Raw genomic sequence first — 220,054 nt, 5'->3', positions numbered from 1 at the left:
GAGGTGGCGCGCAACGACCCCACGATCGGGGAAGTCTTCCGGGCCGACATCATGGCCTTCTTCGACCGCGACCCGGCCTGCACGCGCCTCGTCGAGCCCCTGCTGCACTTCAAGGGCTTTCACGCCATTCAAACGCACCGCTTCGCCCACGCGCTCTGGAACATGGGGCGGCGCGACCTCGCGCTCTACCTGCAGAGCCGGTCCTCGGGCGTCTTCGCGACCGACATCCACCCCGCGGCGCCCTTCGGCAAGGGCATCTTCCTCGACCACGCGACCGGCCTCGTGGTGGGCGTGACGGCGGTGGTCGAGGACGACGTGTCGCTGCTCCACGACGTGACGCTGGGCGGCACCGGCAAGGAGACCGGCGACCGCCACCCCAAGATCCGCCGCGGCGTGCTGATCGGGGCGGGCGCCAAGGTGCTCGGCAACATCGAGGTCGGCCACTGCTCGCGCATCGCGGCCGGCTCCGTGGTGCTGGCCTCGGTGCCGCCGAAGAAGACCGTGGTGGGCGTGCCCGGCCGCGTGGTGGGCGAGGCGGGCTGCGCCGAGCCGGCCCGCACCATGGACCAGATCATCGCCCAGAAGACGCAGGACCGCGCCTTCGTGGAGCAGGGGCGCGGCGTCGGCCGGGCGGTCGTGCAGGGGCTTTGAGCTTCCGTCGGGACCCCGCCTCGGCTAGGGTTCCGGCCCGGCCCGAGGGCCGTGACGAGGCCGTCCCCGCGTGGGTCGACGCGCGACCGGACACCTTTCGGAGCACAGCTTGAACAAGACCGAACTTCACAAGCTGCAGGACTACCTGCAGCGCACTTTCGGCAACAAGGCCGTGAGGGTGCAGCCGCACCAGGGCGACGCCGACCGGGCCGACGTGTCGCTCGGCGAGCGCCGCATCGCCACCATCGCGGTGGACGACGAGGACGGGGACCGCTCCTTCTCGTTCGAGATGAAGATCCCCGTCGAGCGCGCGACGATCGAGTCCTACCTGCGGCTGCTGTTCGACAACGACAAGTTCAAGGTCGTGCCCCGCGCCAAGAAGACCGACTCCGTCGAGCTGAACGTGGGCAGCGACTTCCTCGGCGTCGTGTCGGCCGACGACCCGAAGGGCAAGTCCTTCACGCTGCAGATGGCCATCCTCGACTACGACCTCGAGGAGATCTGAGGTCCGGGGCTCCGCGCCCCGGCCTCACAACACCAGAAGGCTCGGGTCGCTGTCCGCCGAGTAGGGCCGGGCGAACTCCACCGCCACCCCGCCGCTGAAGCCCCGAACCACGTGGGCGGGCGTGTTCCCCAGCGTCACGGGCGTGCCCACCGGCGGATGCACCTCCGCCGTGAAGGCGGCCCCCGACACCGACACGTCGATCAGCCGCACGGGGTAGTCCCGGCCGTCCGGCATCCTGAGCGTGGAGCGCGGGTGGCGCGAGGGGACGCGCTCATGGCGGCGGTCCTCCGGCATGCCGAGGGCGTGGCGGTTGCCGAGCCAGGTGAGCTGGTCCGCAAGCTTCTCGCGCTTGAGCAGCGGCACGTTCAGCGCCAGCGCGAAGCCGTTCTCGAACAGCCGGGCCACGGTGCCCTCGATGCGGCCGATCTGGTCGATGTAGCAGATCACGCGCTCCTTGGGCGCCCCGCGCACCGGGGCGATCAGGGCGACGCCGCCGGGGGACATGTCGATCGTCTGGCAGGGGAACTCCTGCCGGTTCGTCAGCATGTAGCGGCCCAGCACGGCCACGCGCACGCGCTGGTGGCGCCGCCGCTCGTGGGCCTGCGGCTCGGATCTGAGGAGCGGGGATGACACCACCGGAGGTCCGCCTTGAGGGGTTCGGGACGGTTCTGCTGGCGAGCACCATCGCGCCGCACCTCTTAAAGCGGCCTGAATTCGTGCGGCCCGGTTCTCACCGCATTCAAGACCGGGGCGCTGCCGGCGTCGCGATGCCGCGCCCGCCCGGGTGGAGCGTGAGCGCCGCGCGCCGCCGCCCGAAGCCCCCGCGGTCGGGCGTCCGCGGGTCGTGCGCCGGCAGGATGTCGAGCGGCGCCGCGGCGGCCAGCCCCATCCAGCCCGGCGTCGACGAGGTGGCGAGCGAGCCCAGGGCATGCCGTCCGCCGTCGAGCGGCAGCAGCAGCAGTTCGAAGTCCAGCGCGCCGCGCCCGGGCGCGCCGCCCCGCGCCGCAGCGACGGCTGGGCGTCCCCCGTCCAGCGCCGCATCGAGCGTCGCGGCGGCCAGCGCGGCGGAGCGGGCCGACCAGATGCGGCGAAAGGCGGTGCCGCGCAGCGGGCGCCCGAACAGGGCGTCGATCCGCGTCCCGCTCAGGCGGAACACGGCGTCGGATCGACGCGCCCCGACGTCGAGGATGAACACGGACGCGAGCACGCCGCGGATCGCCGCCGGGTCGACCTCGTCGCGTCCGGGCGCGGCGCGCCCCGCGCGCAGCGCATCCCAATGGGCGTGGAGCTTGAGGCTGGTCTCGTGTCTCATTCCGGTCCCTGGGCGTCCCGCTCCGGCACGCCGGCCGCCGCCGCCCGCCGCGGATCGGCACGGATCGGCCGCGGGGAGCACGGCTCGCCCTCCGCGGGGCAGGGTCCGTGCCGCTTGCCCGGGCCTGCCCCGTGTGGGACGGTGCCGCATGCATGCGGTCCGCCCGGCCGCGTCCGTCCCGGGCTCCGCCCCGGCCATCGGGGTCTCCAGCCTTGCTCGATCGTACCGCAGAGCCCGGGCGCGCGGCCGCGCCGCGCCAGCCGCTCTTCAACATCCCGTGGCCGATCGCGGCGACGCTGGCGGTCCTGCTGGGGATCCACGCCGTCCGGCAGGTCCTGCCGGAGGGCTGGGACGACGCGCTCTTCACGCATCTGGCCTTCGTGCCGGGGCGCTTCACCTTCGCGGTCGCGCCCGATCGGGTGGTCGGCGCCGTGGTGACTCTCGCGCAGCACGGCGCGGACGGATACCGCCAAGCCCAGGCCGAACGCTTCTTCCTCGGGGACGGCTCCCCCGAGCCCTGGACGGCCGTCAGCTACGCGCTGCTCCACGCCGATTGGGGCCACGTCGGCCTCAACGGGATCTGGCTGCTCGCCTTCGGCACGCCGGTGTCGCGCCGCTTCGGGGCGTGGCGCTTCTTCGCCTTCCTGACCGTCGGGGCCGTCGCGGGCGCGGCGATGCAGTGGGCCGCGCAACCGCTCGACCTCGCGCCGGTGATCGGCGCCTCCGCGGCGGTGTCGGCCTGCATGGGGGCGACGCTGCGCTTCATGTTCCAGCCGCACGTGCCGTTGGCGGCCATCGTGGAGGCGGTGGGCGACCGGCGCCGGCGGGCCTCGTTCCAGCCGGCACAGCCCCTGCGCGAGGTGCTGCGCGACAGCCGGGCACTCACCTTCCTGGCGGCGTGGTTCGCCACCAACCTCCTGTTCGGGCTGTATTCGTCGTCGCTCGGCATGGGGGGCGGCGCCATCGCGTGGCAGGCCCACATCGGCGGCTTCCTGGCCGGCCTGCTCCTGTTCCCCGCCTTCGATCCCGCGCGCCCCGGAGACCCCGCGGCGGGCGAGCCGTCGCTCGGCGACCTCGCACCCTCGGCCCCGGCCGACCCCGCCGCGGACCTGTGAGGCCCGGCGGGGGCCGGCCCGTCAGGTGAACTTCAGCAGCGAGCGGAACAGGTTGCGGACGAAGCCCTGCTCGGCGCCGCCGGTCGGCGTGGTGCGGCTGATGAAGTCGAACACCTTGCCGTCCTGCAGGCCGTAGTTGGCGATGCGCTCGACCTTCTTGTCCCTGTTGAAGTAGACGGCCAGCACGCGCTGGTCGACCACGGCGGGGGCCGAGAAGGCGAAGGTGCGGTCGACCGTCTGGCTGATGTAGTACCAGGCCGTGCCGCCCACCGTGGAGGTCGTGGAGGGGGTGCCGAGCAGCACCAGCACCTGCTCGGCCGAGGAGCCGGCCTTGACCTGGTCGAGCGAGCGCTGGTCCGCCACGTAGCCGCGCGTCACCTCGCCGTCGTAGCCGAGGCAGCCCCCGAGGGCGAGAACCAGCAGGCCGACGCCGGCGAGACCGGCCGCCCGTCGGGCGTGCGCCGCGGCCCTGTCCATGCGTCGCATCGAAACCTCCTGAGCATTGTCCCGCCCCGCGAAGGCGCCCGGCGGGGACACGACGATGCGATACCAGAGCCGGCGGAGCTTTCGCGAAGCCGTCGCGCCGGGGCGGACCCTTGCATTGGGCGAGGGCAGTGCGTAACTGCGGCACCTGCGAAAAGCAAGTTTTCGCTCCTTCCCCGCCTCGCCGCAGGACGCGACGGCCGTCGGACCCGGCGCCATGGTGATCCCTTTCGGGATGCTGCTCCCCTTCGGGCGTCGACGCCCGTCCCGCAACAGGGTCACGCTCGACCGCCTGCACGGCGAGATCGTGGGCGCCGTGCGCCGTCCCGCCTTCTACCTCGACTACGGCGTGCCGGACACGTTCGAAGGCCGCTTCGAGCTCCTGGCGCTGCACGCCGGCCTCGTGCTGCGGCGCTTCAACGCCGCCGAGGCGCCCGGCCCCGCGGTGGCGCAGGACCTCGTCGACACGGTCTTCGCCCATCTCGAGGCGGACCTGCGCGAGGCCGGCGTCGGCGACATCACCGTGCCGAAGCGCATGAAGAAGCTGTGCGAGGCCTTTCTCGGCCGCTCCGCCGCCTACGATGCCGGCCTCCGCGCCGGCGCCGAGGCGCTGGCGGCGGCGGTCGGGCGCAACGTCTACGCCGGCCGCGGCGGGACGGAGGCGGCGGCCCGCATGGCCCGCTACGCCGCCGCGGCGGCCGAGGCGCTGGCCGCCACCCCGCTCGACGGGTGCCTCGCCGGCCCGCTGCCCTTCCCGGACCCGTCCGCGGTCCCAGTCCCGAGTCCCCCATGACGCGCCCGATCGACCCTTCCAACCCCCTGTCCCGCCGCTTCGACGCGGCGGCGGCGCGCGACGCCGCGACGAGCTTCGCCGTGGAAGCGACGCCCGCGGAGCGCGACGCCCTGGCGCGGGACTGCGACCTGCCCGGCATCGACGCCCTGTCGGCGGCGTTCCGGGTGCGCCGCGAGGGGGCCGACGGGCTCCACGTCACCGGCACCGTGACGGCGCGCGTGCGCCAGGTCTGCGTGGTGTCGCTCGACGAGTTCGCCTCCGACCTCGCCGAGCCGGTCGACGTGCGCTTCGCGCCGGAAGCGGAGGTCGAGGAACTCGCGGCGGCGCGCGCGGCGCGGCCGAACGGCGACGACGAGGAGCTTGAGGATCTCCCCGACCCCATCGTCAACGGCCGCATCGACCTCGGCGCGCTGGCGGCCGAGATCCTGGTGCTGGGCCTCGACCCCTATCCGCGCAAGCCTGGGATCGTCTTCGACGAGCCCGCGGACGCCGCCGAGCCCGACGAATCCCCCTTCGCGGCCCTCAAAGCCTTGAAGGGGCCCGGCGAGGGCTGACCCGTGGGAAACCCGGTTCGGGGCCGCCCGAGTTGACGCGCGGGCCGGCGTGGCGGCATTGGACCGGGATCTCAGGCGAGGGTGACGGATGAACGGGGCGGTTCGGATCGCAATCGATGCCATGGGCGGCGATCACGGACCCTCCGTCGTGGTGCCTGGCGCCGCGCTGGCGCTGCGCGAGCGGCCGGGCACGCGCTTCCTGCTCGTCGGGGACGAGGCGCAGATCCGCCCGCTGCTGGCCCGCGAGCCCGCGCTGGCCGAAGCCTCCGAGGTGGTCCACACGGCGGTCGCGGTGCGGATGGACGACAAGCCGAGCCAGGCGCTCCGCTCCGGCCGCCGCACCTCGTCGATGTGGATGGCCATCGACGCCGTGAGGGCGGGCCGCGCCGACTGCGTCGTGTCGGCCGGCAACACCGGCGCCCTCATGGCCATGTCCAAGATCTGCCTGCGCACGGTGGCGCACGTGGACCGGCCCGCCATCGCGGCCATGTGGCCCACCGCGCGGGGCGTCTCCATCGTGCTCGACGTCGGCGCCAGCATCGGCGCGGACGCGCAGCACCTCGTCGACCTCGGCATCATGGGGGCCGCCATGGCCCGCATCGTGCGCGGCATCGAGCGGCCGAGCGTGGGCCTGCTCAACGTCGGCGTCGAGGAAATCAAGGGGCTGGACGAGATCAAGGCGGCCGGGCGCATGCTGCGCGAGCTGTCGCTGCCCTCGCTCGACTACCGTGGCTTCGTCGAGGGCGACGACCTCGGGCGCGGCACGGTCGACGTCGTGGTGACGGAGGGCTTCACGGGCAACATCGCCCTCAAGACCGCCGAAGGCACGGCGGTGCAGATCGGCCGCTACCTGCGCGAGGTGATGGGCTCGAGCCTGATGTCCAAGATCGGCTACTGGTTCGCCCGCGGCGCCTTCGCGGCGCTGCGCGAGAAGATGGACCCGCGGAGCGTCAACGGCGGCGTGTTCCTCGGCCTCAACGGCGTCGTGATCAAGAGCCACGGCGGCACGGACGCCGTGGGCTACGCCCGCGCCATCGGGGTCGGCCACGAGATGGTGAGCCACGACCTCCTGGCCCGTATCCGCGGCCAGCTCGCGCTGTCGCAGGACGCGCAGTCGGCGGGCGCCGGGGCGGACGGGGCGCCGAGCCCCGCGGCCGGCGCGGCCCCCGTCCCGGCGCCGTGAACCCGCAAACGTTGGACGATTGCCGCTGGCGCCGATTGGGCGCATAGGAGGGCCCCGCGGCTCCGGCGGCCGCGGGTCGCCGGCCCGGCGCCGGACGGCGCGTCGAGCGGCTCCGGCCCTGTCAGGAATCGAAGAGGCCCCGTGGTGGAATCGAGCGGCTGGCGGTCTGTGGTGAGGGGCGTCGGCGCCTATCTGCCCGAGCGCTGCGTCACCAACGCCGAGCTGGCGGCGACGGTCGACACGACCGACGAGTGGATCGTCCAGCGCACCGGCATCACGCGGCGCTTCTTCGCCGCCGAGGGCGAGACGACCTCGCAGCTCGCCACGCACGCGGCCCGCGCCGCGCTGGCGCGCGCGGGGCGCGACGCGCGGGACGTCGACCTCGTCATCGTCGCGACCGCGACGCCGGACTACACGTTTCCGGCCACCGCCACGCAGGTGCAGGCCGCGCTGGGCATCACCGGCGGCGTCGCCTTCGACCTCGCGGCCGTGTGCTCGGGCTTCGTCTTCGCGCTGGCGACCGCCGACAAGTTCCTGCGCTCGGGCTCGCACCGCTGCGCCCTGGTGATCGGCGCCGAAACCTTCTCGCGCCTGCTCGACTGGTCGGACCGCACCACCTGCGTGCTGTTCGGCGACGGCGCCGGCGCGGTGGTGCTCGAAGCGGAGCGGGGCGGGGACGCGCTGCGCGACGGCGGCATCGTCACCACCCACCTGCGCTCCGACGGGCGGGGGCGCGACAAGCTCTTCGTCGACGGCGGCCCCTCCACGACGGGCACCACCGGCCACGTGCGCATGCAGGGCAAGGACGTGTTCCGCCACGCCGTGGGGCAGGTGACGGACGTCGTGGTGGACGCCTTCGAGGCGGCCGGCGTCGGCCCCGACGACCTCGACTGGTTCGTGCCGCACCAGGCCAACCGCCGCATCATCGACGCGTCCGCGGCGAAGCTCGGCATCCACCCCTCCAAGGTGGTCACCACGGTGCAGCTCCACGCCAACACGTCCGCGGCTTCGGTGCCCCTGGCGCTCCACGAGGCGACCCGCGACGGCCGCATCCGCCCGGGCCACCTCGTGATGCTGGAGGCCGTGGGCGGCGGCTTCACCTGGGGGGCCGCGCTCCTGCGCTGGTGACCGCGCCGAACGGGAGAGGTGCCACGGCCGGGCGCGTGGCCGTCGCGGCTTCCGCGCCTGCGCGACAAGGGTTAAGCTTCGCCAGCCGGCTCCACCGCCTCGCGGCCGTCGACAGATCATCGAGAGCGCTCATGGCCAGAGTCCCGGGCACGACGGACGGCAGAACCATCACGCGGGCGGACCTGTCCGAGGCCGTCTACCAGCAGCTCGGGCTGTCGCGCAGCGAATCCGCCGAACTGGTCGAGATGGTGCTCCAGGAGATCTCGGCCGCCATCGCGCGCGGCGAGACGGTGAAGCTGTCGTCCTTCGGCTCGTTCGTGGTGCGCTCCAAGGGCGAGCGCATCGGCCGCAACCCCAAGACCGGCATCGAGGTGCCGATCACGCCGCGCCGCGTGATGGTGTTCAAGCCGTCGAACGTCCTGAAGAGCCGGATCAACGGCACGCCGCTGGCGCAGGATGACTGACCGGCCGGCCCCCCAGAAGAGCCAGGACGCCTACCGGACCATCAGCGAGGTCGCCGATGAGCTCGGCCTCCCCCAGCACGTCCTCCGCTTCTGGGAAACGCGGTTCCCGCAGGTGAAGCCTCTGAAGCGCGCGGGCGGGCGGCGCTTCTACCGGCCGGAGGACGTGGCCCTGCTCCGGGCCGTCAAGACCCTACTCTACGACGAGGGCTACACCATCAAGGGCGTCCAGCGCCTGCTCGCCGAACACGGGGCGCGGAACGTCGCCGGCGCCCTCGCCCGCTCGCAGGCCGCCGCGCCGCGCTCCGAGCCGCCCGTCGCGGCGCCCGGACATCGGCCGGATCGCGAGGGGGACGAGCCCCCGCCCGCGCCGGAGCCGCGGGAGCCGGCGCTTCCCGAGCCCGCCGTCCGTGAGACCCCCGCGCGCGTGCCCGCCGCGGCGCGGCCGGCCCTTCCCGCCCTGCGCGGCCCGGAGCCGGCGCGCGCCCGCGCGGCCGAGGAGGCCGGCGTGGTCGAGCGCATGAGCGCCGTGCTGGCCGACCTCGCCGAATGCGCGCGCCTCCTCGCCTCGGTCCGTTCAGCCTGAAATTGCGGAACGCAGATTCGAAGGCGTCCGAGGTAGAATACCTGTCGATTTCGTCGGACATTTGCTGGGTATCCTGCCGAAGACAGGACGCATTTCGGTCACGGGCGACGTGATTTGAGCCCTGGTCGCGCAAAAACTGTTGCGACGCTTCGTCGGCTGCGCGAAATTGACCGAGGTTAAACTCGCGGGTTTCTGTCGAGCGCGGGCGCCCGTCGGCGCCTGATCGGTCGACCTCCGGGCGCCGACATGCGGCGGGCGGGGCGAGCAGGTTCAAGTGTTGGGGGCAGGCCTTGATCGACGAGGAGCATCACGACGCGGCCATCGAGGTGCTGCACCGGATGATCGCCTATGTTCGGGCCGAAGCGTTGCGGCTCGACGTCATGGACGTGGCCCTCCTCCTGGAACACGCCGGGGACGCCGTGATGTCCTTCGCGCCCGTGCCCTCCGCGCGCCTCCACGGGCTCGCCCTCCCGGAGGCCAATCGCGTCCAGCACTGATCGAGGCCGCCGTCGAACTGCCCGGACGATCTCACGAACGGGCTTGCCACGGCCGTGCGGACGTCCTAAGAGAGCGTCACCGCCGAGCGGTGTCGGAGTGTAGCGCAGCCCGGTTAGCGCACTAGTCTGGGGGACTAGGGGTCGGAGGTTCGAATCCTCTCACTCCGACCAAACTTTCCCGTACACGGCGGCCCAACATCTCATCGGTTTGCAGAGCGTCCGAAAGCCGTGTGCCGGCTTCGCCTCGCGCCCGTGTCCAGCCTAGGGCGACGGTGTCCTACCTCGCCCGCCCTTCTCTTCCTGGGATCCGCCCCTGACCGCCGTCCGGACCTCCAATAGCCAGTTCGGGCGCGCAGACACCGACGCCTGCGTCGGTGGGTGCGAAGCGTCCGGGCAAGTCAGGACGGGCAGGCTGACGAGGCCGGGGCGGCCGAGCCCTCACCCGAACGCGGTCTGACCGATGCGCCGACCCAACGTTTATCAGCGCTCGGCACCGCGGATCCGGCGCGACACCGGGCAGAAGTCCGGGGCCGATTACGGGCCCGCGGCGCGTGCCACGATCGCGGCCGTGCCGGTGCTGCTGATGGAGGCCGAGGCGGCCGGCGCCACCGCCCTCGCGCGGTATCTCGGGCAGGCGCTGACCGAGGCCGAGGGGATCGTGAGGCGAGGCGGGTGAGCCAACCCCTCCGGCGGTGACGCTGCGTCCCCGTCCTCAGAACCGCGTGCCGCCGCAGTTCTTCCGCTCGAGCTTCGTCCGCTGCTCCCTGGACGAACAGTTGAACAGGCCCGCGGGCGCCCGCCGGACGGGCGGGGGCGCGACGCCGCGCCGCTGTTCCGCCGGGGCGCCCTCGTGGGGGCTGCCGGCCAGGGCCGGGGAGCCCGAAGCCGGAGCGGCGAGGACGAAGGCCGCGAGGAGACGGACGGTCCGCCGCCGCATGCCTCAATAGCGTCCGAAGGCGAAGCGGGCCAGGAAGGCGAGGTCGCCGGCGGGCGTGTCCCGGTGGCCGCTCACATCCTCGGCGGCCGTGCCCCGCGGTGCGGCGCTGAACCGCGGCGGGAGCCGTCCGGGGTGAGTCGGCGTCGGCAGGCCGGCGATGGGCGGCCTGGAGTGGACGGCGGAGGTGGTCTCCGCCCCGTGGTCCCGCTGCATCCCGCCGTCCTCCTGCGACCTCGGGTCGTCAACGCGCGACCGGGCCGAGGGTTTACGGCTGACGAATCTTTTGACGACGCGGCTCGGCCCGGCCGCATCGTCGCCGGGGCCGACGTCAAGGCCACGCCGCGCATCCCTTGTGGAACGACACGAAAAAGACTTATTTCGTTCGTCATGTGTTCTCGTCACTCCAGGCCGGATCGGGACCATGACGACGGAACATCTCGTGCTGCCCCGAAGGCTCGGGGCGCGAAACAGGGTCGGGGCGCCGCGCACCGGCGAGGCGAGGGGGAGATGCCGCAGCGGCGGCATCGTGGTCCCGCAAGCCCTCGACGGGGCGGCCGGCTTCGTCGCCGACCCGGCCATGCTCGCCGCCCACGGCACGGTCGCCGCCCCTCGGGACGCGTTCGGGAAGGCCGCCTGATGTCCGCCGGTTATTTCGTCCAGACCTACAAGGCCAGGGGCGCCCGCCTCGTCGGGCAGCCCACGGAGGGCTACGGCTTCGCCGACGAGGCCCTGGCGGCGGCCCGCCGCCTCGCGCGCTGGCGGGCCGGCATCGTCGTCTTCCTCCAGGAGGTCGACGACGAGGGGGTTCAGCGCGGGCGGCCGGCGGTGCTGGCCATCCACGGGCAGGTGCCGGAGGGCTGGCTCGCGGCGGAAAGGGCCGCCGCGTGACGCCGGACGACCTCGCCCGGGTCGAGACGGGATCGCCGCGCTTCGATCCGGCGGGGGATCCGGCTTCGACGCCCGCCATGCTCGCCGCGCGGCTCGGGGCCGCCGCAGCGCGGCGGCGTCCGGGCAAGGACGGGGCGGCGCGGCCGTCGAAGGGCGGAGCCGGCCGGGGGCGAGCGCTCCGAGGCCGGGGCGAGCGGCCGGCGAAGGCCTGAGCCCGGGTGTCGATCGCCCGGGGATGCTCGGCGCCGTCCGCCGGGGGGAGTGGGCGCGCGGTCAACCCGTTCGGCCGCTGCCCGCTCGCGGCCGTGATCCTCGTGTGGCCGTGACGGCGCGCGCGGGGCGTGCAGCGGTCGACCGCGCGACGGCCGCCTGGAGGCGCCGCGTCATCGGGGCCTCTAGCCAGCGATACAGCGCCAGGGCGGCCGCCACCGAACTTCCGACCAGCAGGGCCATGTAGGCGACGGGCGGCAGCCGCTGCGGGGTCATGACCTTCGACAGGGCGTAGAAGACGACGATGAACAGCGCGGAGTGGACTAGGTAGAGCGAGAACGAGGCGTCGCCGAGCCGCGTCGCGGCGCGCGCCGGCAGGCTGGTGCCGGGCTCCCCGATCCCGAGCGCCCAGGCGACGAGCGTCGCGGCCGGCAGGCCCCAGGCGAGGCCGCGCCAATCGGCGGCCGAGTTGATGAACGGGACGTAGAGCCACGCGCCCACCACGGCGGCGACGGCCAGCGCCGTCCCGGCGCGGACCGGCATCCGCCAGCCCGCGCGGTGGGCGAGGCCGAGCCAGAGCCCGAACACGAATTCGAGCACGATCGGGTCCGCCCAGTAGAACAGCGGCCAGGGGAGCGCGACGAGGCGCCCGACGAGGACCAGCCCGATCAGGCCGGCCGAGAGGGCCGCGACGGCCCGGCCGCGGGCCAGGGCCAGCACCGACGCGAAGCAGAGGTAGAAGAACATCTCGTAGTTCAGCGTCCAGCCCAGCGAGTAGACCGGGAAATAGGCGCCGTCGTCCGGCCGGAGCGCGGGCAGGAACAGGAACGAGGCGACGATGTGGGTCGCGGAGGCCCGGGGGTGGCCGGGGAGGTGGCCGAGCCCGATGGCGATGCCGGTGAAGGCCGCGGTGAACAGCCAGTAGAGCGGCGCGACCCTCACGACGCGCTTCGCCATGAAGGACAGCGCCGCTCCCGGCCGGCCGAACAGGCGCTCGGACGCGACCACCATGATGAAGCCGGAGACGACGAAGAACAGGTCGACCCCGAAGGCGCCGATGGTGAGGCTCGGGAACGGGTCGGCGAAGCCGCGGTGCACCAGCTCGCCCTGCGCGTGGAAGACCACCACGACCGTCGCGGCCACCGCCCGGACGATCTGAAGCTGGTAGATGGGTCGGCTCATCGGGGGTCCCGCGGAAGTCACCCCCTGCCGTAGCGCATCCCACGGCGCGCACGAAGCCCGCGGGCCTGCCGGCCGCGGCTCGCGGGGACGGCCTCGCCCGGCTCACGCCTCGCGCAGCATCCATTCGTGCGCGGGATCGTTGTGGAAGCGCCAGATGCGCTTCGGGCCCGCCATGACGTTGAGGTAGAACAGGTCGTAGCCGTGCGGGGCGCCGACCGGGTGATAGCCGCGCGGCACGAGCACGACGTCGCGGTCGGCGAAGCTCACCGTCTCGTCGAGCGAGCGGTCGTCGGTGTAGACGCGCTGCACCCCGTAGCCCTGCGGCGGGTCGAGCCGGTGGTAGTAGGTTTCCTCCAGCAGGCTCTCGGCCGGCAGAGCGTCGCGGTCGTGCTTGTGGGGCGGATAGCTCGACCAGTGGCCCGCCGGCGTCACCACCTCCACCACGAGCAGGCTCTCGGCCTCGGCCGTGTCGGGCAGGATGTTGCGGACGTGGCGCATGTTGGTGCCCGTGCCGCGCGTCTCCTGCCCGACCGCGCCCGGCGGGATCACGCGCGCCGGCAGCCGGCCCTCGGCGGGCGCCCGGCAGACCGCGACCTCGCAGGGGCCCTCCGCCACGATCGCGAAGGACGAGCGCGCCGGCGCGTAGAGCGACCAGCCCGGCCCCTCGAACGCGCCCCGCCGCCCGCCGATGGTGCCGAAGTCATGGCCGCCCGCCGACGCGCGGGCCGTGCCGGACAGCACCACGACGCAGGCCTCCCGGTCGCCCGTGTCGCGCGCGAGGCGCTGGCCGGCTCCGAGGTCGAAGACCTCGAAGCCGACGTAGGTCCAGCCGGCGCTCTCGGGGGTCACGGCGTGGACGCGGCCGTCGGCGTCGGGCGCCGAGGGGCGGACGAGGAGGGGCGAGGCGGCCATGGGGTTGCTCCCGCGTCAGTCGAGGCCCGCCTCGCGCAGGGCCGCCCGGATGTGGGCGACGCCGCGCTTGGCGTAGGTGAGGGGATGGGCCTTGTCGGGGTCCTGCTCGGCTTCCAGCACCACCCAGCCGGAATAGCCGCGCAGGGCCTCGAACACGGCCGCGTAGTCGACCGCGCCGTCGCCCGGCACGGTGTAGACGCCGAGCTCGTCGCCCTGGCCCAGGATCGCGTCGAGGAAGGACAGGTCCTCGGCCTCGGCGGCCTTGGCCTTGTCGAGGCGCACGTCCTTGCAGTGGACGTGGCTGATGCGCTCGCGGTAGCGCGCCGCGAGCTTCGCCGGGTCGGCGCCGCCCCAGGTGGCGTGGCCGGTGTCGAGCAGGAGGTTGGCGGGCGCCCGCGTGTTCTCCATGAGGGCGTCGATCTCGGCCTCGGTCTGCACGATCGTGCCCATGTGGTGATGGTAGCAGAGCTTCAGCCCCTCGCCCGCGAGGCGCTCCGCGAGTTCGGTCACCTTGGCGCCGTAGGGCGCCCAGTCGCCGCTCGCCATCACGGGGCGGCGCGACAGCGGCGTCGCGCGGCTGCCGTGCACGGTGTTCGACGTTTCGCAGACGATGAACACGTCCGTGCCCACGGCCTTCAGGAGGTCGCGGTGCGCCTTGGCGAGCTCGAACTCCTCGGCGGCCGAGCGGCGCAGGAGCTCGATCGAGTGCCAGCCGCCGATGCAGGCCATGCCGTAGGGCGCCAGCGCCGCCTTCAGGGCTTCCGGCTCGCGCGGGAACTTGTTGCCGAGCTCCATGCCGACGATGCCGGCCTCCCGCGCTTCGGCGAGGCAGGTCTCGAGCGGCGTCGCGCCGCCGATCTCGATCAGGTCGTCGTTGGACCAGCCGATCGGGTTCGCGCCGATGCGGATCGCCATGTGTGTCTCCGTTCAGTGGTTCAGTTGACGGCGCGCTGGTGGGCGCGGCGCCGGTCGTAGCCCTCGCGGGCGGTCGCGACCTCGGGGCGCGCCGACACTTCCGGCACCGCCACGTCCCACCAGAAGCCGCCCGCGTCGGTCGAGGGTCCGGCGTCGGTGTCGATCAGGATCACCTGCGTGGTCGGGGCGCCGCGGGCCTCCTCGACCGCCGCTTCGAGTTCGGCGAGGCTCGCCACCTTGCGGGCGCCGGCGCCGAGCGCGCGGGCGTGGGCCACGAAGTCGATGGCGGGCAGCGCCACGTGGCGCGAGTCGGCCAGGAGGTTGTTGAAGGGCGCGCCGCCGCATTCCGCCTGGAGCCGGTTGATGCAGCCGTATCCGCCGTTGTCGAGCAGCACGATCGTGAGCTTCAGCCCCAGCATGACCGAGGTGGCGATCTCCGAGTTCAGCATCAGGTAGGAGCCGTCGCCCACCATCACGATCACCTCGCGGTCGGGGAGCGCCATCTTCACGCCGAGGCCGCCGGCGATCTCGTATCCCATGCAGGAATAGCCGTATTCGAGGTGGTAGCCGAGCGCGTCGCCGCTCTTCCACAGCTTGTGCAGTTCCCCGGGCAGGCCGCCGGCGGCGCAGACCACCACGTCGGACGGGCGGCCGGCGCGCTGCACGGCGCCGATCACCTGCGCGTCGCTGGGCCGCTCGGCGTTGCCGGGCGCCGTGTAGGCGGCCGCGGTCCCGTCCCAGCGCTCCTTCTCGGCGTGCATGCGCTCCGTCCAGGCGCGCGGCGCCGCGTGGTCGCCGAGCGCGCCGTCGAGCGCGGCGAGGCCGATCCTGGCGTCGGCGACGAGCGGCAGGGCGCCGAACTTGCCGGCGTCGAACGCCTGCACGTTCAGCATGACGATGCGGGACGCCGGGTCGCCGACGAGCGCCGCCGAGCCGGTGGTGAAGTCGGCGAGGCGCGTGCCCACCGCCAGCAGCAGGTCGGCCTCGGCCGCGAGCGCGTTTGAGGCGCCGGTGCCCGTCACCCCGACGGCCCCCATGGCGTTGGGGTGGTGGTCGGGAAGGGACGACTTGCCGGCCTGCGTCTCGACGACCGGGATGCCGCGGCGTTGCGCGAAACCCGCGAGGTCGCGCTCGGCCGAGGCGTAGAGCACGCCGCCGCCCGCGACGATGACGGGGCGCTTCGCCGCGCGCAGGGCCGCGGCGGCCTCCTCAAGCTCGGCCGTGTCGGGGGGCGGCCGGCGCACCCGGCGCAGCCGGGGCTCGAAGAAGCGCGCGGGATAGTCGTGCGCCTCGGCCTGCACGTCCTGGCAGAACGACAGGGTGACGGGGCCGCATTCGGCCGGGTCGGTCAGCACGGCGAGCGCGCGCTCCAGCGCCGGCATCAGCTGCTCGGGCCGCGCGATGCGGTCGAAGTAGCGCGACACGGGGCGGAAGCAGTCCGAGGCCGAGACGGTGCCGTCGCCGAAGCTCTCGACCTGCTGCAGCACGGGGTCGGGCCGGCGGCTGGCGAAGACGTCGCCCGGCACGAGCAGCACGGGCAGGCGGTTGACGTGGGCCAGTGCGCAGGCCGTCACCATGTTGGTGGCGCCGGGGCCGATCGAGGTCGTGCAGGCCATCATGCGCCGCCGCCGCATCGCCTTGGCGTAGGCGATGGCGGCATGCGCCATGGCCTGCTCGTTGTGGGCGCGGTAGGTCGGGAAGCTGTCGCGGATGCCGTGCAGCGCTTCGCCCATGCCCGACACGTTGCCGTGGCCGAAGATGGCCCAGCAGCCGGCGAAGAGCGGCAGCGTTTCGCCGTCCACCTCCGTCATCTGGACGCTGAGGTAGCGCACCATCGCCTGCGCGGCGGTCAGCCGGATCGTGCCCATGGCGTCACCCGTCCCGTGATCAGATGGAGGAAGTCAGTCCGGCCGCGCGCCCCGCCACACGCCGACGAGGTCGGCGAAGCGGGCCGCCATGGCGTCGCGCACCTCCGCGTCGCCCATCCGGCCCGCGAACCAGGCCCGCGCGGGCTCGCTGAAGATGGTGCGACCGACCGCGAAGCCCTTGACGGCCGGGCAGCCGGCGGCGCGCTCGAACTGGGCGCGGAGGTCCGACATCGGGGCATCGAGTCCGAGCAGCATGACGCCCCGGCAGCGGGGATCGCCCTCGCGGATCGCCGCCGCGACCGCGTCCCAGGCTGCAGTGGAGGGCTGGCCTTCGAGCTTCCACCAGTCGGGCCGGATGCCGAGGCCGTAGAGGCGGCGCACTACGGCCGCCACCGTGTCGTCGCCGAGCGGGCCGTGCTTGCCGGCGATGACCTCGATCAGCAGCTCGCGCCCGGCGCGGCGCGCGGCGTCGTGGAGGCGGATGAGCTCGCGGTCCTGCCGTTCGGTGAGGTCCGCCGGGTCGTCCGGCCGGGTGAAGCACAGGCACTTGATCGTGTGGCCGAGCGGCCAGTCGGCGAGGTGCGCGCCGAGCGAGCCCGTGCCCTCGAAGTCGAGCGGGCGCGAGCCCGGCCGCTCGACCGGGCGGCCGATCCAGAGCTTCTCGTCCGTGGCGCGGAACAGCGCGTCCTGCCCGTGCGTGCCGTCGAGCAGCATGCCGAAGCCGGGCCGGCCGGCCGCGACCTTCACCGTGGCTTCGAGCGCCAGCACCTTGAGGGCCCTGATGCGCTCGCGCGGCGCCCCGGCCTCGTCCGCCATGGCTTCGAGCTGCATGCGATGGTCGATGGCGAAGGCCATGACCGTGTCCGGCCTGGCGTGGGCCGGGATCAGCGCGTCGCGGGTCGTCGCCCAGTGGAGGTGGTTCAGCGCGGCGTCGCGCCGGAGCACGCGGGTCGGCGAGCCGTGCGCGATGAAGTGCTGGAGCTCGGCGAAGGTCGGGTATTCGACCGAGCACAGGAGCCGCGACACCGCGAAGGCGCCGGCCGCGTTGGCGAAGGCGAGCGCGCGCTCCAGCGGCTCGCCGCGCAGGTAGCCGCGCAGGAGGCCCGACATGAAGGCGTCGCCGGCGCCGAGCACGTTCAGCACCTCGACCGGGAAGCCGGGCCCCGTGACGCCGTCCTCGATGGCTTCCGGGATCTCGCCCGGGAAGGCGACGCAGCCCATGGGGCCGCGCTTGCACACGATCAGCGCGCGGCTGCGCGCCCGGATGGCGCGGATGGCGGCGAGGGCGTCGTCGGCGCCCCCGGCGATCATCAGCTCCTCCTCGGTGCCGACGATCACGTCGCAATGCGGCAGCACCGGCGCGAGGAGCGCGGTGACGCGCTCGGATTCGATGTAGCGCGCCTCGCCGGCGCCGTGGCCCGCGAGGCCCCACAGGTTCGGCCGATAGTCGACGTCGAAGATCACCTTTCGCCCGTGCGCCTCGGCGTGGCGGATGGCGAGCATCTGCGCTTCCGCGGCGGCGGGTGCGGCGAAGTGGGTGCCCGTCACCAGCACGGCGGCGGCGCTCGCGACGTAAGCTTCGTCGATGTCGGAGGGGTCGAGCGCGCCGTCGGCGCAATCGGTCCGGTAGAAGATCAGCGGAAAGGTGTGCTGGTCCTTGACGCCGAGGATCACCAGCGCGGTCAGGCGGTCGGGGTCGGTGTGCACGCCCGCGACGTCGACGCCCTCGCGCAGCAGCTGCTCGCGGATGAAGCGGCCCATGTGCTCGTCGCCGACGCGGGTGACGAGGCCGCTCCTGAGGCCCAGCCGCGCCGTGCCGATGGCGATGTTGGTCGGGCAGCCGCCGACCGCCTTCGAGAAGCTCGCCATGTCCTCGAGCCGGCCGCCGATCTGCGCGCCGTAGAGGTCCACGGAAGACCGGCCGATGGCGATGACGTCGAGGACGGGCTCTTCACGCATGGTGCGATGGTCCTGTCGCGGCCCGGCTCCAGCGCGTCGCCGGCCGTCGGGGCCGCCCTCCCGGTGCGGTCGTTCTTGAACGCGACCGGCGCCGGGCGGCCTCGGCCGTGGCGGCGCGGTCACGGGCAGGATGAAACACCGGTTCCCGATGATCGTCAATATGGAATTTTCATTCCCTTGGCGGCACCCGGCTCGCGCTCACCGCGCGCCGCGCCGCTCCGCGGTCCCGACCGCCAGCGCCATGGCGAGCGCGAGGGTGGCCGACATGGGCCGGAAGCCCTCGAAGTCCTCCTCGACGACCTCGAACCACGCCTTGGCGGGCGGCAGCAACGGGCTGAACGGGCTGTCGGTGATGACGACGAGCGGCGTCCCCGCGGCGGCGACCCGCTGCGCATGGTCCACGGTGGCCGAGGCGTAGGGCGTGAAGCTCACCGCGACCGCGGCGTCGGCCGGGGTCGCGAAGGACAGGGTCTCGGGGTCGTTGCCGGAGCCGGAGCCGACCAGCACGTTCTTCACGCCGAGCTTGCCGAGGGCGTAGTTGAGGTAGGCCGTCACGGGGTAGGAGCGGCGCTGGCCGATGAGGTAGATCGTGTCCGCCGGCGCCAGCAGCGACACGGCGGCGTCGAGCGCCTCGGGCCGCAGCCGGTCCCGCAGGAGCCGCACGGACTGCTCGGCCGCGGTGGCGAAGCCCTCGAACAGGATCCCGACCTTGAGGGCGGCTTCCGAATGGCCCCGCAGGGCGCGCAGCCGCTCCTCGTAGCTCGGCACGCGGTCGCGCAGGCGCTCGCGGAACACCGACTGCAGGTCGGAGAAGCCGTTGTAGCCGAGGGCCTGGGCGAAGCGCACCAGCGTCGAGGGCTGCACGGCGGCCCGCGCCGCGATGCTGGCCGCGGTGCCGAAGGCGATCTCGTCGGGGTTCGCCATGGCGAAGGCCGCCACCTGGGCCAGGCGCTTCGGCAGCCGGGGCTGCCGGTCGATCAGGGCCTGCCGCAGCGCGACGAAAGTCTCCGGCGCGCCCTCGTCACCCCTCACCGCATCGTCCATGCCGGGCCGCTCCGCCTCGATCGTCCCGGCCGGACACGCGGCGGAACATCCATTCCGCGATGATCCGCCGGTGGCCGGGGCCGGGCAAGGCCCCGCGGCGCAACTTCCCGCCGCCGCGCACAACCGCTTGACGACCCCTGATCTGGAATGCATGATCCGAAAAATACAAAAAAGAATGACATGTTCCGGGAGTGAGCCAGACGATGAACGCCTTCGGCCTCAATCACCGCGTCGCGCCCGCGGCGAGCCTGACGGCCTTCTTCGACCTCGCCGTCTCGCTCGGCGTCTCCGGCGTCGAGATCCGCAACGAGCTGCCGGGCGTCGCCATCGCGGACGGCACGCCGCCCGAGACGGTGCGGCGCGAGGCCGAGGCGCGGGGCCTGACGATCCTGTCGATCAACGCGCTCTACCCCTTCAACATGTGGACGCCCGAGCGCGCCGAGGAGGCGAGGAAGCTCATCGACACTGCGGCGGCCTGCGGCGCGGCGGGCGTGGTGCTGTGCCCGCTCAACGATCCGGCCTACCGGGCGGGGGACGCGGAGCGCCTCGGGCGCCTGCGCGAGGCGCTCGCCGCGCTGGCGCCGCTGCTGCGCCGGGCCGGCGTCACCGGCCTCGTCGAGCCGCTCGGCTTTCCGGAATCGTCGCTGCGCTTCAAGCGCGAGGCGGTCGCGGCCATCGACGCCGTCGGCGAGGCGGGCACCTTCAAGCTCGTCCACGACACGTTCCACCACCACGTCGCGGGCGAGGCCGAGCTCTTCCCCGCGCGGACGGGCCTCGTCCACATCTCCGGCGTGGTCGACGCGGCGATCCCGCGCGACGCGATGAAGGACGCCCACCGGGTCCTCGTCGACGGCGAGGACCGGCTCGACAACCTCGGCCAGATCCGGGCGCTCGCGGCGGGCGGCTACGAAGGGCCGCTGTCCTTCGAACCCTTCGCCGACAGCGTGTCGAATGCGCCCGACATCCGCTCCGCGCTCGCGGACAGCATGGCGGCGGTGCGGCAGGCGGACGCGATCCCGGCGCGCTGAAAAGCTGGGCAAAATTGGCGAGAAGCGCTCGACACGAGGGCGCCCGCAGTCACGATGCGGCCTCGTAAGGCCGAACACGGGAGGAACGCGATGAGGGGACGATTCTTGACGACGGCGGCGCTGGCGCTGCTGGCGATGTCGGGCCTGGCCGGGGGCGCGTCGGCCACCACCATCGGGGTCACGATGGACAAGTTCGACGACAACTTCCTCACCAGCGTGCGCAACGCGATCCAGGCGGAAGCCAAGGACAAGGGCGTGACGCTGCAGATCGAGGACGCGGGCGACGACACCGGCAAGCAGATCAGCCAGATCCAGAACTTCATCGCCCAGAAGGTCGACGCCATCATCGTCAACCCGGTCGACACCTCGGCCACGCCGAAGATGACACAGCTCGCCGTCGCGGCGAAGATCCCGCTCGTCTACGTGAACCGCAAGCCGGAGGACAAGACGCTGCCGAGCAACGTCGCCTTCGTGGGCTCGAACGAGAAGGTGTCGGGCACGCTGGAAGCCGAAGAGCTGGCCAAGTGCCTCAAGGGCAAGGGCAACATCGTCATCATGGAGGGCCAGCTCTCCAACAACGCCGCGCTCGACCGCACCGCCGACGTCGAGGAGGTGATGGCCAAGCATCCCGACATCAAGATCACGCAGAAGCAGACGGCCGAGTGGGGCCGCAACAAGGCCATCGACCTGATGAACAACTGGATCACCCAGGGCGGCAAGATCGACGGCGTCGCGTCCAACAACGACGAGATGGCGATCGGCGCGATCCTGGCGCTGAAGCAGGCCGGCGTCGACCCGAAGAGCGTGTGCATCGGCGGCATCGACGCCACGGCGGACGGCCTCGCCGAGGTGGCCAACGGCAACCTCTACGTGACGGTGTTCCAGAACGCCAAGGGCCAGGGCAAGGGCGCGGTCGACACGGCGCTGGCGCTCATCAAGGGCGAGAAGGTGCCGTCCTTCGTCGACGTGCCCTTCGAGAAGGTCACGAAGGACAACTACAAGCAATACGCTCAGTGACGCAGAACCTTTCTCCCCCTCAGGGAGAAGGCGGCCGGCCGCAAGGCCGGTCGGATGAGGGGTCATCCCAGCCCCCTCCGCTGGCCCGGTCCATCATGGAGCACGGCGCTAGGCCCCCTCATCCGCCCTGACCTCGTCAGGGCACCTTCTCCCGCGAGGGGAGAAGGGGAGCGCGTTTCAACAGGACAGGGATTCATGACAGTTCGCATCGGGGTCATCGGCGTCGGCATGATCGGCCAGGACCACATCCGCCGCCTCAGCAAGGTGCTGGCCGGGGGCCGGGTGGTCGCGGTGGCCGACACGGACGCGGCCCGCGCCCGCGAGGTCGCCGGGGGGCTCGGCTCCGCCAGGGCCCACGCGACCGGGCAGGAGGTGATCGCCGATCCGGACGTCGACGCCGTGCTGGTCTGCTCCTGGGGGCCGAGCCACGAGGACTACGTCGTGGCCGCCATCAGGGCCGGCAAGCCGGTGTTCTGCGAGAAGCCGCTCGCCACCACGGAGGCGGCCTGCCTCAACATCATCGAGGCCGAGGTCGCGGCCGGGCGGCGGCTCGTGCAGGTCGGCTTCATGCGCCGCTACGACGACAGCTACCGCGCCATGAAGCGCACGATCGACTCGGGCGAGATCGGCGCGCCGCTGATGATGTCGAGCGGCCACCGCAACCCGTCCGTGCCGGGCCACTACACGAGCGACATGGCGATCGTCGACACGGCCGTGCACGACATCGACATCGCGCGCTGGCTGTTCGACGACGAGATCGCCGAGACGCTGGTGATCAAGCCGCGCCAGAACAGCCGCGGCGGCGAGCTGCACGATCCCCTGATGATGATCCTGCGGATGCGCGGGGGCGCCCTCGTCAACGTCGAGACCTCGGTCAACATCGACTACGGCTATGACATCCGCGGCGAGATCGTCGGCGAGACCGGCACCGTCACCATGGCGGAGAGCAACACGGTGATCGTGAAGAGCCGCGGCAGCTTCGGCGGCCGCGTGCCCGAGGACTGGCGCGAGCGCTTCATGCGGGCCTACGACGTCGAGCTGCAGGAATGGCTTGACGCCTGTGCGGCGGGCGAGGTGCGCGGGCCCTCGAGCTGGGACGGCTACGCCGCGACGGTGGCGACCGACGCCGGCCTCGTCGCGCTGAAGTCGGGCGGCTGGGCCACCGTCACCCTGCGCGACAAGCCCACGATCTACGGCTGAGCGCGGAGCGCCGGGCGGGGGAGGGGATCATGAGGGTTCGGGCGACCGTCTCGGGCAGGCCGCCGCGCTCGGCGCGGGGCCGGACGGGCTCGCCGAGATGGCGCTGAGGCGCGCGGGCGACACGGTACCGGGCCACGTCGACGCGCCCTTCGAGCGCGTGACGAGGGACGATCATCGATCCTGCGTCGGCCGCTGACGGCTCAGAACTGTTACGGGTTCAGGCGGACCATCCCCGCGGGACATCGGCAGAGGCGACACGTGGATCACCAGGGGGAGGACGACGCGATGCTGAGCCCGTCGACGTTCAAGGCGGTGCGGGAGTCGGGCGCGGTCCCGGGCGCCGACTACCTGCTCGAGGTGGACAACGTCCGCAAGGAGTTCCCCGGCGTCGTGGCGCTCGACGACGTGTCCTTGCGCATCCGCCGCGGCACCGTCCACGCGCTGATGGGCGAGAACGGCGCCGGCAAGTCGACGCTGATGAAGATCATCGCCGGCGTGTACCAGCCCGACGCCGGCACGCTGCGCCTCAAGGGCGTCGAGATCCGGATATCCTCTCCGCTCGACGCCCTGGAGGCCGGCATCGCCATGATCCATCAGGAGCTCAACCTGATGCCCTTCATGACGGTGGCGGAGAACATCTGGATCCGCCGCGAGCCGCTGAACCGCTTCGGCTTCGTCGACCACCGCGAGATGAACCGGCGCACCCGCGCCCTGTTCGACCGGCTCGGCATCGATGTCGACCCCGCATCCGAGGTGCGCGACCATTCGGTCGCGACGCGCCAGATGATCGAGATCGCCAAGGCGGTCTCCTACGAGTCCGACGTGCTCATCATGGACGAGCCGACCTCGGCCCTGACCGACCGCGAGGTGGACCACCTGTTCCGCATCATCGGCGACCTGCGCCGACAGGGGAAGGGCATCGTCTACATCACGCACAAGATGAACGAGCTCTTCACGATCGCCGACGACGTGTCGATCTTCCGCGACGGCCGCTACATCGCCACCCGCTCGGCCAGGGACATCACCCGCGACCAAGTCATCCAGATGATGGTGGGCCGCGAGATCACGCAGATGTTCCCCAAGGAGGAAGCGAAGATCGGCGAGGTGATCCTGTCGGTGAGAGACCTCGCGCTCGACGGGGTGTTCGAAGGGGTCTCCTTCGACCTGCGCCGCGGCGAGATCCTGGGCCTCGCGGGCCTCGTCGGCTCGGGCCGCACCAACGTGGCCGAGACGATCTTCGGCGTGACGCCGGCGACGGGCGGCGAGATCCGGCTCGACGGCGTGCCGGTCCGGGTCGCGAGCCCCCGCGATGGCATGCGGGCCGGCATGGCGCTCCTGACCGAGGACCGCAAGGACACCGGCTGCTTCCTCATGCTCAGCGTGCGCGAGAACATGGAGATGGCGGTCCTCACCGACCGCTACGTCAAGGGCGGCTTCATCCAGCAGGGCGCGGTCGACGCCGAGTGCGGCAGGATGAAGGACGCCATGCGGGTCAAGACGCCGAACCTCGACGAGCGCATCGAGAACCTCAGCGGCGGCAATCAGCAGAAGGTGCTGATCGGCCGCTGGCTGATGACGGGCCCCAAGATCCTGATCCTCGACGAGCCGACGCGCGGCATCGACGTCGGCGCCAAGGCGGAGATCCACCGCCTGATCTCGCGCCTCGCCGGGCAGGGGGTGGCGGTCATCATGATCTCGTCGGAGCTGCCCGAGGTGCTGGGCATGAGCGACCGCGTGGCGGTGATGCACGCGGGCCGGCTGACCGGCATCCTCGACCGCGCCGAGGCCGACCAGGTGTCGGTGATGCGGCTCGCGGCGGCCTGATGCCCGATCGACCACACTGAAGGGGGCGGCTACAGCCTCCGACACGCGGAGGACAGCATGACCGAACCCCTGACCAACACGATCGCGGTGGCGGAGCGCAAGGCCGGGCGGCGCCGATTGCCCAACGAGGTGGGCATCGTGCTGGTGCTGATCGGCATCGCGCTGTTCTTCGAGGCGCTGGGCTGGGGCGTGCGCGGGCAGAGCTTCCTGTTCAACGGGCAGCGCCTGCTGGTGATGATCCTGCAGGTGTCGGTGGTGGGCCTCATCGCCATCGGGGTCACCCAGGTCATCATCACGGGCGGCATCGACCTGTCGTCGGGCTCGGTGCTGGCGGTGTCGGCCATGGTGGCGGCGAGCCTCGCCCAGGAGCCCGGCTACGCCCGCGCGGTGTTCCCGGCCCTCACCGGCCTGCCCTTCGTCGTGCCGGTGCTGTGCGGCCTCGTGATCGGCGGCATCGCGGGGCTCATCAACGGCTCGCTGATCGCGATAACGGCCATCCCGCCCTTCATCGCCACGCTCGGCATGATGGTGACGGCCCGCTCGGTGGCGCAGCTCTACACCCGCGGCCAGCCCATCTCGATGCTGGCCGACAACTACACCTGGATCGGCTCGGGCGCCGTGCCGGTGGTCATCTTCCTGGTCACGGCGATGATCTTCCACGTCGCGCTGCGCTACACGCGCTACGGCAAGTTCACCTACGCGATCGGCGCCAACCCGCAGGCCGCGCGGGTCAGCGGCATCGACGTGCGCCGGCACATCATGGTGGTCTACACGATCGCGGGCGTGCTGTCGGGGCTGGCCGGCCTCGTCACGGCGGCGCGCGCGGCCTCGGGCCAGTCCTCGATGGGCACGGGCTACGAGCTCGACGCCATCGCGGCGGCGGTGATCGGCGGCGTGTCGCTGTCGGGCGGCTCGGGCCGCATCTCCGGCACGGTGATCGGCACGCTGATCCTCGGCGTGATGACCTCGGGCTTCACCTTCGTGGGCATCGACGCCTACGTGCAGGGCATCGTCAAGGGCATCATCATCGTGGCGGCCGTGGTGGTCGACCAGTACCGCCAGAGCCGCCGTCGCAAGGCCTGAGCCCGATCCCTCACAGCGGAGCAGAGCCGTGAAGCACACGCTCGACCCCCACATGTTCCGGCACCTGTCGCTCGAAGACACCTGCCGCAAGGTCGCCGCGCTCGGCTACGACCACGTCGAGCTGTCGCCCCGGCCGGACTTCCTGTCGTGGTGGACGCGGCCGAAGGTGTATCCGGAGCGCGTCAGGGCCTTCAAACGCGCCCTCAAGGACCACGGCGTCGGCCTCGCCACGCTGCAGCCGATGTACCGCTGGGCGAGCCCCTATCCCGACGAGTGGGAGGTGGCGATCGACAATTGGAAGCGGGCCATCCAGGTCGCTGTCGAGATGGAATGCCCGATGCTGGTATCCGAGTTCGGGCGCGGCGGCTCGCCCGACCGCAGCCTCGCGGACCGCAGCGGCCTGCACCGGCCCGAAACCTGCGAGGGGCAGTTCTTCCGCGCCATGGACGTGCTGGTGCCGATCCTGGAGCGGGAAGGGCTCGTGCTGTCGCTCGAAGCCCATCCGGAGGACTGGATCGAGGAGATCGCCCCCGCGGTCGACATCATCAGGACCATCGACTCCAGGTCAGTGCGCGCCTCCTTCATCGCGCCCCACACCTTCTTCTACGGCCCCGACATGGTGGCGAACCTGCGCGCCACGGCGGGCTATCTCGCGCACGTGCGGCTCGCCGACACCTACGACCACACCAAGTCCTCGCAGCTCCGCTACATCGTCAACCCGCCGGGTTCCAAGGTGCGCGTGCACCAGCACACCGACTTCGGCCAGGGCGAGATCGACTGGGAGCTGTTCTTCCAGACGCTCGGCGAGATGAAGTTCGACGGCGTCCTGTCGAACTGCGTCTTCGCCTGGGAGGATCGCTACGAGGACAGCGCGCGGTTCATGCTGGCCGAGACGAAGCGGTACGTGGAAAAGTACTGGGCCTGAGCGGGGCCGAGAGGCGGGTCCTGCCGGGCAGGATCACGCTGCGAGTACCCGACCCCACCCGTCATCGCGAGCGCAGCGAAGCGATCCAGCCGTCGCCCTCGGAAGAGTCGCTCCGCGCAGGTCCCCGAAGGTCCGGCGGCTCACGGCGGCTGGATCGCGTCGCTGCGCTCGCGACGACGGCGGAGGGCGGTCGATCCCGCGTCGGCCTCGCCGGCGCCACGCCGCCCTGCCGCTACCGGTAGTCCACCCACACCCCGCCGGCGTCGGCCGAGCGCACGCAGTTCTCGACCCAGCGCACCCCGGCGACGCCGGCCGCGACGTCGGGGTAGCGCAGGCCGGCCAGGGCCGCGGCGTCGCCGCGGTCCGTCGCCCGCATGGCGGCGGCGAAGCGGCCGTAGAGGACCGACCAGGACTCGAACAGGCCCTCCGGGTGGCCGACGCTGATGTGGTCCCCGGCCAGCGCCTCCGGGTGGAGGTAGCTCATGCCGCGTTCCAGGGCGCGGGCGGGCTCGCCCTGCACCTCGAAGGACAGCTGGTTCGGGCGCTCGTCCCACCATTCCAGGCTCGCGCGGGAGCCGACGATCCGCACCTTCTGGCTGTGGATCGCGCCGGCGTTGACGGCGCTGGTCCACACCGTGCCGAAGGCGCCGCCCTCGTATTCCATGAGCGTCACCGCGTTGTCCTCCAGCGGGGCGCGGCTCTTCACGAAGCTCTGCCGCGCGCACAGCAGCCGCCGGATCTTCAGCTCGGGGCAGATGACCTCGGACAGGTAGAGCGGATGCGTGGCGAGGTCGCCCAGCACGTAGCTCGGCCCGGCGAAGCGCGGGTCGACGCGCCAGCGGATCGCGGGGTTGTCCGCCTCGACCGCCGTGCTGTGGAAGCCGTGGGCGAATTGCAGGTTGACGAGGCGGATCTCGCCGAGCTCGCCGGCCGCCACCATGGCGCGGGCCTGCTCGATCGTGCCGTAGCCCGAATAGCCGTAGGTGACGCCGAGGACCCGGCCGCGCTCGGCCGCGAGGCGCTGCAGCGCCTCGGCCTCGGCCACCGTGAAGCAGAGCGGCTTCTCGCAGACCACGTGGAGCCCGTGCTCCAGCGCGGCGCGGCAGATCGCGAAATGCGTGCTGTTGGGCGTCGCGACCGACACGGCCTCGATCCCGTCCGCGCGCGCGGCCTCGCCGGCGAACAGCGCCGCGAAGTCCGGGTAGCAGCGCGCGGGGTCGAGGCCGAGCTCGGCCCCGAAGCTGGCCCCGCGCGCGTGGTCGATGTCGAAGGCGCCCGCGACGAGGTCGAAGCGCCGGTCGCGCAGCGCGGCCGAGCGGTGGATGTAGCCGATCTGGCTGCCGCGCCCGCCGCCCACCATGGCCCAGCGGATCGGCCGTGCGCCCCGCGTCTCGCTCATCGCCATGTCCTCTCCCTCCCTCAGAACCCGATGCCGCGCAGGTAGGCGCGGCTCGCCGCGACGTCCGCGAGGCTGCCGCCCGCGCTCCGCGGGTCGCGCTCCTGCTCGACCGTGGCGAAGCCGGCGTAGCCGATGCGGTGGAGCGCGGCCCGCACCGCCGGATAGTCGATGACGCCGCGGCCGATGGGGCACATCACGCCCCGCGCGCAGGCGTCGAAGAAGCGGATGCGCTCGCCCGTCACGGCGGCGAAGACCTGCCCGTCGATGTCCTTGAAGTGCACGTAGTCGAGCCGGTCGGCGTAGCGCTCCAGCGTCTCGACGGGGTCCATGCCGGCGTAGAAGCTGTGGCCGGTGTCGATGCAGAAGCCGGCCTCGTCCGGCGGCACGTCGGCGGCGATGCGGGCCACCTCGTCGGCGAACTCGATGTACCCGCCCGCGTGGGGATGGATCACGGCGCGCACGCCGTGGCGGTCCCGCGCGAGGCGGGCGACCGCGCGGACGTTGGCCACCATGTCGTCCCAGGCGGCGCCGTCCAGCCGCGGCGCCCGGTCGGAATGGCCGGCCGCGAAGTCGCGCTCGTCGTGGCCCCAGTCCATCACGGTGAGGTAGGGCGCGGGAAAGCGATGCCCGGCGGCGGTCACCGGCGGCGGCAGGCGCCTGAGGAAGGCGCAGATCTCGTCCGCCTGCCGCAGCAGGGTTTCGCGGTTCGCCGGGGACGCGAGGTCGTCGAAGATCGTGCCGGCCACGATCGTGAGGCCGCGCTCCCTCAGCGCGCGGCCGACCCGCTCGGCGTCGAGCGGCACGTAGCCGTAGGGGCCGAGCTCCAGCCCGCCGTAGCCGGCCGCCGCCGCCTCGTCGAACACCCGCTTCCAGGGCGGCAGGTGCGGGTTGCGGACGTCGTCGACGCCCCAGCAGCAGGGCGCCGTGGTGACCGTGATGCCCATCGTCTCCCCCGCCGCCGGCGCGGCGCTCCGCGCCCGCCGCCGCGATCTAGCGGGCTTGCGCTGGCCGCGGACAGCGCGGAAATGATGGGATCCCCTCAGATCCGGACGCCCCGATGCCGCGCAAGCCGACTCTGGAGGACGTGGCCGCGCTCGCGGGCGTGTCGATCGCCACGGTGGACCGCGTGGTGAACCGGCGCGGCGGCGTCAGGCCCGACCGGGAAGGGCGCGTGCTCGCGGCGGCGCGGCGCCTGGAGCTCGACCGCAGGCTCGGCCGCGCCTACGCGCACCGGCTGCGCGTCGCCGTGCTGATCCAGTCGCCCGCGAACCCGTTCCACGCGGCGCTGGCCCTGGCCTTCGCGGCCGCCAACCACGCCGCGCTCGACCTCAACATGCAGTTCCTGGTGCACCACCTCGACCCGAACCGGCCGGACCGCATCCCCGGCTTGATCGACCGGCTGGCGCGGGGGCACGACGGGCTGGTGATCGCGACCCCGGCGGGCGATGCGATCGCGGCGGCGCTGCGCCGCGCCGCGGCCGCCATCCCGGTCGCCACGCTGGCGACCGACGTGCCCGGCAGCGGCCGCCACGCCTATGTGGGGCCGGACGACGTCCAGGGCGGCCGGGTCGCCGGCGACCTCATCGGCCGCTTCCTCGGCCCCGCGGGCGGCGACGTCGCGATGATCACGGGGCTGCGCTCCATGGCCGGGCACCGCGACCGCGAGAGCGGCTTCCGCGCCGTGCTGTGCGAGCACTTCCCGGCCTGCCGGCTCGTCGCGGTCGCGGAAAGCCGGGAGGTGGCGGAGGGCGCGGGCGAGGCCGCCGCGGCGGCCCTGCGCGCCCACCCCGGCCTCAGGGGCCTCTACCTGACCTCGGCGGGGGCGGACTGCGTCGTGGCGGCCCTGAAGGCGGCCGGCGCCGCGGACGTCGCCTTCGTGACGCACGAGCTCACCGACGACCGCCGCACCCTGCTGCGGGCGCGCGCCATCCACGCCGTGGTGGACCAGGACACGTCCGCCGAGGTGCGGACGATCGCGGACACCATGGCGCGGCTGCTCGGGCGGCTCGACGGTGCCGCCGCGGCCCCGTCCACGCCCGTGCGGGTCTTCACCGCCGAGAACTGCTGACGCGCCCGGGGCGGCGCCCGGCGTCTATCCCTTCGGGCCGCGGCGCGTCATGATCCGACGACGACCCGGACGATTCGCCGCCGCGGAGGCTCCCATCGACGTTCCCCATCGCTCGGCCGGCGGCTGGAGCCGCTGATTCGCGCCGCCGTCTACGCCGCGCCCGCGCCGGGCGGCGCGCTGCACCGCCTGGCCTCGCTCTGGCTCGGCCGCGACGCCGCGACGGGCGAGCCCACCCGGCCGCCCGACCCCGCGCGCGACGCCCTCGTGGCCGAGCCCGCCCGCTACGGCTTCCACGCGACGCTGCGCGCGCCCTTCCGCCCGCGCGACGGCGTCACCCTCGACGGCCTGTCGGCTCATCTGGCCGCGTTCGCGGCGGGCCGCCCGGCGCCGGTGATCGGGTGCCTGACCCTGTCGCGGCTCGGCGACTTCTTCGCGCTCACGCCGTCCGGGCCCGAGCCCGGCATCGCGGCGCTGGAGGGTGAGGTGCTCGACGCCTTCGAGCCGTTCCGCGCGGCCCTGACCCCGGCCGAGGCGGCGCGGCGGCGGCCGGAGCGGCTGAGCCCGAGCCAGCGCGCGCTGCTCGACCGCTACGGCTATCCCTACGTGCGCGACGAGTTCCGCTACCACATGACGCTGACCGGCCCGGTGCCGGGCCCGGCCGAGGCGGTCCGCCGCGCGCTGGAGGCGCATTTCGCGGACGTCCTCGACCGGCCCTTGCCCGTCGACGGGCTCGCGCTCTTCGTCGAACCGGAGGCGGGCGCACCCTTCCGCGTCCACGCATTCCACCCCTTCGGGCCCGCCGCGGCCCCGCCACCGGGCGCGAGCGCATGAGCGAACAGGTCTTCACCGGCGCCCGCATCGTGCTGGGCGACGAGGTTGTGCGGGGCAGCCTCGCCGTGCGCGACGGGCGGATCGCCGCGGTCGACGCCGGACCCTCGCGCCGCGGCGAGGACATGGGCGGCGACGTGCTGATCCCCGGCCTCGTCGAGCTCCACACCGACCACATCGAGGGCCACTACCTGCCGCGGCCGGGGGTGCGCTGGGACAGGATGGCGGCGTTGCAGGCCCACGACGCGCAGGTGGCGGCCTCCGGCATCACCACGGTGTTCGACGCGCTGCGGGTCGGCACCGACGAGGACGCGCGGCTCGGCTCGGCCGACATGCTGGCCATGGCCGACACGATCGCGGCCGCCGCCGCGGCCGGGCGCCTCCGGGCCGACCACCGCATCCACCTGCGCTGCGAGGTGTCGGCCCCCGACGCGCTCCGGGCCTTCGAGGCCATCGCGGGCAGGCCGCTGGTCGGGATCGTGTCGCTGATGGACCACGCGCCGGGCCAGCGCCAGTACACCGACCTCGACGCCTACCGCACCTACTACCAGCGCAAGATGAACCTGACGGACGCGGGCTTCCTGGCCTTCTCCGACCGGCGCGTCGCGGAGTCCCTGGCTCATTCGGACCCGCACCGCCGCGCCATCGCGGAGTTCTGCCGCGCGCGGGGCGTGACGGTGGCGTCGCACGACGACGCGACCGCGGCCCATGTCGGGGAGGCGGTGGCGCTCGGCGTCACCCTGGCCGAGTTCCCCACCACGATCGAGGCCGCGCGCGCCTCGCACGCGGCCGGGCTCTCGGTGCTGATGGGGGGCCCCAACGTCGTGCGCGGCGGCTCGCATTCGGGCAACGTGTCGGCCTCCGCCCTGCTGGCCGAGGGCCTGCTCGACGTTCTGTCGTCGGACTACGTGCCCTTCAGCCTGCTGCAGGCGGCCTTCGGCCTCGCCGAGACCGGCACGCTCGACCTGCCGGCGGCCGCGCGGCTGGTGTCGACGAACCCGGCCCGCGCCGCCCGGCTCGACGACCGCGGCCTGATCGCGCCGGGCCTCCGGGCCGACCTCGTGCGCGTGCACACGCAGCCGGGCCTGCCGCCGCTCGTGCGCGCCGTGTGGCGGGAGGGGCGGCGTGTCGCGTGACGGGCCGCGCGCCGGCGTGCTCGTCGCCGTGGTGGGCCCGAGCGGGGTCGGCAAGGACGCCGTGATGGCGGGCGCCGCGCGCCATCCAATGCTCGATGCGCGCGTGCTCTTCGCGCGGCGCACCGTGACGCGGGCGGCGGCGCCGGGCGCCGAGGACCACGACACGCTCGACGAGGCCGGCTTCGCCCGCGCCGAGGCCGGCGGCGCCTTCGCGCTCACCTGGGCCGCGCACGGCCTGCGCTACGGCCTGCCGCGCTCCGCCCGCGACGAGGTCGCGCGCGGCCGCGTCGTGGTGGCCAACCTGTCGCGCCGCGCGCTCGGCGACGCCGCCGCGGTGTTCGGGCGGCTGCGGGTCGTGGAGGTCGCGGCCCGGCCGGAGGTGCTGCTGGCGCGCCTGTCCGCGCGGGGCCGCGAGGACGCCGCGGCGGTGCGGGCGCGGCTGGCCCGGCAGGTGCCCGTGGCGGTGCCGGCGGGGGCGGAGGGGCACCTGCTCCTCGACAACTCCGGCCCGCTCGATGCGGCGGTCGCGGGGCTGGTCGGGCACCTCAACGGCCTGTGCGGGTGAGGGCTCCGGCCGGGCTTCGGCGTCGGACCCTCAGTGCGCCTCGTCCCAGTTGTGCGCGGCGCCCGCCTCGACGGCCAGCGGCACGGACAGCGACACCGCCGGGTGCGGCGCTTCCACCATCACGCGCTTGATGACCGGGATCGCGCGCTCGACCTCCTCGTCGGCGATCTCGAACACCAGCTCGTCGTGCACCTGCAGCAGCATGCGCGCGCCGAGCTTCTCGGCCTCCAGCGCCGCGTCCATCCGCACCATGGCGCGGCGGATGATGTCGGCGGCCGTGCCCTGGATCGGCATGTTGATCGCCGCGCGCTCGTTGAAGGCCCGCTCGGACGGGTTCGAGGCGTTGATGCGCGGGTAGTGGCACTTGCGCCCGAACAGCGTGGTGACGAAGCCCTGCGCCCGCGCGGTCTTCTTCGTCGCCTCCATGTAGTCGCGGATGCCGGGGAAGCGCTCGAAATAGGTCTTGATGTAGTCGCCCGCCTCCTGCCGGCCGATCGAGAGCTGGTTGGCGAGGCCGAAGGACGAGATGCCGTAGATGATGCCGAAGTTGATCGCCTTGGCGCGGCGGCGCACCTCGCCGGTCATCTCGGACAGCGGCACGCCGAACATCTCGGAGGCCGTGGTGGCGTGGATGTCCCGCCCTTCCGCGAAGGCCTGCTTGAGCTGCGGGATGTCGGCGATGTGGGCCAGGAGCCTCAGCTCGATCTGCGAATAGTCGGCCGACACGAGCTTGTGCCCCGGCTCCGACACGAAGGCCGTGCGGATCTTGCGCCCCGCCTCGGTGCGGACCGGGATGTTCTGGATGTTGGGGTCGGACGACGACAGGCGCCCCGTGGTGGTCGCGGCCAGCGCGAAGGAGGTGTGGACGCGACCGCGGTCCGCGAAGGTCGGCAGGGCGTCCGTGTAGGTGGCCTTGAGCTTCGACACCTGCCGCCATTCCAGCATCAGCTTCGCGAAGCCGTTGCCGGTCTCGGCCAGCTCGTCGAGCACCTGGGCCGAGGTCGACCAGGCGCCGGTCGCGGTCTTCTTGGCGCCGGGCAGGCCCATCTTGCCGAACAGGATGTCGCCGAGCTGCTTCGGCGAGCCGAGGTTGAAGGTCTCGCCCGCCGCCTCGAAGATCTCGGATTCGAGCCGCGCCATCACCTGCGAGAAGTCGCCCGACAGGCGCGACAGGATGTCGGAATCGATGGCGATGCCACGCCGCTCCATGCGGGCCAGCGCCGGCACCAGCGGGCGCTCCAGCGTCTCGTAGACGTGGGTCATGCTCTCGGCCGGCAGGCGGGGCTTCAGCACGCGCCACAGCCGCAGCGTCACGTCGGCGTCCTCGGCCGCGTAGGCGGTGGCGCGGTCGAGCGCCACGCGGGCGAAGCCGATGAAGCTCCGGCCCGAGCCCGCCACGTCCTTGAACGGGATCGGGTCGTGGCCGAGGTGGCGCTTGGCGAGCTGGTCCATGCCGTGCGTGTCGACGGTCGCGGCCGCGTCGAGCACGTAGCTCATCAGCATCGTGTCGTCGAAGGGCGCGACCGTGATGCCGTGGCTGGCGAAGACCAGCCAGTCGTACTTCATGTTCTGCGCCACCTTCAGCACGTCCGGCGCCTGGAGCAGGGGGCGCAGCCGGTCGATGACGTCGCGCAGTTCCAACTGCTGCGGCGCTTCCGCCTCGGCGGGGGGCGGGGCGGGGGCCTCCTCGGCGAAGAGCCCGGCGGCCTCGGCAGCCGCCTTCTCCTTCTTGGTCTTCTTCGGTGCCGGCGGCGGCGCCGGGGGCGGGGGCGCGAGGTGGCCGACCGGGATGTAGACGGCCTCGCCCGGCGCCGTCGCCAGCGCCACGCCGACGAGCTCCGCCCGCCGCGCGTCGAGCGAGGTCGTCTCGGTGTCGACCGCCACGACCCCGGCCTCGCGCGCCTGCGCGATCACGGCGTCGAGCGCGTCAAGCGTCGTGACCGTGCGGTACTTCGCATGGTCGAACGGCAGGGCGCGCATCTCGGCCGCGCGGGCGGCGGCCAGGGTCGACGGGCCGTCGAGCTTCGGCAACGCGGCCGCGATGGCGGCGGCGTCGCGGTGCTCCGCGGGCTCGGCCGGCGCCTCGCCGGTGGCGACGATGCCGCCGCCCTCCTCGATCGGCGCCGCCGGCGCGCCGTTGCGGGTGCGCCAGCCGCCGGGGCCGACGAGCCGCTCGTCCGGCTCCACCTCGCCGGGCTCGACGCCGTAGAACTCGCCGATGCGGCGCGTCAGCGTCGTGAACTCCAGCGCCTTGCAGAAGGCGACGAGCTTCTCCCCCTCTGTGCGCGGCAGCCGCAGCGCGTCGAGCGGCACCGTCACCTCGACCGTGTCGCAGAGCGTGACGAGCTCGCGCGACACGCGGATCCGTTCGACGTTCTCGGGCAGCGTCAGCGCCTCGCGGCGCTTCGGCTGCTTGATCTCGGCGGCGCGGGCCAGGAGCGTGTCGAGATCGCCGTAGTCCTTGATGAGCTGGGCCGCGGTCTTGATGCCGATGCCGGGCGCGCCGGGCACGTTGTCGGTGCTGTCGCCGGCCAGCGCCTGCACGTCGATCACGCGCTCGGGCGGGACGCCGAAATATTCGATCACTTCCGGGACGCGCGTCACGCGCTCCTCGCGGGCGCCGGCGGCGCCGGGCACTCCCGAGGCCGGGTCGTACATGACGACGCCCTCGCCCACGACCTGCATCAGGTCCTTGTCGGGCGACACGATGAGGACGTCGGCGCCCGCGGCCCGCGCGTGGCGCGCGTAGGTGGCGATGAGGTCGTCGGCCTCAAAGGTGTCCTGCTCGACCGGAACCATGCCGAAGGCCCGCACGGCCTCGCGCATCAGGTGGAACTGCGGCACGAGGTCGTCCGGCGGCGGCTTGCGCTGCGCCTTGTAGGCGGTGAACAGCTCCTTGCGGAACGAGTTCTCGCTCTTGTCGAAGATCACGGCGAGGTGGGTGGGCATCGTGCCCGCCGCGCCCTCGCGCACGAACTGCAGCAGCTTGGTGGCGAACAGGCGCACCGCGCCGGTGGGGAGCCCGTCGGAGCGCGCGTTGTACTTCCGGTCCTGGTTGATCGACTGGAAATAGGCGCGGAAGATGAAGGCCGAGGCGTCGACCAGGAAGACGTGGTCGCCGGCGGCGACGGGGCGGTTCGGGGGCATGGCGGGTCCTCGGTCTCAGCCGGCTTCATTCCATGGAACGCTGCCGGAGGCGAGCGGTCCGCGACGATGTGCTAGGCTGATGCCGCAGAACCAGGAGCGCGCCGGATGGGCGAAGAACGAGTCATGACGGTCGCGAAACTGATCGACCACCTGAGCCGCTTCCCGCAGGATGCGGAGGTGGTGGACCTCGACGTGTCGGTGGTGATCGACGCCGACGCCAACCTCGTCCAGAGCCTGTCGCTGTGGGAATCCGACGAGGAAGGCGACGACGATCCCGACGACGGCTCGCGCGAGGACCTGCCCGTCGAGCGCGACCGCAAGGTGGTGAGCCTGTCGCCGCGCCGCGGCAAGCCTTGAAACCCGTCCGCCGTCGTCCCGGGCTTGACCCGGGGCCCGGCCGGTCCGATCGGCCGAGGCGACGCCCGGCCGCACCGCTGGATCCCGGGTCAAGCCCGGGATGACAGCCCTGAGGGCGAGACAGGGACCTTCTCGCGCCCCGCTCACACCCGCAGGGCGCGGCCGAGCTCCGCCACGGCGGCCTCGACCTCCGCCGCGACCCGCTCGGACGCGAGGTCCGAGCCCGCGAAGTCGCCGTCGCTGGCGTAGACGTGCGGCTCGACCGGCCGCGTCCCGAAGAAGTCGAACAGCGGCAGCAGCCGCCCCTCGATCATGGCGCCGTATTCCGGCAGGCGGCCGGTGGCGCAGAGCACGACGGGGCGCCCGCGCAGCGCGTCCTTGTCGATCAGGTCGAAGAAGTGCTTGAACAGCCCGCCGTAGGACGCCTTGAACACCGGCGAGCCGACCACGAGCGCGTCGCAGTTCTCCACCGCCGACCAGATCCGGTCGAGGCCGGGCGGCGCGCCGGCGCGGGACGTCGCGGCGCCGAGCGCCGGCCCGGCGTCGACGAGGTCGTAGGCCTCCGCGGCCCCGAGCCCGGCCGCCCCGTGCAGCACGCGCCCCACGAGGGCGCGCGTGCGCGACGGCCGGGTGATGTTGCCCGACAGTCCGACGATGCGCCTCGCCGTCACTCCGCCGCCTTGGCGAGCGCCGCCGCGCGCGGCTTGCGCAGGCCCGCCTGTTCCAGGAGCGGCATCACGCGCTCGTTCCAGTAGGGGAGCTCGGCGTTGTAGTCGACCATGGAGATCAGCGTGCCGTCGATGCCGGTGTTGGACAGCTCGATCAGCTTGTCGGTCACCTGCTCGGGCGTGCCGACGATGGAATAGCCGCCCCAGCCCGAGATGAAGTTCTCGCGGAACTTGTCGAAATACTCTTTCGAATAGGAGCCGCTCTCGACGCCGAAGATCTTGCAGATGATGTCGCAGGCTTCCCAGTCGCCCTTCTCGTGGACGTAGTAGTTGTAATAGTCGCGCGCCTCCTTCTCGGTGTCGCGGACCACGACCGAGGAGTAGGTGAAGGTGCCGATCTCGCGGCGGTGCTGGTCGTAGGCCTGCTTCTTCATGGCATCGACCCAGGCGCGGCCCTTCTCGACGTTCTCGACGACGGAGAAGTTGATGTCGCAGTACTTCGAGGCGAAGTCGCGGCCCTTGGGCGAGGAGCCGGCGCTGATCAGCACGGGGCGGGGCTTCTGGTAGGGTTTCGGATCTGCGAAGCCCTGCTTGATGTTAAAGAACTCGCCCGAATAGTCGAACCACTGCTCACTCCACAGCTTCTCGACGATCTCGACCCATTCGGTCGCGTATTCGTAGCGGGTGTCGTGCTCCATCATCTTGACGCCGAACATCTCCATCTCCGGCGTGAACCAGCCGCAGACCATGTTGAGGCCGAAGCGGCCCTTCGACACGTGGTCGATGGTGGTGGCCATCTTGGCGGCGACGATCGGGTGCAGGGTCGGCACGTGCGAGGTGGCGAACAGGAAGACCTCCTTGGTGGCCGCCGCCAGCGCGGCCGCCCAGGTGTAGGTTTCCATGCAGTTGCCGTTGAAGTTCGACGGCCCGCCAAAGCCGCGCCAGCGCGCGATCGGCACCATGCATTCCATGCCGGAGGCTTCGAGCAGTTTCGCGATCTCGAGGTTCTTCTCGAAGGTCGGCTCGAACGTCGTCTCGGCGAGGGTGATCGCGCAGGCGTTGGAACAGTTCGAGCCGAAGGTGCCGAGCTTCAACTTGTTGTCGTTGAACATCGGATTGCCGGCGGCCCGGAAGGCGTCGAGGTTGCTCATGGTCGTCTCCCTCCGTCCGATCTTGGCGCCGGGCGGTGATGAAAGGTGAGAGACGAAAGCGGCGCCGGTCCAATAGCGGATCGTTTCCGGCGCCATAGCGCGCCGCTATCGCGCGCGTCCGGACATGAAAAAGGGCGCCGCGGGGCGCCCTTTCCGTCGAGATCGGTCGCTGGACCGTCAGGTCACGGCTTTGCCAGCCATCACGCCCAGGATCAGGAAGATCACGAAGATCACGACGAAGATGTAGAACAGGATCTTGGCGATGTCGGCCGCGCCCGCCGAGATGCCGCCGAAGCCGAACACGCCGGCCACGATCGAAATGATGAAGAAAATCAGGGCCCATTTGAGCATTGGACGAACCTCCATACGCAGTCCTGCCTCAATGCGCCTCCTCACGTCCGGTTCCGCGCGGCTGCGCCGGATTGTCGCGAAGCTGTGGACGGCGGGGTGAGGCCGCCCGTCAGGCGGCCTCGTCGATGAAGCCGCCGGACTGGCGGTGCCACAGGTCGGCGTAGAGGCCGCCGCGGGCCAGCAGCTCGGCGTGGCTGCCGGTCTCGACCACGCGGCCGCGGTCCATCACGATCAGCCGGTCCATGCGGGCGATGGTGGACAGGCGGTGCGCGATGGCGATCACGGTCTTGTCGCCCATCAGCGCGGTCAGGCTCTCCTGGATGGCGGCCTCGACCTCGCTGTCGAGCGCGCTCGTCGCCTCGTCGAGCACGAGGATCGGCGCGTCCTTGAGGATCACCCGCGCGATGGCGACGCGCTGGCGCTGGCCGCCGCTGAGCTTCACGCCGCGCTCGCCGACGTGCGCGTCGTAGCCGCGCCGGCCCTGCCAGTCCTCCAGGCCGGCGATGAAGTCGTGCGCGTGGGCGCGCTTCGCCGCGGCCACCACCTCGGCCTCGGTGGCGCCCGGCCGCCCATAGGCGATGTTCTCGCGGATCGAGCGGTGGAGCAGCGACGTGTCCTGCGTCACCACCGACACGGCGCCGCGCAGGCTTTCCTGCGTGACGCCGGCGATGTCCTGCCCGTCGATCAGGATGCGGCCGCCTTCGAGCTCGTGGAAGCGCAGGAGCAGGTTCATCAGCGTGGTCTTGCCGGCGCCCGAGCGGCCGACGAGGCCGACCTTCTCGCCGGGGCGGATGCGCAGGCTGAGGTCGTGGATCAGCCCCGCCTCGCGGCCGTAGCCGAACCGGATGGCGTCGAAGCGGATCTCGCCGCGCTCCACCGCGAGCTCGCCCGCGCCGGCGCGGTCCTGCAGCGCGATCGGGCGGGCGATGGTCATCATGCCCTCCTGGATGGTGCCGAGGTTCTCGAACATGTCGGTCACCTGCACGGCGACCCAGCCGGCCGCGGAGGCGATCTGCCAGGTGAGCGGGATCGCCATGGCGACGGTGCCGACGTCGACCCGGCCTGCCTGCCAGGCCATCACGGCGAGCGCGGTCTCGCCCACCAGCATCAGGGCGTTCATGCCCTGCAGCGACATGAACAGGGTGGACAGCATCCGCATCTGCGCCCGGTAGGCGGCGGTGTGGCCCTCGAACACCTCGCGCACGTGCCGGTCCTCGTGGGCGAGGCGCGCGAAGAGCTTCACGGTGAGGATGTTGGTGTAGCCGTCGACCACGCGGCCGACGATGAGCGACTTCATCTCCGATGTGCGCTTCGAGCGGTCGCGCAGTCGGGGCACGATGAAGCGCAGCAGCACCGCGTAGGCGCAGAACCACGCGACGATCGGCACGGTCAGCACGGCGTCGATGCGGCCGAGCAGCGTCAGGGCCGTCACGCCGTAGACCGTGATGCCCCACACGGCGGTGATGCCCGAGATGGCGCTCTGGCGGATCGCCGGGCCGGTGTCCATCACGCGCGAGGCGATGCGGCCCGCGAAATCATTCTGGAAGAAGGGCCAGCTCTGGCGCGACACGTGCCGGTGGCTCTGCCAGCGCACCATGTTGGTGACGTTGGCCACGATGGCGACGTTGGACACGAGGTTCTGCGACGCGATCGCCGCCGGGCGCACGAGCAGCACCACGACCACCATGGCGATCAGCAGGCTGCGGTTCTCGCCGAAGAACAGATCCCGCGGCGTGGACGTGATGGCGCGCACGAGGTGCCCGATGAACCAGGGCACGGAGGCGTCGAGCACCGACACGGAGAAGCCCGCGACGAACAGGGCGGCGAAGAGCGGCTTCGCCTGGGACACGAAGTGCCAGTAGAAGGGCACGAGCCCTTCCGGCGGCTGCACCGGGCGCGGCTCGGCCCGCGACGGCTCGCCGGTGGGCGACAGCAGGGATTCGAAGAGGCGGAACATGGCTCCCCGTTAACGGGCAACCGCGGCGAGGGTGGGGCCGCCGGAACCTCGCGGGGCGCGGCAAGTTTGCGAGAACACTGCGAGGACAGGGGGAGCCGAACGATGGCCGACATCCATTACGAGGTCGTGGAGCACGACGGGGGCTGGGCCTATCGCCTGAACGGCGCCTATTCGGAGACGTTCCGCACCAAGCAGGCGGCCCACAAGGCGGCCGAGACCGCGGCGGCCGAGCAGGGCACGCCGGGCGAGAGCGAGGTCATCGCCTACCAGGACGACAAGGGCGAGTGGCACGAGGAGATCGCCAAGGGCGAGGACCGGCCCAGCGCCGACGTCACGGACGCCTGACGGGAGAGCGGCCGATCGACCCGGCCGCGCCGCCTCCGCGGGCTGGGGGCTTCGTGCATCCCGGCGGCCGGGTGGCTCTGCCCTTCTCCCCTCGCGGGAGAAGGGGGCCGATCACGAGGCTTCAGGACGTACGGACGAGGTCGGCCTGCGGAGCGGAACGGAAGCTGACCGAGTACGACCGACCGAAGCCTCGACGTCGACGGCGGCACGGCCACAATTTGGTCGAAGGCCGTTTCAACTCTGTCGCAAGATGATTGGTGGAGCCAGACGGAATCGAACCGACGACCTCTTCAATGCCATTGAAGCGCTCTCCCAACTGAGCTATGGCCCCACGCTGTCTACAACGGCCGCTTGGGAGCGGTCGAGGGAGCCTCGTCTTTCACTCGACCCCGGACGGCTCGGCCGGGAGAGTGTTTGGTGGAGCCAGACGGAATCGAACCGACGACCTCTTCAATGCCATTGAAGCGCTCTCCCAACTGAGCTATGGCCCCACACATTTCGCACAGGTCCGATTGGGTCCGGACTTGCCATCGATCCAGTAGATTTGCCGAAGCTCGTCCGCTTGATCTGTCGCCGCTCGGTGAGCGGCGGCGAGGTCGGTTCTATAACTTCGCCGAACCGGCCGCACAAGCCCGATTTTCGCGGGCTCGCATTTTTGATCGGGAGGCGCTTCGACGCGTCCCGGCGCCGAGGCTCACGCCTCCTCGTCGTCCTCGATCTCGCCGTCGATGAGGTCGGCCACGTCGTCGTCGCCTTCCTCCTCCTCTTCGAGGAAGGTGTTGTCGTCGGCCGGGGTGTCGTCGACCTCGATGTCGTCGTCGGTGGCGGGCTCGGGCTTCTCGCCGGCCTCGGCCTCGTCGAGCGACACGATCTCGACGCCGGCGTTCTCCTGCTCGACCTCACCCTCGTCGCGCGCGGCCGCGGCCGCGGCGGCGCGGGCCGGGGCGCGGGCGACCGGCAGCGGCACGAAGACCGCGCCGCACTTCGGGCACAGGATCGGGTCGCGGTTCAGGTCGAAGAATTTCGTCGCACAGTTCTGGCACTGGTGCTTCGCGCCAAGTTCCGGTTTTGCCACAGTCCATCCTTACGGCACCGCGCGCGCGGCGCCGCTGCCCTTCCTCAACGATCGGAGGCAAGGGGTTAAGGCGCGCGAGGCGGCGGCGTCAATCGGAAAGTGCCGGCCGCGGCGCCGCCGGATGACAGCCCCGAACCGCTATGTTAGGGCGGCGGCGCCCGCCGTCCCACCCGCCCGGAGCCTCCCTCTTGCCCAAGCCGACGCGCCGCCCGGGCGCTCTCCCCGTCCACCCCGGTCGCCCCGCGGGCCGCGAGCGGGCGCCGTGATCATCGCGATCGACGGTCCGGCGGCCTCGGGCAAGGGCACGCTGGCCAAGAAGCTGGCCGCGCATCTCGGCCTCCCCCACCTCGACACCGGCCTGCTGTACCGCGCGACCGCCCGCGCCCTGCTCGACGCCGACGGGCGGCTCGACGACGCGCGCGCGGCCGTGGCGGCGGCCCGCGGTCTCGCGCTCACGGATTTCGACGAGGCCCGGCTGCGCGGCCGCGCCATGGGCGAGGCGGCTTCCGTCGTGGCCGCGATCCCGGCGGTGCGGGAAACCCTCGCGGCGGCCCAGCGCAGCTTCGCGCTCAGGCCCGAGGGCGCGGTGCTCGACGGGCGCGACATCGGCACCGTCATCTGCCCCGAGGCGGATGTGAAGATCTTCGTCACCGCCAGCCCGCAGACGCGGGCGCAGCGGCGAGCGCTGGAGCTCGCCGGCCGGGGCGAGCCCGCCGACTACGCGGCCATCCTGGAGGACATCCGCGTGCGCGACGAGCGCGACAGCAGCCGCGCCGTGGCGCCCCTGCGCGCCGCGCCGGACGCCCACGCGCTCGACACCACGGCGCTCGACGTCGAAGCGGCCTTCCGCGCGGCGCTGCGCTTCCTGCCGGCGGCCGGTTAGGCGCGGTCGCGATCGGGTGAGGCTGCCCGGTCGCGCGAGGGTGCCCGCGAAGACGGGTGACGAGGTCTGGAGCCGGAGCGGCTCCGGCGTCAGGCGGCGACCCGCCAGGCGCCGCGCCCGCCGCGCTTGACGGCGAAGAGCTCGGCGTCGGCGCGCTCGACCAGCGCCGCGAGCGTGCGGTCCGCGGTGCGCCACAGCGCGGCGCCGGCGCTGGCGCCGATCTCGACCCGGCCCGCGACGGTGGCGACGGGGCGGCCGACGGCCTCGACCAGGCGCCGCGACAGGCCGGCGAGGACGTCCTCCGTGGCGCCCGGCAGCAGCACGGCGAACTCGTCGCCGCCGAGGCGCGCCGCCACGTCGCCGGGCCGCAGGTGCCGCCGCAGCCGCGCCGCGACCTCGCGCAGCACGGCGTCGCCGACCGCGTGGCCGTGCGTGTCGTTGACGGGTTTGAACCGGTCGAGGTCGAGGAGCACGAGGCCGAAGGCGCCGTCGGCCCGCGCCTCCGCCGCCATGCGCCCGCCCTGCGCCTCGAAGCTGCGTCGGTTGGCGAGCTCCGTCAGGCTGTCGGTGGCGGCCTCGGCCGCCAGGGCCTCGTGGCGGAGCTTCTGGTCGGTGATGTCCACCACCACGCCCACGATGTTCTCGGGCCGGCCGGCCTCGTCCCGCGTGAGCCGCCGCTGGCACGACATCCACCGCAGGCGGCCGTCGGCGGTCCGCACGCGGTATTCGGCCGACAGGGCGTCCGCTTCGCCGCGCACCAGGGCGCCGAAGTCGGTCGCCCCCTGGTCCTCCGGCAGCACGAAGGCGGCGTAGCCGGGCCCGTCGAGCGGCCCCGCCCCGTCGCCGGCCACGAGGCGGCTCAGCTGGGGCGACGTGCTGAAGCGGTGGCTGGCGATGGTGTAGTGCCAGAAGCCGCCTTCCAGCAGGTCCATGGCGAGCGCGATGCGCTGGTCCACCTCGCGGGCGAGGCGCTCGGCGTCCTTGCGCGGCGTGATGTCGACGCCGAGGCCTACCAGCAGCGCGACCCGGCCGTCTCCAGGGTCGAGCACCGGCGTCACGGTGGTGTGCCACCAGCGGCCGCCGCCGGGGGCGTCGTAGAAGCTCTCGAAGTCGACCGACACCCGCTCGGCGACGCAGCGGCGGTAGTGGCCGAGCACGGCCGCAGCGTAGTCCGCCGACAGCAGGCTGTCCGGGGTCTGGCCCACGAAGGCCGACGGGGCGACGCCGATCACGTCGGCGAGGCGGCCGTTGATGGACGCATAGGTGAAGACGTCGCCCGCCACCGCCACCGTGAAGGCCGGGGCGCCGATCAGCTCGACATCGATCATGCCGTCTCCGCATGGTAGGCGGGTCGCCTCCGAGGCGCTGATCGTGCCGAGGTCCGGTTAAGGAAGTCGTATCCGGCGCTGCGGCGGGCGGGTCACACCCGCATCGGCATCAGCACGTAGAGCGCGGGGGCGCCCTCGCGGTCCTGGACCAGGGTGGGCGAGCCGGGGTCGGCGAGCTTGAGGAAGGCCGTGTCGCTGTCGAGCTGCGCCGTGATGTCGAGCAGGTAGCGGGCGTTGAAGCCGATATCGAGCGGGCTCGCGTCGTATTCGACGTCGAGTTCCTCGGTGGCGGAGCCCGAGTCGGGGTTGTTGACGCTGAGGACCAGCTTGCCGTCGCTGAGGGCCAGCTTCACGGCGCGGCCGCGCTCGGCCGAGATGGTGGACACGCGGTCCACCGCGGCCGCGAAGGCGCTCTTCGGCACCACCAGCATCTTGTCGTTGCCGGCCGGGATCACGCGGCCGTAGTCCGGGAAGGTGCCGTCGATCAGCTTGGTGGTCAGCACCACGGCGCCGAGCGTCAGGCGGATCTTGGTGGCCGACATCTCCACCGTCACGTCGCTGGCCGGATCCTCGATCAGCTTCTGGATCTCGGCCACGGCCTTGCGCGGCACGATCACGCCGGGGATGCCGGCGGAGCCCTGCGGCGCCGGCATCTCGACCCGCGCGAGCCGGTGGCCGTCCGTCGACACCACGCGCAGCACGGTCTCGCCGTCGCGCTCCATCGTGTGGAGGTAGACGCCGTTGAGGTAGTAGCGCGTTTCCTCGGTCGAGATGGCGAAGGACGTCTTGTCGATCAGGTGCTTCAGCTGCCCGGCCGGCAGGGCGAAGCGGTGGCTCATCTCGCCGGCCGCGAGGTCGGGGAAGTCGCTCTCGGGCAGGCACTGGAGCTGGAAGCGGGAGCGGCCGGAGCGCAGCACGAGCTGGCCCGTGTCGCCGCCCATGTCGAGCGTCACCTGCGAGCCGTCCGGCAGCTTGCGCACGATGTCGTGCAGCGTGTGGGCCGGCAGGGTGGTGGCGCCCTCCTGCGCCACGTCGGCGGGCAACTCCTCCGTGACTTCGAGGTCGAGGTCGGTCGCCTTCAGGCGCAGCGTGCCGGCCCCGGCCCGCACCAAGACGTTGCTCAGGATCGGGATGGTGGTCCGGCGCTCGACGACGCGCTGCACGTGCCCCAGCGCCTTCAGGAGGGCCGCGCGCTCGAGAGTGACTTTCATGACGGGACCCGATCCTCGACGTGACGTGCCGAAGCCCGCGGCGTGGGCCGGGACTCGGGAAAGCGGAACCTTCGGCGGGAAACCGTGAAGGGCGGAGACTTTTGCGCGGCACGGCGGATTGCGCAAGCGGTGGCGCGCCGGCGGGGCGGGAAAGCGTGGAGCCCGGCGCCGCGCCGTGCTAGCCAGCCCGGCATGAGCCGTGCCTTCTCCCTCCTCACCGTCTGCGGGCTCGACGAGCTCGAATCGCACGCCGAGCGCGGCGTCACCCACGCCCTGTCGATCGTCGACCCCGGCCGCGAGGACCACCCGGCCTTCGCGCGCTACGGCGCCCCGCGGCGCCTGACGCTGTATTTCAACGACGACATCGAGCCCGGCCCCGGCCTCGTGCTGCCGGAGCGGGCGGACGTGGACGCCATCCTGATGTGGGGCCGCGAAGCCTTCGCGGCCGCCCCGGGGGGCGGCGAGGGGGACGGCCACCTCCTGGTCCACTGCCACATGGGCATCTCGCGCTCCACCGCCGCCATGACGATGCTGCTGGCCCAGGCGCATCCCGAGCAGGGCGAGGCGGAGATCGCGGAGCGCGTGCACGCCATCCGGCCGATCGCCTGGCCCAACCTGCGCATGATCGAGATGGCGGACGACGCGCTCGGCCGCGCGGGGCGGCTCGTCGCGGCCGCGGCGACGCTCTACGCCGGCAACCTCGCCCGCCGTCCCGACCTCGCCGAGGTGATGACGCGGATCAACCGCGCCCGCGAGGTCGAGCTCGGCCGCGCGGTCCTGGCCGCGGCGGCGTGAGGGCGCGGCCGTGGGGCTGCTCGCCGTCGCCTGCGGGGTGCTGATCGTCGCCTTCGGCCTCCTCACCACGCGGCACGCGCCGAGCGACGCGCAGTTCGGCACCGAGATCACCTGCCTGGTCGGCGGGCTGGTGCTGATCTTCCTGGGCGTGACGCTGCGCCGGATCGACCGGCTGGCGCGCGAGATCGGCGCCGCGGCGCGGCACCCGGCACCGCCCGAGGCGTGACGCTCCGGGCGGCCGCCGAGGTCAGCCCGTCGCGGCGTCGGCCTCGTCGTCCGGGCCGGGATCGGGCAGGGCGCCGGTCCCCGGCGTCGCCCCCGGCTCCGTCAGCTCCGGCGTCCCGTGCGGGCCGGCCGGCGGCGCGCCGGGCGCGGGGGCGTCCGCCGTCCCGGCCTTCGCGCGGCCCTCGATCTCGGCCTGGCCCCTGCCGTCCAGGGCGGCCCCGTCATCGTCCGGCCGCATCACGCCACCATGGGGCCGCCCGGCACGGCGCCGGGCACGTCGGGCTCGCCGCCGGGGATGCCCGGCTGGCCGACCCCGGGGTCGATGACGTCGGGCCCGACGCCGGGGTCCTCGACCGGGGTCGGGTCGGTCGGCACCTCCGGCGGGTTCGGCTGCGTGCCGGGCGTGGGGAAGGGCTCGGCGGGGGGCGTCGGTTCGGGCGCTGGCATACTCATGCGATGGTCCTCCCTGGCTCGTTCGGCGCCCGCGTCGCAGGTGCGCCTCGACACCCCAACGCGAGGCCCCGCGATCCGGTGCCGGGCCTCACTCCCGCGCCGGAGCCTGCGTGGCCAGGAAGGCGATGACGTCGGCGCGGTCGCGCGCGTCGGGCAGGCCGGCGAAGTGCATGGCGGTGCCGGGCGCGAAGGCGGCCGGGTCGGTCAGCCACGCGCTCAGCCGGTCCTCGGTCCAGGTGCCGCCGGCGTCGCGCAGGGCCTGGGTGTAGCCGTAGCGGGGGCGCCGCCCCGCCACGCGCGAGCCCACGACGCCGTAGAGGTTCGGGCCGTCGACGTCGGCGCCCCCGCGGCCGACCGTGTGGCAGGCCGAGCAGGCGCCGAACACGGAGGCGCCCCGGCCCGGGTCGGCCGCCCCGCCCGCTGCCGATGCGCCGGCCGGATGCGGCGGCGCGCCGGGCAGAAGCGCCGCTGCCGCGACGATCGCGACGACGGCCGCGCCGCCGGCGAGGATCAGGCCGCGCCTCACGCGGCACCGGCCGCGGCGCCCGGCAGCCGGCGCGGGTCGGAGGGGCGCGGGTCGACCTCCGCGCCCCGCGCGGCGCGCTGGCGGGCGGTCGCCGCCCCGGTGGCGCACCCGCCCGCGATGATGACCCGCATGCGCCCGTCCCGCCCGTTCCGGGGCCGCGCGCCGGCCCCGTGTTCATGTCCGGGAGATGGTGCGCGGCCGGCCGCGGGACCAGCGGCGCGGAGCCTCAGGCGTCGCGGACCACGATCACGTCCAGGGTGCGCGGCCCGTGCACGCCCTCGACGCGGCTGAGCTCGATGTCGGAGGTGGCGGAGGGCCCCGAGATGAAGGTGAGCGGGCGCCCGGCCTTCACCGCGGGCTCCATGCGGGCCACCGCCTCCGGCACGAGGTCGACGATGCGCCCCGCCTCCACGATGCACAGGTGGTAGTCGGGCAGCAGGGTCAGGGCGCGGCGGCCCTGGCCGGCGCCGTGGTCGAGCACGATCGTGCCGGTCTGGGCGATGGCGCAGGCGCAGGCCGTGATGACGCCGTCGACCGCCGACAGGGTCGCCCGGTCGAGCCCCTCGTCGGGCACGAGGTCGAACCCTTCCGGGGCGAAGCCGGCGGGCAGGCCGGCCGGCACGGCGAGCCGCACGTGGCCGCGCTCGCCGAGCAGGCGGGCCGCGGTGGCGGCCACCTCGGCGGCCCCGCAGAGCTCGACCCGGACCCTGTAGGCGGAGGCCTTCTCGGCAAAGCCCGCGATCAGCGCGGCGCGGTCCGCCGTGCCGGCGCGACGGAAGCTCCGCGGCACGGGCGCCTCGGCGGGAGCGTCGCCGAGGGCCGCGCGGATGCGGCCGAGGATGGCGTCGCGGGCGGCGCTCACCGCTTCCGCTCCGCCCACCAGCCGCGGAACGACTGTTTCGGCACGGGCGCGAGGTCGCGCATCGCCGTCCAGCCGGCCAGCGGGCCGGGCAGCGCGCGGATCTGCCCGTCGCGCACGAACGGCCGCTGCCCCACGGCCACGGCGCGCTGCGCCAGCGCGTAGAGCCGCTCGCTGCCGAACACCCGCGCCATGGCGGCCATGGCGAGCGCCTCGCCGGTGGTGCCTTTCGCGGCGTTGGCCTTCGAGCGGAGGTGGACCAGGATGCGCGGGATGTCGATCTTCACCGGGCACACCTCGTAGCAGGCCCCGCACAGCGAGGACGCGAAGGGCAGCGTCGCGGCCTCGGCCGAGGGGTCGAGCTGCGGCGTCAGGATGGCGCCGATCGGCCCCGGATAGGTCGAGCCGTAGGCGCGGCCGCCGGTGCGCTCGTAGACCGGGCAGATGTTGAGGCAGGCCGAGCAGCGGATGCAGTTCAGCGTGTCGCGCGCCGCCTCGTCGGCCAGCACCGCGGTGCGCCCGTTGTCGAGCAGCACGAGGTGGAACTCCTCCGGCCCCTCGCCGGCGCGGGTGCCGCTCCAGACGGAGTTGTAGGGGTTCATGCGCTCGGCCGTGGACGAGCGCGGCAGGAGCTGCAGGAAGGCCGCCATGTCGTCCCAGCGCGGAACCACCTTCTCGATGCCCATCACGGTGATCAGCACGCGCGGCAGCGTCAGGCACATGCGGCCGTTGCCCTCCGACTCGAAGATCGCCACCGACCCCGTCTCGGCGACCGCGAAGTTGGCGCCCGAGACCGCGCAGGGCACGGTCATGAACTTCTCGCGCAGGTAGCGCCGCGCCGCGGCGGTCAGCGCCTTCGGATCGTCGGTGAGGTCGTCCGTGTCCGGCAGCTCGCGCTTGAAGATGGCGCGGATCTCGGCGCGGTTGCGGTGGATCGCCGGCACCAGGATGTGGGACGAGCGGTCGCCGCCCTTCTGCACGATGACCTCGGCGAGGTCGGTCTCGATGGCGTCGATGCCGCGGGCCTCGAGCGCGCCGTTGAGGCCCGTCTCGTCCGTGGTGAGCGACTTGATCTTCAGCACCTCCTCGGCGCCGTGACCCGCGAGGATGTCGCCGACGATGCGGTTGGCCTCCGCGCCGTCGCGCGCCCAGTGCACGGTGCCGCCCGCCGCCGTGACGGAGGCATCGAGCTTCAGCAGGTTCTCGTCGAGCCGGCGCAGGGCGTCGCGCTTGATGGCGTATCCCGCGTCGCGCAGCGCTTCCCAGTCCGGCATCTCGGCCACGGCGTTCCGGCGCTTCGCCCGGATGGTGGTGGTGGCTTTGCCGATGTTGCGGCGGAGCTGCGCGTCCTTCAGCGCGTCGCGGGCCGCGGCCGGGAAGGGGCGCTCGACGAGGATGCCGGGGCCCTCGTGGACGGGTGTGTCGGTGCTCACGACGCCATGCTCCCCTCGACGGAGTTCAGGATCTCGGCCAGGTGCAGCGTGCGCCGCCCCGAGCGCTCGCGCGACAGGCCGCCGGCGATGTGCATGAGGCAGGAGTTGTCGACCGCCGTGCACACCTCCGCGCCCGTGCCGCGGATGGCGGCGAGCTTGTCGGTCAGCATGGCGATGGAGGTCTCGGCGTTCTTCACCGCGAAGGTGCCGCCGAAGCCGCAGCACTGCTCCGCCCCCGGCAGCTCCACGAGGTCGAGCCCGCGCACGCCGCGCAGCAGCTTCAGCGCAGCGTCGCCGAGGCCGAGCCCGCGCAGCGAGTTGCAGGTGGAATGGTAGGTGACGCGGTGGGGGTAGTAGGCGCCGACGTCCTCGAGCCCGAGCTTCTTCACCAGGAACTCGGCGAACTCGAAGGTGCGCCCGGCGAGGGCCCGGGCTCGGTCGAGCAGCGCGGCGTCGCCGGTCGCGGCGGCGAGGCGCGGATAGGCCTGGCGCACCGTGACCACGCAGGAGGACGAGGGGCACACCACCGTCTCGGCGCCGTCGAAGACGTCGAGGTGGCGCCGCATCAGCGCCGTGGCGTCGGCGCCGTAGCCGGAATTGTTGTGCATCTGCCCGCAGCAGGTCTGCGCGAGCGGGAAGTCGACCGCGTGGCCGAGCCGCTCCAGCACCTCGACCACGGCGCGGCCGGTGTCGGGGAACAGCGTGTCGTTGAAGCAGCCGATGAACAGGGAGATCTTCAAGGGCCGGCCTCCGCGCCGGCGGGACCGGCGTGGGGCCCACGATAGCGCTTCCCGCGCCCGGCCGCGACGGGGTCGAACGCCCCATCGAGGAGGGCTCGCCGACCCGCGCACCGTCATCGCGAGCGGAGCGAGAAGCGATCCATCCGGAGGGAGCCGCCACCCCGACGCGTTCGGCGGAGCGCGCGGCCTGGACCGCTTCGCTCCGCTCGCGGTGACGGTCCGGACGCCGCGGGCCGCCCTTCCCCTCCCTTGCCGCCGCGCCCCGGCCGGTGCATGAGCAGGCCCTCAGGATCGACCGGGAGCGTCCATGAAGCCGCCGCGCAGTTCGGGACACCACGGCCCGCCTCCCGGCCACCCGGCACCGGACGCGCCCGGCGACCCCGGCTTCAAGATCGTCAGCTGGAACCTGCTGCGCACGGTGGGCGCCTCGCTCGACGACGTGGTGGCGCTGATCGCGCGTGAGCAGCCCGACCTCATGCTGATGCAGGAGGCGACGAGCCGCTTCAACGACCTGCCGGCGCGCCTCGGCGGGCATTACGCCTGGGCGCCGCTGCCGGGGCGCATCCACGGCCTCGGCATGTGGAGCCCGAAGCCCTGGCGCGAGGTGCCCTCCGTGCGGCCGCTGCCGCCGGGCTCGCTGGTGCAGCGCGTGTGCCAGATCGTGGAGATCGGCGACGTCGGCATCGCCAACGTGCACCTGTCGCACGGCCAGCGGCTGAACCGCCGCCAGCTCCGCGCCATCGCGCTCCACCTGCCCGAGCGCGCCGCCGTGCTCGGCGACTTCAACCTCGTCGGCCCCTGCCTGCTGCCCGGCTTCCGCGACGTCGGGCCCCGCCGGCCGACCCACATGATGGGGGAGCTCGTGCCCGTGCGGCTCGACCGCTGCCTCGCGCGCGGCCTCGCCTGCGCGGAGGCGCGCGTGCTGCCCCGCACCACCTCGGACCACCGCCCCATCGCGGTGCGGCTCGTGCGGGCCGAGGAGCAGGCGCCGCGGCACGCCGTCAGATATAGGGCAGCAGCAGACGGAGTGCGGCGTCGCGCAGCTTCACTGGCAGGCTTCGGGCGGCGAGGTCGCGGCGCTTCAGCTTCGCCTGCTGGTGACGCACCATGAAGGCGTCGAGCTCCAGCGCCAGCGCCTCGTCGTAGACCTCGACGTTCATCTCGAAGTTCAGCCGCAGGCTGCGCATGTCCCAGTTGGAGCTGCCGACGAAGCTCCAAAGCTTGTCGACCACCATCAGCTTGGAATGGTTGAACGGCGCCGGCCCGAGCCAGAAGCGCACGCCGGCCTCGATCAGCGGCCCGACGTGGGCCCGCATGGCGAGGTCGACGAAGCGGTGGTCGGAGCGCCTCGGCACGATCACGTCCACCCGCACGCCGCGCAGCGCGGCCAGCGTCAGCGCCGACACGGTCTCGGCGCCGGGCAGGAAGTAGGGCGTCATCACCTTGATCGAGGTCTGCGCGCAGGCGCAGGCCTCCATCAGCACGGAGCGGATCTTCTCCAGGTCCTGGTCCGGTCCGGCCGTGACGACGCGGGCCAGGATCTCGCCCGCCTCCACCTCGTCGGGGTCGGGGAACCAGCGCTCGCCCTCGATGTCCTCGCCCGTGGCGAAGCTCCAGTCGTGGGCGAAGACGTCGAGGAGCTGCGTCACCACCGGCCCCTCGAAGCGGAAATGCGTGTCCGCCACCGGCGTCTTCGGGTGCCCCGCCAGGAGGTTCAGGTCGGAGATGTTCAGGCCGCCGGCGAAGCCGACCCTGCCGTCCACCACCAGGATCTTCTTGTGGCTGCGCAGGTTCAGGAACGGCATGCGCCAGGGCAGGACCGAGTGCATGAACTGCGCGGCCGGCACGCCGAGCCGGTCGAGCCGGCGCTTGATGGGCGAGAAATAGCCGGAGCCGATGCCGTCCACCAGCACCCGCACCTCGACGCCGCGCCCCTTCGCGGCCAGCAGCGCCTGGGCGAAGCGCTCGCCGATGCCGTCGTGGCGCATGATGAAGCTCGACAGCGCGACGCTGTTCCGCGCTTCCGCGATGGCGTCCAGCATGACGGGGTAGGCCTCGTCGCCGTCGTGGAAGGTCGCCACCGCGTTGCGCCGCTCCGCCTTGCGGCCGCTGATGCGCCGCACGGCGCGCTCCAGCGCTTCCAGGTGGTCGGGCAGGTCGTGGGAATGGTGGTGGTCGGTGGCCCGGCGGCGCGGCGTGCGGGCCGGCCGCGCCTTCTGGGCGCGCCGCACCACGCGGTTGATGCCGAACAGGAAGTAGAAGAGCGTGCCCCACACGGGCGCGATGAAGGTGAAGCCGATCCAGGCCGTGGCGGCCGCGACCTCGCGCTTGTTGAGCAGCACGTGGCACGCGACGCCCACCGTCAGGATCAAGCCCACGGGCGTCGCCACCGGGCCGAGCACGCGGTCGACGTCGGCGAGCAGCCATTCGGCATTGTCGGGGATCAGCAGCGGTTCGGCTCCTCGCGCGATTCGCGGGACCGCCCCCGCGCGGGGGCATTGTAGCACCGGCCGGCCGTCGGCGTCAGGACGGCGGGGGCCGGGCCGGTCACAGCATCCGGCGGATGCCCGCCTTGTGCAGCTTGCCGGTGGCCGTGTGGGGCAGGTCGGGCACGACACGCAGCTCGCCCGGCACCATCCAGCGGGCCACCCGGCCGGCGAACAGCGCCGCCATGGCGGCCTCGTCGAAATGCGCGCCCTCGGCCAGCACCACGAACAGCACCGGCCGCTCGCCCCAGCGCGGGTCGGGCCGCGCCACCACGGCGGCCTCGCGCACCGCCGGATGCTCCACGGCGATGTTCTCGAGCTCGATGGAGGAGATCCACTCGCCGCCCGACTTGATCACGTCCTTGGCGCGGTCGACGATCTCGACGAAGCCGTCCGGGTCCACCGTCACGATGTCGCCGGTGGCGAACCAGCCCGGCTCGGCGAAGGCCTCGTCGCCCTCCGAGCCGTAGTAGCGCTCCGCCACGCAGGGGCCGCGCACCAGCATGGCGCCGAAGGCCTCGCCGTCGCGCGGCACCGCCTCGCCGTTCGGCCCCACGGCGCGCAGCTCCACCCCGAACAGCGGGCGGCCCTGCTTGCGGCCGAGCGCAAGCCGCGCCTCGCGGGGCAGGCCCGCGTGGGCGCGCTTCGGCCGGTTCACCACCGCGACGGGGCTGGTCTCCGTCATGCCCCAGGCGTGGACCACGTCGACGCCGAGCGCCGCGAATCGCTCGATCATCGCGGGCGGGCAGGCCGAGCCGCCGATGCCCACGCGCAGGAGCGGGGCCAGCGTCTCGCCCCGCGCCTCGACGTGGTCGAGCAGGCCCATCCACACGGTCGGCACGCCCGCGGTCAGCGTCACGCCCTCGTCCCGGATCAGCCCGTGCAGGCTCGCGCCGTCGAGGCGCGGCCCCGGCATGACGAGCTTCGCCCCCGCCATAGCGGCGGCGTAGGGCAGGCCCCAGGCGTTGACGTGGAACATGGGCACCACCGGCATCGCCGCGTCGGCCGCCGCGAAGCCGAAGCCGTCCGGCACCGAGATGGCGAGGGCGTGCAGCACCGTGGAGCGGTGGGAATACAGAACGCCCTTCGGCGCGCCCGTGGTGCCGGACGTGTAGCACAGGCCCGCGGCTTCCCGCTCGTCGAGCTCCGGCCAGGCGTAGTCGTCGCGCTCGCCCGCGATCAGGTCGTCGTGGCACAGGAGGTTCGGCAGGCGCTCGGAGCGCGGCACGCCGTCCCGCCCCGCCAGCACCACCACGGCCCGGAGCGCGGGCAGCCGGTCCGCGATCGACTCGACGAGCGGCACGAGGCCGGGGTCGACGAAGAGCGCGGCGTCGCCCGCGTGGGCGACGATGTCGACGATCTGGCCGGGGAACAGGCGGGGGTTCACCGTGTGGCAGACGCGGCCCGAGCCCGACGCCGCGAAATAGACTTCGAGGTGGCGCGCGCCGTTCCAGGCGAGCGTGCCGACGCGGTCGCCGGGGCCGAGCCCGAGGCGGTCGAGCGCGCGGGCGAGCCTTCGGCTGCGCGACGCCAGGTCGGCGTAGGTCGTGCGCTCGACGCCCCCGCCGGCGTCGCGCGACGCGATCTCGGCGTCGCCGTGGACCGCCTCGGCGTGCCGGAGGATGGAGGACACGAGCAGCGGCACGTCCATCATCAGCCCGCGCATGTCATCCCTCCGCTCGACGGCGCGCCTTCGGCGCTGCCAGCGGGGAGTGAAGCACGCCGGCGGGACGCTGCCCAGGGGCTGTCATGAGCCCTGGAGGGCGGCACCACGGCGGCGCGACGAGCCGAGCGACCGCAGCCCGGAGCGAGACCGGCGGCACCCGGTCAATCGGCGGCCCGCGTCCGCGCCGCCCGCGCCACCACCTCGTCGGGGCTCGGCGGGTTGGCGGGGTGGTGCGTCAGGCAGAGCGGCGCCTCGATCCGCCGCGGCCGGCCCATGCCCTCCGTGGCGAAGTAGAACTGGCCGCTCGACAGCTTGCCGATGTCGGGCGCGGAGCCCCCCTTCGCCGCCATCATCTCGGCCGCGCCCGCGATGGTGGCGGGCGAGCTCTGCCGCCCGAAGAACTGCGTCGTGCAGTTGGACACGATCTGGGTGTCGATGCCCTTGGGGGCCTGCGTGGCGACGACGAGGCCGAGCCCGTATTTGCGCGCCTGCGCGGCGAGCCTGCGCCCGCTGGCCGAACTCGCGGCGACCTTCCCCGCGGCGGGCAGGAAGGTCTGCGCCTCGTCGACCGCGTAGAGGCGGCCCCGCTCCGAGGGGTTGCGCTTGATCCAGCCGAACAGCGCCATCTGCAGGCGGTTGACGAAGTCCTCGCGCGCCGCGTCGGAGCCGAGCGCCGCGAGGTTGATCACCGACACGCGGGTGCGCGCCGGATCCGCCCCGGCGAAGAGCGTCGCGGGGTCGAGCACCGGGCCGTCGACCCGCAGGAGCGGGTTGGTGGCGACGGCGGAGCGCAGGCCGTCGGCCAGGGTCGCGGCGAGCTTGGCGGCTCCGCCGATCTCGCTCGCGTCCTCGGGCAGGTCGGACAGCAGGGCGATGAAGGCTTTCAGGTCGCCGCCGCCGCGCCGCGCGAAGGCGTTGAGGGCGCCGTAGAGCACGCCGCGCTCCTTCTGGCTCTTCGCGCCCGACAGCGGCCCGAGCGCTTCCGCGGCCATCTCCACCGCGGCGTCGCGCTCGTCGGGGTCGTCGCGCACGGCCGAGAAGTCGGGCAGCACCGACAGGAACAGCGGGTTGCCGGCCCGCGCGCCGGGCGTCCAGACCACGACCTCGACGTCGCGCGCGTAGCGCACCGCCTTGGCGTCGTCCTCCGCCGTGAAGGCGGCGGGGCGCTCCGGCCAGGGGTCGCCGAGGCGCGACAGGTCGTTGTTGGGATCGACCACGACCGCCGGCACGCCGAGCAGCGCCGCTTCCTCGATGACGCGCCGCAGCAGCACCGTCTTGCCCGAGCCCGAGCCCGCCAGGATGGCGGTGTGGCGCGGCAGGAGGTCGACCCGCACCGCCGCGGGGGCGCCGTCGCCGAAGCGGCCGACCGGGACGATGTCGTCGGGCGAACGGGGCGGGCGAGGGGGAGGTTTGGCGGGCTCGGGCGCCGCCTCGGCCGAGGGGGGATCGGCCGCGCGCGGGTTCGATGAAGGCCGCGGGCGCGGTGCGGGTGCAAGGGGCTCGGGTTTCGGCTCGTCCGCCGGGCCCGAGCCCGTCGAGCGTGCCGTCGGCTCATCGCCCGGGACCGCCGCCTTGAAGAAGGCGGTGGCGCGGAGCGGCTTCGTTTCGCGCAGCCAAGCCTCGAAGGCGTCGCGCTGGCCGTGCGCCTCGGCCGAGGCGCGCATGTCGCGCAGGGCCGCGAAGGTGCGCAGGTCCTCGTCCAGCGGGTCGATGACGATGCCGCCCGCCCTGGTGAAGCGGTCGAACAGCTCGCGCGTCTTCGGGCCGCCCGGGATCGGCCCGCGCCGGGCCAGGACGAGATCGCGCCCGGCGATATTCGCGGAGATGCCGGAACTCGTCAGCGCCGCCCGCAGCCGGGCGCCGAACGCGATGGCGTTGGTCTGCGGCAGGCCGCGGTAGCAGACGTGGCGCTCGCGGTCGTTCTCGGCATGGTAGGTGAAGGTGAGGCGGCCGTGGAGCGGCGGGATGCGCTGCTCGGGGTCGCCCTTGCTGGCGATGTCGGTGTCTTCCCGCGGCGGCGTTTCCAGCGCGTAGAGGTCGAAGGCGTCGCGCAGCAGGCGGCCGAGCGGGGCGTCCTCGACGGCAGCAGCGTCGGGGATCTCGGCCCGATGCTTCGCCGCTTCGAGGTCGAAGCCCTCGCCGTCGACAAGCGGACGAAGCGGCGGCGGCGCGTCGCCGATCAGGCTCGGGCATTCGGCGACCTTGCCGCGCGCCAGGCAGTCGCGTCGGAACGCGTCGCAGCGCATCAGCAGGAGGCGGGGCATGATGCCGGTCGACGCCGCGGCGTCGATCACGGCGCGCGGGAACGGCCACGTCGGATAGGTCGGGACGTGACCGACCTCGGCATAGGCGGGGGCGAGCCGTCCCGCCACGAGGCCGGCCGCCGCCCGGCGATCGTTCATGCCGATGAGCTGCACCGGAGCGGGCGGCGTGAGGCGCTGCTCGAAGGCCTTCGTGCCCCTCGACCTGAGGCGGTTCCAGGACTCCTCAAGGCAGGCCAGCACCGTCATGCCGCGGTGGCGGACGTCGTGGAGTTCCACGAGGCCGGCTGCCAGCACCTCCGCCAAGCCGGGGCCGTCCTGTCCGTCGTCGCCGGGCAGCCGGCTCGCGTCGATGACGCCGTCGATCTGATCGAGCGCGACCAGTGTCGGGCCGGCGATGCCCATGATCCAGGACAGGCCGGCGACGATCCTGGCGGGCTCCGGCGGCGGCCGGAAGAAGCCGAGCTTCGTGCGGCGCTCGGGGTCGGCGTCGTAGCCCTGCAGCCAGGCGTGGGCGAGGCTCGCCGCCATGAAGTCCTGCGAGCGCAGGAAGCACATGGCCCGGAACACGTCGCCGTGCTCCATGGCCTTGCTGCGGTCCACCATGGGCAGCACGCGCTGGAACACCTCGACGAGCTTGACGGGGTCGAGGTCGGGCAGGGCGAAGGCCGTCTCGACCTGCTCCTCGATGTTGAAGCGACGCGCGACGCCGGCCAGCACGGCCTCGAGCTGGCGGCGGCCGTCCGACATGTCGTGGAGCAGGGCGGTGACGAAGCTGAGCGCCGCCGTGCGCCAGAAGTCCTGCAGCCCGAGCACGTCGAGCAGCACGAACCAGCCGCCCTTGGCCCAGACCTCGCGCCGCAGCCGGCCGACCATGTGGGTCTTGCCGACGCCCGGCGGCCCCACCATCACGCGGCCGCCGGGCCGCGAGCCGAGGTCCTTGGCCGTCCTGAACAGGTCGGCCGCGATCTGCGCGACCGTGGCCTCGTTCGGGCCGCCCGCCACGGCCTCGGCGTCGCTCCACACGCTGTCGAGCGTCCGCACCCAGTCGAAATCCGCGCGCTCCAGCGCGGCGAGATCGCTCGTCATCACTTGATCCGGATGAGGTGGAACGGGTCGCCTGCGGGGCTGAAGGCCGCGTCGCGCTCGGCCGCGTCGATGGCCTTGTTGTCGCTGATCTGGCTGAGGCTCGCCGCCTCCTTCTTCGCCTTCAGGATCCGGGCGAGGCCGGCGTCGACCGTCTTGCGGTCGAGGTCGCCGAGCTCGGCGCGGAGCTTCGACAGCCGCACGGGTTCGGAGCGCACGCCGCCGGAAGCGCGCAGGTAGGCCTCCTCGATCATCTTGCGGAGCACGGGCGCGGTCGGGGCTTTCGATTTCGGCGGAGCCTTGGGCTTGGGAGGCGCCCTGTCCTTCGGAGGAGCCTTGGCTCTGGTTGTCTTCGGCTTGGCCGCCGGCTCGGGCAGCGGCGGCGCATCCCCGATGAACCCGGCCAGGGATTCGCCGCTCCTCGCGAGGTGCTCGCCGAGCCGGGCGAGGAACAGCACCAGCACCGGCTGCTTGTCGAGCGACGGTGCCGCCAGATGCTCGGACGCCCAGTTCCACCCCCGATCCGTCAGCGACACCGTCTTCGACGGTCCATCGGCTTCGGCGAAACCGCCCTTGATCAATTCTTCGAGGTCCGGCTTGCGCTTGCCTTTACCTTCTTCGATGCGCCCCTGCCGTGCCAGCAGCCCCCACAGCGCCAGCGCCTGGCTCGGCGAAAGCTCGTCCGTCATCGCGTGGTCCTTTCCCGGCTGAACCGGACCACGGCGCGGATCTTCTCGATCTCGCGCGGCAGGTCGGCCGCCACCTGGGCGTTGGTGATTCGCAGCACATAATATCCCGCCACGAGCAGTTCGTAGTCCCTGTGGCGGTCGTCCCCGTATTGCGGCCCCGCCCGGTGCTCCGGCCCGTCGAGCTCCACCACGACGCGGCCCGCGGCCCACAGCAGGTCGACGCGCGGCCGCCGCAGGCCGGCGTCGGTCACGAGCCGGTTGCAGGCGAACAGCGGGCCGAGCTCGGCGTCGCGGTCGAGCGCGGCCCTGATCCGCCGCTCCGTCTCGCTCCCGGGGTGAGGCGTCCCGGGCTGGGCGATGAAGCGCTCGGCGGCGGGCTCGGGAGCGGGGAGGAGCGCGCGGGCGCCGTAGAGCAGGCGGTCGTAGGGCGGCTCGGGCGCCGGGCGGTGCGGCAGCAGCGCCACCGTGGGGGCGCCGCGGGCCGCGCACCATTCGAGCGCCTCCACGGTGCCCCGCGCGCGGCGCGCCGAGGCGGGATCGACCTCGGCCACGACCGCGAGGCCGCGCGGGTCGACGGCGCCCCGCAGCCCGGCGAACTCCGTGCCGGGGTCGGCCCTGCGCAGGCGCGGCGCCCGCCCGGCCGCGGCGAGTCTTCCGGCGGCGCGCCGCCAGGGCCCGGCTTCGGCGCCCGGCCAGTCCGGCCAGCGGGCGAGCGCGAGGTCCCCCAGGTCGTCGAGCAGCCGGCCGACCACCGCGCCGGCGCCGCGCGCGTCGGCGGGGGCGAGGAACAGCACCGAGCGGCCGAGGTCGGCCTCGGCCCACAGCAGCTCCGAGGCGCCGCGGCGGTCGGCGCCCACCAGCACGAGGCGCCGGCCGGGCGCGAGGCGCGCCACCGCGGGCCCGAGGTCGCCCGGCGCGAGGCCGGGCAGCTCGCCGTCGCCCGTCAATCCGCGGCCTCCGGCGGCTCCTCGCGCAGCCAGCGCTGCATGTGCGGGAAGGGCAGGGTGCCGCGCTCGGCCGCCGAGCGCTCGTCGAGCGTCAGGCCCATCCACTGGAGCAGCGGCAGGCCCGGCGCATGGCCGGCCCGGAAGGTCTCGATCAGCCAGGGGGCGGCGCCCTTGTAGCCGAGGGGGCTGAACACGACCTCGGGCGCGAGGCCGAGGTGGGTCAGCGCCGCCCAGGACCAGGCGATGGCGGCGATCTCGTCGCCCATGTCGTTGCTGGCGTCGACCGCCCTGCCGGTTCGCACCGCTGGCGCCATCACGGCCACGTGGCCGCCTTCGTGCAGCAGGTCGCCGGGGCAGATCATCCGCGCCTCGTCGACGAGGAGGCGCCCGCGGTCGAGCCGGATGCCGGGCACGAAGCAGCGGTCCGGCAGGTCCGCCGCCAGCACCGGGATGCCGATCGAGGCCAGGAAGGTCGCCATCCGGTCCGTGACCGGGTCGGCGGAGCGGAACGGCGGCGCGTCTGACAAGGTCGGGTCATCTCCGCGAGGCGCCGAGGGTCGGCGCGCGTCTCGCGCGAGATGCTACTTCCGATGGAGCCCGCCCGTCGAGCCGGTCAGGCCTCGCCGTCGGCCAGCATGCGGGCCGACTGGCGCGCGGCGGCGAGCTTCAGACGCCACAGCGCCACGATGGTCAGCGCGATGCCGACCGCGGCCGTCAGCCCATTCAGGCTCCACGGCGAGCGGCTCGCCAACGCTTCGCTGCCGGTCCGGCCGAGGTAGACGAAGAGGACGGTCTGCGGCAGCACGCCGATCACGGTCGTCAGAATGTATTCGGCGTATCCCATGCGGGACACCCCGCAGGCGAAGTTGATGGCCGGGCCCGGCACGGGCGAGGCCAGGCGCAAGAGGCCGAGCACGCGCCAGCCCTCGGACTCGACGGCGCGCAGCACGGAGCCGACCTTGGGCCGCCGCGCCACGAAGCGGCGGATGACGCCGGCGAGCACGAAGCGCGCGAGGAGGAAGCCCAGCGTGGTGCCGAGGGCGGTTCCCAGCAGGGAGGGCAGCACCGCGGCCCAGCCCAGCACCGCGCCCGCGCCGACGCAGACCACGGCGCGCGGCACCAGCACGAGGCCGCCGAGGGTCAGCAGGCCGGTGACGGTGAGGAACTCGGCGAGGGCGGGGTCGATCATCTGCGGGGCACAGGAGCGGAGCGTTCCACCATCCCGCGCCCTGCTCAGGACGAGGGAGGATGGAGGCGCTCCGCTGCTTGTCTCAGTTCTTGTTGATGGCCGTGGCGATCGGGTCGTTGGCGGCCTGGACGTTGGCCCCCACCGTGTCGATGCCGTAGACGTCGTCGCGGAACTGCACGGTGCCGGACGGGTCGGCCCAGCCGGTGAGGTAGACCCAGGCCACCGGCACGGGCTTCGACAGCTTGATGTCCTCGTGCTCGCCGGTCTTCACCTGGCCCAGCATGGCGTCCCGGGTCCAGGTGCCGGCGGGCGAGCCGCCCGTGCCCTCCAGCAGCCAGGCCGCGAGGTCGAACACGCCCTCCACGCGCACGCAACCGTGCGACAGGAAGCGGTAGTCGCCGCCGAAGAAGCGCTTGGACGGGGTGTCGTGCATGTACACGGCGTATTTGTTCGGCATGTTGATGCGGATGTTGCCGAGCGCGTTCGACGTGCCCGAGTCCTGCCGCAGGATGTAGTTGGTGGCCTTCTGCGAGGTCCAGTCGATCGAGCGGGCGTTGATCACGTTGCCGGCGCCGTCGAGGATCTTGATCCGCTGCCGGCTGAGGTAGCCGGGGTCCTTCTGCATGTGCGGGATGATCTCGTTCTTGATGATCGAGGTCGGCACCGTCCAGGTCGGGTTGAGGTTGACGGCCTGCACCTTGGCGTCGACCTCGGGCGAGGCGTGCTCGGGCCCGCCCACCACCGCCACGTAGCGGTGCACCACCTTGCCGTTCTCCACCGCCTCGACCGAGGCCGAGGGGATGTTCACCACCACGTAGCGGTCCGCGAAGGAGATGTTGCGGCCGGCGAGGCGCTGCGCCGAGGAGGCGAGCTCGGTGAAGCGCGTGCGCGCCGGCACGTTCATGGCCTTGAGGGTGGCGCCCGCCACCACGCCCGTGTCCTTGAGGCCGTGGCGCGCCTGGAAGCGCTTCACGGCGGCGGTGAGGTCGGTGCCCCACTTCTGCGAGAACATGCCGGCGGACAGGTCCGCCGGGTCGCCGCCCTCGGCCTTGCCGAGGTCGCCCTCGATGGCGAGGCGCAGGCGCAGCGTCGACACGGCCTTGCCCGAAGCGCCGGGCGACACCGGGCCGGCGATCTCGGGCCAGCCGCCGGCGTCCGCGATGGCGGCGTAGCGCTCGGACGCCTTGGCGGTGGCGAAGAAGGTTTCCGCCGTCAGGGTCGGCTCGGGGTCGGTCGACAGCGCCGTCTCGCGCGGGGGCGCGGGCGGGGCGACGCGCTTCTTCTTGGCGACGACGACGGGGGTGGAGGGCGCGGGCGCCGCGGTCGGAGCCGAGGCTTCGGCCGGGGCCGCGGGCATGGCGGGCGCGGCCGGGGCGGCGGCCGTCGCGGCCGGAGGCGTCGAGACGACGGTGCCGGCGGCCGCGGCGGCGTCGGGCTGGGTCGCGGCGGGCACCTTGGGCAGCGAGGCCGCGACGGGCGGGGCCGCCGGCACGGCCGGCAGGGTGATGGCCGGCGCCGCGGCGGCGGGGGGCGGCGCGCCGGTCGCGGCCGGTGCCGCCGGGGCGGGCGTCGAGGCCAGCGGGGTGGGGGACAGCAGCGGCGAGGACTGGGCCAGGGCCGCCGATGCGAAGCCGGTCGCCAGACCCGCCACGGCGGCGAGGAGCGCCGCCCGCGACACCCGATTGCGCTTCATCTCAGCCGTCATCCGATCCATGCCCATCGCGACGCGGGCCCGAACGCGCGGGCTCCCCGGGGCCGGATGCGGCGCCACGGGGCCGCTGCGGCCCATGCGTCTCGCTAGGCCGACAATGCGGTGGTTCCGTGTCGCGGGGCTCGGCGCCCGTCCCGCGCGCCGCCGCGGACGGCCGTTTTCAACCGTTCTGTTGCACTCGGGACACAGCCCCGGTCGGCGGGGCAGGCGCTATCAGGGCGCCTTGGGGGCCGCCGTGCCGGGGGCGGGATCGGCTGCGGCGGGCGCGTCCGGCGCCTTCGGTGCCACGGTGGCCGGGGCCGGCGCGCTCGGCGCCGCGTCGACGGCCGCGGCGCCGTCCACCGCCGTCACCTGCAGGTTCGAGAACTTCCAGGTGTCGGTCTGGTCCTTCTCGGACTGGGCCCGCATGCCGATCTGCCCGCCGCCCTCCGGCGCCTGGCCCTTCACGCTCGCGAACGGCTTGCCGTTGATGAAGGTCGAGATCGTGCCGCCGTCCGTCTTGACCTCGAGCAGGTTCTGCGAGCCGGTCGCGCGCTTGATGTCCGGGCTCTGCTTCCATTCCACCACGTCGATCCACTTGCCGTTCACCTTGCGGGTGATCTCGGCGAAGCCGCTCGGGGTGATCATGAACATGTAATAGTTGTCGTAGTCCTTGGACCAGAAGATCGGGCCCGCCATCGTGTTGTCGTTGTCGCTGAGCTTGTTCGGCACGCGCACGGTCAGGCAGTAGTCGGCGTCGGTGAACAGGATGCCCTTGTAGACGAGCAGGTTGGAGATGTCGGGCTGCGGCTTGACCTTGACCTTGCCTTCCTCGACCGACACGTCCGGGCTGTCGAAGCCCCAGGACGCGTCGACCTGCTTGAAGTCGTCGGAGAACAGGACCTTGCCGGTGCCGCAGGCGAAGGACGGCGAGGCCGCCAGCAGGGCCGAAGTCGCCAACAGAGCTGAGGCCGCGATGCCGGCGGAAAGCGTCAGTCTCATGCCCGTACTCCTCGCGCCATCCAAGGCGTCAGCTGAGCCGTGAACGCCTGAAGCGGTGATCCGTTCGCGCCGAAAGGGCCGAAAATCAGCCCTCGACCAAGATGATGTGGAGCCGGCGCGGCCCGTGTGCGCCCAAGATGAGCGTCTGCTCAATATCCGCGGAGCGCGACGGGCCGGTGACGAAGTTGAGCGTGCGCGGCATCCGCCCCGCGCCGTAGCGCTCGCGCACCCGCGCCAGCACGGATTCCATGTCGCCGGCCACGTCGCGCGCCGACACGGCGACCACGTGGTTGTCGGGCAGGAAGTTCAGCGTGGTCGGGTTGTCGGGGCCGGACAGCAGCGCCAGCGTGCCGGTCTCGGCCACGCCGCCGAAGGCCCAGGAGAGGCCGTTGACGTCGGAGCCGTCCGAGGGGCCGGTCGAGACGTCGAGCGCGGTGTCGGCCCAGGGCAGGGCCTCCATCCGCGGGTCGGCGCCCATGCGGAGCCGCGCGGGCAGGTTGGCGTCGCGCAGGAAGCGCGCCACCGCGGCCGGCACCTCGGCGGCGCCGGCCACCCGCTCCACCGTGGCGGCCGAAGCCTCGGCCTTGGCGCAGAACAGCGCCAGGCGCTCGGCCTCTGGCAACTGCCCGCGCGCCGGCACCACGCCCGGCCGCGCCGCGGCGATGCGGGCCGCGACCGCGTCCCGCCGCGGCGCCTCGCGGCCCGTCACGCCGAGCGAGCGGCGGATGGTGCCGAGCACCGCGCCGCGGGCGTCCCCGCCTCCGGCGGCGCTCATGCGGCGCGTCCCTGGCGGCCGCGCTTCGCGGCCCACTGGCTCTGGAAGGTGCCGCCCTGCGGCGCCGGCATGTCGCGGTACTCGGTCCAGCCCCTCGCGAAGGGGAGCGTCACGAAGCGGCCCTTGGCGCCACCCGCCACGTGCAGCGCCCGCATGGCGAGGGACGTCGCGGCGCGGTACAGCTTCGGCCGCGTGGCGAACCAGCCCCAGAACCTCAGGCCGCTCCGCACCGTGGCGGGCTGCAGGTGGCGCTCGAATTCGCGCTCGCGCCAGTGGCGCATCAGCTTCGGCAGGGGGATGCGCACCGGGCACACACTTTCACACCGGCCGCAGAACGTGGATGCGTTCGGCAGGTGGCCGGCCGTCTCGACGCCGATCAGCGCCGGCGTCAGCACGGCGCCCATCGGGCCGGGGTAGATCCACCCGTAGGCGTGGCCGCCGACCGCGTGGTAGACCGGGCAGTGGTTCATGCAGGCGCCGCAGCGGATGCAGCGCAGCATCTCCTCGAAGTCCGTGCCGAGCATGGACGAGCGGCCGTTGTCGATCAGCACCACGTGGTACTCGTCCGGCCCGTCGGGGTCGTCGGGGCGGCGCGGCCCGGTCGACAGCGTTGTGTAGACGCTCATCTCCTGGCCGGTGGCCGAGCGCGCCAGCACGCGCAGGAGCTGGCTCACGTCCTCCAGCGTCGGCACGAGCTTCTCGATCGAGGCCAGCACCACGTGGACGCGCGGCAGCAGCTGCGTGAGGTCGCCGTTGCCCTCGTTGGTGACGATGATCGAGGTGCCGGTCTCGGCCACGAGGAAGTTCGCCCCGGTCACGCCGACGTCGGCCGCGAGGAATCGCTCGCGCAGCACGTCGCGCGCCTCGGCCTGGAGGCTCGCGTGGGTGGAGATGTCGCGCGCATCGTCGAGGTGGGCGTGGTGGCGGCGGAAGTCGGCCTCGACCTGGTCGCGGGTGAGGTGCACGGCCGGCGCGATGATGTGGCTCGGCACCTCGCCGCGGATCTGCACCAGATACTCGCCGAGGTCGGTCTCGACGGGCACGAGGCCGGCCGCCTCGATGGCGGCGTTGAGCCCGATCTCCTCCGAGATCGTGCTCTTGCCCTTGGTGACCGTGCGGGCGCCGACGCGGCGGCAGATGCCGAGCACGGCTTCCCGCGCTTCCGCGGCGTCGCGGGCGAAGTGGACGTGGCCGCCCGCCTCGGTGACCTTCTCCTCCCAGGCCTCGATGTAGAGGTCGAGGTGCTTCAGCGTGTGGGCCTTGATGTCCCGCGCCGAGTCGCGCAGCGCTTCGAACTCGGGCAGGGCCTCGGCGGCCGCGGCGCGCTTGGCGATGAAGGCCGAGCGCACGTGGCCGAGCGCCCGCTGCAGCTCGCGGTCCTCCAGCGCCGCGTGGGCGTTCTCCTTGAACTGCGGGGAGGTCGGATGGATGGTCATGCGGGCCTCCGCTCAGGCTTTGGCGGCGTCGGGCGCGCCGATCGGCGCCGCCTCGGTCTGCCCGGCGAGGATCTCGGCCACGTGGCGCACCTCGACGTGCGAGCCCATGCGGCTGAGCTTGCCGGCGATGTTCATCAGGCAGCCGAGGTCGCCGGCCACCAGCGTGCGGGCGCCGCTGCCGACGACGTTGCCCACCTTGCGCTCCACGATGGCATTGGACAGCTCGCCGTACTTCGCCGCGAAGGTGCCGCCGAAGCCGCAGCACACGTCTGTGTCGGCCGACTCCACGAGGTCGAGCCCCCGCACGGTGCCGAGCAGGCGGCGCGGCTGCTCGCGCACTCCGAGCTCGCGCAGGCCCGAGCAGCCGTCGTGGTAGGTGACGGAGCCGTCGAAGGCGGCGTCGACGCGGGCGACGCCCATGACGTCCGTGAGGAAGGACACGAGCTCGTGCGTGCGGGCCGCCAGCTCCTCGGCGCGGCGGCGCATGGTCGGATCGTCGGCGAAGAGCTCGGGGTAGTGGCGCTTGATCATGCCCGCGCAGGAGCCCGAGGGCGCCACCACGTAGTCGAACCCCTTGAAGGCCTCGATCGCCTGGGCCGCGACGGTCGCCGTCGTGGCGCGGTCGCCGGAGTTGTAGGCGGGCTGGCCGCAGCAGGTCTGGACCGGCACGTCGACGATGCAGCCCGCGTCCTGCAGGAGCTTCACGGCCGCGAAGCCGACCGAGGGGCGGAACAGGTCGACCAGGCAGGTGACGAAGAGCCCGACGCGGACGTCCTTCCCGAGGGGCCGTCGAGGGGGCTCGCGCGATGCCGCCGCTGATCCGTCCAAACGCCCCGCGCCTCCCTGTCTGGAATGGCTCCGATGTAGAGGCGGGGCCGGCGGCGCGCAATGCGCGGCGGGATGCGGCGCGCGCTCAGGCCGCGGCGGCGCCGACCCGGATGGCCACCCCGGCGCGGCTCGCGACCGCGGCAAGGTCGTCGAGCCTGGAGCGCGTCAGCCCGAGGCGGTGTGCCGCTTCGGGCCGCGTCACCCTCCAGCCGTCGATGGCCGCTTTGACGGCGGACAGGATGTCCGCCCGCAGCCTAAGTGTCCGTCCGATAAGGGCACGTGGGGTTGAGTGGCCGGGGCTGAGATGATTCCAGGAGGGTGCTGAAACCTGATCTGGAACCGCCATGTGGACCCCGGCCACCCGCGAGCAGCATAGCCGCTCCGAACTCCGCTACTCAACCGATCTGACCGACGCCGAATGGGCCGTCATCGAACCGCTGTTGCCGCCCGGCAACCCGCTCGGACGGCCCCGGCTGTGGTCGTTGCGGGAGATTGTGAACGGCATTTTCTATGTGCTGCGGGGCGGCGTTCCCTGGCGCCTGTTGCCGAAGGACCTGCCCCCGAAGAGCACGGTGTACGGCTACTTCAGCGCGTGGCGCGATGAGGGCCTGTTCGCCGGCATCAACCACCATCTCGTCATGCTGGATCGCGAGCGGGCCGGGCGAGAGGCTTCGCCCACCGCGGCCGTGCTCGACAGCCAGAGCGTGAAGACCACGGAGAGCGGCGGTCCGCGGGGCTACGACGCGGGCAAGAAGGTGAAGGGTCGCAAGCGCCAGGCCCTGGTCGACACGGACGGCCGCGCCCTGGTGCTCGACCCGCAGCCGGCCGACGTGCAGGACCGCGACGGGGCCGTGCCGGTGCTCAAGCAGTCACGCCGTTCATATCCTTTCATCGCCAAGGCCTTCGCCGACGCGGGCTACGCCGGCGACAAGCCGGACAGCGCCACGCTCATCGCCGTCGAGATCGTCCGCAAACCACCCGGGCAGGTCGGCTTCGTGGTTCACCCCCGGCGATGGGTGGTTGAGCGCTTCTTCGCCTGGATCAGCCGCAATCGACGCCTCTGGAAGGATCCGGAGGCCACAATCGCATCCGCAAAGGCCTTCCTCTACGCTGCGTCCGTCATGATGCTGCTACGTCGCATAGGTTGCGCAGCCTGACTTCCCGGACGGACTCTAAAGCTCGCCGCCTGCTCGGGAGACGGCTCCAGAGCGTCCCACGCGCTCGCGAAGACCTGCGTGCCGCGCTGTTCCATCGCGTCACCTTCCCTCGATTCCGCGCAGTCGAGCCTTCGCCAACTCGACATCGCGGCGCGACGTCCGCTGGCTCTTCTCGAACGCATGCAGCACACAGACCGCGTCAGCCAGGGTGGCCACATAGATCACCCGGAAGGCGCCCGAAGCCTTCGCGATTCCGATCTCGCGCACGCCCGATCCGATGCTCGTCATCGGCTTCCGATCGTCCGGATCGTACCCGCGCTGAACGCGGTCGAGTTGATAGCCGGCATGCCGGCGGGCCACCTCCGGAAAGGCCCGTAGATCGTCGAGAGCGCTCCCCGCGGATGCGACGGGCTTCACGGGCAGAGCATGACACTGCCGGAGCCCCAGCGAGACCCGGTGCGTGGCGAGGTTTCGCGGGCGTCGATACCGCGAGCCGCCGTCCGATCAGGCCGGCGACGACCTGCCGACCCTGTCGACCTCGTCCGAGGAGCCGGACCGTGCCTGCTCGTCCGCGATCAGCCTGAGGTGACAAGCGTCGATAGCGAGGTCGCCCTCGCCGTCGTCCCAGGTCACCATGCCGCCGTACCCGCCGACGGCCGCGCGCGCGAAGACCGCAGGGTTCGAGAGCACGTCCAGCACGGGATTCGGACGGGCGAGCCAGTCGCGGAGATCGATGCGCGATCGTCCTCCACCACGCCACGCGACGGTGAGCGTCGTCGACCCCTCGGCCGCGACGGCGTCGATTTTGGGCATGTCGTCCATCGGCAATCCCTCAGACAGGGAGGTCGGGGTTGAGGCGGTTCCACTCTGCGACGAGGGTGCTTCGATTGAGAGCGGCCCAGGCCAGGACGTCCTGGCGATGCCGACGGGGCAGCGTGCCGCGAAGCACGGCGAGGCTGACGATGTCGACCAGGGTGTCGCCATCGGGATAGAGAACGTGGAAGTGGGCGGGACGATGGTCACGGCCGAAGACCCAAATCTCCGAACGACCGAGCGTGTGGAGTTTGCCCATATGCGATCCCGCATCGCCTCGAGGACAATACCTCAGCACACGATCGATGGAAACTGCGACGCGTCGATCGTGGAGGAGCCGATGGCCACAGTCCTGCATCGCCTCCATTGGCCGGTCGGAAGCCTTCGACGGGCGAACCGGTCGCAACCTTGTCGGCCGTCGCGCCATTGCCCCCGGCATCGCTGCCCGGCGACCGGCCCGGTCCGGGCAGCCCCTTCGAGGAGAGACCCATGGAACGCCGCACCCTGCTGGCCGGCCTCGCGGCCGGCGCCGCCGGCGCCACGCTCGCGGCCGGCTCCGCGCTGGCCCAGTCGGCCGCGCCCGCCCCGACCCTGTCCGACGCCGTCAAGGCGCACATCAGGGACACGATGACGGCCGGCGCGCAGTCGCTGGCCATCAGCCGCATCGCGCAGGCCAAGCTGAGGCATCCCATGGGGCGGCAGTTCGCCGACTTCGAGGCGGCGGAGCAGGACGGCGTCGCCGACGTGCTGAAGGCTCGGATGACGCCGGGCGGAAAACCCTCCGGCACGATCACGCCGCCGACCGACGCCGAGGTCGAGGCTGACCTCGACGCCGACGGCCGGGCCGCGGCGGCGAAGTTTCGCGACATGGCGGCCGGGCCGGAGTTCGAGAAGGCCTACGTCCAGGCCGAGGTCGAGGGGCACAAGAAGCTGCTCGACATCCAGGACGCCTACCTGAAGGTGGCCGACGACGAGACCGAGACCGACATCGCCAAACTCATCAAGGGCCGCGTCCAGGAGCACCTCGTGATCCTGGGCGACATCCAGAAGCACCTGGGGTGAGGTGATCGCGGCATCGACCGCCGGCCGGCGTTTCGATGCCGTCGTCCCGGGCGGAGCGCAGCGGAGACCCGGGATCCAGCCGGTCCGACCGGGTCCGACCTGCCCGAGGCGGCGCCCGGCCGTGTCGGTCCGCCCGCGGGAGGAGGACGGACGCCTACCGCCGCAGCAGGAACACCGCCTGCTCGCCGAACAGGTTCCAGCGCGCCGGCGCGCCGTCCCTCATCACGCGGCCGCGCCGGTCGAGCACGAGGCCGCGCTCGATCGTGGCGCCGACCTCGCCCGCGAGGTCGAGGAAGTCGCGCACCGTGCAGAAGTGGATGTTGGGCGTCTCGTGCCAGGACACCGGCAGCGTCGCGGTCACGGGCATGCGGCCGCGGAAGCCGAGCGCCAGCCTCACCCGCCAGTGCCCGAAGTTCGGGAAGGACACGATGGCGCGCCGCCCGATGCGCAGCATCTGCTCCAGCACAACCTTCGGCCGGTGCGTCGCCTGCAGGGTCTGCGACAGGATCACGTAGTCGAAGGCGTCGTCGGGGTAGGTGGCGAGGTCGGTGTCGGCGTCGCCCTGGATCACGGACAGGCCGCGCGCGACGCACAGGTTGACGCCGCTCTGGGACAGTTCGAGCCCCCGCGCGTCCACCCCGCGGGTGTCCTCCAGCAGGCTGAGCAGCGCGCCGTCGCCGCAGCCGAGGTCGAGCACGCGGGAGCCGTGTTCCACCATCTCGGCCACGAGCCGCAGGTCGTTGCGCGCGTCCTCGCGCCGGGTCGGGCGGCGCTCGGCCGTGGGGTCGAGGCCTGTCAGGCGCGCGGGCGTCACGCGAGGCCCCGCGCGCGGGCCGCCGCGGCGATGAAGCCCCGCGACGTGGTGATGAGGTCCGGCACGTCGAGCAGGAAGGCGTCGTGGCCCTTGTCGGTCTCGATCTCGACGAAGCTCACAGAGGCGCCGCCCGCGTTCAGCGCGTGGACGACGGCGCGCGACTCCGCGGTCGGGAACAGCCAGTCGGAGGTGAAGGAGGCGACGCAGAACCGCGTCCGCGTGCCCCGGAACGCGTCCGCGAGCCGCCCGCCGTGGTCCTCGGCGAGGTCGAAATAGTCCATCGCGCGGGTCATGTAGAGGTAGGAGTTGGCGTCGAAGCGCTCCACGAAGCTGCGCCCCTGGTAGCGCAGGTAGCTTTCCACCTGGAAGTCGGCGTCGAAGGTGAAGGTGGGCGCCGCGCGGTCCTGCAGGCGGCGGCCGAACTTGGCGTGGAGCGCCTGGTCGGACAGATAGGTGACGTGGGCCGCCATGCGGGCGACGCCGAGGCCCTTCTCGGGCCGCGTGCCGGCGTCGAGGTAGCGCCCGCCCCGCCAATCGGGATCGGCCATCACGGCCTGCCGGCCGACCTCGTGGAAGGCGATGTTCTGCGACGAATGCCGCGCCGCCGTGGCGATCGGCATGGCGGCGAACACCCGCTCCGGGTAGGCCGACGCCCATTGCAGCACCTGCATGCCACCCATCGAGCCGCCGATGGCGCAGAACAGCGTGTCGATGCCGAGCGCGTCGACCAGCATGGCCTGCGCCCGCACCATGTCCGGGATGGTGATGACCGGCAGGTCGAGCCCGTAGACGCGGCCCGTCGCAGGGTCGGTCGAGGCCGGCCCCGTGGTGCCCATGCAGCCGCCGACCACGTTGGAGCAGATCACGAAGAAGCGGTCCGTGTCGATCGGCCGGCCCGGCCCCACCATGGCGCCCCACCAGCCGGGCTTGCCGGTGACGGGGTTGACGTTGGCCACGTGCTGGTCGCCGGTGAGCGCGTGGCACACCAGCACGGCGTTGCTCTTCGCGGCGTTCAGCGTCCCGTAGGTCTGGTAGGCGACGGTCAGCGGCGCCACCGCGGCGCCGGAGTCGAGCCGCAGCGGCCGGTCCGCCGGGAAGGTCATGACGAGGCTGGTGGGCGTCTCCGCTTCGCGGTGGGGCAGGGGTCTGGCTGCGCTGGTCGCCACGAAGTCGTCCCGGTCGCGTTCGGTCTGCCGAACGTTGTGTCCGCTTTGTAGGATTTCACCCGCGCGTCCGTCAAGCGCGCGGGAGGCGGTCCGCCTCGGCGCCGGGCCCTCGCGCCACAGCGACTAGGCGGCCCCGACCCGGCGCTCGACCGCGGTCCGACCGTTCCGCGCGAAACAGTCGAACACGGCCGCCGCCGCCGCCTTCGCGCCCGCCATCGGCCCGACGCTGGGCGCCCGCCCTCGAAGCGCGTCGACGACGGAGCGCGGCCGCCCTTGACGCGCTCGCCCCCGAGGCGCTTCAACGATGCGTCCTCAACGCCAGCCGGACCGATCCCATGCGGGTGCTCCTCATCGAAGACGACCTGATGATCGGCAAGAGCCTGAAGCAGGCCCTGCAGAACGAGAGCATGGTGGTCGACTGGACGCGCAGCGGCGTCGAGGGCGAGGAGGCGCTGACCACCAACGACTATTCCGCCGTGCTGCTCGACCTCAACCTGCCCGACAAGAACGGCGTCGACGTGCTGCGCTCGACCCGCCAGGCCGGCAACAAGGCGCCGATCCTCGTCATCACGGCGCGCGACGACATCGACGACCGCATCTCCGGCCTCGACCTCGGCGCCGACGACTACATGGTCAAGCCGTTCGACATGCGCGAGCTGGTGGCCCGCATGCGGGCCGTGCTGCGCCGCCGGTCCGGCATCGCCCGCTCCATGCTGCAGACCGGCGCCATGACGCTGGACCTCGCCACCCACGAGCTGACCTACAAGGAGCAGAGCCGCGTGCTGTCGGCGCGGGAGTTCGCCCTGATGCGGGCACTGCTGGAGCGGCCCGGCATCATCCTGTCGCGTGCCCAGCTCGAGGAGCGGCTCTACGGCTGGGGCGAGGAGGTCGAGAGCAACGCTCTCGACGTGCTGATCCACTCGCTGCGCAAGCGGTTCGACAAGGACATCATCCACAACGTGCGCGGCGCCGGCTGGATGGTGCTGCGCGCCTGAGGACCGGCGTTCGCGTGGCGGCCGAGAACCCGTGGAGCCTGTTCGGGCGCATGTCGGTGCGCCGCCGGGCGCTGACCTGGATGACGCTGGGCCTGACCGTGATCGGCCTCACGGCCGCCGCCATCGCCTACGCGATCGACATCTCCGACGCGGACCGGCTGCTCGATGAGGAACTGCGCCTCATCGCCTTCTATTCCGGGCCCAACCTGTCCGTCCGCTCGACCCGCGCGCAGGTCTACGGCGAGAACCGCGACGTCCTGATCCAGGTGCGCGACGCGGCGGGCGCGCTCGTCTACACCTCGGATCCCGCCCTGGTGATCCCGGCCCCGCCCGCTCCGGGCTTCGGCGACGCGCGGGTCGGCGGCGAGCGCTGGCGCAGCTACATCGAGGCCAGCGGCGCCAGCACCGTGCAGGTGTCGCAGCGCGCCAGCCCGCGCCAGCGCCTGGCCCGCACGGCGGCGCTGGAGGCCTCGCTGCCGATCCTGGTCACCATCCCGCTCGGCTGGCTGTTGATCGGCTGGGGGCTCGGGCAGATGCTGAACAGCCTGGCGCGGCTCGCCGGCGCCATCGCGGCGCGCGGCGTCGAGAGCCGGACGGCGATCGACCTCGTCGGCGTGCCGGACGAGTTCTCGACCCTGGTCGAGGCCATGAACGCCCTGATCGGCCGCTGGCGCCTCAGCCTCGACCAGCAGAAGCAGTTCCTGTCCGACGCCGCCCACGAGCTGCGCACCCCGCTCACCGCGCTGCGCCTGCAGATCGACCTCCTCAAGGCCGACCGAGCCGAGCTCGACGCGGCGCTGCCGGAGCTGGCGCGCGGTGCGGGCCGGGCCTCGGCGCTGGTCGACCAGCTGCTGCGCATGGCCCGCTACGAGTCGGGCGACCGGCCGGGCGAGGAGCGCGAGATCGACATGGCCGCGCTGGTCGTCGAATGCATGGCCGACTTCGTGACGCTGGCGGAGAGCAAGGAGATCGACCTCGGCCTCGTCTGCTCCGAGCCGGCGCGCCTCGGCGGGGTCGAGCGCGACGTCCACCTCCTGGTGTCCAACCTGATCGAGAACGCCGTGCGCTACACGCCGCCCGGCGGCGTGGTGGACGTGGGGGTGCGGATCGACGGGGACCGGGTCATCGTCGAGGTGGCCGACACGGGCTGCGGCATCCCCGAGGAGCTGCTGCCGCGCGTGTTCGACCGCTTCTTCCGGGCGCCGGGCCTAGTGCCGGAGGGGACGGGGCTCGGCCTCGCCATCTGCCGCGCCATCGCGCGCCGCCACGGGCTGGCGCTGACCCTGCGCAACCGGGCCAGCGGGGGCCTGGTCGCGACCGTGTCGGGGCCGGCGGTGGCCCGGTCCACCGTGCCGGCTTGATCGGTGGCGTGATCCGTGCACGCTCGCGCCCGCCGGCGCGGGGCCGGCGGGAAGTTTGCGACACATGACCGAGCTCAAGATCACGGCCGGCCCCTTCACGTTCGGGGCGAGGCTCGAGGAGGCGCTGGCGCCGAAGACCTGCGCGTCCTTCCTGTCGCGGCTGCCCTTCGAGAGCCAGGTCGTCCACGTGCGCTGGAGCGGCGAAGGCGTGTGGATCCCGCTCGGCGACATGGATTTCGCGGTCGGCTACGAGAACCACACGAGCTATCCCGCGCCGGGGCAGATCATCCTGTATCCGGGCGGCATCAGCGAGACCGAGATCCTGCTGGCCTACGGCGGCGTCCACTTCGCCTGCAAGATGGGCCAGCTCGCCGGCAACCACTTCATCACGATCACGTCGGGCACGGAGAACCTGGCGGCGCTGGGCAAGATGGCGCTCTGGCAGGGCGCGCAGAAGATCGTCTTCTCGCGCGCCTGACCGGTCCCGCGCCGCGCCGCTCAGCCCTTGGCGGCGCGGGGGCGGCGCGGCCTCGCCGCCTCGGCGGTCTCGCCGCGGTCGATCTCGTCCACGGAATGGCGGACCTCGCCGAGGTGGGTCCGCATCTCGGCCTCGGCCGCCGCCGCGTCGCCGCGCTCGATGGCGGCGACGATGCGCTCGTGCTCCTCGAAGCTGTGCGCCATGCGGCCGGGGCCCTCGATCTGCACGCGCCGGAACGGCGACAGGCGCAGGCGCACCTGGCGCGTGACCTCCGCCAGGAACGCGTTGCGCGACGCGTCGTAGAGCAGGTCGTGGAACTCGTCGTTCGAGGCCGCGTAGTCGGCCGGCCGGTCGCCCGACACCAGCGCCGCGGAGGCGTCGTGCTGCGCCCGCAGGCTCGCGCGGTCCTCCGGCGTCATGGCGGCGGCGGCGAGCCGGGCGCAGAGCGCTTCCAGCTCGCGCATCACCGTGAACATGTCGTCGAGGCGCTCGGGCGACACGTCGCAGACCACGGCGCCGCGGTGCGGCCGCGCTTCGACGAGGCCGGTCATCTCCAGCTGGCGGATCGCCTCGCGGATGGGCGTGCGCGACACCGCGAACTCGCGCGCCAGCACCGTCTCGTCGAGCGACGTGCCGGGGGCCCGCCGCCCGTGCACGATGTCGTCCGCGATCGCTTTCTGGATCTCGAAGGCCTTGGTGATCTTGGTCATGGTCCAGGTCGCGATTCGCCCGCGGCGGCTCCACGGGCGCTACGGGTGTAGAGCGCCGGCGCCCCTGCCGCAATGCAACCCCGGCGCGCCCCGCCCGCCGCGGGGGCGCGCGGCCGGTCCGCATAGCCAAGCGCGCGGGCTGCCTCTATTGTCCCGCCAGATCCATCGAACTCCGCCGGGACCGCCATGAAGACACGCGCCGCCGTCGCCTGGGCCGCCAACAAGCCGCTGACGATCGAGACCATCGAGATCGGCGGCCCCAAGGCCGGCGAGGTGCTGGTCGAGAACATGGCGACGGGCATCTGCCACACGGACGCCTACACGCTGTCGGGCCTCGACTCGGAGGGCAAGTTCCCGGCCGTGCTCGGCCACGAGGGCGCCGGCGTCGTGCGCGAGGTCGGCGCCGGGGTGACGAGCGTCAAGGTCGGCGACCACGTGATCCCGCTCTACACGCCCGAATGCCGGCAGTGCAAAAGCTGCCTCAGCCAGCGCACCAACCTGTGCACCGCCATCCGCGCGACGCAGGGCCAGGGCGTGATGCCGGACGGCACCAGCCGCTTCTCCTGCGACGGGGGCGAGATCTTCCACTACATGGGCTGCTCGACCTTCTCGAACTTCACCGTGCTGCCCGAGATCGCGCTCGCCAAGGTCCGCGAGGACGCGCCCTTCGACAAGATCTGCTACATCGGCTGCGGCGTCACGACGGGCCTCGGCGCGGTGGTCTACACCGCCAAGGTGTGGCCGGGCGCCAACGTGGTGGTGTTCGGCCTCGGCGGCATCGGCCTCAACGTGATCCAGGGCGCCCGCATGGTGGGCGCGAACCGGATCATCGGCGTCGACCTCAACCCCGCCAAGGCCGAGATGGCGCGGAAGTTCGGCATGACCGACTTTATCAATCCCGACGAGGTCGGGCGCGACAAGGTCGTGCAGGCGATCGTCGACGTCACGGGCGGCGGCGCCGACTTCTCCTTCGAATGCGTCGGCAACATCCACACGATGCGCCAGGCGCTGGAATGCTGCCACCGCGGCTGGGGCGAGTCGATCATCATCGGCGTGGCGCCCTCCGGCCAGGAGATCTCCACCCGGCCGTTCCAGCTGGTGACGGGCCGCGTGTGGCGCGGCTCGGCCTTCGGCGGCGCCCGCGGCCGCACCGACGTGCCGCGCATCGTCGACTGGTACATGGACGGCAAGATCAACATCGACGACCTGATCACCCACACCATGCCGCTGGAGAAGATCAACGACGCCTTCGACCTGATGCACGAGGGCAAGTCGATCAGGAGCGTCGTGCAGTTCTGACGGGACGGCGCTGTCTTCCCGGGCGGAGCGCAGCGTCGACCCGGGGATCCGGTCGGTCCGACGGGATGCGACCCGCGCAGGTCGTGCCTGGACGCACCGCTGGATCCCGGCTCGAGGCCGGGGTGACAGGGGAGAGGACGAGGCCAAGTCAGCGACGCCATCGCGCCATCCCGACGGGAGCGGCGCCCGTGACCCGAAAACGAAGAGGCTCCCGACGGGCGGACCGTCGGGAGCCTCTTCGCGTCGGCGATGGCGGGTAGATTCAGTCGCCGGAGCCGGCCACGGGGGAGAACAGCTCGGCCTTGCCGGGCTTGCCGTCCCATTCCTTGCCGTCGGCGGGCGGCTCCTTCTTCACGGAGATGTTGGGCCAGGACTTGGCGTATTCGGCGTTGAGGCCGAGCCACTTCTCCAGGCCCGATTCGGTGTCGGGCTTGATCGCCTCGGCGGGGCACTCGGGTTCGCACACGCCGCAGTCGATGCATTCGTCGGGGTGGATCACGAGCATGTTGTCACCCTCGTAGAAGCAATCCACGGGGCACACCTCGACACAATCCATGTACTTGCACTTGATGCAGTTCTCGACGACGACGTAGGTCATGTCCTGTCCTTTGCGCGCTCTTCGCAGCCGCGGGCGCGATGTGGTGGCGCGGCGGGGGCCCTCGGGCTCACCAGGGGCCCGTGCTAGCCAGTTTGACCCGCGCGTGCAAGCGCGCGGCCCGGTCGACGATGCCGCGCCGGGCTCAGTCGTCCGCCTCCTCGCCCTCCGCCGCGTCCTCGGGGCCGGGCGACCCGGCCGCGCGGGGCGGGCGCGGCGCCAGGTCCTCGTAGAGGGTCTGCGCTTCCGGGGCGGGGCCGCGCCGCTCGCCGCCCGCCAGCACCTTCAGCACGCGGACGTGGCGCTCCAGCGCCACCGTGACGACGTCGCCGGGCTTGACGGACTTCGACGCGGTCTCGACCCGCACCGAATTGATCCGCACATGCCCTTCCGTCACCAGCCGGGCCGCCAGGGAGCGGGTCTTCACCACGCGCGTGAACCAGAGCCACTTGTCGAGGCGCTGGCGCGCGGGCTCCGAACCCGCCGGGGGAGGGGCGGTGCCGGGCAAGCGGGGTCAGGATTCCTTCTTGCCGCGCTCCATCTCGACCTTGAGCGCCATCAGCTTGGCGAAGGGCGAGTTGGGGTCGGGCTGGCGGTCGCGCGGCGCCGGGCGGGGCGCCTCGGTGGAGAAGTTCTGCGGGCCGCGGTCCTCGCGCCGCCCGTCGCGGCGCGGACCCCCGCGGTCCCCACCCCGGTCGCCGCCGCGCCCGTCGAAGCGGGGCTTGCCGGCGCCGTTGCGGGGCGGCGCGTTGAAGTCGCGCGCCGGGCGGGCGGCCCGCGCCTCCGCGGGCGCGCCGTCCGCCGCAGCCTGGGGGGCGGCGCCGTCGGCGGCGTGCTGCGGGCGGCGGTCGAAGCGGCGGTCGCCGCCGGGCCCGCGGTTGTCGGGCCGCGGCCGGCCGAAGCGCCGGTCGTCGCGGCGCTCGCCGCCTGCCGTCTGGCCGTCCGCGGCCTGGCCCCCGGCCGCCGCGGCGCCCTCGCCGGCCGGCCGGGCCGGGCCGCGGCGGTGGTCGGGGCGGCCGCCGTCGCGGCGCGGGCCGCGCCCCTCGGGGCGGCGCTGCGAATGGTGGTTGGTGCGGTGCGGGCGCCAAACCTCGATCAGCACCGGCTCGGCCGGCGCGGCGGGAACGTCGGGTGCGGCCTCGGCGACAGCCTCGTCGCCGACGCCGGCCTCAGCCGCGATGGCGTCCGGGGCGGATTCGGTGGTGGCCTCGCCCGTAGCCTCGGTGGTGGAGGGCGCGGCCTCGGCAGCCGGAGCCAGCTCGGGTTCCGCGACCGCCTCGGGGGAGGCCGCCTCCTCCGAAGCCGGAGCCTCGGCCGGAGCCGGTTCGGCGGGATGCTCCTCGGCGTCCGACACCGTGACGGCGTCGGGCTCGGCCGGCACCTCGGCGGAACGGGACAGGCCGGTGCCCTCGATCAGCGCGCCGTCGTCGACCGGGATCTCGGCGCGGCCCTCCTCGGCCTCGACCGGCGCGGCCTCGGCGTCGGGCGGCAGACCCTCGACGGGCTCGCCCGCGGCGGCCTGCTGGTCGGCGGCCGCCTGATCCGCGTCGGCCTGCTGGTCGGCGGCCGCCTGATCCGCGTCGGCCTGCCCCGCGGTCGGGGCGGGCTCGACCTCGACGGCGGGTTCGGCGGCGGCCGGGGTCGGCGCCAGCGGCACGACGGGCGACACCGGCGCGGCGGGCAGCAGCGGCACCGTGATGGCGGGGCCGGGGCGGCGGTCGAGCACGTAGCCGAGCGCCTTGAGGATCGACGCGAAGTCCTCGCCCGAGCAGCCGGCCAGCGAGGTCATCTGCACGGTGGTGACGAAGCCGTCCGCGTCGGCGGTGCCGGGCGGCGGCGCGCCGGGCGTGGTGCCGGGGCGGTACGCGATGGCGGGGCGGATCAGGTCGGCCAGCCGCTCCAGGATGTCGACCCGCACCGCGCGGGCGCCGCAGACGCGGAAGCCGGCGGCGCGGTAGAGGCCCTTCGGCACCTCGGGGTCGGCCACGAAGGAGGTGCGGCCGGAGGCTGCGAGGTGCGGCACCTCGTCGAGCCCCTTGGCGGTCTCGACGCCGCCGTGGCGCAGTGCCCAGAGCTGGGCCGCCAGCGCGCGCGGCGCCGGCTTCACCAGCGCGGGCAGGTAGATGTGGTAGGCGCCGAAGCGCAGGCCGAGCTTGCGCAGCGTGCCGCGCGCCGTCTGGTCGAGGCCCTTCATCTCCTCGGCGACGCGCGAGCGCTCCAGCACGCCGAGCGCTTCGGCGACCTGGAACGCGATGCCGCGCACGATGCCGTCGAGGCCCTCGCCGGCTTCGAGCTCGAACAGCACGCCGAGGTGCTTCTTGACGTGCTGGGCCAGCCACAGATCGAGCCGGCGCTGCACCGTGTCGAGCGCCGGGCCTGTGAGGTATTCGTCGGCCACGATGCGGGCGCGGGGGGCCAGGAGCTTGTCGCCGGCCGCGAGCTTGGCCACGGGGTCGCCGAGCCAGCGGATGGTGCCGTCGTTGGCGAGCGCGAAACTGTCGTCCACGGCGGCCGAGAAGCGGTCGGCGCGGGCCTCGATCTCGCCGCCGAGGGCCTTCAGGGCGGCGGCGTTGAGTGCGCGGGCGGCCTCGCCGGCGGCCTGCGGGTCGGGCGTGAACCGGAACCCGTGCAGCTGGCCGACGTGCTGGCCTTCCACCATCACGTCGCCGCCGGCCGTGATCTCCGCTTCCAACATCGCGTTCTCTCTCAGGCGCCGCATCAACACGCTCGTCCGCCGGTCGACGAAGCGCTGGGCCAGTCTCTCGTGCAGGGCATCGGACAGCCGATCCTCTATCTGACGCGTGACGCCCTGCCAATGCTCGGGATCGCCGAGCCAGTCCGGCCGGTTGGCGATGTAGGTGAGGGTGCGGACCTGGGCGATGCGCGCCGACAGGGCGTCGATGTCGCCCTCGGTGCGGTCGTAGAGCGACGCCTGCGCGCCGAACCAGACGTCCGGGATGCGGCCGGCCCGCACAACGTAGCCGTAGAGCGCGAGCACGAACTCGGCGTGGGCCGCGGGCGACACCTTGCGGTAGTCCGGCACCTGGCAGGTCTCCCACAGGCGCTGGACGTCGGCCCGCGTCTTGGCGACGCGGCGCACGGTCTCGTCGCGCGCCGCGATGTCGAGCACCAGCACGTCCTCGGCCAGCGGCGCGCGGGTCAGGCCCTGCTCGTTCGGGAAGATCTCCAGCGAGGCCTGCAGGCTCCCGACCGACGAGAAGTCGAGGTCCGAGTTGCGCCACTGCAGCGTGGTCACGGGGTCGAAGCGGTGCTCCTCCAGGGCCTGGACCAGCTCCTCCTCGAAGCCCGGGCAGCGGCCCGTGGTGCCGAAGGTGCCGTCCTTGACGTGGCGGCCGGCACGGCCGGCGATCTGGCCGATCTCGGCCGCGTTGAGGCGCCGGTACTGCCAGCCGTCGAACTTGCGCTCGCCCGCGAAGGCGACGTGGTCGACGTCGAGGTTGAGGCCCATGCCGATGGCGTCGGTGGCGACGAGGTAGTCGACGTCGCCGTTCTGGTACATCGCCACCTGGGCGTTGCGGGTGCGGGGCGACAGGGCCCCCAGCACCACGGCGGCGCCGCCGCGCTGGCGGCGGATGAGCTCCGCGATGGCGTAGACCTCGTCGGCCGAGAAGGCCACGATGGCGGTGCGGTGGGGCAGGCGCGACAGCTTCTTCTCGCCCGCGAAGGTGAGGTTCGACAGGCGCGGCCGCTCGACGATCGTGACGCCGGGCAGCAGCTTCTCGATCATGCGCCGCATCGTGCCGGCGCCGAGCACCAACGTCTCGGCGAGGCCGCGCCTGTGCAGCAGCCGGTCGGTGAAGACGTGGCCGCGGTCGAAGTCCTGGCAGAGCTGGATCTCGTCGATGGCGACGAAGGACGCGTCGAGGTCGCGCGGCATGGCCTCGACGGTGCAGATCCAGTAGCGCGGGTGGCGCGGCTTGATCTTCTCCTCGCCGGTGATCAGCGCGACGTGCTCGGCCCCCACCTTCTCGACGACGCGGCCGTAGACCTCGCGGGCGAGCAGGCGCAGCGGCAGGCCGATGATGCCCGACGGGTGCGCCAGCATGCGCTCGATGGCGAAGTGGGTCTTGCCGGTGTTGGTGGGGCCGAGGACGGCCGTGACGGTGCGGGCCCGGACCTGGTCGCGGACGCCCCGCAGGGCTCCGGCGAGGGCGCCCGGCGCGTGGCGGTTCTGGTGATCCATCGGCGGTGGACGGGCCTCGACGATCGATGAACTGAGACCGATCAGCCCCGGCCCTGAGGTCGGGACCCGCTCCGCAGGCGCGGCCCGGAGGGGCCGGCACCCCCTATGTCAGCCGGCGCGCCGCGTAATTCAAGGCGCCGCGGGCGCGCGGGGATGAGCGGGGGAGACCTTCCTCAGTGCGCCGCCGCGGCCTTGGCGGGGGCGCCGACCGCGGCCTCGGTGGCGTCGATCGTGACCATGCCGATCATGCTCATCACCGCGAGGTGGTGGGGGTACACGAAGCGCGTGGTGCCGACCGGCGCCAGCCACACCTCCATGTCCTTGTTGTCGATCATGAACTTGTTGACCGGCCGGTCGGGCCGGTAGCCCGAGATCGGCCGGTAGCGCGCGCCGCAGACCGCGACCGGGCCCGTGTAGGCGGGCGTCGCCACCTGCTGCACGCGCTTGAAGCTCAGGTTGATATCGAAGCGCACGCCGCCGTCGAACAGCGGCAGGGTGCGGTCGCAGGCCGCCGGCCCGAGCAGCTCGCCGGTGCCCGGCACCGGCATGATGAAGGAGCTCATCGGGTCGATGATGCCGCGCTTGTCGGCGGGCGTGATCGGGATGCGGTCCGGCGTCTGCGTGTAGGCCGGGTTGATCTCGACCTGGGTGGCCGCGTTCTTGTCCTCGGACATGCGGATGGTGAGCAGGTAGTGCGGCGTCCCGGCCGTGGCGGCGAAGCCCGACGGCACCACGCGGCCGTCGTGGAGGTTGCCGGTCGCGGTCACGGCGCCCTTGGTGTCGACCAGCACGCCCGCGATGCCGGTGAGCTTGCCGGTGCCCGACAGCTTGTAGTCCTTCGCGCCCACCGTGCCGTCCACCGTGGCGGTCCCGATGGGCAGGCCGATCAGGGCCACGCCGTATTTCAGGTGGATCGGCGTGGGCTCCGCCACCGGGGCCGGAGCGGGGGCCGCCGCGGCCGGCAGCGCCAGGAGGGCCGAGGCTGCGAGGGCCTGGAGGGGACGTTTCATCGGAGGGGCATCTCGGGGACCGCGAAGGGCGCATCGGGCGCCGCCGACAGGGTTAACGGACCTACCTTGCGCCAGCAAAGCGGCTTCTTTCGGTCGGGGCGGCGTCGCGTCGGTCACGGAGGTCCTGCCGCGGGACCTCTGCGGGGCGCCGCCCCGCACCCCGCGAAGGGCCGAGGCCCTTCGATCCCTTGGGGCCGCGCGCTCCGGCCTTGCAAGCCCTCGCCGGCGCCCATACGTCCGGGGCTCCCCTCCGGAGACCCCGATGCCCCACGGAAACGAGCCGAGCCAGCCCTTCCACGCCACCACGATCCTGATGGTGAAGAAGGGCGGCCTCACCGTGATCGGCGGCGACGGGCAGGTGTCCTTCGGCCAGACCGTGATGAAGGCTTCCGCCCGCAAGGTGCGGCGCCTCGCCAAGGGCGCCGTGATCGCCGGCTTCGCGGGGGCAACCGCCGACGCCTTCACGCTGTTCGAGCGGCTCGAAGCCAAGCTGGAGCAGTTCCCCGGCCAGCTGCTGCGCGCCTCCGTCGAGCTCGCCAAGGACTGGCGCACGGACCGCTACCTGCGCCGCCTCGAGGCCATGATGCTGGTGGCCGACGACAAGACCGCGCTCGTCCTCACCGGCACCGGCGACGTGCTGGAGCCCGAGATGACCGAGCACGGCGCCGTCGCGGCCATCGGCTCGGGCGGCAACTACGCGCTGGCGGCGGCCCGCGCCCTCATCGACACCGACCTTTCCGCCGAGGCCGTGGTGCGCAAGGGCATGAGGATCGCCGCCGAGATCTGCATCTACACCAACGAGAACCTCGTCGTCGAAACGATCGGGGGCTGAGGGACCATGCCTGACTTCTCCCCCCGCGAGATCGTGTCGGAGCTCGACCGGCACATCATCGGCCAGAACGACGCCAAGCGCGCCGTCGCGATCGCGCTGCGCAACCGCTGGCGCCGCCTGCAGCTCACCGGGCCGATGCGCGACGAGGTGCTGCCCAAGAACATCCTGATGATCGGGCCGACCGGCTGCGGCAAGACCGAGATCTCGCGGCGCCTGGCGAAGCTCGTCAACGCGCCCTTCCTCAAGGTCGAGGCTACCAAGTTCACCGAGGTCGGCTACGTCGGCCGCGACGTCGAGCAGATCGTGCGCGACCTCGTCGAGATCGGCATCGGCCTCGTCAAGGAGGCGAAGCGCAAGGACGTGGAGGCCCGCGCCCAGGTGGCCGCCGAGGAGCGGCTGCTCGACGCGCTGGTGGGCGAGAAGTCGTCGCCCGCGACCCGCGACAGCTTCAGGAAGCGGCTGCGCGCCGGCGAGCTCGACGACAAGGAGGTCGAGATCGAGGTGGCGGCGCCGGGCCCGACCCTGCCCATGATGGAGCTGCCCAACATGCCGGGCGCCTCCGTCGGCGCGATCTCGATCGGCGACATCTTCGGCAAGATGGGCGGCAAGTCGACCAAGCCGCGCCGCCTGTCGGTGCGGGACGCCCACGCGCCGCTGCTCGCGGAGGAGAGCGAGAAGCTGCTCGACCCCGAGGCGGTGACGCGGCAGGCCATCCACGAGGTCGAGAACAACGGCATCGTGTTCCTGGACGAGATCGACAAGATCTGCGCCCGCGACGGCCGGGGCGGAGAGGGCGGAATCTCGCGCGAGGGCGTGCAGCGCGACCTGCTGCCGCTGATCGAGGGCACCACGGTGCCGACCAAGCACGGCCCGGTGAAGACCGACCACATCCTGTTCATCGCGTCCGGCGCCTTCCACGTGTCGAAGCCCTCCGACCTCCTGCCGGAGCTGCAGGGCCGTCTGCCGATCCGCGTGGAGCTCCAGGCGCTGACCGAGGAGGACTTCCGCCGCATCCTCACCGACACCGAGGCCTCGATCATCAAGCAGTACGTGGCGCTGATGGAGACCGAGGGCTTGAGGCTCGACTTCCTCCCCGAGTCGATCGACGAGCTGGCGCGGGTCGCGGTGGAGGTGAACTCCACGGTCGAGAACATCGGCGCGCGGCGGCTGCAGACCGTGATGGAGCGCGTGCTCGACGAGATCTCCTTCACGGCCTCGGACCGCTCGGGCCAGGAGGTCACGGTCACGCGCGACTACGTGAAGAAGAACGTCGGCGACCTCGCCAAGAACGCCGACCTGTCGCGCTTCATCCTGTGAGGGCGCGAGCCTCCGCCCGCCCGGACACGGTGCTCGTCCCCCTCTCCCATGCGGAGGGGGCGGGCCGCGGGAGCCTCACTTCGGACCGGCCTCGCCCCCGCGATTGAGGGGGTGGAGGTCGCGCACCATGGCCTTCATGCGCTCGTCGAGCACGTGGGTGTAGATCTGCGTGGTGGAGATGTCGGCGTGGCCGAGCAGCTCCTGCACGACGCGCAGGTCGGCGCCGTTCTGCAGCAGGTGGCTCGCGAAGGCGTGGCGCAGCACGTGCGGGCTGACGCGCTCCTCGGCGATGCCGGCCGCCACTGCCACGGCCTTGAGGTCGCGCGCGAAGGCCTGGCGCGTCATGAAGCCCTGCTCGCTGTCGGCCGGGAACAGCCAGGGGCCTGACTCCAGGGCCGCGAGGCCCGCCGCCCTGGCGGCGTCGCGGTAGAGCGCGATCGCGCGGCGGGCGGGGCCCGACAGCGGCACGAGCCTTTCGCGGCCGCCCTTGCCCCGCACCGTCAGCGTCTCGACCTTGCCGGCCGCGGCGCGGGCCGCCGAGCGGGGCAGGGCCATCAGCTCGGACACGCGCAGCCCCGTGGCGTAGAGCAATTCCAGCAGGCATCCCATGCGGGCCGAGCGCCACCGCGCCACCGGCTCCGCCTCGGGGTCGTCGAGCGCGCCGCGGGTCGCCGCGAGCAGGCGCTCGACCTCGTCCGGGCTCAGCACCTTGGGCAGCGGGCGCCCGCGCTTCGGCCCCTCCAGCACCGTGGTGGGGTCCGTCGCGCGGTGGCCCTCCGCGAACAGGAAGCGGTGGAATTGCCGGACCGCGGACAGGCGGCGCGCCGCCGACGAGGGCTTGAGCCCGTCACGGTCGAGCTTCAGCAGGTAGTCGCGCACCCGACCCGTCTCGGCCCGCACCGGATGGTCGGCGTGGGATGCCAGGAAGGCGAGGTAGTCGGCGAGGTCTCGCCCGTAGGCGTCGAGCGTGTTCTTCGCGGCGCCGCGCTCGGCCGCGATCATGTCGAGGAACAGGTCGCGCAGCGCCCCGGGCGCCGGGACCTGCAGCAGGGGAGGGGCGCTCACGGCGTCGCCGTCCCGGCCTTCGGGGGGTTCAGCTTCGCGGCCGGCACCGCCTGCTCCATGGGGCGGGGCACGGGCTCGACGAAGGTGACGAGCGCCAGCATGACGCCGTAGACGAGCCCCGCCAGCACCGCGATCACGATCAGGAAACGGACGAGGCTCGGCATGGACTCCACGGCGGATGACGGGCCGACGGGGGCATCCTTAGAGCGCGCCCCTGAACCGTCCATTAAGCATGAGGGTCCGGCGGCTCGCCGAGGCCCTCACTGCGTCAGCCCGACCTCCTTCAGCGCCGCGGCCTGCTTGTCGGCCAGGACCCGCTGGTCGAAGCCGCCGATGGCCTCGTTGAACTGCGCGTAGAAGTTCAGCTCGGCCTTGAGGTGCAGGAACACGGCACCGAGGCCCACGGCGGCGCGGTCCATGAAGACGAACTCGCGCGGCACGGTGATGCCGCCGTGCTGCTTCAGCGCCTGGTGGACCTGGAAGGCCTCCTTGCGGCCGTACTGGCCGGGCTCGACGCCGTTGGCCACCGTGCGGACGCGGTCGTCGAGGATCGGCCCGTAGATGAAGCCGGCCCAGATGTTCAGCGTGTCGATCAGCGGCTGGCTGAGGTTCTTGAAGCCCCAGGTCTCGTAGGCGTGGACGATGCGCGCCTGATCGTTCGAGCGCAGGCCCTCGTAGAGGTCGACCACGCCCGCCACGAACTTCGGCGGGAAGATGCGGATGCAGCCGTAGTCGAGCAGGTTGATCCCCGCCACCTCGTCGTCGCCCTCGCTCCGCACCGTGTAGTTGCCGAGGTGAGGATCGCCGTGGATCACGCCGTAATGGCTGAAGGGCACCCACCAGGCCTTGAACATCGCGACGGCGATGCGGTTGCGCACCTCCAGCGGCTCGTCCTTGAAGGTGAGGAGCTTGCGGCCGTCGAGCCATTCCATGGTGAGCAGGCGGTCGGTCGACAGCTCAGAATCGACCTTCGGCACCCGCACCTGATCGACGTCGTCGAGCATCAGCCCGTAGAGGGCGGCGTGCTTGGCTTCGCGTCGGTAGTCCAGCTCCTCGCGCAGGCGGGCGCCGATCTCCTTGATGGCCTCGCGCGCGTCGATGGCCGGGCTCATGCGCCGCTGGATGGCGAGCAGCACCTCGAGCTGGCTGAGGTCCGCCTCCACGGCCGAGGCCATGTCGGGGTACTGCAGCTTGCACGCGAGCGGCGTGCCGGCCTGCGAGACCGCGCGGTGCACCTGGCCCAGCGAGGCCGCGGCGGCGGGCTTGAAGTCGAAGGAGCCGAAGCGGTTCTGCCAGTCGAGGCCGAGTTCGGCCGCCATGCGGCGGCGCACGAAGGCGGCGCCCATCGGCGGCGCCTCGTTCTGGAGCTTGGCGAGCTCGGCGGCATATTCCTGCGGAATGGCGTCCGGGATGGTGGACAGGAGCTGCGCCACCTTCATCAGCGGGCCCTTGAGGCCGCCGAGAGCCTTGGTGAGCGCCGCCGCGTTGGCGGCGTCGCCGTCGCCGCCGAAGAACCGCGTCCCCGCCATCCGGGCCGCGACGCCGCCGACGTTGGCGCCGACGCGGGCGTAGCGGGCCGCGCGGGCGGTGAATCGGTTCTGTTCGTGATCGGTCATCGAGGTCGGCTGCCGGAAGGGACGCTGACCTCAGATCTGTTGCGCCGCACCCCGAAAGTCGAGGTGAGGCGGCACGCCATTTGTCGCGGAACGGCTCAGCCGTTCGCGCCCTGCTTCACGGGCAGGCCGGCGTCGCCGAGGTGGGTGCCGAGCTCGCCCGACTGGAACATCTCGCGGACGATGTCGCAACCGCCCACGAACTCGCCCTTGACGTAGAGCTGCGGGATGGTCGGCCAGTTGGTGTATTCCTTGATGCCCTGGCGCAGCTCGGCGTCCTCCAGCACGTTGACGCCCTTGTAGGGCACGCCGAGGTAGTCGAGGATCTGCACGCACTGGCCCGAGAACCCGCACATGGGGAACTGCGGCGTGCCCTTCATGAAGAGCACCACGTCGTTGCTCTTCACCTCGGCGTCGATCGTCTCGTGTGCGCTCGGCATGGCGTGATCCTTTCGCGTCGCGGCACGGCCCGGCCGCCCCGCTTTGGCGCAGCATATAGGAGCGGGTCGAAAACCGCACCAGGGCGCCGCCGCGGCTCCGCTCCGGTGCCGATCGAGGGACGGATCATACGGCTTTCCGCGACACGGGCTCGGTCGGGCGCGACCGACCCGATGCCGCGAAAGCCGGGCCGGCTCAATGCGGCGGGGGCAGCATCCGGCCGAAGTCGGCGTCGAGCGAGGCCAGGGAGGCGTCGATCCGGCCGCGCCGCGCCGCGATCCACGCGCCCTCGGCCGCCACGCGCGCGTCCGCCTCGCCCAGCATGCGCGCCATCTCGGCCGGCTGCGGGCCGCCGCTCGTCGCGCGGTCGCGGACGATCGCGGCCGGGTCGAGGGCGGCGCGGAACTCCGCCTCGGTCAGCGGCAACTCGCCGGCGGGCAGCTTCATGTCGCGCAGCGTGTCGCCGTAGATCCGCCGCGCGTCTGCGTAGGGGAAGTCGCTCGGGCGGATGTCCCTGGCCCGCGCGTAGTCGACCATCTCGGAGGCGAAGTGGTGCCCCACGCGGAAGGGCAGCCTGTATTTCCGCATCAGGGCGTCGGCCACCTCCTCCGAGGCGGTCCAGTCGCTGTTCAGCGCCTCGCGCGCGCGGTCGGGGCTGATCACCAGCGCGTTCAGCGCGCGGTCCCACAGGTCGAGCATGCGCGTCGCGCCCCCGAGCACGGCGGCGTTGTCGGCCACCGACTTGGCGTCGGCCATGCCGGGCGGGATGTTGTGCTCCTCGATCACGCGCCCGACGCCGAGCGACACCACGCGCGAGGCTTCGGCCCGCGTGTCGTTGAGCAGGCCCGGGTTGCGCTTCTGCGGCATGGCGGAGGACACGTAGGTGTTGCCGCCGCCTTCCTGCAGCAGGATCCACGGGCGGGCCTCACCGTACTGGCCCATCACGTCCTGCACGAAGGCGCCGCAGTGCAGGGCGATGCTCGTCGCCACCGCGCCGGCCTCGACGGGCATCTCGGCCGCGCTGATCTGCGCCGCGTCGTAGGCGTTGTCGACGAGGGCCGGGAAGCCGAGGTAGTGCGCCATGCGCTCGCGGTCGAGCGGCCAGCTCGTGCCGTTGAGCACGGCGGTGCCCATCGGCGAGCGGTCGAGCCGCGCGTAGAACTGCTGCAGGCGGTCGGCGTCGCGCTCCAGCCCGGCGACGTGTCCGAGGAAGGCGTGGCCGAGGCTGTTGGGCTGCGCCGCGACGCCGTTGGTGTAGTTCGGCACCACCGTGTCCTGGTGGACGCGCGCGAGGCGCGCCAGCGTCGCCGTGACCTTGCGCAGCGACTCGGCCAGGCGCAGCGCCTCGTCGCGCATGATGGCGGCCCGCATCGTGGACAGCATGTCCTGGCTCGACCGTCCGGCGTGCAGCAGCGTCGCTTCCACGCCGGCCGCCTCGATCAGCAGCGGCTCGAAGGTGATGACCAGGGTGGGGCGGCGCCCGTTCGGCGCGTCGCCGGCCTTCAGCACGGCGTCGAGTCCCGCGGCGATGCGCGGCGCGAGGGCCGGGTCGAGCAGACCCTCCTGCGTGTTGATGACGGCGCTGGCCTTGTTGATCTCGCCGAGCCAGTAGAACTCGTCGTGCCGCGGGGGCGGCGCGGCCTGCTGCGCGACGGCGGAGGCGGTGCCGAGGCCGGCCAGCATCGCCCCGGCCAGCGCCATGACCTTCAGCATGACCTCTCCCGTGCTGTCTGTGTCTCGTCGCCCGGAGCGATGGTCGGGCGGCCCTGCGCACCCGACCGTCTGCACCAAACGGCACGGAGGGTCCAGGAGCGATCGCGGGCTGGATCCGGGAGGCCCTGCCCGACGGGCAGGACGCCGACGGGGTGGGCTGAGCGTCGGCGCGTCGGGCTATCGCAGCGCCATCCGGAAATACACCGCACCCGGCACGGGGTTGACGTAATAGGCCGAGACGCTCTCGAAGCCGAGCGCGCGGTAGAGCGCCACCGCGGGCGCCATGCTGGACAGCGTGTCGAGCAGCATCTCGCGATAGCCGAGCGCCCGCGCCGCGGCGATCGAGGCCTCGGCCAGCGCGCGGCCCGCGCCGGTGCCGCGCGCGGCGTCGCGCAGGTAGAGCCGCTTCATCTCGCAGGCGCCCGGCCGCGCCGGCAACGCCTTCACGCCGACGCAGCCGAGCGGCGCGCCGTCCTCCCCGCGCGCCAGCAGCAGCTCGCCGGCCGGCGGGGCGTATCGGGCCGCGAGGTCGGCGATCTCGGCGTCGAAGTGCTGGAACGACAGGTCGAGGCCGAGCCAGGCCACGTATTCGCGGATCAGCACGCCCGCCTCGGCGAGGTCCGCGGCCGTGCGGGCGGGGGTGATGGCGAGCGCCATCACGCCGCTCACTCAGCCGCGGTCTGCAGCGCCAGGGCGTGGAGCACGCCGCCCATGTTGCCCTTCAGCGCCGCGTAGACGGCTTGGTGCTGCTTCACGCGGCTCATGCCCTTGAAGGAGGGCGACACCACCGTGGCGGCGTAATGGTCGCCGTCGCCCGCGAGGTCGCGGATCTCCACGCGGGCGTCGGGGAAGGATTCCTTGATGAGCCGCTCGATCTCGGCCGCTTCCATCGCCATGGTGTCTACTCCGCTGCCTGGGCCAGCCCGCCCGCCATGAAGCGCGGCATCCACTCGTCGCGCACCCGCCGGATCTCGTCGACCTGTATGGCGGGCTCGCCGGGCAGGATCAAGGACGCGCCGCCGGTGGTGCCGATGCGGTCGACCGGCACGTCGCCGGCCATCTCCAGGATGGCGTCGGCCTCGGCCTCGGAGCAGGCCACGAGGTAGCGGCCCTGGTCCTCGCCGAACAGCGCCGCGTGGGACGGCAGCCCGCCGAGCGCGCCCAACCTTTCTAAAGCAAGGGTGTCGAGCCTGACCCCGATGCCGTGTCCCAGCGTCATCTCGGCGAGGCCCACCGCGAGGCCGCCGTCCGACAGGTCGTGGACTGCGGCGACGCGGCCGGCCCGCACGAGGGAGCGCACGAGATCGCCGTGGCGGCGCTCGGCCTGGAGGTCCACCGGCGGGGGCGCGCCTTCGGCGCGGCCGCACACGTCGCGCAGGTAGAGGGACTGGCCGAGCCAGCCGCGCGTCTCGCCGACGAGCAGCACCGCCAGGCCCTCGGCCGTGAAGGCGGATCGGGCGACGCGCGACACGTCGTCGACGAGGCCGACGCCGCCGATCGTCGGGGTCGGCAGGATGCCGCGCCCGCCGGTCTCGTTGTAGAGCGACACGTTGCCGGACACGATCGGGAAGTCGAGCGCCGCGGCCGCGTCGCCGATGCCGCGGATGCAGCCGACGAGTTCGCCCATCGCTTCCGGCTTCTCCGGGTTGCCGAAGTTGAGGTTGTCGGTCAGCGCCAGCGGCAGGGCCCCGACGGCGGACAGGTTCCGCCACGCCTCGGCCACGGCTTGGCGGCCGCCCTCGCGCGGGTCGGCCGCGCAATAGCGCGCCGTCACGTCGGCCGTGAGTGCGAGGCCCTTCGGGCCGTCCTCGACGCGCACCACGGCGGCGTCGCCGGCGCCGGGGCCCATCACCGTGTTGCCGCCGATCAGGTGGTCGTACTGCTGCCACGCCCAGCGCTTGGAGGCGAGGTCGGGCGTGCCCATGAGGTGGAGCAGGGCCGCGCCGTCGCGCATCGGCGCGGGAACATCGGAGGGCGCGATCACGGGCCGCTTCGGGCCCTCGACGTGCGGGCGGTCGTAGAGCGGGGCCTGGTCGCCCATCTCGCGGATCGGCAGGTCGGCCTTCACCGCGCCGCCGTGGCGGATCACGAAGCGCTTGGTGTCCGTGGTCCGGCCGATCACCGCGAAGTCGAGTTCCCACTTGCGGAATACGGCCTCGGCCTCGGCCTGCTTCGCGGGGTCGAGCACCATGAGCATGCGCTCCTGGCTCTCGGACAGCATCATCTCGTAGGCCGTCATGCCGGGCTCGCGGCACGGCACGGCGTCGAGGTCGAGCTCGATGCCGAGGTCGCCCTTGGCGCCCATCTCGACCGCCGAGGAGGTGAGGCCGGCCGCGCCCATGTCCTGGATGGCGATCACGGCGCCGGTCGCCATGAGCTCCAGGCAGGCTTCCAGCAGCAGTTTCTCGGCGAAAGGATCTCCGACCTGCACGGTCGGGCGCTTGGCCAGGGCGTCGTCGTCGAAGGCGGCCGAGGCCATGGCGGCGCCGCCGATGCCGTCGCGGCCCGTCTTGGAGCCGAGATAGACGATCGGGCGACCGACGCCCGTCGCCTTGGAATAGAAGATGCCGTCCGTGCGGGCAATGCCCACCGCCATGGCGTTGACGAGGATGTTGCCGTCGTAGGAGGCGTCGAAGGCGATGCCGCCGCCCACCGTCGGCACGCCGAAGGAGTTGCCATAGCCGCCGATGCCGGCCACGACGCCGGCCACGAGGTGGCGCGTCTTCGGGTGGCTGGGGGAGCCGAAGCGCAGCACGTCGAGGCAGGCGACGGGCCGCGCCCCCATGGTGAAGACGTCGCGCAGGATGCCGCCCACCCCCGTCGCCGCGCCCTGGTAGGGCTCGATGAAGGAGGGGTGGTTGTGGCTCTCCATCTTGAACACGCAGGCGAGCCCGTCGCCGATGTCGATCACGCCGGCGTTCTCGCCCGGCCCCTGGATCACCCACGGCGCCTCGGTGGGCAGCCCGCGAAGGTGCAGGCGCGACGACTTGTAGGAGCAGTGCTCGTTCCACATGGCCGACACGATGCCGAGCTCGGTCCAGCTCGGGGTCCGGCCCAGGAGCGCGACGAAGCGCTCGTATTCGTCGGGCTTGATGCCGTGGGCCGCGACGATGTCGGGCGTGATCGCGGGGTCCGGGCGCGCCAAGGGTGAGGTCTCCGTGTATGCCGGGCCGACCCCTACGGCGCGCGGGCCCGCGACGCAACGGTGCGGGGGGCGGCGCCGGCCCCGCCGTCAGTGCCGGCCGCGCATCGCCTTGGCGAGCAGGAAGCCCACGCCGGCGGCGAGCAGCAGCGCTATCGCCTTGTTGTCGCCGGTGAAGCGCGCCGCGCGGTTGCGATAGGCCAGCGCGCGCTTGGTCGCCTCCTCGTAGAGGTGGGTGCTCTGCTCCTTCAGGGCGTCGGCCTGGCGCTGGCCCTCGGCATAGGCGTCCTCGGCGGCCGCGCGGGCGTCGGCGTAGGCCTGCTCGGCGGCGTGGATGGCGTCGTGGTAGGCGTCCTGCGCTTCCGCGTAGGCCTGCTCGGCCGCGGCGGCGGCCTGGTCGTAGGCGCTGCCGACGTCGCGGCCGAGCCTGCCCATCGCTTTCGCGCCGGCGTTGCCCGGCTTGGCGTTGCGGATCCTGTCGAAAGCGGTGTCGCGGCCCATCTGTCGTCTCCCGAGGCAAGCTGTGGCTTCACGGCATCGCCAACGGCCGAGATCGCCGATCGGGTCCCGGCGGCTCGCACGGCGCGGGGCAGGCGCGGTAGGATCGGGGGCGCGACCGGAACCGACACCATGACGCCCAACCCCGCCCTGCCGCCCACCCTGGCCGAGCTGCCGTATTGGATCGCCCGGCAGGCGCGGGGATCGCGCGACGGCGACCTCATCCTCGACGGGCTCGCCCGCAGCCTCCGCGCCGCCGGGCTGCCGCTCTGCCTCGTCGGCTTCGGCACGACCGCGCTCAGCGCCGTGCATCGCGGCGTCACCCTGTCCTGGTGGCGGGACGCGGGCGTCGAGATGGAGTTCACGGCCCACGGCGCCCCGGACAACACGCCCATCTCCGCGGTGCTGGCCGAGGGGCGGACGTCGGCGCGCTGGCGGCTCGAACGCGGCGAGGGCTGCGACGCCGTCCCGCGGCTCGCCGCGCGCCGCGCGCAGGGCTGCACCGACTACCTGCTCGACATCCTCCCCTTCCCGCCCGGCACGGCGCTGCGCGGCGTCGGCCTGTTCTACGCCACGGACCGGCCGGGCGGCTTCTCGGAGGCCGAGATCGCCGTGCTCGACGCGCAGCGCGACATCTTCAGCCTGGCGGTGCTGCGCTACGCGCTGTCGCACGCGCTCGAAGACCTGCTCCGCGCCTATGTCGGCCCGCGCACGGCCGCGCGGGTGCTGAACGGCGGCGTGCGGCGGGGGCAGGGCGAGCTGATGCCGGCCGCGATCCTGCTCGCCGACCTCAAGGGCTTCACCGCCGCGACCGACCGGGAGGACCCGCGCCGCCTCGTCGGCTGGCTCGACGAGCACCTCGACGCGCTCGGGCTCGGCATCGCGCCGAACGGGGGCGAGATCCTGAAGTTCACCGGCGACGGCTTCATCGCGGTCTTTCCCGTCGAGGACCGCGACGCCTCGCCCTGCCGGGTGTGCGGGCAGGCGCTCGCGGCGGCCCGGGCGGGCCTCGACGGCAACCGCCAGCTCGAGGCGCGGCGGCGCGCCGCGGGCGAGCCGGCGCTCGCGGCCGACCTCGCGCTCCACTACGGCGAGGTGGTCTACGGCAACATCGGCACGGCGAGCCGGCTCGACTTCACCGCCATCGGCCGCGCCGTCAACGAGGCGAGCCGCATCGAGACGCTGTGCGACGCCACGGGCCGCAACCTGCTCATGTCGGACAGTTTCGCGCGCCGCTGCGCGGGCGAGCTGATCGACCTCGGCGCCTTTCCGCTGCGCGGCGTCGCGGCCGAGCAGCGGATCTGGACGGTGGCGGAGGGGTGACGACGGCGGGATCGGGGCGGAGCTGACCCGCCGCGGACGTTTCCCGCGGGGACGGGTGGAGAGGGCCCGAAGGGGCGGTTCAATACCCCGCCGCGGCGAGCTGCTGGCCCGCCACCGCGCCTGCATGCACGGCGCTCTTGGCGACCGTGTAGGACAGGAGGCCGGGATCGCTCCCCGCGACGCCGGGGACGGCGCCGCCGATGCCGCCGCCGTCGTGGCCCCACACGATGCCCTCCAGAAGGGCCGCGGCGAGGTTGCGGTGGGCGGAATTGTCGCCGAGCCCGGACAGCGCGTCCGCGGCGACGTCGTCGAAGGCCGCGCCGGCGCCGAGCGCGGCGGCGTCGCGCGTGAGCAGGTTCACGACGCGCGACATCGCGGCGTCGATCGCCGGATGGGACGCCACGGCGGGCAGCCCGGCCGCAGCCGTCGACAGGGCCGAGATCGCGTCCGAGGCCGGGGAGGGCGCGTCCGCGGCCGGAGGCGCGACCGCGGCGGACTGCACGGTGGAGGACTGGGAGACCGACGCGGCGCGGTCGGCCGCCATCCACGCGTCGATCTCGGCCACGTCGGCCGCGGTGAGGCCGACGAAATACCCCGTCGACCCGCTCGCCGAGGAGGTCAGGCCCACGACGGTCGGCACGCCGCCGATCGTCTGCCAGGCCGGGCCGCCGCTGGCGCCGTGCGGGTCGCCCGGCGCGCCGAGCGGCGGGCCCTGCAGGATGCCGGCCGTGCCCGGTAGCGGCGCCAGATCCTCGGCCGCGTTGTCCTCGGCGCCGGCGGTGGCGAGCGGGAAGCCCGTGACCGAGACGGCGCCGCCGGCGAAGCCGGAGCCGAGCGCCATGGTGGGCAGGCCCGTGGCGGGCGCCGCGAGGTGGATCAGCGCGAAGTCGCCCGCGGCGCTCGCCACCTGAGTCCAGTCGGCGAGCGGCATGGCATGGACGGCGGATTCGACGCCGACGGTGTGGAGCGTGCCGCCGGCCGCGGAGCTCACCACGGCGTTCGCGACCGTGTGGCCGCTCGCGTCGTAGACGACGTGCGCGGCGGTCAGCACCTCGTCGGGGGCGATCAGCACGCCCGAGCCCTGTTCGGTGGTGATCGTGGTGCCGGACACGGTCTGCCAGGAGATGGAGACCACGGCGTCGGTCGGATCGGAGTAAGTCGTCAACGGGGGTTCGCTCGGGCCGGCTGGCATCGGCCCGCGGGGCCGAAACGGCGGCCCGCTGGCCGGCCCGCCGCGCGATCTGCGCATGGATTAACGAGTCGTTAAACAGTGTCGTAAAGATTTGGTTAAAATGGGTGGGGGACGCCGATCTTCACCATCGTGCGGCGGTCTGAACTTGCGCTCGGCAAGTTGAATCTGATGAAAGTCGCGCGCGATCCCGGATCACGTCCGGTCGTTGCTCGCCGTCCGCCCCTGCTTGGACCCGTGGCGCGACGCTTGCGCGGTGCGCGGCATCGGGGCAGTGAACGGGGCGACACGCCAACCCCATCGCCGGAGCTTCCCATGCGCGCCGTCGGCTACCGCCAATCCCTGCCCATCGCCGATCCGGCCTCCCTGGTCGACCTCGACCTGCCGCGGCCCGCGGCGGCCGGCCGCGACCTGCTGGTCCGCGTCGAGGCCGTGTCGGTCAACCCGGTCGACACCAAGGTGCGGAGCGGCGCCATCCCGCTCGGCGAGGGCACGCGCGTGCTCGGCTGGGACGCGGCCGGCACGGTGGTCGAGGCCGGGCCGGAGGCGACGCGGTTCAAGGCCGGCGACGCCGTGTTCTACGCCGGCGAGCTCACCCGTCCCGGCACGAACGCCGAGTTCCACCTCGTCGACGAGCGCATCGTCGGGCGCAAGCCGGAGAGCCTCGGCTTCGCCGAGGCCGCGGCGCTGCCGCTCACCGCCATCACGGCCTGGGAGGCCCTGTTCGACCGGCTCGACGTCCACCGCCCGGTGCCGGGCGCGGCGCCCGCCGTGCTGATCGTCGGCGGCGCGGGCGGCGTGGGGTCGGTCGCGGTGCAACTCGCGCGGCGGCTCACCGGCCTCGCCGTGATCGCCACGGCGTCGCGGCCCGAGACCCGGTCCTGGGCCGAGGACCTCGGCGCCCACCACGTGGTCGACCACGCCGAGCCGCTGGCGGCGCAGGTCGAGGCGCTGGGGCTCGGGGCGCCGGGCTTCGTGTTCTGCACCACCCACACGCTGCAGCACCTGCCCGAGATCGTGAAGCTGATCGCCCCGCAGGGCCGCCTCTGCGTGATCGACGACCCCGCCTCGCTCGACGTGATGCCGCTCAAGCTGAAGAGCGTGTCGCTCCACTGGGAGCTGATGTACACGCGCTCGCTGTTCGGCACGGCCGACATGGGCCAGCAGGGCGCGCTGCTCGACGAGGTGTCGCGCCTCGTCGACGCCGGCGAGATCCGCACGACCCTGTCCGACGTCCTCGGCCCCATCGACGCCGCCACGCTGAAGCGCGCCCACGCGCTGATCGAGGGCGGCAAGGCGAAGGGGAAGGTGGTGCTGGAAGGGTGGCGGTGAGGCTTGACAGATCGCTTATTAAAGCGATCGGCCCTTCGCTTTAATAAGCGTCCCCGGAATGTAAGCCGGCTTAAATAAGCCGGCCCGCACCCTCGCCGCGCGCGTGCTATGCGACGCCGTCGGACAGAAGGGGGCGGAGTTGAGCGGGGCGCGGGCGGTCGGGGCGGAACTCATCGCGGTGCTGGTGGCCGTGACGGCGGGGACGCCGCGCGTGCTCACCATCGAGGACGGCCGCGCGCTCCCCTCCGGCCCCTTCGCGCTGGAGCATCGCTCGCTGCAGTCGGGCCTGCGGGCCTGGGTGGAGGAGCAGACCCACCACCCGCTCGGCTACGTCGAGCAGCTCTACACCTTCGCGGACCGCGACCGCGGGGGCGAGGAGGAGCGCCGCATCTCCGTCAGCTACCTCGGCCTCACGCGCGAGCTGCCCGCGACCGTCGAAGGCGGTGAGGCGGGCTGGCGCGACTGGTACGGCCGGTTCCCCTGGGAGGACCACCGGGCCGGGCCGCCGCCCGCGATCCCCGAGGTCATCGCCCCGGCGCTGGCCGCCTGGGCCGAGGCGGCGCCGGACGGGGCGCTCCGCGCCGCCCGCCGCGCCCGCGCGGCCGGCACCTTCGGGCTCGACGGGCGGCCCTGGAACGAGGAGCTGGTGCTCCAGCGCTACGAGCTGCTCTACGAGGCCGGCCTCGTGCCCGAGGCGGGCGGCGGTGTCGCGCCCGGCGCACCCATGCTGTCCGACCACCGGCGCATCCTCGCCACCGCCATGGCGCGGCTGCGGGCCAAGATCAAATACCGCCCCGTGGTGTTCGAGTTGATGCCGCCGAGCTTCACGCTGTTCCAGCTCCAGCGCTCGGTCGAGGGCATCGCCGGCCGCCCCGTCCACAAGGGCAACTTCCGCCGCCTCATCGAGTCGCAGGACTTCGTCGAGGAGACGGGCGAGATCGCCGCCGACACGGGCGGGCGCCCGGCGCGCCTCGTGCGCTTCCGCGGCGACGTGGTGGACGAGCGCGCCGTCGCCGGATCGAAGCTGCCGCTCGCGCGGAGCTGAAGACCGCGCCTCCCCTTGACAGGGCTTATGCTCAGGACCAGTCTATGCCCATCTAATGCTCATTTGGAGCACAATGCCATGCTCACCGAAGCCCTCCTGTCCCGCACGGCGCCGCTCTACGAGCGCGTGCGCGGGGTCGTTCCGGCCTTCGAGTGGCCCGCCTTCGCGGGCGACGTGGACGCCATCCTGGAGCTGAAGCGGCGGCGCAACGCGGTGGTGCTGGCCCACAACTACCAGACGCCGGAGATCTTCCACTGCGTGGCCGACATCGTCGGCGACAGCCTGGCGCTGGCCCGCGAGGCCGCGACCACCGACGCCGACGTGATCGTGCTGGCCGGCGTGCACTTCATGGCCGAGACCGCCAAGCTGCTGAACCCCGGCAAGACCGTGCTGATCCCCGATGCCCGCGCCGGCTGCTCGCTCGCGGACTCGATCACGGCCGAGGACGTCAGGGCTCTGCGGCGGCAGTACCCCGGCGTGCCGGTGGTCACCTACGTCAACACCTCGGCGGCCGTGAAGGCGGAGTCGGACGTCTGCTGCACCTCGGGCAACGCCAAGGCCGTGGTCGAGTCGCTCGGCGTGCCGCGCGTGCTGATGCTGCCCGACGAGTTCCTGGCCCGCAACGTCCAGGCCGAGACCGATGTCGAGCTGATCCCGTGGCGCGGCCATTGCGAGGTGCACGAACGCTTCACCCCGGCCGAGGTGCGCGAGTTCCGCGAGGCCCACCCCGGCGTCGTCGTGCTGGCCCACCCCGAGTGCCCGCCCGAGGTCATGGCCGAGGCTGACTTCTCCGGCTCCACCGCCATGATGCAGGACTTCGTCGAGCGGGAGCGGCCCGCCAAGGTGATGCTGCTCACCGAATGCTCGATGAGCGACAACGTCGCGGCGCGTCACCCCGAGATCGACTTCGTGCGGCCCTGCAACCTGTGCCCGCACATGAAGCGCATCTCGCTCGGCAACATCCGCCGCGCGCTGGAAACCCTGACGCACGAGGTGACGATCGACCCCGCCGTGGCGGCGCCGGCGCGCCGCGCCGTCGAGCGCATGCTGGCGGTCCGATGAGTGCGCCCTTCGACGTGCAGGGCCGCGCCGTGATCGTCGGCGGCGGCCTCGCCGGGCTGACCGTGGCGCTGCGCCTCGCGCCCGAGCCCTGCATCGTCCTGTCGAAGGCGCCCTTCGGCGTCGAGGCCTCGTCGGCCTGGGCGCAGGGCGGCATCGCGGCGGCGGTGGGCGAGGGCGACGACCCCGAGCAGCACCTCGCCGACACGCTCCACGCCGGCGACGGGCTCTGCGACCCCGCGGTGGCCCGCCGCATCCTAAGCGCCGGCCCGGCCGCGATCGACGATCTCGCCCGCCTCGGCGCCCGCTTCGACCGGCGGCCGGACGGCGCGCTCCGCCTCGGGCGCGAGGCCGCGCACGGGCGCCACCGCATCGTCCACGCGATGGGCGACGGCACCGGCCGCGAGGTGCTGCGCGCCGCCCTCGCCGCCGCGCGCGCGACCCCGTCGGTCGCGCTCCTGTCCGGCGTCGAGGCGCGCCGCATCCTCGTGGCGGACGGGCGCGTCGCGGGCCTCGTCGCCGCGGGGCCGGACGGGGCGATGCTGCTGCCGACGCGCCGCCTCGTGATCGCCACGGGCGGGGTCGCCGGCCTCTACCGCCACGGCACCAGCCCGCTCGGCGCCTGGGGCTCGGGCCTGGCGCTCGCGGCCCGCGCCGGCGCGCGCCTGCGCGACATGGAGTTCGTGCAGTTCCACCCGACCGCGCTCGACTGCGGGCGCGATCCCCTGCCGCTCGTCAGCGAGGCCGTGCGGGGCGACGGCGCGGTGCTGGTCGACGAGGCGGGGGCGCGCTTCATGGCGGGCGTGCCGGGCCGGGAACTCGCCCCGCGCGACGTCGTGGCCCGCGCCTTGTGGCGCCACGCCGCCGCGGGCCACCGCGTGTTCCTCGACGCGCGGGCCGCGATCGGCGGCGGATTCGCGGCGCGCTTCCCGAGCGTCACCGCGCTCTGCGCCGCGGCGGGGATCGACCCCGCGCGCGAGCCGATCCCCGTGCGGCCCGCGGCCCATTACGGCATGGGCGGCATCGCGGTCGACGCGGCGGGCCGCTCCAGCGTCGAGGGCCTGTGGGCCTGCGGCGAGGCGGCCTCGACGGGGCTGCACGGCGCCAACCGCCTCGCCTCCAACTCACTGTTGGAGGCGGCGGTCTGCGCCGGATGGGTCGCCGAGGACCTCGCCGGCACCCCCGCCGGCCGGCCTCTGCGCTTCGAGCCCGCCCCCGTGCCGGCGCGGCCCGATCCCGCGCCGGTGCGCGGCCTCGTGTCGGCCGGCGCCGGCGTGCTGCGCGACCGCGCCGGCCTCGCCGCCGCCGTGGCGGCGCTGCTGCCGCTGGCCGAGGGCGCCGGGCCCGCGGCCGATCCCGCCGCCGTGGGCCTGATGATCGCGACGGCGGCGCTGGAGCGGCGCGAGAGCCGCGGCGCCCACCACCGCACCGACGCGCCGGAGGCCGATCCCGCCGCGGCCCGCAGCCGCTCCGCCACGCTGGCCGAGACGTTCGCGTCCGCGCGCGCCCACACGTTCGAGGACGCTTGACCATGGACCGCGACATGCCCCTGTCCCCGCTGCCCCGCGTCATGCTGGAGCCGGCGGTGCGCGCGGCGCTGCTGGAGGATCTCGGCCGCGCCGGCGACATCACGACCGACGCGCTGGTGCCCCCCGGCCTCCGCACCGAGACCGCGCTGGTGGCGCGCCAGCCCGGCGTCGTGGCGGGGCTCGACCTCGCGCGGCTCGCCTTCGAGCTGATCGAGCCCGGCATCGCGATCGCGGTCGAGCGGCCGGACGGCAGCGCGGTCGCGCCCGGCGACGTCATCGCCCTCGTGCGCGGGCCCGCCCGCGGCGTGCTGACGGCCGAGCGCACGGCGCTGAACTTCCTGTCCCACCTCAGTGGCGTCGCCACCGTCACGGCCTCGATCGTCCACGCCGTGCGCACCCACCGCGCGCGGATCTGCTGCACGCGCAAGACCACGCCCGGCCTGCGCGCCTTCGAGAAGCATGCGGTGCGGGCCGGCGGCGGCTCGAACCACCGCTTCGGCCTCGACGACGCCGTGCTGATCAAGGACAACCACGTGGCCGTGGTGGGCGGCATCCGCCCGGCCATCGCGCGGGCCCGGGCCGCCGTGGGCCACCTCGTCAAGGTCGAGGTCGAGGTGGACAGCCTCGACCAGCTCGACGAGGCGCTGGAGGCGGGCGTCGACGCCGTGCTGCTCGACAACATGGGACCGGAGACCTTGGCCCGCGCGGTGGAGCGCGTCGCCGGCCGCGCCGTCACGGAAGCCTCCGGCCGGATCACCCCCGCCACGGCGGAGGCCGTCGCGGCGTCGGGCGTCGACCTGATCTCGGTCGGCTGGCTGACCCACAGCGCGCCGGTGCTCGACATCGGCCTCGACCACCGGACCTGAGGCGTGGATCGGAACCTGTTCGGCGAGGCGGGCGCCCCAGACGCGGCCCGTCAGCGCGCCGCGGCGCGCTGGCTGGAGCTGACCCGCGCCGTGCTGCCCGGCATGGCGCGGGAGCACCGCTGGCCGATCCACCTCGACCACTGCTTCATGCGCGTCTGCCTCGACGCGGCGCTCGGCGCGCCCTGGACCGCGACGGTGAGGCGGCCGGCCCTGCGCCACATGACCGACGCCCAGCTCGCCGCCGCCCTGGCGGTGGCCGAGGAGGTGGCGGCGCGGCCGGAGCGCCTGCCCGCCCTCAACGCCGCGAGCATCGACGGGCGCCGCGCCGCGCGAGAGCGGGACGATCGAGGCCCCGCATGACGCGACAGAGGCGGCATGCCCTTCTCCCCTCCGCAAAGAAGGGCGAAGCCTCCGGGGTGCCGGGTCGCACGAACCCGGCAGCCCCCGGGGCGGGCGCTCAGCCTTCCCGGATCAGCACGGCCGCCGGGATCGCGGCGAACAGCTTTCCGGCGCCGACCGAGCCGCCCTCGAAGCTGCGCCCCGTCAGGGCATCGGTCCAGCGGCCCGCGGGGAGGGGCAGCGCCGTCGCGCCGTCGAAGCCCGACGCCTCGCGCCGGCCGGGGAAGCGCGCCACCGCGACCACGGCCTCGTCGGCGCCCGCCTGGCGGCGGAACGCGCAGACCGCGTCGGCCCCGGGGCCGGTAGCCGCCACGGCCTCGTAGCTGCCGTCGGCGAAGAGCGCGGCGTGATCGCGCCGCAGCTCCAGCAACGCGGTCGTCAGGGCCAGCTTCAGCCGGCCGTCGCGCCACGTCTCGGCGTAGGAGGCCAGCGCCTCCGCGCGGCCCCGCGCCATGTCGGCCTCGGCGGCGTCGAGCGCGGCCGCCCGCGCGGCGAAGTCGACCGGGCGCCGGTTGTCGGGGTCGACCATGGAGAAGTCCCACAGCTCGCAGCCCTGGTAGATGTCGGGCATGCCGGGGATGGTCAGCTTCAGCACGGTCTGCACCACGCTGTTCTGGGCGCCGAGCTTGGCGACGTGCCGGATGAAGGGCAGCGACGCCGACCAGAAGGCTTCCGACCGCTCGCCCGTCAGCATGCGGTCGACGAAGGCCAGCGTCGCCCCCTCGTAGGCCTCGTTGGGGTCGGACCAGGTGGAATGCACCTTGGCTTCGCGCATGCTCTTGGTCATGGCGGCCTTGATGCGATCCGCGAAGGCCTTCACCGCCTCGGGGTCGCGCTCGCCGTCGAGCAGCTCGACCGGACAGGTGCCGACGACGAGCTGGAGCAGGGCGTATTCGTCGTTGCGGTCGGGCTGGCGGTCGGGGTCGGCGTCGGCCGGCGCGGGGCTCAGCAGCTTGCCCCAGGCGGTGGCGGCCTCGGCCCAGGCGTCCGGGAACTCGGACAGGGCCGCGAGCCGCGCGCGCGTGTCCTCGCCGCGCTTGGTGTCGTGGGTCGAGGTCGTCAGCATCGCGTGGGGCCAGTGCTCGGCCCGCTCGGCGTTGGCGTCGTGGAAGGCCTGGAGCGGCCGGCCGAAGGTCGAGGGATGGCCGCCGACCTCGTTCAGCGCGATGAAGCGGTTGAAGCGGTAGAAGGCCGTGTCCTCCAGCCCCTTGGCGGTGACCGGCCCCGTGTATTGCTGGAACCGCATGGCGGCGTGCAGCACGGCGTTGCGGCTGAGGCCGCTCTTCGGCCCGGCCACGAGGTCGCCGGTCAGGAGGTCGTACAGGAAGGTGAAGACCGAGCCGTCCACCGCGCCGAGGCTGCGCCGCGCGGCCGAGACGGCCGTGTCGAGCGACTGCCGGTCGGCCTCGGTCGGCCGCCCGTCGAAGTCGAGGTAGGTGCGGTAGACGGGGAAGTTGGCCACCACCTCGCGCAGCGCGCGGCGGATGATGTTGCGCGTGAAGTCCGACGTCTTCGGGTTGTGCCGGGCGATGCGGGTGATCTCGCGGGCGAGGCTGTTCAGCTCGGACGACATCTCGTTGTCCATGATGAGCTTCTTGGAGGCCCGCAGCGTCTTCGCGAACACCTCCGCCTCGCCGGCGAAGTCGGCGTAGATGCGGGAGAACGACGCCTCGTTGGCCGGGTCCACCATCAGCTCCAGGAGCTGGTTGGTCACCTCGTAGCCCGTGGTGCCGTCGACCGGCCATCCGGGGCGCAGCGGCTCGCCGGGGCCGAGGATCTTCTCGACCACGAGGTAGGGCGCCTGCCCCTGGCGGTCGGGCGCGCGGGCGCGAAGGCGCTTGAGGTAGCCTTCCGGGTCGAGCAGGCCGTCGATGTGGTCGATGCGCAGCCCGTCGATCGTTCCGTCGCGCAGCATGGTGGCGACGAGCCGGTGCGTCGTGTCGAACACCGCCGGCAGCTCCATGCGCAGGCCGGCGAGGTCGTTGATGTTGAAGAAGCGGCGGTAGTTGATGTCGTCCGCGGCCGTGCGGAACTGCGCGGCCCGCCAGGACTGCTTGGCGATGAGGCGGTCGAGCCGGGCCCAGCTCTTCGGCTCGCCCGGCGTGCCGTTCATCCGGGCCACGGCCGCCCCGATGGCCTCGGCGATCTCGGGCCGCTCGCGCACGAGCTCGACGAGCTCGGCCTTCAGCCCCTCGGCGCGGCGCAGCACCTGCGGGCGCCAGTTCGGCAGGCCCGAGAAGCCGTCGCCGATCCGGTCGAGCGTCTCGTCGTCGTCGCCGAGGATCTGCCCGTAGTGGACGGGGCAGACCGGCAGCATGTGGGTATCGTAGGCCCAGACCGCGAAGGAACCCGTCTTGGCGTCGAACTTCAGGGCGAGCTTGCCGTCGGCGAGCTCGACGCCGTACTGGCCGCCGAGGATCGGCACGAGCAGCTTGTCCTGCAGGTAGCTCTGCTCCGAATCCCAGTCGATGTCGAACCAGCCCGCATAGGCCGAGTCGCGGCCCCATTCGAGCACGTCGAGCCAGAACGGGTTGTCGGCGCCGCCGACGCCCATGTGGTTCGGCACGAAGTCGACGATCTGCTTCAGCCCCGCCTTCTTCAGCGCGGCGGACATGCGGGCGAAGGCCTGCGCGCCGCCGAGCTCGGGGTTGAACACGTTGTGGTCGGTGATGTCGTAGCCGTGCGTCGAGCCCGGCCGCGCCTTGAAATAGGGCGAGGCGTAGAGGTGGCTGACGCCGAGCTTCGCCAGGTAGGGGGCGAGGTCGGCCGCGGCGTCGAAGCCGAAGTCGGGGGTGAACTGCAGGCGGTAGGTGGCGCGGGGCGTCACGGGCGAAATCCTCGCTGAAATCGTCGGACCTTAAAGGTCCGAACCCCCGTCGAGGTTCACCGGGCCCTGTGGACGGACCAGCGCACCGTCCAGGGGGCGAGGCGGGCGCCCGACACCTCGCCCTCGCGCCAGATCTCGCGGCCCGCGACGTCCGAGAAGCCGCCCTGCGGGTCCGCCTTGAGGTTGGCGTCGAGGCGCAGCTCGTCGCCGTCCTCCGTGCGCCAGCGCACCGTCACGGCCCCGCGGCCGAGGATCTCGTAGGAGCCAGCGTGGGCGCCGATGCGGGCCACGAGCGGCGCCACCTCGGCCTGGCGCCGCGCGAGCAGCGCCCGCGTGCGGCCGAGCGCGTCGGTGTCGACCTCGTCCCAGTCGAGCTTGGCCGACAGAAAGGTTGCCTCCGCCGTGGGGTCGGGGATGCGGTCGCGCGCCGCCTCGTCGCGGAAGGCCGGGAAGTGCTTGAACTCCTCGCGGCGCCCGTCCCGGATCGCGTCGGCGAGGTCGCCAGAGAAGTCGCAGAAGAACGGGAACGGCGTCTCGGCGCCCCATTCCTCGCCCATGAACAGCATGGGCACCTGCGGCAGCAGCAGGCACACGGCCGAGACGGCCCGCACGGCCTCGGGCGGCGCGAAGCCGTTCAGGCGGTCGCCGAAGGCGCGGTTGCCGATCTGGTCGTGGTTCTGCACGAAGCTCACGAAGGCGGTCGGCGGCAGCTCGCCCGAGGGCTCGCCGCGCGGGGTACCGCGGAAGCGCATCATCTCGCCCTGGAAGGCGAAGCCCTGCGCCAGCGCCCGGCCGAGCTTGTCGGTGTCGCCGATGTATTCCGCGTAATAGGAATCGCCCTCGCCCGAGGCCGCGACGTGGAGCACGTGGTGGACGTCGTCGTTCCACTGCGCCGTGTAGCGCTCGGCGCGGCCGCCGTCCGAGCGCAGCAGGCGGCTCGCGGCGTTCTCCTCGTTCTCGAGGATGAGGTGGAGCGGCCGGTTCAGCGTGGCGTGGCGGGCCCGCACGGACAGCTCGTGCAGGAGGTGGGGCGTGGTGTCGTCGATGATGGCGTGGACGGCGTCGAGCCGGAGCCCGTCGAGGTGGTATTCCTCGAGCCAGTAGAGCGCGTTGTGGATGGCGAAGTCGCGCACCGGGCGGCTGTGCTCGCCGTCGTAGTTGACCGCGATGCCCCAGGGGGTGTGGTGGCGCTCGGTGAAGAAGCCCGGCGCGTAGAGCGACAGGTAGTTCCCGTCCGGCCCGAAGTGGTTGTAGACAACGTCGAGGATCACCGAGATGCCGCGCAGGTGCGCGGCCTCGACGAAGGCCTTGAAGTCCTCCGGGCGGCCGTAGGAAGCGTCCGGCGCGTAGGGCAGCACGCCGTCGTAGCCCCAGTTGCGCGCGCCCGGGAAGTCGCCGACCGGCATCACCTCGACGGCGTTGACGCCGACCGCGGCCAGGTGGTCGAGCTTGCCGATCGCGGCGCGGAACGTGCCCTCGGGCGTGAAGGCGCCGACGTGCAGCTCGTAGACCACGGCCTCGTGCCAGGGCCGGCCCTCCCACGCCTCGTCGCGCCAGCGGTATTCGGTGGGGTCGATCACCTCGCTCGGGCCGTGCACGTCCCGCGGCTGGAACCGCGAGGCGGGGTCGGGCACCAGCAGCCCGTCCGGCAGGCGGAAGCGGTAGAGCGTGCCCGGCTCGGCGTCGCGCACCACGCGCTCGCGCCACCCGTTGCCGATGTCCTCCATGGGCAGCGGGTCGCGCCCTTCGATGACCAGGTCGATGCGGGGGTGGGCCGGGGCCCAGAGGCGGAAACGGGTCCCGATATGGGCCGCCCATTGTGCGCCATGCGGCATCGCATGGGCGCGGTAGGTCTCGGTCAAAGTCGATGGCCTTACGTCGAGTTGGCCCTCGACCGCGCGGATCGAAAGCGGAGATGCGGCGGCGGATCGACCGTCCGCGCCTGATCGAATTCAGACCATCAAGTGGGGGTCGCGGCGGCCGATGCCGCCGCGACCGCGTGCCTCAGGGTTCAGGCCCCGTTCAGGCGCCTTCCTTGTCCTTGTCGGGCGCGTTCGCGTCGGGCACCGGCGGCGCCTCGTTGGTGTTGAGCCGCACGAGCACGAGGCCGCGCGCCGGAACCGGGCAGGTGTCGCCGACGGCGAACTCCTGCTCGCCGCGCGCCGCGTCCCCGGTGTCGATCAGCCGCGTCCAGCTCTTGGCGTCGCGGCTCTCCGGCATCGTGAAGGCGATGGCGTCCCGCCCCGCGTTGACGATGAGCATCAGGGTCGAGTGGTCGCCGTCCTGCGGCACGGCGTTGAGCTGGGCGCGGCCGTCCATGAGCATGCCGACGCAGTTCATGGTGTGGTCGGTCCAGTCGTGCCCCTCGGCCTCGCAGCCGTCCGAGCGCATCCAGGTCACGTCCTTGACCTCGTGCACGGGATCCCAGGCGCCCGTGTAGAAGCGCGCGCGGCGCAGGACCGGGTAGTTGTGGCGGATGGCGCCGAGCCTGCGGGTGAAGTCGAGCAGCGTCTTGCCGTCCTCCGACAGGTCCCAGTTGACCCAGCCGATCTCGCTGTCCTGGCAATAGGCGTTGTTGTTGCCGCCCTGGGTGCGGCCGAACTCGTCGCCGGCGACGATCATCGGCGTGCCCTGGGCGAGCATCAGCGTCGACATCAGGTTGCGCATCTGCTTGTTGCGCAGCTTGATAATCTTGGGGTCGCTCGTCTCGCCTTCGGCGCCGCAGTTCCAGGAGCGGTTGTCGGAGTTGCCGTCCCGGTTGTCCTCGCCGTTCGCCTCGTTGTGCTTCTCGTTGTAGGAGACGAGGTCCTTCAGCGTGAAGCCGTCGTGCGCCGTGATGAGGTTGACGCAGGCCCAGGGGCGGCGCCCCTCGTGGTTGAACGTGTCCTCGGAGGCGCACAGGCGTGAGATCACGTTGCCGACCGGCTGCGCGCCGCGCCAGAAGTCGCGCACGTCGTCGCGGAACTTGTCGTTCCACTCGGCCCAGCCGGGCGGGAAGTTGCCGACCTGGTAGCCGCCGGGCCCGATGTCCCACGGCTCGGCGATCATTTTCACGCCGGCCAGCACGGGGTCGAACAGGCAGTTCTGCAGGAAGGCGGAGTGGCGGTCGAAGCCCTGCGGCCCGCGGGCGAGGGTGCAGGCGAGGTCGAAGCGGAAGCCGTCGACGTTCATCTCCTGGACCCAGTAGCGCAGGCTATCCAGCACCATCTGCATCACGCGCGGGTGATGGAGGTTGAAGGTATTCCCCGTGCCGGTGTCGTTGATGTAGTAGCGGCGCTGGTCCGGGATGAGCTGGTAGTAGGATGCGTTGTCGATGCCCTTGAAGGACAGCGTCGAGCCCTTCTCGTTGCCCTCGGCTGTGTGGTTGTAGACCACGTCCATGATGACTTCGAGGCCCGCCTCGTGGAAGCGGGTCACCATGTCCTTGAACTCCTGGACGGCGTTCAGCGGATCGGCGGCGTAGAGCGGGTGCGGCGCGAAGAAGCCGATGGAGTTGTAGCCCCAGTAGTTCGACAGGCCGCGGTTGATCAGGAAGTCGTCGTTGATGAAGGTGTGCACCGGCAACAGCTCGACGGCGGTGACGCCGAGGCTCTTGATGTGCTTGAGCACCTCCGGCGTGGCGAGGCCCGCGTAGGTGCCGCGCAGGTTCTCGGGCACGGCGGGGTGCTGCTTGGTGAGGCCGCGGACGTGGGCCTCGTAGAACAGGCTGTTCGACCAGAAGTGCTTGGGCTTGCGGCCTTCCGGCAGGTGAGGCTTGTGCATGTCCGCCACCACGCATTTCGGCATGAAGGGGGCGGAGTCGCGCTCGTCGAAGGTCAGGTCGTCGCCGGTCTCCATCTGGTAGCCGAAGACGGCGGGATTCCACTGCAGCTCGCCGAAGTGGGTGCGGGCGTAGGGGTCGAGCAGCAGCTTGTTGGGGTTGAAGCGGTGGCCGTTCAGCGGCTCGTAGGGGCCGTGCACGCGGAAGCCGTAGAGCTGGCCGGGCTTCACGTCCCGGAAATAGCCGTGGAACACCTGGTCGGTGTATTCCGGCAGCTCGATCCGGTCCGTCTCCTTCTGTCCCGACGAGTCGAACAGGCACAGCTCGACCTTGGTGGCGTGGGCGGAGAAGAGCGTGACATTGGTGCCCCGGCCGTCCCACAGCACCCCGCGCGGGTGGGGGGAGCCTTCGAGCGTCTGCCTGAAGTTGACCATCTGATTCATGTCGCGTCCCTGGTGACGGCCGAGCGCCCGCTATGGCTCAGCTTCCGCCGTCCGATCGTCTCAGAACGGCCGAAATCAGAATTGGTGCCATGCGCCAGCCACGACGCGTCGCGAAGCCGGACGCCGCGCCGCTCGTGGTGAACGCGCGACCCCGTGAGCGGGTCGGAGGGACGGACAAAAGAAGAGGGGGCCGCCCGGCGTCGCCGGGCGGCCCTCTCATGGCGCGTGCATCAGGCGTGGAAGGCGAAGTCCGACGGGTTGGCCTTCAGCTCCGCCTTCGACACGCCGGTCAGCTTGATCGTGTCGCCGGTGTTGGGGTCGGTGATCACGGCCCCGCCGCGGACGTTCGTCGTGTTGGCGATCACCGAGGCGAGGTCCTGGAAGTCGGACGAGGGCAGGCTGATCGTGTCGTGGTCGGCGCCGTCGGCGCGGAACAGGTTGATCGTGCTCGCTCCACTGCCGGGGTTGAAGACGAATGTGTTGTCGGGCGCGCCGCCGTTGTTGAACGTGGTGTAATAGTCGGCCGTGAAGGTCTGTCCGGAGTCCTGGATGTTGACCCTGCTCGTGCCACCCGGCCTGTACTGCGTCCGCGACACGAAGGTGTTGCCGTCCGCCGAGTACAAGTCCTGGTCGGTCACGAACCCGCCCGGAGTGCGGAGGCCGGCCTGCAGGGAGTAGGGGCTCTGCACGGAGAGCGTGTTGCCGTTGTTGTCCGTCTGCGTGGCGGTGATGAAGCCCTGCAGGTGGCGGCCGACATGGTCGAGGAAGGTGTAGGTGCCGTCCGCCCCCACCGTGGCGGTGCCGAGCACGGTGGGGGTGTCGGCCCCGTCGATCACGGCGGAGAGGGTCACGCTCTTGACGCCGGACGTCGCCCCGACGTGCCCGCTGATGGTGAAGTCGCCGCGCCCCTGGAAGATCGCGCCGGGGTCGATCGAGATCACGTCGCCCGCCGTCGCGCCGCTGCCCTGGGCGATGGTGCTGCCCGGCGGCAGGACCTGCGTCGTGGTGGTGCCGAGCGGCGAGGTCGTTGTGATCGTGCTGCCGCCCGATCCGGTCGTCACCGTCGACCCCGTGCCACCGGTGCCCGTGCCGGGATTGGTGCCGGTTCCGGTGCCCGGGTCGATGCCGGTGCCGGTGCCCGGGTTGGTGCCAGTGCCGGTGCCCGGGTCGATGCCGGTTCCAGTGCCCGGGTTGGTGCCGGTGCCGGTGCCCGGGTTGGTGCCGGTGCCGGTGCCCGGGTCGATGCCGGTGCCCGTGCCCGGGTTGGTGCCGGTGCCCGTGCCCGGGTTGGTGCCGGTGCCGGTGCCCGTGCCTGGGTTGGTGCCGGTGCCCGTGCCGATCGTCACGGTGGTCCCGCCCGCCCCGTCGCCGCCCAGCGTCAGGCCGAGGTTGAGCGGATCGAGGCCGGCCGCCAATTGGACCGGGATCAGGTCGCTGATTACGCCGCCGACCGAAACCGTGATCGCCCCTTTGGTCGGATCGTAGGCGACCGTCGCGTCCGTGCCCAGGACGCCGAGGTCGAGGATGTCGTCGGGGCCCAGGTTGGTGATCGTTCCGGCGAAACCCGCGGGGTCGCCGAGCGTGAGCTTGGCTCCCGTGCCGCCGAGGTCCACCGCGACGCCGGCCGCCACGGGGCCGCCGAGGGTGAGCGAGGCGCCGTCACCGACCTTCACCGTGCCGGGCGTCGTCACGGCCCCGAGCACGTCGGCCACCGCTCCGTTGTCGAGCACGGTGTTGGTGAAGCCGGTGATCGTCTGGCCGATGTCCTTGATCGCCGTGGTGCCGTCGCCCGCCGCGATCTCCAGCGTGTTGCCGTCGCCCAACGCCTGCACGCCGCCGTTCAGGACCGCGGTGGGATCGAGCACGAGCCGGCTGCCGCCAGCGCCCAGCCTGATCGCGAGCGCGGGCGCGCCGTCCAAGCCGACCGTGCCGGTGATCGTGCCCGAGTTGGTCAGCGTCCCGCCGTCGGCCAGGTCCACGCCGATCGCGCCGGCGCCCGTCCCCGCGATGGAGCCGGCGTTGGTCAGGGTGTCGGCGACGCCGTCCGCCGCCATGGCGACGCCGGCGGTCGCGCCCTTGATGGCCGCCCCGGCCTCGTTGGTGAGCGTCCCGCCCGTCATGGCGATGCCGCTGGCGGCCTGGCCCGTCACCTGGCCGAGGTTGTCGATCGCGGCCGTGCCGTCGCCGACGATGCCGTTCTGCGCGCCGGTGATCGTTCCGGTCGCCTCGTTGGTGAGCGTGCCGGCCGCCGTGGACACGCCGTCCCCCGTCGTGGCCAGGATCTGGCCGGCGTTGTCGAGCACGCCGGCGCCGGTGTTGAGCACGCCCGCGGCGGCGCCCGTGATCGCGCCGTCAGCCGCGTTGGTGAGGTCGCCACCCGTCATCGCGACGCCGGCGGTCGCGCCGTTGATGGCCGCCCCGGCCTCGTTGGTGAGCGCCCCGCCCGTCATGGCGACGCCGCTGGCGGCCTGACCCGTCACCTGGCCGAGGTTGTCGATCGTGGCCGCGCCGTCGCCGACGATGCCGTTCTGCGCGCCGGTGATCGTGCCGGTCGCGCCGTTGGTGAGCGTGCCGGCCGCGGTGGACACGCCGTCCCCCGTCGTGGCCAGGATCTGGCCGGCGTTGTCGAGCAGGCCGGCGCCGGTGTTGAGCACGCCCGCGGCGGCGCCCTTGATCGTGCCGCCCTCCGCGTTGGCGAGGTCGCCACCGGTCATCGCGACGCCGTTCGTCCCGCCGGTGATCACGCCGGTCGCGGCATTGGCCACGCTGCCCGCCGCCTGGGCGACGCCGTTGCCGCCCGTGCCCAAGATGTTGCCGGCGTTGGTGATCAGCGTGGTCCCGGCGGCGTCGAGGCCGTCCTGGGCGCCGCTGATGGACGAGTTCGCGCCGTTGTCGACTTTGCCCGTGCCGATCGTGACGCCGACGCCGCCGACGTTCGCCGCCAGAATGGTGCCGCCGTTGGTCAGCGCGCCGGTGTCGAGCGCCACGCCGACGCCGTTCTCGCCCGTCGCCGTGACGGCGCCGGTGTTGTTCACCGCCGAACCGGCGCCCGCCGTGGTGCCCCCGACCGCGATGCCCGCCAGGAAGCCGGAGACGGCCCCTTCGCCTGGATTGGTGGCATTGAGCGTGTTGGTGACGGTGCCGCCGTTGTTGAGGGCGATGCCGACGCCGGTGTCACCCGCACCCTGCACCGTGCCGAGGTTCGTCACGGTCGCGTTCTGAACCTTCGCCGTGATGCCGTTGCCCACCGCGCCGCTCAGAACGCCGTTGAGCACGGTGCCTACCGGGATGACCGCCGGCACCTCGGCGCCGTTCAGCGTCACCCCCGCCTCGACCGTCAAGGGATCCGTCGCCGGTGCATTGTCGACGACCCCGCCGAGCACACCGTTCGCCGCTCCCACGAGGGTGGCCAGGGTCTTCGAAATGTCGAGTGCCATCTCATGCTCCACTTGGATCGACCTCGGAGGAGGTCTTTCGATGAATGAAGAGAAGACGAGCCGCTTATAAATGAGAGTTCGTCGCAAAAATGCGAGTAAATTCCATTTCGATACATACTGAATTCAGATCAAGATGGTGATTTGAGCCACGATAAACTCGATCATTTCGCATTGAAACCGGGCCGATTGGGTCAAATGCGGCGCGATGGAATTCAGGTATCTGAATCAAAGCCTTGGGGAATTGCGCTTCGAAAACTGAGCGTTCCAGCGTTGGGAGGACTTTGAACATCCGTCATGTCGCGTCGCACGCGGCCTGGAACGCGAGATCTTCGCGGCCCGCGCGCCCGTCCCTGTCGCGGCGGCACGAGGACTTGCACGCCGTGGCGGTCCACTGCGCCGTCCCAGGACGCGTCGCCGAGGGATCGGCGGTCGAGGGCTGTCGCGTCGGGAAAGGCGATGCTGCCGGCCGGCCGCCGGGCGAAAATTTCGATCACGAAACCGTGATCGGCCGTCACGGCGGGCCTCGGCGGCAACCCGCCCCCCGCCGGGGCCGTTGGCCGGTGCGCCCGAAGCGGCGCGGGATCACGCTGGGAGGGGACACGATGGCGATGGGCGGATCAGGGACGGCGCGCCGCGCCGTGACGGCCTTCTTCGACGAGCGGTCACAGGCCCAGGCGGCCGTCGACGACCTCATCGCGGCGGGCGTCGACCGTGGACGGATCACCCTGCTGGAGGGAGGGCCGGGCCTGAAGACCGACCCCGTGGAGCCCTCGTCCGAGAAGGGCTTCCTCGCCGCCGTGCGCGAGCTGTTCATGGCCGACGAGGACCACCACGCCTACGGCGAGGGGCTGCGCCGCGGCGGCTTCCTGGTGTCCGTCGACACCGGGGCCGGCGACGGGGCCCGCGTGATCGAAGTGCTCGACCGCGAGGGCGCCGTCGACATGGACGCGCGGCAGGCCGACTGGGAGCTGGAAGGCTGGGACCCGGCCCGCGCCGCGGCGGACCTGCGGGCGCTGTCCGAGGGCGAGGTCCGCACCGCGGTCGAGCCGGCGGGCGCGGTCGGGCCGGCCTTCGGCTCGGACGCGGCTTCGCCCGGCGCCGCCGGCTCCGGCTCCCTGTCGGCCGAGGACGTGCGGGCCGCGGTGGAGCCCGCCGGCGCCGTCGGCCCCGCCTTCGCGGCCGGGGAAGCGTCCCGTTCGCCCGGCCGCCGTGCGGTGCGCGACACGGAGGCCGAAGGGTTGCGGCTGCGCAGCTACGTGGAGTCCCACGAGAACCTGGACACGATGCGCTGAGCGCCCCCGCGTCCCGTCAGGCCGACTTCTCCGGCCAGGGGCACAGGTCCGACACCGGGCAGGCTGCGCAGAGCGGCCTGCGGGCCACGCAGGTGTAGCGGCCGTGCAGGATCATCCAGTGGTGCGCGTCGCGCATGAACTCGGCCGGGATGGCCTTCTCCAGCCCGAGCTCGACCGCCAGCGGCGTGGCGCCGGGCGCGATGGCGAGACGGTTCGACACGCGGAACACGTGTGTGTCGACCGCGATGACGGGGTCGCCCCAGATCGTGTTCAGCACCACGTTGGCGGTCTTGCGGCCGACGCCGGGCAGGGCTTCGAGCAGGGCGCGGTCGCGCGGCACCGCGCCGCCGTGCCGCTCGACCAGAAGCCCGCAGAGCGCCATGACGTTCTTGGCCTTGGAGTTGTAGAGGCCGATCGTCTTCACGAAGTCGCGCAGCCGCTCCTCGCCGAGCGCCAGGATGGCCTCCGGCGTGTCCGCGACGGCGAAGAGCGGCCCCGTGGCCTTGTTGACCGACACGTCCGTCGCCTGCGCGGACAGCACCACGGCGACCAGCAGCGTGAAGGGGCTGGAATAGGCGAGCTCGGTCTTCGGCTCGGGGTTGGCAGCGCGCAGCCGGGCGAAGATGGCGCCGACCCGCCCGGCCTCGTGCGCGTCGTCCAGAACGGCCGCGGCGACGGGCCGCTGCCCGCCCGGCGCGCCGATGTCCGGGGCGGCCGCGACCGAGGGTGCGGCGCCGGGGGAGGATGGCTTTTTCCGGGCCATGCGGGTCCTATATCGCGGTGACGAGGGTTCCGTAGCATGGGAGGCCGCATGTCCGAAGCCGACCCCGCCGAGCCGGTCCTGTTCGCGACGCGCCTGCGCCCGCACCGCTCGCTCACGCCGCGCCAGTTCCGGTTCCTGCTGCTCGGCATCGCGGCGATCAGCTTCGCCTCGACGCTGCCCTTCGTGATCATGGGCGCCTGGCCGGTGGCGGGCTTCATGGGGCTCGACGTGCTGGCGGTCTACGTGGCCTTCCGCGCGAGCTTCCGCTCGGCCCGTGCCTACGAGGACGTGCGCGTGACCTTCCTGCAGCTCACGCTCGCCAAGGTCAGCGCGAAGGGCGCCCGCGCCGAGTGGCGCTTCAACCCGTCCTGGGTGCGGCTGGAGCGGCAGGAGCACGCCGAGTTCGGCACCCAGCGGCTCGACCTCGTGGCGCGGGCGAACCGGGTGGAGGTGGCGGGATTCCTCGGCCCCGACGCCAAGGAGCGCTTCTCCGACGACCTCGGGCGCGCGCTGGCGGAGGCGCGGCGGGGGTATCGGTATGAGCATTGAAAGTCCGCCCCGTCATCGCGAGCGCAGCGACGCGATCCAGCCGCGGTGAGCCGTCGCGCGGGCCGGTCCTGCTCGCGCATCCCGGCCTGACAGCGTGTGCTGGATCGCTTCGCTGCGCTCGCGAGGCCGGAAGGACGCCCGCTAGAATCCGGCCACGTTTCCAGTGACGCGGAAGCATTCCGCCCCGCCCGCGGCCGCGAGCCGCCGCTCCAGCCCCTCCGCGCCGCCGAACTGGAAGCCGAGCTGGCTCACATAGGCGAGGCAGGCCTGCCGCTTCGCCTCCGCCTCGGAGGGCGAAAGCGCGACCTCTCTCTCGGGCAGCGTCGCCATCCGCTCGCGCAGAGGCTCGCGCGGGCTCGCGTCGCGGACCACGTAGGGGAAGTCGCGCCACCACAGGGTCGGGCCGGCCCAGCCCGCGCGGTCGAAGGCCCGCACCGCCTGGACGTGGTCGGCGTGGCCGCCGATGCACTGGGGGGCGAGCACGAGGTCGGGGCGGTGCTCGGCGAGCAGGGCGGAGAGCGCCGGCGCGAGGTCGTCGACGATCCCGTCCTCGTCCCGCACGCCCGCGAACAGCGCCGGCGCGCTGTCGTAGCCGCGGTGCGGGGCCTCGCGGAACTGCATCCACGCCGGCTCGGCGCCGAGCGCCCGCATCGCCGCCGCGTCCTCGTCCCGGCGCAGCGCCATGTAGTCGACCTCCGGGCCGAGCCCCTTGTCGAGCTGGCAGGCGAGGGCGAAGCCGCTCGGGTCCGGCACGGAAGCGGTGAACAGCGTCGCCACGACCACGCGCCAGCCGGACGCGGCGAGGCGGGCGAGGGTGCCGCCGCAGGAGAAGGCGGCGTCGTCGAGGTGGGGGGAGAGCGCGAGGGCGGTTGGCATCAGGCGTCTCCACCGCTCATCCCCGCGCAGGCGGGGATCCAGCGCGAGCATGTCGGCCAGAGGCCGTCCGTCTCGCCGACGGTGGCGGCAGGGCGCACCCCGGCGGAAGATCGACGACCTTCGGCCGCCTCCGTGCGCTGGATCCCCGCCTGCGCGGGGATGAGCGGGGAAGCTCCCGACATCACAGCAGGTGCGGCTCGGCCCGGTAGCGGCAGTCGGCGGCGACGGGCAGCACGGGGTCGAAGTCCGTGTCGGGCTTCTCGTGCACCACGCGGGCGTAGACCGCCATGATGCGGGCCCCGACCGCCTGCCACGAGTAGACGCGCCGGCACTCCTCCAGCCCGGCGCGGGCGATGCGGCGGCGCAGGGCGGGGTCGAGGATCATGGCCGCGAGCGCGTCGGCGTGGGCCGGCACGTCGCCGGGCTCGGTCAGCAGCCCGTTCTCGCCGTCCCGCAGGCAGTCCACCACGCCCACGGCCCGGCAGGACACGTTGGGCAGGCCCGACGCCATGGCCTCCAGGATCGTGTTGGAGAAGCCCTCCATGTAGGTCGGCGAGGCGAAGACGTCGGCGTCCCGGTAGAGCGCCGGCACGGCGTCGTAGTCGGCGTAGCCGGTGAACTCCACGTGCTCGCCGAGCCCCAGCGCGCCGACCCGCTCGCGGCAGGGGTCGACGTCCGGGCCGATGCCGGACACGATGCCCCGGAAGGGCAGGCCGCGGTCGCGCAGGAGGCCGAGGGCGTCGAGGAAGTCGAGCGCGCCTTTCCGGCGGTCGACGCGGCCGTGGTACAGGAAGCGCACGGGGTCGGCGGCGTCGCCGACGCGGGCCTCGTCGCGGGGGCGGAAGCGCTCGGTGTCGACGGCGCCCGGCACCACCGTGAAGCGGTCGCGGCGCGTGCCGAGCCGCTCCGTCACCTCGTCGATGAAGCTTTCCCCGCCGATCAGCAGCGCGTTGGCGTGGTTCAGCACCTCCACCATGGCGCGCCGGTGCGTCTCGCAGCAGGAGCCGACCCAGTGGCCGTCGCCGCCCTGGATGCTCACCACGCAGGGGATGCCCAGCCTGCGCGCCGCGAGAAGCGTCGCCCAGCCGGTGGGGTAGCCGTATTGCGCGTGGAGGAGGTCGAAGGGCTGGCGCGCGTGCTCGGCCGCGACCGTCTCGACCATCGTGTCGATGTCGCGCTCGAAGTCGCCGGTCGACTGCTCGCCGAGCTGTTCGAGGCCGATCACGCGCACGCCCGGCACGGCGGGGGGCGGGCCGCCGCCGTAGACGCGCGTGCCGAAGGCGTCGCCGCGGTACTGGCTCACCATGGTGACGTCGTGGCCCGCGCGCAGGAGCTCGCGCAGCAGGTTCACGGCGTAGACGCTCATCCCCGAGATGGCGGGGAAGAAGCGCCGCGACACGAAGCAGACCCTCATCAGTGCAGATCCTCCCGCCCGGCGGGTTCGCCCGCGCTCGGCGCCGCGCGGACGTTGCCGCGGCACAGGCTGAGATAGGAGAAGGCCTGCGGGATCATCAGGTCGGCCCGGTGCCCGTCGCGCGACAGCTCCACGCAGACGAGGCCGCCGAAGCCCGCGGCGTCGAGGCCGTCGAGCAGGGCCGGCACGTCCATGTCGCCCTCGCCGAAGGGCAGGTGGACGTGCTCGCCGCGGCGCATGTCCTCGATCGACACGGTGCCGAGCCGGTCCTTGAACTCGGCGACGGCCGCCGCGGGGTCGCGCTCGCCGGTGACGAGGAGGTGGCCGGTGTCGAGCGCGAGCTTCAGGCCGGGCAGGTCGCGGGCCAGCTCCGCGTAGTCGTCGACGGTCTCGACCAGCATGCCGGGCTCGGGCTCCAGCGCCGCCACGACGCCGCGCCGGCCCGCATAGGCCACCACCTGTTCGAGCCCGGCGCGCAGCCAGTCCCGCGCCTCGTCGGGATCGACGCCCGGCTTCGGCACGCCGGCCCAGAACGACACGGCCTCGGAGCCGAGGATCTCGCCGATGTCGATCGCGCGGTGCAGGAAGGCGATGCGCCGCGCCCGCCCGGCCGGGTCGGCCGTGACGAGGGTCGGCTCGTGCTTGGCGCGGGGGTCGAGCAGGTAGCGGGCGCCCGTCTCGATCACCGAGCCGAAGCCGAGGCCCCGCAGGCGCTTCGCCAGCTTCTCGGCATCCGCCCGCCAAGTGGTGGCGAAGGGGTCGAAGTGGTTGTGGTCGAGCGTCAGGGCCACGCCGGCATAGCCGGTCTCGGCCATCAGCATCAGCGCGTCGTCGAGCCGGTGCGAGCTCGTGCCGTTGGTGTTGTAGGCGAAGCGCAGGCTCATCGGGCGCCCCGCTTGGCGCGCTGCTCCAGACGGTAGGCGACGTGGTGCGCCTCGGGCTCGCGGTAGAGCGGGTAGAGCGGGCCGACGACGCGGTCGGCCTCGGCCGTGTCGAACAGGGGCTGGCGGCCGCCCGTCAGCGGGCGGAGGCGCTCGATCGCCTCAGGCGACAGGCGCACGGGGCGGCGCGCCTCCGTCTCCTCGCCGAACACGATCAGCGGCGAGCCCCGCTCGATCAGCTTGCGGGTGTTGCGCTCGCCGATGCGGTAGTAGCTCATCGTCTCGACCTCGAGGTTCGGCACGATGACCTTGACGACGCCGAAGGCGCCGTCCCGCGGCGAGCAGTCGACGTAGAGCACGTCGAAGCCGGCCGCCTCCAGCCGCTCCCGGGCGATGCGGCCGCGGGAGCGCGTGTCGGAGGGCTCCGTCGAGGGCGGCAGGCCCGCGCCGGGCAGGCTCGCGAAGGGCTTGCGCGACTTCACCGAGAAGACCGAGGCGTCCAGCGCCCGCTTGAGGTCGGCCGCGCCCATGTCGGTCCAGTCCATCATGGCGCGGAGCGCGCGGCTCTCCTCCAGCTCCAGGCTGGGGAGCGCGGTGCGGACGAAGTCGTCGACGTAGCCGGGCGGCGCCACGGAGAGCGCTTCGCCGAGCGGGCCGTGGCCGTAGGTCTTGCGCACGCGCGCCGAGCAGAATTCCAGGAGCGCCTTGTGGAGGGCGCGGCGCGGGTCGGGGTCACAGGCCTCGCCGCAGGCGGAGAGCATGATCGGCACCCGCGGGGTCCCGCGGTCGTGGCCGACGACGTAGAGGTTGGTCAGGCCGAACTCGTCGGTGGCGAACTTCGGCAGCACCTCGATGCCGAGCCGGTCGAGCTTCGACAGCAGGGCGCGGGCGTCCTCGCCGACGTCGGCTCCCTCGAGGTCGAGCAGCACGCCGGCGTCGAGCGCGCGGAACAGCAGGCCGTTGCCGTCGCGCTGCAGGCATTCCAGCAGCCCGTGGCCGACCGCCCATTCGACGTCCGGCCCGGCGCCGAGGCCGTTGGTGATCAGCGTCGTGAAGGGCTGGTAGCCGTCCGGCAGCTCGAAGAAGTCGCAGGCCGCGACGTCCATCGGCACCCAGACGCGGGCCCCGTCGCGGGCGCGGGTTGCCTCGATCCAGGCGAGAGGCGTCGCGCGCGTCACCGGGCTGCCGGCGGGCAGGCCGAGCGTCAGCGGGTCGGCGACCCGGTCGCGGCCGAACTCGCGCACGAGGTCGTCGTAGCTGTCGATCCGGCGCGGCTCCTCGCGCAGGCGCAGCGTCGGGCAGATCATCTCGGCGATCTCGGCCACGGCGCCGATGATCGCCTGGGCGTCGGTGGTGCCGTAGCCGTAGCCGGACGGCATGGCGCCCTTGAGCCCGTGCGACTCGTCGAGGAACAGCCCCACCATCCAGGCCGGCACGCCCGTGTCGTCGAGCGGGGTCATGGAGAAGCCCGCGAAGCGCCCCTTGGGCAGGCCCTCGATGTAGCGTCGGGCCGCCTCGGGGAGATCGGCCGGCAGTTGGTTCATGGTCAGCTCGCGGAGGTGTGTGCGGCCGCCGATCGGTAGGCGGCGTCGAGGAGGCGCATGGTGGCGAGATCGCGCGCGCCCGAGAAGGCGGAGCGGTCGCCCGAGCGCAGGGCGTGCCCGAAGGCGCGCACCTGCGCCAGGAAGGGGGACAGCTTCGGATCGAAGGGCACGGGCTCGCCCGCGCCCGTGGCGGCGTCCGTGAAGGTGAGCGTGCCGCCGGGGTCCTGGCCCATGGTGTTCCCGGCCGCCATCAGCCCGCCCGTGCCCACCACCTCCAGGCGGCGGCGCGGCAGCGTCTCGGGATGGTTGTAGGCGACGTGGAGCTGCGCCAGCGCGCCCGAGGCCGTGGAGCCCATCAGCAGGGCGCCGTCGTCGACCGCATAGTCCTGCACGCGGCTCTGCGTCATGGCCGCGACGGCGGTCAAGGGCTCGCCCAGCAGGAAGCCCGCGAGGTCGAGCCCGTGCGGGGCGAGGTCCATCAGCGCGCCGCCGCCCGCCTTGGCGGCGTCGACCCTCCAGTTGTCGCGGCCCGACCCCGCCGACCAGTCGGAGCCGAGCCAGCACGCGTAGACGATGCGGACCGCCGTGACGGTGCCGAGCCGGCCGGCCCGCACGGCGTCGCGGATCGCCACGTGGGCGGGATGGTGGCGCTGGTCGAAGGCCGTGCCGTAGAGGCCGTCCGAGCGCTCCACGGCGGCGATCATCGCGGCCGCGTCGTCGAGCGTGTGGGCGAGGGGCTTCTCGCACAGGATCGCCTTGCCGGCGCGGGCCAGCACCTCGACCATCGGGCGGTGGAGGTGGTTCGGCGTCGCCACGTAGACGGCCTCGACCGACCGGTCGGCGGCGAGCTCCTCGACGGTCGCGTAGGCGCGCGCGCCGAGGGATTCGGCGTGGGCGCGGGCGGCGGGGTCGGGGTCGCAGACGGCGGCGAGGCGATCGCCGGCCGCCAGCATGGCGGGCAGGGTGAAGTCGCGCGCCACCCAGCCGAAGCCGGCGATGCCCCAGCGGACGGGCTCCATCACCAGCGCTCCGGCAGGTCGACCAGCGCGCGGCAGCGCACCGCGGCGGCGCGGGCCAGCGCGTCGGCGGGCTCGACCAGGGCCGCGGGATAGGTGGCGAGCGGCCCGTATTCGGCCGCGTAGCGCTCGGACGGGAAGCGCACCGCGCCGTCCACGTAGAGCGGGTTGGTCCGCAGCGCCGCGGCGTCGGGCGGGACGGCGTAGCCGCCGCTGAGCCGCCGCGGCTCGCCGCCCGAGGCCAGCGCGAAGGCTTCGACGCGGCGAAGCTCGGCGAGGAGTCGCGGCTCCGGCTTCCGCTCCTCCACGAGCGCCCGCGTCAGCTCCGCGTCGTCGTAGGCGACGGCGCCCGGGAACAGCCCGGCTAGGTCCTCCGCCGTGGCGGCGCGCCCGGCCGAATAGTTCTCGGCTTCGCGGTTGTGGACGTGGCCGACGAGCAGCCGGCCGTCCGGGGCGACGAGGCCGCGCAGCCGCTCCAGGATCTCCGCCTTCGGCTCCAGGAAGTAGAAGGCGTCCTGGCACAGCACGAGGTCGAAGCCGCCTTCCGCCAGCGGCGGCGTCACGGGCCAGGGCGCGGCGGCGTCGAAGCAGGCGAGCCGCGCCTCGCGGCCGACCACCCAGTGGCGGGCCAGCCACAGCTTGGCGAAGACCACGTCCGCGCCCGCGTAGGTGGCACCGCGGCGGAGGAACTCGCGCCCGTAGTGGCCGATGCCGCAGGCGAGCTCGAAGGCCGAGCGGGTGCGGTCCGCGCGGTGCGCCTCGATCAGCGCGAGGCCCGCGATGAATGTCGGGTCGCTCCAGCGGTGGGCGAAATAGTCGCCGACGCGGCCGAAGCCGAGCAGGCCCATGGCGTCGCGCAGGCTGAGGCGGTCGGCCTCGGCGACGAGGCGCGCGAGGTCGGCGGGGTCGGCCGGCGGGCCGGTCCACCAGTCGTCCTGGTCGGCCAGCAGGACGGCGAGCGCGCCGGCGCGGTCGCCCGCGTCGAGGCGGGCGAGGGCCGCCTCGGCGAGCGCCTCGCGGCCGGTGCGCAGGTAGGGGATGCCGTCGACCACCGGCCATCGCCGCCCGCCCGGCTCGCGCAGGGCATGAGCGCCGTCGGGCCCGAGCGCTTCGCCCGTGATAGGCGAGCGCAGCCCGGTCCAGCCCCCGGTCACGGGATGCGCATCTCGGCGAGCACGCGGTCCTGGAAGCCCTTCACCGGGCCGTCGTGGACCAGCGCCATCTCGCCCAGCACCGTGTCCATAGTGAGCGAGGCCGCGCGCAGGTGCTGGGCGATCTCCAACACGCGGTCGACCGTGTCGGCGGCGTGGAAGGCGCGGCCCTCGGGCGTGTCGGCGTCGGGCAGGCAGGCGCGCGCCTCGGCGACGCGCCGGCGCAGGCCGGGCTCCAGCGAGGCCAGCGCGTCGTCCACGAAGTGCTGCATCACCGGGCCGAGGTGGTCGCCGAGCAGCATCTCGCCGGTGAAGCCGGAGTCCGGCATGCCGGCGTTGTGGAAGTGGTGGGCCAGCGCGGCGAGGAACACGGTGGCGGGGTCCGCGCCGTAGCGCGGCGCCAGGAGCACGCCGTAGACCGCGACGACGAGGCAGTGTTCGGCGTGGCTCTCGGCGGGCTCCAGCACGATGCGGGGGCGGCCCGGGCAGGTCACGCCGGCGCGGGGCTGATCCTCGAGGAGGCCGACGAAGCGCGGCAGCTCGCCCGGCCGCCCCGGCGCCGGCACCGCCACGGCGGACACCAGCGCCGAGCGCAGCGGCTCGGGCACGGGGCCGGAGATCTCCTCGACGGCGCGGCACAGCACGACGTTGACCTCGGCCGGCGACAGGCCGGCCTCGATCAACAGCGGCCGGTCGAGGTCGCCGAGGCGCGCCGCCGCCAGCGCCTGGGCGGTGATGCGGCGCGCCACCTCGGGGGCGGGCTCGCCCGCGGCGAGCTCAGACCACGCGGCGCGGAACAGCCGCGTCGCGATCGTGCCGTGGCGCCCGGCGGAGCGGACGCGCTTGAGATCGCCGATCTCCCCGAACAGCGCCTTGAGGGCGTCCGCGGGGTCCTGATGGTTCGACTGCACGGGATCCATCAGCCGACGTTGAGCCAGTCCATCAGCATGGCTTCCTGGGCGTGGAAGCTGTGCTCGGCCTTGCGGCCGTCCCGCGTCATCGGCGCCTTGAAGAAGTGGCTGAGCTGCTCCTGCACGCCGCCGTCGCCGCGCTTGCCGGCGAGGCCGAGCACGCGCGCGATCTCGATGGCGAGCGGCGCCGCCAGGATCGAGTCCTTGCACAGGAAGTTGATCTTGATCTGCATCTTCTGGCCGAGGAAGCCGGTGACGTCGACGTTGTCCCAGGCCTCCTTGTCGTCGCCGCGCGGGCGGTAGTAGCGGATGTCGACGAGATGGTCCTCGACCGGGTAGCCGAGGATGTCCTCCAGCACGCAGCCCTTGGTGTTGAGCTTGGACTGGAGCGAGTTCGGGTCGCGCAGGGCGAAGCCGTCGCGGTTGCCGAGGATGTTGGTCGAGAACCAGCCGTCGACGTGGAGCGCGCGCGCCTTCAGGGCCGGTGCGATCACGGTCTTCATCATGGTCTGGCCGGTCTTACCGTCTTTGCCCGCGACCGCGACGTTGCGGTCCTTGGCGAAGCTCGTCAGCGCCGGCACGTCGGCGGCGACGCTCGGCGTGAAGTTGCCGTAGCCGCAGCCGCTGGCGATGGCCGCGTAGGCGTAGAGCATCGCCGGGCCGATCGCCTCGCTGCTGTCGTCGAGCCCGCGCTCGAAGGCCTGGACGCTGTTCAGCGTGTCGAGCGACAGGTCGGGCCAGGCCTCGGTCGAGGCGAGGTTGACCACCACGACGCGGTCGAGGCCGTTCTCCTGCTTGAAGCGGCGCAGGTCGTCCGAGATCATCTCGACGGCCTCGCGGTGGCTGCCCGCCGCCGTCATGTTGCGCCCGACGATGTTCTTGCAGAACTTCTGGCTGGCGACGGCCTTCCAGGGCGTCATCGCCTTCATCGTTCCGGCGGCGGCGTTGTCGGCCTTGCCGAGCACGCCGTGTTCCTCGGCCGCGGCCGCGAGGTCGACGCCGTTGACGTCCCAGCCGCCGAACACGATGTCCTTGTAGTCGGCGAGGCCCGCCACGCTGAGATGGGCGAGGGGCAGCCCGTCGAGCTGGTTGGACCCGGCCTTGATGGCCTCGATCCCCGCGACCGCCGTCGTCGCCACGGCGCCGCCGAGCCCCACGATCGCCACGCCGAGCTTCTCGCCGCGCGCTGTACCCATGTTCGCCAAGTGAATCCCTCTCGTGGACGCGGGCGACGGCCCGGGTTCCCGCGTCGATTCGTCGAAGTCCGGGGCCAACGCTCCCCACCTGAGGGGGTTCCCCGCCGGGTCGGCTCCGCACCGATCCGGTCACATAGCGCAAGCCCGAGCGAGGCATATTGCGGCATTTTGGCGATGGAAAGTCGGCAGGCTGCCCATCCACCGCTCAGCTCGTCCCCCCGACCGGCGGCGACGCGTTCGGGGGATGGCGCTTTCGGAGCGGAAAGAGGTGACTCAAGCCGCGGGTTGAATATGATGAAAACATCATTTGACCCCAGTTCGGCTCGTCCGGGTTTGGAGCCGCCGTGCCGCGCCAGCGCCGCCCCATCGACACCGCGTCCGTCCGCGGGCTTCCGGTTTGAACGACGCGGCCAAGCGTCCCCCCGTCCGCCTGAGCGACGTGGCCCGGGCGGCCGGATGCTCGGCCGCCACCGTGTCGCGCGTGCTCAACGCCCCCGAGACGGTGAACCGGGACGCGCGGCTGCGCGTCGAGGCGGCCGTGCGCGAGCTCGGCTACACCCGCAACGGCGCCGCCCGCGCGCTGCGCTCGCGCCGGTCCCAGACCATCGGCGTGATCCTGCCGACCCTGAAGCAGCCCATCTACGCCGACTTCATCGGCACCTTGCAGGACAGGCTGGCGCGGCAGAACTACGCGCTGATCGTCACCACGTCCGACTATTCCCTCGACCGGGAGCTGTTTCAGGCGCGTCTCCTGGTAGAGCGCGGCATCGACGGCCTGGTGCTGATCGGCCACACGCACCGGCCGGAGCTGATGGACCTGCTCCGCGCCCAGGAGCTGCCCTTCCTCACGACCTACACGTTCGAGACCGGGGCCGGCCATCCCATGGTGGGCTTCGACAATGCCGCCGCCATGGCCCGCGTGGTCGACCACCTGTTCGCGCTCGGCCACCGCAGGTTCGCCATGCTGGCCGGCTCGCGGACCAACAACGACCGCGTCGAGCAGCGGATCGCGGGCGCCGTGGCGGCCCTGGCCGAACGGGGCCTCGTCCTGCCGCCCGAACGGATCGTGGAGGAAGCCTTCACCATCGAGGGCGGCCGGCGGGGCGTCGCGCGCCTGCTCGACGGCGCGCGGCCGGGCGAGCGCCCGACCGCGCTGCTGTGCACGAGCGACGTGCTGGCCTACGGCGTCCTCGTCGAATGCCGGGCCCGGCGGGTCGACGTGCCCGGCGAGCTGTCGGTGGTCGGCTACGACAGCCTGCAATCCTCGGCCCACATGCTGCCGGCCCTGACCAGCATGGAGATCCCGGCGGAGGAGATGGCGCGCGGGGCGGCGGCGTTCCTGCTCGCGCGGCTGGCGGGCCAGGCCCACCCCGAGCGGGTCGAGGTCGTGCCGCGCTTGGTCGTGCGGGACACGAGCGCGCCGCCGCCCGACGCGGGGGGGCGCTGAGCCGCGCCGGACCCGTCATCCGCATTTGCGCCGCGGCGCGACCGCGAGGTAAGTTGATGCTGGCCCGCCGGCACACGTCGCGGCCCCGCGGGAGACTGACTTGACCGAGAAACGCGTGCTGATCACCGGCGGTGCCGGCTTCGTCGGCTCTCACCTGTGCGAGGCGCTGCTCGGCCGCGGCCACGAGGTCCTGTGCGTCGACAACTTCTACACCGGCCAGCGCCGCAACGTCGCCCACCTCGTGGCGAACCCGCGCTTCGAGCTGCTGCGCCACGACGTGTGCTTCCCGCTGCACGTCGAGGTGGACGCGATCTACAACCTCGCCTGCCCGGCCTCGCCGGTCCACTACCAGTCCGACCCCGTGCAGACCACGAAGACCAGCGTCATCGGGGCGCTCAACATGCTGGGCCTGGCCAAGCGCCTGAAGGTGCCGGTGCTGCAGGCCTCGACCTCGGAATGCTACGGCGACCCCGCCGTGCATCCGCAGCCCGAGGACTATTGGGGCCACGTCAACCCGATCGGCCCGCGGTCCTGCTACGACGAGGGCAAGCGCTGCGCCGAAACGCTGTTCTTCGACTACCACCGCCAGCACGGCGTCGACGTCAAGGTCGCGCGCATCTTCAACACCTACGGCCCGCGCATGCACCCGGACGACGGGCGCGTCGTGTCGAACTTCATCGTCCAGGCCCTCAAGGGCGAGGACATCACGCTCTACGGCGACGGCTCGCAGACGCGCTCCTTCTGCTTCGTCGACGACCTCGTCGACGGGCTGATGCGGCTGATGGCGACGCCGCGCGGCGTCACGGGGCCGATCAACCTCGGCAACCCCGGCGAATTCACCATCCGGCAGCTGGCCGACACCGTGGTGGAGATGACGGGCTCGCGCTCGCGCCTCGTCCACCGCCCGCTGCCCCAGGACGACCCCCGCCAGCGCCGCCCCGACCTCGCCCGCGCCAAGGCCGAGCTCGCCTGGCAGCCCACCACGGCGCTGAGGGACGGCCTCGCCCGCACGATCGGCTACTTCCGCTCGTTGCTGGACCTGCCCGAGCAGCCCCCGGCCCCGATGAAGGCGGCGCGGAGCCGCGTCGCCTGAACGCCGTTTCGAAAGGTTCTGCCGTGACGGACTCCGATCCCGCGCCCCCGCTGCCCCTCGTCGTCATGGGGGTCAGCGGCTCCGGCAAGTCGACCGTCGCCGAACAGCTCGCGGGCCGGCTCGGCCTGCCCTACGTCGACGGGGACGACCTCCACCCGCGGAGCAACGTCGAGAAGATGCACGCGGGCCACCCGCTCGACGACGCCGACCGCTGGCCCTGGCTCGACCGCGTGGCGGCGTCGCTCGTCGAGCACGCGGCGGCGCAGGGCGGCGTGGTGCTGGCCTGCTCGGCGCTGAAGCGGTCCTATCGCGACCGCCTGCGCGAGAACACGGGGCGCCGCGTGCGCTTCGCCTTCCTCGACGTCGGCTACGAGCAGATCGAGCGGCGGCTCCGGGCGCGCACCGACCACTTCATGCCGCCCGGGCTGCTCCGGAGCCAGTTCGACACGCTGGAGCGGCCAGGGCCCGACGAGGCGGACGTGATGACGGTGCCGGCCGACGGCGCGGCCGAGGGCATCGTGGCCGACGTGGCGGCCCGCCTCGGCCGCTGACGCTCGCGCGGAGGCGTTCTGCGCCGCATCACTCCCTCATAGATTGAGTGAGCGATTTGTAACTCTTCCGGCATGATTTAATGAAACCACCCGCCCCTGGCCGCGCTTGTAGCAACGCGAGCCGGGGCGAACCCGGCTGTCCCAAACGGAGTCAGTCATGTCTGAATATCGCCGCAATACAGTCGCGCTCGTTTCGGCGCTCCTGATCGGTTCTACGCTGGCGGGCGCTCCGGCCTTCGCGGCCGACACGTCGAGCGATGCGGCCAAGGCCGGATCTCAACAGGCGATGACCGATAAGCGTCTGATGGTCTCGAACGACGGCTTCAAAGCCGAGCGGGAGCTCGGCGCGGCCCGCATCGCCATCTTCCAGGGCAACACGGACGCCGCCAAGACGCTGGTCAAGGACGCCGAGGCCGACCTCAAGACCGTGATCGCGCAGGCCCCCAAGGACTTCCCGAACGGCGCGCCGACCGCCGACGGCAAGGGCACCGGCAACCCGGACCTGATCCCGATCGACGGGCAGATGGCCATCGCCGACGACATGGTGCTGACCCCCGAGAAGACCGCCAAGGTCAAGGAAGCCAACGAGCACCTGAAGAACGGCGACACCGCCAAGGCGATGGACACGCTGAAGCAGGGCGCCATCGACATCGCCTTCACCCGCGTGCTGATGCCGATCAAGGAGACCAACGTCCACGCCGAAGCGGCGGCGACTCTGCTCGACCAGGGCAAGTATTACGAGGCCAACCTCGCCCTCAAGGCCGCGCAGGACCTGCTGCGGACCGACACGGTGGCGTTCGGCGACACGCCGGCCCAGGCCGCGCAGGTGACCGGCCTGCCGGCGACCAGCGCGGCTCCGGCGGCGGCTCCGGCCGCGCCTGTCAAGAAGTGATCCGCTCCCGGGCCGCCTGAGGCCGCACTTCGCCGCCCGGCGTGTCCGCCGCGCCATCGCGGGCGGCCGGGCGGGGTGATAGACTCGTCCGACGGCGCGGGCGACCGCGCCGTCGGAGGAGGGACGGGATGCGTCGTGTGATGGGAACGCTCGCGCTGGCGGCATTGGCCGGGCTGGGCGGGTGTGCGAGCGCGCCGCCGCCGGAGGCGGCCGTGCGCGGCCAGCCGACGGCCGCCCGGGCCCAGGTCGTCCCGTGTTCGACGACCTGGCTCGTCCTCGCCACGGTGTCGAGGTGCGGCTCCGGCGGCTTGAAGTTCGGCGTCGCGGCCGAGTAGGGCGGAGCCCTCTCGGCCAAACGGCCGCGGCCCGCGTTGAGGGCAGGGCATTCCCCCGGGGCATGCCGCGCTCGGGAGTTCTCGCCATGGATCGCGCCATCGTCGTCATCGAGGACGAGCCGCTGTTGCGGCAATACGCGATCGAGACCTTCGCCGCGGCGGGCCTCACCGTGGTGGACTTCGAGGACGGCGACCGCGCCCTGGCCTACGTGCAGGCGAACCCCGCGGCCGTCGAGGCCGTGTTCACCGACGTGCGCCTGATGGGCGCCACCGACGGGCTCCGCATCGCCCGCGCCATCACCGAAACACACCCGGACATCACGGTGGTGGTGACTTCGGGCGGCTTCGCCGAGCGCCCGGCCGAACTCGGCCCGCGGGTCGTCTACATCGGCAAGCCCTGGATGGCGATCGACGTGCTGAACGCCATCATCGACGCCAAGCAGGACGACTGACCCTCCCTCCGGGCTGCCCTCGGCGCGGTCAGGCGGGGGGCTTCCCGGGCGGCGGCGCGTCGAAATCGTCCCGGTCGACGACGGTCACCGGGACGCGCGCCGCGTCCGCGGCCGGGTGGGTGAAGTCGAGGTCGATCCGCCAGCGCTTGACGTAGTCGGTCGCGCTGGCCCGGACGAAGCCGAGCCGGTCGCGCGTCGTGTGCTCGTAGTGGCAGACCTGGCCGGCGCGGCAGCCGGGCACCAGCGCGATCAGGGCCCCGACGGCGGGGTGCGCCGCATCGATGCCCTGCCGGACGCAGGCCGCCTCGGCCTTCACGGTCTTCTCCGAACAGTCCGCCAGGGCGCGGTCGAGCAGGTTCGCGCGCGGGTCCACGACGTGGTCGTAGGAGGTGGCGTAGCGCGCGACGTCGGCCACCCGCCCGGCCCCGTCCTGCACCTGGAGGGCGCAGCCAGACGCCAGCGCGGCGAGGCCGAGGAGCGGCGCGCGGCCGGCGAGGCGCCCCATCGATCGCCGCACCGCCTTCAATGCGCGCCGGCCCCCGCGGGGACGTGGCCCATCAGGCGGTCGACGGCGGCGACCGCGGCCGACGCGATGGCCCCCGCCAGGGCCATCGGCTTCGTCAGGAAATGATCGTCCGGCGAGGGCGCGGCCGCCGAGGCCAGCGTCGGCGCCGAGGAGGATTCGTAGGCGATCCCGTAGCGCTGGCGGTCGGCCGGGAGGATCCAGGTCATCTCGTCGGGCGCCGCGCTGGTCAGGTACACGATCGCGCGGTCGTCGAAGCCGAGGCGGCCGAGATAGGCCCCGATCAGGGCGTTGGCGGCCCCGGTCTCGACGCTGACGCCGTTGCGGCGGAGGTAGGCGGCATGGAGCCCGACGTGGGCGTCCTCGCCCATGGCGCGCGGCGTGCCGGCGAGCCACACCAGCCCGCAGGCCGACGCGCAAACGCCCCGCGCCGGTACCGTGGTGGCGAGGCCCTCGCGCCGCACGGCCTCGCCGAGCGCCAGCGCGGCCTGCACGTTGCCGCCGAGGCTCGACAGGCGGATCGCGTGCGGGCGCGGCGCCGTGGCCAGGGCCGCCGCGAGCTTCGCGTCGTCGCCCGGCTCGACGATGCCGTTGAGCTCCACCACGGCTCCGCCCGAGGGCGACGGCACGGCCTTGATCTCCGCCGCCCGGACGGGTGCCGAGAGGGCCAGAGCGGCCAGGAGGGCGAGGGCGAACCGTGGCATGGGTGGCAGCATGCTGAACCCCTATCACTCTGTGGGAAAAAATCCCACTGAAATTCCGTCGTCGGGCCTGCGAAGCGCGGTCGCCGCCGATCCTGTCCCGGATTTGCGGCGGGGTTGAGGGTGCGGCCGCGGTCGGGCATGGTGGGCCCCATGCTGATCCCGATCACGGACGCCGACGGCATCCTGCTCGACCTCCGTTACGCTTCCGTGGACAACCCGCTCGGCCGCGCGGTCTACGCCCGTGCCGTGGCCCTGCTGCGGCCGCCGGCGCGCGACGCCCTACTGCGCGCGGCGGCCCGCGCCCGCGCGGTCGGGCTCGCGCTGAAGGTCTACGACGCCTTCCGCCCGCTCGAAGCGCAGCGGCTCTTCTGGGACGCCGCGCCGGACAAGACCTTCGTGGCCGACCCCCGCATGGGCGGCACGCACCCGCGCGGCATCGCGGTGGACCTGACGCTGGTCGACGCGGCGACGGGGCTCGACCTGCCGATGGGCACGGGGTTCGACGACTTCTCGGCCCTGTCCGGGCACGACCGCCTGGAGGGGCTCGCCCCCGACGCCGTCCGCAACAGGGCCTTGCTGCTCGGCCTGATGACGGCCTGCGGCTGGGAGCACTACGGGCCGGAATGGTGGCACTATCACCTGCCGGGGCGCGAAGCCTATCCGGCCCTGTCGGCCGCCGACGTGCCGGGCGGACCCATGGACGGCGCTTCGGAGGCGGGGGAATGAGGTCCGGCGCGAGGGGCGCCGCCCTCCTGCTCGCCTCGGCCCTGGCGCTCGCCGGTTGCGCGCGGGACGCGCAGCCGGTTACCTTCGCGGTGCCCCGTGCCGCCGCGGCGCAGATCCGGATGACCTGCCCGCCGGGCACCTTCATCGGCACCATGACGGCCAACTGCCCGCAGCCGCTGACGCGGGCCGCGCCCGCTCAGTGAGCCTGGGTGCGGATCCCCTTGTCGTAGACGGCGCGGCAGCCGGGGCTGAGCTGGGCGCGGTAGCGCTTCATGCAGGCCGCGGTCTGCTCCTCGTCCAGCAGGCTCTGCGGGCAGAGCCGCACGGCGTCGCCGGTGCAGGCCTGGACGGCTTGTTCCCGGAATTCCGGGGTGAGATTTTCGGTCCCGGCCCAAGCGGGGGACGAGAGCCCGACGATCAGCGCGACGCTGAGAGATCCGGCAATCCTCATGAAGACCTGTCCTTTGCGAGCCCCTGGGCCGCCGTTCCGAGCCGCGGCTGAAACGCTTCGACCGCTGTCGCGGGTTCGGCGGCCCGGGGTTTCGCGCATGTGGGCCCGGACCGCCCCATCCGGCAAGGCTCCGGTCTGCCGCGATCCCCGCCGTCCTGCAACTGCGGCGCAAAGCTTCGTCAAGGTCCGGCCGGTAGGGATGTCGGGGTCAAGCCGCCACGGCCTCCGGGCCGCCTCGCCGGGCCAGGAGATGCCATGACCGAGACCGTCCGGCGCCCCGGCGCCCCGCGTTTCGTCGCCTATTCGACACTGACTCGGATGCCGGCCCTGGCCGGAGCGGACGCGGCCCGCCTGCTCGAGGAAGCCCGGGCGATCCCGGCGCTCGGCTACGACAACCGATTCGTGGAGGTGCTCGACTGCGGCGCGGAGGGGCCCGACGCCGCCGCGGTGGATCTGACGCTCGACGCGGCGCGGTCGCTGTTCCGCACCGTGTTCCGCGGCTCGGGCGCGCTCGGCCAGCCCGGCATGCCGCCCCTGCCGCTGCAGGACCCGCTGCCGACCCCGCCCGACCGCGCCGCCCTGCGGGCGATCGAGGACGAACTGTCGGGCCTCGTCGATCGGGCCCGCGCGGCCGGCTTCGACGGGCTCGCCTCGCTGCTGCACCGCGCCCGGGCCGAGGCGCGGGCCGAGATCGCGGCCGTGCTGGCCCGCGGCTGAGCGTTTCAGGGCTTGGCGGGGGGCGTGACGGACAGGGCCGGCGGCGTGTCCACCTGCTGGCGGAGCGCCACGGACCCGTCCTCGTGGAGCACCACCATCACGTGCTGGCCGTCCTTGGTCGCCTGCGCCATCCATTCCCCGAGGTTGCCCTCGTGCACCTCGGCCACGTCGGCGTAGCCCGCCGCCTCGATCCTGGATTTGGCCTGCCCCTGATCGAAGCCTTCCGCCGCGGCGGGCAGCGCCCAGAGCGCGACGATCGGCAGGGCGGCGAGGAGGGCGGGGGCGGCGGCTTTCATGGGAACTCCCGGGTGGCGCGACCCGAACGGATGAGCGATCCGTTTGGATCGGCCTGAGTTCCTGGCTTTCCTCACGGCCCGAGGTCGCATGGCCCTCCGCACGGTCAGGCTCGCCCGGCCGCGGCCCGCCTCGTCCCGTGGTGGGCGCCGGCTCAGCGGGCGTGGAAGGCTTGGCGGATGCGCTCGCGCTGGAGGTCGAACTCGGTGGCGACGCCGGCCGGGGCGGCCGGCAGGGACTCCTCGGGCAGGCGGATCGTGCGGTCGAGGTAGATGATGCGGTTCTGAAGGCGCAGCGAGCGGGCGGTCAGCTCTTGCAGCAGGGGCGGCAGCTGGGCGAAGACGCCGGGGCCGGAGGCCACGTCCTGCACGCAGAGCCGCACCTTGTGCTTCTCGGCCTCGGCCTGGGCCGGCTCCATGTCGCCCTCGTTGACGGCGCGCTGCACCAGGAGCCAGGACGCGACCTGCATGAGCCGGGTGGTGAGCCGCATGCTCTCGGCCGCGTAGGCGATGGCGACGGGGCGGGGCAGGTTCTTCGCCTCTTCCCGGCCGGGGCCGTCGAGGTAGGTGGCCACCTGCTCGACCAGGTCCATGCCGTCGCGGAACAGCGCCTTGAAGCGCGGCGAGCCGGCGAGCCGATGGGCGAAGCTGACCGTGTTGCCGCCGTCGACGCTGCTGGAAACGCTTGCCATCCCGAATCCTCAGTTCCGTCCGGCCGGGCGGACGCCAGTCGAGCCATGATCGCGACGGCGAAGGTTTAACAGCGATGATCCGACCTGCGCCGTTTACCGGCCGTCAAGGTTAACGGCTGGAACGAGATGAAAAAGAAGCCGCCCGGAGGCGGCCCGTGAAGTTCGACAGGGAAGCATCGACGGCGGCGGACCTGAACGGAGACGTCCAGTTCAGGACCGGCAGCGTGGACAACCTCCGTGGTAAACGGGAAGCCTTAACGGACGATTGATGCGCGGCGATCCGATGCGCGGGACGGGCTTCCGCGCCGGCCGACGGGTTTCGCCCGGTCGCGGCACGGCATTTGCTCGCCCGCCGGTCGCGATCCGGGCCGCTTTCACTCCGAGGGGCGCGCGATACGGGCTGGACTCGGGTAAAACATTCGCATCAAATCCGCCGCGGCCTGGACGGCCGGCGCGGCCGGCATGCAGAGCAGGGAGAGGACACACGTGAAGACTCTTGGATTGACGGGTTTCGTGCTGGCGGCGGGCCTCGCCTTCTCCGGCGCCGCCCACGCGGCGGACTTCAAGCTCGGCGTCGCCGGGCCGATCACCGGCTCCACGGCCGCCTTCGGCGCCCAGCTCCAGCAGGGCACGCAGCAGGCCGTCGACGACATCAACGCCAAGGGCGGCATCCTCGGCAACAAGATCGTCCTCGAGGTCGGCGACGACCAGGGCGACCCGAAGCAGGCCGTGTCCGTCGCCAACAAGTTCGTCGGCGACGGCGTGAAGTACGTGGTCGGCGACTTCAACTCGGGCGCGTCGATCCCGGCCTCGGCGGTCTACAACGAGAACGGCATCCTGCAGATCACGCCCGCCTCGACGAACCCCAAGTTCACCGAGCAGGGCTTCTGGAACACCTTCCGCACCTGCGGCCGCGACGACCAGCAGGGCGAGGTGGCGGCCAAGTACATCGCCGCCCACTTCAAGGGCAAGAAGATCGCGATCCTCCACGACAAGACCACCTACGGCAAGGGCCTCGCCGACGCCACCATGGCTGGCCTCGCCAAGGACGGCATCAAGCCCGTGCTCTACGAGGGCGTGAACACCGGCGAGAAGGACTATTCGGCCGTCGTGTCCAAGATGAAGGCTTCCGGCGCCGACCTCGTCTACTGGGGCGGCCTGCACCCCGAGGGCGGCCTGATCCGCCGCCAGATGACCGACCAGGGCATCAAGTCCCCGATGATGTCGGGCGACGGCATCACGGACAACGAGTTCGCCTCGATCGCCGGCCCGGGCGCCGAGGGCACGCTGATGACGTTCGGCGCCGACGCGCGCAAGAATCCCGCGGCCTCGGCCGTGGTGAAGGAGTTCGCCGCGCGCTCGACGCCGTTCGATCCCCAGGCCTACACGCTCTACTCCTACGCCGCCGTGCAGGTGATGGCGCAGGCCGCCGAGGCGGCCAAGTCCGTCGACCCCAAGAAGATGGCGGAGAAGATGCACGACGGCATGACGTTCCACACCGTCATCGGCGACCTCAGCTACGACAAGAAGGGCGACCTGAAGCAGGCCGGCTACGTCATGTACACCTGGAAGAAGCAGCCGGACGGCAAGATCACCTACATCGAGAACGACTGAGCGCTCCTACGCACAGCGAATCGAGGGAGGCCCGCCGCGAGGCGGGCCTTTTTCGTCGCGCGCGGGGGCGCGGGGCGGTAGCCTGCCGCGCCGAACATCCCGCCGCGGTGCCGCCATGACCCACGAACCCGAACCGCCCGAAGCGGAAGCCCCCGAGGGGGAGAAGCTCAAGGACACGTTCCAGACCGCGATCTCCTCGGCGCCCGAGCCGGTGATGATCCACGACATCATCCGCGAGGATGGCGAGCGCGAGCTCGAACGCTCCATCTCGGCCCTGTCCTGGTCGGGGTTCGGCGCGGGCCTGTCGATGGGCTTCTCGTTCCTGATGATGGCCGTGATCCGCGGCGCGCTGCCGGAGGCGCCCTGGCGCATCCTGATCACCGGCTTCGGCTACACGACCGGCTTCATGATCGTCGTGCTCGGCCGCCAGCAGCTCTTCACCGAGAGCACCCTCACGGCCGTGCTGCCGGTGCTGACCCAGCGCTCGATGACCTCGATCGCCAAGATGCTGCGGCTGTGGGGCGTGGTGGTCGCGGCCAACATCGTCGGCACCTTCATCTTCGCCTGGGTCATCTCCGTGCCGGACCTGTTCCACGCCGACGTGGCCCAGGCCCTGTCCGACATCGGCCACGAGGCCATCCAGGATCCGTTCTGGCACATGGCGCTGAAATCCGTGCTGGCCGGCTGGCTCATCGCCCTGATGGTGTGGCTGCTGCCCAGCGCCGGCCAGTCGCGCCTGCTGCTGATCCTCATCATCACCTACCTGGTCGCCATCATGCACGCCTCGCACCTGATCGCGGGATCGGTGGAGGTGTCCTACCTCGTGGTCACGGGGCAGATCGGACTGGGGGACTATTTCGGCCACTTCTTCGTGCCGACCTTCATCGGCAACGTGGCGGGCGGCACGTCGCTGGTGGCACTGCTCAACCACGCGCCGGTGCGCGAGGAGCTGGACCAGGCCAAGAAGAAGCGCTGAGGCGCGGGCCGTCCAGGGCCGCCTCCAGCCGCAGCCACGCCGCCTCGTCGCCGGGCAGGCCGAAGCGCAAGCGGCGCGGATGTTCGGCGAAGGGCCGGGTGAGGATGCCGGCGCGGGCGAGGCGATCGAACCAGCGCGCCCCGTCCTCGACCTCGGCCAGCCGGAACAGCGCCGTCCCGCCCGCCATCCGGGCGCCGGCGGCGAGGAGGAGCGCGTCGAGCCGCGCGGCGTCCCGCGCGAGTCGGGCGCGGGCGGCGCCGGCCCAGGCGTCGTCCGCCAGCGCGGCGCGGCCGACCGCCAGGGCCGGCCCGCTCACGGCCCAGGGGCCGAGCGCCGCCCGCAGCGCCGCGGCGCGCGCCGGCGCCGCCACGGCGAAGCCGAGCCGCAGCCCCGCGAGCCCGAAGAACTTGCCGAAGCTCCGCAGCACCACCGCGTTCGGGGGCGGCGCCGGCGCGAGGCTCCAGGCGGGCTCCACCACGTCGGCGAAGGCCTCGTCGACCACCAGCAGCCCGACCCGCCCCGCCAGGGCGGCGAGGTCGGCCGGCGCGACGAGGCGGCCGTCCGGGTTGTTGGGGTTCACCACCACGGCGGCGTCGAAGCCGGCGAGCGCGTCGAGGGTGTCCACGGTCTCGACCGCCGCGCCCGCGGCCGCCCAGGCGCGGGCGTGGTCGCCGTAAGTGAAGCCGAGGACGCCGACGCGCCGCGCGGCGCACAGGCGCGGCAGCCACTGGATGACCGCTTCCGTGCCGGGCGCCGCCGCGACGCCGGCCGGGTCTGCGCCGTAGGCCCGCCCCGCGGCGGCTTCGAGCGCGCGCGCCGCGCCCGCGTCGGGCAGCGCCGTCCAGGCCGCGGGGTCGAGCGGCGGGATCGGGTAGGGCAGGGGATTGATGCCGGTCGACAGGTCGACCCAGGGCTCGGGTGCGGCGGGGAAGGCCGCGCGGGCCGCGCCGAGGTCGCCGCCGTGATAGGTGAAGCGGCCCCGCTCCCCGTCTCCCCCCGCGATGTCCCTCTCCGTCACCATCCCGCTCTGCTGCCTCGCCCTCGGCCTCGAAGCCGCCTTCGGCTACCCGGCCCCGCTCTACCGCGCGCTGGGCCACCCCGTCACCTGGATGGGGGCCTGGCTCGCCGCGCTGGAGCGGCGGCTGAACCGCCAAGCCTGGAGCTTCCCGCGCCGCCGCGCCGCGGGCGCGCTGGCGCTCCTCCTGCTGCTCGGCGCGACCGCGGCTGCGACGGCGCCGCTCGAAGCGGCGCTCGGCCGCTCGTGGCCGGGCGTGGCGCTCCTGGCGCTGCTGGCCGCGAGCCTGCCGGCGCAGCGCAGCCTCCACGACCACGTCCGCGACGTGGCGCTGGCGCTGGAGCGCGGCGGGCTCCAAGCGGGGCGGCGGGCGGTGGGCATGATCGTCGGGCGCGACACCGCGGTGCTCGACGAGGCCGGCGTGGCGCGCGCCGCGATCGAGAGCCTCGCCGAGAACTTCTCCGACGGCGTCGTGGCGCCGGCTTTCTGGCTGGCGCTCGGCGGGTTGCCGGGCTGCGCCCTCTACAAGGCCGCCAACACGGCGGACAGCATGGTGGGGCACCGGACCGAGCGCTACGCCGCCTTCGGCTGGGCCGCCGCGCGCTTCGACGACCTCGTGAACCTGCCGGCCTCGCGCCTGGCCGCGCTGTGGGTTCTGCTCGCCTGCCCGCTCGCCGGCGGCTCGGCCGCGGGCGCCTGGCGCGCGCTGCGGCGCGACGCGGCGCGCCACCGCTCGCCCAACGCCGGCTGGCCCGAGAGTGCCTTCGCCGGCGCGCTGGGGCTGAAGCTCGCGGGGCCGCGGGTCTACGGCGCCGTGCTGGTCGAGGACGGCTTCATGGGCGACGGTCGCCGCGAGGCCGACGCGGCGGACCTGCGCCGCGCGCTGCGGCTCTACCGCTGGGCCTGCGGGGTGCAGCTCGCCGTGGCGGCCGCGGCGTCGGCAGGCGTCGTCCTGCGGTGAGCGGCGGCCGCGAGCGCCCTATCACCCCCTTGCGGACCACCCCTGGAGATGGCCGTTTCCCTCGCCCTTCACCGCGCCAGCGTCAGCAGCCTGTCGAGGTCGAGGTGGCGCTCCAGGTGGTCGGCCAAGCGGTCGAGCACGCGCTCGACCTCGGCCTCGTAGCCGAGGTCGGACGGGGCGGCGCCGAGCCGCGCGAGCCAGGCCGCGCGCTGGCGGTCGTCCGCGAAGAAGCCGTGCGCGTAGGCGCCGCACACGAGGCCGTCCGCCGACACGGCGCCGTCCTCCGTCCCGTCGCCGAGGCGCAGCATCGGGCGGGCCCGGTCGGGGCCGCGCGTCACGCCGACGTGCATCTCGTAGCCCGCGAAGGACACGCCGTCGACGGCCGTGGTGCCGGCGACCGGGCGGAGCACCTTGGCGCCCGTCAGCACCGTCTCGACGTCGAGCAGCCCGAGCCCGTCGACGGCGGCCGGCGGCCCCTCGACGCCGTCGGGGTCGGACACGCGGCGGCCGAGCATCTGGTATCCGCCGCAGAGCCCGAGCACGCGCCCGCCGCGGCGGGCGTGGGCCAGGATGTCGACGTCCCAGCCCTCGCGCCGCAGCGCCGCGAGGTCGGCCACCGTCGCCTTGGAGCCCGGCAGCACCACGAGGTCGCAGACGGGCAGGGGCTCGCCCGGCCGCACCATCACGAGGTCCACCCCCGGCTCCAGCTTGAGCGGGTCGAGGTCGTCGAAGTTCGAGATGCGCGGCAGCACCGGCACGGCGACCCGGGCCCCCGAGCCGCGCGCGGGGTGGGCGCCGAGCGCCACGGCGTCCTCGGCGGGCAGCCGCGCGGCCTCCGCGAGATGCGGCACGAGCCCCAGCGCCGGCCAGCCGGTGCGCTCGGCGATGAAGGCCATGCCGTCGGCGAAGAGGGTCGGGTCGCCGCGGAACTTGTTGACCAGGAAGCCCGCCACCATGGCGGCGTCCGCTGGGTCGATCACCGCCCGCGTGCCGACCACCTGGGCGATGACGCCGCCGCGGTCGATGTCGCCGACCAGCACCACGGGCACGTCCGCGCGGCGCGCGAAGCCCATGTTGGCGATGTCGCCCACGCGCAGGTTCACCTCGGCCGGCGAGCCCGCGCCCTCCACCAGCACGAGGTCGGCCTCGGCGCGCAGGCGGGCGAAGCTGTCGAGCACGGCCTCCATCAGCCGCGGCTTCCAGCCCTGGTATTCCCGCGCGCGGGCGTTGCCCACCACGCGGCCCTGCACCACCACCTGGCTGCCCACCTCGCTCTGCGGCTTCAGCAGCACCGGATTCATGTGGACGGTGGGCGGCACGCCGGCCGCGCGGGCCTGCAGCGCCTGGGCGCGGCCGATCTCGCCGCCGTCCGCCGTCACGGCCGCGTTGTTGGACATGTTCTGCGGCTTGAAGGGCCTCACCGCGAGGCCGCGGCGCGCGAAGGCGCGGGCCAGGCCCGCGACGATCAGCGACTTGCCGACGTCCGACCCCGTGCCCTGGAGCATCAGGGCGCGCGCCGGGCCGCGGGCGGGTGCGCTCAAAACTCGATCCCGGCCTGCGCGCGCACGCCGGCGGCGAAGTGGTGCTTCGTGGCCTCGAAGGTGGTGACGAGGTCGGCGGCCTCGATCAGCTCCGGCTTGGCGTTGCGGCCCGTGACGACGACGTGGAGGCCGGGGCGGCGCCCCTTCAGCTCCGCGACGACGTCGGCGAGCGACAGGTAGTCGTAGCGCAGGGCGATGTTGAGCTCGTCGAGCACGACGAGGCGGATGGCGGGATCGGCCATCAAGGCTTGGGCTTTCGCCCAAGCGGCTTTCGCCGCGGCGACGTCGCGGTCGCGGTCCTGCGTTTCCCAGGTGAAGCCCTCGCCCATGGAATGCCAGCGCACCATCTCCGAGCCTTCGAGCAGCCGGCGCTCGCCCGTGTCCCAGGCGCCCTTGATGAACTGCACGACGCCCACCGGCCAGCCGTGGCCGAGCGCCCGCAGCGCGAGCCCGAAGGCGGCCGTGGACTTGCCCTTGCCGGGGCCGGTGTTGACCATCAGCAGCCCCTTCTCGAGGATCGGCTTCGACGCCACCTCGGCGTCCTGGACGGCCTTGCGGCGGGCCATCTTCAGCTTGTGGCGGAGGGGGGCGTCGCTGTCGGCGTCGGTCATGGGGTCGGCTTAGCAAGGCCGGTGCCCGCCGTCACCACGCCGCCGCCGCGCGATCCCGCGCCGCCGCGCCATCGCTCGAACGTTGCGGCACGGCACCGGCGCGCTTATAATCCTGCCATCCCCAACATGACTGCAGGAACACGCCGGGCTCCGGCCGTCATCGGGCTTTCCGCCCGGCGAGGTGGCGCGACCCCGCGCTGCCCTGGGCGACAGGAGACGACACGCGATGAGCGAAGCACCGCTGATGCCCAAGGCCACGGCCGTCTGGCTGGTGGAGAACACCTCCCTGACGTTCGATCAGGTGGCGGAGTTCTGCAAGCTGCATCCCCTGGAGGTGAAGGGCATCGCCGACGGCGAGGTCGCGGCCGGCATCAAGGGCCACGACCCCATCACCTCGGGCCAGCTCCTGCGCGAGGAGATCGAGCGCGGCGAGAAGAACACCAACTACCACCTGCGCATCGCGCCGCCCAAGGTCCGCCTTCCCCCGCCGAAGAAGACCCGCGGCGCCCGCTACACCCCGCTGTCGCGCCGGCAGGACCGGCCCAATGCCATCCTGTGGCTGGTGCGCAACCATCCGGAGCTGAAGGACGCGCAGATCATGCGCCTCGTCGGCACCACCAAGACCACCCTGCAGGCGATCCGCGACCGCACGCACTGGAACTCCTCGACGCTGACGCCGATGGATCCCGTGACGCTTGCGCTGTGCACGCAGATCGACCTCGACTTCGAGGTCAACAAGGCCGCCAAGGACCGCCCCGCCGTCGCCGAGGAGCGCGGCCAGACGCTGGCGCCCGCCGAGGCCACGACCTCGCGCGCGCGGCCCGTCACGGAGGAGGAGGTGTTCGGCTCCTCGTCGAAGGCCCGGCACAACGACGACGAGGACGACCTCGACCTCACCTCCGTGTTCTCGAACATGCGCGGCGGCCGGCACGACGAGGACGAGGAATAGCGGCGGGCGGAGGACCCGTCCTCGCCGCGTCGGTCCCGAGAGACGATCGGGGCTCTCCGGGCTCAGGCGCGCGACGTGGCCCCGCGCGGATCCGACCGCGGATCATGCCCTCGGCATCGCGGGAAGCTGCCAAGCGGGGACGCGCTCGGCGATCTGTTCACGGCGATGTTGATGGCCGCTCCCGCACGGTGTCATGATCCTGCGCGGCACGGCTCGCGGCTCGACCGACACGGATGGACGACTGTCATGGATCGGGACGAGGAGCTGAAAGATTGGGACGGACTCGCCGACGATGCCGTCGTCGAGCTCCGAAAAGTCGATCTCGACACGTTGTACACGTCCATCGTCCAGGTCTCGCTGGCCGTGTTGGCCGGAGATGCTGAACTGCGAAGTTTGGCGCAGGGCGACGACGAGAGGGCCGAAGAGAACTGGAAGAGGAAGGTGCGGGCCCTCAACGACAGCAGGAACGCGCTGAGAGGTCTGCTGAAGAGGATAGCGGATCGACAGGGCGCCGGGGCATGAGCAGGCCCGACCTGCGCCTCGTGAGCGACGAGGAACTGACCGAACTCCTCGCTCGCCCCCTGTCCGCCCCGGCCGCGAAGGGCGGCGGCGGGAGCGGCCCGTTCGACCCCTTGGAGGCCAGGGTCGCCCGGCTCGAGGCGGACATGCGCGAGGTCAAAGCCAACACGCGCACGATCGGCGACACGTTGCTTCGGATCGAAGGCAAGCTCGACACGAAGGCTTCGGCCCTCGACCTCGCGGATGTCAAAGGCAAGCTCGACACCAGGGCCTCCGCCCTCGATCTCGCCGAGATCAAGGGCAAGCTCGACTCCAAGGCTTCGGCCGCCGATGTGGGCTCGCTGTCCGGCAAGCTGAACGACAAGCCCGACACCTGGAAGGTGGTGACGATCGTGCTCGCGCTCGGAGCCATCATGGCCGGCAGCCAGATCATCCGGACGGTGGCGGATGTCCTCCATCCACCGGCTCAACAGGCGATCAAGGGGCCTTGACCGAAAGCCGAGGTCGCCCGCAGGCCCGGCATCACGGCCTGTAGGCCCGCAGCGCCTCGACCAGCCCCGCCATGTCGGGCGGCAGGGGGCTTTCGAACAGCAGCTCCTCGCCCGTGACGGGGTGCTCGAAGCCGAGGCTCGCGGCGTGCAGCGCCTGCCGCCCCAGCGCCGCGATGGCGGCCCGGCAGGCGTCGTCGAGCGCCGCCGCCTTGGTCTTGAAGCCCGCCCCGTAGACCATGTCGCCGATCAGCGGCTGGCCGATCTCCGCCATGTGGACGCGGATCTGGTGCGTGCGGCCCGTCTCCAGCCGGCAGCGCATCAGCGTCGCCACGGGCGGGAACTTCTCCTCCACGGCCCAGTGCGTCACCGCGTGGCGGCCCTTGTCCTCGCGCACCACCGCCATGCGCTCGCGGTGGTGCGGGTGGCGGCCGATGGCCGCGTCGACCGTGCCGAAGCTGCGGTCGGGCAGGGTCCACACGCCCGCGAGGTATTCGCGCACCAGCGAGCCCAAGCGCCCGTGGTCGGCGAAGATGTCGGCGAGGCCCTTGTGGGCGCGCTCCGATTTCGCCGCCACCATCAGGCCCGTCGTGTCCTTGTCGAGCCGGTGCACGATGCCGGGCCGGCGCACGCCGCCGATGCCCGACAGGCCGGCGCCGCAGTGGTGGAGCAGCGCGTTGACCAGCGTGCCGCTCGCGTGGCCCGGCGCCGGATGCACCACGAGGCCCACCGGCTTGTCGATCACGATCAACTCGTCGTCCTCGAAGACGATGTCGAGCGGGATGTCCTCCGGCAGCGGCGTGGCGTCGACCGCCGGCGGCACGGCGAAGAGCACCCGCGCGCCCTCCTTCGGCTTGGCGTTGGGGTTCGCCGCCACCGCGCCGTCGACCCGCACGAAGCCGTCCGCGATCAGCTCCTGCAGCCGCGTGCGCGACAGGCCCAGCTCCTCGCGCGCGGCGTGGAGCGCGAGGAGCTTGTCTAGCCGCTGCCCGGCCTCGTCCGGCCCCACCGCGAAGGCGGACATCTCCGGGCCGTCGTCGAACTCGGTCAAGACGCGAACTCCGATCGCCTGTAGCCCTGCACGAACAGCAGCGCGTCGAGGTCGTTGTGGTCGATGCGGGCGTGCGCGGCCGCGGCGACGGCGGGCTTGGCGTGGAACGCCACGCCGAGCCCCGCCTCGCCCAGCATGGCGAGGTCGTTGGCGCCGTCGCCCACCGCCATCACGGCCGAGCGCGGGAGGCCCCGCGACCCCCGCAGCGCGACGAGCCGGTCGAGCTTGGCCTCGCGGCCGAGGATCGGCTCGGTCACGGTGCCGGCGAGGCGGTCGCCGTCGATCTCCAGCGTGTTGGAGCGGTGCTCGTCGAAGCCGAGCCGGGCCGCGACCGCCCCGGTGAACAGCGTGAAGCCGCCCGACACCAGCGCGCAATAGCCTCCGTGCGCCCGCATGGTCCGCACCAGCGCCGCGCCGCCGGGCATCAGCGTGATCCGCTCGGCCAGCACGCGGTCGACCGTGTCGACCGGCAGGCCGCGCAGCAGCGCCACCCGCTCGCGCAGCGCGGGCTCGAAGGCGATCTCGCCCCGCATGGCGCGCTCGGTGATGGCGGACACCTCGGCCTTGAGGCCGGCGAAGTCCGCGAGCTCGTCCACGCATTCCTGGTGGATCATCGTGGAGTCCATGTCGGCCAGCAGCAGCCGCTTGCGCCGCCCGGCGGCGGGCTGCAGCACGGCGTCCACCGCCTCGCCGGCCAGCGCCTCGGCGAGGGCGGCGCGCAGGGACGGCAGGTCGGCCGGGGCGGCCGTGAAAGGGATGTCGACGGCCTGACCGGGGTCGAGCCAGTCCGGCGCGCCGGCGCCCGGCAGGACGGCCGCGAGCGCGGCGAGCCGCGGCGCCCCGATCTCGTTCCGGCCTTTACGGGCCATCACGGTCGCGACACAAGGCTCCGGGGGCTGCGGCATCGGATGGGAGATCACGTGGACGGGGGACGGGCGATCCTCATCGCAGGCCCGACGGCGAGCGGCAAGTCCGCGCTGGCGATGCGCCTCGCCGAGCGGCGGGGCGGGATCGTGGTCAACGCCGATTCCATGGCGGTCTACCGCGACCTCGCGATCCTGACCGGGCGGCCCACGGCGGCCGACCTCGCCCGCGCGCCGCACCGGCTCTACGGCCACCGCGACGCGGCCGAGCCCTATTCGGTCGGGATCTGGCTGCGCGAAGCCGCGGAGGAGATTCGCCGGGCGGCGGCGGCCGGCGCCGTGCCGGTCGTGGTCGGCGGCACGGGGCTGTTCTTCAAGGCGCTGACGCAGGGCCTGTCCGACATCCCCCCCGTGCCGGACGAGGTGCGGGCGCGGATCCGGGCCGAGAGCGAGGGGGTGCCGCCCGAGGCGCTGCACGCGCGGCTCGCGGCGGCGGACCCCGCCACCGCGGCGCGGCTCCGGCCGACGGACCCGCAGCGGGTCGTGCGGGCGCTGGAGGTCCTCGCCGCGACCGGGCGGCCGCTGGCGTGGTTCCAGGCGCGGCGGTCGGCGCCCGTCCTCCCGCCGGGGCGCTGGATCGGTGTGGCGCTGGCGCCGGAGCGCGCGGGCCTGCGCCGCGCCATCGACGCGCGCTTCGACCGCATGATGGAGCAGGGGGCGCTCGCCGAGGCGGAGCGGCTCGCCGCCCGCGGGCTCGACCCCGCTCTGCCGGCCATGCGGGCGCTCGGGGTGCCGCCGCTGCTCGCGCATCTCGCCGGGACGCTGTCGCTCGCGGAGGCCGTGGCGCGGAGCAAGGCGGAGACGCGCGCCTACGCCAAGCGCCAGGACACCTTCGCGCGCCACCAGCTCGCGGGCTTCGCCCCGGCGGCGCCGGAGCGGGCCGAGGAGGCTCTCCGCGGCGGAGCTACTGCGCCGCGACCTGATTCTTGATCTGCTCGTAGACGCTGCGGCGCACGACCCGCTTCCTCACCAGATCCTCGACCGAGCCGTAGGGGCGGTGCTTGACGATGGTCTGGCCGATGTGGCCGCCGCCGAGATGGTCCAGCGCGGCCACCGACGCGCTGTTGAGGTTCACACTGCCCTTGCCGGCGGGCGGCTCCGCGGCCGGCTGGGTGTCGGCGTCGGCCGAAGCTACCACAACGGGCGAGGGCTTGGCGGGGGCCGGCACTGCGGCGACCGCCGGTGTGGCCGCAGGCGCGGCCGGTGCCGCGGCGACCGGGGCGGCCGCCTGAGCGGCCGGGGCAGGGGCGGGCGCGGCGGGCGGGGGAGCGGCCGGCACCGAGGGAGCGGCGGCGGCGAACTTGCGCGGCTGGACCGGCGTGTCGCCCAGCGGTCCGGGGTAGACGACCCGGACCGGGGCGATGTCGGCGGGCTGGACGGCCTGCTGCGCGGGAGCGCCGGTCGCCGGCGCGGGTGCCTGCTGAGCCGGGGCGGCGGAGGCCGCTGAAGCCACGGCGGAGGCCGGCGCCGCGGCGAGGGGAGCGGCGTTGGCCTTGGCCACCGCCTTGCCCGGCCCGCGCGTGATGATCAGGGCCGCCTGGGCGATCACGCCCAGCGACACGAGCAGCACGGCCAGGATCAGGAAGCGGCCGACGATCGATCGCGTCATCATGTGCAGTCTCCCGTCGCCGCCCGGCCGACGCGTTGGAGGGATCGCGCCCGCGGCGGACGCGCCGCATGCGCCGTCCGGGCGGCCCGTCAAGGGAACTCGAACGTCTCAGCCGCGATAATAGCGATGTGTGGCGAGACTGCGAAACCGCCCGCCGGCCCGCTCCGGCTGTCCTTTGTTATGGACAGGTTTCATTTCCGGCTGCGGGACGAATTGTTCCGTCGTGTCGTTTTTGCGCAACACCGTCCCACCGCAGCGAGAGCGTCGGCAGGCCCGAGCGCGGGTTGCTCCCCGTTGAAACCTCGACGAAGCCGTGCCGCGCGTAGAAGCGCCGAGCGCGGGCGTTGGCGGCGTTGACGTCGAGCGAGAGGCCGCCCGGCGACAGCGCCTTGGCGGCCCCCATCAGCCGGTCGGCCACCCCCGCGCCCTGCTGGTCGGGCCGGACCGCGAGCTGGTCGAGGTGACGGCGCGCGGGGTCGACGGTGACGAAGCCCGCGGGCGCGCCGCCCACCTCGGCGACGATGATCCGGGCGCCCGCCAGCAGGAGCGCGTCGAGGTGCGCTGCGAGCCAGGGCCGGCGGGCGTCGAAGTCGATCTCGGGCATCGCGGCGCGCCACGCCAGGACCCACAGGTCGGCGAGGGCGGGGCGGTCCGCCGCGACGGCGTCGCGAAGCGCTTCGCGCGGGCTCAGCGCTCGGTCAGCTTCAGCTCGATGCGCCGGTTGCGGCTCATCGCCTCCTCGCTCGTGCCGGGGTCGATCGGCTGGAACTCGCCGAAGCCGGCCGCGACGAGCCTCTGCGGGTCGACGCCCTTCGACACGAGGTACTGCACGACCGCGATGGCGCGCTCGGCCGACAGATCCCAGTTCGACTTGAACAGCGGGGACGCGATCGGCCGCCGGTCGGTGTGGCCGTCGACGCGCAGGACCCACGGGATGTTCGGCGGGATTTCGCGTTCGAGGTCGACGGCGGCCGCGGCCAGCTTGTCGAGCGCGGGGGCGGCGCTGGGCTTCACGGTGGCCTGCCCGCTGTCGAACAGCACCGAGGACTCGAACACGAAGCGGTCGCCCACCACGCGGATGCCCGGGCGGTTGCCGATGATCTCGCGCAGGCGCCCGAAGAAGTCGGAGCGGTAGCGGTTCAGCTCCTGCACCTTCTGGGCGAGGGCGACGTTGAGGCGCGAGCCGAGGTCGGAGATCTTGGCCTGGGCCTCCTGGTCGCGCGACTCGGAGGCGCTCAGCGCCGCCTCGATGGCGGCGAGCTGGCGGCGCAGCGCCGCGATCTGCTGGTTCAGGGCGTCGACCCGCGCCATGGCGCCCGACAGGACGTCGGACTGCGCGTCGAGCTTGCGGGCGGATTCGTCGGCCGCGGCCCCGGCGGCGCCGGCCGCCGCGGCGCTGCCCTGGAGCTGGGCGGCGAGGCTGGCCTTCTCCTGGTCGGCGGAATCCAGCGTCGCCTGCAGCGAGGCGAGGCTCGACTGGGTGTCGGCCTTGCCGGCGCGCTCCAGCGACAGGAGCGAGGTCAGCTGCTCGATCTGGCGGTTGAGCTGCGAGAGCGCATTGTCCTTCTGCGACACGTCGCGCGACATGAAGAACTGCGACAGCATGAAGACGGATAGGAGGAAGGTGATGACCAGGAGCATGGTCGACAGCGCGTCGACGAAGCCGGGCCAGTAGTCGATCGTGCGCGCCGGGCGCCGCGTGCGGCCGAGCGCCATGCTAGCGGACTTCCGACTCGCGGGCGATGCGCTCCAGGAGGCGTCGCATCTCCCGGTTCTGCTCGGCCTGGCCCTCGACCCAGTCGCGGATCATCTGCTGTTCGCCGCGCATGTGCTGCACGAGGCTCTGGATGCCCTCGGCGAGGTTGGCCATGGCGGCGGTGGCGGCGCGGCTCGACGACTGGTCGGCGCCGAGCGCGATGCGGTCGAGCGCGACGCGGAGGTCCGCCGGCACGCCGGCCGGCGCGGGGAGCGCGGCCTCGGTCCCGGCGGCCGCGAGCGGGTCGGCCGTGAGGGCGCTGAGCTTGTCCTCGAGCTGGTTGTAGAATCGGTTCTGCGCCTGCCCGGCCTGGAGGTCGAGGAAGCCGAGCACGAGCGAGCCCGCGAGGCCGAACAGCGAGGAGGTGAAGCTCACGCTCATGCCCGCGATGGGGGCGGCGAGGCCGTTCTTGAGGTCGTCGAACATCACGGCGGAGTCGTTGCCGGCCGTCATGTTGCGGATCACGCCCGCGATGGAGCCGACCGTCTCGAGGAGGCCCCAGAAGGTGCCGAGCAGGCCGAGGAAGATGAGGAGGCCGGTGAGGTAGCGAGCGATCTCGCGCGACTCGTCGAGGCGCGTGCCGACGGAGTCGAGGATGGCGCGCAGCGTCACGGTGGAGATGGTGGGCCGGCCCTCCCCGCGGTCGGCCAGGATGGTCGCCATGGGGGCGAGCAGCACGGGCGGCTTGGCGGCCGGGGCGGACGGGTTGTTGACGCTGTTGGCCCAGCGGATCTCGGGGAACAGGCGGAACACCTGGCGCAGCCCGAGCACGATGCCGACCAGCAGCACGCCCAGGATCAGCCCGTTCAGCGGCGGGTTGGCCATGAAGGCGCGTCCGATCTGGTCCTGCAGGATCAGGGCGACGAAGCCGGCCAGGATCAGGAACACGGCCATCCGGACCAGGAAGATCCGGGGCGAGGACAGGCGGAACGGGTCGGCTCGTGTCGCCATGGTGGGGGCCGCGGGCGTCCTGGGTCGCGGGAGCGCGACGGGTCCCCTCGCCCTTAGCAGGTTTCCGCCCGCATCGCGAGTTGCGGAGCGGAGGGCCGGCGCGGGCCCGGGCCGGTCCCCGTAGGGCGAGCCGCGCGCAGCTGACCGACCCGTCCGGGCCGCACGATGCCCCGTCCCGGTCCGTGCGTGATCACGACCGATGCTTCACGCGTCTTTTTCGTTCCATTTCTGCACTGCTCTGCGACTGGCTTCGACCTGCGCCCTCGTGTCGTCGATGACGGTCAACATGGCTTCGATGTTTTGAGCCAGCTTTTCGGACAGCGCCCGCGCTTCAGCCTTCAATTCCGTGCGGCGTGCCATTTGGAAGTTCACCCCGGTCACGGTCGTGACGTAGGGCCGGTTCTGATCCGTGACATGCTGTCCCTGGAACAGCATCATCGCGCGATAGACGACCTCCCCCGCTTCATCCCTGACAGAGGCGACGAAGCCATGCGACTGCCGGTCGGGCAGGGTCTCCTTCGCGAACTCCGGCAGGAGCGCCGCCGCCTCGTCGGCCGCTTCCGCGACGTTCGGCAACTCTAGGCCGACCGCGTCCCGCATAGCTTTCCGACCATCGTAGACGTCGAAGAAGAACGTCGGCATGTGATGCCCTGCGATTATGAGTGGACGTTAACTGGAGCCGACTTGAAGAGTTGCAAATAAGCCATCTTGACGCAACGGAGGAGGAGCGAGTGGGTGTCCGCTCGTTCGCTGCTTCGCTCTTCGCGCCTCCCCGGCTCAGTCCGGGCTGCGGCGGGTCCGGTGACTTCCGTCGAGCGACGCGGTGCGGGCACGCCACCCCCTGCCGCCGGGCAGTGTCGCGGCGATCGATGTCGGTCAGTTTCCATCGCGGGCTTTTCGGGTCCCGAGATGCATCCGACCTCGCCGGGGAGGCCCTGTCGGCGCGGGCCGTCGACGAACAGCCGGCGAAGCAGGCTCCCACGATCGTCCTGTTTCCGTCAACCGTTCGGCCGCGACCCACGCGCAAGCCTCCCGGCCTAGCCTTCGCGGAATGAAGGGGCGTGGCCCGCCCCGCTCGGATCCGCCAGGTCTCTCCCGATGTCGCTCGACGAAGACGTCTCCCCTCCCGAACCCGCCATGGGGCTCGGCGCCATCCTGGACATCCCGTTGTCGGTGCAGGTCGTGCTCGGCGGCACCTCGATGCCGGTGGCGAACCTGATGAAGCTCGGCCGCGGCGCGGTGATCCCGCTCGACCACCGCGTCGGCCAGCCGGTCGACATCGTGGTCAACGGCCGCGTCATCGCCCGGGGCGACATGACGGTGATCGAGGGCGATGCCGACCGCCTCGGCGTGGCCCTGACCGAGATCGTCGGCGCGTCCGGCCCGGGCGGGCGGGGCTGACGCCGCGATGTCGACCGCCATCGCGGCCTACAGCGACCACCGCACCCTCACCGGCCCCGAGAAGGTCGCGGCCCTGCTGCTCGCCATGGGCAAGCCGCTGGCGAGCCGCCTGCTCAAGCACTTCGACCCCGGCGAGCTGAAGACCATCACGCGCTCGGCCGCGGCGCTCGGCGCCGTGCCGATCACCGCGCTCGAAGGGCTGGTGGAGGAGCTGGCGCAGCAGTTCTCGCGCGGCGTCGACCTGCGCGGCACCGCCGCCGAGGTCGAGCACCTGCTCGGCGGCGTGCTGCCGCCCGAGCAGGTGGCGGAGATCATGTCGGACGTGCTGGGCTCGTCCAACTCCTCGACCTGGGTGCGGCTGTCCGGCCTGCCGGAGGCCGACCTCGCGGCCTACGTGGGCAAGGAGCACCCGCAGACCGCGGCGCTGATCCTCGCCCGCCTGACCCCCGAGGCGGCCGCCAAGGCGCTGGCGATCATGCCGCGCGAGTCGCGCAACGCGCTGACCCGCCGCATGCTGGCGCTCCGGCCGGTCAGCGAGGCCACGATCAAGATCCTCGAGAACAAGCTGCGCGACGACCTGCTCAACGGCCCGCCGCGCGACGCCAACGCCAACACCCGCGGCCGCGTCGCCGACATCCTCAACCGCATGGAGCCGGAGCAGGCCGAGGAGGTGCTCCTCTCCATCGCGGAAGCCAAGCCGGTCGACGCCGCGGCGCTGCGCTCGAAGATGTTCTCCTTCAACGACGTGGTGAATCTGCCCGCGAAGTCGAAGAGCGTGCTGTTCGACCGCGTGCCGACCGAGCAGATCACCATGGCGCTGCGCGGCACCGACGCCACCTTCCGCGACGCCGTGCTGTCGGCGCTGGGCGCCCGCGCCCGCCGCCTGATCGAGAACGAGCTGAACTCCGACGGCGGCTCCGCGAAGGAGATCGCGGCGGCCCGGCGCGCCATCTCGACCACCGTGCTGCAGCTGTCGTCGCTCGGCGAGATCGAGCTCTCGGCCGAGGCGGCGTGAGATGTCCGAGGACGCCGACGACGAGGGCAAAACCTTCGAGCCGACGGAGAAGAAGCTCCGCGAGGCTGTCGAGCGCGGCGACCTGCCGGTGTCGCGCGAGGCGGCGCTGCTCGGCGGGCTCGGCGCCACGCTGGTGGTGTGCACGCTGACGCTGCGCCCCGGCGCGGCCCGGCTCGCCGACACGCTGGCCCACCTGTTCGAGGACCCGGCGCGCTGGCGGCTCCAGAACGGCGCCGACGCCGGCGACCTCGTCGGCGTGCTGCTCGGGGCCGCGGCGAGCTTCGTGCTGCCGGTCTTCGCCATCGTGCTCGCGGCCGGGCTGGCCGTGTCCTTCGCCCAGAACGCGCCCTCGGTGGTGCTGGACCGCATCGCGCCGAAGCTCAGCAAGGTGTCGCCCGCCGCCGGCCTCGCCCGCATGCTCGGCAAGGCCGGCGCGGTCGAGTTCGCGAAGAGCCTCGCCAAGCTCGCCATCATGGGCTGCGTAGCGGCCCTGGTGCTCGCGTCCGAGCGCGACACGGTGGTCGACACCGTCTTCGTGTCGCCCGCGCTGGTGCCGGACCGCATCCTGGCGCTGCTGGTCAAGCTCCTGTCCGGCGTCACCGCCGCCTTCGTGCTCGTCGGCGTCGCCGACATCGCGTGGACGCGGGTCAAGTGGCGCCGCCGCATGATGATGACGCGCCAGGAGGTCAAGGACGAGCACAAGCAGAACGAGGGCGATCCCGCGGTCAAGGCCAAGCGCCGGTCGCTGGCGCTCGACCGCCGCCGCCGCCGCATGATGGCGGACGTGCCCCGCGCGACGCTCGTGATCGCCAACCCGACGCATTTCTCCATCGCGCTCCGCTACAAGCGCGAGGAGGGCGGCGCGCCGGTGGTGATCGCCAAGGGCCAGGACATCCTGGCGCTGAAGATCCGCGAGATCGCCGCCGAGCACGGCATCGCGGTCATCGAAAACAAGCCCCTCGCAAGGTCCATGTACGACCTTGTCGAGGTGGGCGAGCTGATTCCCCCCGAATTCTATAAGGCTGTTGCGGAAGTGATCCACTACGTCCAGTCGCGCGACAATCGCCGCCCCTCGCCGACCCCGGCGGTGATGCATTGACCGACCTCGCCGATCCCGACGCCGGCGCCTACGCGGCGGTGCTGGCCGACAGCCTGCGCGACGTCGCCGCCGACCTGCGCACCATCGACCCCGTCGACCTCGTCAGCTTCATCCGCTTCGGCTCCTTCCCGGCCATCGAGGACCTGATCCAGTCGTCGGCCGAGCTGTTCTTCCGCCACGGCTCGCTGATCTCGGCCTGGACGGCCTGCGTCGACCTCGCCTGGGACAGCCTGCCCCTGGTGACGCTGGGGCTGGAGTTCCACCACCCGATCGTGTCGGTCTTCTTCGACCTCGCCCTCGGGGCGCGGGGCGACGAGGTGGCGGTGCGCTCCGTGCTGTTCGACGAGCCGGTGGCCGACCGCGAGGATCGCCTCGACCGCCTCGCCCGCGCGCTGGCCGAGGCGCGGCTGCCGCGCCGGGCGGCCGGGCGCGCGGCGCCGCTCGGGCTCGTGCCGAGCGCGCGGCCGGGGCTGACGGGCCGGTGAGCCCGCCCGATCCGGCTCCGTCGGTGGTCGCGGCCCGGCGGGTCGCGGACGGCGCGGCGCCGTCGCCGGCCGAGTTCACCTACGCGGTGATCCGCGAGCCGGTGGTGGCCGGAGGGGAGCGGCGCACGACCGTGCGCCGCCGCACGCGCCTGCGCTCCGGCAAGGTGGTGGGCGCCGACGGGCAGTTCATGACGGACTGCCTCATCGCCAACCGTTCGGCGGGGGGCGGGCTGATGCGCCTGCCGGCGCCCCTGCGGCTGCCGGACCGCATCCTGGTCTACGACGACCAGACCGGCGACCTGCTGGCCGCGACGGTGGTGTGGCGCCGCGACCGCGACGTGGGCCTGCGCTTCGGCTCGCCCGAGCGGGACGCGCGCTTCCGCGCCATCGCGGACAGCATGCGGCGCAAGTTCTACGCGGTGCGGTGAAAAGTCGGTTTCCAGAGGCCGCCGGCCTTTGTCGGGTGTGGGGCAGCGCCCCACGTCCCGTGTCGTGTCCGCGGTCGCCCCCTCAACGCGGCGTGAAATCCGTTTCGGGCGTGACCTGGCGGCAGTAGGCGGCCATCAGCCGGGCGCAGTCCTCGACGTCCTTCAGGCTCAGGAGCTCGACCGGCGTGTGCATGTAGCGCAGCGGCACGCCGAGCAGGCCCGTCGCCATGCCGGCGCGGTTGAGCTGCATGGCGTTGGCGTCCGTGCCGGTGCCGGCCGCGCTGACGCTGACCTGGTAGGCGATGCCGGCCTCGCGCGCCGCCGCCGTGACGAGCTCGAAGGTGACCGGGTTGGTGTTGGGCCCGCGCGACACGCTGGGGCCCTTGCCGACCTCCAGGTGCCCGTGCAGCACCTTGTTGACGCCCGGATAGTCGGTGGCGTGGTTGACGTCGACCGCGAGGCCGGTCTGGGCCGCGATGCCGTAGGCGGCCGTGCGGGCGCCGCGCAGCCCGATCTCCTCCTGCACGGTCGCGACGGCGTGGACGCCCACGTCCGGGTGGAGGCCGCCCTCCTCCTTCAGCAGGCGCAGCGCCTCGGCGACCACGAAGGTGCCCATCTTGTTGTCGAAGCCGCGCGCCGTGGCGCGGTCGCCCATCAGGGGCTGGAACTCGCACTGGTAGGTGGCGACGTCGCCGAGGCTGACGACCTCGGCGGCCTCGGCGCGCGAGGTCGCGCCGATGTCGATCCACATGTCCTTGATCTCGGGCTTCTTCTTGCGCTCCTCCTCGTTCTGAAGGTGGATGGCGGTGCGGCCGATGACGCCCGCGATGCGCTGCCGCCCGTAGACCCACAGCCGCTGGCCGATCGCCACCGCGCTGTCGTGGCCGCCGATGGTGCGGAAGTGGAGCTGCCCCGCGTCGTCGATGTGGTGGACGATGAAGCCGAGCTCGTCCATGTGGCCGGCGAGCATGATCCGCATCTCGGCCGCGGGGTTGAGCACCGCCGACACGCTGCCGTGCACGTCCGTGGTGACGCGGTCGGCGAAGGGCTCGGTGTAGGCGCCGTAGACGCGGGCGGCCGGCTGCTCGTAGCCGCTGGGCGAGGGGGCGTCGGCGATGCGGCGCAGGAAGTCGAGGGATTGCTGTCTCATCGGGGCAGGGTGCCGGGCGCGATGGGGCGCCGTCAAGGCGGCGCGGGGGCGGGCCGCCCGCCGCCGGCCGGGGCCGGATCAGTGCATCGTTCGGCGCGCCATGCTGCTCAGCACGTCCAGGCGCAGGCGCTCGATCGGGCCGCGCGCCTCGGCGCCGGTCAGCGGCCGGGCCGCGTCCCGCGCGCCGTCCCGGCCGGAGCCGGCCGTCACGCTCCCACCTCCGCGGCCGACAGGGCTTCCTCGCCGGCCGAGCGCGCCGCGTCGGCGGTGGAGAAGCCGAGGGGGCCGCGGTCGATCACCACCGCGCCGAAGCGGCGGATCTCCCAGCCGAAGGGGAGGCGCTCGTCCCCGAGCCGGACCACGAACAGCTCGGGGGTGCCGCGGGGCTTGGCGAGGTCGCGCTTCCGCCGCCGGGCTTCGATCGCGGCGGCCTGCGCGGCAGCGGTGAAGTGGCGCCGGGAGGGGGGCTTCGGGAGGCTCATGGGCAAAAGCACGCGCGGAAAGGGTCAGCCCCAGGACCACGCGCTGTGGCGCCCGTCGCTATCGTGAGATAAGCACCACATCATCTGTTCGATCCGAAGGTCACCGCGTCTTCAACGCGGTTCGATGTAAAATTCATCAAAAGCCGTATTGTCGATCCGTCGATCGACCGGTTTTCGACTGAGATGAAACGATCGGTCATCGAGGGAAGAGCGATCGACACCGGAGGCTGCGGCCGCGACGGCCGCGCGAAAATTTTCGCGCCGGACGGCGACATCTGGTCCGCGGGGTGCGAGATCCTGCCTGTCGCGCCGACGGGCGGGGTTCTCACGCCCTGGCGGGCGGAAACCAGGCCGGGCTCCGCTCGGGGACGCGCCGCGGCACCGCGGCCCGCGCTTCGAGCCTCGGGAGGTCGAGCAGGTCGTAGGTGTAGCCGTCCCGCCGGATGAGCCCGTCCTGTTCCAGCCTGTTGATGACGCGGTTGACGTGGACGGGCGACAGGCCGAGCACGTCGCCGATCTGCGGCTGCGTCAGCGGAAGGTGGATGCTGTTGCCCGTCGCTCCCGGCGGACGGGTGCGGAACAGCTGGATCAGGAACGCCACGAAGCTGTCCGCGGCGTCGAGCCGCCCCACGGCCACGAGCCGGTCCATCAGCACGACGCGCTCGACCTGGCAGGCGGCGAACAGGGCGGCGGCGACGCGGGGCCAATCGTCGAACAGGGCGCCGACGGCCTTGCGGCTGATCGCGCTCGCCCGGCACGGCGTCAGCGCTGTCAACGTCTCGACCGCCCGGGCGAAGGGCAGGCTCGGCGACCCCAGGACATCCCCGGCCCGGTGCACCTTCAGGATCTGCCGGTCGCCCCTGGCGACGTCGATGCCGCTCACGACCCAGCCCTCGTGGAGGAAGAACAGGCTCGGCTCCTCGCCCTGCCGGTGCAGGAAGCTTCCGGACGGAAAGGACTTGGCCGCGTCGATCAGGGATAGGAGAGCCCGCGTCTCGCCCGGCGTGAGGTCGATGAACAGCGAGAACCTCCACAGGATCGAAGCTTTCCCCTCCGTGTCGCGGGTATCCGCCATCGCGCTGTCCTGGGCTCTATCACCGTTATCGATAGCGAAACGGCGCGTCGAGATCCACATTCCCGCTGCGGACCGTGGCGTCGGGCCCGCACGGTTCCTCCCGACTTTCGCGTTGCTTGAATTCGATTCAAGTCGCCCTGCGAGTTCGGCGCGTCAGGGCCCGCCCTCGCGCGACCGGTCGATCAGGGCGCGGATGCGGCCCGCCACGGCCGGGTCGACCGGGCTGTAGACGATCAGGCCGAGGTCGGGCCGGCCGTCGACCGCGAAGGACGAGTATTCGAGCTCGATGGCGCCGAGCGTCGAGTGGTTCAGGTGCTTCACGCCCTCGCCCTGGCGCACCACGTCGTGTTCCCGCCACAGCGCCGCGAAATCCGGGCTGGCCCGGCACAGCTCGTCGACGAGCTGCGCCACCTCCGACACCGCCCCGGCGCGCGCGGCGTCGGCGCGGAAGGCGGCGACCACGGTGCGGGACAGCCCTTCCCAGTCGCGCTGCGCGCTGCGCACCTGGGGATCGAGGAAGATGCGGCGCAGGATGTTGCGCTCGCCCGCGGGCACGCGGCTCCAGTCCGTCAGCACCGCAGCCGCGGCCCGGTTCCAGGCCACCACGTCCCAGGTCGCCGTCTTGACCAGCGCCGGGCTGGTTTCGAGCGTGTCGAGCAGACGCTGCAGGCGCGGCGTCACGCCCTCGGCCCGCCGGTAGCGGACTTCGGGCGGGCGGCCGAGCCCGATCATGAACAGGTGCTCGCGCTCGGGCTCGGTCAGCAGCAGGCCGCCCGCGATGCGGTCGAGCACGTCGGCCGAGGGCGCTCCGCCGCGCCCCTGTTCGAGCCAGGTGTACCAGGTGGCGCTGATGTTGGCGCGCTGGGCGACCTCCTCCCGCCGCAGGCCCGGCGTGCGGCGGCGGCCCCCGAAGCCGAAGGCCGCCGGATCGAGCCGGCTGCGGCGGTCCTTCAGGTAGTCGCCGAGGGGGTTGGAGGGCGAGGCGGGCATGCCCTGCCTGTTAGCAGCTATACCCCGATGAGGTCACGGCTTTAACGGTGTCGGACTCCACCCCAGGATCGGTCCATCGACGACGACGGAGGCCAGGACATGCGCGTGTTTCTCACCGGGGCGACCGGCTTCATCGGCTCGCGGATCGTGCCCGACCTCATCGCCGCCGGGCATCAGGTGTTGGGGCTCACCCGATCGGATGCCGGCGCCGCGCGACTGGCCGCGGCCGGCGCCGAGGCCTTCCGCGGCACCCTGGAGGAGCCGGAGAGCCTGCGGCGGGGCGCCGAGGGGGCTGACGGCGTCATCCACTGCGCCTTCGACCACGACTTCTCCAACTTCGCCGCGAACTGCGAGAAGGACAGGCGCGTCATCGCGGCGCTCGGCGAGGCGCTGCGCGGCTCCGACCGGCCGCTCCTCGTCACCTCCGGCGTCGGGATCGGCCACGCCGGCCCCGGCGAGCCGGCCGTCGAGGACAACTTCGACCCCGACTACCCGAACCCGCGCGTGGCCTCCGAGATCGCCGCCCACGCGCTGCTCGACGCCGGCCTGAACGTCGGGGTCGTGCGCCTGCCGCAGGTGCACGACCCCGTGAAGCAGGGGCTGATCACGCCGCTGGTGGAGGTGCTGCGGGAGAAGGGCGTCGCGGCCTACGTGGGCGACGGCGCCAACCGCTGGAGCGCCGCACACGTGACCGATGTCGCGCGCCTCTACCGGCTCGCGTTGGAGAGGGCGCGGCCGGGCGCGCGCCACCACGCGGTCGACGAGGAGGGCGTGCCGGTGCGGGACATCGTGGCCGCGCTCGGCCGCGGGCTCGGCCTGCCGGTCCGCTCGGTCACGGCGGCCGAGGCCCCCGAGGTTTTCGGCTGGATGGCGATGTTCGCCGGCCTCGACATGGCGGCGTCGAGCGCCCGGACGCGGGCCGCGCTCGATTGGCACCCGACCGGCCCCGGCCTGCTCACCGACCTCGCGGCGATGGACTACGGCGCGGCGGGACGCTGAATCCCCGGCTCAGGCCGAGGCCTCGGCCTCCATCCGGACGGCTCCGTCGGCGCCCTCCGTCCAGCACCGCACCGCGCCGTCGCGGTCCCGCGCACCCGCCACGCGGAAGACCGGGCCGGCGACGAGCGGCGCGACGTTTCGGAACGCGTAGCGCCGCGGCGCCCGGCCCAGCAGCGCCGCGGCGAGGTTGAAGCACAGCGTCGCCTGGATGGGCCCGTGCACCAGCAGCCCGGCATAGCCCTCCACCGCCGTGACGTAGGGCAGGTCGTAGTGGATGCGGTGGCCGTTGAAGGTCAGCGCCGAATAGCGGAACAGCAGCACCGGCGAGCCCTCGACCGCCCAAGCGAGGTCGGAGCGGCGCGGCTCGGCGGGCGCCGGGGCCGGCGGAGGGGCGGCGCCGGGCGTGAACGCCTCGCGGTACACGATGTCGTGGCGCTCGCTCAGCGCCGGGCCGCGCGCCGTCGACACCTCGTGGCGCACCGTGACGAAGACCAGCGGCCCCGTGCGGCCCCGCTTGGTCGCCAGGTCCTCGACGGTGGAGCGGCGCGTCACCGCGTCGCCGAGCCGCAGCGGCGCGAAGGTCTCGACCGCGCCGCCGGCCCACATGCGGCGGGGCAGGGGCACGGGCGGCAGGAAGCCGCCCTTGGCGGCGTGGCCGTCGGCGGCGAGCTCCGCCATGGGCTCGGCCGGCGGCGCGAGGCACCAGTGCAGCCCGGGCGGCGCCTCGCCCTCCGGCACGGGGAAGAGGTGCGGCGCCGCAGGCTCGAAGAGGTGCGGCCGGAACGTCGCGCGGAACTGGTCGACGAGCCGCGGGGTCACGAGGTCCTCGGCCTCGTGGGTGCGGCCGATCCAGCCGCGGAGGTGGTCGACATCCATCAGTAGGACCTCGGAAGCCCGAGCACGTGCTCGGCGATGTAGCTCAGGATCAGGTTGGTCGAGATCGGCGCCACCTGGTAGAGCCGCGTCTCGCGGAACTTGCGCTCGACGTCGTATTCCTCGGCGAAGCCGAAGCCGCCGAAGGTCTGGATGCAGGCGTTGGCGGCCGCGAAGGAGGCGTCCGCGGCCAGCATCTTGGCCATGTTGGCCTCGGCGCCGGGGTTGGCGCCGGCCTCGTAGAGGCGCAGCGCCTCGCGCACCATCAGCTCCGCGGCGCGCATCTCGGCGTAGGCCTTGGCGATGGGGAACTGGACGCCCTGGTTCTGGCCGATCGGCCGGCCGAACACCGTGCGGTCCCTGGCGTAGCCGCTCGCCTTGTCGATGAACCACTTCGCGTCGCCGACGCACTCGGCCGCGATGAGGATGCGCTCGGCGTTCATGCCGGACAGGACGGAACGGAAGCCGCGGCCCTCCTCGCCGACGAGGTTCTCGGCCGGCACCTCCAGGCCGTCGAAGAACAACTCGCAGGAATTGTGGTTCATCATCGTGCGGATGGGCCTGATCGTCAGCCCCCGGCCCAGCGCCTCGCGCATGTCGACGATGAAGACCGACAGGCCTTCGGTGCGCTTCGCCACCCGATCGCGCGGCGTCGTGCGGGCGAGCAGCAGCATCAGGTCGGAATGCTCGGCGCGGGACGTCCAGATCTTCTGGCCGTCGACCACGTACCTGTCGCCGACGCGGCGGGCCGTGGTGCGCAGCGCGGTGGTGTCTGTGCCCGAGGTCGGCTCGGTGACGCCGAAGGCCTGGAGCCGCAGCCGCCCCGCGGCGATCTCGGGCAGGTAGCGGCGCTTCTGCGCCTCGGAGCCGTGGCGCAGCACCGTGCCCATCACGTACATCTGCGCGTGGCAGGCGGCGCCGTTGCAGCCCTGGCGCTGCACCTCCTCCAGGATCGCGGCCGCGCCCGACAGCGGCAGGCCGGCCCCGCCGTACTCCTCCGGGATCAGCGCCGCGAGGTAGCCGGACTCGGTCAGGGCATTCACGAACTCCGTCGGGTAGCCGCGCTCCCCGTCGAGCCGGCGCCAGTATTCGCCCGGAAAGGCCGCGCAGAGCTTGGCCACCTCCGCGCGGACGTCGGCGTAGGGGGCGGAGAGGGTGTCGTGGGTCACGGGCGGGCCTCGCGGGGTCGGCCCCATCATAGCCGACCGGTGGGCCCGCCGGGGACGCCCGCGTCAGATCACGGTGACGCCGAGCTGCTTCAGCATGCCGAGGTTGTCGAGCAGCGCCCAGTGTTCGACGATGACGCCGTCCTGGACCTTGAACAGGTCCATCACGCCGATGTCGATCTGCTTGCCGGTCGGCGCCATGCCCATCAGGTCGCCGCCGTGGGTGCCCTTCACGCGCAGGTGCACCAGCACCTTGTCGCCCTCGGCGATCACGTCCGAGATCGGCAGCGCCATGTCCGGGATGCCGGGGTTCAGCGCGTCGGACAGCTGCTTGATGCCGGCGGGGCCGCGCACCACAAAGGGCAGGCCGGGGTCGTGGCGCACGAAGTCGGGCGCGATGTGCTTCTGCCACCAGGCCTCGTCGGCCCGCTTGAAGGCGTCGAAATAGTCGCGGCAGAGCTGCTTGTTGGCTTCGAGGTCGGCCATGGGTGTCTCCTCCTGCTTCGTGTTCACGTTGTTTTCTGAATGGCGCCTTCTCGCCTCTCCACAAGGGAGAGGGGAGTGGCTGATGTCCTAGCAGCCCTCACACGTAGGGCTTGGTGTCCGCGTAGGCGGGCCGGCTTGAGACGCTGTCGCGCAGGGCCTGGAGGCGCGGGATCGGCTCCACCCAGGGGTGGTCGGGGAAGCGCAGGGGCAGGTAATCGACCGCCACCACGGCGGTGAGCACGGCGATATCCGGCACGCCGCCCGCGTAGGCCGGCGGGTCGGCCTCCAGGCGCCGGAAGCTCTCCACCACCGTGCCGACGCGCTTCTTGCCGACCTTGCCGCCCTCGAAATCGGGGTCGATCTGCATGCGGCCGGTGACGAGGTTCGCCATGGCCTCGATCACGCCCATGGCGAGGCCCGCCTTGGAGATGACCGCGTCGAGGTCGCCCCCCGCGCCGAGCAGCGAGGGCTCGGGCCGCGTCTTCTCCAGCCACAGCAGGATCAGCAGGCTCTCGGTCAGCGGCACGCCCGAGGGCAGCTCCAGCGTCGGCACCTTCGAGGCCGGGTTGAGCCGCGCCATCTCGTCGTCGGGCCCCCACGGGTTCATCATGCGCAGCCCTTCGGCCGACACGCCCTTCTCGATCAGGGCGATGCGGGCGACGCGCGCGAAGGGGCTGGTCGTGTTGGACAGGATCTTCATTCTGGAGCCTCAGGCCGCGACGACGCTGTAGCCGAAGCGGGGGAAGTGGGTGTGGACGACGCCGGTGCGCGGGTGCTCGTTGCGGATCACGATCTCGGTCTCGTCGGCATAGGCCAGCGTGCCGGTGATGGGGTCGTTGGCGGCGTCCGACAGGATGCTGACGGCGTCGCCGCCCTTGAGCCCCGAGGCCGCGTCCTCGAAGGCGCCGACCCGCGCGGGCTCGGCGGCGCGCGCCACCTCCAGCGCCTCCTCGGGCGACATCACCTCCTTCCGGCCGTGGCCGACGGCGGCGACGCGCTCCATCCAGGGCAGCAGCGGCCGCATCGGCAGCAGGCCCTCGGCCGCCTCGCCGCCGTTCTTCCGCACGAACCACGGCACGTGGTAGGCCGACAGGTCGGCGGCCGACAGCGCGTCGCCGAGCAGGAAGGGGCGGCCGTCCCTGAGCATGTCGGCCAGGATGGTGAGCTGGGCGCGCACGCGCTGCCGGTTCTGCGGCAGGGCCTTCTGGGACGCGGAGCCGCTGAAGTCCTCCTTCATGAAGTCGATGCGGTCCTGCACGAACTGCTCGGGCAGGTGGTCGCCGATGATGGAGGTCACGACCTTGGCAGCCGGGATGAACAGCGTGGTGTCGGCGTACCAGCTCAGCGCCGACGCGAGGCCGACCTGCCCCCCGGGGTAGAGGGTCGGCTCGGGGAAGCGGCGCTCGATCTCGCGCAGGATCAGCAGCGTGTCGCAGTACACGTCGGCGCCGACCTGCAGCGCGGGGGCGCGGCGGTAGCCCGCGGTGAGCGGCGAGAAGTCGGGCCGCGGCGGCCAGATCGGGATGTCGACGCCCCGCCAGTCCAGCCCCTTGTGGCCGAAGGCGAGCCGCACCTTCTCGCAGAAGGGCGACAGGTCGTAGTGGTGCAGGATCAGGTCGGGCACGGCGTTTCTCTCCAGTTCGCGGGCCGGCGCGTTTCACGCGTCTCGGCGGGGCGTCAGCCCAGGCAGCGCTCGAACATCTCCTCGGCCTGGCGCACCGTCATCTTGCGGGCCGAGGGGCAGGCGATCACGGTGGCGTCGCGCGCGGTGGTGTGGTCGTAGTCGCGCGCCGCGATGCCGGCGTAGAGGCCCGGCACGGCGCGCTGCGCCATCTCGCGCACGCGATCCCTCGGCAGCTGCTCGGGCGTGAAGTGCCGCGGGAAGGCGATGTCGTCGAACAGCTCGCGGATCGCCTCGGCGCAGGCCGCGATGGTCTCAGCCCGCGACAGGCCGAGCGTGTCGACCTCCAGCGCCTCCGCGAGCGGCTTCACCTTGGCGGGCAGCACCGCGAGGTTGAAGGCCGTCACCTCGGGCAGGAGCACGCCGACTCCGTAGGGGTGGGGCAGGTCGAGGTGGCCTTCGAGCGGCAGCGACAGGGCGTGGCCGTGGCCGAGGCGGGCGTTGCCGCAGGCGACGTTGGCCATGCAGGAGGCGACGAGGTTGTCCTCGCGGGCGCGCTCGTCGTCCGAGTTGATGGAGGCGCGCAGGGAGCCGAACTGCAGCCGCACGGCGCCGAGCGCGATGGCGTCGGTGAGGTGCGAGCCGATGCCCGACACGTAGGCCTCGACCGCGTGGGTCAGGGCGTCCACGGCCGGCAGGGCGGCGACGCGCATGGGCAGCGAGCGCAGCGTCACCGCGTCGAGGATGGCGGCGTCGGGGAAGGACAGCGGGCCGCCGCCGAGGAGCTTCAAGTGCCGGACCTCGTCCTTGACGATGGTCCACTGCGACACCTCGGAGCCCGAGCCCGCCGTGGTGGGCACCATGATCATCGGCAGGGCGCGCTTGTCGAACTTGCCGACGCCCGTGCACTCGGCCATCGGCTTGTGGTTCGTCGCCACGATGGCGATGCCCTTGCCGGTGCACATCACCGAGCCGCCGCCGATGCAGACCACGCCGTCGATTCCGTCGCGCCGCACGCGCTCGCCCTGCTCGTCGATGTGCGAGCAGCGCGCGTCGATCCCGCACTCGTCGAAGCGCGCCGTGGCGACGCCGGCCTCGCCCAGCGCCGCGAGCGCGTCCGCGTGGAAGGGCTGTGCCGAGATCACGGGGTCGGACACCACGAGGACGCGGCTCATGCCGAGTTCGCGCGCGAGCCTGCCGATGGTGCCGAGCGAGCCCGAGCCCGCCACGATGCGGGTCGGCATGTAGAAGTTGGAGATCACGGGCGTCCCCTCCCTGTCCGCGACCGACGGTGTCGGCGCGGTCCGCTTTATGTGGGGCTGTTATGCGCGGCGTGCAGGGGAAGGCCAATAGGGTTTTGCGGGGGGCGGGATCGCGGGGAAATATCGGGCCGCGGGCCGCACCGAGCGCCGCTCCATGCCTCCCCGGCCGGCACCGACACCGGCGCGGGGCGGCCGTCAGCCCTCGAACCGATCGGTCATTCGTAGTAGCCGACCGCGCAGATCTGGTCTCGCACCTTGGTGTACATCGTGTGCTTGACCGAGGGCCTGTAGCCGTCGAGGCGCGGCCAGAGGTAGGTGATGTTGGAGACGACGCCCTCCTGCGCCCCCTTCAGCATCTCGTCCGCGAAATGGTAGCCGTTGGCGTCTATCAGGGTCTTGGTGACATCCGTGCCGTTGATCTTGGGGTCGGGGTGGGCCGCCATGACGTGGTCGGGGCCGATACAGTAGACGTAGAGGTCCTCCGTGCGAAAGCCGTGAGACTGTTCGGTGAACCACTTGAGGGCCTGCGGCTCGTCGGCCTGCACGGCCGCCACCGCCTGCTCCAGCATGTAGCGGGCATCGTCCGCGTCGTTGCCGCATGTGGAGCCGGTCTCGTCGCCGCAGGCCCTTGCGGCTGGTGCCCTCAGCAGCATGCCCGATGCGATGATGATCAGTGCTGCCGCAAGTCGTGGCAGACGGCTCTTCGTCGAGTGATGAATGTTCATGCAATGAGCCCTCGAAATCGACGGGACGCGTTGCTGAAAATCTAATGATCTTTGATATAAATCCGATATGAGTCCCGCAACGCCGATTCTGAACTGATTCGCGCGGCTTTGTCATGGTGCCGCGCATGGAATCGGGCGTGTTCCGGCCCGCGATCACGAGATAGTGTTTTGGCGCCTCACCGGGCGCCGCGATCTGCTCGAGATCGATGTTCAAAAAAGAAGGGAGCCCGAAGGCTCCCCCCAAATATCGATCGGGAAACCCGGGGCCGGTGCTCCGGTCAACCGTGCTTGAAGATCGTCGTGCGCAGCGTCGACATGTCGTGCAGCGCCGCGAAGCCCTTCTCGCGGCCGTGGCCGGACTTCTTCATGCCGCCGAAGGGCAGCTCGATGCCGCCGCCGGCGCCGAAGCTGTTGATGTAGACCTGCCCGGCGCGGATACCGCGCGACACGCGCAGCGCCCGGTTGCCGTCGAGCGACCAGACCGCGGCCATCAGGCCGTATTCCGTGTCGTTGGCGAGCTTCACGGCGTCCGCCTCGTCGTCGAAGCGCTGCACGGAGAGCACCGGCCCGAAGATCTCCTTGGCGGCGAGGTCGTTGCCGCGCGGCACGTCGCCGTAGACGCGGGGCTCGACGAAGAAGGCGCCCTCCGGCACACCCTCGGCCACCTGCCCGCGCGACAGCACCGGCACGCCCTCCTCCTCGGCGCGGTCGAAGAACTTCTGGATGCGCTTCTTCTGCGTGGCGTTGATGACTGGGCCGAGGTCGAGGTCCATCTCCGGCGTGCCGGCGCGCAGGGACGCGAACTTCTCGGCGAGGCGGCTCGTGGCCTCGTCGTAGACGCCCTTGGCGACGAGGAGGCGCGAGCCCGCCGAGCAGGTCTGGCCGGCGTTCTGCACCATGGTGTTGGCGATGACCGGGATCGCGGCGTCGAGGTCCGCGTCCTCGAACAGCACGTGCGGCGACTTGCCGCCGAGCTCCATCACGCAGCCGATGTGGTTGCGGGCCGCGGCCGACTGGATCAGCGTGCCGACCTCGGGCGAGCCCGTGAAGGAGATGAAGTCGATCTCGGGATGCGACGACAGCGCCGCGCCGGCGGCCTCGCCGAGGCCGGGCACGATGTTGATGGCGCCCTCGGGGAAGCCGACCTCGGCGGCGAGCTCCGCGATACGCAGCGGCGTCAGGCAGGCGTCCTCGGCGGGCTTCACCACGGACGCGTTGCCCATGGCGAGGGCGGGCGCCACGGTGCGGCCGAACATCTGCGCCGGGTAGTTCCACGGGATGATGTGGCCGACGACGCCGTGCGCCACGCGCTCGGTCGTAACGAAGTAGCCGGGCAGGAACGGGATGGTGTCGCCGTGCACCTTGTCGGCGCCGCCGCCGTAATATTCGAAGTAGCGGGCCAGCGCGATCATGTCGTTGCGCGCCTGCTTCATCGGCTTGCCGGTGTCGCGGGCTTCGAGCTTGGCCAGTTCCTCGGCGTGGTCCTGCACGGCGTAGCCGAGCTTGGTGAGCAGGCGGCCGCGCTCGGTGGCGGACATGCGGCCCCAGGCGCCCGCGAGCGCGCCCTGGGCGGCCTTCACGGCGCGGTCCACGTCCGGCTTGTCGCCAGCGGCGATCTCGGCGAAGGGCACGCCCTCGGCGGGCGCCATGGTCTGGATGGTCTGGCCCGAGGCGGCCGGCGACCAACGGTTGCCGATGAACACGCCCTGCGCGGCGATGATGGACGGCGAATGCACGTTCACGTCGGTGTCCTCCCTTGCGACCCGTTTCACCTGAGATGTGGTGCGGGGCCCGCCGCCGCCAAGACGTTTCCGGTCTCCCCGTCATAAGGGGCCGCGATGGGGACCGATCGAAGACGGCCACCACGTCCTTCATCCTTCGACACGGCCCTGCGGGCCGGCTCAGGACGAGGAAGGTGGAGTGGATCAGGTCGTGATCGCGTCCCGCTCACTCGCTCGTCCGCATCCGCGCCATGTGCCACTCGCCCGAGCGGACGAGGTCGCGCAGGGTCGCGCGGCACAGGCCCTCGACGGCCTTCACGGCCTGGGTCGGCGGCCGGTCGGTGGGCTGGACCAGCGACACCATGCGGGTCAGCGGCGGGTCGACCGCCCAGGCGCGCAACCGGCCGTCCTCGACCTCGCGGCGGCCGGCATGGCCGGGCAGGATCGAGTAGCCGAGGCGCCGCTCGACGAGCTGCTTGATGGCCCCGTAGGCGTCGATGTCGATCGCGGTCGCGAGGCGGATGCCGCGCGCCGTCGCGGCGGCGTCGAGCAGGTCGCGCAGCCCGTGGCCGGGGCTCGGCAGGATCAGCGGCAGCGCGGCGAGGTCGGCGAAGCTCAGGGCGTCGCCTTCCGGGTGGCTGCGGCCGTCCGGGGGCTCGGGGGCGCCGTAGACCACCAGCGTCTCGACGAGCAGGCCCGTCGCCCGCAGCTCGCGGTCCTCCGGCAGGCCATAGAGCAGCCCCAGATCGACGCGGCCCTGGCGCAGCCAGTCGAGCACGTAGCCGCTCATGGCCTCCGCGATGCGCAGGGTGACCTTGGGGAAGCGCGCCCGCGCGGCCAGCACCAGCGGCACGCCGAGCAGCGGGCTGATGGAGGACGGCAGGCCGAGCCGCACCTCGCCCGAGGGCTCGGCGGCGCTGCCGCGGATCTCGCGCTGCGCCACCTCGAACTGCTCGATGATGAGCCGCGCGTTGCGCAGCAGGATCAGGCCGGCCTCGGTCGGCTGCACGCCCTGCGGCGTGCGGAACAGCAGCGGCAGGCCGAGGTCGGCCTCCATGTTGCGGATGTGCAGGCTGAGCGCCGGCTGGGCGATGTTGAGCTGCAGCGACGCGCGCGAGATCGAGCCGCACTGGACGATCGCGACGAAGTAGCGAAGCTGCCGCAGGTCCAACCACGCCTCCCCGACCCGGACCCCCGAGCGCCCGGCGGCCCAGGATAGCAGGCGGGGACGGGGATGCCAGCGGGGCTGCCTGGGCGGTCGGCGGCGGGACGTCGCCGGTGGAGGGGCGGCCGCCTCCCCTCACTCGGCCGCGGCGCGCGCGCCTCCGGCGAACTCGGCCCGCAGCGCGTCCGAATGCTGGCCCAGCGCCGGCACGGGGCGGTAGTCCGGCAGGGCGCCGTCGTGGAGCGCGCCCGGCGCGAGGTATCTCGCCGGGCCGGTCGGGGTGTCCACCGTGACGAAGCGGTTCTGCGGGTGCTTGGCGAGGTCCTCCATGGTGGACACGCGGCCATAGGCGATGCGGGCCCGCTCCAGCCGCTCCACCATGGCGTCGCGGTCGTGCCGGAGGAACACGCCTTCCACCACGGCGTCGAGCGCGGGGCGGTTGGCGACGCGGCGCACGTTGAGCGAGAAGCGCTCGTCGGTGGCGACCTCGGGCAGCTCCAGCACGTCGCGGCAGAAGTTGACCCATTCGCGCTCGTTCTGGATCGAGAACAGCACGGCCCTGCCGTCGCGGCACGCGTAGGCGCCGTAGGGCGCGATGGTGGGGTGGTTGAGGCCGGAGCGCGGCGGCACCTTGCCGCCGTAGACGTACTGCATGTACGGCACGTTCATCCAGTCTGCGAGCGCGTGGTAGAGCGACACCGCGACGTGGCGCCCGCGCCCCGTGATCCCGCGCCCGATCAGTGCCTGCAGCACCGCCTGGAAGGCCGTCATGCCGGCCGCGATGTCGCAGACCGACACGCCGACGCGCGCCATCTCGGTCTCGGTGCCGGTGATGGAGCTGAGGCCCGTCTCGGCCTGGACCAGGAGGTCGTAGGCCTTGAGGTCGCGGAACGGACCCTCGTCGCCGTAGCCCGAGATCGACACGGTGACGAGGCGGGGATAGTCGGCGCGGAGCCGCTCGGGCGCGAAGCCGAGGCGGTCGACCGCGCCGGGCGCGAGGTTCTGCACGAACACGTCGGCGCCCGCCACCATGCGCTCCAGGAGCGCGCAGTCGTCCTTCTGGCGGAGGTCGAGGCAGATCGACTCCTTGCCGCGGTTCAGCCACACGAAATAGGCGCTCTCGCCGTGGACGAGGTGGTCGTAGCCGCGGGCAAAGTCACCCTCAGGCCGCTCGACCTTGATGACGCGGGCGCCCGCGTCGGCGAGGCGGCTCGTGAGGTAGGGGGCCGCCACCGCCTGCTCGATCGAGACGACGACGAGCCCGTCGAGATCACCCGCCATGACGCTTCCTCCGATCCTGGCCGTTGCGTCCCACTATCGCGCCGCCGCGGCACCCCCGCCGCATAGCGTTTGCGTCCCGCCCTCATAGCCGGACGCTATGTGGCATTGATCGCAGCCCCGGCCCATCTAGAGTCCCACCGAAGGGCATCCAGGGCGACGGAGGACAGCACATGGCGACCGGTGAAGCGCGCGGGCCGATCCGCGAGGAGGACTTCATCGCCAGCGTGGCCGACGCGCTCCAGTACATCGCCGTGTATCACCCGCCGACCTTCGTGAAGGCGCTGGCGGAGGTCTACGCGCGCGAGGAAAGCCCGGCCGCCCGCGACGCCATCGGCCAGATCCTCGCCAACTCGCGCATGTCGGCCTTCGGGCGGCGGCCGATCTGCCAGGACACCGGCACCGTCAACGCCTTCGTCAAGGTCGGCATGGGCGCGCGCTTCGCGGGCGGGCGGCCGCTGCAGGAGCTCGTCGACGAGGGCGTGCGCCGGGCCTACACCCATCCCGACAACCCGCTGCGCGCCTCCATCGTGCGCGACCCGCTGGGCGGGCGGCGCAACACCGGCGACAACACGCCGGCCGTGGTCCACGTCGAGATGGTGGCGGGCGACACCGTCTCCGTCACGGTCGCGGCCAAGGGCGGCGGCTCGGAGAACAAGGCGCGCTACACCAACCTCGCGCCGGCCGCCTCGGTGGCGGACTGGGTCGTCAGCACGGTGGAGACGCTCGGCGCCGGCTGGTGCCCGCCGGGCCTGCTCGGCATCGGCGTCGGCGGCTCGGTCGAGAAGAGCATGGTCATGGCCAAGGAGGTCCTGCTCGAGAAGATCGACATGCCGGACCTCATCCGCCGCGGGCCCTCCAACCCCGCGGAAGAGCTGCGGCTGGAGATCTACGACCGCGTCAACGCCCTCGGCATCGGCGCCCAGGGGCTCGGCGGCCTGACCACGGTGGTGGACGTGAAGGTGCGGACCTTCCCGTGCCACGCGGCCTCGAAGCCCGTGGGGCTGATCCCGCAATGCGCGGCCGACCGCTACATCACCTTCACGCTCGACGGCTCCGGCCCGGCCGAGTTCGCCCCGCCCGACCCGTCGCTGTGGCCGGTGCTCGACGCCGACCCGGCCGCCGCCGCGCCGCGCCGCGTCGACCTCGACCGCCTGACGCGCGAGGAGGTGGCGACCTGGCGGGCCGGGGAAACGCTGCTGCTCAACGGCCGCATGCTGACGGGGCGCGACGCCGCCCACAAGCGCATGGCGGACCTGATGAGCCGCGGCGAGCCGCTGCCGGTCGACCTTCGGGACCGCGCCATCTACTACGTCGGCCCGGTCGACGCCGTGCGCGACGAGGCGGTCGGCCCCGCCGGCCCCACCACCTCGACCCGCATGGACGGCTTCACGGACCAGCTCCTCGACCGGACGGGGCTGCTCGTGATGATCGGCAAGGCCGAGCGCGGGCCCGACACGGTGAACTCCATCGCCCGGCACGGCGCCGCCTACCTCATCGCCGTGGGCGGGGCGGCCTATCTCGTGTCCAAGGCGATCCGCTCGGCGCGCGTGCTGGCCTTCGCCGACCTCGGCATGGAGGCCATCCACGAGTTCGTGGTCGAGGACATGCCGGTGACGGTGGCGGTGGACAGCACCGGCGACGCGGTGCACCGCACCGGGCCGGCGCGCTGGCGCCGGCCGCCGGTGGTGCGGGTGCCGGCGCTGGCCGACGCCTGACGGGCGCCGTCCCGGGCCTGACCCGGGGCACAGACGGAAGGGCCGCCCCGCGAAGGCCCGCGGTCACGTCCGGCGAGTGTCGATCGGTGGCGGCATCACGCCGCGCGGCTCAGCTCGAGCGACATCCGGTCGAGCGCCCGCTCCAGGGCGGCGAAGCAGACGGGGTCGAAGGCCGCGCCGAGGTCGGCCCGCATGATGTCGAGCGCCTTCGGCACGGGCAGGGCGGCGCGGTAGGGGCGGTCGGCCGTCAGCGCGTCGAAGACGTCGGCCACCGACACGATGCGGGTCTCGGGTTCGATCGCGTCGCCGGCGAGGCCGCGCGGGTAGCCCCGCCCGTCGAGACGCTCGTGGTGGGCGCCCCCGATCCGCGCCATCTCGCGGAACGGCGTCACCCGCTCCAGGATGCGCTCGGACAGGGCGGCGTGGTCGCGCATCTCCGCCCATTCCCGGTCGTCGAGCTTGCCCGGCTTGTCCAGGATGGCGTTGCTGACGCCGAGCTTGCCGATGTCGTGCAGGAGGGCCGCGCGGCGCAGCCAGCGCCGCCGCGCCGCGTCGTAGCCGAGCTCGGCCGCCACGAGGTCGGCGTAGACGGCGACCCGCTCCGAATGGCCCGAGGTGAACGGGCTCTTGGAATCGATGACATGCGCGAAGGCGCGGGCGATGTCGTCGAGGTAGTCCTCGTCGATCGTCGCCGCGGGGCCGGCCGGCTCCAGGGCGAAGACCGCCTCGTCGATGCCCTCGGCCTCCAGCGTCGCCCAGAAGTCCGGCTCCGCGGCGGCGCGCTCGAAGGCCGCGACGGCCGCGGGGTCGAGCCAGGAGCCCGAGCGCTTGCGCACCTCGGCCAGCGCCGCCGCGCGCCCCGCCGCGCGGTGGAACACGTCGGCCACCTGCGCCAGCAGCGCCACGCGGGCGTGGAGCGGGATGGCGTCGCCGGCGAGGTGGTCGGGCCGCCCGCCGCCGTTCCAGTGCTCGTCGAGCGAGCGGATGCCGTCGCACACGGCGCGCGGCAGGCGCAGGCTCTCCGCGATGGCGGCGCCGCGCCCGCACCGCGTCTCGATGAGCCCGTCGGCGATCTGTCCGCCGTTCTGCAGGATGTTGAGGATCGCCCGCAGGCGGTCCCCGAGGCCCGCCTTGAGCCCCGTGTGGGAGAAGACGAAGCCGAGCACGGCCGGCAGGCTGTCGTTGATCGCCTTGAAGTCGCGCTTGAAGCCGATGTCGTCGGACAGGTACAGCTCGCAGATCCGGGCCGCGTTGGACGAGCAGCCGAGGTCCTTCATCATCACCGTGTAGTAGAGCTCCCACAGCGCCGGCTCGGGGAGGCCGAGCGCGCGGCCGACGCGGAGGCCGATCCAGGTCGCCCGCACGCAGTGGCCGGGCGGCTGCCCCTCGGTGAGGTCGAGCGCGTGGCTCAGCGCGCCCAGGACCTCGGACAGCCGCACCGTCCCGCGGCCTCCCGCCTTCCCCCGCTCCGTCCCGACCCGCATGCCGCCCCTCCCGCGCCCTGCGGGCCACCATGGCGCGGAGCCGGTGAACGGATCTGTTTCATCGGGCGAAAGGCGGCGGCCTCCCGCGCCGGAGGGTGAATCCTTCGTCCTCGGCCGCCGGTCCTTTGGGTCAAGCCGCCCCGCGGGCCGCGATGCCGTCGAGCTCGGCCGCGGCGTCGTCGGGCAACGCCACCCCGCCGGCCGCGACGTTCTCGCGCAGATGCGCCACCGAGGACGTGCCCGGGATCAGCAGCACGTTGGGCGAGCGGCGCAGCAGCCAGGCCAGCGCCACCTGCAGCGGCGTGTGCCCGAGCCGCGCCGCCACGCCGGACAGCACCCCGGACTGGAGCGGGGTGAAACCGCCGAGCGGGAAGAAGGGCACATAGGCGATGCCGTCGCGGGCGAGCGCGTCGATCAGCGCGTCGTCGGCGCGGTGCGCGAGGTTGTAGTTGTTCTGCACGCAGACGATCTCGCAGACGCGCCGCCCCTCGGTCACCTGCGCGGCCGTGGCGTTGCTGAGCCCGATGTGGCGGACCAGCCCCCGCCGCTGCAGCTCCGCCAGCGCGGTCAGCGGCGCCTCGACCGAGCCCTCGGCGGGGCCGTGGGCGTCGAACATGCAGCGGAAGTTCACCACGTCCATCACCTCGCGGCCGAGGTTGCGCAGGTTGTCCTCCACCGCGCCCGCCAGCTCGGCGGCCGAGAAGGCCGGATTCCAGGACCTGTCCGCGCCCCGCACCGCGCCGACCTTGGTGACGATGGTGAGGTCCTGCGGGTAGGGGTGCAGCGCGTCCCGGATCAGCCCGTTGGTGACGTGCGGGCCGTAGAAGTCGCTGGTGTCGATGTGGTCCACGCCGGCCTCCACGGCCGCGCGCAGCACCGCCAGGGCGGCGGCGGGGTCCTTCGGCGGCCCGTAGACGCCGGGGCCGGCGAGCTGCATGGCGCCGTAGCCGAGGCGATGGACGCGCCGCGTCCCGAGCGCGAAGGTGCCGGACTGTTCGATGGGGGACATGGGGCTTCTCCTGTTTCCGTCCCCTCGATCTATGCCTTGCCCCGGCGCGCGATAATCGGGGACGATCCGCACGGGCTGTGCGGGATGGCGAACGATGCGGGCGAGCTTGGCGGACCTCGAAGCCTTCGTGGCGGTGGCGCGCGCCGGCGGCTTCCGCGACGCCGCGCGGGCCGGGGGGATGAGCGCGTCCAGCCTGAGCGAGGCGGTGCGGCGGCTGGAGGACCGGCTCGGCCTGCGCCTGCTCCACCGCACCACCCGCAGCGTCGCGCCCACCGAGGCGGGGGATCGACTGCTCGCGCGGCTCGGCCCGGCGCTCGGCGAGGTCGACGACGCGCTCGCCGCCGTGGAGGGCTTCCGCGGCCGGCCCGCGGGGACGCTGCGGCTCAACGTGCCCGCCAGCGCGTCGCGGCTGGTGCTGCCCCGCATCGTGCCGCCCTTCCTGGCCGCCTATCCCGAGATCCGGCTGGAGGTGACCACGGACGAGAGCTTCGTGGACGTGCTGGCGGCGGGCTGCGACGCCGGCATCCGCTACGACGAGCGCCTGGAGCAGGACGTCATCGCCGTGCCGATCGGCCCGCGGGTCCAGCGCTTCGCGACCGCTGCGGCCCCGGCCTACCTCGACCGCCGCGGGCGGCCGGAACACCCGCGCGACCTCCTGGCCCACGCCTGCCTGTTGTCGCGCTTCCCGAGCGGCGCCCGCGTCGCCTGGGAGTTCGAGCGGCGCGGCGAGGCGGTGCGGGTCGAGCCCGGCGGCCCGCTGGTGGTGCAGGCCGGCGGCGGCTCCGACCTCGCCGTCGCGGCCGCGGTGGCCGGGAGCGGGATCGTCAGCCTGTTCGAGGACTGGCTCGCGCCCGAGCTCGCCTCCGGCGCGCTCGAACCCGTGCTGGAGGAGTGGTGGCCGAGCTTCCCCGGCCCGTTCCTGTATTACCCCGGCCGCCGCCTCGTGCCGCCGCCGCTGCGCGCCTTCGTGGACTTCGTGAAGGCCGGCGATGCGCCCCGGCGGTTGGCGGCCGCCGGCGAGGGCGTTAGGTCTCCGGGACAGCGCACCGCGCCCGCGACGAGCCACGACCCATGACCGACCCCACCCCTCCGGCGCCCGGCTGGCAGTTCTGGATCGACCGGGGCGGCACCTTCACGGACGTGGTGGCCCGCGCGCCGGGCGGCGCCCTCACCACCCACAAGCTGCTCAGCGAGGATCCCGGCCGCTACCGCGACGCGGCCGTGGCGGGCATCAAGGCGGTGTTGGGCGTGCCGCCCGATGCGCCGATCCCGCCCGGCCTCGTCGCGGCCGTGAAGATGGGCACCACGGTGGCCACCAACGCGCTGCTGGAGCGCAAGGGCGAGCGCACGCTGCTCCTCGTCAACCGCGGCTTCGCCGACGCGCTGCGCATCGGCAACCAGGCCCGCCCGCGGCTGTTCGACCTGGAGATCACCCTGCCCACGCTGCTGCACGAGCGCGTGGTCGAGGTGGCGGGGCGCGTCGCCGTCGACGGCAGCGAGGTCGAGCCGCTCGACGAGGAGGCTGCCCGCGCGGCCCTGGAGGCGGCCAGGGCCGAGGGCATCGGCGCCGTGGCGATCGCGCTGATGCACAGCTGGAAGCATCCCGAGCACGAGCGCCGGCTGGCCGCGCTCGCCCGCGCGGCCGGCTTCGCGCAGGTGTCGGCGAGCCACGAGGCGAGCCCGCTGCTGCGCCTCATCCCGCGCGCCGACACGGCGGTGGTGGACGCCTACCTGTCGCCGGTGCTGCGCCGCTACGTCGACCAGGTGGCCTCCGAGCTCGGCGACGCGCCGCTCTACTTCATGCAGTCGCACGGCGGGCTCGCCGAGGCCCACGCCTTCGCGGGCAAGGACGCCATCCTGTCCGGCCCCGCGGGCGGCATCGTCGGCGCGGCCCGCACGGCGGCGCTCGCGGGCTTCACCGACGTCATCGGCTTCGACATGGGCGGCACCTCTACCGACGTCGCGCTCTACGCCGGCGCCTACGAGCGGAGCTTCGAGACCGAGGTGGCGGGCGTGCGGGTGCGCGCGCCCATGATGGCGATCAACACGGTGGCGGCGGGCGGCGGCTCGCTGCTGCACTTCGACGGGCTGCGCTTCCGCGTCGGGCCGGACAGCGCCGGCGCGAACCCCGGCCCGGCCGCCTACCGCCGCGGCGGCCCGCTCACCGTCACCGACGCCAACCTGCTGGTCGGCAAGATCCAGCCCCGGCACTTCCCGGCCATCTTCGGGCCGGAGGGCGACCAGCCGCTCGACGGGGACGCCGTGCGGACGGGCTTCGCCGCGCTGGCGGGCGAGATCGAGGCGGCGACCGGCACGGCGCGCGACCCCCGCGACGTGGCCGAGGATTTCCTGCGCATCGCCGTCGCCAACATGGCGCAGGCGATCAAGCAGGTGTCGGTGCGGCGCGGCCACGACGCCTCGGCCTTCGCGCTGCAGTGCTTCGGCGGCGCCGGCGGGCAGCACGCCTGCCTTGTGGCGGACGAGCTCGGCATCGAGACGGTGCTGCTCCACCCCTTCGCGGGCGTGCTGTCGGCCTACGGCATGGGCCTCGCCGACCAGACCGCCCTGCGCGAGCGCGCCGTGGAGCTGCCGCTCGACGCGGCGGCCCTGCCGGCGTTGCGCGCCGCCGCCGGGGAGCTGGGGGCCGAGGCCCGCGCGGCCCTGCTGGCCCAGGGCGTCGCCGGGGGCGCGGTCGCGGTCGAGGCGACCGTGCACCTGCGCTACGGCGGCACCGCCACGGCGCTGCCGGTGCGGCTCGACGGGCTCGAGGCCATGCGGGACGCCTTCACGGCGGCGCACCGCGCGACCTTCGGCTTCGCGACGCCCGAGCGCCCTCTCGTCGCCGAGGCGGTGGCGGTCGAGGCGGTGGCGCCGGGCGAGCCCGCCGCCGAGGCCGAGCTGCCGCGGCGAGGCGAGGGGGCGCCCGAGCCGGTCGACCGCGTCGCCCTGTGGAGCGGCGGGTGCGAGCACGGCGCGCCCGTCTACGACCGGCCGGCGCTGCTGGCCGGCGACTGGGTGGCCGGCCCGGCGCTGATCCGGGAGCCCATCGGCACGGTCGTGGTCGAGCCCGGCTGGGCCGCCGAGGTGACGGCGCTCGGCCACGTCGTGCTGCGGCGGGCGTTGGCCCGCGCCGGCGAGCGGGACGCCGACGCGTCCAGGCCGGACCCGATGCGGCTGGAGCTGTTCAACAACCTGTTCATGCACGTCGCCGAGCAGACCGGGCTGGTGCTGCAGAACACCTCGCTGTCGGTCAACATCCGCGAGCGGCTCGACTTCTCCTGCGCGATCTTCGACGCGGAGGGCAACCTCGTCGCCAACGCGCCCCACGTGCCGGTGCACCTCGGCGCCATGGGCGAGAGCGTGAAGGCGGTGATCCGCAGCCGCGGCGCGACGCTGAAGCCCGGCGACGCAGTGGCGCTGAACGACCCGTCCAACGGCGGCACCCACCTACCCGACATCACCGTCATCACGCCGGTCTTCGGGCCGGACGGGCGCACCATCCGCTTCTTCGTCGGCTCGCGCGGCCACCACGCCGACGTCGGCGGCTCGACGCCGGGCTCGACGCCGCCCTTCTCGCGGCGCCTCGCGGAGGAGGGCGTCGTGCTCGACGATGTCCTGCTCGTCGACGGCGGCCACTTCCGCGAGGACGCGTTCCGGGCGCTGCTGGCGGGCGCCGAGTTCCCGGCGCGCTCGCCCGACGTCAACGTGGCGGACATCAAGGCCCAGGTGGCGGCCAACCGCGGCGGCGCGGCCGAGCTCCAGCGCGTGGTCGACCGCTACGGCTGGGAGGTGGTGCGGGCCTACATGGGCCACGTGATGGACAACGCCGAGGAGAGCGTCCGCCGCCTTCTGACGCGGCTCGACGGCGGCGCCTTCGACTACGCGATGGACGACGGCACGCCGCTGCGCGTGCGGGTGACGGTGGACCGCGCGGCGCGGGAGGCCGTGGTCGACTTCACCGGCACAGGCCCGCAGCGGCCGGGCAACTTCAACGCGCCCGCGGCCGTGACGCGCGCCGTGGTGCTGTACTGCTTCCGCTGCCTCGTCGGCACGGACGTGCCGCTCAACGACGGCTGCCTGAAGCCGCTCCGCATCGTCGTGCCGCCCGGCACCTTCCTGTCGCCGGGGCCCGGCGCGGCCGTCGTGGCGGGCAACACGGAGGTGAGCCAAGCCGCCTGCAACGCGCTGTTCGGCGCGCTCGGCGCCCTCGCGTGCAGCCAAGCCACGATGAACAACCTGCTGTTCGGCGACGCGACGCGGCAATATTACGAGACGGTGGCGGGCGGCACCGGCGCGGGGCCGGCCTTCGACGGCCAGTCCGCCGTGCAGACCCACATGACCAACACCCGCATGACCGACCCCGAGGTGCTGGAGCTGCGCTACCCCGTGCGGCTGGAGGAGTTCTCCATCCGCCGCGGCTCGGGCGGCGCCGGGCGCCACCGCGGCGGCGACGGCGCGCGACGCCGCATCCGCTTCCTCGAGCCCATGACGGCCGTGGTGGTGGCCTCGCGCCGCACGGTCGCGCCCTTCGGGCTCGACGGGGGCGCCGACGGCGCGCCGGGCCGGCAGTGGGTCGAGCGCGCGGACGGGACCGTGCAGCCGATGGGCGGCTCCGACGCCGCGGAGCTGGCGGCCGGCGACGTGCTGGTGCTGGAGACGCCGGGCGGCGGCGGCTACGGGGCGGCGCAGGGCTGACGGGTCGGGCGCGGGCGCCCTTCTCCCCGGAGGGGATGAGGGCGAACTCTCCCCGTGGTCGGGATCTTCGGCTAGGCTGCGGCCGAGAGCGTCGCTGAGCGAGGGTCGGGTTTGGGTTTCGTCCTCGCGCAGTTCCTCACCGGCCTCGCCGGCGCGTCCTCGCTGTTCCTCGTGGCCTCCGGCCTGTCGATCGTCTTCGGCGTCACCCGCGTCGTGAACTTCGCCCACGGCGCCTTCGCGATGCTGGGCGCCTACGCGGCCTACACGCTGGCGGAGCGCTTCGAGGGGCCGCTCGGCTTCTGGGGCTCCATCGTCGCGGCCTCGCTCGCCACCGCCGCCGTCGGCGCGGCCGTCGAGGTCGTCCTGCTGCGCCGCCTCTACCGCGCGCCCGAGCTGTTCCAGCTCCTCGCGACCTTCGGCCTGACCCTCGTCTTCGAGGACCTCGTCGTGATCCTGTGGGGGCCGGACGACCTGCTCGGGCCGCGCGCGCCCGGCCTCGGCGGCGCGGTGCGGATCCTCGGGCAGCCCGTGCCGAGCTACGACCTGCTGCTGGTCGCCCTCGGGCCGCTCGCCCTCGGGCTCCTGTGGCTGCTGTTTCACCGCACGCGCTTCGGCGTGCTGGTGCGCGCCGCCACCGAGGACCGCGACACGCTGGCGGCGCTCGGCGTCGACGCGCGCTGGCTGTTCACCGCCGTCTTCGCGCTCGGCGCCCTCATGGCGGGCTTCGCCGGCGCCGTGCAGATCCCGCGCGAGGCCGTCGACCACGGCCTCGACCTCCGCCTCGTCGTCGACGCCTTCGCGGTGGTGGTGATCGGCGGCCTCGGCAGCGTCGGCGGCGCCTTCCTGGCCTCGGTGCTGGTGGCGGAGCTCGACAGCTTCGGGATCCTGCTCCTGCCCGGCCTGTCGCTGGTGCTGGTCTTCGCCGTGATGGCGGCCGTGCTGACGCTGCGGCCCCACGGCCTGCTCGGCCGCCCCCAGCCGCCGGCCCGCGCCGCCGTCGCGCCGGGCCTCCGCCCCTGGGCGCCCTTCGGCCCGCCCGCCCGCGCCGCCGTGGCCCTCGTCGTCGCGGTCCTGGCCTGCCTGCCGCTGTGGGGCGGCGACTACCTGCTCACGGTCGGAGCGCAGGTGCTGGTCTTCGCGGTCTTCGCGGCCAGCCTGCAGTTCCTCCTGTCGGCCGGCGGGCTGGTGAGCTTCGGCCACGCCGCCTCCTTCGGCCTCGGCGCCTACGGGGCGGCCCTCGCCGCCAGGCACCTCGGCCTGCCGATGCTGCCCGCGCTCGGCTGCGGCGTGGCCCTCGCGGCGGCCGGCGCCGCCCTGGCCGGGTGGTTCTGCGTGCGGCTGTCGGGCGTGTACCTCGCCATGCTCACCCTGGCCTTCGCCCAGATCGCCTGGTCGGTCGCCTTTACCTGGACGGCCGTCACGGGCGGCGACAACGGCCTCCTCGGCCTGCGCCCGGACGGCTGGGCCGCTTCACCCGGCGCCTTCTACCTCCTGTGCCTCGCCGGCGCGGTCGCGGCCGTGGCCCTCACCCGCGGCCTCGTCTTCTCGCCCTTCGGCTTCGGGCTGCGCGCCCTGCGCGACGCGGCCCCGCGCGCGGAGGCCCTCGGCCTCGCCCGCGCGCCGATGCAGTGGGCCGCCTTCGTGCTGGCCGGCGGATTGGCCGGCCTCGCGGGCGGCCTCTTCGCCTTCCTCAAGGGCAGCGTCTTCCCAGACGCGCTCGGCATCGCGACCTCGGTGGACGGGCTCGCCATGGTGCTGATCGGCGGCGTCGGCACCGTGTCGGGCGGCGTCGCGGGCGCGGCGGTCTACGAGGCCCTGTCGGTGTGGCTGGTGTCGGTGACCGACCATTCCAAGCTCGCGCTCGGCCTCGCCATCGTGGCGCTCGTGCTGCTCTGCCCGGCCGGCCTCGGCGGCCTTACGGCCCGCCTCGCGCGGCCCTCCGCCGGGGCGGAAGCGTGACGCCGCTCCTCGCCGCGTCGAATCTCGCGAAGTCCTTCGGCGGGGTCGAGGCCGTGCGCGGCGTGGGCCTCACGGTCGGGGCCGGCGAGGTCGTGGCGCTGATCGGACCCAACGGCGCCGGCAAGAGCACCCTGTTCGGCCTGCTGAACGGCCAGGTGAGGCCGGACGCCGGCACGGTGCGGCTCGCCGGCCGCGACGTCACCGGCTGGCCGCCGCGCCGCGTGGCGCGGGCCGGTGTCGGCCGCACCTTCCAGGTCGCCGCCACCTTCGGCTCCATGACGGTGCGCGAGAACGTCGGCACCGCCGTCCTGATCCGCACGGGGCGGGTCGGGCGGCTCCTCGGCCGTGCCGACGTGGGCGCCGAGGCCGAGGCGCTGCTCGACCGCGCCGGCCTCGTCGGCGCCGCGGACCGCCCCGCCGCGGCGCTGGCCTACGGCGACGTGAAGCGGCTCGAACTCGCCATGGCGCTGGCGGGCCGGCCGAGGCTGCTGCTGATGGACGAGCCCACCGCCGGCATGGCGCCCGGCGAGCGCGGCGCGACCATGCGGGCCACCGTCGCGGAGGCGCGGCGCGCCGGCATCGGCCTCCTGTTCACCGAGCACGACATGGACGTCGTCTTCGCCCACGCCGACCGCGTGCTGGTGCTGAGCCGCGGCCGGCTGATCGCGGAAGGCCCGCCCGAGGCCGTCCGGCGCGACCCGGAGGTGCGCGCCGTCTACCTCGGGGAAGACATCCGACGCTGACCGCGGGCTCGCTTTCGCGGCGGCGCGGAGCCGCTATGCTGTCCGCCAACCGGAGCCCCGCCATGCCGCCGACCCGCGCGCCCGACCGCCCGGCCGTCTCCACCCTCGCGATGGCCTCGCCGGTGGGCCGGCTGACGCTCGCCGCGACCGACCGCGGGCTCGCCGCCGTGCTGTGGGAGACGGACGGTCCCGGCCGCGTGCCGCTCGGCCCCGCCGTCGCGGCGCCCGGCCACCCCGTGCTGCGCGAGGCCGCGCGCCAGCTCGGCGAATATTTCGGGCGCGCGCGGCGCAGCTTCGACCTGCCGCTCGACTTTCACGGCACGGCTTTCCAGCGCCGGGTCTGGGCCGCGCTGCTGGCGATCCCCTACGGCGAGACGCGCAGCTACGGGGACATCGCCCGCGCGCTCGGCGACCCGAACCTCATGCGCGCGGTCGGCGCCGCCAACGGCCGCAACCCCGTCTCGATCGTGGCGCCCTGCCACCGCGTGGTGGGCGCCACGGGTCAGCTCACCGGCTTCGCGGGCGGGCTCGCGGCCAAGCGGTTCCTGCTGGAGCTGGAGGGCGGCGGGCAGGGCGACCTGTTCGGCGCGACGGCGCCGTCGTCCCCGTCACGACCTCAGCGCGACTGCTCGAACACGTAGACGTGCGGGGCGTCCTTCGGCAGCGTGTCGGGCGACAGCTCCATCTCCGAGCCGCCGACGCGGGTGACCCTGTCCGGGTCGAGGCGGTCGAGGAAGCGGTCGACGGGCTCGATCTTCAGCACGCCCTTCGGGCTGTAATAGTGCATGGGGATCACCACCCGCGGCCCGATCGCCCGGATTGCCTCGTCGAGGTCGTCGAGCGCGATGGTGGCGTGCTCGCCCGTCAGCGCCAGCAGCACGTCGACGTCGCCCTTCAGCGCCGCGAGCGCCTCCGGCGCCACGGGGTTGCCGATGTCGCCCATGTGCAGGAAGCGCAGGCCGCCGAGCTCGAAGTGGTAGAGCGCGTTGGCGTCGGGGTCGCGGCCGAACTCCGCCTGGTAGTCGAAGGTCCTGCTCTCGTAGGCCCGGAACGAGCGGACCGGGATGCCCTTCACCACCGTGCCCTCGGGCGGCAGCTCCAGCGTGTTGACGACGATCGGATCCCCTCGCACGTGCGAGGGGTCGGAGTGGAAATCGTCGGTCGCCGAGCTCATCAGCACGACGTCGGCCGGCTCCTCGATCGGGTCGAAGCCGCTGTTGCCGGGGCCGGGCGTATAGGGGTCGGTGATCACCGTCACGCCGTCCGCCTCCAGGCGGAAGCTCGCGTGCGCGTAGAACTTGATCTTCACGGGGGCTCCTCCAGGGATCGCGGCTTTCAGACCTTCTCGCCGGTGAAGAGGTCCCAGGTCTCGACGACGGCGTCCTGCTGCTCGCCGAAGGCCGCGAGGTGGGGCGACTTCATGTGGTCCTCCCAGAGGGGGCGGCTTTCCCAGGATTCGGTGAACATGAACAGGCCGGGGTCGTCGTGCGACCGGTGCAGGTCGTAGGTGACGCAGCCCTTCTCGGCGCGGGTCGGCGCGACGAGGCCGCGGCACAGGGCGGCGAGGTCCTCCTCGCGCCCGCTCTTGGCTTTCAGCTTGGCGATGACGGTCAGCGCTGCCATGGCGTCCTGCTCCCCGGAGTGCGGCACCGCTCGTGCCGCTTGGCGGAGAGAACTAAGGCGCACCCGCCGGCCCGTCCAGGCTCCGGCCCACCTCGCCTGCTCGCGATGCGTCGCCCGTCGATATTCGTTTTCGCGCTCGCTATGTTCGCTTGATTTGCGTAATCTTTCGTTTATCTCCGGCCCATACGCCACCGCTCGGGAGGACGGGCATGGACGCCAGCTATGATCTCGCCGTGATCGGCGGCGGCGTGAACGGTTGCGGCATCGCGCGCGACGCGGCCGGGCGAGGCTACCGCGTCCTCCTCTGCGAGCAGGACGACCTCGCCTCGGGCACCTCCTCGGCCGCCACCAAGCTGATCCACGGGGGCCTGCGCTACCTCGAACACCGCGAGTTCCGCCTCGTGCGCGAGGCGCTGATGGAGCGCGAGGTGCTGTGGGGCATCGCGCCGCACATCATCTGGCCGCTGCGCTTCGTGCTGCCCTACACGAAGGGCCTGCGCCCCGCCTGGATGCTGCGGCTCGGCCTGCTCATCTACGACAACCTCGGCGGCCGGAAGCGCCTGCCCGCGACCCGCACGCTCGACCTGCGCACCGACCCGGCCGGGCAGCCGCTGAAGCGCGGCCGCTACACCAAGGGCTTCGAATATTCGGACTGCTGGGTCGAGGATTCGCGCATGGTGGCGCTCAACGCGCGCGACGCCGCCGACCGCGGCGCCACCGTGTTGACCCGCACCAAGGCCGTGGGGGCCTTGCGCGGCGCGGACGGCTGGACGCTGACGCTGCAGGACCGCGCGACGCGCCAGACCCGCGACGTGAGGGCCGCCATGGTGGTCAACGCCGCCGGCCCCTGGGCCGGGCAGGTGCTCAACAACACGCTGGGCGAGAACGCCGCCGCCAAGGTGCGGCTCGTCCAGGGCTCGCACATCGTCGTGCGCAAGCTCTACGCGCACGACCGCTGCTACATCTTCCAGAACCCCGACGGCCGCATCTTCTTCGCCATCCCCTACGAGACCGACTTCACCCTGATCGGCACCACGGACCGCGACTACGCGGGCGACCCCGGCGACGTGCGGGCGACGCCGGAGGAGGTCGACTACATCTGCCGCTCGGCCAGCGAATATTTCGAGCGGCCGGTCACGGCGGCGGACGTGGTGTGGAGCTACTCGGGCGTGCGCCCGCTCTACGACAAGGGCGACGGCCAAGCCCAGGCGGCGACGCGCGACTACGTGCTCGACGTCGACGCGCCCGCGGGCCGCGCGCCGCTGCTCAGCATCTTCGGCGGCAAGCTCACCACCTACCGCCGCCTCGCCGAGCACGCGATGGAGCTGATGGTGCCGCTCCTGCCCGAGCCCCACCGTCCCGGCGGGCTCGGCCCCGGCTGGACCGGGCGCGAGCCGCTGCCCGGCGGCGACTTCCCGGTCGACGGCTTCGAGGCGCTGGTGGCGGAGCTTCGCGCGCGCTGGCCCTTCCTCGCGCCCGCCCACGCGCGCCGGCTCGCGCGCCATTACGGCACGGCGGCCCGCGCCATCCTGGGCGACGCGGCGTCGATGGCCGACCTCGGCCGCGACTTCGGGGCGACCCTGACCGAGGCCGAGCTCGACCACCTCGTCGCGCGGGAATGGGCCCGCACGGCGGCCGACGTCGCGTGGCGCCGCACCAAGCTCGGGCTGCGGCTGACCCCGGCCGAGATGGAGGCGCTCGACGCCGCCCTGGCCGACAAGCTCGCGCGGGGCGCGGCCCCGGCGCCGAGCCTCGCCGCCGCGCGCTGAACGTTCACGGCCCCACGGCCTCGCGGGTCAGGCCGAAGGCGTCGAAGGCACGGCGCACCGTGCCGTCGCGCTTGGCGCGGTCGAGAAAGGCGGTCGCGGCCGCCAGCGCGGCCGGGCGCCCCGGCGGCACCGCGATCGAGATGGTCGTGCGCTGGAAGTTGCCGTCGAGGACGTGGCTGCCCGGCACGCTCGGGGCGATCTGCTCGAGGCTGTCGCGGCTCAGCGCCAGCGCGTCCGCGCGCCCGTCGCGCAGCATCGCCACCGCCTCGTCGACGCTGCGCACCGGCACGGGCTGCGTGGCCTGCAGCGTCTGCGCCGCGGCGCGGATCGTGGTCGTGTCGGCGACGGCCACGACGCGCACGCCCGGCCGGTCGACCTCCGCCAGCGTCGCGATCTTCGAGGCCTCCGACACCAGATAGGTGCTCTCGATCGTGTAATAGCCCGGCCCGAAGGCGACCCGCGCGCTGCGCGCCGGGTCCACCGGCATGAAGGCCACGTCGACCGTGCCGCTCGCCACCGCGTCGGTGCATTCGCCGCTGTTGGGGTAGACCGTGTCGGCGAACGGCACGCCGAGTTCGGCCGCGAAGGCCCGCCCGAGGTCCACCGTGACGCCGCGCGGCGCGCCTTCCGGGCCGACGGCGGTGAAGAACACGCCCGCGCGCGGCGCCCGCACCACGCCGACCCGCAGCGTTCCGGTGGGCGCGACCGCGCCGGCCCGGTCCGACGCTGCCCCCGCCGGCTCGGCCGCGGCCAGCATCGGGAGCAGGAGCGAGGCGAGGCCGAGGGCGCGGAGCATGGCGGGATCTTTCGGGGGCGGGGCCGGCATCGGCAGCCGATGGCCAACGCGGCGACACGCACGTCGGTGCCTCTCGCCGCGGCCCCGGTCCTCCCGGGCCCCCCAGTCGCGCGCCTGCGATCTGCAGAGCTCCGGCCCGCGAGACTGCCGTCACGCTCGCGATCGATTTGCAGCGAAGCAGTTCAGGGTGATCCGGAGGGGATCGAAGTCGTCCGAATTCGGAAAACTTATTGAAAAATAAATTCAATACTGGGGGCGGGCCGCGTGGAGGCGGGCGACGGCCGTCAGCCCCCGAGCATGCCGCGCACCACCACGGCCATCCGCTCGGCGCGGGCCACGACTTCGCACGTCGGGGCTTCCCGCCGTGGTGGGGTCTCATGGCGGTCTGACGGTGGCGGGCGCCGGCGGGTTCCGTCATCGACGGCGTCCACGGCCCGGCGACGCCCCCCGTCGAGGGCGCGCGGGCCGCGAGCATGGCGGCCGGGTCGAGGCTTGGCCCTCGACGCGGCGCGGCAGGCGCTCGGGGGCCTCGCCGACGCGATCGCCCTCGATCGGGTGGCGTCCGGGGACAAGGCGCGGCGGGGATCTCGGGGATCGGCCGTCGCGGCCCTCGATCCTCGACGAGCCGCGCTCCGACCGGCCTCCGGCGGCCTGAGATCGGTGGCCCGACCCTGTCCTGCCGGTCTCCGCTTCGCACCCCGATCGGAGGTGGGCTGCGAGCCTCGGAGCCGACCGCGCGGGAGCCCGCCTCGAAGGCCGCCTTTCGGACCGGCGGTCGGGCCAGTCGCGCGAGCCAGCCGCCTTCGGCGCCGAGCGCGCACCGGTGCCGAACGATCGCGTCGCGATGAAGCCGCCCCTGTACCCTATGTTATTTACGCAACATGGGATTTCTGAACTAATCGCTTCGAGCAGCAGGCCTGTAACAAATTCTTATACCTGAGGATCGACCGTGGGCAGGGCCCTATCGCCTTCCGTGGTCACAACCCGTCACAGGTGCGATCATGACCGATGCCGGCTATACGATCTCGGGCGATGCCCTGTCCCGTTCGAAACCCGTGCCCGACGGGGCGGGCGCTCATCTGGCGGAGCAGGTCGGCATCGAGGCCGACCGGCTCAGCGGGGCCGTGAAGGACGGCGTCGAAGCCGCCGAGGCGGCGTCGAAGACCTACGGCGCCGTGGTCCTGGACGCCTACGCCAGGATGATCCGGGTCTCGATGCATCAGACCATCGACGTCGGCCATCACCTGCTCGCGCTGATGAAGGTCAGGACGCCGGCCGACGCGCTGAGGATCAACCTGGAATTCGCGCAGAGCCAGATCGCGTCGGCGCAGGGGCGACTCCGGGACGTGCTCGGCCTGACGTCGCCCCCGTCCGACGAGGGCGGCGGCATGCAGGGCCGGGCGTGAAGGTGTCGCGCGGCGGCTTCGGGCGAGGCCACGCAGGGGGAGGGGCGCCCGATGCAGGCTGAAGAGCGGGCCATGCGGATGCTGCAGGCCGCCGAGGCGAGCCAGACCGAGATGCGTTCGATCCTGCGGCTGGAGCAGATCGCCATCAAGGGCTCCTTCGACCCCGGCCTCCTGACGTCGGTCGAGTTGAAGGAGCTCTGCTCCCTGGTGCTCCGCCACCTGACCTGGATGCCGAGGCGGGCGACGGAGCCGCGCCTCGGCGCGCGCGAGCCGTCGCGGAGGAGCGTCGCCGCCGGTCCGGCCCCGCCCTGACGGCGCCGTTCAACCCATCGCGAGCCGCGCGCCGAGCTCCGCCGCGATGTCGGCCAGCGCCGCGCGGGCCGCCGGCACGAGCCCCGTCAGCCCGTAGAAGTGGTGGATCATGCCGGGATGGCAGCGGTGCCGCACCGGGACGCCCGCCGCGGCGAGCCGCTCGGCGTAGAGGGCGCCCTCGTCGCGCAGGGGGTCGAACTCCGCGGTGTGGATCAGCGCGGGCGGGCGGCCGGCGAGGTCCGGATCGCGGAGCGGGGACAGCCGCGGGTCGGCGAGGTCGAGCGCGCCCGGCGCGCAATCGGCGAGGTCCCGGGCCATCATGGCGGCGTCGAGGAGGTGGCCCCGCGCGAAGAGGCGGCGGGACTCCGTGTCCGGGGCCGCGTCGAGCGCGGGGCACAGCAGGAGTTGCAGCGCCACGCGGGTGCGGAGCGCCCCCGCCGCCAGGGTGGCGAGCGTGCCGCCGGCCGAGTCGCCGCCGACGGCGACGCGCGCCGGGTCCAGGCCGAACTCCGCCGCGCGGCCGAGCGCGTCACCCGCGGCCGCGACGGCGTCCTCGGCCGCGGCCGGGAACGGGTGCTCGGGCGCGAGGCGGTAGCCGACCGACAGCACGCGGCAGTCGGAGCCCGCCGCCAGCGCGCGGCACAGCGCGTCGTGGGTGTCGAGGTCGCCGGCCACGAGCCCGCCGCCGTGGAAATACACGAGGCCCGGCGCGGTGCCGTCCCGCGGCGCGTAGAGCCGCGCGGGCAGGGGGCCGGCGGCGCCGGCGATCCGCACGTCGCTGACCGAGGCCACCGCGGGCGGCGTCCCCGCCATCCGCATCAGCGCCGCGAAGCCGTCGCGGCGCGCGGCGGCCGACACGCCCGGCCAGTCGGTCGGCCGCGCGGCGCCCAGCATCGCCAGGAGCCGCGCGGCCTGCGGGTCGATCGGCACGGCGCGGCGCCGTCCCGGCGTCAGGCCCCGGCCATGCCGGTGTGCTGGCGGGCGCGGGCGCCCTCGTGCATGGCCTCGTCCGCGCCGCCGCCCGTCGTCACGGCGCGGACGTGGCGGGCCGAGCGGGTCCGCATGGTGACGATCTCCTCCGCCATGGTGGGGTGGACCGCCATGGTGGCGTCGAAGTCGGCCTTGGTGGCGCCCATCCGCACCGCGATGGCGCACATCTGGATCATCTCGCCGGCCTCGGGCCCGAGGATGTGGACGCCGAGCACGCGGTCGGTGACGCCGTCCACCACGAGCTTGAACAGCACCTTCTCCTTCCGGCCCGACACCGTCGCCTTCAGCGGCCGGAAGCCGGCCTTGAAGATGTCGACCACGTCGTGGCGCTCGCGGGCCTGACGCTCGGTGAGGCCGATCGATCCGATCTCGGGCGTGCAGAAGACCGCCGACGCCACGTGGGCGTGGTCGACGCTGGTGGGACGCCCGCCGAACAGCGTGTCGGCCAGGGCGTGGCCCTCGCGCACCGCGACGGGGGTGAGGTTGACGCGGTCGGTGACGTCGCCGACGGCGTGGATCGACGGCACGGAGCTGTGCGAGAAGGCGTCGACCTTGACGGCGCCCTTGCGGTCGAGCGCCACGCCGGCCTCGGCGAGGCCCATGTTGCGGGTGTTGGGCGCGCGGCCCGTCGCCATCAGGACCTGGTCGGCCGCGACCGTCGAGCCGTCCGGCATCAGCACCTCGATCCGCCCGTCCGAGCGGGTGAGGGCGCGGGGCAGCGTGCGCGGCAGCAGCGTGATGCCGGCCTCGCGCAGCGCCTCGGCCAGGCCGTCGCGCATGTCGTCGTCGAAGCCCGACAGGATCTGGTCGCCGCGGAACATCACCGTCACCTCGGCGCCGAGCCGGGCGAAGACGGACGCGAACTCGAGCCCGATGTAGCCGGCGCCCACCACCACGAGGCGGCGCGGGAACTCCCTGAGGTCGAAGATCTCGTTCGACGTGATCGCGTGTTCGAGCCCGGGGATGTCGGGGTGCATGGTCGGGCGGCCGCCGGTCGCCACCAGGATGTGCTCGGCCTCGACGCGGCGGCCGTCCGTCAGCACCACGGCATTGGGGCCGTCGATCCGGGCGCGGGCCTCGACGAAGGACGCGCCGGCCTTCTCCAGGTTCTGCCGGTAGAGCCCGGACAGGCGGGTGATCTCCGCCTCCTTGGCCCGCACGAGGTGCGGCCAGTCGAAGCGCGTGGCGCCGAGCGTCCAGCCGAAGCCCGCGGCGTCGGCGAACTCGTCGGCGAAGCGGCTCGCGTAGACGTAGAGCTTCTTCGGCACGCAGCCGCGGATCACGCAGGTGCCGCCGATGCGGAAGTCCTCGGCCACCATGACCTTGGCGCCGTGGCTGGCCGCGATGCGGCCGGAGCGGACGCCGCCCGAGCCGGCGCCGATGACGAAGTAATCGACCCGGTCGGGCGTGCTCATCGGCTCATCCTCGAATCTTCCGTCCCGGACCGGAGGTCAGAACTTGTCGCCCTTCTTCTCCATCTCCTGCTGGACGCGCTTCATCATGAAGGTGGAGGTTTCCTGGGTCCAGGCCTGCATGGCCACCACGAGCTCGTCGAGCATCAGCGGCTGGGCGTTGACGTAGTTCTTGCCCGCGGGGCTGTCGAAGAAGGCGGCCGTGGCCTTCAGGTCCTCGAGGCTCATGTGGCGGGCGTAGATGCGCGCCGCGATGTCGAGCATGTCGTTCGACTTCTGATTGAACTCGGGCTGCAGCTGCTCCAGCACGGCCGTGAGGCTCTTGGACAGCTCCGGCCGCGAGCGGGTGATCACGAGCGGGATCTGCTCCTCGAGCTGGGGCACCATGGGCTCGAACGAGCGCGCCATGCCGGAGGCCGTGACGACCTGCCGCGCCGCGGCGAGCTTCTCGGGCGACACCTCGGGCTGCGGGAGCGCCGGCACCGGGGCGGGCAGGGCCGGAGCCGCCGGCGCGGCGGGGGCCGCCGGGGCGGGCGCGGCCGGGGCGGGGGCCGGCGGCGTCTGCGCGGACGCCGGGGCTGCGGCGAGGGCCAGCAGCGCGGCGGCGGCGGCGAAGCGGAACTTGGACGTCATCGACTTCAGGTCCTCGAAGGGTTGGGGCTCGGCCGTTCCACGACCAGCGTGCCCGCGTCGCCGTCCGTGACGACGGCCGAGGCCAGCCCGATGAAAAGCCCGTGCTCCACCACCCCCGGGATCGCGACGAGGCGATCGGCCAGGGCTTCGGGGTCGGGGATGGGGTCGAAGCGGCAGTCCAGGATCAGGTGGCCGCCGTCGGTGACGAAGGGGGAGCCGTCCGGCCCGCGCCGCAGCGCGACGGGTCCGCGCGCGCCCGCGAGCTCGCCGGCGCGCTCGACCTTGGCCCTGGTGGAGGCGAGCCCGAAGGCGTTGACCTCGACCGGCAGCGGGAAGGCGCCGAGGCGCTCGACGCGCTTCGAGGCGTCGGCGATCACGACCATGCGGGCCGAGGCCGAGGCCACGATCTTCTCGCGCAGCAGCGCGCCGCCGCCGCCCTTGATGAGGCGCAGCTCGGGGTCGAACTCGTCGGCGCCGTCGACCGTGAGGTCGAGCTCCGGCAGGTCGTCCAGCGTGGCGAGGCGGATGCCCAGCCCCTCGGCCTGCAGCCGCGTGCGCTCGGAGGTGGGGACGCCGACGACGTCGAGGCCGCCGCGGACGCGCTCGGCCAGCAGATCAACGAAGTGCTTGGCGGTCGATCCCGTGCCGAGCCCGAGCCGCATGCCGTCCTCGACGAAGGCGAGCGCCCTGGCGGCGACGCGGCGTTTCGAGGCTTCGTCCGACTGTTCGGCCATGCTGGCTCGTCGTTGGCGCGGGTGGAGGATGGTGCGGCGGGGACCGCCGGACGGCCGGACACGTATCGTGGGGTGGAGCGAAAAGCAAACGACGGGGCGCCCGGCCGGGCGGAGCCGCGGCGCAACCGGACGGCTTCACCTCGCGTTCAGCAACCCGACTCTAGGCTCGAACCCATCGATCCTGAGTGTCGATCCTGCGATGCAGGCGTCGCGGCCGGCACGCCGGCCCTCACTCCTCCCAGCTCAAGGAGCTCACCATGTCCGCAGTCAAGAAGAGTGTCGCGGCCGGGCTCGCTGCCCTGACCCTCGGAACAGCCACGATCGCCTCCTCGTCGCCGGCCGAGGCTTGGTGGCGCTACGGCTGGGGCGCCCCCGTGGCGGCCGGCGTGCTCGGCGGCCTCGCGGCCGGCGCCATCATCGGCAGCGCCGCCCGCCCCTACGGTTACGGCTACGGCCCGGGGCCCTATCCCTGCGTGCGCCGCCGCCCCGTCTACGACGCCTACGGCAACTTCGCCGGCTACCGCCCCGTGCGGGTGTGCTGAGCCAAGCCTGACGTCCAGAGCTCGGCCAGCCCGGCCTCGCGGTCGGGCCGCGCCAGCGAGACCCCCCGGTTCGCGCCCCACCGGGGGGTCTTCGCAGATCAGGAGCCGCCCCGGACCGGCCGGGGCGGCTCTTTTCGCGTGCGGGGGCGGCTCACTTGGCCTGCGGGGTGCAGACCACGGCGCCGTTCAGCACGTAGCAGATCGACATGGTGCCGGCGCGCACGTCGACCCGGAACACCCCGCCCTCCTTGTCGTGGTGCGACGCCACGAGGCTGTACTCGCTCTGCGCCTGGGCCCCCGCGCCGAGCCCCGGCGGATAGCAGAGCGTCACGCCCACGTCGTCCTTCTTGTCGTCGGCCCCCTGCGCGAGCCCGTACTGGCAGGCCCCCATCTCGCCCGTCGCCTTGTCGAGTCGGTAGACCCGGTTGAGGTTCGTCTCCGGCGCGGCCAGGAACTCGTAGGTCGCGGCCGAGGCCGCCGGCGCGGCCAGGAGCAGCGCCGCGGCGCAGCCCGCCGCCATCGCGGTCCGTGTCATGTCGTGTGTCTCCGGCGCCCCTGGATTGAGGTAGGGTTTATCCCGCATGCGGCGGCCCGTTTCCAGCCCGGGCGACGCCCGGCACGGGGCCGCAGCGGAGACAGAATGACCGACCCCACCCCCCTCGTCGTGTTCGACCTCGACGGCACGCTGGCCGAGACGGCCGGCGACCTCATGGGCGCGCTGAACCACGTTCTGTCGCTCGACGGCCTGCCGCCCCTGCCGGTCGAGCAGGCGCGCAGCCTGCTCGGCGCCGGCGGCCGGGCGCTGATCCGCCGCGGCTTCGCGGCGGCCGGCCGGCCCCTCGACGAGTCGCGCCTGGAGGACCTGTTCGGCCTGTTCCTGGCCTTCTACGAGGATCACATCGCCGACCACTCGCACCTCTACCCCGGCGTGGTGGAAGCGCTCGACCGGCTGGAGCGGGGCGGCTACGCCTTCGCGGTCTGCACCAACAAGATGGAGGCCGCGGCCCGGCAGCTCCTCGCGGCGCTGGGCGTCGCGGGGCGCTTCAGGGCCATCTGCGGGCAGGACACGTTCGCCGTGTTCAAGCCCGAGCCCGGCGCGCTGCTCGGCACGATCGAGCGCGCCGGCGGCGACCCCGCGCGCTGCGTGATGGTGGGCGACAGCCGCACCGACATCGACACCTCCAAGGCGGCCCGGGTGCCCTGCATCGCGGTGGACTTCGGCTACACCGACCGGCCCGTGGAGGAGTTCGGCCCGGACCGCGTCATCGGCCACTTCGACGCCCTGGCGGACGCTGTGGCGATGCTGATGAAGGGGAAGGACGGTCCGGAGGATGGTGGTGGGCGCGACAGGGATTGAACCTGTGACCCTTCGCGTGTGAAGCGAATGCTCTCCCGCTGAGCTACGCGCCCGAACCGTGGCGCTGGATTACCCAGCGTCGGCGGCGGTGTCAAGCGGGTCGGAGGCGGCCGTCTCCGCTGTTGTCGGCGGAGCACACCCGGCGGCAATGCGGGCCGCGCCCGCGGCACCCGTTGCGGCGCGGCCGCCCCGCTGGGACAGTGCGCCGGGAAGCCGGCGAGGCGGCTGCTCCCACCCTCAGAGGTCGACCATGCGGATCTGCACCTTCGTCCTGGCCGGCGCCGCCAGCCTCGCGGCGCTCGTCTCGGCGGCGGCGGCCCCGCGCGCCGCGGACGACGGGGTGCGCCTGCTGCCCAAGGCCCCGCCCGCCCCGGACGCCCGCCCCGCCCTCGACAACCCCGACCATTGGCAGCCCGGCGCGGACGTCGACATGGTGGACGGCGACTACGGCAAGGCCGTCCCGCGCGAGACCGTGGCCTATGCCGGCGGGCAGCCGCCGGGCACGATCGTGGTGTCGACGCGCGAGCGGCGCCTGTATCTCGTGCTGCCCGGCGGCCAGGCAATCCGCTACGGCGTCGGCGTCGGGCGGCCCGGCTTCGCCTGGGCGGGCGGCCAGACGATCACGGCCAAGCGCGAATGGCCGGACTGGACGCCGCCCGCCGCCATGGTGAAGCGCCATCCCGAGATCCCGCACCACATGGCGGGCGGGCCCGACAACCCGCTCGGCGCCCGCGCCCTGTATCTCGGCCGCAGCGAGTACCGCATCTACGGCTCCAACGAGCCCGACACGATCGGCCAGGCCACGTCTTCGGGCTGCATCCGCATGACCAACGCGGACGTCACCGACCTCTACGACCACGTCGCGGTCGGCACGCGGGTGGTGGTGCAGCCCTGAGGGATCGCCGGGCGGGAGCCGCCGGGCGCCCTCACCTCCCGAAGCTCGGCACGTCGCGCGACAGGCCCTTGGCCTCGAGCTCGCCGAGGTAGTGCGCCCATTTGGCGTCGTGCTCGGCGCCGAGCTCGTAGAGGTAGTCCCAGGTGAAGAGCCCGCTGTCGTGGCCGTCGTCGAAGACGAGCTTCACCGCGTAATGGCCCACCGGCTCCACCCCCGTGACGATCACCCGGCGCTTGCCGCCCACCGTGCGCTTCTCGGCCGCCGTGTGGCCCTGCACCTCGGCGCTCGGGCTCGACACGCGCAGGTATTCGGCCGCGAGCTCGAAGGTCGCGTCGTCGTAGGCGACGCTCAGCGCCCGGCCCCCGTCCTTGAGCCTGATCTCCGTCGGCCAGTGCGCCGTCGCCATGCCGTGTTCCCCGACCGAATGTGAAAATTATTGCCACAATTGACATCGGCATTGTACGGTCGCGGTCAAGCCCCGGCCGCGTCGCGCCCGTGGAGCAACGCACCTTGGGGGGGAGAGGGCATGGTCCAGCGGACCGACGGTCGACCGCTTCGCGACTTCGACGACAGCGCGGAAGGCCGCAAGCGTCACTCGCCCTGGCTGTGGCTGCTGCTGATCCCCTATCCGGCCCTGCTGTGGGTGCCGTTCTACAACGCGGTCGAGCCGCGGTTCTTCGGCTTCCCCTTCTTCTACACCTACCAGATGGCCTTCGTGGTCTTCACCGCGATCCTGACCGGCTTCGTCTTCCTCGTCACCGACTGACGTCGCGCGCCCCGCCCCGCGTCGAAACCGAATCCCCCTGAGAGAACCATGTCGGTCAACTGGATCGCCCTGATCGTCTTCGTCGTCTGCTTCGCAGGCGTCACCTATCTCGGCTTCGCCTCCGCCAACTGGCGCAAGGGCGACCTCGACCTCCTGCACGAGTGGGGCCTCGGCGGCGGAACCTTCGGCACGCTGATCACCTGGTTCCTGATCGGCGGCGACATCTACACCGCCTACACCTTCATCGCGATCCCGGCCCTGGCCTTCGGGGCCGGCGCCATCGCGTTCTTCGCCGTGCCCTACACGACGCTGATCTACCCCATCACCTTCGTGGTCTTCCCGCGCATGTGGTCGGTGTGCCGCCGCCACGGCTACATCACGGCGGCGGATTTCGTGCGCGGCCGCTTCGGCAACCGCTGGCTCGCCCTCGCGGTCGCGGTGACGGGCCTCGTCGCCACCATGCCCTACATCGCGCTCCAGCTCGTCGGCCTCGAGGTCGTCATCGCCGGCCTCGGCCTGCCCACCTCCGGCGTGCTGAGCGAGCTGCCGCTGCTCATCGCCTTCGTGATCCTGGCGGCCTTCACCTACACGTCCGGCCTGCGCGCCCCGGCCTCCATCGCGGTGGTCAAGGACGTGATGGTCTACATCGTGATCTTCGCCGCCGTGGGCGTCGTCATCAGCCGCTTCGGCGGCTTCGGCCCGATCTTCGACGCCGTTCCGGCCGCCAAGGTCGTTCTCGCGACGCCCCCGGCCGGCTCAACCGGCGCCTACACGACCTACGCCAGCCTGGCGCTGGGTTCCGCAGCGGCGCTGTTCATGTACCCGCACGCGCTGACCGCCATCCTCAGCTCGTCGACGCGCGACGTCATCCGCCGCAACTCGGCGCTGCTGCCCGCCTATTCGCTGGTGCTGGCCTTCCTGACGCTGCTCGGCTTCATGGCCATCAAGATGGGCGTCGGCCAGAACCCGGCCTACGCCGACCTCTTCAAGCACTATTCCAACACCTTCGCGGTGCCGGCGCTGTTCCTGGACATCTTCCCGTCCTGGTTCGCGGGCTTCTCCTTCGCGGCCATCGGCATCGGCGCGCTGGTGCCGGCCGCCATCATGTCGATCGCGGCCGCCAACCTGTGGACCCGCAACATCCACCTCGAGTTCATCAACCCGCGCGCCACCCCGCAGCAGGAAGCCAAGATGGCGAAGCTCGTGTCGCTGGTGGTGAAGCTCGGCGCGCTCTACTTCGTGGTCGGCCTGGAGAAGGACTTCGTCATCACGTTGCAGCTCCTCGGCGGCGTGTGGATCATCCAGACCCTGCCGGCGGTGCTGATCGGCCTCTACACCCGCTGGTTCAACTCCTGGGCGCTGCTCCTCGGCTGGGCGGTCGGCATGGGCTTCGGCACCTACGCGGTGTCGCTGACCGGCTTCAAGAACGCCACCTACACGCTGAACCTGTTCGGCTTCACCGTGCCGGCCTTCGCCGCCGTCTACGCGCTGCTGGCCAACCTCATCGTGGCCGTGATCGTGACGCTGCTGGCCAACATGCTGGCGAGCCCGGAGCGCCGCGACGCCACGGTCGCGGCCGACTACCTGTGATGCGCGGGCCGCGCCGGGGCCGGACAGCCTACCGTCCGGCCCCGGCGCGGCCTATATAGCGCCCATGCTTCAACTGCCCGCCACAGGCTTCGCCGCAGCAGAGCCCGCGCCTCTGGTCGACCCCTTCGGCCGGGCGATCACCTATCTGCGCGTCTCCGTGACGGACCGCTGCGACTTCCGCTGCGTCTACTGCATGTCGGAGCAGATGCAGTTCCTGCCCAAGCGCGACCTCCTCACGCTGGAGGAACTCGACCGCCTGTGCACGGCCTTCGTGGAGCGCGGCACCCGCAAGCTGCGCATCACGGGCGGCGAGCCCCTGGTGCGGCGCGACGTCATGCAGCTGTTCCGCCGCCTGTCGCGGCACCGCGCGACCGGCGCCCTCGGCGAGCTGACGCTGACCACCAACGGCTCGCAACTCGGCCGCTTCGCCGCCGAGCTGGCCGACTGCGGGGTCGAGCGGGTCAACGTGTCGCTCGACACGCTGGACGCGGCCAAGTTCGGCGTCATCACCCGCTGGGGCAGCTTCGATCGCGTGGTCGACGGCATGGCGGAGGCGCGACGCGCGGGCCTCAAGGTCAAGGTCAACGCCGTCGCGCTGAAGGGCGTCAACGAGGACGAACTCGCCGACATGGTGGCCTGGTCGCACGACCGCGGCATGGAGATCACCTTCATCGAGGTCATGCCGCTCGGCGAGGAGGGCGGCGACCGCTCGGACCAGTTCCTGTCGCTGGAGGAGGTGCGCCACCGCCTCGGAGAGCGCTTCACGCTGGAGCCGCTGTCCGTGTCGACGGGCGGCCCGGCCCGCTACTCGCGCGTGGCCGAGACGGGCGGGCGGGTCGGCTTCATCACGCCGCTGACGCACAACTTCTGCGAATCCTGCAACCGCGTGCGCGTCACCTGCACGGGCACGCTCTACATGTGCCTCGGCCAGAACGACGCCGCCGACCTCCGCGCGGCCCTGCGCTCCGACGACACCGACGCGGCGCTCGACGCCGCCATCGCGGAAGCGATCTCGCGCAAGCCCAAGGGCCACGACTTCGTCGCCGACCGCCTCGCCGCCAAGCCCCGCGTCGGGCGTATGATGAGCACCACGGGGGGGTGAGGGTCGACGACGCCCGAGGAGAAGCTGGCGGCGAAGCGGGCCAACGAGGGGACGAGGGCGCCCGCCGGCTTCTTCGACGATCTCGCGGTCGGCATCCTGATCGCCGGTCTTTCAGCCCCATGGGTCGCGGTTCATCCCGAGCCGGCGTGGGTCGCGGCGGGGCCGGTCGTGATCGCCGGCGGGCTCCATCTCTGCGCTCAGTCACTTGCACGTGGCTCCAGACCCGCGCCCACGAACGCAAGCGGGGCAAGCGCCCGCCGGCCGAGTGAGGCCGCTCACGCCATCAGCGACTGGATGCCCTGCTCGTAGAGCGCCGTCAGCTCGCCGAACCGCGCCAGCAGCGCCTCGCTCAGCGCCGCCACCTCGTTCGCGTCGACCGGCGCGGCCGCGGCCCGCCTGAACCCGGCCCAGGCGGCCAGGGCCGCCGCCCTCACGGCCTGGATCTCGGCCGTGCTGAGAGGCGTGGCGGCCAGGAAGGCGAGCCCCTGCTCGAACTCCGCCTCGGCCCGGCGCGCCTCGGCCTCGGCGTTCGGCCCGGCGCCGGGCAGCGTCGACAGGATGGCCGCCTTGGCGATGCGCTGACACAGCATGCGCTGTCGCCCCGACACGTTGATGACGCGCAGCGCCGCCGTGAAGCCCGCCGTCTCGAGGTTGCGGGTCAGCGCCTCGGCCTGGTGGAGCAGCCGCTCCGCCAGAACGTCGACGTCGCCGAGGCGCGCCGCCTGGGGCCGCCCGTGCAGCGCCGACTTCAGGGCCGTCCAGGGCGCCAGCACGCCGTCGAGCAGGTCGCCGAAGGTGGGCTTCGACAGCGTGCGGCCGAGCACCGCCAGGTTGGCCTCGACGCGCTCGACGGAGTCGCGGAGCAGCGCCGCGGCCTCCTCGGCCGCGACGCCCGCGCAGCCCTGGGCGTAGAGCTTCACCATCCGCTGCGACAGCATGCGGAGCTGGCCGGCGCGGTTGACAGCGTCCGCGTAGCGGGTGGCGTCGATCACCTGCTGGGCCACCTGCCCGATGCGCTGCTTCGACTGCATCGCGGCCGAGCGCAGCACCTTGAACGCTTCCTCCTCGGGCACGTTGCGCACCCGCATCAGGATGCCCTTGGCGCGGTCGACGAGCTTGCGCTCCGTGAAGCGGTCGCGGACCTCGCTGAGCTCCTCGCGCAGCGACTGCTCGCGGCGGAAGCGCGCCTGGGCGACGTGGATCACCGAGCGCAGCCGCGCCGGCGCGTAGCCGTTCACCACGTAGGCGTGGACGCCCGCCTCGGCGGCGCGCTCGATCTTCTCGGCGTCGGGGTCGCCCGTGAACAGCACCACGGGGCGGGGCGCCGTGTGCTGCAGCGTTGCCGTGACCGCGAAGAGGGCATCGCCGGGGTGAATATCATAGCAGACGACCACGTCCGGGGCGGCGCGGATGACGTCCTGCACCATGGTCTTGAGCGCCAGCGGCCCCGCCACGGTCAGGCCCACGCCTTCGAGATCCTGGCCGAGCGCGGGCGCGCCGGGGCCGCCTGAGGAGAAGAACGAGACCGATGTCATCTGCCGACCGGGAGCGAGGGACGCCCGGCCGTCTGCAAGCGCTGCGCCGTCCGTCTGGCATGCCTTGTGCAACGCAACATGCGGCTGCACTGGAGCGGCCGACTTTCGTCTCGCACGCCGAGTCGTGCCCACAGAGCCGTGGGCAATCCGTGCCTTTTCCCGTCCGATGGGCGGAGACGACGCCGCTTGGAGCGCAAAATGGCAGTTGGGACGCCGACCGGTAAGGCAACACGCATCGACCTGTTCAGCCTGAGGACGCCGCAGATGCGCGCGTTCCACCTGACCTGGGTCGCCTTCTTCGTCTGCTTCTTCGCCTGGTTCGCCACGGCGCCGCTGATGCCGACGATCGCCAAGGACCTGTCCATGACCAAGGACCAGGTCTACAACATCACCATCGCGGGCGTGTTCGCCACGATCCTGGCCCGCATGGTCATCGGGCCCATGTGCGACAAGTACGGCCCCCGCATCACCTACACGATCCTGCTGGCGCTGGGCTCGATCCCGGTGTTCCTGGTCGGCTTCGCCCAGGACTACGCGAGCTTCCTGATCGCGCGCCTGTTCATCGGCGTGATCGGCGCCTCCTTCGTCATCACCCAGTACCACACGTCCGTGATGTTCGCCCCGAACGTGGTCGGCACCGCCAACGCGACCGTGGGCGGCTGGGGCAACGCCGGCGGCGGCGTGACCCAGAGCGTCATGCCGGTGATCTTCGCCGCCATCGCGGCCTACGGGGTGAGCAGCTCGCTGAGCTGGCGCTACGCCATGATTCTGCCCGGCGTGCTGATGCTGATCGTCGCCGTGCTGTACTGGAAGTTCACGCAGGACACGCCGCTCGGCAACATCGTGGAGCTGCGCCGGCAGGGCATCGCGGTCGACTCCGGCAAGAAGGGCGGCTGGGACGTGATGAAGGTCGCGGCCAGGAACTACCGCGTCTGGCTGCTGGCCGCCTGCTACGGCGCGTCCTTCGGCGTCGAACTCTTCGTGCACTCGATCGCGGTCACCTACTTCTTCAACAAGTTCCAGATGACGCAGGAGAACGCCGGCTACGCGGTCGGCGCATTCGGTTTGCTGGCCCTGTTCGCCCGCGCGCTCGGCGGCCTGCTGTCCGACCGCGTGGCCTCCACCAGGGGGCTCGACGGCCGCACCTGGCTGCTCTTCGCCATGCTGATGCTGGAGGGCGGCTTCCTGATCGCCTTCTCGCAGTCCGATTCGATCGCGGTGGCGGTGGCGTTCCTGCTGGTCTTCGGCCTGTTCACCCACATGGCCTGCGGCTCGCTCTACGCGCTCGTGCCCTTCATCGACCGCAAGGTCCTGGGTGGGGTCGCCGGCATCATCGGCGCGGGCGGCAACATCGGCGGCGTGCTGGCGGGCTTCCTCGCGCGCGGCACCGGCAACGTGCAGGAAACCTTCCTGATCCTCGGCATCGCCGCCGTGGTCTGCGCCTGCGGCTCGGCCCTGATCCGCTTCTCGATCGTGCACAAGCAGAACGAGCAGGCCCTCTACGACGAGGCCGTGGCCCAGCGCCGCGCCGCCTCCGGCAACGCCGAGGGCGTGGTCGTCGCGGCCTGACCCGACGCGAAGGCGCGAGCCCGCCGCGGGGCGACCCGCGGCGGTTTCGCGTGCCGGGGAACGGGGGCCGGATGCGCCACGTTCGGGGACCACATCGTCCCCATCCCGGATCGTCCATGACCCGCAGCCTGTCCTTCCGCCGCGCCCTGCTCGGCGCCTCCGCGCTCGGCCTCGCCGCGCTCGCCGGTTCCGTCCCGGCCTCCGCCGCCGCGCAGATGGCCTCCGCCCCGCTCGCCAAGCCCGACGCGCCCACGGCCAAGCTCGAGAAGGTGATGAGCTTCGATCGTCAGGTGACGGGCGTCGCCGTGTCGGAGGACGGCCGCGTCTTCGTCAACTTCCCGCGCTGGTACGAGGATTCGCCGGTCTCGGTCGCTGAGATCAAGGGCGGCAAGCTCGTCCCCTATCCGGACGCCGAGTGGAACAGCTACCGCGACGCCGACCCCAAGGACCCCGGCACGCATTTCGTCTGCGTCCAGGCTGAGACGGCGGACGGGCACGGCCACCTGTGGGTGATCGACCCGGCGGCGCCCGCCACCGGCTTCATCGTGCCGGGCGGCCCGAAGCTCGTCGAGATCGACCTCAAGACCGACAAGGTCATCAACAGCTACAGGTTCGGCGGCGACGTCGCCCCCCAGGGCTCCTACCTCAACGACATCCGCGTCTCGGCGGACGGGCGCTGGGTCTACATGACGGACAGCGGCGCGCAGGGCGCGCTCGTCGTGCTCGACACCGAGAGCGGCAAGGCGCGCCGCGTGCTCGACGGCGCCACCTCGACGCAGGTCGACAAGAGCGTCGCGGTGGTGGTGAACGGCAAGGAGCTGCGCAGGGCCGACGGGAGCGGCGTGCAGTTCGCGGCCGACTCGATCTCGCTCGACCCCAAGGGCGAGTACGTCTACTTCCAGCCCGTCACCGCCAAGGCGCTCTACCGGATCCCCACCGCGGCGCTGCAGGACGCGAGCCTCACGCCGGACCAGATGTCCGCCAAGGTCGAGACCGTGTCGGCGAGCGAGCCCAACGACGGGCTGTGGCAGGACAAGTCCGGCAAACTCTATTTCACGGCCGTGCAGAAGAACGCGGTCGAGACGCAGGAGCCGGGCGCCAAGGAGCGCCACACGCTCGTCAAGGACCCGCGCCTCGTGTGGCCCGACACCTTCGCGGAAGGGCCGAACGCCGAGCTCTACGTGACCAACTCGGCCATCTCGAACGAGCCGCAATTCAACCCTAAGGGCTGGACGGAGCGGACCTTCAATCTGTGGAAGATCGTGCCCGCGAAGAAGGGCGAGATCGCCGGAAACCCCGCCTTCGACAAGTAGGGCGGGATCGAGGGGCCGCCGGCCCGCTGCAGGGCGCGGGACGGCGCCCCGCTAGACCCTGAACGCCCCCGCCGCGATCCGGGCGTGCAGGGCGGCGTCGAGGGGCCGGTAGGCGCCGGCCTCGCGGTCGTCGGCGTAGAGCGGGTCGGCGGTCTGCGCGGGGTCGAAGCCGTCGCGCACCAGCGGCGCCTTGCGGTGCTTGAACGTGTCGGTGCTGTCGATCGCCGCCTGGAGGCGCAGGAAGGCCGGCCGGGCGTAGGGCGGCAGGCGCGAGGCGGCGTGCTCGCGCAGCGCGCCGAGCGAGAAGCCCTCGCCCACCACCAGCGCCGCCATGCCGGCGCGCCCGTCGCGGTGCGGCACCTCGACGCCGTAGACCGTGGCCTCGACCACGCCGGGCGCGCCCGTCAGCGCCTCCGCGACCTCGGAAGTGGCGACGTTCTCGCCCTGCCAGCGGAAGGTGTCGCCGACGCGGTCCACGAAGAAGAAGAAGCCGGCCGCGTCGCGCCGCATCAGGTCGCCGGTGCGGAACCAGCGGTCGCCGGGCGCGAAGACGTCGCGCAGCACCTTGGCTTCGCTGTCGGCCGCGCTCGTGTAGCCCTCGAAGCGGCCCGCGCCCTCGGCCCCGCCGATGAGCCCGACCGCCTCGCCGGCCTCGTCCGGCGCCGCGCGGACGCACAGCCCGTCCGCGCCCCGCAGCGGCGCGCCGCTCTCGACGTCGAAGCGCAGGATGGCGGCCGGGAAACGGTGGGCGAGGAAGGGCGGCACGCGGCCGATCGAGCCCAGCTTGCCCTCGACGTTGACGAGCGAGAAGCTGCCCTCGGTGGCGGCGTAGAACTCCATGATCTCCGGCACGGCGAAGCGCGCCCGGAACGCCTCCCACACGTCGGGGCGCAGCCCGTTGCCGAGGCACAGGCGCAGCCGGTGGGCCGGCACCGGTGCGCCCTCGGGGGAAGCGGCCAGCAGGTAGCGGCACAGTTCGCCGATGTATTGGAACAGCGTGCAGTCCCAGCGCGCCACCTCGTCCCAGAAGCGGGACACCGAGAAGCGCTCGGCGATCACCACCGAGCCGCCCGCCGCCAGCACGCAGCCCGGCGCCACCACGCCGCCGACGCTGTGGAACAGCGGCAGGCAGTCGTACATGCGGTCGTCCGGCCCGAGGTCCGCGAGGCCGGCGAACCAGAGGCTCCAGGTCATGATCCGGCGGTGGCTGACCACGGCCGCCTTGGGCAGGCCCGTGGTGCCGGAGGTGTAGATCAGCAGCGCCCGGTCCGCGGGGCGGACGGCGGGGCGCTCGTCGGGGCGGAGCGGCGCGCCGGAGAGGGCCGCCAGAGCCCCGTCGAAATCCGCCCCGCCGCGCAGGGAGGCGCGGGGCGGGGCGTCGAGGTGGGGCAGGGCCCCCGCGAAGGCTTCCCACAGCGACGCCGCCACGACCGCGTGGGCGGGCTCGGCCACGGCGATGCAGTGGGCCAGCGACGCGCCGACGAGGCTGGTGTTGAGCAGCGCCGCCGACAGGCCCGCGCGCGTGATGCCGATCCAGGCCGCGAGGTAGTCCGGGCAGTTCGGCATCAGGATCGCGACCGCGGCGCCGGGGGCGAGCCCCAGCGACAGCGCCCAGCGGCTGTAGCGGTTCGAGTGCGCCGCGAGGTCGGCGTAGCTCAGGCACTCGCCGTCGGACAGCAGCGCGGGCCGGTCCCCGTGACGCAGCGCCAGCGCGTCGATCGAGGCGGGGAAGGTCTGCGCCTCGTCGCCGTCGAGGCGGGCCGTCAGCTCGAGCGCGCGAAGCCAACGCTTGGTGGCAGAGGGGCGGGCGGCGGGGGCGGGTGGCATGGCGCGCGGCTCCGTTCGTTCTCGGTCGGGTTCCTGCGCGCCAGCGTGGAGAGCCGACCCTGCCATCCTGTGAACTCAATCCATCCGGCGCGAAGTCAAGGTTAATGCCGCCGCGTGTTCGGGTTCGGTAAAGTATCCGGGTAAGCTTCCTGCGGGTCGATTGCACGGAGGTCCGGCGTTGACGCGGCTTTCACTGCCTTCCACCGAGGATCGTTCCGAGATGAACGGGCCGCGGCGGCGATGAGGCCGACGACGTGCCGGACCGGACGGGGATCTTCACGATGCGGAACGAGACGATCGCGCTTCACGCCGGCTTCGGCGACGACCCCGCGACCCACGCGGTCGCGGTGCCGATCTATCAGTCGGTCGCCTTCGCGTTCGACAGCGCGGACCACGGCGCCGCGCTGTTCAACCTGGAGGAGGAGGGCTACCGCTACAGCCGAATCGCCAACCCGACCGTGGCGGTGCTGGAGGAGCGGGTGGCGGCGCTGGAGGGCGGGGCCGCCGCGGTCGCGGTGTCGACCGGCCAGACCGCGACCTATTACGCGCTCCTCAACCTCGCGGACCGCGGCGGCAACATCGTCACCGTGCCGCAGCTCTACGGCACGACCCACACGCTGCTGGCCCACACCCTGCCGCGCATGGGCGTCACGGGCCGCTTCGCCGCGTCCGACGCCGCGGCCGACGTCGAGCGGATGATCGACGCCGACACCCGCGCCGTCTTCTGCGAGAGCGTCGGCAACCCGGCCGGCAACATCCCGGACCTCGCGGCCCTGGCCGAGGTCGCGCACCGCCACGGCGTGCCCCTCGTCGTCGACAACACGGTCGCGACGCCCATCCTGGTCCGGCCGATCGAGCACGGTGCCGACGTCGTGGTCGAGTCGCTGACGAAGTTCATGGGCGGCCACGGCACGACGCTCGGCGGCGCCGTGGTGGACGGCGGCCGCTTCGACTGGGCGGCGCACGCCGGCCGCTTCCCCATGTTCTCGGAGCCCGACGCCTCCTACCACGGCATGGTCTACGCGCGCCGCTTCGGCCGCACCGCCTATGCGGCGCGCCTGCGCAGCGTGTACCAGCGGACCACCGGGGCCGTGCTGCCGGCGATGAGCGCCTTCCTGCTGATCCAGGGGATCGAGACCGTGGCGCTGCGCGTCGAGCGGCACGTCGAGAACGCCCGCCGCGTCGCCGACTTCCTCGCCGCCGACCCGCGCGTCGACTGGGTCAACTACGCCGGCTTCCCGTCATCGCCCTATCACGCCCTGGCGCAGCGCTACCTCGGCGGCCGGCCGCCGTCGCTGCTGACCTTCGGCGCCGCCGGGGGCTACGCGGGCGGCCAGGCCTTCTACGACGCGCTGAAGCTCGTGAAGCGCCTCGTCAACATCGGCGACGTCAAGTCGCTCGCCTGCCACCCGGCCTCGACCACGCACCGGCAGATGTCGCGGGGCGAGCAACTCGGCGCCGGGGTGCGGCCGGAGACGATCCGGCTCAGCGTCGGCATCGAGCACATCGACGACATCCTGGCAGACCTCGACCAGGCGCTCGCCGCGGCGGTCCGGCGGGGCGCCCCCGCCCTGGCGGCCGAGTGAGGCCGATGTCCGGCGCGAGGAGGGGAGGGCGGTCATGCCGTTGATGGTCCAGGGCGCCGGCGCGGTGCTCGCGGAGGCCGACGGGGTCCCGGGCCGGCGGGCCCCGGCGACTCCGGACAGGCTCGACATCGGCCTCGTCAACAACATGCCGGACGCCGCCCTGCGAGCGACGGAGCGCCAGTTCGCGCGGCTGCTCGCGGCCGCCTCCGGCGCGACCGAGGTGCGGCTGCACCTGTTCTCGCTCGACGGCGTGCCGCGCGGCGCCCCCGCCCGCGCCGCCATGGCGGGGCGCTACGGCGACGTCGCCGCGCTGGAGCGGACGCGGCTCGACGGCCTGATCGTGACCGGCGCGGAGCCGGTCGCGCCGTCCCTCGCCGACGAGCCCTACTGGGACGCGTTGACGCGGGTGGTCGACTGGGCCGAGCACAACACGGCATCGACGATCTGGTCCTGCCTCGCCGCCCACGCGGCGGTGCTCCACCTCGACGGCATCGCGCGGCGCCGGCTGCCGCGGAAGCGCTTCGGCCTGTTCGAATGCGTGACGACCGCGCCGGGCGGGCTGTTCGAGGGGGCCCCGGCCGGCCTGCGGGTGCCGCATTCCCGCTGGAACGACCTCGCCGAGGGCGACCTGCGCTCGCACGGCTACCGGATCGCGTCGCGCTCGCTGGAGGCGGGAATCGACTGCTTCACCAAGCAGTGGGCCAGCCTCTTCGTCTTCCTGCAGGGGCACCCGGAATACGACGCCGACACGCTGTTCCGCGAGTACCGGCGCGACGTTCAACGCTTCCTGCGCGGCGAGCGGGACGCCTTGCCCGAACTCCCGTCGGGCTACTTCGACGCGCGCACGGAAGCGGCCGTCGCCGTGTTCGAGGATCGCGCGAGGGACCGCCGGGCCGTGGCGGCCTGGGAAGCCTTCCCCCGCGACTGGGCCTGCCGCCGCCCGCTGATCGACCTGTGGCAATCCTCGGCGACGCGCTTCTACCGCAACTGGCTCGGCCTCGTCGCCGCCGCGCGGTGAGGCGGAGCGGGCCCATCCTGCACGAAACGAAGAGGGCGCCGGCTCGACAGCCGGCGCCCTCCGATTCGTCGTCGTTCAGTGAAGAGTTTCAGGCCGCGACGGCGCTGTAGCCATAGCCGTAGTAGCCACCGCCATAGCCACCATAGCCGAAGTAGCCGCCGTAACCACCGTAGCCGCCATAACCGAAGTAGCCACCGTAGCCGCCGTAACCGAAGTAGCCACCGTAGCCATAGTAGCCGCCATAACCGAAGTAGCCACCGTAGCCGCCGTAACCGAAGTAGCCACCGTAGCCATAGTAGCCGCCATAACCGAAGTAGCCACCGTAGCCGCCGTAACCGAAGTAGCCACCGTAGCCATAGTAGCCGCCGTAACCGAAGTAGCCACCGTAGCCATAGTAGCCGCCGTAGCCGTAATAGCCACCATAGCCGTAGTAGCCGCCATAGCCGTAGTAGCCGCCATAGCCGAAGTAGTCGTAACCACCGTAGCCGAAGTAGCCACCGTAGCCGTAGCCACCGTAGCCGTACCCACCATAGCCGAAGTAGCCGCCGTAGCCGTAGCCACCGTAGCCGTAGCCGCCATATCCACCGTAGCCGTAGACAGCCATGTGAAGCTCCGTTCTCCGTTCCGGCCGCACAGCGACCTAGGTGTTTCGCTTCCGCCCGATGGTAGCCATGGGCGGCGTTCTCATCGAGCCGCACTCGTCGAGATTCGCCCCGCGACCGAGGCTCAGCTCAAGCGTGCGCAGGTCACCCTTACAGAAGGATTGCGGTGAATCCCACTGAATAAGCGGCAACCTTCCGTTCAAGTCGAACAACGTGCGGATCCGAGCATCGTTCCTGAGCCGGGAGGGCAAACTACCCTGGGGACGGCAGAATTTTTGATTGACCCATATACGACGACGATTCGAAATCTCATTCACGAGTTGTTATTCAGCTTGCGCTCATCATTGAGACGATGCGGGACGAGAAGCGGGACTATGGATCCCGCGACCGAAGGAACGGCTCCCGACGGGGCGGCGTCACGACACGGTCATGCCGTGACCCGCGGGGCCTCGTGCCCGTCGCCCCCGATCCCGGTCCGGCCGGCGCGATCGCCCGTCACCGCTCCTGGGCGGACTGCTCGAAGAGCGAATGGAGGGGGGACAGGATATAGTCGATCGCCCGCCGGCTCTCGGTGCGGATCTCGACCGTGACGGTCATGCCCGACGACAGAGCCCTCATGCGCCCGTCGACCATGAGGCCGGGCTGGTCCGGCTTGATGATCACGGGGAACACGAGGTCGGTCGTCTGCTGCGCCGCGCTGGTGACCGACATCGCGCCGTCGGCGCTGGGAGGGACCGAGCCGTTCGCCTGCTGCTGCTGGGCCTGCTTGCCCGTGAGCGCGTCGGCCGCGACCTTGACGACCTTGCCGGAGATCGTGCCGTAGCGGGTGTAGGGAAAGGTGTCGACCTTGATGGTCGCGTCCTGCCCGACCTGGACGAAGCCGGCGTCTGTGTTGAGGATGTAGGCCTCGATCTCGAGCGGCGTGCCCTCGGGCACGACCTGCATGAGCTGCTGGCCCGTGGTGACGACCTGCCCGACCGTGGTGACGGCCGTCGCCTGCACGATGCCGTCGATGGGCGAGGTGAGCGTCATGTGGGCGACGTTCTCGTTCGCCTTGGCGAGGTCCTGCGTCAGCTTGTCGGCCTGCTGCTGCGCCTGCACCAGGGCCGAGGTGTGGGTGGTGACGAAGCTCTGCCGCGTCTGCACGATCTTGGCGTCGATCACGGGGATCGCCGCCTCGGCCTGGGCGAGGCTGCCCTGGAGGTTGACGAGCTGGAGCTGCGCCGCCTGGAGCTGCTGCTCCTCGGTGATCACGGTCAGCCGGCTGTTGTAGCCGTCCTTGAACAGCTGCTTGCCCATGCCGAGGTGCTCGGTGATGAGGGCGATCACCTTCTGCTGCGGCTCGAGGTTGGCCCTGTACTTGTCGCGCTCGGCCACCGTCGCGGCCCGCTCGGCCTGGAGGCTCGACAGCGTCGCGGCGAGGCTCGACAGCTCGCCGTCCATGGCCTGCGTTTCGCGCGAGGTGACGTAGGCCGGCAGGTCCTTCGGCCAGTCGACCTTCGGCGTCGTGTCGATCTTGTCGGCCGCGACGGCGGCGATCTCGGCCTTCTGGCGGAGAACCTCGCCGCGCGCGTTCCACAGCTGGTCCTGCGTGACGTTCCGTTCCGCGATCACGGTGGTGGGGTCGAGCTGCACCAGCACGGCGCCCGCCTTCACGCGGTCGCCGTCGGTCGCCAGGATGGCCTGCACCTTGCCGGACTCGACGGGCTGGACGACCTTGGTCCGGCCCGACGCCTGCACCTTGCCGGTGGCGTCCGCGTAGACGTCGAGGTGGCCGAACCACGACCAGGCCAGCGCGGCGGCGATCAGCCCGCACAGCGCGTAGATCAGCCACACGCGGATCGGCGAGGCCGGCGCTTCGAGGATCTCCAGCGCGCCGGGCAGGAACTCGCGGTCCACGGCGACGCGGTCCGGCTTCACCGGCGCCCACAGCTCGTCGAGGTCGATCACCGGGCGCGCGGCGTGCTTCATGCGCGGCTGGAGGGCGGTGCCCGGAGGCCTGCCCCGCCCGCCGCGGACCTGCAGGGCGCGCCCTTGCCCCTCAGGCTCGGCCGCGGCGCCGCCCCGCGCCCGGCGCGCGGGGGACGGCGCGGCGGGTTCCGCCGCCACGTCCACCACCCGGCCGGGGGCGGGCCTGTCCGCCACGGTCGCGACGGCGCGCGCCGCCTGCAGCCGCGAGCTCACCGCCACGGCGGCCTGGGACGGGGCGGCGTCCCCGCCGGGGGCGGGCGCCGTGCCGCGCCGGCGCCGCGCGGGCTGCTGCGGCGCGAATTCGGGATCGATCGCCGCGCCGGTCGGGGCGGGCGCGATCACCGCCGTCGTATCGGGCTGGGCCCCGCCCGGCGCGACGTCGAGCGCGTCGGCCCCCGCGACCGAGCCGCGGCGCGTCGGGGCGCTCACGCGCTCACCTGGTCGGTCTGCAGCGACCACAGCCGCGCGTAGAGGCCGCCGCTGCGGCGGACGAGGTCGTCGTGGGTGCCGATCTCGATGATCTCGCCCCGCGTCATGCCGACGATCCGGTCGCAGTTGCGCACCGCGGCGAGGCGGTGGGCGATGACGATCACGGTGCGCCCCTGCGCGATCTGGTCCATATTGTGGCGGATGATGCGCTCGCTCTCGTAGTCGAGCGCGCTGGTCGCCTCGTCGAGGATCAGGATGCGCGGGTCGGTGGCGAGCGCCCGCGCGATGGCGATGCGCTGGCGCTGGCCGCCGGAAAGGTTGGCGCCGCGCTCCTCGATCATCGTGTCGTAGCCCTGCGGCAGCTTGACGATGAACTCGTCCGCGCCGGCGAGCTTCGCCACCCGCACCACGCCGGCGCGCGACAGGCCGGGGTTGGCCAGGGCGATGTTCTCGTGCACGGTCTGGTTGAACAGGTAGTTCTCCTGCAGCACCACGCCGAGCTGGCGGCGCAGCCAGGTGGGGTCGACCTGGGCGATGTCGATGCCGTCGACCAGGATGTCGCCGCTGGACGGCGCGTGGAAGCGCTGCACGAGCTTGGTGAGCGTGGACTTGCCCGACCCCGACGGGCCGACGATGCCGATCACCTCGCCTGGGCGGATGTCGAGGCTCACCTTGCGGAGCGCCTCGGGCAGCTCGGGGCGGTAGCGGAACGACACGTCGCGCAGCGCGATCGCGCCCTTGGGCGTCGGCAGGGCCTGCAGGGCGTGGGGCTGAAGCTCCACGGGCGCGTCCAGGATGTCGGCCAGGTGCTCCAGCGACACCTGAACTTCCTGGAAGCTCTGGTAGAGCTGCGCCGAGCGCAGGATCGGCTGGGTGACGCGCTGGCCGATCATCGAGAAGGCGATGAGGCCGCCCACGGTCATGCTGCCGGAGATCACCTGCTGGGTGCCGAAGAACAGGATCAGCGCGGTCTGCAGGTTGGTGACGAAGGAGATGCTCGTCTGCGTGACCGTGCCGAGGATGGTGGAATGGAAGCCGGCCTTGACGAAGCCCGACAGCCGCTCCTCCCACAGCTTCTGGAACACCGGCTCGACCGCCGAAGCCTTGATGGTCTGGATGCCCACCACCGTCTCGACGAGCAGCTGCTGCGCCTTGGACCAGCGGCGGAACTTGTCCTTCAGCCGCTTGCGGTAGAGCGGCTTCATCAGCACGCTGATGCCGAAGTAGACCGGCATCAGCAGGACGATCACCATCGTCAGGCTCAGCGAATAGAGCGCGAGCACGGCGAGGAAGATGAACACGAACAGGAGGTCGACCACCGAGGTCAGGCTCTGGTCCGTCATGAACCGCCGCACGGTGTCGAGCTCGCGGGCCCGCGTCACGATGATGCCGGTCGGGCGGCGCTCGAAATAGGAGATCGGCAGGCGGACCAGGTGGGCGTAGAGCTTGGCGCCGAGCTCGACGTCGATGCGGTTCGACGTGTGGTTCAGGACGTAGGCGCGCAGGTACTTGAGGATGCCGGAGAAGATCGAGATCAGCACCATGGCGCTGATGACGACGACCAGCGTCGAGTAGCTCTTCGACACCAGCACCTTGTTGACGACGAGCTGGAACACCAGCGGGGTCGCGAGGCCGAGCAGGTTGATGAAGAAGGACGTGACGAGGACGTGGACCAGCGGCTTGCGGTAGCGCTTGACCGCCGGCACGAACCAGGAGAGGCCGAACTTGAGCTGCTCGGCGGCGAGACCGGCGCTCTTGCCGATCAGGATGACGTCGCGGTCAAGCCGCTGGAGCACCTCGTCGATCGAGAGCTGGGCCTGGCGCCGCGTGAGGGGGTCGATGACCCGGTGCAGGCCCGGATCGGTCTCGACGCCGAACACCGCCCAGGTCCCGTCCTTGACCTTGACGATGGCCGGGACCGGGATGGTCCGCATGCGCTTGGCGTCGGGGTCGCGCACCACGCGGGCCTTGAGGCCGACCCTGATGGCGGAGCGGGCCAGGTCCTCGGCGGTGGGCGGGGCGTCGCCGAGCCCGGAATCGTGGCTGAGCTGCGCAGCCGAAGCCAGCACGCCGTGATGGTTGGCGAGATGCGCCACCGCCATGAAGCCCCCGTTGAACATCGGGATCGCTTCGAGATCGGAGAATGGAGCGTTCAAGCCGCCTGTCCTGACTGTGCCGCGCGAGCGCGAGCTCTTTCCGCTACCGCCGCTCCGGCCGATGGGCAAGCGCGGCGGGATTACAAATGTGCAAGCCACGATCTTCGCCCCGCGGGGATGAACATCCGTCGAACGGGGGCGGCCCGGCCGCGCCCGCCCGCGGTGGCCGGGCGGCGCCGTTTCCGCTATGCGGACCGCGGACAGCAGCAGACCCTCGACGGAATGGACCCGTGAAACAGCACATCGACAGCCTGCGGACCCTCCGCGACTTCCTGGTCGAGGACCGCCGAAACCTCGTCACGGCGCTGGTGGCCGACCCGCACACGTCGGGCGACGCGGCGGGGGACTTCATGAACCTGCAGCAGTTCATCGACGTCGTGGAGCGCGCGATCAGCCACGAGATGAGCCTCGACCGGCCCCAGGGCTCCTGGCCGCCGAAGCCGCCCGGCGGCAAGGGCATGATGCCGCCGCCGCGCTGAGCGGGCCGGGCCTCACCCCGCCGCGACGGCGCGCTCCATCGCGGCCTCGCACTCCAGGGACTCGACGTCGCGCCCCATCGTGGCGACGGCCGCGGCCCGACCGCCGCTCGCGAAGGTGATCGTGGCTTCGCGCTTCGCCGGCGAGCCGTCGACCTCCGGCGCGTCCTCCTTCCCGGCGTGGCCGACGTAGCGCAGCGACAGGTCGAAGTGCTTCGACCAGAAGAACGGCACCTCCGCGAAGGGCGTCGGGTGGCCGAGCATGTTGGCCGCCGCGGCCTGCCCCTGGCGCTGCGCCACCACCCAGTGCTCGACGCGGATGTTCCGCCCGGTGTGCGGGTCCGGCCAGCGGGCGATGTCGCCGGCAGCGAAGACGTCCGGGTCCGAGGTCCGGAGGTTCGCGTCGACCACGACGCCGTCCTCGACCGTCAGGCCGGCCGCCTCGGCGAGCCCGGTACGCAGCGCGACGCCGATCCCCAGCACCACGAGGTCGGCCGGCAGCACCGAGCCGTCGTCGAGCGTGACGTCGCCGGCGCCGATGGCCTTGGCTTCGCGGCCGAGGCGGAACGCCACCCCCTTGTCGCGGTGGACCGCCATCACGGCCTTCGACACCTCCTCGCCGAACACCTTCGCGGTCGGCGCCTCCTCGGGCGACACCACCGTCACGGCGACGCCGCGGCTCCTCAGCGAGGCCGCGGTCTCCAGCCCGATGAAGCTCGACCCCAGCACCACGACGTTCTCGGCAGTGCCGATGCGCGCCAGCACGGCCCGGCAGTCGGCGAGGCTGCGCAGCACGCGCACGTGGTCCGCGTCGGCGCCCGGCAGGTCGGGGCGCTTCGGCTCGGCGCCGGTGGCGAGCAGCAGCTTGCTGTAGGGCACCGCCTCGCCGCCCTCCAGGACCGCCGCGCGCCTGTCGCGGTCGATCCGCTCGACGGCCGTCGACAGGCGCAGCTCGACGCCGAGCGCCGCTAGATCGGTCTTCGAGATCGGCAGGCGGTCGTCGCCGAACTTGCCGTCGAGGTAGTCCTTGGTGAGGATCGTGCGGTCGTAGGGCGCGTGGTCGTCGGCGGAAAGGACGATCACGCGGGCGCGGGGCGCGCACTCCTTCAGCGCCACGGCGGCGCTGTAGCCTGCGGCACCGCCGCCGACGATCACGAAGGGCCCCTCCGCGAGGGCGATGGGCTCGCGCGGGGGATGGACCGGCTCGGCCTGCGTCACGCGGGCGCGGCCGTCCTCGACCGCGACGGGCCACACCGGCAGCGGGTCGAAGGCCGGCGCCTTGGCGGCGCGGCCCGTGGACACGTCGAAGCAGGCGTGGTGCCAGGGGCAGCGTAGCTCGCCGCCGACCAGCAGCCCCTTGGCCATCGGCGCCCCGAGGTGGGTGCATTTGGCGCCCACGGCGCGGAACCCGTCGCCGGCGCGCACCAGCACGGCGTCGTGCTCGCCGACCGTGCCGGCGAGCAGGCCGGAGTCGGGGATGTCGCCCAAGGCGACGCCGGCGAGGAGGTCGGGTTTCGGCTGGTCTTCGGCCATGGCGGGGCGGCTCCGGGGATGTTCCGCCGGAGAACCCCCGCCCGGCCCCTCCGGTTCGCGGGCGCGTCGTCGCGGCGCCATGGGCAGCGGCGTTGGTCGCACTCCGCCCGTCCGTCGGCCGAGATCGGACGGCTATGCTGCCGCCCGCCGCGCCACGATGAACACGCGCGGGAAGGCGAGCAGGCGCCGACCGTCGGCGCGGGCCGGATAGCCGCCGTCGATGGCGCGCGCGTAGGCGTCGAGGAAACCCGCTTTCAGGTCCGGCGGCAGCGGGTCGGTGAAGGGTTTCAGCCCCGTGGCGCTCACCCACTCGACGATGGCGGCGGCGTCGTCCATCCGGTGCTGATAGGCGGTGCGCCACACGTCCACCTCGGCGGCGAGCGGCGCCAGCGCGTCGTAGTAGGCGTCGACGCTCAGCATGCGGCCGAGCCGCCCCGCCACGGCCGGGTCGCCGATCGCGGCGGCCCAGGGGCCCGCGGCCGCGACCTCGCGCATCAGCCGGTGCGAGGGCTCGGCGAGGTTGTCGGGCATCTGCACGGCGAGCACGCCGCCGGGCGCCAGGAGGCCGAACAGGCGCGGCAGCAGGTCCGCGTGGCCCGGCAGCCATTGCAGCACGGCGTTGGCGAAGATCAGGTCCGGCGCGCGCCCGGGCACCCAGGTCGCGGCGTCGGCCGCCTCGAAGCGGAGCGCCGGCAGGCGCCGCCGCGCGCTGTCCAGCATGGCCGCGGAGGTGTCGAGGCCGACCACCTCGGCGTCGGGGAAGCGGCGCACGATCAGCTCGGTCGAGTTGCCGGGGCCGCAGCCGAGGTCGTAGGCGAGCCGCGGGGCGCCGAGGTCGACGCGGCCGAGCAGGTCCGCCGCGGGGCGGGTGCGCTCGCCCTCGAAGCGCGTGTAGAGGGCGGGGTCCCAGTCGGCCATGGGTCCCGTCAGTCCCGCGCCATCAGCGAGCGGGCATGGGCGCAATAGGCGCGGTTGGCGGCGTTCGGATGGCGGGCGAGGTGGCCCGACTGGTAGCGCATCAGCGCGCCGCAGACGTCGCCGTGGGCGTCGCGGTAGGCCTGCGCCAGCACCTTCATGCCGTAGCGCAGGTTCGTGTCGGCGACGAGCAGCCCCACCGCCGGGCCGCTGAACCCCACCGCGCGGGCCGTGGCCCACTTGATCTGCATGAGGCCCAGCGCGCCGTGGTTCGACGCGCGGGCGTTGCCGCCGCTCTCGATCCGCACCACCGCCTTGGCCAGCGCCACCGGCACGCCCTCGGCGAAGGCGTGCTTGGCGAGCAGCTCCGCCAGCGAATGCGAAGCCGCCTCGCGGGCGCCCTCGAAGGTCGCCGCGGAGGTGCCGGGGGTCGGCGCCGCGGCCTCGCGGTTGCCGGGCGGCGGCGTTTCCAGCGTCGCGACGGCGCTGCCCACGTCGCCCTCGTGCGACGGCGGCAGCGGCGCCGGGGTCGACCCGATGGTGAGGTGCCGGATGCCGCCGAACGGGTCGACGCTGCGGTTGAGCGCCGCTGCGGCCCGCGCCACCCGGCGCTCGCGCTCGCGGGCGATGCGGGTGCGGCGGCGGCCGGACCGGGTCCGGCCCGCGGGGGCCTGCTCGGCGACGGGGGCCGGTGCGGGGGCCGCGGCGATCGGAGGGGTCGGCGTGTCCTGCAGGAGGGGCGAGAAATGGGCCTGGCCGTCGGCCGATGCCAGCGAGGCGGAGACCAGCAGGGCGCCGGTCGCGAGAACAGCGCGCGACATCGAGAGCAAGCCGCTTCCTCCACATGGGTTGGTCGAAGCCGGCAGACCGCCGCCCAAATGCGTCGAAATCCGGGCCCGGCCGGTCAGCGATGTGTTGAAGGTCGATGAAGGCGCGCCGTGGGAAGTCGTTTTTTGTCCGCTGTGTGGTTTTCGACACAGGGGAGGGTGGAACGGCGCGCCGGGACCGGATCGACACTGCCGGTCGCGCCCGCCTTCCGCAGAAAAGCCCGCTTTGCTCCGGAATGAGCCCCGGCAGCCCCCGTCCAGGGGCGGTCGGGATTCATCGTTAGGCCGGCGTTCACTTCGCCGGCGCCAGGCTCGCGCGTCGGATCGGGTTCGGGGCCGGGCAGGTACGGCGTGCGGCCGAAGGGAGTGGGTATGAGGAAGAGATCCGCGGCGGCCGGCGCCGCCATGCTGGGCGCGCTGGCGCTCGCCGGCTGCGCGGCGCAGACGCCCGAGGAATACAACGCCGGCCGCGGCGCCGTGCTGGGCGGCGCCACCGGCGCGCTGATCGGCGGCCTCGCCACCGGCCGGCCCGTCGGCGCGCTGGCCGGTGCGGCGGTGGGCGCCGGCACCGGCGCGGTGCTGGGCGCGGCCTCGACCCCGCGCTACGGCTATCCGCCCCCGCCCGTCGCCTACGAGCCGCCCCCTCGCGCCTGCGCCAAGATGGGCTACGACGAATACGGCAACCCGGTGTGCCTCAGGCTCGCCGGCTACCGCGCCGTGCCGCCCTCCAACTACTGAGCCGCGTGCCGACGCCGGACAGCCGCCTCGCCGCGGCCGTCCGCCCCTCGCCCAACCACGGCGAGCGGCGAGGCCACGGCCGGCCGGACGCGATCGTGCTGCACTACACCGGCATGGCGGACGGCCCCTCCGCGGTCCGCCGGCTGTGCGACCCCGCCTCCGAGGTCTCGTGCCACTACGTCGTCGAGGAGGACGGCACGGTGCTGCAACTCGTGCCCGAAGCGCGCCGCGCCTGGCACGCGGGGGCGGGATCGTGGGCCGGCGCGGGCGACCTCAACTCCGCCTCGGTGGGGATCGAGATCGTCAACGGCGGCCACGACTTCGGCCTGCCGCCCTTCCCGGCCGCGCAGATCGAGGCCGTTGTCGCGCTGTGCCGCGACGTGATGCACCGGCACGGCATCGTGCCCGCCCGCGTGCTCGCCCATTCCGACCTCGCGCCCGGCCGCAAGCGGGACCCCGGCGAGCTTTTCCCGTGGGACCGCCTGGCCGCGGCCGGCGTCGTGGTGCGCGTCGAGCCCTCCGACGACCTGTCGACGGGCCTGCCGCTCGACCCCGAGGAGGTGCGCGCCGTCCAGGCCGACCTCGCGCGCCTCGGCTACGGGATCGCGGCCACGGGGGTGCACGACGCCGCGAGCCGCGCCGTGGTGGAGGCCTTCCAGCGCCGCCACCGCCCCGCGCGAATCGATGGCGCCATGGACCCCGGCACCCGCGACACGCTGAGCCGCCTGCTGACGCCGTGACGGCTTACCCCTTCTCCCGCGAGGGGAGGATCACAGGAACGCCAGCAGCGCCGCCAGCGTCGCTTCGGGATCCTCCTCGGCCATGAAGTGGCCCGTGTCGGTCTCGACGCCCCGCGCGTCCGGCGCGAAGCCCGCGCGCCACACGTCGACCGGCTTCGGCTTGCCCGGCCTGACGAGGTAGCGCCGGCTCGCCACCACCAGCACGGGGCAGTCGATCGTGCGGCCCGCGGCCTCGTCGGCGCGGTCGTGCTCCACGTCCTGCGCGGCGCCGGCGCGGTAGTCCTCGCACATGGCGTGGATGCGGGACGGCTCGTTCCAGCCGGCGCGGTAATGGTCCAGCGCCTCGGGTGCGAAGGGCGACAGGTCCTTCGTGCCGGTCCACCTCCGCATCAGGCCCTCGTAATAGGCGATCGGGTCGGCGCCGATCTCCGTCTCGGGCTGCGGCTCGGGGCGCGCCAGCCAGGGCCAGTGCGGCGACACCTCCGGATCGCTCTCGCGCGAGCGCCACACCTCGGCGGTCGGCACGATGTCGAGCAGCGCGAGGCGCTCGATGCGCCCGGGCTGGTCGAGCGCCAGGCGGTAGCCGACGCGGGCCCCGCGGTCGTGGCCGACGAACCGGAAGCGCGCGTGGCCGAGGTCGGCCATCAGTGCCACCACGTCGGCCCCCATGGCGCGCTTGGTGTAGCCCTCGCCGTTCCGGCTCGCCGGCACGGACGACCAGCCGTAGCCGCGCAGGTCCGGCACCACCACGGTGAAGCGCTCCGCGAGCTTCGGCGCGACGCGGTGCCACTGCGCCGCCGTCTCGGGAAACCCGTGGACGAGCACGAGCGGCGGGCCCTCGCCGCCGACCCGCGCGAAGACGCGGCCGGCGTCGGTGGACGCGGTGCGGGGCGCGAAGCCGGGGAACAGGTCGGCGAGGTCGGGCATGGCGCGGCTCCGTGTTGTCCGCGCCGTCAACGCCCGAGCCGGCCTTCGGTCCCGCGCCGGCCATCGGCGACAGCCTTAACGGGGCGTCAACACCGCCCGTGCAGGGTGACGCCATGGTCGTCCGCACCCGCCTCCGCGCCATCCTCACGCCGCTGCTCCTCTACGCCGTGTCGGGGGCGATGTCGGCCTATTTCGTCCAGACCGCGATCCACGGCGCGCGCGGGATCAAGGCCAAGGAGGAATACAAGGCCGAGATCGCGCAACTGCGGGGCGACCTCGACCGCCTCAAGGCCGAGCGGGCCGGCTGGCTGCACCGCGTCACGCTGATGCACAGCGACACGGTGGACCGCGACCTCGCGTCCGAGCAGATCCGCTTGAAGCTCGGCTACGTCGACCCGCGCGACCTCGTCATCTTCACCGACGCCAACCGCAAGCGCTGAGCGGGACGCGCGCCGGCCGCGGCATTTCTGCATACAACGGCGCCGCAACACCGAATGCTGCGACGCAGCATGCAGAATGCGCAGATTGGTCATGCAAAACAGCGGCTTGATGAGCCGTCGAGAGCGCCTTTCACCCCTCGCCTTCGGCGGCGGGCTCCGCTAGCTTATGCCCCGAATGTTGCCGACGGCGCCCTCGACGGCGCCGCTGTCGCATGAAGGAGCGCCCATGGCCGAAGCCGCAGAACTGTCCCGCGCCGGGGATGAAGCCCACGACACGTCGGGGCAGCGCAACCATTTCGCGGCCTTCACCAAGCAGGAGGAGTTGGACAGCTACTACGACATGCTGCTGATCCGCCGCTTCGAGGAGAAGGCCGGCCAGATGTACGGCATGGGCCTGATCGGCGGCTTCTGCCACCTGTACATCGGCCAGGAGGCCGTGGTGGTGGGCATGAAGATGGCCACCACCCCGAAGGACAAGGTCATCACCGGTTACCGCGACCACGGCCACATGCTGGCCTGCGGCATGGACCCCAAGGGCGTGATGGCGGAGCTGACGGGGCGCCGGGGCGGCTACAGCCGCGGCAAGGGCGGCTCCATGCACATGTTCTCCAAGGAGAAGAACTTCTACGGCGGCCACGGCATCGTGGGCGCGCAGGTGTCGCTCGGCACCGGCCTCGCCTTTGCCAGCAAGTACGACGAGGACGGCACGGTCGCCATGGCCTATTTCGGCGACGGCGCGGCCAACCAGGGCCAGGTCTACGAGAGCTTCAACATGGCGGAGCTGTGGAAGCTCCCCGTGATCTACGTGATCGAGAACAACCGCTACGCCATGGGCACCTCGGTGACGCGCTCCTCGGCGCAGACCGACTTCTCCAAGCGCGGCGTGAGCTTCGCGATCCCCGGCATCCAGGTCGACGGCATGGACGTGCGCGCCGTCAAGGCGGCGGGCGAGGAGGCGGCCGAGCACTGCCGCTCCGGCAAGGGCCCGATCATCCTGGAGATGCAGACCTACCGCTACCGCGGCCACTCCATGTCGGACCCGGCGAAGTACCGGACCCGCGAGGAGGTGCAGAAGATGCGCGACCAGCAGGACCCGATCGAGCAGGTCCGGGCGCGCCTCGTGAAGGACCACGGCACCACCGAGGACGACCTCAAGGCGGTGGACGCCAAGATCCGCGCCGTGGTGGCCGAGGCCGCCGACTTCGCCCAGTCCGACCCCGAGCCCGACCCGTCGGAGCTGTGGACCGACATCACGCTCTGAACGACACGCCGGACCGCGCGCGAAGCCGGGCTCCGACAAGCCGGACTCTAGGGAAGAAACATGGCCACCAACGTATTGATGCCCGCCCTGTCCCCGACGATGGAGCAGGGCAAGCTCGCCAAGTGGATCAAGAAGGTCGGCGATCCCATCAAGTCCGGCGACATCATCGCCGAGATCGAGACCGACAAGGCCACCATGGAGGTGGAGGCGGTCGACGAGGGCACGCTGGCCAAGATCCTGGTGGAGGAGGGCACCGACAACGTGGCGGTCAACACCCCCATCGGCGTGATCGTGGCCGAGGGCGAGTCGGCCGACGCGGCCCCGGCGGCGGCCCCCAAGGCCGAGGCGGCGTCCGCGCCGGCGGCGGGCGGCACACCCGAGGGCGCGAAGCCCGGCGCGCCGGACCTCGAAGGCAAGCCCAAGGCGCCCGGCCAGCCGGGCCCCGGCCCGACGGCCGACGGGGCCAGCCACGCGCTGAAGGGCGGCGCGCCCGAGGCCGACTCGCCGGAGATCCCGGCCGGCACCAAGACCGTGACCATGACGGTGCGAGAAGCGCTCCGCGACGCCATGGCGGAGGAGATGCGGCGCGAGCCTAAGGTCTTCGTGATGGGCGAGGAGGTCGCCGAATACCAGGGCGCCTACAAGGTCACGCAGGGGCTCCTGCAGGAGTTCGGCGCCAGGCGCGTCATCGACACGCCCATCACCGAGCACGGCTTCGCCGGCATCTGCGTCGGCGCCTCGATGTCGGGCCTGAAGCCCATCGTCGAGTTCATGACCTTCAACTTCGCCATGCAGGCGATCGACCACATCATCAACTCGGCGGCCAAGACGCTCTACATGTCGGGCGGGCAGATGGGCTCGCCCATCGTGTTCCGCGGCCCCAACGGCGCGGCGGCCCGCGTCGGCGCGCAGCACAGCCAGGACTATACGGCCTGGTATTCCTCCGTGCCCGGCCTCAAGGTGGTGGCGCCCTACACGGCGGCGGACGCCAAGGGCCTGCTGAAGAGCGCCATCCGCGACCCGAACCCGGTCGTGTTCCTGGAGAACGAGATCCTCTACGGGCAGAGCTTCGAGGTGCCCGAGGGCGACGACTTCACGATCCCGATCGGCAAGGCCAAGGTGGCCCGGAGCGGCAAGGACGTCACGATCGTGTCCTGGTCGATCGGCATGACCTACGCGCTCAAGGCCGCCGACGAGCTCGCCAAGGAGGGCATCGAGGCCGAGGTGATCGACCTGCGCACGATCCGCCCGATGGACATCGAAACCGTGGTGAAGTCGGTCAAGAAGACCAATCGCTGCGTCACCGTGGAGGAGGGGTGGGCCCAGTCGGGCGTCGGCGCCGAGATCATGGCCAAGCTGATGGAGCTCGCCTTCGACGACCTCGACGCCCCGGTGGTGCGCGTGACCGGCAAGGACGTGCCGATGCCCTACGCCGCCAACCTTGAGAAGCTGGCGCTGCCCAACGTCGGCGAGGTGGTCGCGGCCGTCAAAGCCGTCACCTACCGGTGAGCTTCACGCCCGGCGCGCTCCGCCGGGCCCTCGGCAGGCTCGTCCGCGCCTGCCGCTCCCTCCGATCTTCGGCAGCCCGGCTGCTCCGGCCCCCCTTCGAGGCGTCCATGCCCACCAACATCCTGATGCCGGCCCTGTCCCCCACGATGGAGAAGGGCAACCTCGCCAAGTGGCTGAAGAAGGAGGGCGACGCCATCAAGTCCGGCGACGTCATCGCCGAGATCGAGACCGACAAGGCCACCATGGAGGTGGAAGCGGTCGACGAGGGCGTGCTGGCGAAGATCGTGGTGCCGGAGGGCACCGCCGACGTGCCCGTCAACGAGCTGATCGGGCTGATCGCGGCCGACGGCGAGGACGCCGCCGCGGTGGCGTCGGGCGGCGGCAAGGCGCCCGCAGCGGCTGCCGCGCCGGCCGCCGGCGGATCGGTCCCGCCGCCCCAGGCGGCGCCGGCCGGCGAGCTGACCGTGCCGGAGGGCCACCAGTACGAGCGCGCCCCGAAGCTGGAGCACGTCGACGCCAAGCCGGCCGCGGGCGGAGCGGCCCCCGCGCCGCAGAGCAACGGCGCCGCGGCGCCGGCCGCCGACGGGGCGGGCCGCGTCTTCGCCTCGCCGCTGGCGCGCCGCGTCGCCAAGGACGCCGGGCTCGACATCGCCGCGGTGAAGGGCTCGGGCCCGCACGGCCGCATCGTCGAGCGCGACGTGCGCTCGGCCATCGCCAACCCGCCAAAGGCCGCTGCGGCGCCCGCTCCTGCCGCCAAGGCGCCCGCGCCGGCCAAGCCCGCGCCCGCGGCCGACGACATGGTCAAGGGCATGTTCCCGGCCGGCTCCTTCGAGGAAGTGCCGCACGACCGCATGCGCAAGACGATCGCGCGCCGCCTGTCCGAGGCCAAGCAGACGATCCCGCACTTCTACCTGTCGGCCGACTGCGAGCTCGACGCCCTGATGGCGCTGCGCGAGCAGGTCAACGGCTCCGCCGGCAAGGACAAGGACGGCAAGCCGGCCTTCAAGCTGTCGGTCAACGACTTCATCATCAAGGCGCTGGCGCTGGCGCTGAAGCGCGTGCCCGAGGCCAACGTGTCCTGGACCGAGGCCGCCATGCTCAAGCACAAGCACGCCGACATCGGCGTGGCGGTGTCGATCCCCGGCGGCCTCATCACGCCCATCGTGCGCCACGCCGAGACCAAGACGCTGTCGACCATCTCCAACGAGGTGAAGGACATGGCGTCGCGCGCCAAGGCGCGGAAGCTGAAGCCCGAGGAGTTCGAGGGCGGCACCAGCGCCGTGTCGAATCTCGGCATGTTCGGCGTCAAGAACTTCCAGGCCATCGTCAACCCGCCCCACGCGACGATCCTGGCGGTCGGCGCCGGCGAGAAGCGCGTCGTGGTGAAGAACGGCGAGCCGAAGGTCGCGACCGTGATGACCGTGACGCTGTCGACCGACCACCGCGCGGTCGACGGCGCGCTCGGCGCCGAGCTGATGAGCGCCTTCAAGGACTACATCGAGCATCCGATGAGCATGCTGGTCTGACGGCACTGCGCCGCGGACGCCACCGACACGCCGGGAGGCGGGGGCAGGGCGCGCCCTCGCGGTCCCATGCCTGCATCAACGACGAGCGCCGCCGAAGGACCGGAGTGAAACGCCATGGCTGACGCATACGACATCATCGTGGTCGGGGCCGGCCCGGGCGGCTACGTCACGGCCATCCGGGCCGCGCAGCTCGGCTTCAAGACGGCCGTGATCGACCGCGAGCACCTCGGCGGCATCTGCCTCAACTGGGGCTGCATCCCCACCAAGGCGCTGCTGCGCTCGGCCGAGATCTACCACCAGTTCCAGCACGCCGAGGCCTACGGGCTGAAGGCGCCGGGCGCGAGCTTCGACCTGGAGAAGGTCGTCGGGCGCTCGCGCGGCGTGTCGGCTCAGCTCTCGGGCGGCGTCGGCTTCCTGCTGAAGAAGAACAAGGTCGACGTCATCTGGGGCGAGGCCACCATCCCCAAGGTCGGCACCGTCGAGGTGAAGCCGGCCACGAAGTCGGCGCTTGGCGGCAAGCCCGTGCCGCCTCCGAAGGGCGCCAAGGCGGCCGGCACCTACACGGCCCCGCACATCATCGTGGCGACGGGCGCGCGGCCCCGCGCCCTCCCCGGTCTGGAGCCGGACGGCAAGCTGATCTGGACCTACTACGAGGCCATGGTGCCGAAGGCGTTCCCGAAGTCGCTGCTCGTCATGGGCTCGGGCGCCATCGGGGTCGAGTTCGCCTACTTCTACCGCGCCATGGGCGCCGAGGTGACGATCGTCGAGGTGTTGCCGCAGATCCTGCCCGTCGAAGACCCGGAGATCGCCGCCTTCGCGCGCGCGCGCTTCGAGAAGATGGGCATCAAGATCCTGACCGGCGCCAAGGTGACGGGCGTGAAGAAGGGCGAGGACTCGATCACCGCCACGATCGACGACGGCAAGGGTGGCAAGAGCGAGATCACGGCGGACCGGCTGATCTCGGCCGTGGGCGTCGTCGGCAACACCGAGAACATCGGGCTCGAAGCGCTCGGCGTGAAGATGGAGCGCAACACGGTGGCGACGGACGGCCACGGCCGCACCAACGTGGCCGGCATCTACGCCATCGGCGACATCGCGGGCCCCCCCATGCTGGCCCACAAGGCCGAGCACGAGGGCGTGATCTGCGTCGAGACGATCAAGGGGATGCACACCCACGCGCTCGACCGCACGATGATCCCGGGCTGCACCTACTGCCAGCCGCAGATCGCCTCGGTGGGGCTGACGGAAGCGAAGGCCAAGGAGGCCGGCCACAAGCTCAAGGTCGGCCGTTTCAAGTTCATCGGCAACGGCAAGGCCATCGCGCTCGGCGAGCCCGAGGGCATGGTGAAGACCATCTTCGACGCCGACACCGGCCAGCTCCTCGGCGCCCACATGGTCGGCGCGGAGGTGACGGAGCTGATCCAGGGCTTCGTGGTGGCGATGAACCTCGAGACCACCGAA

General features: G+C 72.8%; 218 protein-coding genes and 4 tRNA genes (2 of these 222 cut by a window edge). 96 read left to right on the top strand and 126 right to left on the bottom strand.

Annotated elements, in window-relative coordinates:
- Both cysE and L7N97_RS07580 read left to right on the top strand, forming a co-directional pair.
- A protein-coding gene (gene cysE, locus L7N97_RS07585) for a serine O-acetyltransferase (RefSeq protein ID WP_237477713.1) crosses the window boundary here: on the top strand, positions 1 to 651 show its 3' portion. Its footprint begins 231 nt before the window's first position; only the last 651 of its 882 coding nucleotides appear in the window; the start codon falls outside the window, past its left edge; the stop codon is at positions 649 to 651.
- 109 nt (positions 652 to 760) lie between these two features.
- Positions 761 to 1,156, top strand: a complete 396-nt coding sequence (locus L7N97_RS07580) for a DUF3126 family protein (RefSeq protein ID WP_237477712.1) — start codon at positions 761 to 763, stop codon at positions 1,154 to 1,156.
- A 24-nt stretch (positions 1,157 to 1,180) separates the two neighbouring features.
- On the opposite strand, the gene L7N97_RS07575 is transcribed toward L7N97_RS07580, so the two are convergent.
- Together L7N97_RS07575 and L7N97_RS07570 are read right to left on the bottom strand one after the other, a co-directional pair.
- Positions 1,181 to 1,789 (bottom strand): PilZ domain-containing protein, encoded by a 609-nt coding sequence (locus L7N97_RS07575; RefSeq protein ID WP_428980966.1) that lies wholly within the window; start codon positions 1,787 to 1,789, stop codon positions 1,181 to 1,183.
- Positions 1,790 to 1,895: 106 nt separating this feature from the next.
- Entirely contained in the window at positions 1,896 to 2,468 is a 573-nt protein-coding gene (locus L7N97_RS07570) for a PAS domain-containing protein (RefSeq protein ID WP_237477710.1), read from the bottom strand.
- A gap of 212 nt (positions 2,469 to 2,680) precedes the next feature.
- Between L7N97_RS07570 and L7N97_RS07565 the strand changes: the two genes are divergently transcribed.
- Positions 2,681 to 3,583 carry a rhomboid family intramembrane serine protease gene (locus L7N97_RS07565; RefSeq protein ID WP_237477709.1) on the top strand — a complete coding sequence of 301 codons (903 nt, stop codon included), beginning with the start codon at positions 2,681 to 2,683 and terminating at the stop codon, positions 3,581 to 3,583.
- A 21-nt stretch (positions 3,584 to 3,604) separates the two neighbouring features.
- Here the strand turns inward: L7N97_RS07565 and L7N97_RS07560 are convergent, their stop codons facing one another.
- Positions 3,605 to 4,069, bottom strand: coding sequence for an outer membrane protein assembly factor BamE (locus L7N97_RS07560; RefSeq protein WP_309242767.1), 465 nt, complete (start codon positions 4,067 to 4,069; stop codon positions 3,605 to 3,607).
- Positions 4,070 to 4,283: 214 nt separating this feature from the next.
- On the opposite strand from L7N97_RS07560, the gene L7N97_RS07555 reads away from it, so the two are divergent.
- The 9 genes from L7N97_RS07555 to L7N97_RS07515 all read left to right on the top strand — a co-directional run bounded on the left by L7N97_RS07555 (position 4,284) and on the right by L7N97_RS07515 (position 9,944).
- On the top strand, positions 4,284 to 4,859 hold the full coding sequence (locus L7N97_RS07555) for a ubiquinol-cytochrome C chaperone family protein (protein WP_237477708.1): 576 nt from the start codon (positions 4,284 to 4,286) through the stop codon (positions 4,857 to 4,859).
- Positions 4,856 to 5,413 carry a YceD family protein gene (locus L7N97_RS07550; RefSeq protein ID WP_237477707.1) on the top strand — a complete coding sequence of 186 codons (558 nt, stop codon included), beginning with the start codon at positions 4,856 to 4,858 and terminating at the stop codon, positions 5,411 to 5,413. Before L7N97_RS07555 ends, L7N97_RS07550 begins: the two co-directional genes overlap by 4 nt.
- An 88-nt stretch (positions 5,414 to 5,501) precedes the next feature.
- Positions 5,502 to 6,596 carry a phosphate acyltransferase PlsX gene (gene plsX / locus L7N97_RS07545; RefSeq protein WP_237477706.1) on the top strand — a complete coding sequence of 365 codons (1,095 nt, stop codon included), beginning with the start codon at positions 5,502 to 5,504 and terminating at the stop codon, positions 6,594 to 6,596.
- Positions 6,597 to 6,737: 141 nt separating this feature from the next.
- Positions 6,738 to 7,724, top strand: a complete 987-nt coding sequence (locus tag L7N97_RS07540; RefSeq protein ID WP_237477705.1) for a beta-ketoacyl-ACP synthase III — start codon at positions 6,738 to 6,740, stop codon at positions 7,722 to 7,724.
- 131 nt (positions 7,725 to 7,855) lie between these two features.
- Positions 7,856 to 8,188, top strand: a complete 333-nt coding sequence (locus L7N97_RS07535; RefSeq protein ID WP_237477704.1) for an integration host factor subunit alpha — start codon at positions 7,856 to 7,858, stop codon at positions 8,186 to 8,188.
- The gene (locus L7N97_RS07530) at positions 8,181 to 8,771 is read left to right on the top strand and encodes a MerR family transcriptional regulator (RefSeq protein ID WP_237477703.1); all 591 of its coding nucleotides are present in this window, start codon (positions 8,181 to 8,183) and stop codon (positions 8,769 to 8,771) included. Before L7N97_RS07535 ends, L7N97_RS07530 begins: the two co-directional genes overlap by 8 nt.
- 290 nt (positions 8,772 to 9,061) lie before the next feature.
- Positions 9,062 to 9,268 (top strand): hypothetical protein, encoded by a 207-nt coding sequence (locus L7N97_RS07525; RefSeq protein ID WP_237477702.1) that lies wholly within the window; start codon positions 9,062 to 9,064, stop codon positions 9,266 to 9,268.
- A 93-nt stretch (positions 9,269 to 9,361) separates the two neighbouring features.
- Positions 9,362 to 9,439, top strand: a tRNA-Pro gene (locus tag L7N97_RS07520).
- A 289-nt stretch (positions 9,440 to 9,728) separates the two neighbouring features.
- Complete coding sequence (locus L7N97_RS07515) at positions 9,729 to 9,944, top strand: hypothetical protein (RefSeq protein ID WP_237477701.1); 216 nt, start codon at positions 9,729 to 9,731, stop codon at positions 9,942 to 9,944.
- Positions 9,945 to 9,980: 36 nt separating this feature from the next.
- Here the strand turns inward: L7N97_RS07515 and L7N97_RS07510 are convergent, their stop codons facing one another.
- The gene (locus tag L7N97_RS07510; RefSeq protein ID WP_237477700.1) at positions 9,981 to 10,205 is read right to left on the bottom strand and encodes a hypothetical protein; all 225 of its coding nucleotides are present in this window, start codon (positions 10,203 to 10,205) and stop codon (positions 9,981 to 9,983) included.
- Between the two features lie 3 nt (positions 10,206 to 10,208).
- The gene (locus tag L7N97_RS07505; RefSeq protein WP_237477699.1) at positions 10,209 to 10,418 is read right to left on the bottom strand and encodes a hypothetical protein; all 210 of its coding nucleotides are present in this window, start codon (positions 10,416 to 10,418) and stop codon (positions 10,209 to 10,211) included.
- A gap of 208 nt (positions 10,419 to 10,626) precedes the next feature.
- Here L7N97_RS07505 and L7N97_RS07500 point away from each other — a divergent pair, with 208 nt between their 5' ends.
- Positions 10,627 to 10,842 (top strand): hypothetical protein, encoded by a 216-nt coding sequence (locus tag L7N97_RS07500; RefSeq protein WP_237477698.1) that lies wholly within the window; start codon positions 10,627 to 10,629, stop codon positions 10,840 to 10,842.
- Positions 10,842 to 11,093: a hypothetical protein gene (locus L7N97_RS07495; RefSeq protein WP_237477697.1), complete on the top strand. Its 252-nt coding sequence runs from the start codon at positions 10,842 to 10,844 to the stop codon at positions 11,091 to 11,093. The genes L7N97_RS07500 and L7N97_RS07495 overlap by 1 nt, the downstream gene beginning before the upstream one ends.
- Before the next feature lie 273 nt (positions 11,094 to 11,366).
- Here L7N97_RS07495 and L7N97_RS07490 read toward each other — a convergent pair whose 3' ends face one another.
- From L7N97_RS07490 to L7N97_RS07465, 6 genes are all read right to left on the bottom strand, one after another.
- A complete protein-coding gene (locus L7N97_RS07490; RefSeq protein ID WP_237477696.1) occupies positions 11,367 to 12,485 on the bottom strand; it encodes an acyltransferase family protein in 1,119 nt (372 codons plus the stop codon).
- 102 nt (positions 12,486 to 12,587) lie between these two features.
- Positions 12,588 to 13,397 (bottom strand): 5-deoxy-glucuronate isomerase, encoded by an 810-nt coding sequence (gene iolB, locus L7N97_RS07485; RefSeq protein WP_237477695.1) that lies wholly within the window; start codon positions 13,395 to 13,397, stop codon positions 12,588 to 12,590.
- A 15-nt stretch (positions 13,398 to 13,412) separates the two neighbouring features.
- Positions 13,413 to 14,312 (bottom strand): myo-inosose-2 dehydratase, encoded by a 900-nt coding sequence (gene iolE / locus L7N97_RS07480; RefSeq protein WP_237477694.1) that lies wholly within the window; start codon positions 14,310 to 14,312, stop codon positions 13,413 to 13,415.
- Between the two features lie 20 nt (positions 14,313 to 14,332).
- Positions 14,333 to 16,180: a 3D-(3,5/4)-trihydroxycyclohexane-1,2-dione acylhydrolase (decyclizing) gene (gene iolD, locus L7N97_RS07475; protein WP_237477693.1), complete on the bottom strand. Its 1,848-nt coding sequence runs from the start codon at positions 16,178 to 16,180 to the stop codon at positions 14,333 to 14,335.
- Between the two features lie 33 nt (positions 16,181 to 16,213).
- Positions 16,214 to 18,139 (bottom strand): bifunctional 5-dehydro-2-deoxygluconokinase/5-dehydro-2-deoxyphosphogluconate aldolase, encoded by a 1,926-nt coding sequence (locus L7N97_RS07470; RefSeq protein WP_237477692.1) that lies wholly within the window; start codon positions 18,137 to 18,139, stop codon positions 16,214 to 16,216.
- Between the two features lie 198 nt (positions 18,140 to 18,337).
- Positions 18,338 to 19,183, bottom strand: coding sequence for a MurR/RpiR family transcriptional regulator (locus L7N97_RS07465; protein WP_237477691.1), 846 nt, complete (start codon positions 19,181 to 19,183; stop codon positions 18,338 to 18,340).
- A 203-nt stretch (positions 19,184 to 19,386) separates the two neighbouring features.
- Here L7N97_RS07465 and L7N97_RS07460 point away from each other — a divergent pair, with 203 nt between their 5' ends.
- From L7N97_RS07460 to L7N97_RS07435, 6 genes are all read left to right on the top strand, one after another.
- Positions 19,387 to 20,211, top strand: a complete 825-nt coding sequence (locus L7N97_RS07460) for a TIM barrel protein (RefSeq protein WP_237477690.1) — start codon at positions 19,387 to 19,389, stop codon at positions 20,209 to 20,211.
- 90 nt (positions 20,212 to 20,301) lie between these two features.
- The gene (locus L7N97_RS07455; protein WP_237477689.1) at positions 20,302 to 21,228 is read left to right on the top strand and encodes a sugar ABC transporter substrate-binding protein; all 927 of its coding nucleotides are present in this window, start codon (positions 20,302 to 20,304) and stop codon (positions 21,226 to 21,228) included.
- A gap of 195 nt (positions 21,229 to 21,423) precedes the next feature.
- Entirely contained in the window at positions 21,424 to 22,428 is a 1,005-nt protein-coding gene (locus tag L7N97_RS07450) for a Gfo/Idh/MocA family oxidoreductase (RefSeq protein WP_237477688.1), read from the top strand.
- A gap of 285 nt (positions 22,429 to 22,713) precedes the next feature.
- A complete protein-coding gene (locus tag L7N97_RS07445) occupies positions 22,714 to 24,252 on the top strand; it encodes a sugar ABC transporter ATP-binding protein (protein WP_237482096.1) in 1,539 nt (512 codons plus the stop codon).
- 57 nt (positions 24,253 to 24,309) lie between these two features.
- The gene (locus tag L7N97_RS07440; RefSeq protein ID WP_237477687.1) at positions 24,310 to 25,335 is read left to right on the top strand and encodes an ABC transporter permease; all 1,026 of its coding nucleotides are present in this window, start codon (positions 24,310 to 24,312) and stop codon (positions 25,333 to 25,335) included.
- A gap of 28 nt (positions 25,336 to 25,363) precedes the next feature.
- Entirely contained in the window at positions 25,364 to 26,260 is an 897-nt protein-coding gene (locus L7N97_RS07435; protein WP_237477686.1) for a sugar phosphate isomerase/epimerase family protein, read from the top strand.
- A gap of 232 nt (positions 26,261 to 26,492) precedes the next feature.
- Here L7N97_RS07435 and L7N97_RS07430 read toward each other — a convergent pair whose 3' ends face one another.
- Together L7N97_RS07430 and L7N97_RS07425 are read right to left on the bottom strand one after the other, a co-directional pair.
- Entirely contained in the window at positions 26,493 to 27,659 is a 1,167-nt protein-coding gene (locus tag L7N97_RS07430) for a Gfo/Idh/MocA family protein (RefSeq protein ID WP_237482094.1), read from the bottom strand.
- Between the two features lie 20 nt (positions 27,660 to 27,679).
- A complete protein-coding gene (locus tag L7N97_RS07425; RefSeq protein ID WP_237477685.1) occupies positions 27,680 to 28,603 on the bottom strand; it encodes a sugar phosphate isomerase/epimerase family protein in 924 nt (307 codons plus the stop codon).
- A 113-nt stretch (positions 28,604 to 28,716) separates the two neighbouring features.
- Here L7N97_RS07425 and L7N97_RS07420 point away from each other — a divergent pair, with 113 nt between their 5' ends.
- From L7N97_RS07420 to phnN, 4 genes are all read left to right on the top strand, one after another.
- Positions 28,717 to 29,727, top strand: a complete 1,011-nt coding sequence (locus tag L7N97_RS07420) for a LacI family DNA-binding transcriptional regulator (protein WP_237477684.1) — start codon at positions 28,717 to 28,719, stop codon at positions 29,725 to 29,727.
- A 264-nt stretch (positions 29,728 to 29,991) separates the two neighbouring features.
- The gene (locus tag L7N97_RS07415; protein ID WP_237477683.1) at positions 29,992 to 30,558 is read left to right on the top strand and encodes a DUF1045 domain-containing protein; all 567 of its coding nucleotides are present in this window, start codon (positions 29,992 to 29,994) and stop codon (positions 30,556 to 30,558) included.
- Complete coding sequence (locus tag L7N97_RS07410; protein WP_237477682.1) at positions 30,555 to 31,691, top strand: alpha-D-ribose 1-methylphosphonate 5-triphosphate diphosphatase; 1,137 nt, start codon at positions 30,555 to 30,557, stop codon at positions 31,689 to 31,691. The genes L7N97_RS07415 and L7N97_RS07410 overlap by 4 nt, the downstream gene beginning before the upstream one ends.
- Positions 31,681 to 32,256, top strand: a complete 576-nt coding sequence (gene phnN / locus L7N97_RS07405) for a phosphonate metabolism protein/1,5-bisphosphokinase (PRPP-forming) PhnN (protein WP_237477681.1) — start codon at positions 31,681 to 31,683, stop codon at positions 32,254 to 32,256. Before L7N97_RS07410 ends, phnN begins: the two co-directional genes overlap by 11 nt.
- A 30-nt stretch (positions 32,257 to 32,286) precedes the next feature.
- On the opposite strand, the gene polA is transcribed toward phnN, so the two are convergent.
- The gene (gene polA / locus L7N97_RS07400; RefSeq protein ID WP_237477680.1) at positions 32,287 to 35,403 is read right to left on the bottom strand and encodes a DNA polymerase I; all 3,117 of its coding nucleotides are present in this window, start codon (positions 35,401 to 35,403) and stop codon (positions 32,287 to 32,289) included.
- Between the two features lie 123 nt (positions 35,404 to 35,526).
- Here polA and L7N97_RS07395 point away from each other — a divergent pair, with 123 nt between their 5' ends.
- Positions 35,527 to 35,760, top strand: a complete 234-nt coding sequence (locus L7N97_RS07395; RefSeq protein ID WP_237477679.1) for a hypothetical protein — start codon at positions 35,527 to 35,529, stop codon at positions 35,758 to 35,760.
- Between the two features lie 143 nt (positions 35,761 to 35,903).
- On the opposite strand, the gene L7N97_RS07390 is transcribed toward L7N97_RS07395, so the two are convergent.
- The 4 genes from L7N97_RS07390 to L7N97_RS07375 all read right to left on the bottom strand — a co-directional run bounded on the left by L7N97_RS07390 (position 35,904) and on the right by L7N97_RS07375 (position 39,887).
- Positions 35,904 to 36,431 (bottom strand): NAD(P)H-dependent oxidoreductase, encoded by a 528-nt coding sequence (locus L7N97_RS07390; protein WP_237477678.1) that lies wholly within the window; start codon positions 36,429 to 36,431, stop codon positions 35,904 to 35,906.
- The gene (locus L7N97_RS07385; protein ID WP_237477677.1) at positions 36,428 to 37,579 is read right to left on the bottom strand and encodes an LLM class flavin-dependent oxidoreductase; all 1,152 of its coding nucleotides are present in this window, start codon (positions 37,577 to 37,579) and stop codon (positions 36,428 to 36,430) included. The genes L7N97_RS07390 and L7N97_RS07385 overlap by 4 nt, the downstream gene beginning before the upstream one ends.
- A 177-nt stretch (positions 37,580 to 37,756) precedes the next feature.
- Complete coding sequence (locus tag L7N97_RS07380; protein WP_129220574.1) at positions 37,757 to 37,930, bottom strand: DUF1328 domain-containing protein; 174 nt, start codon at positions 37,928 to 37,930, stop codon at positions 37,757 to 37,759.
- A gap of 109 nt (positions 37,931 to 38,039) precedes the next feature.
- Positions 38,040 to 39,887, bottom strand: a complete 1,848-nt coding sequence (locus tag L7N97_RS07375; RefSeq protein ID WP_237477676.1) for an ABC transporter ATP-binding protein — start codon at positions 39,885 to 39,887, stop codon at positions 38,040 to 38,042.
- A 102-nt stretch (positions 39,888 to 39,989) separates the two neighbouring features.
- Between L7N97_RS07375 and L7N97_RS07370 the strand changes: the two genes are divergently transcribed.
- The gene (locus L7N97_RS07370; RefSeq protein ID WP_237477675.1) at positions 39,990 to 40,232 is read left to right on the top strand and encodes a DUF2188 domain-containing protein; all 243 of its coding nucleotides are present in this window, start codon (positions 39,990 to 39,992) and stop codon (positions 40,230 to 40,232) included.
- Between the two features lie 255 nt (positions 40,233 to 40,487).
- Here L7N97_RS07370 and L7N97_RS07365 read toward each other — a convergent pair.
- The 3 genes from L7N97_RS07365 to L7N97_RS07355 all read right to left on the bottom strand — a co-directional run bounded on the left by L7N97_RS07365 (position 40,488) and on the right by L7N97_RS07355 (position 41,307).
- Positions 40,488 to 40,563: transfer RNA gene (locus L7N97_RS07365), tRNA-Ala, on the bottom strand.
- Between the two features lie 84 nt (positions 40,564 to 40,647).
- A tRNA-Ala gene (locus L7N97_RS07360) sits at positions 40,648 to 40,723 on the bottom strand.
- A 203-nt stretch (positions 40,724 to 40,926) separates the two neighbouring features.
- Positions 40,927 to 41,307 carry a TIGR02300 family protein gene (locus tag L7N97_RS07355; protein WP_237477674.1) on the bottom strand — a complete coding sequence of 127 codons (381 nt, stop codon included), beginning with the start codon at positions 41,305 to 41,307 and terminating at the stop codon, positions 40,927 to 40,929.
- Between the two features lie 262 nt (positions 41,308 to 41,569).
- Between L7N97_RS07355 and cmk the strand changes: the two genes are divergently transcribed.
- On the top strand, positions 41,570 to 42,190 hold the full coding sequence (gene cmk, locus L7N97_RS07350; RefSeq protein ID WP_237477673.1) for a (d)CMP kinase: 621 nt from the start codon (positions 41,570 to 41,572) through the stop codon (positions 42,188 to 42,190).
- Positions 42,191 to 42,279: 89 nt separating this feature from the next.
- Here cmk and L7N97_RS07345 read toward each other — a convergent pair whose 3' ends face one another.
- Together L7N97_RS07345 and dnaN are read right to left on the bottom strand one after the other, a co-directional pair.
- Positions 42,280 to 43,518, bottom strand: coding sequence for a GGDEF domain-containing protein (locus L7N97_RS07345; protein WP_237477672.1), 1,239 nt, complete (start codon positions 43,516 to 43,518; stop codon positions 42,280 to 42,282).
- A gap of 92 nt (positions 43,519 to 43,610) precedes the next feature.
- Complete coding sequence (dnaN, locus tag L7N97_RS07340) at positions 43,611 to 44,729, bottom strand: DNA polymerase III subunit beta (RefSeq protein WP_237477671.1); 1,119 nt, start codon at positions 44,727 to 44,729, stop codon at positions 43,611 to 43,613.
- Positions 44,730 to 44,921: 192 nt separating this feature from the next.
- Here dnaN and L7N97_RS07335 point away from each other — a divergent pair, with 192 nt between their 5' ends.
- Entirely contained in the window at positions 44,922 to 45,524 is a 603-nt protein-coding gene (locus L7N97_RS07335) for a tyrosine phosphatase family protein (RefSeq protein WP_237477670.1), read from the top strand.
- Between the two features lie 10 nt (positions 45,525 to 45,534).
- The gene (locus tag L7N97_RS07330; RefSeq protein ID WP_237477669.1) at positions 45,535 to 45,750 is read left to right on the top strand and encodes a hypothetical protein; all 216 of its coding nucleotides are present in this window, start codon (positions 45,535 to 45,537) and stop codon (positions 45,748 to 45,750) included.
- Between the two features lie 21 nt (positions 45,751 to 45,771).
- Here L7N97_RS07330 and L7N97_RS07325 read toward each other — a convergent pair whose 3' ends face one another.
- From L7N97_RS07325 to L7N97_RS07300, 7 genes are all read right to left on the bottom strand, one after another.
- Complete coding sequence (locus tag L7N97_RS07325) at positions 45,772 to 45,987, bottom strand: hypothetical protein (protein WP_237477668.1); 216 nt, start codon at positions 45,985 to 45,987, stop codon at positions 45,772 to 45,774.
- Positions 45,987 to 46,202 (bottom strand): hypothetical protein, encoded by a 216-nt coding sequence (locus L7N97_RS07320; RefSeq protein ID WP_237477667.1) that lies wholly within the window; start codon positions 46,200 to 46,202, stop codon positions 45,987 to 45,989. Before L7N97_RS07320 ends, L7N97_RS07325 begins: the two co-directional genes overlap by 1 nt.
- A gap of 88 nt (positions 46,203 to 46,290) precedes the next feature.
- Positions 46,291 to 46,728, bottom strand: coding sequence for a c-type cytochrome (locus L7N97_RS07315; RefSeq protein WP_237477666.1), 438 nt, complete (start codon positions 46,726 to 46,728; stop codon positions 46,291 to 46,293).
- Entirely contained in the window at positions 46,725 to 46,859 is a 135-nt protein-coding gene (locus L7N97_RS29685; protein ID WP_255721628.1) for a hypothetical protein, read from the bottom strand. Before L7N97_RS29685 ends, L7N97_RS07315 begins: the two co-directional genes overlap by 4 nt.
- Before the next feature lie 95 nt (positions 46,860 to 46,954).
- Positions 46,955 to 47,590: a LutC/YkgG family protein gene (locus L7N97_RS30170; RefSeq protein WP_237477665.1), complete on the bottom strand. Its 636-nt coding sequence runs from the start codon at positions 47,588 to 47,590 to the stop codon at positions 46,955 to 46,957.
- On the bottom strand, positions 47,587 to 49,020 hold the full coding sequence (locus L7N97_RS07305) for a lactate utilization protein B (RefSeq protein WP_237477664.1): 1,434 nt from the start codon (positions 49,018 to 49,020) through the stop codon (positions 47,587 to 47,589). The genes L7N97_RS30170 and L7N97_RS07305 overlap by 4 nt, the downstream gene beginning before the upstream one ends.
- A complete protein-coding gene (locus tag L7N97_RS07300) occupies positions 49,017 to 49,760 on the bottom strand; it encodes a (Fe-S)-binding protein (protein ID WP_237477663.1) in 744 nt (247 codons plus the stop codon). Before L7N97_RS07300 ends, L7N97_RS07305 begins: the two co-directional genes overlap by 4 nt.
- A gap of 307 nt (positions 49,761 to 50,067) precedes the next feature.
- Here L7N97_RS07300 and L7N97_RS07295 point away from each other — a divergent pair, with 307 nt between their 5' ends.
- Positions 50,068 to 50,871 carry an endonuclease/exonuclease/phosphatase family protein gene (locus tag L7N97_RS07295; protein WP_237477662.1) on the top strand — a complete coding sequence of 268 codons (804 nt, stop codon included), beginning with the start codon at positions 50,068 to 50,070 and terminating at the stop codon, positions 50,869 to 50,871.
- Here L7N97_RS07295 and L7N97_RS07290 read toward each other — a convergent pair.
- The 12 genes from L7N97_RS07290 to L7N97_RS07235 form a co-directional block, all read right to left on the bottom strand.
- A complete protein-coding gene (locus L7N97_RS07290; RefSeq protein WP_237477661.1) occupies positions 50,762 to 52,267 on the bottom strand; it encodes a phospholipase D-like domain-containing protein in 1,506 nt (501 codons plus the stop codon). The two genes, L7N97_RS07295 and L7N97_RS07290, sit on opposite strands and share 110 nt — an antisense overlap.
- A 40-nt stretch (positions 52,268 to 52,307) precedes the next feature.
- Positions 52,308 to 53,912, bottom strand: a complete 1,605-nt coding sequence (locus L7N97_RS07285; RefSeq protein ID WP_237477660.1) for a long-chain fatty acid--CoA ligase — start codon at positions 53,910 to 53,912, stop codon at positions 52,308 to 52,310.
- Positions 53,913 to 54,073: 161 nt separating this feature from the next.
- Complete coding sequence (locus L7N97_RS07280) at positions 54,074 to 57,262, bottom strand: helicase HerA domain-containing protein (RefSeq protein WP_237477659.1); 3,189 nt, start codon at positions 57,260 to 57,262, stop codon at positions 54,074 to 54,076.
- Positions 57,262 to 57,948, bottom strand: a complete 687-nt coding sequence (locus L7N97_RS07275; RefSeq protein ID WP_237477658.1) for a hypothetical protein — start codon at positions 57,946 to 57,948, stop codon at positions 57,262 to 57,264. Before L7N97_RS07275 ends, L7N97_RS07280 begins: the two co-directional genes overlap by 1 nt.
- Positions 57,945 to 58,895 carry an endonuclease domain-containing protein gene (locus L7N97_RS07270; RefSeq protein WP_237477657.1) on the bottom strand — a complete coding sequence of 317 codons (951 nt, stop codon included), beginning with the start codon at positions 58,893 to 58,895 and terminating at the stop codon, positions 57,945 to 57,947. The genes L7N97_RS07275 and L7N97_RS07270 overlap by 4 nt, the downstream gene beginning before the upstream one ends.
- Positions 58,892 to 59,422: a hypothetical protein gene (locus L7N97_RS07265; protein WP_237477656.1), complete on the bottom strand. Its 531-nt coding sequence runs from the start codon at positions 59,420 to 59,422 to the stop codon at positions 58,892 to 58,894. The genes L7N97_RS07270 and L7N97_RS07265 overlap by 4 nt, the downstream gene beginning before the upstream one ends.
- 86 nt (positions 59,423 to 59,508) lie before the next feature.
- Entirely contained in the window at positions 59,509 to 60,084 is a 576-nt protein-coding gene (locus L7N97_RS07260; RefSeq protein WP_237477655.1) for a TVP38/TMEM64 family protein, read from the bottom strand.
- A gap of 82 nt (positions 60,085 to 60,166) precedes the next feature.
- Positions 60,167 to 61,777, bottom strand: a complete 1,611-nt coding sequence (locus L7N97_RS07255; protein ID WP_237477654.1) for a L,D-transpeptidase family protein — start codon at positions 61,775 to 61,777, stop codon at positions 60,167 to 60,169.
- A gap of 231 nt (positions 61,778 to 62,008) precedes the next feature.
- On the bottom strand, positions 62,009 to 62,776 hold the full coding sequence (locus L7N97_RS07250) for a hypothetical protein (protein ID WP_237477653.1): 768 nt from the start codon (positions 62,774 to 62,776) through the stop codon (positions 62,009 to 62,011).
- Between the two features lie 85 nt (positions 62,777 to 62,861).
- Positions 62,862 to 63,551 (bottom strand): LutC/YkgG family protein, encoded by a 690-nt coding sequence (locus L7N97_RS07245; protein WP_237477652.1) that lies wholly within the window; start codon positions 63,549 to 63,551, stop codon positions 62,862 to 62,864.
- On the bottom strand, positions 63,548 to 64,987 hold the full coding sequence (locus L7N97_RS07240) for a lactate utilization protein B (RefSeq protein ID WP_237477651.1): 1,440 nt from the start codon (positions 64,985 to 64,987) through the stop codon (positions 63,548 to 63,550). Before L7N97_RS07240 ends, L7N97_RS07245 begins: the two co-directional genes overlap by 4 nt.
- 12 nt (positions 64,988 to 64,999) lie before the next feature.
- A complete protein-coding gene (locus tag L7N97_RS07235; protein ID WP_237477650.1) occupies positions 65,000 to 65,815 on the bottom strand; it encodes a (Fe-S)-binding protein in 816 nt (271 codons plus the stop codon).
- A gap of 344 nt (positions 65,816 to 66,159) precedes the next feature.
- Here L7N97_RS07235 and L7N97_RS07230 point away from each other — a divergent pair, with 344 nt between their 5' ends.
- Positions 66,160 to 66,972: an IS5 family transposase gene (locus tag L7N97_RS07230; RefSeq protein ID WP_237477649.1), complete on the top strand. Its 813-nt coding sequence runs from the start codon at positions 66,160 to 66,162 to the stop codon at positions 66,970 to 66,972.
- Positions 66,973 to 67,071: 99 nt separating this feature from the next.
- Here L7N97_RS07230 and L7N97_RS07225 read toward each other — a convergent pair whose 3' ends face one another.
- From L7N97_RS07225 to L7N97_RS07215, 3 genes are all read right to left on the bottom strand, one after another.
- Positions 67,072 to 67,389 carry a type II toxin-antitoxin system RelE/ParE family toxin gene (locus tag L7N97_RS07225; protein ID WP_237477648.1) on the bottom strand — a complete coding sequence of 106 codons (318 nt, stop codon included), beginning with the start codon at positions 67,387 to 67,389 and terminating at the stop codon, positions 67,072 to 67,074.
- Between the two features lie 87 nt (positions 67,390 to 67,476).
- A complete protein-coding gene (locus L7N97_RS07220) occupies positions 67,477 to 67,785 on the bottom strand; it encodes a DUF2442 domain-containing protein (protein WP_237477647.1) in 309 nt (102 codons plus the stop codon).
- 19 nt (positions 67,786 to 67,804) lie between these two features.
- Positions 67,805 to 68,044, bottom strand: a complete 240-nt coding sequence (locus tag L7N97_RS07215; protein ID WP_237477646.1) for a DUF4160 domain-containing protein — start codon at positions 68,042 to 68,044, stop codon at positions 67,805 to 67,807.
- 230 nt (positions 68,045 to 68,274) lie between these two features.
- Between L7N97_RS07215 and L7N97_RS07210 the strand changes: the two genes are divergently transcribed.
- The gene (locus tag L7N97_RS07210) at positions 68,275 to 68,847 is read left to right on the top strand and encodes a DUF4142 domain-containing protein (protein WP_237477645.1); all 573 of its coding nucleotides are present in this window, start codon (positions 68,275 to 68,277) and stop codon (positions 68,845 to 68,847) included.
- A 154-nt stretch (positions 68,848 to 69,001) separates the two neighbouring features.
- Here L7N97_RS07210 and metW read toward each other — a convergent pair whose 3' ends face one another.
- Together metW and metX are read right to left on the bottom strand one after the other, a co-directional pair.
- Positions 69,002 to 69,646: a methionine biosynthesis protein MetW gene (gene metW / locus L7N97_RS07205; protein ID WP_428981052.1), complete on the bottom strand. Its 645-nt coding sequence runs from the start codon at positions 69,644 to 69,646 to the stop codon at positions 69,002 to 69,004.
- Positions 69,647 to 69,657: 11 nt separating this feature from the next.
- Positions 69,658 to 70,764: a homoserine O-acetyltransferase MetX gene (gene metX / locus L7N97_RS07200; RefSeq protein ID WP_237482090.1), complete on the bottom strand. Its 1,107-nt coding sequence runs from the start codon at positions 70,762 to 70,764 to the stop codon at positions 69,658 to 69,660.
- A gap of 398 nt (positions 70,765 to 71,162) precedes the next feature.
- Here metX and L7N97_RS07195 point away from each other — a divergent pair, with 398 nt between their 5' ends.
- The 3 genes from L7N97_RS07195 (at position 71,163) to L7N97_RS07185 (ending at position 73,661) form a co-directional block, all read left to right on the top strand.
- Positions 71,163 to 71,822, top strand: coding sequence for a response regulator (locus tag L7N97_RS07195; RefSeq protein ID WP_237477644.1), 660 nt, complete (start codon positions 71,163 to 71,165; stop codon positions 71,820 to 71,822).
- Positions 71,823 to 71,836: 14 nt separating this feature from the next.
- Entirely contained in the window at positions 71,837 to 73,183 is a 1,347-nt protein-coding gene (locus L7N97_RS30165; RefSeq protein ID WP_237477643.1) for a sensor histidine kinase, read from the top strand.
- A 64-nt stretch (positions 73,184 to 73,247) separates the two neighbouring features.
- Positions 73,248 to 73,661 (top strand): DUF3830 family protein, encoded by a 414-nt coding sequence (locus L7N97_RS07185; RefSeq protein ID WP_237477642.1) that lies wholly within the window; start codon positions 73,248 to 73,250, stop codon positions 73,659 to 73,661.
- 20 nt (positions 73,662 to 73,681) lie between these two features.
- Here the strand turns inward: L7N97_RS07185 and L7N97_RS07180 are convergent, their stop codons facing one another.
- Positions 73,682 to 74,371 (bottom strand): GntR family transcriptional regulator, encoded by a 690-nt coding sequence (locus L7N97_RS07180; protein ID WP_237477641.1) that lies wholly within the window; start codon positions 74,369 to 74,371, stop codon positions 73,682 to 73,684.
- Between the two features lie 186 nt (positions 74,372 to 74,557).
- On the opposite strand from L7N97_RS07180, the gene L7N97_RS07175 reads away from it, so the two are divergent.
- A complete protein-coding gene (locus tag L7N97_RS07175; RefSeq protein ID WP_237477640.1) occupies positions 74,558 to 75,670 on the top strand; it encodes an S-(hydroxymethyl)glutathione dehydrogenase/class III alcohol dehydrogenase in 1,113 nt (370 codons plus the stop codon).
- Positions 75,671 to 75,932: 262 nt separating this feature from the next.
- Here the strand turns inward: L7N97_RS07175 and fdxA are convergent, their stop codons facing one another.
- The 4 genes from fdxA to L7N97_RS07155 all read right to left on the bottom strand — a co-directional run bounded on the left by fdxA (position 75,933) and on the right by L7N97_RS07155 (position 81,479).
- Positions 75,933 to 76,268 (bottom strand): ferredoxin FdxA, encoded by a 336-nt coding sequence (fdxA, locus tag L7N97_RS07170; protein WP_237477639.1) that lies wholly within the window; start codon positions 76,266 to 76,268, stop codon positions 75,933 to 75,935.
- Positions 76,269 to 76,410: 142 nt separating this feature from the next.
- The gene (locus L7N97_RS07165; protein WP_237477638.1) at positions 76,411 to 76,773 is read right to left on the bottom strand and encodes an RNA-binding S4 domain-containing protein; all 363 of its coding nucleotides are present in this window, start codon (positions 76,771 to 76,773) and stop codon (positions 76,411 to 76,413) included.
- A gap of 6 nt (positions 76,774 to 76,779) precedes the next feature.
- Positions 76,780 to 80,469, bottom strand: a complete 3,690-nt coding sequence (locus L7N97_RS07160) for a helicase-related protein (protein WP_237477637.1) — start codon at positions 80,467 to 80,469, stop codon at positions 76,780 to 76,782.
- A 173-nt stretch (positions 80,470 to 80,642) separates the two neighbouring features.
- Entirely contained in the window at positions 80,643 to 81,479 is an 837-nt protein-coding gene (locus tag L7N97_RS07155) for a DUF3108 domain-containing protein (protein WP_237477636.1), read from the bottom strand.
- Positions 81,480 to 81,741: 262 nt separating this feature from the next.
- Between L7N97_RS07155 and hslV the strand changes: the two genes are divergently transcribed.
- Together hslV and hslU are read left to right on the top strand one after the other, a co-directional pair.
- Positions 81,742 to 82,311, top strand: coding sequence for an ATP-dependent protease subunit HslV (hslV, locus tag L7N97_RS07150; RefSeq protein ID WP_237477635.1), 570 nt, complete (start codon positions 81,742 to 81,744; stop codon positions 82,309 to 82,311).
- Positions 82,312 to 82,317: 6 nt separating this feature from the next.
- Positions 82,318 to 83,628: an ATP-dependent protease ATPase subunit HslU gene (gene hslU, locus L7N97_RS07145; RefSeq protein ID WP_237477634.1), complete on the top strand. Its 1,311-nt coding sequence runs from the start codon at positions 82,318 to 82,320 to the stop codon at positions 83,626 to 83,628.
- A 75-nt stretch (positions 83,629 to 83,703) separates the two neighbouring features.
- Here hslU and L7N97_RS07140 read toward each other — a convergent pair whose 3' ends face one another.
- From L7N97_RS07140 to L7N97_RS07100, 9 genes are all read right to left on the bottom strand, one after another.
- Positions 83,704 to 84,693, bottom strand: coding sequence for a site-specific tyrosine recombinase (locus L7N97_RS07140; protein ID WP_342398948.1), 990 nt, complete (start codon positions 84,691 to 84,693; stop codon positions 83,704 to 83,706).
- Positions 84,690 to 84,857: a histidine kinase gene (locus L7N97_RS07135; RefSeq protein WP_237477633.1), complete on the bottom strand. Its 168-nt coding sequence runs from the start codon at positions 84,855 to 84,857 to the stop codon at positions 84,690 to 84,692. Before L7N97_RS07135 ends, L7N97_RS07140 begins: the two co-directional genes overlap by 4 nt.
- Before the next feature lie 96 nt (positions 84,858 to 84,953).
- Positions 84,954 to 86,309, bottom strand: coding sequence for an ABC1 kinase family protein (locus L7N97_RS07130; RefSeq protein ID WP_237477632.1), 1,356 nt, complete (start codon positions 86,307 to 86,309; stop codon positions 84,954 to 84,956).
- Positions 86,310 to 86,404: 95 nt separating this feature from the next.
- Complete coding sequence (gene grxD, locus L7N97_RS07125) at positions 86,405 to 86,746, bottom strand: Grx4 family monothiol glutaredoxin (protein ID WP_237477631.1); 342 nt, start codon at positions 86,744 to 86,746, stop codon at positions 86,405 to 86,407.
- Positions 86,747 to 86,939: 193 nt separating this feature from the next.
- Positions 86,940 to 88,457 (bottom strand): argininosuccinate lyase, encoded by a 1,518-nt coding sequence (locus L7N97_RS07120; RefSeq protein WP_237477630.1) that lies wholly within the window; start codon positions 88,455 to 88,457, stop codon positions 86,940 to 86,942.
- A gap of 177 nt (positions 88,458 to 88,634) precedes the next feature.
- Positions 88,635 to 89,114 (bottom strand): GNAT family N-acetyltransferase, encoded by a 480-nt coding sequence (locus L7N97_RS07115; protein ID WP_237477629.1) that lies wholly within the window; start codon positions 89,112 to 89,114, stop codon positions 88,635 to 88,637.
- Between the two features lie 8 nt (positions 89,115 to 89,122).
- Positions 89,123 to 89,353: a BolA family protein gene (locus tag L7N97_RS07110; protein ID WP_129227996.1), complete on the bottom strand. Its 231-nt coding sequence runs from the start codon at positions 89,351 to 89,353 to the stop codon at positions 89,123 to 89,125.
- A 5-nt stretch (positions 89,354 to 89,358) separates the two neighbouring features.
- Positions 89,359 to 91,602, bottom strand: a complete 2,244-nt coding sequence (gene purL, locus L7N97_RS07105; RefSeq protein WP_237477628.1) for a phosphoribosylformylglycinamidine synthase subunit PurL — start codon at positions 91,600 to 91,602, stop codon at positions 89,359 to 89,361.
- 87 nt (positions 91,603 to 91,689) lie between these two features.
- Positions 91,690 to 92,100: a hypothetical protein gene (locus tag L7N97_RS07100; protein WP_237477627.1), complete on the bottom strand. Its 411-nt coding sequence runs from the start codon at positions 92,098 to 92,100 to the stop codon at positions 91,690 to 91,692.
- A gap of 129 nt (positions 92,101 to 92,229) precedes the next feature.
- Between L7N97_RS07100 and L7N97_RS07095 the strand changes: the two genes are divergently transcribed.
- Positions 92,230 to 93,420 (top strand): adenylate/guanylate cyclase domain-containing protein, encoded by a 1,191-nt coding sequence (locus tag L7N97_RS07095; protein WP_237477626.1) that lies wholly within the window; start codon positions 92,230 to 92,232, stop codon positions 93,418 to 93,420.
- Positions 93,421 to 93,499: 79 nt separating this feature from the next.
- Here the strand turns inward: L7N97_RS07095 and L7N97_RS07090 are convergent, their stop codons facing one another.
- Complete coding sequence (locus L7N97_RS07090) at positions 93,500 to 94,585, bottom strand: trypsin-like serine peptidase (RefSeq protein WP_237477625.1); 1,086 nt, start codon at positions 94,583 to 94,585, stop codon at positions 93,500 to 93,502.
- Between the two features lie 339 nt (positions 94,586 to 94,924).
- Between L7N97_RS07090 and L7N97_RS07085 the strand changes: the two genes are divergently transcribed.
- The 6 genes from L7N97_RS07085 to L7N97_RS07060 all read left to right on the top strand — a co-directional run bounded on the left by L7N97_RS07085 (position 94,925) and on the right by L7N97_RS07060 (position 100,800).
- Positions 94,925 to 95,941, top strand: coding sequence for a zinc-binding alcohol dehydrogenase family protein (locus tag L7N97_RS07085; protein WP_237477624.1), 1,017 nt, complete (start codon positions 94,925 to 94,927; stop codon positions 95,939 to 95,941).
- Between the two features lie 139 nt (positions 95,942 to 96,080).
- Entirely contained in the window at positions 96,081 to 96,986 is a 906-nt protein-coding gene (locus L7N97_RS07080; RefSeq protein ID WP_237477623.1) for an NUDIX hydrolase, read from the top strand.
- Positions 96,987 to 97,064: 78 nt separating this feature from the next.
- Positions 97,065 to 98,048, top strand: coding sequence for a quinolinate synthase NadA (gene nadA, locus L7N97_RS07075; protein ID WP_237477622.1), 984 nt, complete (start codon positions 97,065 to 97,067; stop codon positions 98,046 to 98,048).
- The gene (locus tag L7N97_RS07070) at positions 98,045 to 99,574 is read left to right on the top strand and encodes an L-aspartate oxidase (RefSeq protein ID WP_237477621.1); all 1,530 of its coding nucleotides are present in this window, start codon (positions 98,045 to 98,047) and stop codon (positions 99,572 to 99,574) included. The genes nadA and L7N97_RS07070 overlap by 4 nt, the downstream gene beginning before the upstream one ends.
- Positions 99,575 to 99,588: 14 nt before the next feature.
- Entirely contained in the window at positions 99,589 to 100,440 is an 852-nt protein-coding gene (gene nadC / locus L7N97_RS07065) for a carboxylating nicotinate-nucleotide diphosphorylase (RefSeq protein WP_237482086.1), read from the top strand.
- Positions 100,441 to 100,443: 3 nt separating this feature from the next.
- Positions 100,444 to 100,800, top strand: a complete 357-nt coding sequence (locus tag L7N97_RS07060; protein ID WP_237477620.1) for a hypothetical protein — start codon at positions 100,444 to 100,446, stop codon at positions 100,798 to 100,800.
- A gap of 97 nt (positions 100,801 to 100,897) precedes the next feature.
- Here L7N97_RS07060 and treY read toward each other — a convergent pair whose 3' ends face one another.
- The 4 genes from treY to L7N97_RS07040 all read right to left on the bottom strand — a co-directional run bounded on the left by treY (position 100,898) and on the right by L7N97_RS07040 (position 111,306).
- Positions 100,898 to 103,666 (bottom strand): malto-oligosyltrehalose synthase, encoded by a 2,769-nt coding sequence (gene treY / locus L7N97_RS07055; protein ID WP_237477619.1) that lies wholly within the window; start codon positions 103,664 to 103,666, stop codon positions 100,898 to 100,900.
- A gap of 56 nt (positions 103,667 to 103,722) precedes the next feature.
- Positions 103,723 to 105,528: a malto-oligosyltrehalose trehalohydrolase gene (treZ, locus tag L7N97_RS07050; protein ID WP_428980965.1), complete on the bottom strand. Its 1,806-nt coding sequence runs from the start codon at positions 105,526 to 105,528 to the stop codon at positions 103,723 to 103,725.
- A gap of 160 nt (positions 105,529 to 105,688) precedes the next feature.
- On the bottom strand, positions 105,689 to 107,869 hold the full coding sequence (gene glgX, locus L7N97_RS07045; protein WP_237477618.1) for a glycogen debranching protein GlgX: 2,181 nt from the start codon (positions 107,867 to 107,869) through the stop codon (positions 105,689 to 105,691).
- 230 nt (positions 107,870 to 108,099) lie between these two features.
- Positions 108,100 to 111,306, bottom strand: coding sequence for a beta strand repeat-containing protein (locus L7N97_RS07040; RefSeq protein WP_237477617.1), 3,207 nt, complete (start codon positions 111,304 to 111,306; stop codon positions 108,100 to 108,102).
- 602 nt (positions 111,307 to 111,908) lie between these two features.
- Between L7N97_RS07040 and L7N97_RS07035 the strand changes: the two genes are divergently transcribed.
- Positions 111,909 to 112,598, top strand: coding sequence for a hypothetical protein (locus L7N97_RS07035; RefSeq protein WP_237477616.1), 690 nt, complete (start codon positions 111,909 to 111,911; stop codon positions 112,596 to 112,598).
- Positions 112,599 to 112,614: 16 nt separating this feature from the next.
- Here L7N97_RS07035 and nth read toward each other — a convergent pair whose 3' ends face one another.
- Positions 112,615 to 113,361, bottom strand: coding sequence for an endonuclease III (gene nth / locus L7N97_RS07030; RefSeq protein ID WP_237477615.1), 747 nt, complete (start codon positions 113,359 to 113,361; stop codon positions 112,615 to 112,617).
- Positions 113,362 to 113,409: 48 nt separating this feature from the next.
- Here nth and L7N97_RS07025 point away from each other — a divergent pair, with 48 nt between their 5' ends.
- Positions 113,410 to 113,910: a DUF2244 domain-containing protein gene (locus L7N97_RS07025; protein ID WP_237477614.1), complete on the top strand. Its 501-nt coding sequence runs from the start codon at positions 113,410 to 113,412 to the stop codon at positions 113,908 to 113,910.
- Positions 113,911 to 114,051: 141 nt separating this feature from the next.
- On the opposite strand, the gene L7N97_RS07020 is transcribed toward L7N97_RS07025, so the two are convergent.
- The 8 genes from L7N97_RS07020 to L7N97_RS06985 all read right to left on the bottom strand — a co-directional run bounded on the left by L7N97_RS07020 (position 114,052) and on the right by L7N97_RS06985 (position 122,899).
- Entirely contained in the window at positions 114,052 to 114,786 is a 735-nt protein-coding gene (locus L7N97_RS07020) for a PIG-L deacetylase family protein (protein WP_237477613.1), read from the bottom strand.
- 181 nt (positions 114,787 to 114,967) lie between these two features.
- On the bottom strand, positions 114,968 to 116,200 hold the full coding sequence (locus tag L7N97_RS07015) for a glycosyltransferase family 4 protein (protein ID WP_237477612.1): 1,233 nt from the start codon (positions 116,198 to 116,200) through the stop codon (positions 114,968 to 114,970).
- Positions 116,200 to 117,084, bottom strand: coding sequence for a sugar phosphate isomerase/epimerase family protein (locus tag L7N97_RS07010; RefSeq protein ID WP_237477611.1), 885 nt, complete (start codon positions 117,082 to 117,084; stop codon positions 116,200 to 116,202). Before L7N97_RS07010 ends, L7N97_RS07015 begins: the two co-directional genes overlap by 1 nt.
- Positions 117,081 to 118,625 (bottom strand): YcaO-like family protein, encoded by a 1,545-nt coding sequence (locus L7N97_RS07005; protein ID WP_237477610.1) that lies wholly within the window; start codon positions 118,623 to 118,625, stop codon positions 117,081 to 117,083. The genes L7N97_RS07010 and L7N97_RS07005 overlap by 4 nt, the downstream gene beginning before the upstream one ends.
- Before the next feature lie 2 nt (positions 118,626 to 118,627).
- The gene (locus L7N97_RS07000; protein ID WP_237482083.1) at positions 118,628 to 119,644 is read right to left on the bottom strand and encodes a Gfo/Idh/MocA family protein; all 1,017 of its coding nucleotides are present in this window, start codon (positions 119,642 to 119,644) and stop codon (positions 118,628 to 118,630) included.
- The gene (locus tag L7N97_RS06995; RefSeq protein ID WP_237477609.1) at positions 119,644 to 120,795 is read right to left on the bottom strand and encodes a class I SAM-dependent methyltransferase; all 1,152 of its coding nucleotides are present in this window, start codon (positions 120,793 to 120,795) and stop codon (positions 119,644 to 119,646) included. Before L7N97_RS06995 ends, L7N97_RS07000 begins: the two co-directional genes overlap by 1 nt.
- Entirely contained in the window at positions 120,792 to 121,712 is a 921-nt protein-coding gene (locus L7N97_RS06990; RefSeq protein ID WP_428980964.1) for a hypothetical protein, read from the bottom strand. The genes L7N97_RS06995 and L7N97_RS06990 overlap by 4 nt, the downstream gene beginning before the upstream one ends.
- Entirely contained in the window at positions 121,712 to 122,899 is a 1,188-nt protein-coding gene (locus L7N97_RS06985) for an inositol-3-phosphate synthase (protein ID WP_237482081.1), read from the bottom strand. Before L7N97_RS06985 ends, L7N97_RS06990 begins: the two co-directional genes overlap by 1 nt.
- A 397-nt stretch (positions 122,900 to 123,296) precedes the next feature.
- Here L7N97_RS06985 and L7N97_RS06980 point away from each other — a divergent pair, with 397 nt between their 5' ends.
- The 6 genes from L7N97_RS06980 to L7N97_RS06955 all read left to right on the top strand — a co-directional run bounded on the left by L7N97_RS06980 (position 123,297) and on the right by L7N97_RS06955 (position 127,669).
- The gene (locus L7N97_RS06980; protein ID WP_237477607.1) at positions 123,297 to 124,346 is read left to right on the top strand and encodes a LacI family DNA-binding transcriptional regulator; all 1,050 of its coding nucleotides are present in this window, start codon (positions 123,297 to 123,299) and stop codon (positions 124,344 to 124,346) included.
- A gap of 100 nt (positions 124,347 to 124,446) precedes the next feature.
- Complete coding sequence (locus L7N97_RS06975; RefSeq protein WP_237477606.1) at positions 124,447 to 125,439, top strand: UDP-glucuronic acid decarboxylase family protein; 993 nt, start codon at positions 124,447 to 124,449, stop codon at positions 125,437 to 125,439.
- A 23-nt stretch (positions 125,440 to 125,462) separates the two neighbouring features.
- A complete protein-coding gene (locus L7N97_RS06970; protein WP_237477605.1) occupies positions 125,463 to 125,990 on the top strand; it encodes a gluconokinase in 528 nt (175 codons plus the stop codon).
- 157 nt (positions 125,991 to 126,147) lie between these two features.
- The gene (locus L7N97_RS06965; protein WP_237477604.1) at positions 126,148 to 126,882 is read left to right on the top strand and encodes a YfdX family protein; all 735 of its coding nucleotides are present in this window, start codon (positions 126,148 to 126,150) and stop codon (positions 126,880 to 126,882) included.
- Between the two features lie 128 nt (positions 126,883 to 127,010).
- Positions 127,011 to 127,217 carry a hypothetical protein gene (locus tag L7N97_RS06960; RefSeq protein ID WP_237477603.1) on the top strand — a complete coding sequence of 69 codons (207 nt, stop codon included), beginning with the start codon at positions 127,011 to 127,013 and terminating at the stop codon, positions 127,215 to 127,217.
- Between the two features lie 86 nt (positions 127,218 to 127,303).
- Complete coding sequence (locus tag L7N97_RS06955; RefSeq protein WP_237477602.1) at positions 127,304 to 127,669, top strand: response regulator; 366 nt, start codon at positions 127,304 to 127,306, stop codon at positions 127,667 to 127,669.
- A 28-nt stretch (positions 127,670 to 127,697) separates the two neighbouring features.
- On the opposite strand, the gene L7N97_RS06950 is transcribed toward L7N97_RS06955, so the two are convergent.
- Together L7N97_RS06950 and L7N97_RS06945 are read right to left on the bottom strand one after the other, a co-directional pair.
- Complete coding sequence (locus tag L7N97_RS06950) at positions 127,698 to 128,174, bottom strand: hypothetical protein (RefSeq protein WP_237477601.1); 477 nt, start codon at positions 128,172 to 128,174, stop codon at positions 127,698 to 127,700.
- Between the two features lie 17 nt (positions 128,175 to 128,191).
- A complete protein-coding gene (locus tag L7N97_RS06945) occupies positions 128,192 to 128,896 on the bottom strand; it encodes a hypothetical protein (protein ID WP_237477600.1) in 705 nt (234 codons plus the stop codon).
- Between the two features lie 150 nt (positions 128,897 to 129,046).
- Here L7N97_RS06945 and ddpX point away from each other — a divergent pair, with 150 nt between their 5' ends.
- Together ddpX and L7N97_RS06935 are read left to right on the top strand one after the other, a co-directional pair.
- Positions 129,047 to 129,622, top strand: coding sequence for a D-alanyl-D-alanine dipeptidase (gene ddpX / locus L7N97_RS06940; protein WP_237477599.1), 576 nt, complete (start codon positions 129,047 to 129,049; stop codon positions 129,620 to 129,622).
- Positions 129,619 to 129,825, top strand: a complete 207-nt coding sequence (locus L7N97_RS06935) for a hypothetical protein (RefSeq protein WP_237477598.1) — start codon at positions 129,619 to 129,621, stop codon at positions 129,823 to 129,825. Before ddpX ends, L7N97_RS06935 begins: the two co-directional genes overlap by 4 nt.
- On the opposite strand, the gene L7N97_RS06930 is transcribed toward L7N97_RS06935, so the two are convergent.
- Positions 129,819 to 130,073 (bottom strand): hypothetical protein, encoded by a 255-nt coding sequence (locus L7N97_RS06930; RefSeq protein WP_237477597.1) that lies wholly within the window; start codon positions 130,071 to 130,073, stop codon positions 129,819 to 129,821. The genes L7N97_RS06935 and L7N97_RS06930 overlap by 7 nt on opposite strands.
- A gap of 255 nt (positions 130,074 to 130,328) precedes the next feature.
- Here L7N97_RS06930 and L7N97_RS06925 point away from each other — a divergent pair, with 255 nt between their 5' ends.
- On the top strand, positions 130,329 to 130,790 hold the full coding sequence (locus L7N97_RS06925) for a hypothetical protein (RefSeq protein ID WP_237477596.1): 462 nt from the start codon (positions 130,329 to 130,331) through the stop codon (positions 130,788 to 130,790).
- Positions 130,791 to 130,795: 5 nt separating this feature from the next.
- Here the strand turns inward: L7N97_RS06925 and L7N97_RS06920 are convergent, their stop codons facing one another.
- Positions 130,796 to 131,086 carry a hypothetical protein gene (locus L7N97_RS06920; protein ID WP_237477595.1) on the bottom strand — a complete coding sequence of 97 codons (291 nt, stop codon included), beginning with the start codon at positions 131,084 to 131,086 and terminating at the stop codon, positions 130,796 to 130,798.
- Between the two features lie 152 nt (positions 131,087 to 131,238).
- On the bottom strand, positions 131,239 to 131,775 hold the full coding sequence (gene rcdA, locus L7N97_RS06915) for a protease adaptor protein RcdA (RefSeq protein WP_237477594.1): 537 nt from the start codon (positions 131,773 to 131,775) through the stop codon (positions 131,239 to 131,241).
- 486 nt (positions 131,776 to 132,261) lie between these two features.
- On the opposite strand from rcdA, the gene L7N97_RS06910 reads away from it, so the two are divergent.
- Both L7N97_RS06910 and L7N97_RS06905 read left to right on the top strand, forming a co-directional pair.
- Positions 132,262 to 133,389, top strand: coding sequence for a branched-chain amino acid ABC transporter substrate-binding protein (locus L7N97_RS06910; protein WP_237477593.1), 1,128 nt, complete (start codon positions 132,262 to 132,264; stop codon positions 133,387 to 133,389).
- Between the two features lie 115 nt (positions 133,390 to 133,504).
- Positions 133,505 to 134,365 carry a formate/nitrite transporter family protein gene (locus tag L7N97_RS06905; RefSeq protein WP_237477592.1) on the top strand — a complete coding sequence of 287 codons (861 nt, stop codon included), beginning with the start codon at positions 133,505 to 133,507 and terminating at the stop codon, positions 134,363 to 134,365.
- Here L7N97_RS06905 and cobD read toward each other — a convergent pair.
- Entirely contained in the window at positions 134,313 to 135,386 is a 1,074-nt protein-coding gene (gene cobD, locus L7N97_RS06900) for a threonine-phosphate decarboxylase CobD (protein WP_237477591.1), read from the bottom strand. The two genes, L7N97_RS06905 and cobD, sit on opposite strands and share 53 nt — an antisense overlap.
- On the opposite strand from cobD, the gene cbiB reads away from it, so the two are divergent.
- Positions 135,367 to 136,341 (top strand): adenosylcobinamide-phosphate synthase CbiB, encoded by a 975-nt coding sequence (cbiB, locus tag L7N97_RS06895; RefSeq protein WP_237477590.1) that lies wholly within the window; start codon positions 135,367 to 135,369, stop codon positions 136,339 to 136,341. The two genes, cobD and cbiB, sit on opposite strands and share 20 nt — an antisense overlap.
- Before the next feature lie 68 nt (positions 136,342 to 136,409).
- Here cbiB and L7N97_RS06890 read toward each other — a convergent pair whose 3' ends face one another.
- Positions 136,410 to 137,846, bottom strand: a complete 1,437-nt coding sequence (locus L7N97_RS06890) for a cobyric acid synthase (protein ID WP_237482079.1) — start codon at positions 137,844 to 137,846, stop codon at positions 136,410 to 136,412.
- 32 nt (positions 137,847 to 137,878) lie between these two features.
- The gene (gene cobO, locus L7N97_RS06885; protein ID WP_237477589.1) at positions 137,879 to 138,493 is read right to left on the bottom strand and encodes a cob(I)yrinic acid a,c-diamide adenosyltransferase; all 615 of its coding nucleotides are present in this window, start codon (positions 138,491 to 138,493) and stop codon (positions 137,879 to 137,881) included.
- Positions 138,494 to 138,719: 226 nt separating this feature from the next.
- Here cobO and L7N97_RS06880 point away from each other — a divergent pair, with 226 nt between their 5' ends.
- The 3 genes from L7N97_RS06880 (at position 138,720) to L7N97_RS06870 (ending at position 140,452) form a co-directional block, all read left to right on the top strand.
- Entirely contained in the window at positions 138,720 to 139,442 is a 723-nt protein-coding gene (locus L7N97_RS06880) for a DUF1013 domain-containing protein (RefSeq protein WP_237477588.1), read from the top strand.
- A gap of 246 nt (positions 139,443 to 139,688) precedes the next feature.
- A complete protein-coding gene (locus L7N97_RS06875; protein WP_237477587.1) occupies positions 139,689 to 139,964 on the top strand; it encodes a hypothetical protein in 276 nt (91 codons plus the stop codon).
- Between the two features lie 20 nt (positions 139,965 to 139,984).
- On the top strand, positions 139,985 to 140,452 hold the full coding sequence (locus L7N97_RS06870) for a hypothetical protein (RefSeq protein WP_237477586.1): 468 nt from the start codon (positions 139,985 to 139,987) through the stop codon (positions 140,450 to 140,452).
- 31 nt (positions 140,453 to 140,483) lie between these two features.
- On the opposite strand, the gene L7N97_RS06865 is transcribed toward L7N97_RS06870, so the two are convergent.
- Together L7N97_RS06865 and serB are read right to left on the bottom strand one after the other, a co-directional pair.
- Positions 140,484 to 141,473, bottom strand: a complete 990-nt coding sequence (locus tag L7N97_RS06865; protein WP_237482077.1) for an RluA family pseudouridine synthase — start codon at positions 141,471 to 141,473, stop codon at positions 140,484 to 140,486.
- A gap of 23 nt (positions 141,474 to 141,496) precedes the next feature.
- Complete coding sequence (gene serB, locus L7N97_RS06860; protein WP_237477585.1) at positions 141,497 to 142,369, bottom strand: phosphoserine phosphatase SerB; 873 nt, start codon at positions 142,367 to 142,369, stop codon at positions 141,497 to 141,499.
- Between the two features lie 114 nt (positions 142,370 to 142,483).
- Here serB and miaA point away from each other — a divergent pair, with 114 nt between their 5' ends.
- Positions 142,484 to 143,353 (top strand): tRNA (adenosine(37)-N6)-dimethylallyltransferase MiaA, encoded by an 870-nt coding sequence (gene miaA, locus L7N97_RS06855; protein ID WP_428981051.1) that lies wholly within the window; start codon positions 142,484 to 142,486, stop codon positions 143,351 to 143,353.
- On the opposite strand, the gene L7N97_RS06850 is transcribed toward miaA, so the two are convergent.
- The 5 genes from L7N97_RS06850 to L7N97_RS06830 all read right to left on the bottom strand — a co-directional run bounded on the left by L7N97_RS06850 (position 143,328) and on the right by L7N97_RS06830 (position 147,381).
- Positions 143,328 to 144,035: a helix-hairpin-helix domain-containing protein gene (locus L7N97_RS06850; protein ID WP_237477583.1), complete on the bottom strand. Its 708-nt coding sequence runs from the start codon at positions 144,033 to 144,035 to the stop codon at positions 143,328 to 143,330. The genes miaA and L7N97_RS06850 overlap by 26 nt on opposite strands.
- A gap of 175 nt (positions 144,036 to 144,210) precedes the next feature.
- Entirely contained in the window at positions 144,211 to 144,663 is a 453-nt protein-coding gene (locus tag L7N97_RS06845) for a GNAT family N-acetyltransferase (RefSeq protein WP_428981050.1), read from the bottom strand.
- Positions 144,664 to 144,719: 56 nt separating this feature from the next.
- Positions 144,720 to 145,748 carry a peptidoglycan -binding protein gene (locus tag L7N97_RS06840; RefSeq protein WP_237477581.1) on the bottom strand — a complete coding sequence of 343 codons (1,029 nt, stop codon included), beginning with the start codon at positions 145,746 to 145,748 and terminating at the stop codon, positions 144,720 to 144,722.
- Position 145,749: 1 nt separating this feature from the next.
- Positions 145,750 to 146,739, bottom strand: coding sequence for a flagellar motor protein MotA (locus L7N97_RS06835; protein ID WP_237477580.1), 990 nt, complete (start codon positions 146,737 to 146,739; stop codon positions 145,750 to 145,752).
- A 204-nt stretch (positions 146,740 to 146,943) separates the two neighbouring features.
- Positions 146,944 to 147,381, bottom strand: coding sequence for a DUF6894 family protein (locus tag L7N97_RS06830; RefSeq protein WP_237477579.1), 438 nt, complete (start codon positions 147,379 to 147,381; stop codon positions 146,944 to 146,946).
- A 456-nt stretch (positions 147,382 to 147,837) separates the two neighbouring features.
- On the opposite strand from L7N97_RS06830, the gene L7N97_RS06825 reads away from it, so the two are divergent.
- The 5 genes from L7N97_RS06825 to L7N97_RS06805 are packed head-to-tail and all read left to right on the top strand — an operon-like array spanning position 147,838 to position 151,167.
- Positions 147,838 to 148,140, top strand: coding sequence for a FliM/FliN family flagellar motor switch protein (locus L7N97_RS06825; protein ID WP_237477578.1), 303 nt, complete (start codon positions 147,838 to 147,840; stop codon positions 148,138 to 148,140).
- A gap of 7 nt (positions 148,141 to 148,147) precedes the next feature.
- The gene (locus L7N97_RS06820; RefSeq protein ID WP_237477577.1) at positions 148,148 to 149,155 is read left to right on the top strand and encodes a flagellar motor switch protein FliG; all 1,008 of its coding nucleotides are present in this window, start codon (positions 148,148 to 148,150) and stop codon (positions 149,153 to 149,155) included.
- 1 nt (position 149,156) lies between these two features.
- Complete coding sequence (locus tag L7N97_RS06815) at positions 149,157 to 150,254, top strand: EscU/YscU/HrcU family type III secretion system export apparatus switch protein (protein WP_237477576.1); 1,098 nt, start codon at positions 149,157 to 149,159, stop codon at positions 150,252 to 150,254.
- A complete protein-coding gene (locus L7N97_RS06810) occupies positions 150,251 to 150,739 on the top strand; it encodes a hypothetical protein (RefSeq protein WP_237477575.1) in 489 nt (162 codons plus the stop codon). Before L7N97_RS06815 ends, L7N97_RS06810 begins: the two co-directional genes overlap by 4 nt.
- Complete coding sequence (locus tag L7N97_RS06805; RefSeq protein WP_237477574.1) at positions 150,736 to 151,167, top strand: PilZ domain-containing protein; 432 nt, start codon at positions 150,736 to 150,738, stop codon at positions 151,165 to 151,167. The genes L7N97_RS06810 and L7N97_RS06805 overlap by 4 nt, the downstream gene beginning before the upstream one ends.
- Before the next feature lie 82 nt (positions 151,168 to 151,249).
- Here the strand turns inward: L7N97_RS06805 and L7N97_RS06800 are convergent, their stop codons facing one another.
- The 5 genes from L7N97_RS06800 to L7N97_RS06785 form a co-directional block, all read right to left on the bottom strand.
- Positions 151,250 to 152,317: a M42 family metallopeptidase gene (locus tag L7N97_RS06800; protein WP_237477573.1), complete on the bottom strand. Its 1,068-nt coding sequence runs from the start codon at positions 152,315 to 152,317 to the stop codon at positions 151,250 to 151,252.
- A gap of 78 nt (positions 152,318 to 152,395) precedes the next feature.
- The gene (locus L7N97_RS29670) at positions 152,396 to 152,527 is read right to left on the bottom strand and encodes a hypothetical protein (RefSeq protein WP_255721626.1); all 132 of its coding nucleotides are present in this window, start codon (positions 152,525 to 152,527) and stop codon (positions 152,396 to 152,398) included.
- A complete protein-coding gene (locus L7N97_RS06795) occupies positions 152,524 to 152,799 on the bottom strand; it encodes a hypothetical protein (RefSeq protein WP_237477572.1) in 276 nt (91 codons plus the stop codon). The genes L7N97_RS29670 and L7N97_RS06795 overlap by 4 nt, the downstream gene beginning before the upstream one ends.
- Positions 152,800 to 153,124: 325 nt before the next feature.
- Positions 153,125 to 153,874: a Crp/Fnr family transcriptional regulator gene (locus L7N97_RS06790; RefSeq protein ID WP_237477571.1), complete on the bottom strand. Its 750-nt coding sequence runs from the start codon at positions 153,872 to 153,874 to the stop codon at positions 153,125 to 153,127.
- Positions 153,875 to 154,027: 153 nt separating this feature from the next.
- Positions 154,028 to 154,864 (bottom strand): helix-turn-helix transcriptional regulator, encoded by an 837-nt coding sequence (locus tag L7N97_RS06785; protein ID WP_237477570.1) that lies wholly within the window; start codon positions 154,862 to 154,864, stop codon positions 154,028 to 154,030.
- A 99-nt stretch (positions 154,865 to 154,963) separates the two neighbouring features.
- Between L7N97_RS06785 and L7N97_RS06780 the strand changes: the two genes are divergently transcribed.
- Positions 154,964 to 155,863, top strand: coding sequence for an SDR family oxidoreductase (locus L7N97_RS06780; RefSeq protein WP_237477569.1), 900 nt, complete (start codon positions 154,964 to 154,966; stop codon positions 155,861 to 155,863).
- A 9-nt stretch (positions 155,864 to 155,872) separates the two neighbouring features.
- Here the strand turns inward: L7N97_RS06780 and L7N97_RS06775 are convergent, their stop codons facing one another.
- From L7N97_RS06775 to L7N97_RS06730, 10 genes are all read right to left on the bottom strand, one after another.
- Positions 155,873 to 156,739: an HTD2 family dehydratase gene (locus tag L7N97_RS06775; RefSeq protein WP_237477568.1), complete on the bottom strand. Its 867-nt coding sequence runs from the start codon at positions 156,737 to 156,739 to the stop codon at positions 155,873 to 155,875.
- Complete coding sequence (locus tag L7N97_RS06770; RefSeq protein ID WP_237477567.1) at positions 156,739 to 157,905, bottom strand: acyl-CoA dehydrogenase family protein; 1,167 nt, start codon at positions 157,903 to 157,905, stop codon at positions 156,739 to 156,741. Before L7N97_RS06770 ends, L7N97_RS06775 begins: the two co-directional genes overlap by 1 nt.
- Before the next feature lie 63 nt (positions 157,906 to 157,968).
- Complete coding sequence (locus tag L7N97_RS06765) at positions 157,969 to 158,388, bottom strand: ester cyclase (RefSeq protein ID WP_237477566.1); 420 nt, start codon at positions 158,386 to 158,388, stop codon at positions 157,969 to 157,971.
- A 97-nt stretch (positions 158,389 to 158,485) separates the two neighbouring features.
- Positions 158,486 to 159,088: a glutathione S-transferase family protein gene (locus L7N97_RS06760; protein ID WP_237477565.1), complete on the bottom strand. Its 603-nt coding sequence runs from the start codon at positions 159,086 to 159,088 to the stop codon at positions 158,486 to 158,488.
- A gap of 9 nt (positions 159,089 to 159,097) precedes the next feature.
- Positions 159,098 to 160,012, bottom strand: coding sequence for a glutathione S-transferase family protein (locus L7N97_RS06755; protein ID WP_237477564.1), 915 nt, complete (start codon positions 160,010 to 160,012; stop codon positions 159,098 to 159,100).
- A gap of 53 nt (positions 160,013 to 160,065) precedes the next feature.
- Positions 160,066 to 161,271: an iron-containing alcohol dehydrogenase gene (locus L7N97_RS06750; protein WP_237477563.1), complete on the bottom strand. Its 1,206-nt coding sequence runs from the start codon at positions 161,269 to 161,271 to the stop codon at positions 160,066 to 160,068.
- A 215-nt stretch (positions 161,272 to 161,486) separates the two neighbouring features.
- Positions 161,487 to 161,996, bottom strand: a complete 510-nt coding sequence (locus tag L7N97_RS06745) for a cache domain-containing protein (RefSeq protein ID WP_237477562.1) — start codon at positions 161,994 to 161,996, stop codon at positions 161,487 to 161,489.
- 278 nt (positions 161,997 to 162,274) lie between these two features.
- Positions 162,275 to 163,738, bottom strand: a complete 1,464-nt coding sequence (locus L7N97_RS06740; RefSeq protein WP_237477561.1) for an aldehyde dehydrogenase family protein — start codon at positions 163,736 to 163,738, stop codon at positions 162,275 to 162,277.
- A 205-nt stretch (positions 163,739 to 163,943) separates the two neighbouring features.
- On the bottom strand, positions 163,944 to 164,888 hold the full coding sequence (locus tag L7N97_RS06735; RefSeq protein WP_237477560.1) for a LysR family transcriptional regulator: 945 nt from the start codon (positions 164,886 to 164,888) through the stop codon (positions 163,944 to 163,946).
- A 129-nt stretch (positions 164,889 to 165,017) separates the two neighbouring features.
- A complete protein-coding gene (locus tag L7N97_RS06730) occupies positions 165,018 to 166,163 on the bottom strand; it encodes a CaiB/BaiF CoA transferase family protein (protein WP_237477559.1) in 1,146 nt (381 codons plus the stop codon).
- A gap of 170 nt (positions 166,164 to 166,333) precedes the next feature.
- Between L7N97_RS06730 and L7N97_RS06725 the strand changes: the two genes are divergently transcribed.
- Entirely contained in the window at positions 166,334 to 167,878 is a 1,545-nt protein-coding gene (locus tag L7N97_RS06725) for a fumarate hydratase (protein WP_237477558.1), read from the top strand.
- A 95-nt stretch (positions 167,879 to 167,973) separates the two neighbouring features.
- Here L7N97_RS06725 and L7N97_RS06720 read toward each other — a convergent pair whose 3' ends face one another.
- Both L7N97_RS06720 and L7N97_RS06715 read right to left on the bottom strand, forming a co-directional pair.
- Entirely contained in the window at positions 167,974 to 169,362 is a 1,389-nt protein-coding gene (locus L7N97_RS06720; protein ID WP_237477557.1) for an HD-GYP domain-containing protein, read from the bottom strand.
- A gap of 130 nt (positions 169,363 to 169,492) precedes the next feature.
- Positions 169,493 to 170,371, bottom strand: a complete 879-nt coding sequence (locus tag L7N97_RS06715; RefSeq protein WP_237477556.1) for an aldo/keto reductase family oxidoreductase — start codon at positions 170,369 to 170,371, stop codon at positions 169,493 to 169,495.
- A gap of 94 nt (positions 170,372 to 170,465) precedes the next feature.
- Between L7N97_RS06715 and L7N97_RS06710 the strand changes: the two genes are divergently transcribed.
- From L7N97_RS06710 to L7N97_RS06690, 5 genes are all read left to right on the top strand, one after another.
- Positions 170,466 to 171,446: a LysR family transcriptional regulator gene (locus tag L7N97_RS06710; protein WP_237477555.1), complete on the top strand. Its 981-nt coding sequence runs from the start codon at positions 170,466 to 170,468 to the stop codon at positions 171,444 to 171,446.
- On the top strand, positions 171,443 to 175,066 hold the full coding sequence (locus tag L7N97_RS06705; RefSeq protein WP_237477554.1) for a hydantoinase B/oxoprolinase family protein: 3,624 nt from the start codon (positions 171,443 to 171,445) through the stop codon (positions 175,064 to 175,066). Before L7N97_RS06710 ends, L7N97_RS06705 begins: the two co-directional genes overlap by 4 nt.
- Before the next feature lie 111 nt (positions 175,067 to 175,177).
- Positions 175,178 to 177,025, top strand: coding sequence for an ABC transporter permease (locus tag L7N97_RS06700; protein WP_237477553.1), 1,848 nt, complete (start codon positions 175,178 to 175,180; stop codon positions 177,023 to 177,025).
- Positions 177,022 to 177,768 (top strand): ABC transporter ATP-binding protein, encoded by a 747-nt coding sequence (locus L7N97_RS06695; protein ID WP_237477552.1) that lies wholly within the window; start codon positions 177,022 to 177,024, stop codon positions 177,766 to 177,768. Before L7N97_RS06700 ends, L7N97_RS06695 begins: the two co-directional genes overlap by 4 nt.
- Before the next feature lie 62 nt (positions 177,769 to 177,830).
- Positions 177,831 to 178,409 (top strand): methylated-DNA--[protein]-cysteine S-methyltransferase, encoded by a 579-nt coding sequence (locus L7N97_RS06690; RefSeq protein ID WP_237482075.1) that lies wholly within the window; start codon positions 177,831 to 177,833, stop codon positions 178,407 to 178,409.
- Here L7N97_RS06690 and L7N97_RS06685 read toward each other — a convergent pair.
- Positions 178,385 to 179,077: an MBL fold metallo-hydrolase gene (locus tag L7N97_RS06685; RefSeq protein ID WP_237477551.1), complete on the bottom strand. Its 693-nt coding sequence runs from the start codon at positions 179,075 to 179,077 to the stop codon at positions 178,385 to 178,387. The two genes, L7N97_RS06690 and L7N97_RS06685, sit on opposite strands and share 25 nt — an antisense overlap.
- 26 nt (positions 179,078 to 179,103) lie before the next feature.
- Positions 179,104 to 179,391, bottom strand: coding sequence for a putative quinol monooxygenase (locus tag L7N97_RS06680; protein WP_237477550.1), 288 nt, complete (start codon positions 179,389 to 179,391; stop codon positions 179,104 to 179,106).
- 209 nt (positions 179,392 to 179,600) lie between these two features.
- Between L7N97_RS06680 and glpD the strand changes: the two genes are divergently transcribed.
- Positions 179,601 to 181,160: a glycerol-3-phosphate dehydrogenase gene (gene glpD / locus L7N97_RS06675; RefSeq protein WP_237477549.1), complete on the top strand. Its 1,560-nt coding sequence runs from the start codon at positions 179,601 to 179,603 to the stop codon at positions 181,158 to 181,160.
- A 4-nt stretch (positions 181,161 to 181,164) separates the two neighbouring features.
- Here glpD and L7N97_RS06670 read toward each other — a convergent pair whose 3' ends face one another.
- Complete coding sequence (locus L7N97_RS06670; RefSeq protein WP_237477548.1) at positions 181,165 to 181,956, bottom strand: transporter substrate-binding domain-containing protein; 792 nt, start codon at positions 181,954 to 181,956, stop codon at positions 181,165 to 181,167.
- Between the two features lie 1,001 nt (positions 181,957 to 182,957).
- On the opposite strand from L7N97_RS06670, the gene L7N97_RS06665 reads away from it, so the two are divergent.
- Together L7N97_RS06665 and L7N97_RS06660 are read left to right on the top strand one after the other, a co-directional pair.
- Positions 182,958 to 183,362 (top strand): hypothetical protein, encoded by a 405-nt coding sequence (locus tag L7N97_RS06665; protein ID WP_237477547.1) that lies wholly within the window; start codon positions 182,958 to 182,960, stop codon positions 183,360 to 183,362.
- Between the two features lie 51 nt (positions 183,363 to 183,413).
- Positions 183,414 to 183,674, top strand: coding sequence for a hypothetical protein (locus L7N97_RS06660; protein WP_237477546.1), 261 nt, complete (start codon positions 183,414 to 183,416; stop codon positions 183,672 to 183,674).
- 9 nt (positions 183,675 to 183,683) lie between these two features.
- Here the strand turns inward: L7N97_RS06660 and L7N97_RS06655 are convergent, their stop codons facing one another.
- The 4 genes from L7N97_RS06655 to rpiA are packed head-to-tail and all read right to left on the bottom strand — an operon-like array spanning position 183,684 to position 187,443.
- Positions 183,684 to 184,604, bottom strand: coding sequence for an alpha/beta hydrolase (locus L7N97_RS06655; protein ID WP_237477545.1), 921 nt, complete (start codon positions 184,602 to 184,604; stop codon positions 183,684 to 183,686).
- Between the two features lie 20 nt (positions 184,605 to 184,624).
- Complete coding sequence (gor, locus tag L7N97_RS06650) at positions 184,625 to 186,079, bottom strand: glutathione-disulfide reductase (RefSeq protein WP_237477544.1); 1,455 nt, start codon at positions 186,077 to 186,079, stop codon at positions 184,625 to 184,627.
- Positions 186,080 to 186,115: 36 nt separating this feature from the next.
- Positions 186,116 to 186,709: a DUF2059 domain-containing protein gene (locus L7N97_RS06645; RefSeq protein WP_237477543.1), complete on the bottom strand. Its 594-nt coding sequence runs from the start codon at positions 186,707 to 186,709 to the stop codon at positions 186,116 to 186,118.
- A gap of 5 nt (positions 186,710 to 186,714) precedes the next feature.
- Complete coding sequence (gene rpiA / locus L7N97_RS06640) at positions 186,715 to 187,443, bottom strand: ribose-5-phosphate isomerase RpiA (RefSeq protein WP_237477542.1); 729 nt, start codon at positions 187,441 to 187,443, stop codon at positions 186,715 to 186,717.
- A gap of 257 nt (positions 187,444 to 187,700) precedes the next feature.
- On the opposite strand from rpiA, the gene L7N97_RS06635 reads away from it, so the two are divergent.
- Positions 187,701 to 187,985, top strand: a complete 285-nt coding sequence (locus tag L7N97_RS06635) for a hypothetical protein (RefSeq protein ID WP_237477541.1) — start codon at positions 187,701 to 187,703, stop codon at positions 187,983 to 187,985.
- Between the two features lie 151 nt (positions 187,986 to 188,136).
- On the opposite strand, the gene L7N97_RS06630 is transcribed toward L7N97_RS06635, so the two are convergent.
- The gene (locus L7N97_RS06630; RefSeq protein ID WP_237477540.1) at positions 188,137 to 188,520 is read right to left on the bottom strand and encodes a hypothetical protein; all 384 of its coding nucleotides are present in this window, start codon (positions 188,518 to 188,520) and stop codon (positions 188,137 to 188,139) included.
- A gap of 105 nt (positions 188,521 to 188,625) precedes the next feature.
- Here L7N97_RS06630 and L7N97_RS06625 point away from each other — a divergent pair, with 105 nt between their 5' ends.
- Complete coding sequence (locus L7N97_RS06625) at positions 188,626 to 189,342, top strand: HAD family hydrolase (protein ID WP_237477539.1); 717 nt, start codon at positions 188,626 to 188,628, stop codon at positions 189,340 to 189,342.
- Here L7N97_RS06625 and L7N97_RS06620 read toward each other — a convergent pair.
- Positions 189,321 to 189,395 (bottom strand) — tRNA-Val (locus tag L7N97_RS06620). The two genes, L7N97_RS06625 and L7N97_RS06620, sit on opposite strands and share 22 nt — an antisense overlap.
- A 197-nt stretch (positions 189,396 to 189,592) precedes the next feature.
- Here L7N97_RS06620 and L7N97_RS06615 point away from each other — a divergent pair.
- The gene (locus L7N97_RS06615; RefSeq protein ID WP_237477538.1) at positions 189,593 to 190,237 is read left to right on the top strand and encodes a L,D-transpeptidase; all 645 of its coding nucleotides are present in this window, start codon (positions 189,593 to 189,595) and stop codon (positions 190,235 to 190,237) included.
- A 31-nt stretch (positions 190,238 to 190,268) separates the two neighbouring features.
- Here the strand turns inward: L7N97_RS06615 and L7N97_RS06610 are convergent, their stop codons facing one another.
- Positions 190,269 to 190,643, bottom strand: coding sequence for a gamma-butyrobetaine hydroxylase family protein (locus L7N97_RS06610; RefSeq protein ID WP_237477537.1), 375 nt, complete (start codon positions 190,641 to 190,643; stop codon positions 190,269 to 190,271).
- Between the two features lie 198 nt (positions 190,644 to 190,841).
- Between L7N97_RS06610 and L7N97_RS06605 the strand changes: the two genes are divergently transcribed.
- From L7N97_RS06605 to moaA, 3 genes are all read left to right on the top strand, one after another.
- Entirely contained in the window at positions 190,842 to 191,003 is a 162-nt protein-coding gene (locus L7N97_RS06605) for a DUF3311 domain-containing protein (protein WP_237482073.1), read from the top strand.
- A 48-nt stretch (positions 191,004 to 191,051) separates the two neighbouring features.
- The gene (gene mctP / locus L7N97_RS06600) at positions 191,052 to 192,593 is read left to right on the top strand and encodes a monocarboxylate uptake permease MctP (protein WP_237477536.1); all 1,542 of its coding nucleotides are present in this window, start codon (positions 191,052 to 191,054) and stop codon (positions 192,591 to 192,593) included.
- A 64-nt stretch (positions 192,594 to 192,657) separates the two neighbouring features.
- Positions 192,658 to 193,695 carry a GTP 3',8-cyclase MoaA gene (gene moaA, locus L7N97_RS06595; protein ID WP_237477535.1) on the top strand — a complete coding sequence of 346 codons (1,038 nt, stop codon included), beginning with the start codon at positions 192,658 to 192,660 and terminating at the stop codon, positions 193,693 to 193,695.
- Between the two features lie 275 nt (positions 193,696 to 193,970).
- On the opposite strand, the gene L7N97_RS06590 is transcribed toward moaA, so the two are convergent.
- On the bottom strand, positions 193,971 to 195,230 hold the full coding sequence (locus L7N97_RS06590; RefSeq protein WP_237477534.1) for a type IV pili methyl-accepting chemotaxis transducer N-terminal domain-containing protein: 1,260 nt from the start codon (positions 195,228 to 195,230) through the stop codon (positions 193,971 to 193,973).
- A gap of 264 nt (positions 195,231 to 195,494) precedes the next feature.
- Between L7N97_RS06590 and L7N97_RS06585 the strand changes: the two genes are divergently transcribed.
- Together L7N97_RS06585 and L7N97_RS06580 are read left to right on the top strand one after the other, a co-directional pair.
- On the top strand, positions 195,495 to 196,799 hold the full coding sequence (locus L7N97_RS06585) for a NarK family nitrate/nitrite MFS transporter (RefSeq protein ID WP_237477533.1): 1,305 nt from the start codon (positions 195,495 to 195,497) through the stop codon (positions 196,797 to 196,799).
- 116 nt (positions 196,800 to 196,915) lie between these two features.
- A complete protein-coding gene (locus L7N97_RS06580) occupies positions 196,916 to 198,112 on the top strand; it encodes an L-dopachrome tautomerase-related protein (RefSeq protein ID WP_237477532.1) in 1,197 nt (398 codons plus the stop codon).
- A 51-nt stretch (positions 198,113 to 198,163) separates the two neighbouring features.
- Here L7N97_RS06580 and L7N97_RS06575 read toward each other — a convergent pair whose 3' ends face one another.
- On the bottom strand, positions 198,164 to 199,939 hold the full coding sequence (locus tag L7N97_RS06575; protein WP_237477531.1) for a long-chain-acyl-CoA synthetase: 1,776 nt from the start codon (positions 199,937 to 199,939) through the stop codon (positions 198,164 to 198,166).
- Between the two features lie 281 nt (positions 199,940 to 200,220).
- Between L7N97_RS06575 and L7N97_RS06570 the strand changes: the two genes are divergently transcribed.
- Together L7N97_RS06570 and metA are read left to right on the top strand one after the other, a co-directional pair.
- On the top strand, positions 200,221 to 201,525 hold the full coding sequence (locus L7N97_RS06570) for an O-acetylhomoserine aminocarboxypropyltransferase/cysteine synthase family protein (protein ID WP_237477530.1): 1,305 nt from the start codon (positions 200,221 to 200,223) through the stop codon (positions 201,523 to 201,525).
- 34 nt (positions 201,526 to 201,559) lie between these two features.
- Positions 201,560 to 202,543, top strand: a complete 984-nt coding sequence (gene metA, locus L7N97_RS06565; protein WP_237477529.1) for a homoserine O-succinyltransferase MetA — start codon at positions 201,560 to 201,562, stop codon at positions 202,541 to 202,543.
- An 88-nt stretch (positions 202,544 to 202,631) separates the two neighbouring features.
- Here the strand turns inward: metA and L7N97_RS06560 are convergent, their stop codons facing one another.
- The 3 genes from L7N97_RS06560 to L7N97_RS06550 form a co-directional block, all read right to left on the bottom strand.
- Positions 202,632 to 203,147: a hypothetical protein gene (locus L7N97_RS06560; RefSeq protein WP_237477528.1), complete on the bottom strand. Its 516-nt coding sequence runs from the start codon at positions 203,145 to 203,147 to the stop codon at positions 202,632 to 202,634.
- 493 nt (positions 203,148 to 203,640) lie between these two features.
- A complete protein-coding gene (locus tag L7N97_RS06555) occupies positions 203,641 to 205,545 on the bottom strand; it encodes an HlyD family type I secretion periplasmic adaptor subunit (RefSeq protein ID WP_237477527.1) in 1,905 nt (634 codons plus the stop codon).
- Positions 205,542 to 207,701 carry a type I secretion system permease/ATPase gene (locus tag L7N97_RS06550; RefSeq protein ID WP_237477526.1) on the bottom strand — a complete coding sequence of 720 codons (2,160 nt, stop codon included), beginning with the start codon at positions 207,699 to 207,701 and terminating at the stop codon, positions 205,542 to 205,544. The genes L7N97_RS06555 and L7N97_RS06550 overlap by 4 nt, the downstream gene beginning before the upstream one ends.
- A 230-nt stretch (positions 207,702 to 207,931) precedes the next feature.
- Between L7N97_RS06550 and L7N97_RS06545 the strand changes: the two genes are divergently transcribed.
- Positions 207,932 to 208,180 carry a hypothetical protein gene (locus tag L7N97_RS06545; protein ID WP_237477525.1) on the top strand — a complete coding sequence of 83 codons (249 nt, stop codon included), beginning with the start codon at positions 207,932 to 207,934 and terminating at the stop codon, positions 208,178 to 208,180.
- Between the two features lie 12 nt (positions 208,181 to 208,192).
- Here L7N97_RS06545 and L7N97_RS06540 read toward each other — a convergent pair whose 3' ends face one another.
- The 3 genes from L7N97_RS06540 to L7N97_RS06530 all read right to left on the bottom strand — a co-directional run bounded on the left by L7N97_RS06540 (position 208,193) and on the right by L7N97_RS06530 (position 211,446).
- Entirely contained in the window at positions 208,193 to 209,710 is a 1,518-nt protein-coding gene (locus tag L7N97_RS06540; protein WP_237477524.1) for an FAD-dependent oxidoreductase, read from the bottom strand.
- A gap of 132 nt (positions 209,711 to 209,842) precedes the next feature.
- Positions 209,843 to 210,628, bottom strand: coding sequence for a trans-aconitate 2-methyltransferase (gene tam / locus L7N97_RS06535; protein WP_237477523.1), 786 nt, complete (start codon positions 210,626 to 210,628; stop codon positions 209,843 to 209,845).
- 8 nt (positions 210,629 to 210,636) lie between these two features.
- On the bottom strand, positions 210,637 to 211,446 hold the full coding sequence (locus L7N97_RS06530; protein ID WP_237482072.1) for a lytic transglycosylase domain-containing protein: 810 nt from the start codon (positions 211,444 to 211,446) through the stop codon (positions 210,637 to 210,639).
- A gap of 378 nt (positions 211,447 to 211,824) precedes the next feature.
- Between L7N97_RS06530 and L7N97_RS06525 the strand changes: the two genes are divergently transcribed.
- On the top strand, positions 211,825 to 212,190 hold the full coding sequence (locus L7N97_RS06525; protein WP_237477522.1) for a YMGG-like glycine zipper-containing protein: 366 nt from the start codon (positions 211,825 to 211,827) through the stop codon (positions 212,188 to 212,190).
- Entirely contained in the window at positions 212,187 to 212,930 is a 744-nt protein-coding gene (locus L7N97_RS06520) for an N-acetylmuramoyl-L-alanine amidase (protein ID WP_237482070.1), read from the top strand. The genes L7N97_RS06525 and L7N97_RS06520 overlap by 4 nt, the downstream gene beginning before the upstream one ends.
- A gap of 30 nt (positions 212,931 to 212,960) precedes the next feature.
- On the opposite strand, the gene L7N97_RS06515 is transcribed toward L7N97_RS06520, so the two are convergent.
- Positions 212,961 to 213,857: an alpha/beta hydrolase gene (locus L7N97_RS06515; RefSeq protein ID WP_237477521.1), complete on the bottom strand. Its 897-nt coding sequence runs from the start codon at positions 213,855 to 213,857 to the stop codon at positions 212,961 to 212,963.
- 113 nt (positions 213,858 to 213,970) lie between these two features.
- Here L7N97_RS06515 and L7N97_RS06510 point away from each other — a divergent pair, with 113 nt between their 5' ends.
- From L7N97_RS06510 to lpdA, 5 genes are all read left to right on the top strand, one after another.
- Positions 213,971 to 214,297 carry an FtsB family cell division protein gene (locus L7N97_RS06510; protein ID WP_237477520.1) on the top strand — a complete coding sequence of 109 codons (327 nt, stop codon included), beginning with the start codon at positions 213,971 to 213,973 and terminating at the stop codon, positions 214,295 to 214,297.
- Between the two features lie 226 nt (positions 214,298 to 214,523).
- Entirely contained in the window at positions 214,524 to 215,558 is a 1,035-nt protein-coding gene (gene pdhA / locus L7N97_RS06505) for a pyruvate dehydrogenase (acetyl-transferring) E1 component subunit alpha (RefSeq protein WP_237477519.1), read from the top strand.
- A 60-nt stretch (positions 215,559 to 215,618) separates the two neighbouring features.
- Positions 215,619 to 217,067: a pyruvate dehydrogenase complex E1 component subunit beta gene (locus L7N97_RS06500; RefSeq protein WP_237477518.1), complete on the top strand. Its 1,449-nt coding sequence runs from the start codon at positions 215,619 to 215,621 to the stop codon at positions 217,065 to 217,067.
- A 107-nt stretch (positions 217,068 to 217,174) separates the two neighbouring features.
- Positions 217,175 to 218,593, top strand: a complete 1,419-nt coding sequence (locus L7N97_RS06495; protein ID WP_237477517.1) for a pyruvate dehydrogenase complex dihydrolipoamide acetyltransferase — start codon at positions 217,175 to 217,177, stop codon at positions 218,591 to 218,593.
- A gap of 114 nt (positions 218,594 to 218,707) precedes the next feature.
- Positions 218,708 to 220,054, top strand: partial view of a dihydrolipoyl dehydrogenase gene (gene lpdA / locus L7N97_RS06490; RefSeq protein WP_237477516.1) — the 5' portion only. It continues 96 nt past the right edge of the window; the window shows 1,347 of its 1,443 coding nt (coding positions 1–1,347); it begins with the start codon at positions 218,708 to 218,710; its stop codon lies off the right edge, out of view.

This window comes from Lichenibacterium dinghuense, from assembly GCF_021730615.1.
Taxonomy (GTDB): Bacteria; Pseudomonadota; Alphaproteobacteria; order Rhizobiales; family Beijerinckiaceae; genus Lichenihabitans; species Lichenihabitans dinghuensis.
This window is presented reverse-complemented; position numbering and strand designations above follow the sequence as displayed.

Excerpts from the sequence above, each read along its gene's own strand:
- L7N97_RS07040 (WP_237477617.1), bottom strand. The coding sequence starts at position 111,306 with ATGGCACTCGACATTTCGAAGACCCTGGCCACCCTCGTGGGAGCGGCG.
- rpiA (WP_237477542.1), bottom strand. The coding sequence starts at position 187,443 with ATGGCCGAACAGTCGGACGAAGCCTCGAAACGCCGCGTCGCCGCCAGG.
- L7N97_RS07250 (WP_237477653.1), bottom strand. The coding sequence starts at position 62,776 with ATGAGACTGACGCTTTCCGCCGGCATCGCGGCCTCAGCTCTGTTGGCG.
- L7N97_RS06680 (WP_237477550.1), bottom strand. The coding sequence starts at position 179,391 with ATGGCAGCGCTGACCGTCATCGCCAAGCTGAAAGCCAAGAGCGGGCGC.
- L7N97_RS07095 (WP_237477626.1), top strand. The coding sequence starts at position 92,230 with ATGACGCCCAACCCCGCCCTGCCGCCCACCCTGGCCGAGCTGCCGTAT.
- L7N97_RS07180 (WP_237477641.1), bottom strand. The coding sequence starts at position 74,371 with ATGACCAAGATCACCAAGGCCTTCGAGATCCAGAAAGCGATCGCGGAC.
- L7N97_RS06495 (WP_237477517.1), top strand. The coding sequence starts at position 217,175 with ATGCCCACCAACATCCTGATGCCGGCCCTGTCCCCCACGATGGAGAAG.
- L7N97_RS06880 (WP_237477588.1), top strand. The coding sequence starts at position 138,720 with ATGAGCGAAGCACCGCTGATGCCCAAGGCCACGGCCGTCTGGCTGGTG.
- L7N97_RS07210 (WP_237477645.1), top strand. The coding sequence starts at position 68,275 with ATGGAACGCCGCACCCTGCTGGCCGGCCTCGCGGCCGGCGCCGCCGGC.
- L7N97_RS07185 (WP_237477642.1), top strand. The coding sequence starts at position 73,248 with ATGACCGAGCTCAAGATCACGGCCGGCCCCTTCACGTTCGGGGCGAGG.
- L7N97_RS07295 (WP_237477662.1), top strand. The coding sequence starts at position 50,068 with ATGAAGCCGCCGCGCAGTTCGGGACACCACGGCCCGCCTCCCGGCCAC.
- L7N97_RS07005 (WP_237477610.1), bottom strand. The coding sequence starts at position 118,625 with ATGAACCAACTGCCGGCCGATCTCCCCGAGGCGGCCCGACGCTACATC.
- L7N97_RS06815 (WP_237477576.1), top strand. The coding sequence starts at position 149,157 with ATGTCCGAGGACGCCGACGACGAGGGCAAAACCTTCGAGCCGACGGAG.
- L7N97_RS07015 (WP_237477612.1), bottom strand. The coding sequence starts at position 116,200 with ATGAGGGTCTGCTTCGTGTCGCGGCGCTTCTTCCCCGCCATCTCGGGG.
- L7N97_RS06730 (WP_237477559.1), bottom strand. The coding sequence starts at position 166,163 with ATGGCGGGTGATCTCGACGGGCTCGTCGTCGTCTCGATCGAGCAGGCG.
- L7N97_RS07455 (WP_237477689.1), top strand. The coding sequence starts at position 20,302 with ATGAGGGGACGATTCTTGACGACGGCGGCGCTGGCGCTGCTGGCGATG.
- L7N97_RS07280 (WP_237477659.1), bottom strand. The coding sequence starts at position 57,262 with ATGACGAGCGATCTCGCCGCGCTGGAGCGCGCGGATTTCGACTGGGTG.
- L7N97_RS07530 (WP_237477703.1), top strand. The coding sequence starts at position 8,181 with ATGACTGACCGGCCGGCCCCCCAGAAGAGCCAGGACGCCTACCGGACC.
- metX (WP_237482090.1), bottom strand. The coding sequence starts at position 70,764 with ATGACCTTCCCGGCGGACCGGCCGCTGCGGCTCGACTCCGGCGCCGCG.
- L7N97_RS07325 (WP_237477668.1), bottom strand. The coding sequence starts at position 45,987 with ATGCGGCCGGACGATGACGGGGCCGCCCTGGACGGCAGGGGCCAGGCC.
- L7N97_RS06950 (WP_237477601.1), bottom strand. The coding sequence starts at position 128,174 with ATGGGGCGCCTCGCCGGCCGCGCGCCGCTCCTCGGCCTCGCCGCGCTG.
- L7N97_RS07380 (WP_129220574.1), bottom strand. The coding sequence starts at position 37,930 with ATGCTCAAATGGGCCCTGATTTTCTTCATCATTTCGATCGTGGCCGGC.
- L7N97_RS06840 (WP_237477581.1), bottom strand. The coding sequence starts at position 145,748 with ATGGCGCTCGGCCGCACGCGGCGCCCGGCGCGCACGATCGACTACTGG.
- tam (WP_237477523.1), bottom strand. The coding sequence starts at position 210,628 with ATGGCCGACTGGGACCCCGCCCTCTACACGCGCTTCGAGGGCGAGCGC.
- L7N97_RS06830 (WP_237477579.1), bottom strand. The coding sequence starts at position 147,381 with ATGCCGACGTTCTTCTTCGACGTCTACGATGGTCGGAAAGCTATGCGG.
- iolB (WP_237477695.1), bottom strand. The coding sequence starts at position 13,397 with ATGGCCGCCTCGCCCCTCCTCGTCCGCCCCTCGGCGCCCGACGCCGAC.
- ddpX (WP_237477599.1), top strand. The coding sequence starts at position 129,047 with ATGCTGATCCCGATCACGGACGCCGACGGCATCCTGCTCGACCTCCGT.
- L7N97_RS06780 (WP_237477569.1), top strand. The coding sequence starts at position 154,964 with ATGCGCGTGTTTCTCACCGGGGCGACCGGCTTCATCGGCTCGCGGATC.
- hslV (WP_237477635.1), top strand. The coding sequence starts at position 81,742 with ATGCCCCACGGAAACGAGCCGAGCCAGCCCTTCCACGCCACCACGATC.
- L7N97_RS06775 (WP_237477568.1), bottom strand. The coding sequence starts at position 156,739 with ATGGATGTCGACCACCTCCGCGGCTGGATCGGCCGCACCCACGAGGCC.
- L7N97_RS07505 (WP_237477699.1), bottom strand. The coding sequence starts at position 10,418 with ATGCAGCGGGACCACGGGGCGGAGACCACCTCCGCCGTCCACTCCAGG.
- L7N97_RS06825 (WP_237477578.1), top strand. The coding sequence starts at position 147,838 with ATGTCGCTCGACGAAGACGTCTCCCCTCCCGAACCCGCCATGGGGCTC.
- L7N97_RS07010 (WP_237477611.1), bottom strand. The coding sequence starts at position 117,084 with ATGAGCCTGCGCTTCGCCTACAACACCAACGGCACGAGCTCGCACCGG.
- nadC (WP_237482086.1), top strand. The coding sequence starts at position 99,589 with ATGCCCCTGTCCCCGCTGCCCCGCGTCATGCTGGAGCCGGCGGTGCGC.
- L7N97_RS07425 (WP_237477685.1), bottom strand. The coding sequence starts at position 28,603 with ATGGGCATCACGGTCACCACGGCGCCCTGCTGCTGGGGCGTCGACGAC.
- L7N97_RS06585 (WP_237477533.1), top strand. The coding sequence starts at position 195,495 with ATGCGCGCGTTCCACCTGACCTGGGTCGCCTTCTTCGTCTGCTTCTTC.
- L7N97_RS07215 (WP_237477646.1), bottom strand. The coding sequence starts at position 68,044 with ATGGGCAAACTCCACACGCTCGGTCGTTCGGAGATTTGGGTCTTCGGC.
- L7N97_RS06760 (WP_237477565.1), bottom strand. The coding sequence starts at position 159,088 with ATGAAGATCCTGTCCAACACGACCAGCCCCTTCGCGCGCGTCGCCCGC.
- L7N97_RS06540 (WP_237477524.1), bottom strand. The coding sequence starts at position 209,710 with ATGGCCGAAGACCAGCCGAAACCCGACCTCCTCGCCGGCGTCGCCTTG.
- L7N97_RS07465 (WP_237477691.1), bottom strand. The coding sequence starts at position 19,183 with ATGGACGATGCGGTGAGGGGTGACGAGGGCGCGCCGGAGACTTTCGTC.
- L7N97_RS07470 (WP_237477692.1), bottom strand. The coding sequence starts at position 18,139 with ATGCGTGAAGAGCCCGTCCTCGACGTCATCGCCATCGGCCGGTCTTCC.
- L7N97_RS07110 (WP_129227996.1), bottom strand. The coding sequence starts at position 89,353 with ATGGCGATGGAAGCGGCCGAGATCGAGCGGCTCATCAAGGAATCCTTC.
- L7N97_RS06985 (WP_237482081.1), bottom strand. The coding sequence starts at position 122,899 with ATGGGTACAGCGCGCGGCGAGAAGCTCGGCGTGGCGATCGTGGGGCTC.
- L7N97_RS07085 (WP_237477624.1), top strand. The coding sequence starts at position 94,925 with ATGCGCGCCGTCGGCTACCGCCAATCCCTGCCCATCGCCGATCCGGCC.
- L7N97_RS06745 (WP_237477562.1), bottom strand. The coding sequence starts at position 161,996 with ATGAACATTCATCACTCGACGAAGAGCCGTCTGCCACGACTTGCGGCA.
- rcdA (WP_237477594.1), bottom strand. The coding sequence starts at position 131,775 with ATGGCAAGCGTTTCCAGCAGCGTCGACGGCGGCAACACGGTCAGCTTC.
- L7N97_RS07450 (WP_237477688.1), top strand. The coding sequence starts at position 21,424 with ATGACAGTTCGCATCGGGGTCATCGGCGTCGGCATGATCGGCCAGGAC.
- L7N97_RS06660 (WP_237477546.1), top strand. The coding sequence starts at position 183,414 with ATGCAGGCTGAAGAGCGGGCCATGCGGATGCTGCAGGCCGCCGAGGCG.
- L7N97_RS06515 (WP_237477521.1), bottom strand. The coding sequence starts at position 213,857 with ATGCCCGACCTCGCCGACCTGTTCCCCGGCTTCGCGCCCCGCACCGCG.
- L7N97_RS06935 (WP_237477598.1), top strand. The coding sequence starts at position 129,619 with ATGAGGTCCGGCGCGAGGGGCGCCGCCCTCCTGCTCGCCTCGGCCCTG.
- L7N97_RS06630 (WP_237477540.1), bottom strand. The coding sequence starts at position 188,520 with ATGACACGGACCGCGATGGCGGCGGGCTGCGCCGCGGCGCTGCTCCTG.
- L7N97_RS07220 (WP_237477647.1), bottom strand. The coding sequence starts at position 67,785 with ATGCCCAAAATCGACGCCGTCGCGGCCGAGGGGTCGACGACGCTCACC.
- L7N97_RS07555 (WP_237477708.1), top strand. The coding sequence starts at position 4,284 with ATGGTGATCCCTTTCGGGATGCTGCTCCCCTTCGGGCGTCGACGCCCG.
- L7N97_RS06690 (WP_237482075.1), top strand. The coding sequence starts at position 177,831 with ATGCCGCCGACCCGCGCGCCCGACCGCCCGGCCGTCTCCACCCTCGCG.
- L7N97_RS07570 (WP_237477710.1), bottom strand. The coding sequence starts at position 2,468 with ATGAGACACGAGACCAGCCTCAAGCTCCACGCCCATTGGGATGCGCTG.
- L7N97_RS06890 (WP_237482079.1), bottom strand. The coding sequence starts at position 137,846 with ATGCTCCAGGGCACGGGGTCGGACGTCGGCAAGTCGCTGATCGTCGCG.
- L7N97_RS07345 (WP_237477672.1), bottom strand. The coding sequence starts at position 43,518 with ATGATCGATGTCGAGCTGATCGGCGCCCCGGCCTTCACGGTGGCGGTG.
- L7N97_RS06500 (WP_237477518.1), top strand. The coding sequence starts at position 215,619 with ATGGCCACCAACGTATTGATGCCCGCCCTGTCCCCGACGATGGAGCAG.
- L7N97_RS07135 (WP_237477633.1), bottom strand. The coding sequence starts at position 84,857 with ATGCCGAGCCTCGTCCGTTTCCTGATCGTGATCGCGGTGCTGGCGGGG.
- L7N97_RS06905 (WP_237477592.1), top strand. The coding sequence starts at position 133,505 with ATGACCCACGAACCCGAACCGCCCGAAGCGGAAGCCCCCGAGGGGGAG.
- miaA (WP_428981051.1), top strand. The coding sequence starts at position 142,484 with ATGCGCCTCGCCGAGCGGCGGGGCGGGATCGTGGTCAACGCCGATTCC.
- L7N97_RS06720 (WP_237477557.1), bottom strand. The coding sequence starts at position 169,362 with ATGCGGGTCGGGACGGAGCGGGGGAAGGCGGGAGGCCGCGGGACGGTG.
- L7N97_RS07195 (WP_237477644.1), top strand. The coding sequence starts at position 71,163 with ATGCGGGTGCTCCTCATCGAAGACGACCTGATGATCGGCAAGAGCCTG.
- L7N97_RS07155 (WP_237477636.1), bottom strand. The coding sequence starts at position 81,479 with ATGAAACGTCCCCTCCAGGCCCTCGCAGCCTCGGCCCTCCTGGCGCTG.
- L7N97_RS07240 (WP_237477651.1), bottom strand. The coding sequence starts at position 64,987 with ATGACCATCCATCCGACCTCCCCGCAGTTCAAGGAGAACGCCCACGCG.
- glgX (WP_237477618.1), bottom strand. The coding sequence starts at position 107,869 with ATGAATCAGATGGTCAACTTCAGGCAGACGCTCGAAGGCTCCCCCCAC.
- L7N97_RS06625 (WP_237477539.1), top strand. The coding sequence starts at position 188,626 with ATGACCGACCCCACCCCCCTCGTCGTGTTCGACCTCGACGGCACGCTG.
- nadA (WP_237477622.1), top strand. The coding sequence starts at position 97,065 with ATGCTCACCGAAGCCCTCCTGTCCCGCACGGCGCCGCTCTACGAGCGC.
- L7N97_RS07035 (WP_237477616.1), top strand. The coding sequence starts at position 111,909 with ATGGCGATGGGCGGATCAGGGACGGCGCGCCGCGCCGTGACGGCCTTC.
- L7N97_RS07115 (WP_237477629.1), bottom strand. The coding sequence starts at position 89,114 with ATGGCGCTCGCCATCACCCCCGCCCGCACGGCCGCGGACCTCGCCGAG.
- iolD (WP_237477693.1), bottom strand. The coding sequence starts at position 16,180 with ATGGGCACGATCCGGCTGACCGCCGCGCAGGCGATGGTGCGCTACCTC.
- L7N97_RS07160 (WP_237477637.1), bottom strand. The coding sequence starts at position 80,469 with ATGGATCACCAGAACCGCCACGCGCCGGGCGCCCTCGCCGGAGCCCTG.
- L7N97_RS06615 (WP_237477538.1), top strand. The coding sequence starts at position 189,593 with ATGCGGATCTGCACCTTCGTCCTGGCCGGCGCCGCCAGCCTCGCGGCG.
- pdhA (WP_237477519.1), top strand. The coding sequence starts at position 214,524 with ATGGCCGAAGCCGCAGAACTGTCCCGCGCCGGGGATGAAGCCCACGAC.
- grxD (WP_237477631.1), bottom strand. The coding sequence starts at position 86,746 with ATGCCGAGCGCACACGAGACGATCGACGCCGAGGTGAAGAGCAACGAC.
- L7N97_RS06715 (WP_237477556.1), bottom strand. The coding sequence starts at position 170,371 with ATGTCCCCCATCGAACAGTCCGGCACCTTCGCGCTCGGGACGCGGCGC.
- L7N97_RS06820 (WP_237477577.1), top strand. The coding sequence starts at position 148,148 with ATGTCGACCGCCATCGCGGCCTACAGCGACCACCGCACCCTCACCGGC.
- L7N97_RS07020 (WP_237477613.1), bottom strand. The coding sequence starts at position 114,786 with ATGCCAACCGCCCTCGCGCTCTCCCCCCACCTCGACGACGCCGCCTTC.
- L7N97_RS07430 (WP_237482094.1), bottom strand. The coding sequence starts at position 27,659 with ATGAGCGAGACGCGGGGCGCACGGCCGATCCGCTGGGCCATGGTGGGC.
- L7N97_RS06725 (WP_237477558.1), top strand. The coding sequence starts at position 166,334 with ATGGCGACCGGTGAAGCGCGCGGGCCGATCCGCGAGGAGGACTTCATC.
- nth (WP_237477615.1), bottom strand. The coding sequence starts at position 113,361 with ATGGCCCGGAAAAAGCCATCCTCCCCCGGCGCCGCACCCTCGGTCGCG.
- L7N97_RS06960 (WP_237477603.1), top strand. The coding sequence starts at position 127,011 with ATGCGTCGTGTGATGGGAACGCTCGCGCTGGCGGCATTGGCCGGGCTG.
- L7N97_RS07260 (WP_237477655.1), bottom strand. The coding sequence starts at position 60,084 with ATGATCGACCCCGCCCTCGCCGAGTTCCTCACCGTCACCGGCCTGCTG.
- cbiB (WP_237477590.1), top strand. The coding sequence starts at position 135,367 with ATGTCCCTCTCCGTCACCATCCCGCTCTGCTGCCTCGCCCTCGGCCTC.
- cobD (WP_237477591.1), bottom strand. The coding sequence starts at position 135,386 with ATGGTGACGGAGAGGGACATCGCGGGGGGAGACGGGGAGCGGGGCCGC.
- L7N97_RS07460 (WP_237477690.1), top strand. The coding sequence starts at position 19,387 with ATGAACGCCTTCGGCCTCAATCACCGCGTCGCGCCCGCGGCGAGCCTG.
- glpD (WP_237477549.1), top strand. The coding sequence starts at position 179,601 with ATGGACGCCAGCTATGATCTCGCCGTGATCGGCGGCGGCGTGAACGGT.
- mctP (WP_237477536.1), top strand. The coding sequence starts at position 191,052 with ATGTCGGTCAACTGGATCGCCCTGATCGTCTTCGTCGTCTGCTTCGCA.
- L7N97_RS06930 (WP_237477597.1), bottom strand. The coding sequence starts at position 130,073 with ATGAGGATTGCCGGATCTCTCAGCGTCGCGCTGATCGTCGGGCTCTCG.
- L7N97_RS06510 (WP_237477520.1), top strand. The coding sequence starts at position 213,971 with ATGGTCGTCCGCACCCGCCTCCGCGCCATCCTCACGCCGCTGCTCCTC.
- L7N97_RS07285 (WP_237477660.1), bottom strand. The coding sequence starts at position 53,912 with ATGCGCGGGCTGATGATGGACGTGCCGCTGCTCGTGTCCTCCATCCTC.
- L7N97_RS06670 (WP_237477548.1), bottom strand. The coding sequence starts at position 181,956 with ATGCTCCGCGCCCTCGGCCTCGCCTCGCTCCTGCTCCCGATGCTGGCC.
- L7N97_RS06785 (WP_237477570.1), bottom strand. The coding sequence starts at position 154,864 with ATGCCCGCCTCGCCCTCCAACCCCCTCGGCGACTACCTGAAGGACCGC.
- L7N97_RS07385 (WP_237477677.1), bottom strand. The coding sequence starts at position 37,579 with ATGAGCAACCTCGACGCCTTCCGGGCCGCCGGCAATCCGATGTTCAAC.
- L7N97_RS06590 (WP_237477534.1), bottom strand. The coding sequence starts at position 195,230 with ATGACATCGGTCTCGTTCTTCTCCTCAGGCGGCCCCGGCGCGCCCGCG.
- L7N97_RS07000 (WP_237482083.1), bottom strand. The coding sequence starts at position 119,644 with ATGGAGCCCGTCCGCTGGGGCATCGCCGGCTTCGGCTGGGTGGCGCGC.
- L7N97_RS07515 (WP_237477701.1), top strand. The coding sequence starts at position 9,729 with ATGCGCCGACCCAACGTTTATCAGCGCTCGGCACCGCGGATCCGGCGC.
- L7N97_RS07255 (WP_237477654.1), bottom strand. The coding sequence starts at position 61,777 with ATGAAGCGCAATCGGGTGTCGCGGGCGGCGCTCCTCGCCGCCGTGGCG.
- L7N97_RS06635 (WP_237477541.1), top strand. The coding sequence starts at position 187,701 with ATGTCCGCAGTCAAGAAGAGTGTCGCGGCCGGGCTCGCTGCCCTGACC.
- L7N97_RS07175 (WP_237477640.1), top strand. The coding sequence starts at position 74,558 with ATGAAGACACGCGCCGCCGTCGCCTGGGCCGCCAACAAGCCGCTGACG.
- L7N97_RS07375 (WP_237477676.1), bottom strand. The coding sequence starts at position 39,887 with ATGTTCCGCCTCTTCGAATCCCTGCTGTCGCCCACCGGCGAGCCGTCG.
- L7N97_RS06955 (WP_237477602.1), top strand. The coding sequence starts at position 127,304 with ATGGATCGCGCCATCGTCGTCATCGAGGACGAGCCGCTGTTGCGGCAA.
- L7N97_RS06865 (WP_237482077.1), bottom strand. The coding sequence starts at position 141,473 with ATGTCCGCCTTCGCGGTGGGGCCGGACGAGGCCGGGCAGCGGCTAGAC.
- L7N97_RS06665 (WP_237477547.1), top strand. The coding sequence starts at position 182,958 with ATGACCGATGCCGGCTATACGATCTCGGGCGATGCCCTGTCCCGTTCG.
- L7N97_RS06525 (WP_237477522.1), top strand. The coding sequence starts at position 211,825 with ATGAGGAAGAGATCCGCGGCGGCCGGCGCCGCCATGCTGGGCGCGCTG.
- L7N97_RS06610 (WP_237477537.1), bottom strand. The coding sequence starts at position 190,643 with ATGGCGACGGCGCACTGGCCGACGGAGATCAGGCTCAAGGACGGGGGC.
- L7N97_RS06705 (WP_237477554.1), top strand. The coding sequence starts at position 171,443 with ATGACCGACCCCACCCCTCCGGCGCCCGGCTGGCAGTTCTGGATCGAC.
- L7N97_RS07500 (WP_237477698.1), top strand. The coding sequence starts at position 10,627 with ATGACGACGGAACATCTCGTGCTGCCCCGAAGGCTCGGGGCGCGAAAC.
- L7N97_RS06560 (WP_237477528.1), bottom strand. The coding sequence starts at position 203,147 with ATGGCTGTCTACGGCTACGGTGGATATGGCGGCTACGGCTACGGTGGC.
- L7N97_RS06795 (WP_237477572.1), bottom strand. The coding sequence starts at position 152,799 with ATGAGCCTCCCGAAGCCCCCCTCCCGGCGCCACTTCACCGCTGCCGCG.
- L7N97_RS06800 (WP_237477573.1), bottom strand. The coding sequence starts at position 152,317 with ATGAGACAGCAATCCCTCGACTTCCTGCGCCGCATCGCCGACGCCCCC.
- L7N97_RS07535 (WP_237477704.1), top strand. The coding sequence starts at position 7,856 with ATGGCCAGAGTCCCGGGCACGACGGACGGCAGAACCATCACGCGGGCG.
- L7N97_RS07550 (WP_237477707.1), top strand. The coding sequence starts at position 4,856 with ATGACGCGCCCGATCGACCCTTCCAACCCCCTGTCCCGCCGCTTCGAC.
- cobO (WP_237477589.1), bottom strand. The coding sequence starts at position 138,493 with ATGACCGACGCCGACAGCGACGCCCCCCTCCGCCACAAGCTGAAGATG.
- L7N97_RS06945 (WP_237477600.1), bottom strand. The coding sequence starts at position 128,896 with ATGCCACGGTTCGCCCTCGCCCTCCTGGCCGCTCTGGCCCTCTCGGCA.
- L7N97_RS06875 (WP_237477587.1), top strand. The coding sequence starts at position 139,689 with ATGGATCGGGACGAGGAGCTGAAAGATTGGGACGGACTCGCCGACGAT.
- L7N97_RS06990 (WP_428980964.1), bottom strand. The coding sequence starts at position 121,712 with ATGGATCCCGTGCAGTCGAACCATCAGGACCCCGCGGACGCCCTCAAG.
- iolE (WP_237477694.1), bottom strand. The coding sequence starts at position 14,312 with ATGGCGATCCGCATCGGCGCGAACCCGATCGGCTGGTCCAACGACGAC.
- L7N97_RS07025 (WP_237477614.1), top strand. The coding sequence starts at position 113,410 with ATGTCCGAAGCCGACCCCGCCGAGCCGGTCCTGTTCGCGACGCGCCTG.
- L7N97_RS06835 (WP_237477580.1), bottom strand. The coding sequence starts at position 146,739 with ATGGCGACACGAGCCGACCCGTTCCGCCTGTCCTCGCCCCGGATCTTC.
- L7N97_RS06850 (WP_237477583.1), bottom strand. The coding sequence starts at position 144,035 with ATGATGACGCGATCGATCGTCGGCCGCTTCCTGATCCTGGCCGTGCTG.
- L7N97_RS07445 (WP_237482096.1), top strand. The coding sequence starts at position 22,714 with ATGCTGAGCCCGTCGACGTTCAAGGCGGTGCGGGAGTCGGGCGCGGTC.
- L7N97_RS06920 (WP_237477595.1), bottom strand. The coding sequence starts at position 131,086 with ATGAAAGCCGCCGCCCCCGCCCTCCTCGCCGCCCTGCCGATCGTCGCG.
- L7N97_RS06645 (WP_237477543.1), bottom strand. The coding sequence starts at position 186,709 with ATGACGTCCAAGTTCCGCTTCGCCGCCGCCGCCGCGCTGCTGGCCCTC.
- fdxA (WP_237477639.1), bottom strand. The coding sequence starts at position 76,268 with ATGACCTACGTCGTCGTCGAGAACTGCATCAAGTGCAAGTACATGGAT.
- plsX (WP_237477706.1), top strand. The coding sequence starts at position 5,502 with ATGAACGGGGCGGTTCGGATCGCAATCGATGCCATGGGCGGCGATCAC.
- polA (WP_237477680.1), bottom strand. The coding sequence starts at position 35,403 with ATGCCCCCGAACCGCCCCGTCGCCGCCGGCGACCACGTCTTCCTGGTC.
- gor (WP_237477544.1), bottom strand. The coding sequence starts at position 186,079 with ATGAGCACGCCCGACCGGGTCGATTACTTCGTCATCGGCGCCGGCTCG.
- L7N97_RS07560 (WP_309242767.1), bottom strand. The coding sequence starts at position 4,069 with ATGCGACGCATGGACAGGGCCGCGGCGCACGCCCGACGGGCGGCCGGT.
- L7N97_RS06570 (WP_237477530.1), top strand. The coding sequence starts at position 200,221 with ATGCGGAACGAGACGATCGCGCTTCACGCCGGCTTCGGCGACGACCCC.
- L7N97_RS07335 (WP_237477670.1), top strand. The coding sequence starts at position 44,922 with ATGAGCCGTGCCTTCTCCCTCCTCACCGTCTGCGGGCTCGACGAGCTC.
- metA (WP_237477529.1), top strand. The coding sequence starts at position 201,560 with ATGCCGTTGATGGTCCAGGGCGCCGGCGCGGTGCTCGCGGAGGCCGAC.
- L7N97_RS07070 (WP_237477621.1), top strand. The coding sequence starts at position 98,045 with ATGAGTGCGCCCTTCGACGTGCAGGGCCGCGCCGTGATCGTCGGCGGC.
- L7N97_RS07490 (WP_237477696.1), bottom strand. The coding sequence starts at position 12,485 with ATGAGCCGACCCATCTACCAGCTTCAGATCGTCCGGGCGGTGGCCGCG.
- moaA (WP_237477535.1), top strand. The coding sequence starts at position 192,658 with ATGCTTCAACTGCCCGCCACAGGCTTCGCCGCAGCAGAGCCCGCGCCT.
- L7N97_RS07130 (WP_237477632.1), bottom strand. The coding sequence starts at position 86,309 with ATGACCGATCACGAACAGAACCGATTCACCGCCCGCGCGGCCCGCTAC.
- L7N97_RS07495 (WP_237477697.1), top strand. The coding sequence starts at position 10,842 with ATGTCCGCCGGTTATTTCGTCCAGACCTACAAGGCCAGGGGCGCCCGC.
- L7N97_RS07320 (WP_237477667.1), bottom strand. The coding sequence starts at position 46,202 with ATGAGTATGCCAGCGCCCGAACCGACGCCCCCCGCCGAGCCCTTCCCC.
- L7N97_RS06925 (WP_237477596.1), top strand. The coding sequence starts at position 130,329 with ATGACCGAGACCGTCCGGCGCCCCGGCGCCCCGCGTTTCGTCGCCTAT.
- L7N97_RS06710 (WP_237477555.1), top strand. The coding sequence starts at position 170,466 with ATGCGGGCGAGCTTGGCGGACCTCGAAGCCTTCGTGGCGGTGGCGCGC.
- L7N97_RS07245 (WP_237477652.1), bottom strand. The coding sequence starts at position 63,551 with ATGAGCGCCGCCGGAGGCGGGGACGCCCGCGGCGCGGTGCTCGGCACC.
- L7N97_RS07370 (WP_237477675.1), top strand. The coding sequence starts at position 39,990 with ATGGCCGACATCCATTACGAGGTCGTGGAGCACGACGGGGGCTGGGCC.
- L7N97_RS06765 (WP_237477566.1), bottom strand. The coding sequence starts at position 158,388 with ATGGCCGACCTCGAAGCCAACAAGCAGCTCTGCCGCGACTATTTCGAC.
- L7N97_RS06575 (WP_237477531.1), bottom strand. The coding sequence starts at position 199,939 with ATGCCACCCGCCCCCGCCGCCCGCCCCTCTGCCACCAAGCGTTGGCTT.
- L7N97_RS06965 (WP_237477604.1), top strand. The coding sequence starts at position 126,148 with ATGTCTGAATATCGCCGCAATACAGTCGCGCTCGTTTCGGCGCTCCTG.
- L7N97_RS07395 (WP_237477679.1), top strand. The coding sequence starts at position 35,527 with ATGACGGTCGCGAAACTGATCGACCACCTGAGCCGCTTCCCGCAGGAT.
- L7N97_RS07275 (WP_237477658.1), bottom strand. The coding sequence starts at position 57,948 with ATGACGGACGAGCTTTCGCCGAGCCAGGCGCTGGCGCTGTGGGGGCTG.
- dnaN (WP_237477671.1), bottom strand. The coding sequence starts at position 44,729 with ATGAAAGTCACTCTCGAGCGCGCGGCCCTCCTGAAGGCGCTGGGGCAC.
- L7N97_RS07410 (WP_237477682.1), top strand. The coding sequence starts at position 30,555 with ATGAGCGAACAGGTCTTCACCGGCGCCCGCATCGTGCTGGGCGACGAG.
- L7N97_RS07120 (WP_237477630.1), bottom strand. The coding sequence starts at position 88,457 with ATGCTGAAGGTCATGGCGCTGGCCGGGGCGATGCTGGCCGGCCTCGGC.
- L7N97_RS29685 (WP_255721628.1), bottom strand. The coding sequence starts at position 46,859 with ATGCGGGTCATCATCGCGGGCGGGTGCGCCACCGGGGCGGCGACCGCC.
- L7N97_RS06580 (WP_237477532.1), top strand. The coding sequence starts at position 196,916 with ATGACCCGCAGCCTGTCCTTCCGCCGCGCCCTGCTCGGCGCCTCCGCG.
- L7N97_RS07420 (WP_237477684.1), top strand. The coding sequence starts at position 28,717 with ATGCCGCGCAAGCCGACTCTGGAGGACGTGGCCGCGCTCGCGGGCGTG.
- L7N97_RS07510 (WP_237477700.1), bottom strand. The coding sequence starts at position 10,205 with ATGCGGCGGCGGACCGTCCGTCTCCTCGCGGCCTTCGTCCTCGCCGCT.
- serB (WP_237477585.1), bottom strand. The coding sequence starts at position 142,369 with ATGGCCCGTAAAGGCCGGAACGAGATCGGGGCGCCGCGGCTCGCCGCG.
- L7N97_RS06530 (WP_237482072.1), bottom strand. The coding sequence starts at position 211,446 with ATGTCGCGCGCTGTTCTCGCGACCGGCGCCCTGCTGGTCTCCGCCTCG.
- L7N97_RS07100 (WP_237477627.1), bottom strand. The coding sequence starts at position 92,100 with ATGGGCCGCGACACCGCTTTCGACAGGATCCGCAACGCCAAGCCGGGC.
- L7N97_RS07230 (WP_237477649.1), top strand. The coding sequence starts at position 66,160 with ATGTGGACCCCGGCCACCCGCGAGCAGCATAGCCGCTCCGAACTCCGC.
- L7N97_RS06790 (WP_237477571.1), bottom strand. The coding sequence starts at position 153,874 with ATGGCGGATACCCGCGACACGGAGGGGAAAGCTTCGATCCTGTGGAGG.
- L7N97_RS07440 (WP_237477687.1), top strand. The coding sequence starts at position 24,310 with ATGACCGAACCCCTGACCAACACGATCGCGGTGGCGGAGCGCAAGGCC.
- hslU (WP_237477634.1), top strand. The coding sequence starts at position 82,318 with ATGCCTGACTTCTCCCCCCGCGAGATCGTGTCGGAGCTCGACCGGCAC.